The 230,686-nt window shown below is 45.1% G+C and carries 204 protein-coding genes, 12 tRNA genes, 2 rRNA genes, 4 pseudogenes and 3 riboswitches (2 of these 225 only partly in view); of the genes and pseudogenes, 80 read left to right on the top strand and 142 right to left on the bottom strand.

What is annotated here, in order from left to right; translation table 11 throughout:
- Together QFZ80_RS37025 and QFZ80_RS37020 are read right to left on the bottom strand one after the other, a co-directional pair.
- Nucleotides 1-462 carry the 5' portion of a Pvc16 family protein gene (locus QFZ80_RS37025; RefSeq protein WP_307550192.1) on the bottom strand. 117 nt of this gene lie to the left of the window's left edge, so 462 of the gene's 579 nt are visible here — the first part of the coding sequence; the start codon lies at nucleotides 460-462; its stop codon lies beyond the left edge, outside the window.
- Nucleotides 463-648: 186 nt separating this feature from the next.
- Entirely contained in the window at nucleotides 649-2,871 is a 2,223-nt protein-coding gene (locus QFZ80_RS37020) for an ATP-binding protein (protein WP_307563609.1), read from the bottom strand.
- Between the two features lie 161 nt (nucleotides 2,872-3,032).
- Here QFZ80_RS37020 and QFZ80_RS37015 point away from each other — a divergent pair, with 161 nt between their 5' ends.
- Nucleotides 3,033-4,124: a GGDEF domain-containing protein gene (locus QFZ80_RS37015; RefSeq protein WP_307563607.1), complete on the top strand. Its 1,092-nt coding sequence runs from the start codon at nucleotides 3,033-3,035 to the stop codon at nucleotides 4,122-4,124.
- 159 nt (nucleotides 4,125-4,283) lie between these two features.
- Nucleotides 4,284-4,931 carry an SOS response-associated peptidase gene (locus QFZ80_RS37010; protein ID WP_057304088.1) on the top strand — a complete coding sequence of 216 codons (648 nt, stop codon included), beginning with the start codon at nucleotides 4,284-4,286 and terminating at the stop codon, nucleotides 4,929-4,931.
- Between the two features lie 34 nt (nucleotides 4,932-4,965).
- Here the strand turns inward: QFZ80_RS37010 and QFZ80_RS37005 are convergent, their stop codons facing one another.
- From QFZ80_RS37005 to QFZ80_RS36995, 3 genes are all read right to left on the bottom strand, one after another.
- Complete coding sequence (locus QFZ80_RS37005) at nucleotides 4,966-5,337, bottom strand: DUF1284 domain-containing protein (protein WP_307563604.1); 372 nt, start codon at nucleotides 5,335-5,337, stop codon at nucleotides 4,966-4,968.
- Between the two features lie 56 nt (nucleotides 5,338-5,393).
- Nucleotides 5,394-5,966 carry an NUDIX domain-containing protein gene (locus QFZ80_RS37000; RefSeq protein ID WP_307563602.1) on the bottom strand — a complete coding sequence of 191 codons (573 nt, stop codon included), beginning with the start codon at nucleotides 5,964-5,966 and terminating at the stop codon, nucleotides 5,394-5,396.
- Between the two features lie 339 nt (nucleotides 5,967-6,305).
- Nucleotides 6,306-7,718: a hypothetical protein gene (locus tag QFZ80_RS36995; protein ID WP_307563600.1), complete on the bottom strand. Its 1,413-nt coding sequence runs from the start codon at nucleotides 7,716-7,718 to the stop codon at nucleotides 6,306-6,308.
- 148 nt (nucleotides 7,719-7,866) lie between these two features.
- On the opposite strand from QFZ80_RS36995, the gene QFZ80_RS36990 reads away from it, so the two are divergent.
- Entirely contained in the window at nucleotides 7,867-8,082 is a 216-nt protein-coding gene (locus QFZ80_RS36990; RefSeq protein WP_057304084.1) for a hypothetical protein, read from the top strand.
- 16 nt (nucleotides 8,083-8,098) lie between these two features.
- Here the strand turns inward: QFZ80_RS36990 and QFZ80_RS36985 are convergent, their stop codons facing one another.
- From QFZ80_RS36985 to QFZ80_RS36975, 3 genes are read right to left on the bottom strand one after another with little or no spacing between them, the layout of a single operon-like run.
- Nucleotides 8,099-9,088, bottom strand: a complete 990-nt coding sequence (locus QFZ80_RS36985) for a polysaccharide deacetylase family protein (protein ID WP_307563598.1) — start codon at nucleotides 9,086-9,088, stop codon at nucleotides 8,099-8,101.
- On the bottom strand, nucleotides 9,085-9,345 hold the full coding sequence (locus QFZ80_RS36980) for a YqkE family protein (protein ID WP_057304082.1): 261 nt from the start codon (nucleotides 9,343-9,345) through the stop codon (nucleotides 9,085-9,087). Before QFZ80_RS36980 ends, QFZ80_RS36985 begins: the two co-directional genes overlap by 4 nt.
- Nucleotides 9,346-9,389: 44 nt before the next feature.
- On the bottom strand, nucleotides 9,390-11,225 hold the full coding sequence (locus tag QFZ80_RS36975) for an APC family permease (protein WP_307563596.1): 1,836 nt from the start codon (nucleotides 11,223-11,225) through the stop codon (nucleotides 9,390-9,392).
- 97 nt (nucleotides 11,226-11,322) lie between these two features.
- Nucleotides 11,323-11,474, bottom strand: a riboswitch (cyclic di-AMP (ydaO/yuaA leader).
- A 343-nt stretch (nucleotides 11,475-11,817) separates the two neighbouring features.
- Between QFZ80_RS36975 and QFZ80_RS36970 the strand changes: the two genes are divergently transcribed.
- The 3 genes from QFZ80_RS36970 to QFZ80_RS36960 are packed head-to-tail and all read left to right on the top strand — an operon-like array spanning nucleotide 11,818 to nucleotide 15,300.
- Entirely contained in the window at nucleotides 11,818-13,155 is a 1,338-nt protein-coding gene (locus tag QFZ80_RS36970) for a spore germination protein (RefSeq protein ID WP_307563594.1), read from the top strand.
- The gene (locus QFZ80_RS36965; RefSeq protein ID WP_307563592.1) at nucleotides 13,148-14,227 is read left to right on the top strand and encodes a GerAB/ArcD/ProY family transporter; all 1,080 of its coding nucleotides are present in this window, start codon (nucleotides 13,148-13,150) and stop codon (nucleotides 14,225-14,227) included. The genes QFZ80_RS36970 and QFZ80_RS36965 overlap by 8 nt, the downstream gene beginning before the upstream one ends.
- Nucleotides 14,224-15,300 (top strand): Ger(x)C family spore germination protein, encoded by a 1,077-nt coding sequence (locus QFZ80_RS36960; protein WP_307550212.1) that lies wholly within the window; start codon nucleotides 14,224-14,226, stop codon nucleotides 15,298-15,300. Before QFZ80_RS36965 ends, QFZ80_RS36960 begins: the two co-directional genes overlap by 4 nt.
- A gap of 66 nt (nucleotides 15,301-15,366) precedes the next feature.
- On the opposite strand, the gene QFZ80_RS36955 is transcribed toward QFZ80_RS36960, so the two are convergent.
- Nucleotides 15,367-15,504, bottom strand: a complete 138-nt coding sequence (locus tag QFZ80_RS36955; RefSeq protein ID WP_307550213.1) for a hypothetical protein — start codon at nucleotides 15,502-15,504, stop codon at nucleotides 15,367-15,369.
- A gap of 279 nt (nucleotides 15,505-15,783) precedes the next feature.
- On the opposite strand from QFZ80_RS36955, the gene QFZ80_RS36950 reads away from it, so the two are divergent.
- Nucleotides 15,784-15,966: a helix-turn-helix domain-containing protein gene (locus QFZ80_RS36950; protein WP_307563590.1), complete on the top strand. Its 183-nt coding sequence runs from the start codon at nucleotides 15,784-15,786 to the stop codon at nucleotides 15,964-15,966.
- Here the strand turns inward: QFZ80_RS36950 and QFZ80_RS36945 are convergent.
- On the bottom strand, nucleotides 15,963-16,358 hold the full coding sequence (locus QFZ80_RS36945) for a winged helix-turn-helix transcriptional regulator (RefSeq protein ID WP_307563588.1): 396 nt from the start codon (nucleotides 16,356-16,358) through the stop codon (nucleotides 15,963-15,965). The genes QFZ80_RS36950 and QFZ80_RS36945 overlap by 4 nt on opposite strands.
- Before the next feature lie 252 nt (nucleotides 16,359-16,610).
- Between QFZ80_RS36945 and QFZ80_RS36940 the strand changes: the two genes are divergently transcribed.
- Entirely contained in the window at nucleotides 16,611-17,150 is a 540-nt protein-coding gene (locus tag QFZ80_RS36940) for an NAD(P)H-dependent oxidoreductase (protein WP_307550216.1), read from the top strand.
- A gap of 73 nt (nucleotides 17,151-17,223) precedes the next feature.
- Here the strand turns inward: QFZ80_RS36940 and QFZ80_RS36935 are convergent, their stop codons facing one another.
- The 4 genes from QFZ80_RS36935 to QFZ80_RS36920 form a co-directional block, all read right to left on the bottom strand.
- Nucleotides 17,224-18,453, bottom strand: a complete 1,230-nt coding sequence (locus QFZ80_RS36935; protein ID WP_307563586.1) for an NAD(P)/FAD-dependent oxidoreductase — start codon at nucleotides 18,451-18,453, stop codon at nucleotides 17,224-17,226.
- 164 nt (nucleotides 18,454-18,617) lie between these two features.
- Nucleotides 18,618-19,391, bottom strand: a complete 774-nt coding sequence (locus QFZ80_RS36930; protein ID WP_307563584.1) for an EcsC family protein — start codon at nucleotides 19,389-19,391, stop codon at nucleotides 18,618-18,620.
- A 193-nt stretch (nucleotides 19,392-19,584) separates the two neighbouring features.
- Complete coding sequence (locus tag QFZ80_RS36925; RefSeq protein WP_307563581.1) at nucleotides 19,585-21,258, bottom strand: ATP-binding cassette domain-containing protein; 1,674 nt, start codon at nucleotides 21,256-21,258, stop codon at nucleotides 19,585-19,587.
- Nucleotides 21,249-22,088, bottom strand: a complete 840-nt coding sequence (locus QFZ80_RS36920) for an energy-coupling factor ABC transporter ATP-binding protein (RefSeq protein ID WP_307563579.1) — start codon at nucleotides 22,086-22,088, stop codon at nucleotides 21,249-21,251. Before QFZ80_RS36920 ends, QFZ80_RS36925 begins: the two co-directional genes overlap by 10 nt.
- A 117-nt stretch (nucleotides 22,089-22,205) precedes the next feature.
- Between QFZ80_RS36920 and QFZ80_RS36915 the strand changes: the two genes are divergently transcribed.
- The 3 genes from QFZ80_RS36915 to QFZ80_RS36905 all read left to right on the top strand — a co-directional run bounded on the left by QFZ80_RS36915 (nucleotide 22,206) and on the right by QFZ80_RS36905 (nucleotide 25,791).
- Nucleotides 22,206-22,817, top strand: coding sequence for a biotin transporter BioY (locus tag QFZ80_RS36915; protein ID WP_307563577.1), 612 nt, complete (start codon nucleotides 22,206-22,208; stop codon nucleotides 22,815-22,817).
- A gap of 247 nt (nucleotides 22,818-23,064) precedes the next feature.
- A complete protein-coding gene (locus QFZ80_RS36910) occupies nucleotides 23,065-24,540 on the top strand; it encodes an S-layer homology domain-containing protein (RefSeq protein WP_307563575.1) in 1,476 nt (491 codons plus the stop codon).
- A gap of 96 nt (nucleotides 24,541-24,636) precedes the next feature.
- Nucleotides 24,637-25,791, top strand: coding sequence for a YncE family protein (locus QFZ80_RS36905; protein WP_307563573.1), 1,155 nt, complete (start codon nucleotides 24,637-24,639; stop codon nucleotides 25,789-25,791).
- Between the two features lie 774 nt (nucleotides 25,792-26,565).
- On the opposite strand, the gene QFZ80_RS36900 is transcribed toward QFZ80_RS36905, so the two are convergent.
- Together QFZ80_RS36900 and QFZ80_RS36895 are read right to left on the bottom strand one after the other, a co-directional pair.
- Nucleotides 26,566-27,261 (bottom strand): response regulator transcription factor, encoded by a 696-nt coding sequence (locus tag QFZ80_RS36900; protein WP_307563571.1) that lies wholly within the window; start codon nucleotides 27,259-27,261, stop codon nucleotides 26,566-26,568.
- A gap of 2 nt (nucleotides 27,262-27,263) precedes the next feature.
- Complete coding sequence (locus tag QFZ80_RS36895) at nucleotides 27,264-29,480, bottom strand: ATP-binding protein (RefSeq protein WP_307563569.1); 2,217 nt, start codon at nucleotides 29,478-29,480, stop codon at nucleotides 27,264-27,266.
- Between the two features lie 404 nt (nucleotides 29,481-29,884).
- Between QFZ80_RS36895 and QFZ80_RS36890 the strand changes: the two genes are divergently transcribed.
- A complete protein-coding gene (locus QFZ80_RS36890) occupies nucleotides 29,885-30,226 on the top strand; it encodes a YrdB family protein (RefSeq protein WP_307550226.1) in 342 nt (113 codons plus the stop codon).
- A gap of 7 nt (nucleotides 30,227-30,233) precedes the next feature.
- Here the strand turns inward: QFZ80_RS36890 and QFZ80_RS36885 are convergent, their stop codons facing one another.
- Entirely contained in the window at nucleotides 30,234-30,530 is a 297-nt protein-coding gene (locus QFZ80_RS36885) for a Rieske (2Fe-2S) protein (RefSeq protein ID WP_307563568.1), read from the bottom strand.
- 183 nt (nucleotides 30,531-30,713) lie between these two features.
- Between QFZ80_RS36885 and QFZ80_RS36880 the strand changes: the two genes are divergently transcribed.
- The 5 genes from QFZ80_RS36880 to QFZ80_RS36860 all read left to right on the top strand — a co-directional run bounded on the left by QFZ80_RS36880 (nucleotide 30,714) and on the right by QFZ80_RS36860 (nucleotide 34,591).
- On the top strand, nucleotides 30,714-31,472 hold the full coding sequence (locus QFZ80_RS36880) for a hypothetical protein (RefSeq protein WP_307563567.1): 759 nt from the start codon (nucleotides 30,714-30,716) through the stop codon (nucleotides 31,470-31,472).
- Nucleotides 31,473-31,570: 98 nt separating this feature from the next.
- Complete coding sequence (locus QFZ80_RS36875) at nucleotides 31,571-32,266, top strand: response regulator transcription factor (protein ID WP_307563566.1); 696 nt, start codon at nucleotides 31,571-31,573, stop codon at nucleotides 32,264-32,266.
- The gene (locus QFZ80_RS36870) at nucleotides 32,263-33,825 is read left to right on the top strand and encodes a HAMP domain-containing sensor histidine kinase (RefSeq protein WP_307563564.1); all 1,563 of its coding nucleotides are present in this window, start codon (nucleotides 32,263-32,265) and stop codon (nucleotides 33,823-33,825) included. The genes QFZ80_RS36875 and QFZ80_RS36870 overlap by 4 nt, the downstream gene beginning before the upstream one ends.
- Before the next feature lie 219 nt (nucleotides 33,826-34,044).
- Entirely contained in the window at nucleotides 34,045-34,377 is a 333-nt protein-coding gene (locus tag QFZ80_RS36865) for a winged helix-turn-helix transcriptional regulator (RefSeq protein WP_307438239.1), read from the top strand.
- Nucleotides 34,378-34,432: 55 nt separating this feature from the next.
- A complete protein-coding gene (locus QFZ80_RS36860) occupies nucleotides 34,433-34,591 on the top strand; it encodes a hypothetical protein (protein ID WP_307556132.1) in 159 nt (52 codons plus the stop codon).
- Between the two features lie 68 nt (nucleotides 34,592-34,659).
- Here QFZ80_RS36860 and QFZ80_RS36855 read toward each other — a convergent pair whose 3' ends face one another.
- The gene (locus QFZ80_RS36855; RefSeq protein ID WP_307563563.1) at nucleotides 34,660-36,585 is read right to left on the bottom strand and encodes an ABC transporter permease; all 1,926 of its coding nucleotides are present in this window, start codon (nucleotides 36,583-36,585) and stop codon (nucleotides 34,660-34,662) included.
- Nucleotides 36,572-37,339, bottom strand: a complete 768-nt coding sequence (locus QFZ80_RS36850; protein ID WP_307563562.1) for an ABC transporter ATP-binding protein — start codon at nucleotides 37,337-37,339, stop codon at nucleotides 36,572-36,574. The genes QFZ80_RS36855 and QFZ80_RS36850 overlap by 14 nt, the downstream gene beginning before the upstream one ends.
- Nucleotides 37,340-37,514: 175 nt before the next feature.
- Between QFZ80_RS36850 and QFZ80_RS36845 the strand changes: the two genes are divergently transcribed.
- The gene (locus QFZ80_RS36845; RefSeq protein ID WP_307563561.1) at nucleotides 37,515-38,186 is read left to right on the top strand and encodes a response regulator transcription factor; all 672 of its coding nucleotides are present in this window, start codon (nucleotides 37,515-37,517) and stop codon (nucleotides 38,184-38,186) included.
- Nucleotides 38,183-39,214: an ATP-binding protein gene (locus QFZ80_RS36840; RefSeq protein ID WP_307563559.1), complete on the top strand. Its 1,032-nt coding sequence runs from the start codon at nucleotides 38,183-38,185 to the stop codon at nucleotides 39,212-39,214. The genes QFZ80_RS36845 and QFZ80_RS36840 overlap by 4 nt, the downstream gene beginning before the upstream one ends.
- A gap of 169 nt (nucleotides 39,215-39,383) precedes the next feature.
- Here the strand turns inward: QFZ80_RS36840 and QFZ80_RS36835 are convergent, their stop codons facing one another.
- The gene (locus QFZ80_RS36835; protein ID WP_047678043.1) at nucleotides 39,384-40,121 is read right to left on the bottom strand and encodes a ThuA domain-containing protein; all 738 of its coding nucleotides are present in this window, start codon (nucleotides 40,119-40,121) and stop codon (nucleotides 39,384-39,386) included.
- A 209-nt stretch (nucleotides 40,122-40,330) separates the two neighbouring features.
- On the opposite strand from QFZ80_RS36835, the gene QFZ80_RS36830 reads away from it, so the two are divergent.
- Nucleotides 40,331-41,272: a helix-turn-helix domain-containing protein gene (locus QFZ80_RS36830; RefSeq protein WP_307550235.1), complete on the top strand. Its 942-nt coding sequence runs from the start codon at nucleotides 40,331-40,333 to the stop codon at nucleotides 41,270-41,272.
- 54 nt (nucleotides 41,273-41,326) lie between these two features.
- Here QFZ80_RS36830 and QFZ80_RS36825 read toward each other — a convergent pair whose 3' ends face one another.
- The 3 genes from QFZ80_RS36825 to QFZ80_RS36815 form a co-directional block, all read right to left on the bottom strand.
- Nucleotides 41,327-42,145 (bottom strand): SPL family radical SAM protein, encoded by an 819-nt coding sequence (locus tag QFZ80_RS36825; RefSeq protein WP_307563558.1) that lies wholly within the window; start codon nucleotides 42,143-42,145, stop codon nucleotides 41,327-41,329.
- A gap of 106 nt (nucleotides 42,146-42,251) precedes the next feature.
- Complete coding sequence (locus QFZ80_RS36820) at nucleotides 42,252-42,932, bottom strand: methylated-DNA--[protein]-cysteine S-methyltransferase (RefSeq protein ID WP_307550237.1); 681 nt, start codon at nucleotides 42,930-42,932, stop codon at nucleotides 42,252-42,254.
- 23 nt (nucleotides 42,933-42,955) lie between these two features.
- Nucleotides 42,956-43,498 (bottom strand): bifunctional transcriptional activator/DNA repair enzyme AdaA, encoded by a 543-nt coding sequence (locus tag QFZ80_RS36815; protein WP_307550238.1) that lies wholly within the window; start codon nucleotides 43,496-43,498, stop codon nucleotides 42,956-42,958.
- A 155-nt stretch (nucleotides 43,499-43,653) separates the two neighbouring features.
- On the opposite strand from QFZ80_RS36815, the gene QFZ80_RS36810 reads away from it, so the two are divergent.
- Together QFZ80_RS36810 and QFZ80_RS36805 are read left to right on the top strand one after the other, a co-directional pair.
- Complete coding sequence (locus tag QFZ80_RS36810; RefSeq protein WP_307563557.1) at nucleotides 43,654-44,604, top strand: DNA-3-methyladenine glycosylase family protein; 951 nt, start codon at nucleotides 43,654-43,656, stop codon at nucleotides 44,602-44,604.
- A 203-nt stretch (nucleotides 44,605-44,807) separates the two neighbouring features.
- Complete coding sequence (locus tag QFZ80_RS36805) at nucleotides 44,808-45,434, top strand: DedA family protein (protein ID WP_307550240.1); 627 nt, start codon at nucleotides 44,808-44,810, stop codon at nucleotides 45,432-45,434.
- A 121-nt stretch (nucleotides 45,435-45,555) separates the two neighbouring features.
- On the opposite strand, the gene QFZ80_RS36800 is transcribed toward QFZ80_RS36805, so the two are convergent.
- From QFZ80_RS36800 to QFZ80_RS36775, 6 genes are all read right to left on the bottom strand, one after another.
- Nucleotides 45,556-46,779 (bottom strand): multidrug effflux MFS transporter, encoded by a 1,224-nt coding sequence (locus QFZ80_RS36800; RefSeq protein ID WP_307563555.1) that lies wholly within the window; start codon nucleotides 46,777-46,779, stop codon nucleotides 45,556-45,558.
- A 277-nt stretch (nucleotides 46,780-47,056) separates the two neighbouring features.
- Nucleotides 47,057-47,221 carry a hypothetical protein gene (locus QFZ80_RS36795; protein ID WP_307550242.1) on the bottom strand — a complete coding sequence of 55 codons (165 nt, stop codon included), beginning with the start codon at nucleotides 47,219-47,221 and terminating at the stop codon, nucleotides 47,057-47,059.
- 595 nt (nucleotides 47,222-47,816) lie between these two features.
- Complete coding sequence (locus QFZ80_RS36790) at nucleotides 47,817-51,389, bottom strand: OmpL47-type beta-barrel domain-containing protein (protein WP_307563553.1); 3,573 nt, start codon at nucleotides 51,387-51,389, stop codon at nucleotides 47,817-47,819.
- A 338-nt stretch (nucleotides 51,390-51,727) separates the two neighbouring features.
- Nucleotides 51,728-53,173, bottom strand: coding sequence for a DEAD/DEAH box helicase (locus QFZ80_RS36785; protein WP_307563552.1), 1,446 nt, complete (start codon nucleotides 53,171-53,173; stop codon nucleotides 51,728-51,730).
- A gap of 108 nt (nucleotides 53,174-53,281) precedes the next feature.
- Entirely contained in the window at nucleotides 53,282-53,734 is a 453-nt protein-coding gene (locus tag QFZ80_RS36780; protein WP_307550245.1) for a DUF4362 domain-containing protein, read from the bottom strand.
- A 55-nt stretch (nucleotides 53,735-53,789) separates the two neighbouring features.
- Nucleotides 53,790-54,071: a DUF3024 domain-containing protein gene (locus QFZ80_RS36775; RefSeq protein WP_307563550.1), complete on the bottom strand. Its 282-nt coding sequence runs from the start codon at nucleotides 54,069-54,071 to the stop codon at nucleotides 53,790-53,792.
- 146 nt (nucleotides 54,072-54,217) lie between these two features.
- On the opposite strand from QFZ80_RS36775, the gene QFZ80_RS36770 reads away from it, so the two are divergent.
- The gene (locus QFZ80_RS36770) at nucleotides 54,218-54,961 is read left to right on the top strand and encodes a GDSL-type esterase/lipase family protein (RefSeq protein WP_307563548.1); all 744 of its coding nucleotides are present in this window, start codon (nucleotides 54,218-54,220) and stop codon (nucleotides 54,959-54,961) included.
- A 73-nt stretch (nucleotides 54,962-55,034) separates the two neighbouring features.
- Here the strand turns inward: QFZ80_RS36770 and QFZ80_RS36765 are convergent, their stop codons facing one another.
- On the bottom strand, nucleotides 55,035-56,261 hold the full coding sequence (locus QFZ80_RS36765) for a serine hydrolase domain-containing protein (protein ID WP_307563546.1): 1,227 nt from the start codon (nucleotides 56,259-56,261) through the stop codon (nucleotides 55,035-55,037).
- Between the two features lie 198 nt (nucleotides 56,262-56,459).
- Between QFZ80_RS36765 and QFZ80_RS36760 the strand changes: the two genes are divergently transcribed.
- The 4 genes and pseudogenes from QFZ80_RS36760 (at nucleotide 56,460) to QFZ80_RS36745 (ending at nucleotide 59,747) form a co-directional block, all read left to right on the top strand.
- Nucleotides 56,460-57,050 (top strand): P-loop nucleotide/nucleoside kinase family protein, encoded by a 591-nt coding sequence (locus QFZ80_RS36760; protein WP_307563543.1) that lies wholly within the window; start codon nucleotides 56,460-56,462, stop codon nucleotides 57,048-57,050.
- A 230-nt stretch (nucleotides 57,051-57,280) separates the two neighbouring features.
- Nucleotides 57,281-58,192 (top strand): substrate-binding domain-containing protein, encoded by a 912-nt coding sequence (locus tag QFZ80_RS36755; RefSeq protein ID WP_307563541.1) that lies wholly within the window; start codon nucleotides 57,281-57,283, stop codon nucleotides 58,190-58,192.
- Nucleotides 58,193-58,315: 123 nt separating this feature from the next.
- Nucleotides 58,316-58,750 (top strand): annotated as a pseudogene (locus tag QFZ80_RS36750) (hypothetical protein); the annotation flags it as partial.
- A gap of 88 nt (nucleotides 58,751-58,838) precedes the next feature.
- A complete protein-coding gene (locus tag QFZ80_RS36745; RefSeq protein WP_307563540.1) occupies nucleotides 58,839-59,747 on the top strand; it encodes an ArsR/SmtB family transcription factor in 909 nt (302 codons plus the stop codon).
- A gap of 240 nt (nucleotides 59,748-59,987) precedes the next feature.
- Here QFZ80_RS36745 and QFZ80_RS36740 read toward each other — a convergent pair whose 3' ends face one another.
- The 4 genes from QFZ80_RS36740 to QFZ80_RS36725 all read right to left on the bottom strand — a co-directional run bounded on the left by QFZ80_RS36740 (nucleotide 59,988) and on the right by QFZ80_RS36725 (nucleotide 65,337).
- Nucleotides 59,988-61,169, bottom strand: a complete 1,182-nt coding sequence (locus QFZ80_RS36740; protein WP_307563539.1) for an MGDG synthase family glycosyltransferase — start codon at nucleotides 61,167-61,169, stop codon at nucleotides 59,988-59,990.
- Nucleotides 61,166-61,840: a phosphatase PAP2 family protein gene (locus QFZ80_RS36735; RefSeq protein WP_307563538.1), complete on the bottom strand. Its 675-nt coding sequence runs from the start codon at nucleotides 61,838-61,840 to the stop codon at nucleotides 61,166-61,168. Before QFZ80_RS36735 ends, QFZ80_RS36740 begins: the two co-directional genes overlap by 4 nt.
- A 208-nt stretch (nucleotides 61,841-62,048) precedes the next feature.
- Nucleotides 62,049-62,597 carry a hypothetical protein gene (locus tag QFZ80_RS36730; RefSeq protein WP_307563537.1) on the bottom strand — a complete coding sequence of 183 codons (549 nt, stop codon included), beginning with the start codon at nucleotides 62,595-62,597 and terminating at the stop codon, nucleotides 62,049-62,051.
- A 64-nt stretch (nucleotides 62,598-62,661) separates the two neighbouring features.
- The gene (locus QFZ80_RS36725; RefSeq protein WP_307563536.1) at nucleotides 62,662-65,337 is read right to left on the bottom strand and encodes a YhgE/Pip domain-containing protein; all 2,676 of its coding nucleotides are present in this window, start codon (nucleotides 65,335-65,337) and stop codon (nucleotides 62,662-62,664) included.
- A 572-nt stretch (nucleotides 65,338-65,909) separates the two neighbouring features.
- Here QFZ80_RS36725 and QFZ80_RS36720 point away from each other — a divergent pair.
- The 6 genes from QFZ80_RS36720 to QFZ80_RS36695 all read left to right on the top strand — a co-directional run bounded on the left by QFZ80_RS36720 (nucleotide 65,910) and on the right by QFZ80_RS36695 (nucleotide 73,023).
- Nucleotides 65,910-67,181 carry an amidohydrolase family protein gene (locus QFZ80_RS36720; RefSeq protein WP_307563535.1) on the top strand — a complete coding sequence of 424 codons (1,272 nt, stop codon included), beginning with the start codon at nucleotides 65,910-65,912 and terminating at the stop codon, nucleotides 67,179-67,181.
- A complete protein-coding gene (locus QFZ80_RS36715; RefSeq protein ID WP_307563534.1) occupies nucleotides 67,181-68,773 on the top strand; it encodes a PucR family transcriptional regulator in 1,593 nt (530 codons plus the stop codon). The genes QFZ80_RS36720 and QFZ80_RS36715 overlap by 1 nt, the downstream gene beginning before the upstream one ends.
- Before the next feature lie 34 nt (nucleotides 68,774-68,807).
- Nucleotides 68,808-69,971 carry an amidohydrolase family protein gene (locus QFZ80_RS36710; RefSeq protein ID WP_307563533.1) on the top strand — a complete coding sequence of 388 codons (1,164 nt, stop codon included), beginning with the start codon at nucleotides 68,808-68,810 and terminating at the stop codon, nucleotides 69,969-69,971.
- Between the two features lie 50 nt (nucleotides 69,972-70,021).
- Nucleotides 70,022-71,092, top strand: coding sequence for an ABC transporter substrate-binding protein (locus tag QFZ80_RS36705; RefSeq protein ID WP_307563532.1), 1,071 nt, complete (start codon nucleotides 70,022-70,024; stop codon nucleotides 71,090-71,092).
- Between the two features lie 319 nt (nucleotides 71,093-71,411).
- Nucleotides 71,412-71,693 carry an ArsR/SmtB family transcription factor gene (locus tag QFZ80_RS36700; RefSeq protein ID WP_307438165.1) on the top strand — a complete coding sequence of 94 codons (282 nt, stop codon included), beginning with the start codon at nucleotides 71,412-71,414 and terminating at the stop codon, nucleotides 71,691-71,693.
- Nucleotides 71,694-71,826: 133 nt separating this feature from the next.
- A complete protein-coding gene (locus QFZ80_RS36695) occupies nucleotides 71,827-73,023 on the top strand; it encodes an MFS transporter (protein WP_307563530.1) in 1,197 nt (398 codons plus the stop codon).
- 66 nt (nucleotides 73,024-73,089) lie between these two features.
- Here QFZ80_RS36695 and QFZ80_RS36690 read toward each other — a convergent pair whose 3' ends face one another.
- The 5 genes and pseudogenes from QFZ80_RS36690 to QFZ80_RS36670 all read right to left on the bottom strand — a co-directional run bounded on the left by QFZ80_RS36690 (nucleotide 73,090) and on the right by QFZ80_RS36670 (nucleotide 81,251).
- Nucleotides 73,090-74,019, bottom strand: coding sequence for a nucleoside hydrolase (locus QFZ80_RS36690; RefSeq protein ID WP_307563528.1), 930 nt, complete (start codon nucleotides 74,017-74,019; stop codon nucleotides 73,090-73,092).
- 264 nt (nucleotides 74,020-74,283) lie between these two features.
- Nucleotides 74,284-76,176, bottom strand: coding sequence for an allophanate hydrolase (gene atzF / locus QFZ80_RS36685; protein ID WP_307563526.1), 1,893 nt, complete (start codon nucleotides 76,174-76,176; stop codon nucleotides 74,284-74,286).
- Nucleotides 76,177-76,194: 18 nt separating this feature from the next.
- A pseudogene (uca, locus tag QFZ80_RS36680) lies at nucleotides 76,195-79,817 on the bottom strand (urea carboxylase).
- A 57-nt stretch (nucleotides 79,818-79,874) separates the two neighbouring features.
- On the bottom strand, nucleotides 79,875-80,528 hold the full coding sequence (locus QFZ80_RS36675; RefSeq protein ID WP_307563524.1) for an urea amidolyase associated protein UAAP2: 654 nt from the start codon (nucleotides 80,526-80,528) through the stop codon (nucleotides 79,875-79,877).
- Nucleotides 80,529-81,251 (bottom strand): urea amidolyase associated protein UAAP1, encoded by a 723-nt coding sequence (locus tag QFZ80_RS36670; RefSeq protein WP_307563522.1) that lies wholly within the window; start codon nucleotides 81,249-81,251, stop codon nucleotides 80,529-80,531. It lies immediately after the preceding gene.
- 70 nt (nucleotides 81,252-81,321) lie between these two features.
- A riboswitch (guanidine-I (ykkC/yxkD leader) is annotated at nucleotides 81,322-81,419 on the bottom strand.
- A gap of 191 nt (nucleotides 81,420-81,610) precedes the next feature.
- Nucleotides 81,611-81,713: riboswitch (guanidine-I (ykkC/yxkD leader) on the top strand.
- Nucleotides 81,714-81,800: 87 nt separating this feature from the next.
- Between QFZ80_RS36670 and QFZ80_RS36665 the strand changes: the two genes are divergently transcribed.
- The 4 genes and pseudogenes from QFZ80_RS36665 (at nucleotide 81,801) to QFZ80_RS36650 (ending at nucleotide 86,295) form a co-directional block, all read left to right on the top strand.
- Nucleotides 81,801-83,150: an APC family permease gene (locus QFZ80_RS36665; protein ID WP_307550268.1), complete on the top strand. Its 1,350-nt coding sequence runs from the start codon at nucleotides 81,801-81,803 to the stop codon at nucleotides 83,148-83,150.
- A 530-nt stretch (nucleotides 83,151-83,680) separates the two neighbouring features.
- Nucleotides 83,681-83,776 (top strand): annotated as a pseudogene (locus tag QFZ80_RS36660) (NAD(P)-dependent oxidoreductase); the annotation flags it as partial.
- Nucleotides 83,777-83,835: 59 nt separating this feature from the next.
- The gene (locus tag QFZ80_RS36655) at nucleotides 83,836-84,546 is read left to right on the top strand and encodes a ThuA domain-containing protein (RefSeq protein ID WP_307550271.1); all 711 of its coding nucleotides are present in this window, start codon (nucleotides 83,836-83,838) and stop codon (nucleotides 84,544-84,546) included.
- Between the two features lie 93 nt (nucleotides 84,547-84,639).
- On the top strand, nucleotides 84,640-86,295 hold the full coding sequence (locus QFZ80_RS36650; protein WP_307550273.1) for a GMC oxidoreductase: 1,656 nt from the start codon (nucleotides 84,640-84,642) through the stop codon (nucleotides 86,293-86,295).
- An 892-nt stretch (nucleotides 86,296-87,187) separates the two neighbouring features.
- On the opposite strand, the gene QFZ80_RS36645 is transcribed toward QFZ80_RS36650, so the two are convergent.
- Entirely contained in the window at nucleotides 87,188-88,189 is a 1,002-nt protein-coding gene (locus QFZ80_RS36645; protein ID WP_307563519.1) for a Gfo/Idh/MocA family protein, read from the bottom strand.
- 236 nt (nucleotides 88,190-88,425) lie between these two features.
- Here QFZ80_RS36645 and QFZ80_RS36640 point away from each other — a divergent pair, with 236 nt between their 5' ends.
- From QFZ80_RS36640 to QFZ80_RS36630, 3 genes are read left to right on the top strand one after another with little or no spacing between them, the layout of a single operon-like run.
- Entirely contained in the window at nucleotides 88,426-88,806 is a 381-nt protein-coding gene (locus tag QFZ80_RS36640; RefSeq protein WP_307563517.1) for a hypothetical protein, read from the top strand.
- A gap of 29 nt (nucleotides 88,807-88,835) precedes the next feature.
- The gene (locus QFZ80_RS36635) at nucleotides 88,836-89,261 is read left to right on the top strand and encodes an SRPBCC family protein (protein ID WP_307550279.1); all 426 of its coding nucleotides are present in this window, start codon (nucleotides 88,836-88,838) and stop codon (nucleotides 89,259-89,261) included.
- Nucleotide 89,262: 1 nt separating this feature from the next.
- Entirely contained in the window at nucleotides 89,263-89,643 is a 381-nt protein-coding gene (locus QFZ80_RS36630; protein WP_171646032.1) for an ArsR/SmtB family transcription factor, read from the top strand.
- A gap of 111 nt (nucleotides 89,644-89,754) precedes the next feature.
- On the opposite strand, the gene catR is transcribed toward QFZ80_RS36630, so the two are convergent.
- Entirely contained in the window at nucleotides 89,755-90,072 is a 318-nt protein-coding gene (gene catR, locus QFZ80_RS36625) for a catDE operon transcriptional regulator CatR (protein ID WP_307563515.1), read from the bottom strand.
- A gap of 165 nt (nucleotides 90,073-90,237) precedes the next feature.
- Between catR and QFZ80_RS36620 the strand changes: the two genes are divergently transcribed.
- Together QFZ80_RS36620 and QFZ80_RS36615 are read left to right on the top strand one after the other, a co-directional pair.
- Entirely contained in the window at nucleotides 90,238-91,005 is a 768-nt protein-coding gene (locus tag QFZ80_RS36620; protein WP_307563513.1) for a DODA-type extradiol aromatic ring-opening family dioxygenase, read from the top strand.
- Nucleotide 91,006: 1 nt separating this feature from the next.
- Nucleotides 91,007-91,363 (top strand): DoxX family protein, encoded by a 357-nt coding sequence (locus QFZ80_RS36615; RefSeq protein ID WP_307563512.1) that lies wholly within the window; start codon nucleotides 91,007-91,009, stop codon nucleotides 91,361-91,363.
- A 49-nt stretch (nucleotides 91,364-91,412) separates the two neighbouring features.
- Here QFZ80_RS36615 and QFZ80_RS36610 read toward each other — a convergent pair whose 3' ends face one another.
- From QFZ80_RS36610 to QFZ80_RS36595, 4 genes are all read right to left on the bottom strand, one after another.
- On the bottom strand, nucleotides 91,413-93,716 hold the full coding sequence (locus tag QFZ80_RS36610; RefSeq protein ID WP_307550289.1) for a helix-turn-helix domain-containing protein: 2,304 nt from the start codon (nucleotides 93,714-93,716) through the stop codon (nucleotides 91,413-91,415).
- A gap of 84 nt (nucleotides 93,717-93,800) precedes the next feature.
- Complete coding sequence (locus QFZ80_RS36605; protein WP_307563510.1) at nucleotides 93,801-96,536, bottom strand: discoidin domain-containing protein; 2,736 nt, start codon at nucleotides 96,534-96,536, stop codon at nucleotides 93,801-93,803.
- Nucleotides 96,533-101,101, bottom strand: a complete 4,569-nt coding sequence (locus tag QFZ80_RS36600) for an Ig-like domain-containing protein (RefSeq protein ID WP_307563508.1) — start codon at nucleotides 101,099-101,101, stop codon at nucleotides 96,533-96,535. Before QFZ80_RS36600 ends, QFZ80_RS36605 begins: the two co-directional genes overlap by 4 nt.
- A gap of 333 nt (nucleotides 101,102-101,434) precedes the next feature.
- Nucleotides 101,435-102,358, bottom strand: coding sequence for an AraC family transcriptional regulator (locus QFZ80_RS36595; RefSeq protein WP_307563506.1), 924 nt, complete (start codon nucleotides 102,356-102,358; stop codon nucleotides 101,435-101,437).
- Between the two features lie 129 nt (nucleotides 102,359-102,487).
- Between QFZ80_RS36595 and QFZ80_RS36590 the strand changes: the two genes are divergently transcribed.
- A complete protein-coding gene (locus tag QFZ80_RS36590; RefSeq protein ID WP_307563504.1) occupies nucleotides 102,488-103,555 on the top strand; it encodes a glycoside hydrolase family 88/105 protein in 1,068 nt (355 codons plus the stop codon).
- Between the two features lie 27 nt (nucleotides 103,556-103,582).
- Here QFZ80_RS36590 and QFZ80_RS36585 read toward each other — a convergent pair whose 3' ends face one another.
- From QFZ80_RS36585 to QFZ80_RS36540, 10 genes are all read right to left on the bottom strand, one after another.
- A complete protein-coding gene (locus QFZ80_RS36585) occupies nucleotides 103,583-105,346 on the bottom strand; it encodes a hypothetical protein (RefSeq protein ID WP_307563502.1) in 1,764 nt (587 codons plus the stop codon).
- Nucleotides 105,347-105,457: 111 nt separating this feature from the next.
- The gene (locus QFZ80_RS36580) at nucleotides 105,458-107,053 is read right to left on the bottom strand and encodes an extracellular solute-binding protein (RefSeq protein WP_307564329.1); all 1,596 of its coding nucleotides are present in this window, start codon (nucleotides 107,051-107,053) and stop codon (nucleotides 105,458-105,460) included.
- A 64-nt stretch (nucleotides 107,054-107,117) separates the two neighbouring features.
- A complete protein-coding gene (locus QFZ80_RS36575) occupies nucleotides 107,118-108,014 on the bottom strand; it encodes a carbohydrate ABC transporter permease (RefSeq protein ID WP_307563500.1) in 897 nt (298 codons plus the stop codon).
- 3 nt (nucleotides 108,015-108,017) lie between these two features.
- A complete protein-coding gene (locus tag QFZ80_RS36570; protein ID WP_373460322.1) occupies nucleotides 108,018-108,995 on the bottom strand; it encodes an ABC transporter permease in 978 nt (325 codons plus the stop codon).
- Nucleotides 108,996-109,478: 483 nt separating this feature from the next.
- On the bottom strand, nucleotides 109,479-110,420 hold the full coding sequence (locus tag QFZ80_RS36565; RefSeq protein WP_307563498.1) for an AraC family transcriptional regulator: 942 nt from the start codon (nucleotides 110,418-110,420) through the stop codon (nucleotides 109,479-109,481).
- A gap of 99 nt (nucleotides 110,421-110,519) precedes the next feature.
- Nucleotides 110,520-111,230, bottom strand: coding sequence for a metallophosphoesterase family protein (locus QFZ80_RS36560; RefSeq protein WP_307563496.1), 711 nt, complete (start codon nucleotides 111,228-111,230; stop codon nucleotides 110,520-110,522).
- 213 nt (nucleotides 111,231-111,443) lie between these two features.
- Complete coding sequence (locus QFZ80_RS36555) at nucleotides 111,444-111,626, bottom strand: hypothetical protein (protein ID WP_307563494.1); 183 nt, start codon at nucleotides 111,624-111,626, stop codon at nucleotides 111,444-111,446.
- The gene (locus QFZ80_RS36550) at nucleotides 111,626-112,852 is read right to left on the bottom strand and encodes a Ger(x)C family spore germination protein (protein WP_307563493.1); all 1,227 of its coding nucleotides are present in this window, start codon (nucleotides 112,850-112,852) and stop codon (nucleotides 111,626-111,628) included. Before QFZ80_RS36550 ends, QFZ80_RS36555 begins: the two co-directional genes overlap by 1 nt.
- Before the next feature lie 26 nt (nucleotides 112,853-112,878).
- Nucleotides 112,879-114,495, bottom strand: coding sequence for a spore germination protein (locus tag QFZ80_RS36545; RefSeq protein ID WP_307563491.1), 1,617 nt, complete (start codon nucleotides 114,493-114,495; stop codon nucleotides 112,879-112,881).
- A gap of 27 nt (nucleotides 114,496-114,522) precedes the next feature.
- Entirely contained in the window at nucleotides 114,523-114,750 is a 228-nt protein-coding gene (locus QFZ80_RS36540) for a hypothetical protein (protein ID WP_307563489.1), read from the bottom strand.
- Between the two features lie 170 nt (nucleotides 114,751-114,920).
- On the opposite strand from QFZ80_RS36540, the gene QFZ80_RS36535 reads away from it, so the two are divergent.
- Nucleotides 114,921-116,045: a GerAB/ArcD/ProY family transporter gene (locus tag QFZ80_RS36535; protein ID WP_307550317.1), complete on the top strand. Its 1,125-nt coding sequence runs from the start codon at nucleotides 114,921-114,923 to the stop codon at nucleotides 116,043-116,045.
- A gap of 88 nt (nucleotides 116,046-116,133) precedes the next feature.
- Here QFZ80_RS36535 and QFZ80_RS36530 read toward each other — a convergent pair whose 3' ends face one another.
- The 6 genes from QFZ80_RS36530 to QFZ80_RS36505 all read right to left on the bottom strand — a co-directional run bounded on the left by QFZ80_RS36530 (nucleotide 116,134) and on the right by QFZ80_RS36505 (nucleotide 122,641).
- Nucleotides 116,134-117,228, bottom strand: coding sequence for a glycoside hydrolase family 88/105 protein (locus QFZ80_RS36530; RefSeq protein ID WP_307563487.1), 1,095 nt, complete (start codon nucleotides 117,226-117,228; stop codon nucleotides 116,134-116,136).
- A gap of 54 nt (nucleotides 117,229-117,282) precedes the next feature.
- The gene (locus QFZ80_RS36525; protein WP_307550321.1) at nucleotides 117,283-118,158 is read right to left on the bottom strand and encodes a carbohydrate ABC transporter permease; all 876 of its coding nucleotides are present in this window, start codon (nucleotides 118,156-118,158) and stop codon (nucleotides 117,283-117,285) included.
- Between the two features lie 23 nt (nucleotides 118,159-118,181).
- Nucleotides 118,182-119,132, bottom strand: coding sequence for an ABC transporter permease (locus QFZ80_RS36520; protein WP_307550323.1), 951 nt, complete (start codon nucleotides 119,130-119,132; stop codon nucleotides 118,182-118,184).
- Nucleotides 119,133-119,235: 103 nt separating this feature from the next.
- Complete coding sequence (locus QFZ80_RS36515) at nucleotides 119,236-120,765, bottom strand: extracellular solute-binding protein (RefSeq protein WP_307563484.1); 1,530 nt, start codon at nucleotides 120,763-120,765, stop codon at nucleotides 119,236-119,238.
- Nucleotides 120,766-120,978: 213 nt separating this feature from the next.
- Nucleotides 120,979-121,134: a hypothetical protein gene (locus tag QFZ80_RS36510; RefSeq protein WP_307550325.1), complete on the bottom strand. Its 156-nt coding sequence runs from the start codon at nucleotides 121,132-121,134 to the stop codon at nucleotides 120,979-120,981.
- Complete coding sequence (locus QFZ80_RS36505) at nucleotides 121,118-122,641, bottom strand: extracellular solute-binding protein (protein WP_307563482.1); 1,524 nt, start codon at nucleotides 122,639-122,641, stop codon at nucleotides 121,118-121,120. The genes QFZ80_RS36510 and QFZ80_RS36505 overlap by 17 nt, the downstream gene beginning before the upstream one ends.
- A gap of 155 nt (nucleotides 122,642-122,796) precedes the next feature.
- Here QFZ80_RS36505 and QFZ80_RS36500 point away from each other — a divergent pair, with 155 nt between their 5' ends.
- On the top strand, nucleotides 122,797-125,118 hold the full coding sequence (locus tag QFZ80_RS36500; RefSeq protein WP_307550328.1) for an AraC family transcriptional regulator: 2,322 nt from the start codon (nucleotides 122,797-122,799) through the stop codon (nucleotides 125,116-125,118).
- Between the two features lie 43 nt (nucleotides 125,119-125,161).
- Here QFZ80_RS36500 and QFZ80_RS36495 read toward each other — a convergent pair whose 3' ends face one another.
- The 9 genes from QFZ80_RS36495 to QFZ80_RS36455 all read right to left on the bottom strand — a co-directional run bounded on the left by QFZ80_RS36495 (nucleotide 125,162) and on the right by QFZ80_RS36455 (nucleotide 135,327).
- On the bottom strand, nucleotides 125,162-125,446 hold the full coding sequence (locus QFZ80_RS36495; protein ID WP_307550329.1) for a hypothetical protein: 285 nt from the start codon (nucleotides 125,444-125,446) through the stop codon (nucleotides 125,162-125,164).
- A 25-nt stretch (nucleotides 125,447-125,471) separates the two neighbouring features.
- Nucleotides 125,472-125,954, bottom strand: coding sequence for a hypothetical protein (locus tag QFZ80_RS36490; protein ID WP_307550331.1), 483 nt, complete (start codon nucleotides 125,952-125,954; stop codon nucleotides 125,472-125,474).
- A 226-nt stretch (nucleotides 125,955-126,180) separates the two neighbouring features.
- Complete coding sequence (locus QFZ80_RS36485; RefSeq protein WP_307563480.1) at nucleotides 126,181-127,863, bottom strand: ABC transporter substrate-binding protein; 1,683 nt, start codon at nucleotides 127,861-127,863, stop codon at nucleotides 126,181-126,183.
- An 87-nt stretch (nucleotides 127,864-127,950) separates the two neighbouring features.
- Nucleotides 127,951-128,790: a carbohydrate ABC transporter permease gene (locus QFZ80_RS36480; RefSeq protein WP_307555812.1), complete on the bottom strand. Its 840-nt coding sequence runs from the start codon at nucleotides 128,788-128,790 to the stop codon at nucleotides 127,951-127,953.
- Between the two features lie 75 nt (nucleotides 128,791-128,865).
- Complete coding sequence (locus QFZ80_RS36475; protein ID WP_307563477.1) at nucleotides 128,866-129,822, bottom strand: ABC transporter permease; 957 nt, start codon at nucleotides 129,820-129,822, stop codon at nucleotides 128,866-128,868.
- Nucleotides 129,823-129,968: 146 nt separating this feature from the next.
- Nucleotides 129,969-131,519, bottom strand: coding sequence for a response regulator transcription factor (locus tag QFZ80_RS36470; protein WP_307563475.1), 1,551 nt, complete (start codon nucleotides 131,517-131,519; stop codon nucleotides 129,969-129,971).
- Nucleotides 131,512-133,302 (bottom strand): sensor histidine kinase, encoded by a 1,791-nt coding sequence (locus tag QFZ80_RS36465; protein ID WP_307550337.1) that lies wholly within the window; start codon nucleotides 133,300-133,302, stop codon nucleotides 131,512-131,514. The genes QFZ80_RS36470 and QFZ80_RS36465 overlap by 8 nt, the downstream gene beginning before the upstream one ends.
- 89 nt (nucleotides 133,303-133,391) lie before the next feature.
- The gene (locus tag QFZ80_RS36460) at nucleotides 133,392-134,228 is read right to left on the bottom strand and encodes a sugar phosphate isomerase/epimerase family protein (RefSeq protein ID WP_307550338.1); all 837 of its coding nucleotides are present in this window, start codon (nucleotides 134,226-134,228) and stop codon (nucleotides 133,392-133,394) included.
- Between the two features lie 22 nt (nucleotides 134,229-134,250).
- Nucleotides 134,251-135,327, bottom strand: a complete 1,077-nt coding sequence (locus tag QFZ80_RS36455; protein WP_057303993.1) for a Gfo/Idh/MocA family protein — start codon at nucleotides 135,325-135,327, stop codon at nucleotides 134,251-134,253.
- Between the two features lie 122 nt (nucleotides 135,328-135,449).
- On the opposite strand from QFZ80_RS36455, the gene QFZ80_RS36450 reads away from it, so the two are divergent.
- Complete coding sequence (locus QFZ80_RS36450; RefSeq protein WP_307550341.1) at nucleotides 135,450-136,346, top strand: AraC family transcriptional regulator; 897 nt, start codon at nucleotides 135,450-135,452, stop codon at nucleotides 136,344-136,346.
- A 246-nt stretch (nucleotides 136,347-136,592) separates the two neighbouring features.
- Entirely contained in the window at nucleotides 136,593-136,856 is a 264-nt protein-coding gene (locus QFZ80_RS36445; RefSeq protein ID WP_307550343.1) for a hypothetical protein, read from the top strand.
- 65 nt (nucleotides 136,857-136,921) lie between these two features.
- On the opposite strand, the gene QFZ80_RS36440 is transcribed toward QFZ80_RS36445, so the two are convergent.
- A complete protein-coding gene (locus QFZ80_RS36440; RefSeq protein ID WP_307550345.1) occupies nucleotides 136,922-137,305 on the bottom strand; it encodes a GyrI-like domain-containing protein in 384 nt (127 codons plus the stop codon).
- Between the two features lie 136 nt (nucleotides 137,306-137,441).
- Here QFZ80_RS36440 and QFZ80_RS36435 point away from each other — a divergent pair, with 136 nt between their 5' ends.
- Nucleotides 137,442-138,191 (top strand): spermidine synthase, encoded by a 750-nt coding sequence (locus QFZ80_RS36435; RefSeq protein ID WP_307550347.1) that lies wholly within the window; start codon nucleotides 137,442-137,444, stop codon nucleotides 138,189-138,191.
- A gap of 190 nt (nucleotides 138,192-138,381) precedes the next feature.
- The gene (locus tag QFZ80_RS36430) at nucleotides 138,382-139,938 is read left to right on the top strand and encodes an ABC-F family ATP-binding cassette domain-containing protein (RefSeq protein ID WP_307550349.1); all 1,557 of its coding nucleotides are present in this window, start codon (nucleotides 138,382-138,384) and stop codon (nucleotides 139,936-139,938) included.
- A gap of 110 nt (nucleotides 139,939-140,048) precedes the next feature.
- On the opposite strand, the gene QFZ80_RS36425 is transcribed toward QFZ80_RS36430, so the two are convergent.
- Nucleotides 140,049-141,002, bottom strand: coding sequence for a helix-turn-helix transcriptional regulator (locus QFZ80_RS36425; protein WP_307563472.1), 954 nt, complete (start codon nucleotides 141,000-141,002; stop codon nucleotides 140,049-140,051).
- 167 nt (nucleotides 141,003-141,169) lie between these two features.
- On the opposite strand from QFZ80_RS36425, the gene modA reads away from it, so the two are divergent.
- The 3 genes from modA (at nucleotide 141,170) to QFZ80_RS39255 (ending at nucleotide 143,111) form a co-directional block, all read left to right on the top strand.
- A complete protein-coding gene (gene modA / locus QFZ80_RS36420) occupies nucleotides 141,170-141,988 on the top strand; it encodes a molybdate ABC transporter substrate-binding protein (protein WP_307563470.1) in 819 nt (272 codons plus the stop codon).
- 2 nt (nucleotides 141,989-141,990) lie between these two features.
- The gene (modB, locus tag QFZ80_RS36415) at nucleotides 141,991-142,662 is read left to right on the top strand and encodes a molybdate ABC transporter permease subunit (protein ID WP_307555814.1); all 672 of its coding nucleotides are present in this window, start codon (nucleotides 141,991-141,993) and stop codon (nucleotides 142,660-142,662) included.
- Between the two features lie 116 nt (nucleotides 142,663-142,778).
- Complete coding sequence (locus QFZ80_RS39255; RefSeq protein ID WP_307550356.1) at nucleotides 142,779-143,111, top strand: DUF5658 family protein; 333 nt, start codon at nucleotides 142,779-142,781, stop codon at nucleotides 143,109-143,111.
- Here QFZ80_RS39255 and QFZ80_RS36410 read toward each other — a convergent pair.
- The gene (locus QFZ80_RS36410; RefSeq protein ID WP_307563469.1) at nucleotides 143,108-144,061 is read right to left on the bottom strand and encodes a helix-turn-helix transcriptional regulator; all 954 of its coding nucleotides are present in this window, start codon (nucleotides 144,059-144,061) and stop codon (nucleotides 143,108-143,110) included. The genes QFZ80_RS39255 and QFZ80_RS36410 overlap by 4 nt on opposite strands.
- 128 nt (nucleotides 144,062-144,189) lie before the next feature.
- Between QFZ80_RS36410 and QFZ80_RS36405 the strand changes: the two genes are divergently transcribed.
- Entirely contained in the window at nucleotides 144,190-144,942 is a 753-nt protein-coding gene (locus tag QFZ80_RS36405; RefSeq protein ID WP_307563466.1) for an alpha/beta fold hydrolase, read from the top strand.
- An 81-nt stretch (nucleotides 144,943-145,023) separates the two neighbouring features.
- Here QFZ80_RS36405 and QFZ80_RS36400 read toward each other — a convergent pair whose 3' ends face one another.
- Both QFZ80_RS36400 and QFZ80_RS36395 read right to left on the bottom strand, forming a co-directional pair.
- Entirely contained in the window at nucleotides 145,024-145,896 is an 873-nt protein-coding gene (locus QFZ80_RS36400) for an SDR family oxidoreductase (RefSeq protein WP_307563465.1), read from the bottom strand.
- 30 nt (nucleotides 145,897-145,926) lie between these two features.
- Nucleotides 145,927-147,135: a stalk domain-containing protein gene (locus QFZ80_RS36395; protein WP_307563463.1), complete on the bottom strand. Its 1,209-nt coding sequence runs from the start codon at nucleotides 147,133-147,135 to the stop codon at nucleotides 145,927-145,929.
- A 259-nt stretch (nucleotides 147,136-147,394) separates the two neighbouring features.
- Here QFZ80_RS36395 and QFZ80_RS36390 point away from each other — a divergent pair, with 259 nt between their 5' ends.
- Entirely contained in the window at nucleotides 147,395-147,739 is a 345-nt protein-coding gene (locus QFZ80_RS36390) for a winged helix-turn-helix transcriptional regulator (RefSeq protein WP_307550367.1), read from the top strand.
- Between the two features lie 97 nt (nucleotides 147,740-147,836).
- On the opposite strand, the gene QFZ80_RS36385 is transcribed toward QFZ80_RS36390, so the two are convergent.
- The 6 genes from QFZ80_RS36385 to QFZ80_RS36360 all read right to left on the bottom strand — a co-directional run bounded on the left by QFZ80_RS36385 (nucleotide 147,837) and on the right by QFZ80_RS36360 (nucleotide 154,528).
- Complete coding sequence (locus QFZ80_RS36385) at nucleotides 147,837-148,034, bottom strand: hypothetical protein (RefSeq protein ID WP_307550369.1); 198 nt, start codon at nucleotides 148,032-148,034, stop codon at nucleotides 147,837-147,839.
- A gap of 101 nt (nucleotides 148,035-148,135) precedes the next feature.
- Nucleotides 148,136-148,399, bottom strand: coding sequence for a hypothetical protein (locus QFZ80_RS36380; protein WP_307563462.1), 264 nt, complete (start codon nucleotides 148,397-148,399; stop codon nucleotides 148,136-148,138).
- A 157-nt stretch (nucleotides 148,400-148,556) separates the two neighbouring features.
- Nucleotides 148,557-149,450: a PhzF family phenazine biosynthesis protein gene (locus tag QFZ80_RS36375; RefSeq protein WP_307563460.1), complete on the bottom strand. Its 894-nt coding sequence runs from the start codon at nucleotides 149,448-149,450 to the stop codon at nucleotides 148,557-148,559.
- 20 nt (nucleotides 149,451-149,470) lie between these two features.
- Nucleotides 149,471-149,806 carry a hypothetical protein gene (locus QFZ80_RS36370; protein ID WP_307563459.1) on the bottom strand — a complete coding sequence of 112 codons (336 nt, stop codon included), beginning with the start codon at nucleotides 149,804-149,806 and terminating at the stop codon, nucleotides 149,471-149,473.
- A gap of 137 nt (nucleotides 149,807-149,943) precedes the next feature.
- Complete coding sequence (locus QFZ80_RS36365) at nucleotides 149,944-153,210, bottom strand: response regulator (protein ID WP_307563457.1); 3,267 nt, start codon at nucleotides 153,208-153,210, stop codon at nucleotides 149,944-149,946.
- A 4-nt stretch (nucleotides 153,211-153,214) separates the two neighbouring features.
- A complete protein-coding gene (locus QFZ80_RS36360; RefSeq protein ID WP_307563456.1) occupies nucleotides 153,215-154,528 on the bottom strand; it encodes a GGDEF/EAL domain-containing response regulator in 1,314 nt (437 codons plus the stop codon).
- A gap of 270 nt (nucleotides 154,529-154,798) precedes the next feature.
- Between QFZ80_RS36360 and QFZ80_RS36355 the strand changes: the two genes are divergently transcribed.
- The 5 genes from QFZ80_RS36355 (at nucleotide 154,799) to QFZ80_RS36335 (ending at nucleotide 159,085) form a co-directional block, all read left to right on the top strand.
- Nucleotides 154,799-155,503 carry a response regulator transcription factor gene (locus tag QFZ80_RS36355; RefSeq protein WP_307563455.1) on the top strand — a complete coding sequence of 235 codons (705 nt, stop codon included), beginning with the start codon at nucleotides 154,799-154,801 and terminating at the stop codon, nucleotides 155,501-155,503.
- 228 nt (nucleotides 155,504-155,731) lie between these two features.
- Nucleotides 155,732-156,562, top strand: a complete 831-nt coding sequence (locus QFZ80_RS36350) for a Ppx/GppA phosphatase family protein (RefSeq protein ID WP_307563454.1) — start codon at nucleotides 155,732-155,734, stop codon at nucleotides 156,560-156,562.
- 77 nt (nucleotides 156,563-156,639) lie between these two features.
- Complete coding sequence (locus tag QFZ80_RS36345; RefSeq protein ID WP_307550381.1) at nucleotides 156,640-157,632, top strand: zinc-binding dehydrogenase; 993 nt, start codon at nucleotides 156,640-156,642, stop codon at nucleotides 157,630-157,632.
- Nucleotides 157,633-158,018: 386 nt separating this feature from the next.
- The gene (locus QFZ80_RS36340) at nucleotides 158,019-158,621 is read left to right on the top strand and encodes a TetR/AcrR family transcriptional regulator (RefSeq protein WP_307550383.1); all 603 of its coding nucleotides are present in this window, start codon (nucleotides 158,019-158,021) and stop codon (nucleotides 158,619-158,621) included.
- 20 nt (nucleotides 158,622-158,641) lie between these two features.
- The gene (locus tag QFZ80_RS36335; RefSeq protein WP_307563452.1) at nucleotides 158,642-159,085 is read left to right on the top strand and encodes a DoxX family protein; all 444 of its coding nucleotides are present in this window, start codon (nucleotides 158,642-158,644) and stop codon (nucleotides 159,083-159,085) included.
- A 229-nt stretch (nucleotides 159,086-159,314) separates the two neighbouring features.
- On the opposite strand, the gene QFZ80_RS36330 is transcribed toward QFZ80_RS36335, so the two are convergent.
- On the bottom strand, nucleotides 159,315-160,982 hold the full coding sequence (locus QFZ80_RS36330; protein WP_307563450.1) for a ribonuclease J: 1,668 nt from the start codon (nucleotides 160,980-160,982) through the stop codon (nucleotides 159,315-159,317).
- 183 nt (nucleotides 160,983-161,165) lie between these two features.
- On the opposite strand from QFZ80_RS36330, the gene QFZ80_RS36325 reads away from it, so the two are divergent.
- Nucleotides 161,166-162,398 (top strand): MFS transporter, encoded by a 1,233-nt coding sequence (locus QFZ80_RS36325; RefSeq protein ID WP_307550391.1) that lies wholly within the window; start codon nucleotides 161,166-161,168, stop codon nucleotides 162,396-162,398.
- Between the two features lie 47 nt (nucleotides 162,399-162,445).
- Here QFZ80_RS36325 and QFZ80_RS36320 read toward each other — a convergent pair whose 3' ends face one another.
- The 3 genes from QFZ80_RS36320 to QFZ80_RS36310 form a co-directional block, all read right to left on the bottom strand.
- Nucleotides 162,446-163,858, bottom strand: a complete 1,413-nt coding sequence (locus tag QFZ80_RS36320) for an MFS transporter (protein WP_307563448.1) — start codon at nucleotides 163,856-163,858, stop codon at nucleotides 162,446-162,448.
- 245 nt (nucleotides 163,859-164,103) lie between these two features.
- The gene (locus QFZ80_RS36315) at nucleotides 164,104-165,051 is read right to left on the bottom strand and encodes an acetylxylan esterase (protein WP_307563446.1); all 948 of its coding nucleotides are present in this window, start codon (nucleotides 165,049-165,051) and stop codon (nucleotides 164,104-164,106) included.
- 114 nt (nucleotides 165,052-165,165) lie between these two features.
- Nucleotides 165,166-166,011, bottom strand: coding sequence for a sugar phosphate isomerase/epimerase family protein (locus tag QFZ80_RS36310; RefSeq protein WP_307563444.1), 846 nt, complete (start codon nucleotides 166,009-166,011; stop codon nucleotides 165,166-165,168).
- Between the two features lie 246 nt (nucleotides 166,012-166,257).
- On the opposite strand from QFZ80_RS36310, the pseudogene QFZ80_RS39250 reads away from it, so the two are divergent.
- From QFZ80_RS39250 to QFZ80_RS36295, 4 genes and pseudogenes are all read left to right on the top strand, one after another.
- Nucleotides 166,258-166,335 (top strand): annotated as a pseudogene (locus QFZ80_RS39250) (hypothetical protein); the annotation flags it as partial.
- Nucleotides 166,336-166,747: 412 nt separating this feature from the next.
- Entirely contained in the window at nucleotides 166,748-167,626 is an 879-nt protein-coding gene (locus QFZ80_RS36305; RefSeq protein WP_307550397.1) for a sensor histidine kinase, read from the top strand.
- Nucleotides 167,623-168,285, top strand: a complete 663-nt coding sequence (locus QFZ80_RS36300; RefSeq protein WP_307563442.1) for a response regulator — start codon at nucleotides 167,623-167,625, stop codon at nucleotides 168,283-168,285. Before QFZ80_RS36305 ends, QFZ80_RS36300 begins: the two co-directional genes overlap by 4 nt.
- A gap of 247 nt (nucleotides 168,286-168,532) precedes the next feature.
- Nucleotides 168,533-169,483: an MBL fold metallo-hydrolase gene (locus QFZ80_RS36295; RefSeq protein ID WP_307550399.1), complete on the top strand. Its 951-nt coding sequence runs from the start codon at nucleotides 168,533-168,535 to the stop codon at nucleotides 169,481-169,483.
- A gap of 132 nt (nucleotides 169,484-169,615) precedes the next feature.
- Here QFZ80_RS36295 and QFZ80_RS36290 read toward each other — a convergent pair whose 3' ends face one another.
- The 8 genes from QFZ80_RS36290 to QFZ80_RS36255 all read right to left on the bottom strand — a co-directional run bounded on the left by QFZ80_RS36290 (nucleotide 169,616) and on the right by QFZ80_RS36255 (nucleotide 177,821).
- Nucleotides 169,616-170,593: a 2-hydroxyacid dehydrogenase gene (locus QFZ80_RS36290; RefSeq protein WP_307563440.1), complete on the bottom strand. Its 978-nt coding sequence runs from the start codon at nucleotides 170,591-170,593 to the stop codon at nucleotides 169,616-169,618.
- Between the two features lie 76 nt (nucleotides 170,594-170,669).
- Nucleotides 170,670-171,821, bottom strand: coding sequence for a glycerate kinase (locus tag QFZ80_RS36285; RefSeq protein WP_307563438.1), 1,152 nt, complete (start codon nucleotides 171,819-171,821; stop codon nucleotides 170,670-170,672).
- A 475-nt stretch (nucleotides 171,822-172,296) separates the two neighbouring features.
- Nucleotides 172,297-172,575, bottom strand: coding sequence for a hypothetical protein (locus QFZ80_RS36280; RefSeq protein ID WP_307550402.1), 279 nt, complete (start codon nucleotides 172,573-172,575; stop codon nucleotides 172,297-172,299).
- 20 nt (nucleotides 172,576-172,595) lie between these two features.
- Complete coding sequence (locus QFZ80_RS36275; RefSeq protein ID WP_307563436.1) at nucleotides 172,596-173,876, bottom strand: ArsB/NhaD family transporter; 1,281 nt, start codon at nucleotides 173,874-173,876, stop codon at nucleotides 172,596-172,598.
- Between the two features lie 187 nt (nucleotides 173,877-174,063).
- Nucleotides 174,064-174,633, bottom strand: coding sequence for a CBO0543 family protein (locus QFZ80_RS36270; protein ID WP_307550404.1), 570 nt, complete (start codon nucleotides 174,631-174,633; stop codon nucleotides 174,064-174,066).
- Between the two features lie 263 nt (nucleotides 174,634-174,896).
- A complete protein-coding gene (locus QFZ80_RS36265) occupies nucleotides 174,897-175,784 on the bottom strand; it encodes a glycine betaine ABC transporter substrate-binding protein (protein ID WP_373460457.1) in 888 nt (295 codons plus the stop codon).
- A gap of 5 nt (nucleotides 175,785-175,789) precedes the next feature.
- Entirely contained in the window at nucleotides 175,790-176,620 is an 831-nt protein-coding gene (locus QFZ80_RS36260) for an ABC transporter permease (RefSeq protein ID WP_307564324.1), read from the bottom strand.
- Nucleotides 176,598-177,821 (bottom strand): quaternary amine ABC transporter ATP-binding protein, encoded by a 1,224-nt coding sequence (locus QFZ80_RS36255; protein WP_307563434.1) that lies wholly within the window; start codon nucleotides 177,819-177,821, stop codon nucleotides 176,598-176,600. Before QFZ80_RS36255 ends, QFZ80_RS36260 begins: the two co-directional genes overlap by 23 nt.
- A 232-nt stretch (nucleotides 177,822-178,053) precedes the next feature.
- On the opposite strand from QFZ80_RS36255, the gene QFZ80_RS36250 reads away from it, so the two are divergent.
- From QFZ80_RS36250 to QFZ80_RS36240, 3 genes are all read left to right on the top strand, one after another.
- A complete protein-coding gene (locus QFZ80_RS36250) occupies nucleotides 178,054-178,626 on the top strand; it encodes a GbsR/MarR family transcriptional regulator (protein ID WP_307550406.1) in 573 nt (190 codons plus the stop codon).
- Nucleotides 178,627-178,913: 287 nt separating this feature from the next.
- Nucleotides 178,914-180,230 (top strand): ArsB/NhaD family transporter, encoded by a 1,317-nt coding sequence (locus QFZ80_RS36245; protein WP_307564322.1) that lies wholly within the window; start codon nucleotides 178,914-178,916, stop codon nucleotides 180,228-180,230.
- Between the two features lie 18 nt (nucleotides 180,231-180,248).
- Nucleotides 180,249-180,539, top strand: a complete 291-nt coding sequence (locus QFZ80_RS36240; RefSeq protein ID WP_307550408.1) for a hypothetical protein — start codon at nucleotides 180,249-180,251, stop codon at nucleotides 180,537-180,539.
- 23 nt (nucleotides 180,540-180,562) lie between these two features.
- On the opposite strand, the gene QFZ80_RS36235 is transcribed toward QFZ80_RS36240, so the two are convergent.
- The 7 genes from QFZ80_RS36235 to QFZ80_RS36205 all read right to left on the bottom strand — a co-directional run bounded on the left by QFZ80_RS36235 (nucleotide 180,563) and on the right by QFZ80_RS36205 (nucleotide 184,898).
- On the bottom strand, nucleotides 180,563-181,228 hold the full coding sequence (locus QFZ80_RS36235) for a hypothetical protein (RefSeq protein WP_307563431.1): 666 nt from the start codon (nucleotides 181,226-181,228) through the stop codon (nucleotides 180,563-180,565).
- Between the two features lie 323 nt (nucleotides 181,229-181,551).
- Entirely contained in the window at nucleotides 181,552-182,082 is a 531-nt protein-coding gene (locus tag QFZ80_RS36230) for a hypothetical protein (RefSeq protein WP_307550412.1), read from the bottom strand.
- A gap of 275 nt (nucleotides 182,083-182,357) precedes the next feature.
- The gene (locus tag QFZ80_RS36225; RefSeq protein WP_307550413.1) at nucleotides 182,358-182,930 is read right to left on the bottom strand and encodes a hypothetical protein; all 573 of its coding nucleotides are present in this window, start codon (nucleotides 182,928-182,930) and stop codon (nucleotides 182,358-182,360) included.
- A gap of 240 nt (nucleotides 182,931-183,170) precedes the next feature.
- On the bottom strand, nucleotides 183,171-183,512 hold the full coding sequence (locus QFZ80_RS36220) for a hypothetical protein (protein WP_307550415.1): 342 nt from the start codon (nucleotides 183,510-183,512) through the stop codon (nucleotides 183,171-183,173).
- Nucleotides 183,513-183,654: 142 nt separating this feature from the next.
- Nucleotides 183,655-184,206 carry a hypothetical protein gene (locus QFZ80_RS36215; protein ID WP_307563429.1) on the bottom strand — a complete coding sequence of 184 codons (552 nt, stop codon included), beginning with the start codon at nucleotides 184,204-184,206 and terminating at the stop codon, nucleotides 183,655-183,657.
- Nucleotides 184,196-184,723 (bottom strand): hypothetical protein, encoded by a 528-nt coding sequence (locus QFZ80_RS36210; RefSeq protein WP_307563427.1) that lies wholly within the window; start codon nucleotides 184,721-184,723, stop codon nucleotides 184,196-184,198. Before QFZ80_RS36210 ends, QFZ80_RS36215 begins: the two co-directional genes overlap by 11 nt.
- On the bottom strand, nucleotides 184,701-184,898 hold the full coding sequence (locus QFZ80_RS36205) for a hypothetical protein (RefSeq protein WP_307563425.1): 198 nt from the start codon (nucleotides 184,896-184,898) through the stop codon (nucleotides 184,701-184,703). Before QFZ80_RS36205 ends, QFZ80_RS36210 begins: the two co-directional genes overlap by 23 nt.
- A 584-nt stretch (nucleotides 184,899-185,482) precedes the next feature.
- On the opposite strand from QFZ80_RS36205, the gene QFZ80_RS36200 reads away from it, so the two are divergent.
- The gene (locus QFZ80_RS36200) at nucleotides 185,483-186,520 is read left to right on the top strand and encodes a DUF3231 family protein (RefSeq protein WP_307563423.1); all 1,038 of its coding nucleotides are present in this window, start codon (nucleotides 185,483-185,485) and stop codon (nucleotides 186,518-186,520) included.
- Between the two features lie 563 nt (nucleotides 186,521-187,083).
- Here the strand turns inward: QFZ80_RS36200 and QFZ80_RS36195 are convergent.
- From QFZ80_RS36195 to QFZ80_RS36180, 4 genes are all read right to left on the bottom strand, one after another.
- Nucleotides 187,084-187,557, bottom strand: a complete 474-nt coding sequence (locus tag QFZ80_RS36195; protein WP_307550418.1) for an NUDIX domain-containing protein — start codon at nucleotides 187,555-187,557, stop codon at nucleotides 187,084-187,086.
- Nucleotides 187,558-188,489: 932 nt separating this feature from the next.
- Nucleotides 188,490-188,876 (bottom strand): DUF6597 domain-containing transcriptional factor, encoded by a 387-nt coding sequence (locus QFZ80_RS36190; RefSeq protein ID WP_307550420.1) that lies wholly within the window; start codon nucleotides 188,874-188,876, stop codon nucleotides 188,490-188,492.
- 302 nt (nucleotides 188,877-189,178) lie between these two features.
- Nucleotides 189,179-189,850, bottom strand: coding sequence for an NPP1 family protein (locus QFZ80_RS36185; RefSeq protein ID WP_307550422.1), 672 nt, complete (start codon nucleotides 189,848-189,850; stop codon nucleotides 189,179-189,181).
- Between the two features lie 653 nt (nucleotides 189,851-190,503).
- On the bottom strand, nucleotides 190,504-190,953 hold the full coding sequence (locus tag QFZ80_RS36180) for a Dps family protein (protein ID WP_307437992.1): 450 nt from the start codon (nucleotides 190,951-190,953) through the stop codon (nucleotides 190,504-190,506).
- A gap of 515 nt (nucleotides 190,954-191,468) precedes the next feature.
- On the opposite strand from QFZ80_RS36180, the gene QFZ80_RS36175 reads away from it, so the two are divergent.
- From QFZ80_RS36175 to QFZ80_RS36160, 4 genes are read left to right on the top strand one after another with little or no spacing between them, the layout of a single operon-like run.
- Nucleotides 191,469-192,911: a spore germination protein gene (locus tag QFZ80_RS36175; protein WP_307550424.1), complete on the top strand. Its 1,443-nt coding sequence runs from the start codon at nucleotides 191,469-191,471 to the stop codon at nucleotides 192,909-192,911.
- A 15-nt stretch (nucleotides 192,912-192,926) separates the two neighbouring features.
- Complete coding sequence (locus QFZ80_RS36170) at nucleotides 192,927-194,060, top strand: Ger(x)C family spore germination protein (RefSeq protein WP_307550426.1); 1,134 nt, start codon at nucleotides 192,927-192,929, stop codon at nucleotides 194,058-194,060.
- Between the two features lie 3 nt (nucleotides 194,061-194,063).
- Nucleotides 194,064-195,158: a GerAB/ArcD/ProY family transporter gene (locus QFZ80_RS36165; RefSeq protein WP_307550427.1), complete on the top strand. Its 1,095-nt coding sequence runs from the start codon at nucleotides 194,064-194,066 to the stop codon at nucleotides 195,156-195,158.
- Nucleotides 195,155-195,358 (top strand): hypothetical protein, encoded by a 204-nt coding sequence (locus QFZ80_RS36160; RefSeq protein ID WP_307550430.1) that lies wholly within the window; start codon nucleotides 195,155-195,157, stop codon nucleotides 195,356-195,358. The genes QFZ80_RS36165 and QFZ80_RS36160 overlap by 4 nt, the downstream gene beginning before the upstream one ends.
- A gap of 4 nt (nucleotides 195,359-195,362) precedes the next feature.
- Here QFZ80_RS36160 and QFZ80_RS36155 read toward each other — a convergent pair whose 3' ends face one another.
- From QFZ80_RS36155 to QFZ80_RS36135, 5 genes are all read right to left on the bottom strand, one after another.
- Nucleotides 195,363-195,644: an aspartyl-phosphate phosphatase Spo0E family protein gene (locus QFZ80_RS36155; RefSeq protein WP_307550432.1), complete on the bottom strand. Its 282-nt coding sequence runs from the start codon at nucleotides 195,642-195,644 to the stop codon at nucleotides 195,363-195,365.
- Between the two features lie 75 nt (nucleotides 195,645-195,719).
- The gene (locus QFZ80_RS36150; RefSeq protein ID WP_307564320.1) at nucleotides 195,720-195,830 is read right to left on the bottom strand and encodes a sigma 54-interacting transcriptional regulator; all 111 of its coding nucleotides are present in this window, start codon (nucleotides 195,828-195,830) and stop codon (nucleotides 195,720-195,722) included.
- 296 nt (nucleotides 195,831-196,126) lie between these two features.
- On the bottom strand, nucleotides 196,127-196,981 hold the full coding sequence (locus QFZ80_RS36145) for an oxidoreductase (RefSeq protein ID WP_307437980.1): 855 nt from the start codon (nucleotides 196,979-196,981) through the stop codon (nucleotides 196,127-196,129).
- Nucleotides 196,982-197,166: 185 nt separating this feature from the next.
- Complete coding sequence (locus tag QFZ80_RS36140; RefSeq protein WP_307550434.1) at nucleotides 197,167-197,898, bottom strand: AraC family transcriptional regulator; 732 nt, start codon at nucleotides 197,896-197,898, stop codon at nucleotides 197,167-197,169.
- 460 nt (nucleotides 197,899-198,358) lie between these two features.
- Nucleotides 198,359-198,613: a hypothetical protein gene (locus QFZ80_RS36135; RefSeq protein WP_307550436.1), complete on the bottom strand. Its 255-nt coding sequence runs from the start codon at nucleotides 198,611-198,613 to the stop codon at nucleotides 198,359-198,361.
- A 326-nt stretch (nucleotides 198,614-198,939) separates the two neighbouring features.
- Here QFZ80_RS36135 and QFZ80_RS36130 point away from each other — a divergent pair, with 326 nt between their 5' ends.
- Nucleotides 198,940-200,085, top strand: a complete 1,146-nt coding sequence (locus tag QFZ80_RS36130) for a low temperature requirement protein A (RefSeq protein WP_307563421.1) — start codon at nucleotides 198,940-198,942, stop codon at nucleotides 200,083-200,085.
- Nucleotides 200,086-200,128: 43 nt separating this feature from the next.
- Entirely contained in the window at nucleotides 200,129-200,824 is a 696-nt protein-coding gene (locus QFZ80_RS36125) for a response regulator transcription factor (RefSeq protein ID WP_307563419.1), read from the top strand.
- A 269-nt stretch (nucleotides 200,825-201,093) separates the two neighbouring features.
- Here QFZ80_RS36125 and QFZ80_RS36120 read toward each other — a convergent pair whose 3' ends face one another.
- The 4 genes from QFZ80_RS36120 to QFZ80_RS36105 form a co-directional block, all read right to left on the bottom strand.
- Complete coding sequence (locus QFZ80_RS36120; protein WP_307550442.1) at nucleotides 201,094-202,011, bottom strand: AraC family transcriptional regulator; 918 nt, start codon at nucleotides 202,009-202,011, stop codon at nucleotides 201,094-201,096.
- 305 nt (nucleotides 202,012-202,316) lie between these two features.
- On the bottom strand, nucleotides 202,317-203,162 hold the full coding sequence (locus QFZ80_RS36115; protein ID WP_307550445.1) for an oxidoreductase: 846 nt from the start codon (nucleotides 203,160-203,162) through the stop codon (nucleotides 202,317-202,319).
- 39 nt (nucleotides 203,163-203,201) lie between these two features.
- Nucleotides 203,202-203,750 (bottom strand): NAD(P)H-dependent oxidoreductase, encoded by a 549-nt coding sequence (locus tag QFZ80_RS36110; RefSeq protein WP_307550447.1) that lies wholly within the window; start codon nucleotides 203,748-203,750, stop codon nucleotides 203,202-203,204.
- A gap of 730 nt (nucleotides 203,751-204,480) precedes the next feature.
- Complete coding sequence (locus tag QFZ80_RS36105; RefSeq protein WP_307550449.1) at nucleotides 204,481-205,383, bottom strand: DMT family transporter; 903 nt, start codon at nucleotides 205,381-205,383, stop codon at nucleotides 204,481-204,483.
- A 964-nt stretch (nucleotides 205,384-206,347) separates the two neighbouring features.
- Between QFZ80_RS36105 and QFZ80_RS36100 the strand changes: the two genes are divergently transcribed.
- The 5 genes from QFZ80_RS36100 (at nucleotide 206,348) to QFZ80_RS36080 (ending at nucleotide 210,194) form a co-directional block, all read left to right on the top strand.
- The gene (locus QFZ80_RS36100) at nucleotides 206,348-206,980 is read left to right on the top strand and encodes an acetate uptake transporter family protein (protein WP_307437957.1); all 633 of its coding nucleotides are present in this window, start codon (nucleotides 206,348-206,350) and stop codon (nucleotides 206,978-206,980) included.
- A 238-nt stretch (nucleotides 206,981-207,218) separates the two neighbouring features.
- A complete protein-coding gene (locus QFZ80_RS36095) occupies nucleotides 207,219-207,608 on the top strand; it encodes a hypothetical protein (RefSeq protein WP_307550451.1) in 390 nt (129 codons plus the stop codon).
- A gap of 421 nt (nucleotides 207,609-208,029) precedes the next feature.
- Nucleotides 208,030-208,431, top strand: coding sequence for a GlcG/HbpS family heme-binding protein (locus QFZ80_RS36090; protein WP_307437955.1), 402 nt, complete (start codon nucleotides 208,030-208,032; stop codon nucleotides 208,429-208,431).
- A 55-nt stretch (nucleotides 208,432-208,486) separates the two neighbouring features.
- Complete coding sequence (locus tag QFZ80_RS36085) at nucleotides 208,487-209,293, top strand: SDR family oxidoreductase (protein WP_307550453.1); 807 nt, start codon at nucleotides 208,487-208,489, stop codon at nucleotides 209,291-209,293.
- Nucleotides 209,294-209,387: 94 nt separating this feature from the next.
- Nucleotides 209,388-210,194 (top strand): SDR family oxidoreductase, encoded by an 807-nt coding sequence (locus QFZ80_RS36080; protein ID WP_307550455.1) that lies wholly within the window; start codon nucleotides 209,388-209,390, stop codon nucleotides 210,192-210,194.
- A 794-nt stretch (nucleotides 210,195-210,988) separates the two neighbouring features.
- Here the strand turns inward: QFZ80_RS36080 and QFZ80_RS36075 are convergent.
- The 6 genes from QFZ80_RS36075 to QFZ80_RS36055 all read right to left on the bottom strand — a co-directional run bounded on the left by QFZ80_RS36075 (nucleotide 210,989) and on the right by QFZ80_RS36055 (nucleotide 214,194).
- Nucleotides 210,989-211,321, bottom strand: coding sequence for a hypothetical protein (locus QFZ80_RS36075; RefSeq protein WP_307563416.1), 333 nt, complete (start codon nucleotides 211,319-211,321; stop codon nucleotides 210,989-210,991).
- A gap of 105 nt (nucleotides 211,322-211,426) precedes the next feature.
- Nucleotides 211,427-212,302, bottom strand: coding sequence for a LysR family transcriptional regulator (locus QFZ80_RS36070; protein WP_307550459.1), 876 nt, complete (start codon nucleotides 212,300-212,302; stop codon nucleotides 211,427-211,429).
- Nucleotides 212,303-212,446: 144 nt separating this feature from the next.
- Nucleotides 212,447-212,791, bottom strand: coding sequence for a hypothetical protein (locus QFZ80_RS36065; protein ID WP_307550461.1), 345 nt, complete (start codon nucleotides 212,789-212,791; stop codon nucleotides 212,447-212,449).
- 7 nt (nucleotides 212,792-212,798) lie between these two features.
- Nucleotides 212,799-213,680: a LysR family transcriptional regulator gene (locus QFZ80_RS36060; protein WP_307550463.1), complete on the bottom strand. Its 882-nt coding sequence runs from the start codon at nucleotides 213,678-213,680 to the stop codon at nucleotides 212,799-212,801.
- 215 nt (nucleotides 213,681-213,895) lie between these two features.
- Nucleotides 213,896-214,003: a hypothetical protein gene (locus QFZ80_RS39245; RefSeq protein ID WP_373460320.1), complete on the bottom strand. Its 108-nt coding sequence runs from the start codon at nucleotides 214,001-214,003 to the stop codon at nucleotides 213,896-213,898.
- A gap of 8 nt (nucleotides 214,004-214,011) precedes the next feature.
- Nucleotides 214,012-214,194, bottom strand: coding sequence for a hypothetical protein (locus QFZ80_RS36055; RefSeq protein WP_307550465.1), 183 nt, complete (start codon nucleotides 214,192-214,194; stop codon nucleotides 214,012-214,014).
- A 164-nt stretch (nucleotides 214,195-214,358) separates the two neighbouring features.
- Between QFZ80_RS36055 and QFZ80_RS39240 the strand changes: the two genes are divergently transcribed.
- On the top strand, nucleotides 214,359-214,475 hold the full coding sequence (locus QFZ80_RS39240) for an IS3 family transposase (protein WP_307437938.1): 117 nt from the start codon (nucleotides 214,359-214,361) through the stop codon (nucleotides 214,473-214,475).
- 227 nt (nucleotides 214,476-214,702) lie between these two features.
- Here QFZ80_RS39240 and QFZ80_RS36050 read toward each other — a convergent pair whose 3' ends face one another.
- The 23 genes from QFZ80_RS36050 to QFZ80_RS35940 all read right to left on the bottom strand — a co-directional run.
- Nucleotides 214,703-215,068 carry a helix-turn-helix domain-containing protein gene (locus QFZ80_RS36050; protein WP_307550466.1) on the bottom strand — a complete coding sequence of 122 codons (366 nt, stop codon included), beginning with the start codon at nucleotides 215,066-215,068 and terminating at the stop codon, nucleotides 214,703-214,705.
- Between the two features lie 205 nt (nucleotides 215,069-215,273).
- The gene (gene glmS, locus QFZ80_RS36045; protein ID WP_307550468.1) at nucleotides 215,274-217,103 is read right to left on the bottom strand and encodes a glutamine--fructose-6-phosphate transaminase (isomerizing); all 1,830 of its coding nucleotides are present in this window, start codon (nucleotides 217,101-217,103) and stop codon (nucleotides 215,274-215,276) included.
- A 472-nt stretch (nucleotides 217,104-217,575) separates the two neighbouring features.
- Nucleotides 217,576-218,916: a phosphoglucosamine mutase gene (gene glmM / locus QFZ80_RS36040; protein WP_173193434.1), complete on the bottom strand. Its 1,341-nt coding sequence runs from the start codon at nucleotides 218,914-218,916 to the stop codon at nucleotides 217,576-217,578.
- Nucleotides 218,917-218,946: 30 nt separating this feature from the next.
- Nucleotides 218,947-220,191, bottom strand: a complete 1,245-nt coding sequence (locus QFZ80_RS36035) for a CdaR family protein (protein WP_307550470.1) — start codon at nucleotides 220,189-220,191, stop codon at nucleotides 218,947-218,949.
- Entirely contained in the window at nucleotides 220,184-220,999 is an 816-nt protein-coding gene (cdaA, locus tag QFZ80_RS36030) for a diadenylate cyclase CdaA (protein WP_307550472.1), read from the bottom strand. The genes QFZ80_RS36035 and cdaA overlap by 8 nt, the downstream gene beginning before the upstream one ends.
- Nucleotides 221,000-221,186: 187 nt before the next feature.
- The gene (locus QFZ80_RS36025) at nucleotides 221,187-221,792 is read right to left on the bottom strand and encodes a zf-HC2 domain-containing protein (protein ID WP_307550474.1); all 606 of its coding nucleotides are present in this window, start codon (nucleotides 221,790-221,792) and stop codon (nucleotides 221,187-221,189) included.
- A gap of 69 nt (nucleotides 221,793-221,861) precedes the next feature.
- Complete coding sequence (sigW, locus tag QFZ80_RS36020) at nucleotides 221,862-222,458, bottom strand: RNA polymerase sigma factor SigW (RefSeq protein ID WP_307550476.1); 597 nt, start codon at nucleotides 222,456-222,458, stop codon at nucleotides 221,862-221,864.
- A gap of 92 nt (nucleotides 222,459-222,550) precedes the next feature.
- On the bottom strand, nucleotides 222,551-223,420 hold the full coding sequence (locus QFZ80_RS36015; RefSeq protein ID WP_307563413.1) for a DMT family transporter: 870 nt from the start codon (nucleotides 223,418-223,420) through the stop codon (nucleotides 222,551-222,553).
- Between the two features lie 121 nt (nucleotides 223,421-223,541).
- Nucleotides 223,542-226,328 (bottom strand): phosphoenolpyruvate carboxylase, encoded by a 2,787-nt coding sequence (gene ppc, locus QFZ80_RS36010; RefSeq protein WP_307563411.1) that lies wholly within the window; start codon nucleotides 226,326-226,328, stop codon nucleotides 223,542-223,544.
- Nucleotides 226,329-226,617: 289 nt separating this feature from the next.
- Nucleotides 226,618-226,688, bottom strand: a tRNA-Gly gene (locus tag QFZ80_RS36005).
- Nucleotides 226,689-226,695: 7 nt separating this feature from the next.
- Nucleotides 226,696-226,769 (bottom strand) — tRNA-Pro (locus QFZ80_RS36000).
- A 23-nt stretch (nucleotides 226,770-226,792) separates the two neighbouring features.
- A tRNA-Arg gene (locus QFZ80_RS35995) sits at nucleotides 226,793-226,869 on the bottom strand.
- Nucleotides 226,870-226,878: 9 nt separating this feature from the next.
- Nucleotides 226,879-226,953, bottom strand: a tRNA-Gly gene (locus QFZ80_RS35990).
- A gap of 39 nt (nucleotides 226,954-226,992) precedes the next feature.
- Nucleotides 226,993-227,072, bottom strand: a tRNA-Leu gene (locus QFZ80_RS35985).
- 19 nt (nucleotides 227,073-227,091) lie between these two features.
- Nucleotides 227,092-227,164, bottom strand: a tRNA-Lys gene (locus QFZ80_RS35980).
- A gap of 10 nt (nucleotides 227,165-227,174) precedes the next feature.
- Nucleotides 227,175-227,246 (bottom strand) — tRNA-Gln (locus QFZ80_RS35975).
- Between the two features lie 8 nt (nucleotides 227,247-227,254).
- Nucleotides 227,255-227,327, bottom strand: a tRNA-Thr gene (locus QFZ80_RS35970).
- 12 nt (nucleotides 227,328-227,339) lie between these two features.
- Nucleotides 227,340-227,415: transfer RNA gene (locus QFZ80_RS35965), tRNA-Val, on the bottom strand.
- Nucleotides 227,416-227,433: 18 nt separating this feature from the next.
- Nucleotides 227,434-227,508, bottom strand: a tRNA-Glu gene (locus QFZ80_RS35960).
- Between the two features lie 17 nt (nucleotides 227,509-227,525).
- A tRNA-Thr gene (locus QFZ80_RS35955) sits at nucleotides 227,526-227,601 on the bottom strand.
- A 2-nt stretch (nucleotides 227,602-227,603) separates the two neighbouring features.
- Nucleotides 227,604-227,679 (bottom strand) — tRNA-Asn (locus QFZ80_RS35950).
- A gap of 5 nt (nucleotides 227,680-227,684) precedes the next feature.
- Nucleotides 227,685-227,801, bottom strand: a 5S ribosomal RNA gene (rrf, locus tag QFZ80_RS35945).
- Between the two features lie 69 nt (nucleotides 227,802-227,870).
- Nucleotides 227,871-230,686, bottom strand: a 23S ribosomal RNA gene (locus QFZ80_RS35940); it runs 102 nt beyond the window's last position.

Here is a 230,686-nt window from a genome sequence, read left to right as displayed (position 1 = left end):
GAAATTCCACATATTCAGCATGCTGTCTCCTGTAATAGGATCCATGACAATGCGAACTTCTTCATCTTGCTCGGCTAGTGTTCCGAGGGTCATAGAACCTCGAAGTATAGAATGATCGTAGAGCACTTGCATCGCTCTTCCTAGTATCCGATGCTCGTCCAACGCTCTGGACTGCAGCTCTGCTGGTGATTGTACCGTTAGCATGTAGCTAAGATCTACAACCATAGGCGGATACTGAATTTCATTTGTCCCTCTAGCAATCATGTGAGTGCGACGATTATCGCCGCTTTCGCGGACGTTGTACAAATAAAGAGATAAGTAGAAATCCCCTTTATCGACAGGCGAAGCAAGCCCAATCATCTCTGGTTGAGGAATGGGATCAGGAGTCATGTTTTCTCTGAGAAGCTTGATTAAAGATGCGCTTACATCTGCAATTACAGAATAATCGCCAATAGGAATCACTTCCTGCCTCAAAATACCTAGTTATGTAATGTAAATGGTAAGGATTATGTCATATTGTGTACCTTTTTCTATTATAATTGCAATTTACTAGGTTGACTATAGGAATTAATTTATTTATTTGTAATTCTGCTTTTAAAAAGATTTGGGCGAAAGAAGAGTACAGCTGCGCGCCCCCACCTTCTATATTTAGTACTCTTCCCACTCCTGGCGGGCAAGGATTTTGCCTGATTTCTGCAGCTCATGCCGAATCGATTTGATAATATGCTGCATCCTTATGGGTTCGCCAGCCTCAGCAGCTAGGAAGGCCGAAGAAAGGACTACGTTCTTAATATTCCCACCGGCTATCTCATAGCGCTGCGCTAGATATTTAAAATCGACATCATCGCTAAGAGGCGCTGCAGGGGGAAACATAGCGTGCCAAATCTTTTCACGATATTCACTATCCGGAAAAGGAAATTTAATGACGTAATTGATTCGCCTCAGGAAGGCTTCATCAATATTATTTAATAGATTCGTTGCCAGCACCGTGATTCCTTGATACTCCTCCATTTTCTGAAGCAGGTAGGCCGTTTCAATGTTCGCATATTTATCATGCGAATCTTTCACTTCCGAACGTTTTCCGAATAGCGCATCGGTTTCATCGAAGAATAATACCGCATTGCTGAGCTGCGCTTCCTCAAAGATCTCATGCAAATTCTTCTCGGTCTCGCCTATATATTTACTGATCACCTGCGAGAGGTCGACCTTGTATAGCTCCAGCTGGAGTTCACCGGCGACAACCTGTGCAGACATCGTCTTCCCCGTGCCCGGTGGACCGGCGAACAGCATGCTCAGCCCCTTGCCGTAGGCCAGCTTCTTCTCGAACCCCCAGTCGCCGTAGACAACGCCACGGTATTTCACTTGATTGCACGCATTGCGGAGCTGATCCTTCTGCTCAGGCGGGAGTATGACATCCCCCCACCCATAGCGAGGCTCAATGCGCGTCGCCTTGCGCTCGAGCTTGTGCTGCACCTGCTGGTAGCAAGCCTTATAGAGCGCATCGGCTCGCAGCGCGTACGGCGCAGCCACGTCGCCGGATCCCTCCACAGCGGCCTGCGCCTCGCGCTGCCAGGCGGAATACCCGCGCGCCAGCGTCAGCGCGCGGCGAATTTGCCCCGGGGTGAAGCGGAATTTCCCGCTCATCACCCGCCAGTCCACGTCCGCGCTCACACCGAGCTCGCGCGCGAATGCCGTCCAAAGGCGCTCACGCCCGCCTTCGTCCGGCACTTGCAGTTCGTGCTCAAGGAGCAGCCGCTCCTTGGGCTTCCACGTTAGCCGGTTGAACCGCCCGGCCAGCAGAAACACCATGCCGCCGTAGCCGTCCAGCAGCTCGTGAAACCACCCGAGTCGCCGCTGCGCCGCAAGATCCGGTTCCTCCGGATAGAGCGCCTCCAGCCGTGTGAAGCACAGCACGGCTTGGTGCAGGATCGCTTCGCGAACAATCGCGCTCAGCTGATCTTCAAAGCTCGCTGCGTGCAGAAGCACATCCGCGAGGTCGGCAAGCAGCAGCGGCTTATTGAAGTGGCTGCTGAGATGCTCCACCTGAAGCTTCTTGCCTGCGCCCGCATTCCCCCAGAGGTGGAAGGCGAGCCGTTTGCGCTCAGCCGCCGGTGCCTGGAACGCTATTTGGATGAAGCCCTGCAGCCGCTGCTGAAAATCCTCATGGACCAGCAGAGGCGCCAGCTCGTCATCCGGATAAACCATCCGGACGGCCGGTTTCAGCTTCGGGTCCATTTCACCGGAATCCAGCATGAATGAGATGATTCGTTTATCCAGAAGCAGCGGCCTAGACAATAACGTCTGGCCGCTAATTTCCTGCGCCTCGCGGTGAAGCACATAGCGCGCCAGTTTACCCTCGGGCGCCATGAATGTCGTTCGTGCTGCCCGCATGTCCTCTGAGGTGCTGCAAGCGATTTGGAGTGCCAGACTAATATTAGGTGTTTTGCAGGTCAGATCATCTTGTAAAAAGCCGAAGATGCGTTCATATTTACGATCCAGTTCGACTGCGAGCCCTAGCATAACGAACCGCTCTTCTACGGGCGATAACCCAAACACAGCAGATACATACGACAGAGGCAAGAAAACGCCTGCCTTACGGCTTTCTTCACGTCTCAGGGCAATGAACGCCTCCGAATTCTGAATACTAGCCAGCAGCTCGAGTTCTTCCCCATCATGTTCCTCATCTCCACTTGGTCCGCCTATGAGGCGGATGAACTCGTCTTCGGACACGAACATCCCGCGAAACGAATCCGTTTGCGGGTCGGGCGTTAGCTTTTGACGACGCTTATATAAAAGCTCAAGCTTTTTATCCAACAAGGTAAGCTCATCCTTATAATGTTCCCATGCATGTATGTAACCTTGAGCTGCCATAGCCCCTCCTGATAACCCTGATCTATATTTACAAAAAAATACAATCCATCCCCTTAGTAAACAGCTTGCCTAAACGGGTGGTTATTCTTTACAATGATTTGATAAGGCACAAAATGTTTTTCCAATAATTGCTAACCCGAAAGGAAAGTGGCCTCCTCTACATGGAACAACTTCCGGCTAATGATCATATATGGAATCGAAAACTTATACATATTTTATGGTGGATCCTATTAATCTATGAAATAGTTGCTATCTTTGGATTCTTCTATAATTTGTATGATCAGCCGCCGCAATGGTTTAACAGCTTCATGCAAGTTCAAATCATTACGGCTTGCCTACTGCTCATCTTAATGGGAGCCGGTTATTTGGCTATTCACTTTCTGAAACAATACAGCGATTTTATCATGATTATATGGACCATGACCATGGTTAGTATCTTTATTATTCGTATTCCTGAGCTGATGAGCAGCTACGAATTAATTAGTATCCCTATTATTTTAGCCTCTATCTATTTCCAAAAGAAATATATTTTTTTCGCTTATAGTTTAGGCATTGTATATTTAATTTCATTACTAGTTTGCCAGGTATATCAAGGGCATGCTCTAATCCCCTCTGATGTGGTCGTGTCTATTACAGTCCTCACCTTAACGGCACTTGTGTGCTTTGCAATCATGAGTAAAGGACTAGTTCTCATCACAGAGTTAAAAGATTCGGTCGTCCGCGAACAGGATCTCCTTATTCGAAATGTGATGATTGATCGACTTTCCAAAGTGGATGCGCTCACCGAGTTATTTAATCATCGTTCTTTTCAAGAACATACCGATCATCTGATTTCGCATATGCCCCATGATACGCCGCTTGAGCTTGCTCTTATCGATATCGATAATTTCAAAACGATTAATGATACTTACGGGCATTGGGTCGGTGACATGGTTCTCAAAACGATCGGCTCCATTCTGAAAGACGTGCTCGGCCCTGACGATATGTCTTTTCGATATGGTGGTGAGGAATTCGCGGTTCTGTTTGTAAATAAATCACACGAGGAAGTTTTACATATTTGCGAAAAATTAATGGAAATCATCCGGAGTACCGAAATACCTGAGATGCCGGATCAACCGTTAACGATGAGTATCGGGCTCGCTAGCTATAATCGCAACACAATGAAAAAAGCCTGGTTCCAGCTTGTTGATGAATGTTTGTATACCGCCAAAAGAAATGGGAAAAACCGCATTCATTCGCATATTTCTGAATAGATGTTCTTCAGCTAGGAGCCCTAAAGCTTCTGGCTTTTTTTCCGAAGCCATTCATATATATCAAGCCAACTTTCCGATTCTGAATAAAACGATATGCCTCATACATGTATTTGGTTGATTAGGCAAATAATAGCCAAAACCAAATAAGGTGGTAAACATATGTGTCATTCCATATCTATTCTTGCTGATGTCAACGAACTTGTTAAACAATTCCGCATTGATCGGCTGCTATCGTATAGCTCCAATCGTTATGAGGTGCGGCCGACAGAGTCTGTTTCCGCTGTGATGATGAACAAAAAGGGAGAACGTATCCTTGATGAATTCCGTTGGGGTCTGATGCCGTTCTGGGCTAAAGATGCCGTATGCGGGGACCGCGATTCGATCTTCACCAATGTCGTCTTCGAGCGTATCGTCAGAAAGCAGCGCTGTATCATTCCTTGCAGTGGATTTTATATTAGTGTCACGGAGGGAAAAGAGACAGAGTGGATTAAGTTCAAAATGCGCAGCGGTACCTTCGGCATCGCAGGGCTGTATGATGTCTGGCGGGCTCCATCTGGTGAAGAGGAGCTTCGTACGTGTATGATGCTGATGACAGAAGCGAACTCACTCGTCTCTCCTTATCAACGCAGAATGCCGGCGATACTCGACCAAGATCAGGCCGAGATGTGGCTGCAGCCAGAGATGAAAGACAGCAGACTCCTCAGATCCATCCTTCGACCTGTAGATGATCTGCTCATGGTTGCAAATGTATTGTCATCCCCTGAAGAGAAGCTGGAAAGCGGTTCGGATGTCAGTGTTTTTGTATGAAAAAAAGAGGGCTGCGTCTACACGCGGGGCCCTCTTATTTGTTAATGACAGGCGGCAGGACGCCACCTTCCCCGATTAATCGTACGCCTTCCGCACAAACACCGTAAGGCTCCCAACGGCATGTGGCACATAGGTGACCAATCTCGTCCGGTTTTACACGGTCAGCCACTTGCCCACAAATCTCCGACCAGCTCAGCTCCATCTCCACTTGCAAGCCAAGCTTGGTGACGATTTCTGCATCACGTTGATAAACTGTCCTATTTTCACAATGCGCTTCTTGATCCTTCGGGTAAGCTGCGCATAGATCATCAGGTCCAAGGACTATGCGGATCATCGATTCGGGCTTTTGACGCAATTCTTCGTAGACAGTCGTCATGTTTTCGCAAAACTCTTTCGAATAACCCATTCCTCTGTATCCCAACAGACAAAGTAAGTGATGTCCCCTCAGCTGAATCGCATTTGTCATATCGTAATTTTAGGGACACGGTACAATCCGTATCCATCCATTTTGATGATTGGATCTTTATCTTCTACGAGACCCGTCGTTTTGGAATGTAGGGCAACATCAATGAGCCAGCGTGTAAAATCCGCCACATTCATCGTTTCCATCTCTGCCAAGCTATAAAATCCTGCTGCATCGACCTCCACGCCGTCTGGCTGAGGCTCACCGCTTATGTAATCCAATTCAAAAGCAATGTATACATTATGTATGCTTCTAGGCAAATCGCGCACAGCTACTAGACCAGTAACAACTGCTTTGACTCCGCTTTCCTCCAACACTTCGCGCTCAATCGTATCTTGGATCAGCTCATGCTGCTCAATATAACCACCTGGGTTGGTCCATCGGCCTTTCCCTGGCTCCTGAGCCCTGCGCACAAGCAGCATCTTCTCATCCTTCATCACGAGTGCACCTACACCGATGCTATAATTACCCCAATGAACGAAGCTGCACTCCGTACAAGCTCTTCTTATCGTGCCATCCACATCGCGCGACTCCATAGCGGCTCCGCAGGTCATACAAAACTTGGCTTCCATCTCTCTCATCTCCAACTTCCAATAGTCTAAATTCCAACTTCCATTCGAGCTCACTGTATGTAAGCTTAATGCTTAAGGTGGAAAATAGGCAACTCCGATCCCGTACGTTTTCCGTTCATTGTATGGGAAATTAGAGATACTTCCTGCACTTGTCTTGCGATATCGCTGAATTTAGAAACTGCGAAACACCAACACCAACATTGTGTAAATAGCATCTGTAGTGGTTTGGGTGATTTTGGTGGTTTGGATGGTTTGATGGTTTGGGTCCCTCCCAAAACAAACATATAAACCCGCCACACCCGTGGAGACTCCCACGGAGTAACGGGTTAAATGTTACACCTACACCAAAAACATCGCCACGACCGTCGTCACCGCGAGGCCGATGAGCACAGGCAGTAAATTCCGTCGCGCCAGCTCGAACGGACTCACACCACAGATGGCCGCTGCTGGAATCAGCGCCCACGGAATTAACGTGCCGCCGCCGACCCAGATGGCGGCCACTTGCCCGAGCGCTGTGAGCACAGCCGCGCCGGAGCCAATGGCGGCAGCGAATAGCTGCGCAATCGAGCCCACGAGGGAGATGCCGGAGAAGCCGGAGCCGTCGAGGCCCGTTATGGCGCCTACGACGGTAAGCGTCACGGCACCGATCGCGCCGTTCAGCGGCACTTGCCCCGCGAGTGCCACACCCAGATCGTTCACGATCCCGTGCGAACCTTGCGGAAGTACTTTGCCGAACAACTCCGTGAAGGCGGAATCGCCTAGATAGAAGAAAGCGGCGATCGGGATCACGGGGCCGAATACTTTGAAACCGAATACAAAACCTTCGATGAGGTAGGAGGTCGTTTGTTCTAGTCCTTGATTCCGATGCGCGAGCAGCGTCACCGCAATGAGAATGAATACGGCGGTGCCCCCAACGAGCGCTGTCGCATCTCCCCCTTGCAGATTAAGCACGAACATCGCAATTACGTCTAAGGCGAAGAGCAGAGGAATCATGATCGCCAACGTTTTCTTCAAATTCGGGGATAAATTGACCCTGGCCTGCCAAGTAGCCGAAATGAGGGAACCACTATCCCCAGGACCACTCGCCACGAGGCCATTCCGCCACGTTCCGTTCTTCATATCCCTCCGCATCATCCAAAAAGCGGTGATCGTCGTCACAAGCCCCATCACGATAACCAGCGGAATGCTTGCCTCCATGACGGCAGTCACCGGTAATCCAGCTGCATCTGCTGTTAATTTAGGAGCTCCCTGTATAATGTAATCCCCCGAAAGCGCAATCCCATGTCCGAATAAATTCATCGCCATAGCTGCACCTAGCGCTGGCAAACCAACGCGGACGGCAACCGGCAAAAGAACAGCACCAATGAGCGCAACACCGGGAGACGGCCAGAAAAACCATGACGTCACCATCATAATGATACCGATACCCCAGAAAGCTAAAGCAGGCGTGCGCAGAAAACGGGTTAGCGGAGCGACCATGGTTTCATTAATGCCTGTTCGAATGAGCACGCGGCTCATCGCTACAATAATGGAGATGATCATGATGGTACCCATCAGCTCTTTGGTTGCATAAATGAAGCTATTGAAAATACCAGAAACGGAGCCGCTCAACGTTTCCGTTGCCAGCAAGCCAAGCGCGAAAATACCAACCACGCAAATCATCGTCGTGTCTCTACGCTTGATTAATAGGGTAAGAATAAAACCGATAAATACGAAATAGACCCAATGAATCGGCAATAATTGAATGTCCACCCCAGATCACGCATCCTCTCTGCCCATACAGCATTTGGTGCTACATTGTATGCTAGGCTGGGCGGAGGAGTTCGTGTAAATTCGGGTTGTGCGACACCTTGTGGTACAATAGAAGAACTATTTTAACCAAGTAAGGGGAATGCCGAGGATGGCTAGAAATCAACGCTTAGTAACGGATACGGATTTTCAAGATGCTGTTGAAAGACAGGCTGTCGTCCGTGTTTTCAAAGATGATCACATTGTAGATTCGAATGCAGTTGTATTGCGTTTCAGTGAAAAAACGGTTGTCGTACAAACTCGTGTTAGTGATTTGACGTACTATGATCGAGAGGCTTGTGAATTTTTTGAAATGAAAAAACGATAGCCGCTGCAGCTATCGCTTAGTTTAATGTAGAGGAAGTTAAAAGAACGAAGCGGTAGCCCGCTTTTTGAAGCTCAGGAATAGCTTTCATGATGCCTTCTGCGGTATCTTTCTCCGGGCGATTCATATGAGCTAGTACGATAGAACCGCTTCGGGCTTTTAAAAGCGCTTTGTATACCTGCTCCGTGTTATAAGTCGCTCCAGCATCGCCGAGTACATTGTACCCAGCCAACTGAAAGCCCAAATCCTGAACGACTCCTGCTGCAATATCATCATAATAGGCTGTGCCCGAACGAAAAAATAATGGACGCCGTCCAGTCAGCTTCTCGATCTGGTCAGCATTGTCTTTCACTTCATGAATAACATCGTTCACATTCTTGGTTCCTTCGATACCATACGCCAACCTGCCATTTACGGACAAGGGCCGATGCTCGGTTCCATGATTTTCAATCTCAAACAGTGGGTTTGCGGCCAATTTGGAAAATATGTCCATGTTAGCCGTTATCCATCTCGCATTGATAAATAAGGTAGCCGGGATGTTCTCCTTGATCAAATAGTCGATTAGCTTCTTATCGTACCCACTGCCTTCCTTCCCCCCACATGCGTCAAAGGTCAGCGCAATCACTTGTTCCTCCGTAGTAAGTTGTGTCCGAACCCCAGGGACATTTTCGCCCCATTTCTTTGGTTTAGCGTCTCGGTAACGGTCGATCAAGGTTTTTTCCAAAGACGAAATAGCCGGATTAGGCGATGAAATTGGATCGCTTGAGTCCGATGATGGAATCGTCGGAGTATTCATTGTCATTGGTGTTTCTATTGGTGTTTCTATTTGTGTTTCTATTTGTGTTTCTATTGGTGTTGATGTTGAAGTCGGTGGTGGTATTGTTGTCGCTGCCGGGGCACCACTTACTTCAGCAGCCCCTTGAGCTGCCTCTCTATTACCAATCTCACAGGATGATAGCGCTGTCATTACAAAAAGAAAGAAAAGGAGGCACAACGTGCGCTCCCTCATTTGTGCTTACGCCAATCCAGACTGCTCTTACTCAGCAGATGTCCAAAATCATTCTCAAGCCGCTTTTCTTCTGCTTTGCGAGCAGCTTCCGCCTTCGCTCTCTCTGCATCTTTCTTCGCTTGTTCCTCTGCTTTCATGGCATCAGCTTGCGCTTTGAGTCCCTCAAGTATTTCAGGGCGCAGTAAATCCTTAAGTGTTGCAGGTTTATCTTGCACGCTGGTAACAGCAGGAGTAGACGACCATTTTTTCTTAGCCATAACGGGTTCACCTCAGTTCAGTTTCTCCCTATTATTGTACACTTCTACTCGTGCAAATGATACGGTACCGTCGCCACGACGATATCTTTATCCGCTTGAAGCTTCGCGCGAATACGTGCAGCAGATTGGTTATGGAGCAGTCGATGCCACCATTTTTTCGGCATAAATTGCGGTAAAATGACCATAATGTTTTGTTTTTCCGAAACATGCGTGTCAATTCTCTCGATAAATTCAGCTAGCGGCTTCAGGATCGTCCGATAACGTGATTTAAAAACAACCAATCGAACGCCCGGATCCCACTTCTCCCACTTCTCCTGCATCAATTCTTCATCTTCATCTGAGAACGATACGTAGAAGGCAATTACGTTTGGCGACAACGATTTCGCATAGCTCAAGGACTGTGCTACAACCCGATGAATGCCCGCCACAGGCACAATAATCAATGGTTCCTTCGTGTAAACCCGCTCAATCGTTATATCAATACGCAATTGATTCGCTACATCATCGTAGTGATGACTAATTTTCGTAATTAACCAAAGCAGCAGTGGGGTTATGATAATAACAATCCACGCACCTTCGGAAAATTTAGTTATAGAAAATATGAGTAAAACAGCAAGAGATACGATCCCGCCAAAACCATTGATGAGCAGCTTTCCGATCCAACCTTTCACACGCTCTTTCAACCATTTACGAACCAAGCCGCCTTGCGCAAGTGTAAAAGATAAAAACACGCCTATCGCATATAGAGGAATGAGTGCATCTGTCTTACCTTTGAAACCAATAAGAAGAATACTGGCCAGTACGCCGAGTGTGATAATACCATAATGAAACGAAAGTCGGTCTCCTCGGAATGAGAACATACGCGGGAAGTTTTTATCCTGTGCCATAATGGATGCTAAGATTGGAAACCCGTTGAAGCTAGTATTGGCTGCCAAAACTAGAATAAGCATGGTACCGATTTGAGTTGCATAGTACATCGCTCCACGACCAAAAGCATGCTCTGTTACCATCGATAATACGGATGTATGACCATTAGGATCAGGTGCAATGCCATATCCCAAAGCTAAGATCGTTACTCCTCCAAACACGATAGCCAAAAGTGTCCCTAAGGATACTAACGTACGCTTCGCGTTTTTTACGGACGGTGTGCGGAAATGCGGCACGGCATCGGAGATGGCTTCGATCCCTGTCACGGCTGAACACCCGGAGGAAAATGCTTTTAAAAGGACGAATAACGTTAATGAGCTCGTCATTGAACTCGGAGCAAACGCAATAGGATGCGTATTCAATGATCCTGTCAGCATATCGTATATGCCTTTGCCCACTAGCAGTAATATACAAAGAATAAAAAAGTACGTTGGAATAGCGAAAATCGTACCTGATTCTGAAGTTCCTCGCAGATTAAGCCAAACCATGATCCATACAAGAATTAAAGTAATCGGAACAATATACGGCACCGCCGATGGAAAAGCTGACGTAATCGCCTGCACGCCGGCAGAGATTGAAACGGCAACGGTAAGTGTGTAGTCGATAAGCAGCGAAACTCCTGTCAATCTTCCCCATGCCATTCCTAGATTTTCTTTGGTAACCATATAGGCTCCGCCGCCTTGCGGATACGCCTCAATCACCTGTCGGTAGCTCAAAACAAGAAGCATAATCAAAGCGATAATGGATATCGCAATGGGCAAAGAGAACGCAAAAGCGGCAATCCCAACGGTCGCGAGTTCTAAAAGAATCTGCTCTGTCCCGTAGGAGACCGACGATAAGGCATCCGAGGATAGAATCGGCAGTCCTTTCCAAACCGGCAATTTTTCTGATTCAATTTCGCTGGATTTGAGCGGTTTGCCAAACATAATTTTTTTTAATGAATCGCTTGTCATTCGTGTTATTTCCTCCAATTAAACCTAGTCTCTGACTGAAAACTGCGTTTTAGGACGCAAAAAAACACAAGGATAGACCTTGTGTTTATACACATGTTCTCCTTCCCACGGTCGCTTACGAGGTTAGCTGTCGGGTTCGGGCCGCGAGAATCTGCCCTAAAAGGTACCCTACTGAAGCACCTTTACTCACCCCATGAATCTTATGGTTCCCCCGCTTTTCTAAATAAGAAAATTAAGCGAAATATTCAACTGTAACGTACGAGTTGAATACTACTCTCTTCTTGCAGCATAGTAAAGGATCGAAAAAACTTAAAAAGATAACTCCAACCACCACTTTCACTCAATAATTCGCTTACAATCATACGATTCATTGATTTTCTTCTGTTCTCTTATTACATCGTGGTTTTTTAAACATTTGTTAATGATCCGAGTTATTATTGGAGCAAAGTAAAGGAGAATATTGCATTATGATGGTAACTCTAACTCCTGTACAAGAAACAAATGAGGAACTGCATAATCATCTAACCATTCACTTCTGAGGGGTAAGGAATAAATTTCCGTTTTCCAAGGAAACCTACTTTCAGGTGATGACATGAATCTGACAGAAACAACGGATATAGCCAGACTTAAACTTCAATTTGAGTCAAATAGCGATTTTGTTATGGAACGAAAACAACTTTTGGATAAGGAAGTTGTATTTTGTTATTTTCGCCCCTTTGTTAACCTTTCACAAACGAATCAATTATTATCTTGGATGGAGTCCAGTCCAATCAGTGATTGGCTGCAACAAATAAGCCTATTTAATGGCAAATTAAACGCTTCTTACGACTTGCAGATGAGCAGCTTATTGGAAGGTAATTTAGTCATATACTTACTCGATAACCCTATAAGAAATTTTGTTATCAAGCCTGTTCCGTCAACGATTAGGAGAACGCTAAATGTTCCACAAAATGAAAACGTCATTGATTCTTCTTTTGTAGCATTTAATGAGGATTTGGACACCAATATGGCGTTGATCCGCGACGAGCTAAGATCCCCTACACTAACCATGAAAACCTTGATTTTGGGGACAAAACAACCAAAAAGAACGACCGTAACTTATTTATCAGACTCTGTAAATCATAATTTACTTACATCTTTAATTAAGAAGCTCGAGGCAAACAAAGCAAAAGAATTTCATCATTTGCAAGAAATCATTAAAGTTTTAGGAAAAGGGAATTTCAGTCTTATGTCCCCTTGTTTAACTTCTGAGCGACCGGCAGAAACGGCTGACCACCTGAAAAATGGTCGTGTTATCCTGTTTATCGAAGGGCTTCCGTTTGCTTTTGTTATGCCCGTTATCATTATAGATCTCTGGTGTGTGAACTCAGATCGTAACTTCCCCAAGGTCACAATGATTTCATTGCGGACGCTTCGGATTATCGGCTTGTTTATCGCTATAGTCTTACCTGCTCTTTATGTATCGTTGGTCTCCGTGAATCCAGAGGTTTTGAGAATACAACTAGCTTTGTCTGTTGCTCAGAGCCGTGAAGGGGTACCCTATCCTGCCTTTTTGGAAGTCATATTTATGTTAATTATTCTAGAGATGCTGATTGAAGCCAGTGTTCGCCTTCCCAAGAGTATCGGTCCCTCGATAACAACAGTGGGTGGAATTATTCTTGGGCAAGCCGTTGTAAGCGCAAAATTGGTAAGCAATCTATTCATTATTGTTTTGGCCGCTTCCGCTTTAGCGAATTTTACATTGAACGGTGTACAAAATGGCTTGTTTATTCGAATGGCTAAATATGTTCTGATCGTGCTTAGTGCCATTTTTGGTGTTCTTGGAACAATTGGCGGACTCATTTGGCTGTCCATCTATATGGCCTCTATCACGACATTGGATGTCGCTTATATCAATGTAAATGTAAAGGAAGGTCCCCAGGATGGTTAATAAAATATCCGTCTATCTGACATTCATTACTGTCCATTTCGGACTGATTTTTTTTGTATATCCTGAGAAAATATTTGAATCGACAAGTAAGGGCCATTGGGAAGCGATACTGATTGGCTGCCTATTTGAAGTAATTGTGATGTGGATCTATCTGAGAGGCCTGTCATCTTTCCCTAATATGACGATCGTTCAGATTTGTAAACAAGCTTTGGGACCCTGGCTATCAAGAATCCTTCTAATTCCAATCATGTTATATTTCCTAGCGACTCTAGTATTAATCTCTAGAGTATATTCTGAAATGATGACCATCGTATTTTTACCAAAAACGCCGATATGGGCCTTACTCTGCTTTATCTTTTTGGGCTTGTTTGCAGCTTGGCATGGCATTGGAACAGTGCTCAGAACTAGTGTCATTATCTCCGTTTTGTTCATACCTTGGATTTCTGCAGCACTCAGCAGCTCCATGTCAAATTTCGATATACGTAATGCCTTCCCCATTTGGAACACTACCTTTGATTTTTTGAGGCATCCTGCTTATTATTCCAGTTTTTTTGCTTTTTCTGGGTTTTTATTTTTGGGTATGATTCATCCTTTTTTTCAAAATGTCGCGCGCAGCCGCAAGGTATTCATCCTTTTGGTTGCTGGCTTGAGTCCTTTATATTTGGCATCCGTTTATATACCCCTTCTCATTTTCGGGCAAGAGACTGTCATTCAATTCCAATTTCCTCTTCACACAGGAATGGATACAATCGATATGAGCTGGTCCATATTCGAGAGAATGACGCTTTTTTACACAACTTCTATGATTGCTTTTCTAATTGTCTATAGTGCGGTTTTAATTTGGATCATAGCTGAAATGTTTCGGAGCATCGTTGTTCCCTTATCCAATAAGTGGTTAAGTGTAATTATTACACTCATTACCTACTTTCTTAGTTCACTGGTTCCAGGTTGGTCTGAAACTGAACAATTAATTTGGCTGGATACTGGGCTCCGAGCTTATAGTATCTTTATCTTTCCAGTTGTAATTGGGATTATTGGCGCGCTGCAAAGGAGGCGAGTTAACCAAGGATGAAATACATACTTCGTTTAGTCTTTGCCCTCCTAACTATCTCCCTGTTATCGGGCTGTTGGGACAATAAGGATATTAATAAAAGGATACTGCCTGTAGCAATGGCTATTAGTCTAACAGATGCAAAAACGTATAAGGTAGGGCTTCGAATACCTCCCAATAATGCCAAGAATATGATGCCACGAATCATAACTGGGGAAGCCTCAACAATCAGTGAAGCCTTGGATCGGATGCGAGGAAATGTAGAAAGCAGTATTGATTTACTGCATCTCAAACTTCTGATGATTGATGAAAAAACCGCTAAGCTTGGTATAAAAGAAGTGCTTGAATATGCCATTAGGTCTCATGACATTGCACCTAAAGCGCTGGTTTCTGTGTATAGAGGTGATTTTATCGAAATGTTAAACAAAAAAGAGCAAGGCGGAGCGGAAGGTGGCACTGCGAGCTATGATTATTTCAACAAGTTGGCTGGTTGGACACCCACTACTTCTATTGTGTATTTATGGGAAGCGTTTCGAGGGGTTTATTCGCATACGGAAGATTTTGCTCTTCCTATAATTAAACCTGGAGAGCGTACGATGTTTCAGTTAGATGGTTCCGCCATCATGAGCCGGGGATTCATGGTAGGAACAATTTCTTCGGATGATACGCTAATCTACAACATTATGAAAGGTAATTTTCAGGGGGCTAATGTAGAAGTAATGGAGCATGCCAACGTGCTTCTAGTCGACGTTGATTTTAAGCACCGTCATCATTTTAAGAGCAATACACCTCAAGTGGAAACGGAAATGAAGGTTATTGTCATGCTTCTGGAGACGAAGGGCAATCCCAGTAAAGAACAGATAAAGGAGGAACTCAAAAACTTGTTGAGTAAGCGGGCTAAGGCGATGATTGCCAAACTGCAGGAAAATCAGTCTGATTTGTTTGGATATGGACAATATTTCCGTAATGATCTTTCTCATGCGCAATTAAAGGAATGGAGAAAAAACTGGTATCCTCAGCTGAAAGTGACATTAAATGTGAAAGTAAGAATTAGAAATAGTGGGAATTTGAAATTTAATACGATTGATTCGTGAACATAAGGGCAGAAACGACTGAAAAACACAGCTTCCAAGCTGCATTTTTTTAGTCTTTTTCTATTTCTATGAACGCTTCAAACCTAACTTCTCAACATCTGCTAGCCACTTATCACGCTGCTTATCCGTTGAGGACTTAACGGGAGTTATTTCTGTAATCTTGACGGGATTGACTCCACTGAATTGCAAGGTCCCACGCTTCATGACATGATGCCCTGCTTGTTTGTACACCCATCGGTAGTACCAGGAAGGTGTGTCCATCGGTCAAGGCTTAGCGGCTTTTCAAAAATATAATGTGATCGTATGCAGTGGATACAACATCAATTGGCAAATAGAGGAGAAACGTTATCATCGGACTGTCCTACAATCATTCTCACAAGCAAGCGTCCCGACACTGCATAGAGGATATGGCTAGTTCTTTGTATCATTTGATGATAAGGCTAAGCTGCAGAAATATTTCTTTAAAAGAGGTGCATTTCACTCATGAATCGAGTTCGAAAAGAGCTTGCTGTTGGTTATTTGGCTAAACCGGAATATAAAATAGGAGAGGTCGCTTACCTTCTTCACTTCTCAGAGCCAAGCGCCTTTCAAAGTGCTTTTAAGAAGTGGACAGGGATAACACCAAGGCAGTATAGGATGGATTTATTGAACCAGAGGATTTATTAAACGGTATTAACGTCTTCCTGATTATCATTATTCTCTGTTCCGCCATTTACATTTGCATTCTTCAAAAATTCGATATGGCTAAATCCCCAACCGCACATATTGGTTAAAACCGAACTTAACGTTCTTCCGTGATCGGACAAAAAGTACTCAACCTTGGGCGGAATTTCTTGATACACACGGCGTACCACGAGTCCATCTCGCTCCATCTCACGAAGTTGATTGGTGAGCATACCTTGCGTGACACTCGGAAGATGACGTCTCAGCTCCCCGAAGCGCTTAGTGCCTTCATTCAGCAAAATAAATAAAATGAGCGGCTTCCATTTCCCTCCGATCACCTGCAGAGTAGCCAATATCCCCTGCGTCGTATTGAAATCGCGATTTTCCTCCCGCATGATCCCAACTCCCGATCCCAAGATTATGACCTTCATAGTTGTTACTTTATCAAAGTATCCGAAAATAAAATAGTACGATGTTTTATCGTACTTAGTACGATTTTTAGTACTATCTGTCGGAATCAAGTACCACCCATGGTACGTTTTAGCTGACATAGTATGAATAAAAAGCGTACTTTTCAAAAATGAAATTCCCCACAATAATGAGGATGTAACTCGCTAATCTACGCAAAAAGAGAGAGGATGTTTACTTTGAATATAATGGTTATTATCGCTCATCCCCAGCTGAATCACTCCCGTGCCAATCAGACTTGGATACTTGAGCTGAAGAAACACGCCAACATTGATGTCCGAGATCTTTATCAAGAGTACCCCGATTGGAAAATCGATAGAGAGAGGGAACAACAATTGCTGCTCCAATATGACCGGGTAGTATTCCAGTTCCCCTTTTATTGGTATAGCTCCCCACCTCTTTTAAAAAAATGGTTCGATGATGTTTTAACGTATGGCTGGGCTTTCGGACCCGGAGGTGATCATTTGAAAGGCAAAGAGTTCATTGTTGCAACGACAACAGGGGGGACGGAAAGCGGATACCGTTCGGGGGGTAACAACTGGTTCACGATCAGCGAATTATTAAGACCAATACAAAGCACCATCACCAGATGCAACGGCAACTATCTTCCCGCTTTTGTCACCTATAATGCGAATGAAGCCACAGATATACAACTTGCACAAGAGGCAAAAAAGTACACGGATCATATCCAAACTTCCATGCGTGTGCTCGTTCATTGAATAAAATAAACTGGATAGAGAACTTCAGATTCATTTCTGATTTCTCTATCCAGTTTTTTGCCTATCATTTCATTCAATTCGGCACATGATAATTGCGGGCTGTTGTTTTTTGTTTGAAAATCATTTTTTTCCATATGAGCGGGATGCCTCCAATGAGGTATAGATAGCGAGCATCGATGACTTTTTTCAGGAGAGCGGCGAATTTGCCTTTGACTTTCTTCACTTTGAGTAGACCTACTGCCTCTCCTCGGCCTAAGGATGCCACAGTCCCTTTGAAATCGTATGCGAACGGCTTAAGTTCGCGGCCGCGAACGGCATATAGGAGATTTCTCGCTACGTTGTAGCCTTGCTGAACGGCAATCTGGGCATTCGCCGGATAAGGTGTCCCCTGAGGGCTCATCACAATGGAGCAATCACCTGTAATAAATACATCGGGATATTGGTAAGAGCGCAAGCACTCGTCCACTTTGACCCTCCCCCTCTGTACATCAAATCCCGCTTGCTGTAGTAAGGAATTTCCGCGAATGCCTCCCGACCAAACAACGGTGCCTGCACGAATGAACTCGCCATTGCCCAACATAACGCCATCTGGCGTGCACTCCTTAATTGGTGCAGATAGTTTATACTGAACACCCTTGCGGCGCATGACTTCCATGCCATATTCGACAAGATCTTCAGGTAGACCGGGAGGCAGCGCCGATGGGGAGGCTTCGATATTGATGATTTTCACAGCGGACGGGTCTACGTCATAGGTCCTGCTCAGCACAGGGATCCGATCCGCCAATTCGCCCACAAACTCTGTTCCAGTGAAGCCTGCGCCCCCAACCACAAAGGTGAGGTATTCTGTCCTCTTTGGCTCCATTTTTGACTTGGCAAACATATATTCAATATGCTGGCGAATAAAGCGCACGCTGTTAATGCTCTTAATCGACATCGCATATTCATTCATCCCAGGAATGCCGAATGTCTCCGTCTCACTCCCCAGCCCAATAACCAGATAATCGTAGGAGAGGTCCCTATCGCCAAGCACAACCTTCTTTTCCTCAGGAAAAATCTGACTTACCGTTGATTTCACAAAATGAATCTTACGCTCATCAATCAAATCCGCAATCGCCACACGGGCATTATCGTGATGATCGGTACCGGCAGCCGGCATATGCAGATGCGTCGTCATGTAGTGATAATCATGTTTGTTCACCAAGGTAACATCCATCTCACTTGCTTTCATCTGCTTCTGAAGTCTAATTGCTGTAACCAGACCACCGTAACCTGCGCCAAGAATAACCACTTTCGGTTTGCTCATTGAAATCCTCTCCTCCGATTTGTGAAATAAATCACATATATGCTTGTGAAAAATATCACATACTTTCACAAGACGAGTCGGTTGACGACTCTTTCTTTTATCATATGCTATTTCTCATCGAAAATCACTATAAATTTGACCAGTTTGTATGATCGCTAAGGATTTTATTTCGATTCGAATCCGTCGCTCTCTGCTTTATCATGTAATCTGCGTAAGCGAAAACAGTTCATCCCTGCCACGCCGAGCTCCTCCAGCAAACCAAAGTTCGCCCAAGCGCCCACGACCGCCCCGATGCCGGGGACGAGCTGAAGCATTTTACGAAAATCAATCGTATCCCGGTATTCCTGCTGCAGCTGCTGCCAATCCACTTGGTTCATGTAGTCCTCAGCCGGTGGAAAAGAATGCGAAATGCTATGCCAATTCTTAATGGTGTGAAGAAGATCCGGTTTCTTATTCGGACTGGAAAAGGCTAGCTGAAACACATAGAGAATAAATAACCGCTCTCGATAATCTTTGGTCGAGTAGCCGTACGCATGCGCCAGTTCAAATAGGAATTTCAACTTAATGCCGATCAGAATTGGGAAATCCGCAAGTCCTAGCAGGATCCCACCCGCTCCCGCACCTGCTCCTTCTGCTGCGGCAATCTTTTTATATAGGGACAATAATTCCTCAGCTTTGGCATCGCTATCTGCTAAGGAGACGCCATATAACGGGTCGTTTTTAGGAATGTAATTCATACCGAATAGGGTCGTTTGTATGATTCCTTTGACGGTTGCGGTTATTGTCTTATGAACCTTGTCGGGGATCAAGTTGTTGATGCTGGTTTGAACAGATTTGGAGGCTCTCTCCATTAGGTTGGGAGCCTTCTGCTGCCGGATTTCCCAGCGTTTCAGCTTTTTTAACATCTGCTGCTCGTAAATTGTGTACGCTGTTTCCATTCTCGTCACCGCCATCCCTATTCTTCATTTAAGTATAGTATACGGAACGATTGGTCTCAACATGACGTGGTGGGAAGAGAAGAATGCGGGAAGAGCGGTATGATGAACGGCAGAAGAGAATAAAGAAGAGCACAAAGAACAAGGGGCTTTCCTCAAGTAGAATTATCTACATTTAGGACAGCCCCCTGGAAATTTATAATTGCATGTACATTAGCAATGAAAAACAAAGAATTCCCGTGACAACGAGAATGGTGTCCATACCTCGCCACTGTAAAGTGTTTTTCTTCAGAAGCATCTGTTTACCGTCGATTTTTTTTAGTTCCATTGCAATGGTCATTTGCTCTGCCTTATGAAACATAGCGAGCAGCAGGGGGACGACCAGCGCCGGGATATCCCGTGTGCGAACAGCACCCGGGCGGATTGATGCTTTGCCTCTGGCTCTTACGATGGCTGAGAACCGCTGCCACTCCCGCAGGATGAGCGGAATGAAGCGAAAAATCAAGGAGACGGCCAAGGAAAAGGATTCAACCGGCAGCTTGGCTTTGCTGAAATATTTCAAGGCCCAATTAAGCCCTTGCACAAGCTGACCATAAGGCGTCGTGACGGCTAGCCAATAGCCTGCCATGAGGACCAGAAACAAACGTGTCAACGTGAGTGCCGTGCTCCAGCCACGCTCCGCCGAGAAACCAAGCGGAAACTGCCCTTCGGCGGTTGACCAGTCCAGCCCTGCCAGAAGGATCGAAATGAACATGAAGATCAGGAATGGCAGGGCGATCTTCATGCTGCCGCGCAGGACGGTGCGCGGCAGGCCGAGAAACGCGAGGCCGAGGAGCAGCATGGATGCCGCGAGGCCGCTCCACTCCTGCTGCTGCATCGTCCCGATGACGAGCAGCAGGTAGAGCAGCCACTTCGCGCGCGGGTCGAACCGCAGCCAAGCGGCCTGCGGCGGCTTCGGGGCCACGCCAGCTTCGCGCGTGGTCTGCGGGCTCGGCGCTGCCGCTTGCGGCGCCGGCCTAGTGCTGGCGCTGGCGCGTTCGCACAGCGCCTCTGCGATCGCCGGCGCGGCAAGCGCCGGCGTGAGCCGGTCCGGCGCGATGGCGATGCCATATCGCGCCAGCTCTATAGCGGCCTCCACGCAGCTCGGGAGGCCGACCCCCGCGCACGTGAGCACCTCCGGCGCGCGGCAAAGCTCTGCCGGCGAGCCGTCGAAGACGAGCGCGCCGCGGTCTAGAACGAGGACACGTTCCGCTAGCGGAAAGAACGTGTCCAGGTCGTGCGTGGCGATGACGAAGCCGCCACGCTCGCGCGCGCGAATGATGCGCAGCAATTCGCGAACGGCTGCCGCCTCTAAGCCGGCAGTTGGCTCATCCATGAGGAGCCAATCCGGCGCAGTGGCGAAGGTTGTGGCCAGCGCGAGCCGGCGCTGCTCGCCGCCGCTGAGCGAGAAAGGCGACCGATCCATGCCGATGACGCCACGTGGATCGAGGTCGGCGCAAGCGGCGTGAATGCGGCGCTCACGTTCGTCCGCCCCGAGCCGGTAAGGACGCAAGGAGTACGCGAATTCTTGGCGTACACTGCGCGCGAACAGCTGCTGCTCGGGGAATTGAAAGATCAGACCTAGACGCAGGAGATGAGCTTGGTCTACTTTCCGTTTGTGCCATAATGGCTGCTCATCAAGGGTAATCCTCCCTAAGGTTGGTTCTAGAATTCCCGCCATAACCTGCAGCAATGTTGATTTCCCTGAACCCGTATGGCCAATCAACAAAGTCAGCGATCCATCCGACAACTTGAAGTTGATATCCTTCAGCAGTTGATTGTTAGGGTCGTCCGGAGCATCTACCCGAATGTCCTGCAGAACTATGGGCATATGTTTGTCACCGCCTTGGCCAGCTCTTCCATATTTAATGGGAGGAGGTCAAGCTGACAACCTTGCTGCAGCAGATCATTGACTGTCTTGACCACAAAAGGCGGATCAAACCCTAACTCCATACAGGGTGTCATGCCCGGTAATCCCCCCCCTCCCCCATAAAAAAACGCTCTCGTCTCCCCATCAAAGGTTATCCTTCCCTCTCCAAAACCAACGACACGCGTAGCATCAGCCAACTCTTCCAAACGATGGGTAATCCACACGATCGTCGTCCCACGCTTATGGGCTTCGCTTACCGCTTGACGCACTTCCTTCCTTGCCGCAGGGTCCAGCATTGCGGTCGGCTCATCTAATACAAGAATCTTTGGTTGAGCAGCAAGCGCTGCTGCGAGATTCACCAACTGCTTTTGCCCACCGGATAACGTGTTAAGCGCTCGCTGTATTGGAATCGTCAATCCAACAGCAGACAAGGTTTCAATGTACCACTGTTCACGTGCTTCTGGGCTTAAATTCTGCCCATTCGGCAGGTAGTCCAGTTCTTCCTGAACGGTATCTCCAACGAACTGGGCATCAGGTATTTGCAGCACACCTCGGGTTAGCCTATGCTGGTCTTGTCTATGAACGAACTGCCCACTGGAGAGCGGACTTAAGCCCAGTAATACGCTGGCAAGTGTGCTTTTTCCGCTGCCATTCGGTCCTATGACGACAATCCATTCACCCTGATGAATATCCATGGAGACATCGGACCACACTTGCCTTCCTTCTCCCGATTCTGTTCGATAGATAACGGAGGCTCTCTCCAAAGAAGCTAAAATCTCTCTGTTTGCCATATGTAAAATGTTCCTTTCACTTTCACAAAAGATGTGCTATCATCTGATTGTCAACCAATGTCTGTCTAATTAGTTGACAATACATCAACAATAACAGAAACAGGAGCGATGAACAATATGAAACTCACTCTCCGCGGCGTTGTTTTCAGTGCACTATTTGCCGCTATTCTCGTTTTATTCAGCTTTGCGAAAATTTCTCTTCCTTTGACACCCGTGCCTATTACATTGCAAACACTGGCGGTTATGCTAGCTGGCGGACTTCTGGGAGCTCGCTATGGATTCTTTAGCATGGCACTCGTTGTCGTCCTCACAGCCATCGGATTTCCCCTGCTTCACGGGAATGGCGGTTTAGGCGTCGTCCTCGGACCTACTGGCGGCTTTATTATGATTTGGCCTATTTCGGCTATGCTTATCGGTCTTATTTTACCTCGTATTCGGATGAATGGCATCATGGGTTACATCGCTGCCTTCCTTGTCCTTGAAGTATTCGGCTCTCTCATTCTATATCTGGCCGGAGTTCCTTGGTTAATGTACAAAGTACCTACCTATACATTCGCCAAAGCCATGGCAGCAGCGTGCTATCCATTCTTATTAGGAGATGCAATCAAAGCTGTGGTTGCAGCACTCATCATTGCTCCTATACGCCAGGTATTTCCCCCGCAAAGACTTACGGGCTCTTCTTCACATAGCGTTGTTAAACGTAATAGTCCTACAGATCTTAGCATTTAAGACTCTGAAAATGAACAACGGCCTTACAGCCGTAGAAGATCTGAGCTCATACCTCAAATCTTTTACAGCTGTAAGGCCGTTTTTGTATGGCTATTCGTGTAGGGATATCATTTTTTACGATTTTGTAATGTGCAGCACGGAATTTTTATTCGATTGTAATGCCCTGACGTGTAAGCTAGTTCTTGTAGACAGCAGCACGATACAAACAACAGCGCAAACCAAACATCATCGAATAGGAGTGTTATATATGAAAAACAGCAAAAAGAGATTAGCCGCATTAACGATCACAGCAACCGTGGGTTTATCAGCAATTCTTCCATTCCATGCACTAGCAGCTAATCCTTTTACAGATTCTGCCAACACAACTCAAGTTCAAACAGCGATTGAACAATTAGCACAGCAGCAAGTTGTATCCGGATATGAGAACAACACCTTCAAACCGAATCAGACTGTGACTCGCGCAGAAGTTGCCAAAATGGTCGCTTTAGCGCTTCACGTTAAAATGGATACAGCCGCAGCCAACCATTTTAAAGATGTAATGAAAGGTGATTGGTTCTATTCCTATGCGGTTGCCCTTGAATCTTTAGGTGTGATGAAAGAGGTTTCCGGACAATTCCGCGGAGGTCAATCCATCTCTTCCGATCAACTTGCAGACGTGATTGCGAACGTGTTAAAAGTGGATCAAGCAGCGGTTGAAATGCTGCCAAGCTTTGCATCTATCGCAGGCAGTCAAGTGACGCGAGGTCAAGCCGCTCTTCTTATTTTTGATGCGCAGCAATTAGCGCCTATTCAAGTGACTAAGCTTCAAGCTTTGAATGCCATTACACTGCAAGTTACTTTCTCGGCACCGATTCCGGCTGCAGAATTGGAACTGGATCAAGCGTCCAAAAACTTTGTTTTTGACAATGGCCTAGTGATCAATAATGTTCCACGGTTAAAAACAGGCTCCAAATCCACCTACATTGTTCCAGTTCCTACCCAAAAAGCCGGGACAACTTACACGCTAACTTATAAAGGTAAACCAGCTGGGACTTTCACAGCGAGCACTGAAAAAATTGCATTGAAATCCACAGCGCAAGTAGCGAGTGACTTGTTTGAAGTTGAATCCCATTTGGCTGATGGTGTTGCTGATTACGGTTATGTCATTGCTGCATATAGCAAAGGCCGCCCAGGATCATTCATCGTTGATGAGAACAACAGCTACAATGGTAAAACGTATCAAATTCTTTCGTCAATGCGCGGCCGTCAAGTGCAAATTACCACTGAGGGTGGCGCAACAATGACAGCGAACTACTTGCCATTCACACAAGCAACCGATGGCCGACAAGCACCTAAGTTTATTCTACCTAACGGCGAAACGTTCAAAGCCGGTGTCAAATATACCGTTTCGGCGGACTGGGCTACTCTCGCGAATCCAACGTTTACAGCCAAAGAAATCGCACCGCTTACTATCCAATCCGCTGCCGCGGTTGATACGAAGACAATCGCTGTCACACTTTCGCAAGATCCTAAGGATGAAATTTTCGTCTCTCGCCGAGTTACACTTACCGCAACTGACGGTACTGTGTTAACTGCAGAATACACGCTGACTTCACGTAAAGGCGCAGTAGGGACTTTCGCTCTCCTTAATAACGCTCAACTCGTTCCAGGCACTTCTTATACCGTTTCTCCAGTGGGCAAATGGTTTACGGCAACAGGCGTCACTTTGACTTTAACCAAATAATCTTCACATTTAAGACTAAGAGATCCGAGGGTACCTTGAATGAGGTGCTCTCGTTCTATTATTTATCCCTATCCCACAAATCCGAGGTGAATTCCCATGTTACGTAAAAACCTTTCATTCTTGACAATATTGACTCCACTGACGCTGCTTCTTCTATTAATAGGCTGCGGGTCGCGTCCTGACGCGGCTGCACCTGTCCCTACAACGTCAGCACCTTCAGCACCTTCAACAACACCTGCCAATAGTCCAAAACCAACAAATACCACTCCGCCCGATGCTTCCGAAACCATTTTGATGGTTACACATTCCAAGAGTGACTATATATCTTTCTTAAACCCAGCTTCTGGGAGCTTCGAGAAACTCATCGTCGGTCAATCTCCTTTCGCTATTGCGGAAGGGCCTAATCATCGTGCCTATGTGTCAACAGCGGAAGGTATCGCTGTGGTGGATACCCAGCTGCGCAGACGCGTAGCCCTCGTGCCCTACCAAGCAGATGTAGGTAAGCCTCAATTTGGTGAATATCGTCCCGGTGGCATGGGCATCGCTGTGTCGCCTGACGGCCGATTCGTCTATGTAGGTGTTTACTTGCCTGGCCGCAGCAAAAGCCAATTAGAAATCATGGACACCGAGAATCTCTCCATGACAGGCAGTGTCTCCGTCGGAATCCGACCGTTCGATGTCGTTACCAGCCTCGATGGCCGTGAAGTTTACAGCATCGATCACGATTCTTACTCCGTGACGGCTATCGATCTTGCCAGTAACAAAGCTCGCACCCTTGAGGTTGCGCCTTATGGTCGCGGCGGCTTCGAGAAGCCCCATTACGCTGCTGTTCGTTCCGATGGTCGTCTACTCTTGCCATACCAAGGCCGCGGCCTCGTCGTTCTTGATCCTGTGAGCGGCAAGTATGAGACGAAGCCGCTAACCGGCAACACGCATCAGGAAGGCGTTGCCCTCACACCTGACGGCAAGCAGCTGCTCATCGTCGGCATCGGCGCTGCCGGCAGCGCAACCGGCAAGCCTAACTTAACAGTACTCGACATCGCTGCTCATGCCGAGAAAATCATACCTCTGACTCGAATGCACCAAATGGTCTCCAGCAGCTCAGACGGTCGTTACGCCTACCTCACAGGCGGCGTGACTTATGCTGATACCGGTTGGAACGGCATGACCGTTGTTGACTTGCAGTCTGGCGCAGTCCGCGACTTCGAGATCCCAGATTACCCTCTGGATGTGCAGCTGCTGAGCCGGTAAGACAGTGAGAAGTCCATTTCAGCTCTCTCAGCGTACATTTGACGGTCAACAAGCATCCTTCTGGCTCCGAGAAGTCCTTTTCAGACTTCTCAGCAACACTTTGCTACTTTTTCGACGGTGAGAAGTCCATTTCAGCTCTCTCAGCGTACATTTGACGGTCAACAAGCATCCTTCTGGTTCTGAGAAGTACTTTTCGGACTTCTTAGCAACACTTTGCTACTTTTCCGGTGATGAGAAGTCCATTTCGGCTCTCTCAGCATACATTTGTCGGTCAACAAGCATCCTTCTAGCTCCGAGAAGTACTTTTCTGACTTCTAAGCAACATTTTGCTACTTTTCCGGTGATGAGAAGTCCATTTCGGCTCTCTCAGCATACATTTGTCGGTCAACAAGCATCCTTCTAGCTCCGAGAAGTACTTTTCTGACTTTTAAGCAACATTTTGCTACTTTTCCGGCGATGAGAAGTCCAATTCGGCTCTCTCAGCATACATTTGTGGTCAACACGCATCCTTCTAGCTCTGAGAAGTACTTTTCTGACTTCTCAGCAACATTTTGCTACTTTTCCGGCGATGAGAAGTCCTTTTCGGCTCTCTCAGCTTATTTTGCTTGTGATGCAAAACCAAAAGCCCCTTACCTGATTAAACAGGGCAAGGGGCTTTTCTATGGGATCTTGCTTTATGGAAAGTCGCTTAGCGAACGGCCGTATGCATTCATTCAATCTTTCGACATGCATTCACTCGGTCTGCATTCATTTATTCAGCATTCTTTTATGCATTCATTCATGCTTCGCCATGTAGCCCACCCCAGGGTAGGTGACAATAATCTCCTGCCCCTCAGCAAGGCTCTTAATCTTTTGGCGAATTCTCGCTATCGTGACCCGCAAATATTCAACTTCATCGCGGTATTCACTCCCCCAGATTTCACTCAGCAGCTGTTCATGGGTCATAACTTTGCCTGCATGCTGCAAAAGCAAGGCAAACAAGTTATACTCGGTCTCCGTAAACTTAACCTCAGTATCCCCCAGCCATATTCTACGTTGAGCTAGATTTGCCGTTACAGGTCCAAACGTGATTTCGCTCGTTGTGACTGGCGTCGCCATTCGGCCATCCATCCGGCGAAGAACGGCGTTCACACGAGCGAATAGTTCATCTAACGAGAACGGCTTCGTCAAATAATCGTCTGCTCCTAGGTTGAGTCCTTGCACTTTATCCGCCCCATTACTCCGCGCAGTCAGCATGATGACTGGAACGCTAGAGTAGGAGCGCAGCCTTTTGAGAACTTCGAATCCGTCCATGCCCGGCATCATTAGATCAAGTAAAATCAAATCCGGATCAAATCCCTCAACCTTCTCAAGCGCTTCAGCGCCGCTCTGGCAGGCCAATGTTTCGAAATCCAGCGATTTGAGGTTCGCTGCAACGAAACGCACGATTTTGGGCTCATCATCGACGATCATAATCTTCTTCTTGTTCACTTTCAGCTCTCCTTCCCTTGGAACCTTGGTATGGAGAGGATAAATGTACTTCCCTCACCAAGCTTGCTCGCTACGCGGATCTCTCCACCGTGCGCTTGCATGATCCCCTTGCAGATCGCAAGACCGAGTCCAGTCCCGCCCGTTTGACGGCTTGATGACACATCAACTCGGTAGAAGCGGTCAAATATTTTATCCGCATGCTCTGCTGAGATCCCTATGCCATTATCTTGAACTTCCAGATGAACATAACGCTCATCCGCTTTAGCGGTAATTCGAATGATCGGATGCTGCACATTATATCGAACTGCGTTCGTGAACAAGTTCACGAGAACTTGCTCCATGCGCAGCTTGTCCGCGTAGACCAAAGGAATACCGCCCTCCAAATGCACCTCGAATTGGGTATGCTCGTAGTTCGCTTGCTGCGGCAGCCTTCTCTTGGCGCTTTCCACAACTGCTTCCAGCCGAAGTGGCTGCGGATTGATCCGCATGGCACCCGATTCGATCTTCGAGATATCCAACCACTCATCGATCAGATCCTGAATGCGCCCGATGTCCTCATGAATCCCCTCCAGCAGCTCCTGCTTAAAGCTTTCTTCCCACTGGGCATCCACACGAAGAAGTGTCTCCACACCCCCGCGTATACTAGTGATTGGTGTTTTGAATTCATGGGATGCAAGGGAAATCAGATCATTCTTAAGCGCATCGATTTCATGTTCCTTGGTCATATCACGCCACACATAGCCGCGACCAAAAACTCGCCCTTCTCTAGCCACCTGAAACGCCGAAACCATCATAAAGCGCTCTTTGCCATGCTCGGATTTCACCGTAAAAGCACCCTGCACCCTCGGCTCAGCTGTAAGCATTTGCAACTCGTCTTGACGTTCGGGCAGCAAAAGAGCAATCCTTTCAAACAGCGCAGCCTCATTCATTGCCCCTAACTCCGACATCGGAATTGCGAAGATTTCGGCCATCCGATGATTAGCGTAAACAACATTATGCTTTACGTCGATCAGGACAATCGCATCGGACATGCTTTCTAGAACGGCGTTCAAGGTCGCATGCTCGTCCTGCAGCCGCTGGGTTCGTTCCTCGACACGATTCTCAAGTTCGCTGTTGAGCTGCAGCAGCGCTCCTTGATTTTCCTTAATTTGCTCAGCCATCCGGAAGAAATGATCTGCCAGCAATTGCAGTTCTAAAGGTGAACCCTGAGGAACGACTTTGTTATCCGGCTTGGCGAAGGTGCCTCCAGCAAGACGCTGCGTGTAACCAACCAAGGCGTGAATGGTTCCATTCAGCCGTTTCGCCAGAAAACTGCCCAGCAATACAGTCAAAATGAGTGTGAAAACCAGCAGCAATATCGTGATACGGAGAGATTCGATGAAAGCAGCATTGACTGCGGCTTTGGACTTACTTACCCACACGATCCAATCGATTTCGGGGATGGTTTTGTAGGTAATCAGCTCTTTATGTGTCGATGTGCTTAATTGGTAAGTTCCTTCCCCCTGTCGCTGGGCTCGGGCATCTACGGCAACAGGCTCCTGCGATAAATCCGCCATGGATTCAGTCAGTGCTGCGTTCGGATGATAGATGGGTTTACCCGCATGATCCAGAACAACTGGATACGCTTCTTTGCCATAATCATATTTGGTAACAAGTTCCTTAATAGGCGCCAATTCGAGCACGGCGAGCACGAAGCCATCAGCCTGCCTATTTCCCTTATAAACCGGTACAGCAATCGCGACTGCCGACTCATTCAAGCTTTCTGGTCCCCGGAATAACGAGGATATGATGGTCTTTTGTGCCGTTTGCACACGTTTGGTGTAGTCTCGCTCCTTGACGTCGGCGCCAATGAGTGAAGCATTCGCTGCAGTATGAGTCGCTTTGATGATCCCATTTTGATCTACAACGTAGATGCCGGTGAAGCCCGCCAAATTTTCTTGCAGCGATTGCAGCTTTAGCGTTAAGCTTTCGCGCGTACGGAAGGTGGCGTCCGAAGCCGTAATTGTGGCAGCTAATGTTTCAACCGCATTTCGATGATAGTACATGTAATCTTGGACAGCATCCCCCAGTCGGTAGGTTGTCTGCCGCTGATTCTGATTGGACTCCTGCGTAATATGGATAATTTGAGAAACTTGAAAACTGCCAAGTATTAGAATCGGAATCATCGCCATAATAGCGAAAGTTATGGTCAAATGCGATCGCATAGAATAATGTTTCAAAACATGGTTCCTCCGCTCTAGCAACACTATTCTTAGATGTGTTCATTAGCTCTATTTTACCATTAGCAAAAATGTAATGAAAATGAAATCTGATATTCATCTGATTTTAATGAAGTAAGCCTATAATAAAGTTCGACCCCCCTTTAAAATATATAACTTAGACCCACGGCCCGTTGCTGTGGGTCACTTTTTTGTTAGCGTGAGTCAAGATCCCACTGGTCCGGACGGTATGCTTCAAACACGTAAGTTGCATTTGAATCGGCAAAAATCAAACCAAATACCACTTCGGAACGTAAACACGTTCTGCAGTGGTATTTTTAAATGTAGAAAAAGATTGCATAAACTAATATCATTAGTTAATATATTATTACAATTAGTTTGACTGGAAGGGGAGTGTTGTTATCATGATGATTATAATGAAAGCCGCCAATTTAGGCTTACGTTTTTTGTTAGAACTTTGCATCCTTGCTTCTCTTAGCTATTGGGGATTTCATGTTGGCAAAGGAGCGCTGCTCAAAGGCGTTCTGGGCATTGGCACTCCGCTGCTAGCAGCCATCCTATGGGGCATGTTCGTTTCCCCGAAAGCTTCAATAACCGTCTCTCAGCCTCTTCAATTTTTCATCGAACTTGCTATTTTTGCTGTTGCCATTACTGCTCTTTACGTAACTGGCAAGCATTTTCTCGCTATTTGTTTCGCCCTTTTTTACATCCTTCATCGCATTCTGATGTTCCTCTGGGAACAATAAATAGCCTTTACATCTTGGCGACAAGCAGCCCATCTTTTACAACAACGGTATACGCGGTTAGACCTTTCGAAGGCACGTTCAGACAAACGCCTGTATGAGAATCGAATTCCCAACCATGTAAGGGACATACCAGCTCCCCACCTTCCTCTTCTACCAAACCCCCAGCATGCGGACATTTGCGCGACACTAAACGATAGCTATTAGGTTCGTCGTTTTTCAAAATCCAGTACTTTTGGCTTTCAATCTCAACTTCTGCGGGTAGATCTGTGAAACGTTGTTCGGGACCCAGTTCAATTTCTTTCATCCTAATCCTCCTAGCAAAATGTTGATTACTACCGTCTTATTAGTTTATCGCAATCCGCATGCTTCTACACATAATTTCCCACAATGTTACGATAGGATGTCCATAATCTTTCGGTACAGTAAGGGTGTAAGGGAAATGAATAACATTCCCTACAAGCTACATATATCGAGAGGAGTTTTTAAAATGAACACACAATGGAAAAAACGCGCAGCTCAAACTAGCTTGCTAGCCGTAATCGCAACTATCGCCTTCGGAGCCGTAAGTGCATCCGCAGCAGACACGACCAAAGAAACCAAATCGATCCAAGGGATTCAAATCTCAAAACCTGAAGGCAGCAAACCAGTCATGATGTTCCGTACAACTAGCGCTAGCGCAGGTTTACTGATGCTGCCAACTCATGAGCGAAACTACTGGAAGCTGCTTGCCAGTACCTATGCACCAGAAACTCTATCTGACTGGAAGAAAGCGTTAGAAGATCGCAAACAGGTAGAAAGTGAGTTTCCAAAGCCTACTTTTTCTAAAAAAGTGATCATTAAGAAAGATGCTGAAACCGGTAAAACAGATGAGAAAGTCCTGACTGAAGACGATGCGCTTCAATTAGAAGGGCTCCCAGCTTCCGTTACTGCCGCCCCTGCCCTTCCTTCTGCTACCATCAATTCAGATGGTGAAATAACGCCGCCTACAAAAGATATCATGATCAAACAACTGGTTACCCAAGCACTTCCACTTGAGGGTGCTGTAGCTGGTGATATAATGAAAGCGGAGCTACCCGAATCTTTCAAACGCCAGCAGAAATTAACGGAAGCTGTGGAAGCTGATGATGCTGAGGCGATTAAAAGCCTATTGCCGGAATTGTTGAAGGATTATGTGAAGCAAACCGAAGAGCTTCGCGAGTTGACGAAGAAATTGAAAACAGAAATTCCAGCACCCGCTGAGAAATAAAGATTGTTTAGCTATTTGAATCTAGTGGAACCGGTCGCATTTTTAAGCGGATCGGCTCCACTTTTTCCCTATGTAGTTAGGAAAGTAGGAGATTGTAAATGTATCATATCTATCTAGTGGAAGATGAAGAGGATTTAAGAGGCGTGCTGGCCGCATATTTAGAGAAAGAGGGGTGGCAAGTGCGCTCGTTCCCTGACGGAACCTCAGCCCGAGAAGCAATCTCGGAGCGGCCGGACTTGTGGGTCCTCGATATTATGCTGCCCGGCGTGGACGGTTATCAATTGATGCGGGAAATCAAGGCGGATCAACCGATGCAGCCTGTTATCTTTATTTCCGCACGGGATGCAGATATTGATCGGATTATTGGACTGGAGCTAGGAAGTGATGATTATCTAGCCAAGCCTTTTTTACCGCGGGAACTCGTGATTCGCACACGTAAATTGCTTGAACGCGTCTATGGGGAACGGCTCGGCGGATCCCTGACAGCCGCCCAAGAACGCCGCGTGAAACTGACCGTCGGACCCTATCTGATCGATGAGCAAGGCCGCATCGTGACCGACGCCGATGGAACGAATCCGGAGCTTACGTCGAAGGAATTCGAACTGCTGCTTTACCTGGTGAATCACCATGGACAGGTGCTTGAACGTCAGCAGGTGCTTACCGCTGTCTGGGGCATCGATTACTTCGGTACGGATCGCGTCGTTGACGACTTGGTGCGAAGATTACGCCGGAAGCTGCCGGAATTGCGACTTGAAACCGTGTATGGTTACGGATATAGGATGGTGAAAGCATGAGAATGCGTCTGGGAAATTGGCCTCTTGCGGTCAAGCTATGGGGGGCGTTTGCCTCTTTAACACTTTTGATTTTCACACTGCTCGCTATCCTGCTTCCTTGGACACTGAAGGGATTTTTCACTGAGCAGCTGTATGATATTTTACTCGATACACAGAGCGGTCTTCGTGTGGAAAGCAGCAAAGCGGCGACTTTTGCAATCCCTGCTGAGCCAACCATTCAACTCCCGGTTTCTAGTTTTGTCCAGGGTATACCTATGGACAAGCGCATTTTGGTTGTACCGAAAATTGACAATGAAGCAAACAACATCCTTCCTAATTCATCTCTGGCGACACGGGCAACTGCGTCTATTCAAGGGACATTTAGCGGACCAGCGATTCAGCATTTCATGATAAGCGGCACTGCCAGCGATCAAACATGGGGTTCGAGCGCTACCATTAGCGAGCCATTCATGCAGGCTATGGAGCATGATGCCTTCGCACAACAGCTGCCCGTAGAAAAATATACGCGGAATATTGAGAACAAGAGTATCTTCTATGTCATTCGCAAAGAAGGTGATCTAACTAAGCCCAACTTCATCGTCTCGTATGCTTGGGGAAACTATCGCAACGATCTCGTGATGACGATGTTTGGCCGGCTCATGCTGCTGATGGTAGGTCTTATTGTCATTAGCTGGCTCCCCTGTCTGGGAATAGCACGCTACTTCACACGTCCACTCGTACAGATGGAGCGTCATGTCGGGCGGATGGCCGAACGTGATTGGCACGAGCCTATCACGACAATCCGCAAGGATGAGATTGGCCGGCTAGCCAAAGCGATTGAATCCATGCGGCAGCGGTTAGTGCGGCAGGATCGGGCGCAGCAGTTCTTCCTCCAGCACACGTCTCACGAGCTGAAGACGCCTGTGATGGTGATTCGCAGCTATGCGCAATCCATACAAGACGGCGTTTATCCGAAGGGAACCCTCAATGAAAGTGTTGGCGTTATTATGAAAGAGGGCGAGCGGCTGGAGAAACGGATTCGCGACTTGCTGCTGCTGAATAAGCTGAACTATTTGACGGCCCGAGAGAAGCCCTTTCAGCCTTTTGAGATCAATGTTGTCATCGAGGATGTGGTTGAGCGACTGCGGTATCGTCGTCCAGAAATCAAGTGGGAGATGGATCTCGCTCCACATACCACACTAATCGGTGATCAGGAACAGTGGAAAATAGCCTTGGAAAACATGCTAGACAACCAACTCCGCTATGCCAAAAGCTGCATTCGCATCCTGGTCAAATCACAGTCACTCGACAATGCGAATGCGATAAAAGGGCAACCCTCTTTATCTCAGTTTTGCATAAGTAATGATGGCCCGCTTCTTGATCAAACCATCGCGGACAGCCTTTTCGAGCCCTTCCGCTCCGGCGGCGATGGCCAATTCGGACTTGGCCTCGCCATCGTGAAACAAATTATGGATCATCACGGCATGACCGTTCGCGCGGCGAACCAGAGAGATGGCGTATCCTTTTATATCGAGCCAGGGAAGCATGCGAACAAATCACCCGTTCCCAAAGTTTCATGACAAAAAAGCACAAGCAACAGGGTAACCAATTCCTGCTCGCTGATATCCTCCTAGTTTATAATTAAAGTGAAGGGCCGTACACTTTAACATTTCGACTCTGAGTGCTATTATATTTGTATACGAATTTTTTGATAAGTACTCACTTTGAAGTAGTATAGATACATTTAAGGTATATAGGTACTATAAAGTACCCTTATTTTCAAAAGGAGGTTTACTACTATGGCCTATAATGTTCCAGTTGAAGCCACACTTGATGTGATCGGTGGTAAATGGAAGGTCGTAATCTTATGTCATTTGGACAAAGGGGACAAACGAACAAGCGAGTTAAAAAGGTTAATGCCCGACATTACACAGAAGATGCTTACCCAACAGTTACGCGAGTTGGAACAAGACGGAATGGTGAAAAGAACAAGTTATGATCAAGTGCCACCAAAAGTGGTCTACTCCTTAACTGATTATGGTTGGTCTTTTAAACCCATTCTCGATGCCATGTGTGCCTGGGGGGAGCATCATATGAAAGAAAAAGATATGGCTCCAATACTAACTCATTAGTTTGATCACTGAGCTAAGATGGTTTAGAAGTAACTATTCTCGGGAGGTGTTTGCTTTGAAGATCATGATTTCAGCTTCGGAAGCAATGGAAAAAGGGGTCTGGTCAGAGATACTTCGTCTCTTCGGGAGAGATAAAGATGAGGAGATATGGCCTCAGGAGGTGTTTATTTTAACGGAGGAGCAGGCTCTTAAGTTGAATCTTATAAAGAAATAACTTATAACGGTGCTAAAGAAGACCATCCAATGGGCGGTCTTCTTTTTAGTGTTTCTAGCCTTCATGGACTACCTATTCACAATCCTGTTAAAGGAGCTAACGCACAAAACATAATAGCTCAGATAGATGGCAGCATAAGCAATAATGGAAGTCAGGATGGGAACGATTAAATTGCCTCCGATCAGCTGGATAGTGGTTAGTGCCTTTAGGATCATTACAGTGTGTAGAACTCCGAGGATCAGAGGCAGCATAAACACGAATAACGTCTGTTTGGCTACGGTAGCCCGTATTTCTTTCCTGCTTACGCCAATTTTGCGTAAGATATCGTATCGGTTTTTGTCCGCATGGGCATCGGTCAACTGCTTGAAATAAATCATACAGCCTGTAGCCGCAAGAAACACAAGCGCCAGGAATCCTAACGTGAATATATTCATACCTGCCGATTCCAAACCCTGACGATACTGATAATAGTAGGTGGACATCTCGTTCTTATCGGTTTTCAGCTTCATCATTGCCTCAGAGTTTTGATTGGTTGTCTGTTGATCTTTCACTTTATATGCTTTGTAAGTCACGGATTCAGAGCCTTGGAGCAGCTTGGTATATAAGCTATCACTGACAATAAAGCTTAAGTCAGGAAAGCCCCATGGTAATACTCTTCCCTCTATTAACTTCGAAATAGGTAATGAGACATTTCCCCCACCATTCCCAAAAGTAATAAGGTCCCCTTCCACATCGGATGCGGAAAAGCTAGCATACTTAGGCTTAATTACTGCAATCTCATTGTCATTAAGCTGGATCTGACCCTCTCGGTTTAAAGCCTCTGAGGTTTGGTTATATGTGTTTGCCGACAATAGCTTAATAGGGACCGCGTTCGCTTGATAGCTGGATGGATGATAATAGAAGTCGGTCAAATCCGCCGTTACCCGAATAATTGGAACATCTAGCTTTTCAGTTATAGGATGCTCTAGAGCCTTATGAAGGATCTCGCTTATTTGCTTATCGAAGCTTTCACCTTGCGAGATATGCATGAAGCTGAAAGGTGCTTCCTCTTCAGCTTCTTTCGTAAGCGTATAATAGGCGCCTGAACCTACGGTGACAGCGCACAGCGTTAGCGCACTTAATAATGCAATCATCGTGAACATGCGCGTATTTCCTTGGATGCGGTAGAGCAATTGTGAAGTGCTAATGATATTCATGCCCTTGTAATAATGGGACCTGGTCTTCTGAACTAGCTTGAGCAGATAGACAATAGCAGAGCGGAATAGCAAATACGTGCCTACGATAATACTGCCGAGTATGAGTAAGAAGTTTCTCCCCATCTGCGTACCCGTTGTCATGGGTTGGAACACAAGCCAGTACCCGAATGCCAGCAGTAGGACAGCAATAACCGCCGTAAATGCTGATGGTTTAGGCACGTGCTCTCCTTCTTGCTCGGCTTGGAACAACTGAACTAACTGAAACCGATAAATCAGGCGATAGCTATGAATGGACGTCAAGAATATAATAACCGCAAACACAATAACCGTGTTAAGGATGGCATCTGGAGAAATGCGGAAACTCACCTCGACAGCCGAATCCAGCAGCTTCAGAAACATCATCGCGAATAGTTTGGATAATAACGTTCCAAGAACGATACCTACGGCAACAGCACCTGCTCCCATTAACATATTTTCGTAAAACAGCATGGTCCCGATCGTTCTTTTCCTCACGCCTAGCAGCGAGTACAAACCCACTTCTTTCTTTCGTTTTTTGGTGAAGAAGGAATTGGAGTACCAAATAAATATGGCCGCAAATAAGATCAGAATAATGGACGCCTGAGCAAACACCGAACGCATACCTTCCCATTTTTGCACATTGGCAGCAATCTCTTGGCTATACCTTAAGGAAACGAATGTGTAGTAGATGACAACGCTAAAGATCATGGAGATAAAATAAATCAAATAATTTTTGAGGTTACCTAGGACATTTCTTTTGGCTAGGCTAAATAAGGTCACTTGCCCCACCCCCTAGTACCGATAACACATCCATAACCTTGTTGAAAAACTCCTTTCGCGAAGATGATCCCTTCACAAGCTCCGTAAACATTTTGCCATCCTTAATGAAGAGTACCCGAGTGCAGTAGCTGGCCGCGAAGGCATCGTGCGTAACCATCAAAATGGTGGATTTATCTTGAACGTTCAATTGCTGCAAGCTTTCCAAAAGCTCTGTCGCCGACTTCGAATCAAGCGATCCGGTCGGCTCGTCGGCCAATACCAAGCTGGGGTTAGATACGATCGCACGGCAAGCGGCTGTGCGCTGCTTCTGTCCACCGGAGATTTGATACGGATATTTGTCAACGATCGCATGAATGCCGAACTTCTTGCTGATCACGTCTACTCTGCGCTCCAGTTCGTCAACTTTCGTCTTCGCAAGTGCGAGTGGCAACAAAATGTTCTCCTTAACAGTAAGTGTATCCAGTAGATTGAAATCCTGAAAGATGAACCCTAGCTTCTCGCGGCGAAAGGCGGATAGCTGTCCCTCATTCATCTTCATCAAGCTTATTCCGTCAACGACGATATCTCCAGAAGTCGGCTTGTCAATCGTTGCCAGCATATTAAGCAGTGTGGTTTTGCCGGAGCCTGATGGCCCCATGATGCCTACGAATTCGCCTTCCACAACAGTCAGATCAATTTCCTGCAAAGCGGTAAACACATTTCCTTTAGCTCCATATACTTTCTTAATTTGTTTGGCTTCAACTATCGTTTTCATAAGGTTTTCCTCCATAATCGCGGCTTTAATCTTGATACTCTTATCCTACTACGCTCTGTTCCGACCAACCATAGAAGAAGCTTACATCCCCAAGATGTTACCTTACAATTTTGTCACGATTGTGCTAACATTTCTGGTAAAAGTTCCTTTCGTTAGGGGTTTGGAGGAATTGGCTGTGAAAATCATGATCGTAGAAGACGATAAAACGATACGGGATATGGTAGCTGAAGCGTTAGGCCGGTGGGGGTTTGAGATGGTCATCGTAGAGCAGTTCGATACGGTACTCCCCTTTTTCATCAAGGAAAATCCTCATCTCGTGTTAATGGATATTAATTTACCAGCGTTCGATGGCTTCTACTGGTGCCGCCAAATCAGGGAATTATCCAACGTGCCCATCCTATTCATATCTTCCCGCAATACACCAATGGATATGGTCATGTCTATGAACATGGGAGGAGACGATTTCATTCAGAAGCCGTTCTATATGGATGTGTTGGTAGCTAAAATTAATGCGCTGCTCCGAAGAACCTACTCCTACATGGAGACTAGCTCTAACGTGATGGAGCATGACGGTGTTGTCCTCAATCTGAAAGATGGAGATGTTGCTTGCGGAGATCGGAAAGCTGAGCTGACCAGAAATGAATTCAAAATCTTAACCATTCTCATGCAGCATCAAGGAACGATCGTCAGTCGTGAACAGATGATGCGAGGCCTTTGGGAAAACGAAAGCTTTGTTGACGATAATACGCTAACCGTTAATATTACCCGCCTGCGTAAAAAGCTTGCCGAGCTTGGGAGGGACGAATTCATCACAACCAAGAAAGGGCTAGGGTATATCATCCCATGAATTTCATCCAATACCTGAAGGATAAACGATACTTTTTTGCGGTATACGGTATGATGATGCTTTTCGTTTCCCTGATCATGTTCGTTAGCGTGAATGGGCAGGATGCTATTAACGATATTGTGTATGCGAATACAGGCTGTTTCTTTTTCGCTGCTTTATATGTAACGATTGGCTACCTCTATCGAAAGTCCTTCTACAAGGAACTCAGTGAGTTAGTTGGCAACAAGCAGGAGGATTGGGCAATCGCCGCTATGCCTGAACCTCAAAACACGACGCAAGAACTCTATCTCAATCTGCTGAATCAGCTATATCTCGAACAATCCAATGGGACTCTTAAGCTGCAAGGCGAAATCAAGGATCATCAGGACTTTATTCTATCGTGGATTCATGAAGTAAAGCTGCCTATAGCAGCAAGCCGTCTGATCATGGAGAATCGTGCGGGGAAAACAGCGGAGTATCTCGTCGATAAGCTTGAGGACGAACTTAGCAAAATCGATAGCTCCGTCGAGCAAGCCCTCTACTATTCACGGATCGATTCGTTCTCAAGGGATTACTTCATTACTGACGTTCCGCTGCCGATCATCGTGAAGGAAAGCGTTAAGAAAGTTGCCAAGCTGTTTATTAATAAACGCATACGTCCGAATATGGAAGAGCTGAGTCACTCTGTGAATAGCGACAGTAAGTGGCTCTTCTACATTGTGAACCAGGTCGTTGCAAACTCCTTAACCTATACGGAGGATGGAGGCAGCATAACCTTCCTATCAGAGGAAGACGAACAAGAGAAACGCCTGCTTATCCAAGATACGGGAATCGGTATTAAGTCAGCGGATCTTAGGCGCGTATTCGATAAGGGATTTACGGGTTCAATAGGAAGAACCCATAGTAAATCCACGGGGATGGGACTATATCTGGCTAAGCAGATGGCGCTCAAGCTTGGGCACGATCTATCCATTCAGTCATCGGAGGGCCAAGGGACGACTTTAATCATTCATTTTCCGAAGGTACGGAATTATGATGACTTGCGATGAAACGCTGATAGGGCATATTTCATCCACTTTAGCGGACTGTCGTTCCGTTAAGAACAACACTGCCAAAAAAGGACCTCCACCTAATGGTGGAAGTCCTCGTAGATACGTGTAAACATAGCAAAGCAAAAAAATGCCCCCGATAACTGGGAGCATTCCTATCACATCACATTTAAGCTTTGACTTTTGCTTTGATCTCTTCAAGCGGCTTGTGGTTACCGTATTTCGGATACTCACGTGTGGATGGAGCCGCCCAGTGAACCGCATTGCTGATAACGCGGCGGATTTGCTCATTGTAGTAAGTACGGTAAGTCTCGTGCCCAGGACGGAAGTAGAAAATCTTCCCATTGCCGCGGTTGAATGTGCAACCACTGCGGAAAACTTCGCCGCCTTCGAACCAAGAAACCATGATCAGCTCGTCCGGCTGAGGGATATCAAAGTGCTCACCGTACATTTCCTCTGCTTCAAGATCGATGTACTCGCCGATGCCTTCAACGATTGGATGACCCGGAGCAACAACCCAAAGACGTTCCTTCTCATCAGCTTCACGCCACTTGAGGTCACAAGAAGTGCCCATCAGCTTTTTGAACACTTTGGAGAAGTGTCCGGAATGCAGCACGATAAGTCCCATGCCTTGCCATACACGTTTTTGAACGCGGTCTACGATCTCGTCCTGCACTTCGTTATGCGCCTTATGTCCCCACCAGATGAGGACATCTGTGTTATTCAAGACTTCTTCGGACAAGCCGTGTTCAGCATCATCTAATGTTGCATACGTGACATCAACTGCTCCGCTCAAGCCTTCACCAATTGCCGTATGGATACCATCTGGATACGCTGCGCGTACGACTTCATTTTCTTTTTCATGACGGAACTCGTTCCAAACCGTTACTCTAAGCTTCTGACTCATCTTCTTATTCCCTCCAAGGTAGCGTATTCATTCATACTTTTGAGTATAGTCACTCCCTCGCCGAAAATAAAGGCAAGATCCTGCCTAGTTCTTATTCAATAGTGTCCTTCCCAATCAAACAATGTTATACTCATTACTGATAAACCTTACATTTCACCACTTTTTACGTATTCAAAAATGTCTTTCACAGTAGTGAGGTATACATATCCATGGACCCTTTACATAGCTCTAGCACCTTCACCGAAATTATTAATGAAGAAGTCATTTACCAGAACCCTTTGCTCTTTTTGAAAATTTGGGAAATGAGTTCTGACACCCCGCAATTCGGGCCTCCTACTCCTTGGCGTTGGCATTCACATATGCAAGTTGAATTTCTTGTGGTCATAGAAGGGCAACTCGGCATCCAAACGAAGCACGTTTATACGGTGATGGCGCCTGGAGATGTCATCGTCTTAGGCTCTTCCCAGCCGCATCGTACGTATAAGCACTCTGCGGATGCCTTGCGACAGATCGTTTTTCAGATTGATCTAAAGCAGCATTTTGACCTTAGCACCATGCCCTACCTGCACTGCTTCTCGGAGCTGACTCATCCACTTGAGCAATTTAATGAGCTGTTTCAAGGCAATGCTGCCGTCAAACAAGCTGCTTACAACCTCATCATGCAGATTTACGAAGAGTCGCAATCCCGCAAGATTGGGTACGAGTTGGCAATCAGTGCAGCGATCAAAAATCTCTTACTTTTAATGCTGCGTAATGACAACCGAGATTTCTCGGCTCTTGCCGAGGACTCCGGCATTTCTCGCGTGCGTCCGGCGCTCGACTTTATCGACGAGCATCTGAGCGAACGGATTTCGGTCGAAGACATGTGCAGTGTACTCAATTTGAGCTATCATTACTTTATTAAGTATTTCAAAAAGGTGATGGGGATATCCTTCGTCGATTACGTTAATTACAAGCGGATCAAAAAAGCCGAGCGTCTCCTTTTAACAGGCGACCTCAGCATTATGGAAGTAAGCTTTGAAGTAGGCATACTGAATATGGCGCAGTTCTACAAGCTGTTTAAGCGTCATAACCAATGCTCTCCCAAAGAATTCAAACAACGCATGCGCAGTCAATCAGGGTTGACGCCTTTGCTGGCGCAAGCGGACTAGCGCACTTGCAAAATAGCCTCCACGGGAATCCCGCTGGAGGCTTTGTTATATCCATCAAGGCAGGAAGCCTTGTTGGCTGACAAACACACGCTCCTGCGGGAAATGCCGCAGGAGCTGTTCGCGCACGCGCTCGTACGCATCCCGACTGTACCAGTCTGGCAGCTCCAGCGCGTCATAGATATGGCGCACGCCGATGCGTTCCGTGCGCTTGCCCCCACTGCCATCGCCCATGAAGTAATCGTCGATGCACACCCGATCCACGATGCCCGCAAGCAGCTCGGCGAAATGCTCCGAGCTCGGCAGCGCTGGCGCTATCGTGGCCTGCACCGGAATGCCGTGAGCTGCGAGCTCGCGGAGGGCATTTAACCGCGCCGGGATCGGCGGCGCGGACGGCGTGAACGCTCGGCGTATATCCTCGCGGTCGGTCTCGACCGTCATGCTGACTCTTACGCATTCGCCGAGCCGCTTTAGTATATCCGCATCCCGTGTCACGAGCGGGCTGCGGGTCTGAACGAACAAGAAGTCCGGCGGATTCGCGGACATCACCTCAAGGAGCGAACGGGTGATTCGCTCCTTGTATTCGATCGGCTGGTAGGGATCCGTGGCCGATGACATGAAGATCGTAACCGGCCCTTTGCTCTTCGCTTTGGCCAGCTCCTTCGCCAGAAGCGCGGCCGCATTTTCTTTTACATCGACCCAACCGCCCCATGCATCGCTGCGGAATAATGCGACCGGCATCTGCCGCACGTAACAGTAGGAACAGGCGAAGGAGCAGCCGGTGTAGGGGTTTAACGTGTGTGTATACCCCTTAAGAAAGCCGCTCGCTTTCGTAAGCAGCTGTTTCGCCGTCTTCTGGTTTACGTCAACCTTCATAGTCTCACCTCCACTTTTCCCTTCTTAGAACATATCCTAGTAAACAAAGATATCGTATCATCTTATTTCATTTCATTTCATCTCATTTATGTGCAGCCATATCCGATCATAATCCTGCTCGCTCCAACAACAGCAGCTTCTCCTTATTCCGAAGTCCACCGCGGTAGCCAGTTAGCGACCCATCCTTCCCGACAACACGATGACACGGCACCACGATGAGCACGGGGTTAGCCCCAATGGCAGTGCCTACGGCTCTAACTGCACTTATTCTATCTAATTCTTGGGCTACCTGTGAATAACTAAACGTTTCCCCATGCGGAATCTCATGGAGAACACGCCACACCGACTGTTGAAACGTAGTACCGCGCAGATCCAATGGCAATGTAAATGCCGTGCGTAGTCCTTTCAAGTACTCCTCTAATTGAAGGATATAGGGCTGCAGCTTCTCTGCATCCTTTACCCAGTTAGGCTCAGGCAGCTGCGAACGAGCCCATTTCACTAATTCCAACCGCGCACCCTCATCTACTCCACCTGCAGGATTTTCCTCATGAAATTGTAAATAGCAAAGCCCCTCATCCGTTGCCGCCATCAAAAAGTTATTCTCCAGCAAACGAACGACTCCCCAGTAGATCGACTTGGTCGGTTTGGCTTGCATCTCTGACTTCGCCCGCTTTGTTTGCGATTCTGACATTGCTCGCTCGGCTTGCATCTCTGGCTTCGCCTGCATGGTTTGCGCCTCTGACATTCCCCGCGTAGTTTGTACCTCGGCCACCCGCATAGTTTGCATCTTCGAACCCTCCTCGGTTATGTTTAGATTGATTTTATTTGACGGAATTCCGTTGGCGAAAAACCGGTCTTTTTTTGAAACATGGTGGCAAAATGTGCCGCATTCGGGATCCCCACTTGAACACCAATCGCATTCACAGGAGCATTCGTCTCGAGTAACAGCCTTTTGGCCGCTTCGATGCGAACTTGTTGAAGATACGTTAGAGGCGTGATTCCCTGCAGGCGTTTGAAAGTCCTTTGCAGATGATAAACGCTCGCATAAAAGTGTTCTGCCAGGATAGTCAGCGTCAGCGGCTCGGCATAATGTTCTTCGATGTGAGCCGCCATAAGCGATACCCATTCTTCATCAGGCAATCTCACGCCGTCTGGTCTGCACCTTTTGCAGGGACGATAATTTTCCAAGAAAGCCGCTTGGCGGTTCCCAAAAATCCGGACATTCTCCTTCTTGGGCAGCCTTGATTTGCAAGACGGCCTGCAGAAGATCCCAGTTGTCGTCACCGCATAATAAAACGTACCATCATAAGCCGCATCATTTGCAACAATCGCTTTCCAAAACCGTTCTTGCATGACTACCGCTCCTCTCAGCTCCATTTCCCTACTAGCTCAGTATACCCAAACCATGCTGCTCTTGTAAGGGAACGGAAATGAGAAAGCAAGATTACGAAAGCCGCCTTCAGCGATAATAGAGGAAGAAACTTCATCAGATAAGAGGAGAACTTAACATGCCACATCTTCAACCTTTTGACCCTTCTATCCTAAAATGGTGCGAGCAGACGAGCTCCCTCACGCTGCCGCTTCCTGATCATTTTCGATATGAACAAAATCTCGGTTACCTATCCCGATCAACCAATGAATGCTTATTCCATGTGGATAACTTAGCTATTTACAAGCTGCTTCCGTTTGGGGATAACCATGTCCTAATCGCTGTCAACAGTGAGGATAACTCGCGGCTGAGCATTCAGCTAATCCATAGTCTCAACGGTACCCTCACCCCCTCCATTCGTGAAGACGTGGCTCGTTATGTGTGGGAGTGGTTTGACCTTGGCACCGAGCTTACGCCGTTCTACGAGTTGGCCAAGCGCGATCCTCTGCTGAAGCAAGTCACTCAGAACTTTTATGGGCTTCGCCTGATGGGGATTCCAGATCTATTCGAGGCGATGAGCTGGGGCATAATCGGACAGCAAATCAACCTGACTTTTGCCTATACGCTTAAAAGACGTCTTGTTGAAGCCTTTGGCACGCGGCTAGATTGGGAAGGACGAACATACTGGGCATTTCCTACTCCAGAGCGAATCGCCGATCTCACACCTGATGCCTTGACTACCTTACAGTTCACGGGTAAAAAGGCTGAATACTTAATCGGCGTTGCCAAGTTGATGGCGGAGGGGCTGCTTGTTAAAGAGGAGCTGCTGAGGCGGAACGATTTTGTCGATATAGAGAAAGAGTTGTTAAGTATTCGCGGCATCGGTCCGTGGACGGCCAATTATGTGCTGATGCGCTGCTTGCGGAACCCTGCTGCTTTCCCTCTTGCCGACGTTGGCTTGCACAATGCTCTGAAGCATGTGCTTGGCTTAGAGCAGAAACCGACAATTCCTCATATTCGACAGCTTGCTGAAGGATGGAATGGGTGGGAAGCGTATGCGACTTTTTATTTATGGCGTGAATTATACTAACCGAAATGATGCGATTACATGAGACTACCCTACGGATAACTAGACTAAGGTCCTGACCAAAACTTGACTTTCTGATGGTTCATAGCTTTACTTGAAACAGGTATAATGTTGTGTAAGAAGGTTCTTTCCTGCGTAAATTAGAGATATTCAAGTAAATTTCTACAAAAAATATACGTTTTTTTGTTACAAGGAGAGCATAAGTCATGAAGTTTATGGGACTAATTGAACAGTTATTTGCACAATTTGGCTATTGGGTATTGTTGATCGGTCTGCCATTAGACGCTATTGCGCTTCCGATTCCTCCGGGAAATACGACGATGACGTATACGGGTTTTTTATCTTATAAAGGGGTGCTTAATTGGTTCTTAGCCATGGTCGCGGCCTGGATCGGAACGATGATAGGCATGACGATTACCTATTGGATCGGATATAGACTGGGCACGCCTCTGATCGAACGTTATGGAAAACTTCTGTTTTTGAAGCCCGCACATCTGCAGAAATCTAAAGAATATTACGCGAAGTACGGAAACAAATTGCTGCTTTTCAGTTATTTCATACCGGGAATCAGACAATTTATCTTTTATTTTGTAGGCATCATCCGCGTTCCATACCGAATTTTTGCTTTATACGCCTTCATAGGCTCAGCTCTATGGGTGGTTGTATTTTTCGGAATTGGTTACCTTTTCGGTGATCAGTGGCTTATCATTTTTTTGTGGGTTGAAAAGTTTTTGATTTACACCTTGATTGGGTTGTGCATTGCGGTGGCTATTTTTCTCCTTCTCAAATGGCGTAGTCGTTTGAAAACGGGGCTGCAAAAGCCTCAACGCTGAAACGGCCTAAAGAAAAGTAATATTTCACCTTTTATATCAAACAGAACTCGCCTATGTATACGAAAAAGGTTGCCCCTTCGGTCTTAGTAAGATCGAAAGAGGCAACCTTTATTTGATTTTATTATGGAGCTGCCTTTGTACGGGTGATTAAAATAAAACATAGGATCGCTCCTAATTCCATCACAGCTATGATGATGCCTAACGGAACCGCGGTTTGACTGCCGCCAATACCGACCAGTGGAGCAACTAGGCCTCCTATGATAAAAGATAGCAAACCTAACAATGCTGCTGCGCTGCCTGCTGTTTTCCCTTGATTTTGAAGAGCTAGGGAGGAGGTTGCTACAGAGACAGGTCCTACGCTAGAAACGATGAAGAAAAAAGCAGCCAAAATCGCATATAACCCTGCCCCGATAAGGGTAGAAATGAAAAGTAACAAACCGCCGAAAGCGGCAATAGCCAGTCCACCAGCTAGCAATCGATGATTGCTTACTTTGCCTGCCAGTTTGCCCGTGATTTGACCGGCAATGATGACTCCCAGACCGTTAATCGCGAAGCAAAGACTGAACATTTGCGGGGAAACATCGAAAATATCCTGCAGTACGAACGGGGAACCCGATATATAGGCAAACATGCCGGCAAAAACGAGTCCTTGTGTTAACGCATAGCCCATGAACATACGGTCCGTGAGCAGGCCGCCGAACGTTCGCAGCGTGTTGGTGAGTCCACCTTTGGAACGACGCTCGGGCGGGTGCGTTTCCTTCAAGCCCAACACCGTTGCAAAGAGCATAACCACGCCGATCAGGCTCAAAACAAGAAATACGCCACGCCACGAGGTGAACTGCAAAATTTGTCCACCTACGATTGGAGCAAGTATAGGTGCGGCCCCATTGACCAACATTAAAAGTGCAAAAAATTTCGTCAGCTCCACACCTTCATACATATCACGAACAATCGCACGGGAGATGACGATGCCAGCTGCGCCAGCCATGCCTTGAACGAAACGCAGACCCAGAAATACCCAAATCGTTGGCGAGAACATGCATAGAACCGAGGAAATCGCATAAATAACGAGTCCGATCAGCAGTGGCATTCGCCTTCCGCGCACATCGCTCACCGAACCGGCGATGAGCTGACCGATCGATAGGCCGAGCATGCAGGCGGTTAAACTCATTTGTGCCAGCGAGGTGGTGGTATGAAGATCATTCGCGAGCACAGGCAGCGCGGGTAAGTACATATCGAGCGAGAGCGGGCCGAAAGAAGCCAGTGCACCGAGCACGAGCACGATCCATAAACGGTTTGAACGACTTACAGATAGTCTCGCTTGGGAAGCAATAGGATTAGACATCACGTATCACAAACTTTCATTCGTAGTAAATTTACGCTACCATCGAGATGCGGTTTTGTCTAGTAGGTAACTTTTACAAAGGAGTGCGGACGAAGAACGTCGACATCCTCGCTCGAAATAGATGAGATAGAGCAGAACATTCATATTAAACAGGCATTGAGTTTACTTTCTGATAGAACTATTTAATATCTAAATCCTCTCGAAACTCCAATCACTAGCCCCCGCTAGTGGCATTTCTTTTAATAAAAAAACTCCCCATTTTCATGGGGAGTTCGATTTATGTAGTTTGTTGTGTATCAAAGTTTGATGCTGGGTTACCGTATCCATCGAGCTTTTCGTCACCAATTATATCGACAAACTCTTTTGCTCCTTCTGGTACAGAGAAAATATCCGATGCCTCAACAGTCGTTTCTAGATTTTCTTCAAACATTTCTATATCCATTTTATGCCTCCTTCAAGAATAATATTGATATTATGTACCAACATTTCGCAGAACATACAGTGAATAATTTCAAGGCTCAGGAAAGCCATGTGAGGCCATTGAAATCATCCTCCACGAATCTTCACCAGTCACTCTATCAAACTTGCTATGCGCGGCATCCTCATGTTTGTCACAAGCATGCAGTTCATAGGCAACATTTCCGATTCGAAATGTGGCTGGTTGATCGCAGTAAGAGCATATTACCGTATTTACTATTCCTATTCCCATGCCCATTAACACCACCGTTCAATACATCATATAACGACCATGATGCCACCTTCTATGCATTTTTATACATAGAACACAAAAATCCAGCCGACCGTTAAATTGCGAACTAGTGGGGTAAGCCACCCTAGTGCGTACAGCCTACATGAGGAGCCACTCCGAATCAAGAAATCTCTCCCGTCCACCAAACTCAGACGAAAAAGAGCCTCCAACAACTCCACCGGAGTCGTTAAAGGCCCTTTTTCCCGAACGTCATCTCTTACTTCGTTACTTACTTTAACTCTAACTTAGTTACTTACTTCATCTCTTACTTAGCTACTTACTTTGTTACTTACTTCGTTACTTTCACCGTGATCTTCTCGCTCGAAGTGACACCACCCGCATTGACCAATTCACTGCGGTATTCATAGACGCCAATGGCTCTGCCAGCAATCGTCGACACGGCGCTTTGAGCACTTGGAGAAGCTGCATTTAAGCTCTTGGTTTCGATCAATATACCATTTTCGTATAGTCGATACTCGGTAGCGTTGGTGCCCCACCACATGTTCATCGTCACCTTGTAGTTGCCATCTCCATCCCAATTATCTTGAGATAGTACCGGTTTACCTGGCGATGCGTCTGTAATATTGACCACAAGTAGGTTGCTGGTTGTCGTTCCGAAAGAATTAATAAGTTCACTTGTATACGTATAGGTACCGTTCGCTTTGCCTTTCACATCTACTTTAACCACTTGCGCTGCTGGAGACGCGTCTGTCAATGTTTGCGTACTAATGAGTACGCCATTTTCGTACAGCTTGAACAAGAAGCCGTTATTCCCCCACCACATGTTCATCGTGACGGTATAGTTACCATCTTTTAATCCAGTCGCATGACCGCTGTTATCGGACAAAACTGGCTTACCTGGTACCCCAACTGATAACGGCTTTACAACCGTGATAGTTATAGCGTTGGTTTGTACTGTTATTCCATTCAGCGTGACTGCAGCTGTAATTTGTGCAGTACCTTCTGCCAAAGCGCTAACTTTACCTTGTGCATCTACGGTAACTACCGCTCCATTGCTTGTGTTGTAGGAAACTACAGCACCACTAAGATCAGCTGGCGTTCCGTTGCTTAATGTACCAGTAAGGTGAGTAGCCGTCGTTTCACCCGGTTTCAGAGACACCACGTCCGCAGCAAGGGTAGCTTGACTGAACGTAACACTCTCACTCACGTTGAATGTTTGTGTCGACTGCACCAAATTGCCTGCTGCATCCACTACACTGTATTGCACCGTATGTGCACCTAGTGCCAGACTTCCCGCAGCAATGGTTTGACCGCTAGTAATCTCAGTGCCATCCAAAGTCAACGTCTGCGTTGCCACACCGGAGTGTGCATCTGTACTGTTCAAATCAAATCTCAGTGTATCCGCATCTGTCACATCCGCCACAGTGTGACCGGACTCCGTCAAAACAGCCACAGGTGCTGTTTTATCTAATTTCACCTGCAAAGATTTCGCCGCTTCTACATTTCCTGCTGCATCTGTAGAGAAATATCCGATCGTACTCGTTCCTTCGTTTTGAATGACAATGGGTGCAGCGTAAGCAGCCGCAGTCCCACCATTGATACTGTATTCGGTCCCTACTGCACCCGCTGATTCATCCACAGCCGTCAAGGTAACCGTCACATCTTCTTTATACCAGCCCTCGCTATTTGGAGCACCCGACAATGCCGCAGTCGTCACAGGTGCTACTGTATCAGCCACTACGGTGAAGTCGCTCAATCCTCTTGGTTTCAGTTGGAATACACCTTTGAAAATGGCAGCGACACCTTTGATATTCACGGTTTGACCTGCCTGGTACGGGAACGTACTTTGTGTTAATCCAGTCCGTGCATCAACCCGAACATGATTGCTTACCGCTCCGCTAACCGCATCAAATTCAAAAGAGCCAGTCGGTGCAGCACTAATGATATTATTGATAGTTACATTGCTGAGCTCAACCAGTTGACCTTGATTCTCGTAAGTTACAGCTGTTACAACCACAGGTGCAGGCACAGCAGCGACCCCGGTTTTGGCAATTTCCACTGGATCCGTCAACTCGAACTCTGTGTTAAATAGCGCTGTCGAAGCCGTCACCTTCACGGTATCTCCAAGATGGAATCCACTCAAGCTCTGGAACACGTACATGCCGCCGGTAGCATCCTGCAAGTAAAAAGATTGCCCGCCAAAAGATCCAGGCTCCGTAGTAACAACGCCTTCCACAGTGACCAATGTACCCACTGATTTACTGCGAGCTTCCGCTACCGTTATCTTCGCCGGAATCGGATTCTCTTCTTCCGGTAACGGTTCAGCCGGAACATTCCCAAGTGTAACAGCTTCGGTCTTCAAGTTTGTTCCGTTTTGACGCAGCCTCAAGTTGGCCGCAGCCGTAGTTCCTGGCTTAATTCGCACTTTCAAATCTTTGGTAGCATGTCCGTTAATATCTGAGGTCACGCTAAACGTAGAGCTGTACCCATATGCAGCAGGCCATGTGCCGTCTGCATTTTGAATCATGGCTATTTGAGTGCCCCCGCTAACCAAATAAATACCCACACTGAACCCCGCTACAGTCGTAGACGCCGGCAAGTTATCCACAACTACCCGCACTGGGAAGTCCACTGCATTGGGGAGTATTGCTTGATGCACAAAGCTGTAAGCTGCACTAGCAGTTGCTGCAGGTCCGCCGTATGAGCCCGGTTTAAATGTACTGCGGTCATACCATTTGTAGCCTGCGTTTGGCGCAGCCCAAGGCTCTGGCTGTGGTTCCGTTGACGCAGCCGGATCTTCAAAAGGCAGCAGCGCCGTCGGTTGATCCAATTGCAAGCCGCTAACCTGGGATAAGCCTGTATAGCTTTCTTTCTTCGAGAGCCAGTTCACCATATTTACAAGCAGCACACTATCATTCTGCTCTTTAAAGCCGTCATAGGTCGTCTTCTTCGCACCCGTATCTTCACGCACATATTTTGGTGTCACGTCTTCAACCGGTGAGGAGTCGCCGATAAATCCAGCCTTGCCTGCACCCGCTTTGGCAACAGCCACATAAGGACCTTCGGCAATACCGCCTCCGTTATATACACCTTGATCCACTGCATTCGCCCAAGCATCGCTCGTTTGAGGCAGGTATACAATCCCCTTCGCCTTTGCCGGGTCAAGAATGGCAAGTGTTGAACCTGCATGCATAGCCACTGTCGAGACACCGCTTGTAATCCCAAAAGCTTGCTCTGGCGCTACAATCTGATTCGCTGTAATATCACCCAATGCGTTATAGCGGAAACGCACTCCGAACTGAGTAGCCAACCAATCCGAACTAGCTACATCCTGCATCGCCGATGAAGCGATTTCTTCTGTATTCATTCCACTGGCTGGGTTCGTCCATGCCCCTCTGCGGTAACCATTGAATACTTCCGAACCGTCCCAACGGTTCTTGTTGCGGTCTGCATTATAGTGATCTCCGATGAAGAAGATACTACCGCCTCCCTGCACGTATTGCTCCATGGCAGCCTGCTCGCTTGTCTTATAAGGAACATTTGCCTCCGCAACGACGAACACATCGTAACCGCTCAAGTCACTCAAAGTAATCGGTGTCGTTTTGCGCAGCTCTTTCACATAATAACCATTATTCGCTAAAGCGTTGGCGAAATCGGAAAAGGCGCCATCAATAACCCAATCGGCCGCTCCAGCGGTTTGTTCATGTGTATTATCGAAAAGCACCTTTTTGCCAGCATTTTCATTCACAACTTTGGCTTCAATGAATGGAGCCGGATCAGTCGGTCCTTCCGCCATAACAGCTTGCCAGCTGCTTGTGGCCAATACTTGAAACGGTAACGCGATTGTTAAGGCAAGTGTTGTTTTCAAAAGTTTTGCTTTCCATCCCGATAGCCTACTCATTACAATTCCTCCTAAGCATTTGCTGAGTCAAAAAATTTCTCCATAAGCAGAGGCTTTATGGACAGACAAGCCCAATAATGCTCCTAAATTTTACCATGATTTAAAAAGAAAAAGTGATATTTTTTTGTAAAGATAAGGAAGTTTGTGCAAGTGTACAATCACTTAAATACTTACCTATGCAAACTTCACTAACACTCAAGCAGGATTGTTCATGAATATCACTTTATTTAAAATGTAATCGCTTTCATATTTACATTCCCTTGTTATGTAAATTCTGACAAAAACAGATACACAACAAAAAATCCGATGAGCCTTAGAGGCTAACCGGATCGTTAATCTTACTTATTCGCTTCATGCACCTTCAGCAGCTTACCTTTAATCGTCGTATTCTTCATCATTTTGAGCACCAGCGGACCCTTACCATTTAAAATGTCCACATACGACACATTGTCCTGAATCGTAATGATCCCGATATCGTCAGCCGTCACACCTTCAATTTTGGCCAGGGTTCCCACAAAGTCTACCGCCCGAATCTTTTTCTTTTTCCCGCCGTTAAAATAGAGCTTCATGATTCCCTTGTTCAATTGGTCACTTTTATCCCTCTTAATGACAGGCGTCGCCTGCATTTTCTGATCAAAAGCCGGTTGACCAAGTGTAACCTCTTCCGCAGTGGGAGCGTCTTTTCTCGGTATTTCGAACCCAAGATAGCCTTCAATATCAGCTAGAAACTTGTCCTCATTTGGCGTAACAAACGTAATCGCCTTGCCCGTCTTCCCCGCACGACCGGTTCTTCCGATTCGGTGGACATAGCTTTCTTTTTCAAGCGGAAGATCGTAGTTAATGACGTGTGTGATATCCTCCACATCAATCCCTCGCGCCGCGACATCCGTGGCAATTAAGAAACGGAATTCCCCTCTTTTAAAAGCATTCATGACTAGGAATCGATCGTCCTGTATCATGCCACCGTGGATTTTGTCACATGGATAGTCTAGCTGCTCCAACTGTCTATATAAGTAGTCAACATGTTCTTGCGTCCGACAGAAAATGATGCAATTGTCGGGATTCTCCACCACGAAGACATCCTTAAGCACATTAAACTTATCGTTTTCTCGAACCGTTATGATAGCATGCTCAATCTGAACCTTGGAAGCCTCCGGCGTTTGAATTTCAATATCAATAGGTTTACGCATATATCGATGGCATAATTGTTCCACGTCTTTTGGAAGAGTTGCCGAAAATAACATCGTCATGCGATCCGTTGGCAGCTCATCTATAATCGCCCCTACCTGCTCAATAAAGCCCATCCGCAGCATCTCATCCGCTTCATCGATGACTAGATATTTCAGCCGCTCCAGGTCCAGCGTCCCTTTTTGAATATGATCCAGCACGCGGCCCGGCGTCCCAACAACAACATGGCACTTCTGGTGCAGCTCAATCTTTTGCTTCGCGAAAGGTTGCTTCCCATACAGAGCCACCGCTTTAATCCGCTTGAATCTCCCGATATTCGTGATATCCTGCTTTACTTGGTCGGCCAGCTCTCTCGTCGGTGTCAAAATCAGTGCCTGCGGTCTGTTCTCTTCCCACTCCACCAATTCACAAATCGGTATACCGAACGCCGCCGTCTTCCCGCTTCCCGTACGTGACTTCACCGTGAGATCCTTCTCCTGCAGCGCGATAGGAATCACTTCGTTCTGCACATCTGTCGGCTGCTCATATCCTAAACTTTGAAGCGCCCGTACGATATCTTCACTCAAATTGTAATCCGTAAAACTTCTTATACCCACGAATAAACTCCCCTTCTTCTTTCTGTTCTTCCTATATTACTACATCTTGCCTCGGGAACAAAAAAAAGCCCCTAAAAGAGGGCTTAAGGGATGCAGACCAAGAAATAATTACTGAGCTTTAAACATTAAGTAAATTTCATCTTTATCAGGAGAATGAAAACCAATAATCTCTTTGCAATCCGTTAAGATATATTCAAATCCCTTTGTACTGTCCTCTCTCGTTACACTTCTCTTCTCAATTTTATTGCACGATGTTTTATCTTTCCCTTTTTGGTTTCCACCATGTTTATCTCTTGAGTTATCAAATGTATAGTTAATTTGCTTCCCATCATAATAGAGATCGCTTAATATTGGATCCCCTTCCACTGAGTAACTAGTAATTCGGAGTTTAGATGCTTTCTGCTTTTCAAAATCAGTAATAAAAGAATCAATCTTTTCAAAGTTCATTGGCCCTAGATGACCTACAATAATATCTCCATTATTCTTTGCGTCTTGAAGAGTGTATGAATTACAAGCTGATAGTACTAATACAAAAAGAATAAGACAAACTATTCTCCTCATGGTTTACCTCGGTTCTATATATGCCTTGTCGCGGTTCTTGAAACTTTCGCAATCTTTATCCCCAAAACACTCCCGTATTGTCCTGATCAACTAATTGTAATTGTTTTTCAAAATTACTATCTGGATGGATATAATCAACCCAGTGCCACTTATCCTTACTGTCTCTCCAATAGACTTTCCATTCATTTGATTCTAATCTGAACTGTGCAATGTCTAATTGGGTCCATTCCGTACCCCTAAAAGGTTCCCTTTTCTCGATGAGTGTCACATTGTTCCCTCTAAATTTATACACCATCCGAATCTGGTTGTTTAAATGCTTGGGAATTTTCTTCTCCATATATTCCTAACTCAAGCGCTTCTTGAACTACCTCATCTTACAAAAAATCAAAATATTTTGTTTTAACCTCTCTCGTTCCTGTTCTTTTATGCAAGAATTTCTTATACATATAATTTGAATCAATTATTCGGAAAGTAGGGGATTTTTTGTCCGCTAGACAAAGAGTACCATTCATCAAGCCAGGCAACTTTTCATTCAATGCAGCCGCTGACCGTTTGCGTGCCGCTTACGACGGCTTTAACGAACAAATCCTGTTTCATCATATCGCAGTTAATTTTGTTTTCATCGGTGAATCCATCACACAATTTTGGGATTTACAAGTCTATTTCAGTTCATCCAGTAATTTCATTGTCAACCGCGGGATTTCGGGAGACATAACACCGATTATGCTTCGACGTTTTCCTGCCGATGTTATTCAATTAAAGCCCATATATGTACATATTTTAGGGGGAACGAACAATACATGGAGACTTGATGCCGTAGATATGCGCGAACGAAGAACACCCGAACAAATCAATCATGAGATTCTAAGCAATATCACGTCGATGGTTCGATTGTCCAAAAGCAGCGGCATAATACCAATTGTCGGTTCGAACCTGCCTACTGGTAGAGATATTCCTTGCTTCCCCTTCGAACCGTTGATTCGTTGTCCCAACAACAGCACAGGTGTCCGTAATGAACTACTTGCATTCTCAAACCGAGCACTCAAACATATGGCAGATTATGAAGGAGTTATCTATGTTGACTATCATGCCAGTCTCGTGGGTCCGGACGGCAAAACGTTGCGATCGGAATTGTCGGACGACTCCCTTCATCCAAATGTGCTCGGCTATAATATAATGGCAAATGTTTTGCGTAAAACTTTGTCTGAAAAAGGAATTATCATTTAAAAAGTAAAAGGAGCTGCGGCAGCTCCTTTTACTTTTTCTATAAAATTTTTAACACAATGTCCATCCTTATCCACTACTCTAATCCCAGCTTAAAAGCCTCAATAGCCTGACCCAATCCATCAAAAGCATCCGAATTCTCTTGAATAGGCTTATCCGATCTAATAGCTTGAACCACATGGTTCAGCAGTTGTTCTGGCATGTCCACATCCGCCGAATGCGCTGTAGCTGCAACGACTAATTGTAGATCAGGGATGACAAATATGCGCCTTCCTCCTGAACCAGATGCATAGTAAACTTCATGCTGCTTTTTGCTTCCTCTGACTAGCCCCTGAGCCAAAGGCTTGGACCACCAATAATAGCCATAACCACCTTGTGTGCCGTTACTGTAATTGAGGAATACGCGCTTAGTCACCGACTCCCGGATCCATGACTTCGGAATAATGGTCTTGTCTTCCCACTCGCCTTCCTTCAGATACAGATAGCCAATTTTGGCGATGTCCCTTAACGTTAATGCCAGAGCCCAAGCCCCAATCGTGCAGCCCCCAGGATCATGATTCCAGTTTACATCTGTAATACCAAGCGGCTCGAATAAGCGGGATTTGGCATAGTCAAACATGGACTCGCCTGTTACCTTTTGCAGGACAGCAGACAGAAGATGTGCATCACCATTGCTGTAATTAAATACTGTACCAGGCTGGTTCTTAGCTGGGCGTTCCAGAACATTTTGCACCCAGTCCGGTGAGTACATCATTTCCGTTGAGGATTGTTCGTTTTCATTGTTCCACGATAGCCCCGAGGTCATGTTAAGCAAATGCTTTAACATGATCTTTGACTTCAAAGGATCACTTTCTAACTCGGGAAAAAACGCAGCAAGCCTCTGATCCAAACTTATCAGCTTACGCTCCGATAAAGCAATACCGATCAATGCGGACGTCACGCTTTTGGTTACGGACTTCACATCTTGTGGTAAATCAGCTTGGGTGCTCTCATTATAAGCTTCAGCAACCAAATGTCCGTTACGGATAACCGCTGCACTATGTACCTGTTGGTCACGAAAAACTTCGAGCATCTTGGCTAGTCCAGCCGAGTTCATCCCTTGCGCCTCTGGCGTAGATGTTTTCCAACCTTGTGTGGGCCAATCATTATCTGTTATTGCTGAAATACTATCAGAATTGATGGTCACTTGAGGGATCGATTTGTTCAAAACATGAACTTGTTTATTTTGGGTTCCAGTCGCTGTCAAAGAAAGGGTTTTTGTTCCATTTCCACTTCCGACAAGTGGGTTATTTTTGTTTTTCATCTCTATCTTTCCTTCCAGTATGGTTTTAGCCCCCTGTGCTAAGAATTTTACATGATAAGTGTGAACTAAATATGACTTAATCCTTAATAGAACCTTAATATTAGCTGAACGTTTGCTGAATTTCATATGATTTTCGCCACATATGTTACAATATTCGTACAAATCCCTTTAAAAGGAAACTTTATTCGGAGGTTAGGCATGCGAAAACTCATATTTTTTATAGGGCCTGCCGGTGCCGGAAAAACGACACTAGCCAAAGTATGGGCACGCAAGCACGGCGGAGCTTTTCTGGACATGGATACGCTGCTCCGACCCGCGGCAGAAGCGATCATGACCCTTGCCGGACAAGACCCGAACGACCGGGATTCCCCCACATATAAGACATACTGTCGTGATTTGGGATACCGCATAACGATGGACGCTGCACTTGAGAATCTCGAGCTTGGCTTGGATGCCATTGTTGTCGGACCTTTCACCAAAGAACTAGCAGATCCGCTTTGGCTGGAAAAGGAACTTTCAAACGTTGGTGCTACGATTAGCGATGTGTGCGTTAGGGCTGTTTTTGTCTATTTACCAAGCGAGAATGCCTACCAAGAACGTATACGGACTAGAGGCTCCGTATTGGATGTTTGGAAGCTGGACAACTGGAAGCATTTTAGCCAGTCGCTCGTTCGCAAGGAAATCAAATGGCTAATTGATCCCTCTTCAATTCTCTATTTCGATAATTCAGGACCGTTTTCATCTGTAAAGCTATATGAACTTGAGAAATTCATTTATAGAAGAAAATGATCCAGGCAACAACATTGACATTATTTATTTGTAAAGTAACAAGTGAATTGATTTTACTTTACAAATAGACTTCTGTAATTATAGAATACATATAGAATCTACATACTTCTCAAGGGGCAATACATAAATGAATTCGAAAACCTCCATGCAAGACATCGCCGATAAATTGGGCATTTCCAAGAATGCCGTTTCCTTAGCCCTTAATAAATAAAGCTGGCGTCAGCGAAGAATTGCGCTTTCGTATTTTCGAAGCAGCTAATCAGTTGAACTATCGGACAGATACTAAGACAAAAAAGAAACGCGGCAACCTGCTCGTCTTAATCCCTGAGAACATTCGTAATGATCAAATCTTCTACTACGAAGTGTTCTGGTCCATAGAAAAAAGAGCCAAAGAAAATGGCTACAACGCCATTATCTGCGGTATCACACAAGCGATGGAGGATCAACTCATCCTGCCGGAGCTTTATCACGAAATTGTATTTGACGGCATATTACTTGTTGACGTCCTTCATCTTAATTATGTTCGAAAGCTTGTTGATTTGGGAATTCCCCTCGTTACGGTGGATCATTATTACGATAGCTTACAGCTTGACGCTGTTGTGACAGCGAATGCCGAAGAGGCTTACAAAATCGTCACTCATCTCATTGACAAAGGTCATCGGCAGATTGGTTTTATCGGTGCGATTAGTAGGACGAAGAGCTTCAAGGAACGCTGGTCCGGATACCAAAATGCCATGTCTGATGCAGGGCTAGCCATAGACATGAATCACAATATCGTCAATCCCTCACCACTGGAGGCGCTAAATTCCACCACCGCCCAGTTAACCGATCATCTCGATGCGATGACTTCTATGCCGACAGCCTGGTTTTGTGCGGATGATCGCATTGCGATTTCCCTCATTCAAATCCTTATTTCCAAAGACTACAAGGTACCGAAGGATATCTCTGTTGTTGGGTTTGGCGACATTGAAGCAGCTCAAATGATCGCTCCTCACTTAACGACGATCAAAGTGCAGCGTGAACAGCTCGGCATTGAAGCCGTAGATTTTCTCATTCGCAAAATCGACTTCGGCGGAAGTCCTGCGAAGATTTCCATTTACGGAGAACTCATCGAGCGTGATTCCTGTAAAGCGCTAGGATAGAAATAATCATTTGAATTCCTCTGTCTACCGGATAATGTTATAATATTTATTAGACGAAGAACGTCCTTGAGCCCTGTGGCGCAAGGGCGTTTTTTTATTCTCTTATAAGGAGGCGTATGCCAAATGCCATTTGAACAAGCACATCAATCGTTCATAGAAATCCGTCATGCTCGCAGAACTGGTGAAAGAAAGGGACGTTTACTCAGGGGGCACAACTTTGCAGAAAAGCTGCTGCTCCAACAGGTATGGTGGCCACTATTCGGAAACTTTGACAACCTACATCCGGAATATGAGATCTACGACTGGAATCGCAAGTCGCAATTCCTCGACTTCGCGTTCCTCACCCCATTTGGTCGTTTTGGAATTGAGTGCGACGGCTATCAAAGCCATATCAAAGATATGGATCGCGAGAAATTCAGTTACGCTCTGAACCGAGATACGTTCCTCACAGGAATGGGGTGGACAATGATTCATTTCTCCTTCGATGATATCCAGAACCGGCCCGAGGTATGCCGTATGCTGCTGCAATTGGTCATCGGACCTCATCTCCTCCGCAATCTAGCAGCCAATTCTATCTCTGTCTTAACATTGTTTAATTAACCTACAAGTTATACAATGAATAAAAACATTAGAATGAGGTCCTACTATGCAAATTGAGGTTTCGACCAAAAATATGTACTTCCTTGAATGTTTCTCCTCGGAGACCCGAGTGAAAATCATTGAGCTGCTAGGCGAAGAACCTTTGAATATCAAACAATTATCACAGCGGCTGGAGATTTCATCCGCTATTGTGACTAAGCATATACAGAAGCTGGAACAAGCCGGAATTGTTACGTCCGAGAGTATGACAGGTGTTCGTGGTACTCAGAAGGTATGTTATCTGCAGCTCGAGCAAGCGATGCTTCAGTTCAAAGCAAAGAAACCGTATGAACATCCGACGAATACGATTTCAATTCCGGTTGGCCAATACTCATCCTTCGAGGTGAGGCCTACGTGCGGTCTTGCTTCGCCTACGCAAATTATTGGCGTTATTGATGACCCCAGATATTTCGCGGATCCCCAGCATGTGCACGCCGGCATCCTCTGGTTCGGGAGCGGTTATGTCGAATATAGAATCCCTAACTTTTTTCACAGCAATCAGAAGCTTCGCTCCATGGAAATTTCTTTTGAAATCTGTTCCGAGGCCCCGGGGTTTAACGAGAATTGGCCATCCGATATTTCTTTCTTTATCAACGAAACTCCCCTAGGTCAGTGGACGAGCCCTGGTGATTTTGGAAAGCAAAGAGGTGTGCTATCCCCGGATTGGTGGGGAAATGGTTTCACTCAGCACGGTCTTTTGAAAATCATCACCGTCAATCCGCAAGGTTCTTTCTTGGACGGAACAAAGATTTCCGACATCACCATCCAAGACTTAGATATTTCTTTCGCAAAAGACATCCATTTTCGAATTGCATCCTTAGAAGATTCCACAAACTGCGGCGGAATTACGTTGTTCGGCAAGCAATTCGGAAATTATGAGCAAGACATCGTGGTTACGATGCATGAGGATAAATAGGATCGTATTTTCACGGGGTTCCTCATTCATGTTGACAATAATAACATGTCAAGCAGATCCCCGATTCACAAATCTAATTTTGAGACAATCTGGAAACCCCCACACATTGACACCAAACTTGACAGAATAAGCACCTGTGCAATTTGAGCCAAAGTACGGTGCTTTTTGAAGAGGAAAAAGAGGGACGAAGGGGCTCCCAAACAAAACTAACTTTACATTTGATGTTGATGACCCAACGTATCACACATTTGCATAGGCTAGCTGCAGGCCATCAAGTGCAGGGATGAAATGATGGTGAGTATCCAATATCGCATTCAGCGTGTGAAGAGCATCTTGGTTCTGCTGACTAAGCTTGGCATTCTTCTTAAGTCTCACCAGCAAAGACCGGTTGGCGATAACCTCAAGCAATTGTCTTTTCAGCTCCACCGCATTCTTCACTTCAATCGCTGCTCCAAGGCCAACAAGAAATGCCGCATTATCTTGCTCTTGACCAGGTATCGGCTTGTACAGCATCATCGGTAACTCGAGTGCGAGCGCCTCGGATACGGTAAGTCCTCCCGGCTTCGTCACGATCAGATCGGATAAAGCCATCAGCTCGTGGATGTGATCCACGAATCCTGTGACCATCACGCGATGGCGTGTTTTCTCGCCGCCCAGCTCCTCCTCTAGCTGCTGCTTCAACTTCTCATTGCGCCCGCATACGAATACAAACTGCACCGGCACCGCCAGATCATCTGATTGCAGTACAGACTTGAACTGCTTGCCGATCAAACCATGCCCGCCCCCCATCACCAGCACGGTAGGCATATCACGGTGCAAACCATGCTTATCACGGAGCTCATTACGATCGTACGTTTGCGTGAAAGGCATTCGAATCGGAATACCCGTCACCATAATACGCTGCTCCGGGATCCGGTAACGCAGGAGCGATTGCTTCACATGCTCGGCGCCAACTAGATAACGATCCGTACCGGGATGAACCCAGTAACTGTGATCCGTATAATCCGTCATCACTGTCACAGTAGGCACCGTAGTTAGTCCGTTACATTTTAAGTACGACATCGCCGCGGCCGCCCCCGGGAAGGTGCACACCACTTCCGTCGGCTCCTCTTCATGAAGCAGTTCCAGCATCCTGTCAGTGCTGAACGATTTCATCTTTTTAAACATATGAGACAATGTATTATCCTCTCGCGTCTTGCGGTACAAATACCCGTAAACCGAAGGCAGACTTTTCACCCACTGCATATAGCAGTATTTGCCCACGGAATGCAGATAAGGATGCGTCCACTCCAGGAAATCAACCACTTTCACGTCCACATCCGGTTTATAAAACCGTGCAGCTTCCAAAATCGCTTGCGCTGCTTTATTATGCCCGTCCCCTAGACTGCCTGTCAGGATTAATAGTTTGTCCCTACGTTTCATCTTCTAAGTCCCCCTTCGAACTTTCGCTGCTGCGTATTCACAGCCACCGAATCTTTCAGCAAACCCATTCTAAAACGTTCCACGACGTACACAACACCCTCTGAAACCAGTACGGCACCTACAATATCCAGAAGAACATGCTGTTTTACGAACAGTGTCGATACAATAATGAGCAATGACATGCTCGTAACGGCCATTTTATAGGGCCAGACTATAGTTGTTGATCTTAAATAGGCTTTCATCATTAAATACGAAGTTAATACATGTGTACTTGGAAAACAGTTAAACGGTTGATCTGAGCGATACACCCACTGTACCATCCGCAGCAGCCAATCGCTTCCGGTTAGCTCCGGCCGAGGAACAGTCGTCTGATATATAGCATATACCCCATAGCACAAGAGCAGACCCATTATGAACTGAAAAAGTGTTTTATAGTACATGCTGCGATCCTTATAAGCCAAATATAAGAACCCAACCAACAGAAATCCATACCAGGACAGGTAAGGTATAACGAAGCTCTTCATAAACGGAATTTGCCGATCTAGATCAGTAACTAAGCTGTAAGCCACCCCGTCCGCCTGATTTAGATGAATGTAGATGAGTCCCACTAAGGGGATCAATAGCAAGCCGCTGCAAGCCATTATATAAGACCACCACGAAGTTTTTTTCACATTAATTCCTCGCTCTCCTTTACGTTATCTTCATTATAAAAGAGATCAAATAACTTCTTAACGCACTAAGGTACTGTCTTTCGTTAGCCAAAGGTCGCGAAAAAACCTAGACCAAAGTCTAAGTTCTATTTTTGCGAAAATAGAAAATACAGAGAAAAGACCTGTGACCAAGGCACAAGTCTAAACGGCTAGTGAAGTAAGTAAATGCTTATTTATTTCTGTTAGATCGCTTCTTATAACGAAGAATTCTAAATAAGATAGCCCCGATCAAGCCAACAAGGATGGCGATGATAATCCAAAGATTTGACGTATTGTCTGCTATAGTAGTAAAAGATTCTGCTGCAGCTTTTGCCTCTTTCAACGGGACCTCTTTATCCTTCAAGTAGTCGAGCTCTTTGGATGCATCGGCTAACTTCATGGAAGGTGAACAAAGTGGATTTTCCCATTCGTCCCCTTTCTTTTTTAGAAAAAGGAGATAATGTACGCCTTTCTCACTTGGCCCGTTAAGTGATCCCCATGTGATGTCCTCGTCCACTTTTATTGTACGTTCCTCAATTCCTTTAAAGCTTTTTACGACAGTTAATTGAATTTGATTACTCTCCTTTTTGCGAACAACAGCCTCAACAAGACCAATAATGACACCATCATATTGTTCATAAGCCTGATCAATCGATGGCATTTGCGCACAGGATAGCGCATAGGTATTTGCGGGAAATAGAAACACAAGAAGAACAATCCACATGATTAGTTTATTCATGCCAACACCGCCTTTTTAAAAACTCCCCCTCCCCTTACGCCTAGTACAAGCGACATCACCTTCTTCAAGTAATTAGCTTCGTCTGCTTCGCCTTCTCCGCAACTTTCTGGGTATAGCCGCTGAGCGGCTTTTTGAGCACTAAAGCAATGACGTAGCAAATCACAATGAATAAGCAGAGGAAGAACACATCTCTAAGCACCACGGAGAGCAGCATACCACCAACCGTCTCACGCATGATACCTACCGCATAAGTGAACGGCACGAGCGGGTTAAGCTTTTGGAAAAAAGGCGATGCCGTGCTAACCGGAAAAGTGCCGCCGGAGCTGGAAAACTGAAGCACGAGGAAGATGATCGCAATTCCTTTGCCTATGTTCCCGAATACGGAGACTAATGTGTATGTGATGGTTATGAACACCATGCTGATGAGAATCGCAAAAATAACGAACCAGAACTTATCCACAACATATGTGCCCAAGAGGTACATATCGCCGATTGTGACGATAATGGCTTGGAGACATCCAACTGTCAGGAAGATGAGCATACGCCCAAAGTAAATATGGTGCGTCTTTAGCAGGCCGTCTGGGTTATCTACATCCACTCTCAGCAGCGAAACAAGCAGCATAGCGCCTACCCACAGGGATAGCGTTGTATAAAAGGGCGACATCGCCGACCCATAGTTCGGAATGGGAAAACGCCTATCCTCTTTAATCAGCACAGGATTCGCGAGGAAATCGCTTTGCTTCTGAATATCATTTTGCAGCAGTCGGAGAATTTCTTCGATACTGCCCCCGCCTTCTACCTTACGGATTTGATCCGCCGCTTTGCGGACAGCCGCCTCAAATTCTGGCAAATCATTGCGCACCAGGTTTGCCGCTAGATGAACGGCACTCTCTACCTCTGGAAATTTCGTCTGATACAGGTCGGATAATTTACGAATTTCATCCTCAGCCGCCGGCAAATCATGGCGCACAAAGTCTGCTGCCTCATGCAGCTTTTGCCGGACTTTGGGAAGATCATTGCGAACGAACGGCGCGGCTTCATTGATCGCGTTGGTGAACTCGTTCATTTTGGTCTGAAGGGTCGTTGACGCTTCATGTACCTTCGCGCGGATATTCGGCAGATCCTTTTGCAGCATATCGAGCTGAGCTTGCGCGAAATGAATGCCGCTCTGCGCATCCACTAAGATCTCTTTGATGTTCGGCAGTTGGGACTGCAGTGTCTGCAGATCAGCAGCTGAGTTTTGGGCGATAGACTTCATTTGACCCAGTGCCTTGGTGATGTTCGGGACAATTTCCAAGTCGTAGCGCGACAAAATACTGCCTAATGCGCTGCTCGCTTCTTTGGACAATGCATTCAAATTATCCACAAGGTCTTTCGCCGGTTTCTCTCCGCGCTGAATGGCCGACTGAATCTTACTTAACGTTTCAAGTTGGTTACTGAACTTTGATTTGACACTGTTCAAACGGTCAATGGAATCGGTCAGCGGGCCATTGGGTAAGTAGGTGTTCAAACGCGTAAGCAGGTCGACTGTTCGATCAATGACCGCCACGCCCGCAGTAAGGCGATCCGTGAGCAGCCCTATAGCAGCCAAAGCTTTCTGCGGGTCAAGATTAGCATCCTGGAGCAAGCCAGTAAGCTGGGTTACCGCATCCGTCGTCTGCTGAAGCAATATCAAATTCTGTTTCACGACAGGGATAAGCGCTTGGAACGCCGCATCATTATTTTGTAAAAAGTTGGCCAACTGGGTTGCAAACGCACCACCTTGCGCAGCAATGGCCTCTACTTTTGGCAGAGTATTTAACGCAGCGGTAACAATTTCATCCGCCTTGCGAGATTTATCAATCGCTGTGTTTAGTGCCTCTTCGACCTTGCCGAAGTTCTGATCCAGTTCTGCGATGCGATTAGCGGCCCGCTGAATCTCCGGCAGTTTTTGCTGAATAACCAATACCTCTTGCGCAGCTGCTTCAATCTTTGGCCAACGCTCTTCAATCTTTAGAATCGTATCACCGGCCCGATCCATTTCGGGAATCCGTTTCTCGAGCTCGACGATTTTCTGCCCCTTTTCCTTGATGTCCGGCAGCTTCTGCTCGATCTCCAGCGCTTTGTCTCCCATAGCCGTAATCTCCGGCAAGCGCTTTTCCAACTCAAAGATCCTTGACTCCATATTCCGAATTGTCGGCAACTCTTTCTCCAAATCGATACCGAGCTCTTTCAAGCGCGTCAAAATAGCCGTGCTCACCGTTTTAATAAAATTTTCGCCGATTTGAGCAGTCACATTGGAAGCACCCTTGCTCGTAATTTTGGGAGCGACCGCATTAATTTTCTCATTTACCGTATATAAAATCTCCGGCTTTACCATCGATCCATCCACAATACTCGTTATTTTTCGGGAAAAATCGGCCGGAATAATCAAACTTGCGTAATAATCCCCTCGCTCAACACCGTCCAGAGCCTCCTGCTCGTTCACAAACGTCCAACCCAGAGAATGATTATTTTTCAAATTATCCACAACTTCATTGCCGATATTAATGGCTTTATCCTCGACAACAGCCCCCTGGTCATTGCTTGTTACAGCAATTTTGATACCAGACGTATTGGCATAAGGATCCCACATCGCTTCTAGATTAATCCAGGCATACACAGACGGTAAAATAGCTAGTGCAATCATAAGAAAAAGACCTGTGGGCACTTTCCACAAGTTCCTAAGATCCGTTAAATAAATGCCCAAAATTTTCTTCATAATACCTCCACAACTTTCAACGATATGGTTAATGTTACCTTGCACCTAAGTTACCATACACTTATTTGCCATATAAGAGATGACTATACAAAATAATATCTAGGATCCCCCCCATGGAATCCATCAGAAGGAGTTCTCATCACTGTTAGAAACCTTCATGTCTGTGGATAAGTTGTCCTGTGGATATGTGTATAGAATGTCTGATTTATTGTACACAGTCTGCTCTGTGGACATGTTGATACTGTGGGTAAATTTGTGGATAAGTCTAATATATGCAGCTTGGAGTCGTAAAAAGAGGGACTAAGAACAGAGGTCAGTAAGCAGGTTGAAGGGTGAGGGTTTGAAGAAGAAGCTTTCCTGTTATAGAGATCTATTTTAAATCGATGAAAAGAGGGAGGGTATGTGAGTTATTTGCACATTAAATTTATAAAATTACAATTTCAGGACCCATTTTATTAAAATACACAATTATCCTGACATTAAATTGACTCAATTTACATGACAGACCTATAATTCACTTAACAAGTCAATTTAACGTTAGATTAATTAACATAATTACGAGGTGAAGTGGCATGGAGCCAGATTTGATCATCCAACGTTTCTCTAATCCTCAATTCAGCACATTCATGGATGTAGGGATTAAAGCGGGAAGGATTGTTTTCCTGAGTGAGCATCAACCTGACTCCTATAGTGAAGGAAATATCTTAAAAGCCCACGGACGCGTTCTACTCCCTGGATTCATAGAACCACATATCCATCTGGATAAAGCTTTTCTTTTGAATCAGATGAAAGTAGAAGCCCTTACGATACAGCAAGCCATGGCATCGACCTTGGAGCTTAAACGGATGTTCACGAAAGAAGATATCGAGACTCGCTCTGTACAAGTGATTCGACAAGCGATAGCTCACGGCGTTACACACATGCGTTGTCACGTGGAAATTGACCCAATCGTTAATCTCATTGGTCTCGAAGTAATGTTGGAGCTGAAAAAACGTTACCATGACGCACTTACCTTACAGATCGTCGCCTTTCCTCAAGAAGGTATCATTAAGCAGCCAGGTACAGAAGAACTGCTGAGAACAGCCTTACAGCTTGGAGCTGATGTGGTTGGCGGCATTACGTATCAAGATCCGAATCTCGAAGAGCATCTAAGCATTGTTTTCAACTTAGCCCATACCTTCAATAAGCCTCTAGATTTGCATGTGGATTTCTCCGATGACCCGCAGATGCTAGCGATTCTCAAGATCATTCGAATGACGCACGAGTACGGCATGCAGGGGCGCGTCAGCGTCGGACATCTCACATCTCTAGGTTCCCTCCCTTACGAGCAAGCCAAAGAAATTTGCAAGTCAATTGCAGATGCCGGTATTCACGTCATGTGTTTGCCAGCAACGGATCTCTACTTGAACGGTCGTAATGATGACCATCGCCCCCGCCGCGGGTTAACCCCCGTCTCCTTACTATTAGAGCAAGGCGCTAATGTAATCTTTGGGAGCAATAATATTCAAAATCCTTTTACCCCCTTCGGCACCGCGGACCCTCTGGATACCGGATTACTTCTCGCCCAAACCGCCTATATGGGTTCCAAACAGGATGTGGTTACGATCGTCGAAATGGCAACAATTCGCGCTGCGAGGGCCCTTCAGGTTGATCATTACGGGTTACAAGTTGGCGCATACGCAGATCTTGTTTTATGTGATGCATTTGACCTACGGAGTGTTGTCTACGAACGCGCCCCGAGGCTGTACGTGTGGAAGAAAGGCAAGCTGATCGCTTCCACTTTGAAGCAAACAACCTTTTACCATGAGAATGTGGCTCTTAATGAAAGAAAGGTGGGTTCCTGATGCATCTGACCGTCGAAGAAGCGCTAACGATTTACCCGTTATCTCACGCGAAGCTGGTCGCTGGCCAGAAAGGCGTGTCTCGCATTTTAAGATCCGTCAATGTTATGGATGCTCCCGATGCCGGCGATTGGGTCAAGTCTGGTGAGATGCTGTTTACCACCGCCTTCGCCATGAAAGACCACCTGGAAGTCGCTTTAACACTATTACGCATGTTAAACGAACGTGGCGGTGCAGGCCTCGGCATCAAGGTAGGACGCTACTGGTCTCAAATTCCACAGGAATTGTTTGATGAAGCGAATCGATTAGATATCCCCATTCTTGAGCTGCCTTATGAATTCACCTTTTCCGACCAGATGGATGCTCTCTTCAATGCCGAACACACCAAAACGACCAAAAAACTGCAAATCGTCCTAGAAAAACAAAAGCAGCTCATGCAGTTTGCACTGCGACATAAAGAATCGTCGGATATTTTCCATATGATTTCCGGCATTTTAGGGCAGCCCATCGCTGTGTTCGGGCATAGTGGAAATGTCCTATTTCATAACACATCATGGGCGGAAGAAATCCTGCTGCATCAGTGGCCATGGCACAAAAGCGTGCAATGGGAAGGCTTTGGAGATACGCGGTGCTTTCGCATTCCTTTGATGGACCCTCATGGCTGCACCGGCTTTTTCAAAGTGTATCTGAATTCTCCGCTCACACTCAAAGAAGAGGAAGCCTTATTTCACCAAGCGGCCGAAATATTAACGTATCATCTTGGTTTAGATATTCAAAAGGGCAAAGATCCCTCTCGGCAGCATGCGCTTAGCCTGGTATTTACAGACTTCTTCGAAAGAGAACTTTCCTTCCACGATTTTATGAAAAACTGTAAGAGCTATCACCTCAGCGTGCTTTCCACTACTTATCAGTGTGTGTTCACAACCGTCGCACCTGAGCACCCAAATGGCAAAAGGTTACTGAATGAAGTGCGTCAGGAGCTTATTTATCACCCCATGATGCAGCATTATGAGTCTGAGCATCTCTACATCGCCGATGGATTGCTTTCGATCTTCGCCTTACCGAAGGAGCAGTTGTTCCATAAGAAAGAATTTATAGTCGCCCTTACATCCTGCCTATCTAGTTTGACAACAAGAACTACCGCTTCAGGCTTGAATTGCTGGGTTAGTCGAGCCAAGGCTCATCCGGAACTGGTGTACGATGCCTATAAGGAGTGTTTAGAAACTAGCCGCGTGGCCCACAGGCTGCGCATGAACCTAACCGTTCTTCACCATGAATCCATCGAGCTGTTCTCTCTGTTCCAGCACCTTTCTGAGGAAGCAATGCGCAGCTACTACAATTACGTCCTTGAGCCCATCTACGGCAATAACAAACATATTGATCAGGAAATAGCATTGACGCTTGAGGTGTACCTCGAATATGACGGTTCCATTAATGAAACAAGCCGACTATTATTCATTCATCGCAATACGGTCTCTTATCGACTTGAGAAAATTGCTGACATCCTGCAGATGGATTTCAAAAAAATGAGTGATGTACTGCGCTTAAAATTGGCCTTTCTTTTCCGAAACTATTTGCAAACTAGCAAGCACTAGCAGGGTTAGAGCTAGGATGAAAGGAGCAGCATTCATGGGACAGTGGTTAAGTAACGTTCATGTTAACGGAGGGCTGCACGACATCTATTTGGACCAAGGCGTCATCGCCCTTATCGTACATGGAGAGAGTGATCGAGAGAAGATTACCTGGGACGCACAAGGCATGCTGATGCTGCCTTCGTTTAAAGATTATCATGTGCATTTGGACAAAGCTTTCCCGGATCAAGAGTGGGTTTCACGAGGAAAGGTCGATTCGTTATTCAAACAGTTTCAAATGGAAAAGGATCTGCTAGCACCTATGAAAAGCGGACAGAAAGAGCGTGCTCGAGCGATTTTACTGCAAATGTTGGCCTTCGGAACTACACGGCTTCGCGTCCACGTCGACATCGATCCCGAGATTGGCCTGACTCATCTGGAGATGGTTCGAGAGCAGCAGGAGGAGTTCAAAAGCACGCTGGACATCGAAATCGTCGCTTTCCCTCAGCAAGGGTTAATTCGATCACAATCGTTTAGCCTTATCAAGCAAGCCCTCCAAGAAGGAGCTTCTATCGTTGGGGGTGTTGACCCCGCAGGCGTTGATCGGGATATCGAAGCCTGCTTGACTGCCATATTTGATCTAAGTGTGGCCCATGACGCCGAGGTCGATATTCACTTGCACGATCCCGGGCATCTTGGCCTGTTCACCCTAGAACGCATTATGGACTACACCGAGCAAAGTGGTAAAAACGGCAAAGTCACGGTCAGCCACGCCTATTGCTTAGGCGAAGTGTCAGAAGCTGAATCCTTGGCTATTGCAGAACGGCTAGGCGCGTTGGACATTGCTATTGTCACCAGTGTCCCTATCGATTCCGCGATGCCCCGCGTCACGCAGTTAACCTCGCAAGGCGTGAGAGTCTACTTCGGCTCTGATCATACCGGTTTGGACGCTTGGACCCCCTTCGGCTTTACCGACCAGCTTACGAGAGGCCGAAGAATGGCCGACATGAACCGCTGGAATGACGATGAGAGCCTGCGTTCCATTTATCCTTACTTAGGTTCCACAGCAGCTGCTTTCCAGATAGGAGACACTGCCGATTTCATATTGCTTGATGCGATAAATGCTGAACATGCGATAGCTGCCGCCCCTCCACGTGAGATTATTAGCGTTCGAGGCGTGCCAGTTGCCGGGAGACAGCTGCAGAGCGCTTGGAAGATTTAAAAAGGTGACTTTACGAGTGAAAATTACCGAGAGAGATTGGAGAGATTTCAATGAAATTACTGAGGACAACTAAGGTCAGTTCAGCCGCCATTGCCATGGTCATCCTTCTCACAGCTTGCGGAACGAGCAATACGGCAACAACAAGTAAAACCGCCAGTTCAACATCAACAGCCACAGCAACAGCAACAACAGACGGAAATACCCTGACAGAGAGCAGCAAGGCCACTAAGCAACCGGATAAAGTGACCCAAGCGATGAGCTGGTTTGCGCAACCGGAAATGGGCGGACACTATGCCGCGCAAGTCGCCCACTTCTATGAGAAAGCGGGCCTAGACGTTACCCTACAGCAAGGCGGGCCACAAGTATCCAACATTCAGCTAGTCGCTTCAGGCAAGGTGCAATTCGCCATGGCCAACGCCGACGAAGTCGTACTAGCGCGCAAAGAAGGCATCCCGGTTAAAGTGATCTATGCGAACTTGCAGACCAATCCACAGAACCTCATCTATCACAAAGATTCGGGCATTAAGAAAATAGAAGATTTAAATGGACGTAAAGTCTACACAGCTGTAGGCTTCCCCTTCTGGCAATACATCAGTTACAAATATAAACTCGATAAAGTTCAAGTTCAAAATTACACCGGCTCCCTCGCCGGCTTTACAGCAGATAAAAACTCTATCACCCAAGGCTTTGCTACGAATGAGCCTTACGTTCTCAAAAAACAAGGCGCTGACGTCGCATGGTTCCTCAACGCTGACCTTGGCTACAACCCCTATGGCAACGTCGTCATCACGACAGACGATTTCACCAAAAAGAATCCCGATTTGATCAAAAGATACTTAAAAGCAACGACCGAAGGCTGGGACTACTATTATGCTCATGCTGATGAAGTGAACAATGCACTCAACGGAGTAAACAAGGATTACGACGTGGATCACTTGAAAGATGCCCAAGCTGTTGCGAAAGATTTCATCTTCGGAGGGGACGCTAAAGCTCACGGCGTTGGCTACATGTCCGAAGATCGTTGGAAAACACTCGTAAGCCAGATGAAAGAAGCCGGCATGATTAAGGATGACATCCCGGTCAAGGATTTATATACGAATGAGTTTTTGATGGCTAAGTAGCATTGAAAAACACCTTCTCAGCCTTCTTTTTCCGGCCGCATCACGGATATGGCTAACTATAGGCTCGGTTTCCGAGCCTATTTTAGTTTACACAAATTGAAAGCTCGTTTTCCACGCTTTCACACGTAAGCTACTAAATTACAACCACCTCAGGCTCGAAAAACGACTTCTCAGTCCATTTTCCCCCGTCACAGCGCATGCAGTGGCATAAGTCCACAGCGCTGGTTCCAAGGCAACACGATCAGGTATTTACTTTTACGCAGAGGCATGCTATCCTTATTTCGATAAATATAGAAACAACAGAAAGGAGCAAACTACGATGGTTGATGTCAGTATGGAAGCCAAGCAAGCGGTGAAAGTTCATAAAGCGTTAGGCGAACCTACTCGTTACAAAATTTTTGAGATCCTGATCAAAGAAAGTAATTTATGCCCCGCAGAACTTGAAAACCGCTTGGAATCAGTGGCCCTATCCACACTGTCTCATCATTTGAAACAATTAACAGACTGCGGACTGCTTGACTCCCAGAAAAAAGGAACGTTCGTATACTTCACCGTAAATTGGGAAAACGCCAAAAAATTCGTACCTTATTTGCTTGATTAATTTTTTCGCTTTATATTTCTACACATTTAGAAATATAGAAATATATTCATACATCTGCCGCAACGCATAATTTTTTTATTTTGTATTCCAATACATTTAGAAATATAAAAATATAAACGAAAGAGGTTATCAAATGTCAAAAACATGGAAAATTTACATCTTAGCGCTCCTTAGTTTTTTAGTCGGAACATCAGAGTTCATCATAGCGGGAATTCTGGATAAAATATCTAGCTCAATGGATATTTCATTAATGGCTGCAGGCCAACTGATTACTGTTTTCTCGCTCGTCTATGCGATCGGTACTCCGATCATCATGGCATTCACCTCAGGCTGGGATCGTCGTAAGCTGCTCCTCTATGCACTTGGTTTGTTCGTTATCGCTAATGGATTGGCTTTTGTCATGCCGGGATTCGGACTGTTCGTCAGTGCTCGAGTTTTGATGGCTCTTGGAGCCGGAGTCGTCGTTGTTACCTCATTGAGTATCGCAGCTATAATCGCTCCTCAAGGAAGACAGGCCAGTGCGATCGCAACTGTCATCATGGGCTTCACTGCCTCCTTGATCGTCGGGGTCCCGCTAGGTAGAATGATTGCTGCCTCATACGATTGGAAAATGGTGTTTGGCGGAATCGGCGCCCTGGGCCTAGTAGCGATCGTAGTTATCGCACTAACCATTCCATCCTTGCAAGGAGAAGCGGCTATACCGCTGCGTAAACAATTAGCATTGTTGAAAAATCCAAAAATGGTTATGGCCCTGTCGGTTAGTTTCTTTTGGCTAGGTGGCTATTCAATTGCCTATACGTACATTTCACCTTATCTTTTAACGATTACCGGTATGGGTGAGAAAATGCTGAGCACTGCCTTGTTTGCATTCGGTATAGCAAGCCTTCTCGGCTCCAAGCTCGGAGGCTATAGCACGGATCGGTGGGGAGTTAAGCGAACACTAAGTTCAGGTATGCTGTTACATGTAATCACGCTTATTTTGTTAACTTTAGCTGCACACTCACCCAGTGTCGTATTTCCATTGCTTATCTTGTGGTCCTTCGCCGCTTGGTCGTCAGGGCCTACACAGCAATATAATTTAGTTACACTAGCTCCAGAATCTTCAGGTATTATGCTCAGTCTGAACAGCTCAGTTATGCAGCTTGCTATGGCTGCCGGTGCCGGCGTTGGTGGCGTTGTAGTTGGACAGATATCTCTGGCGTCCGTTACTTGGATCGGAGCGATCGGTGTTGGGATTGCTATGGTCATTACAATTTTATCTTTCAGAAGATCAAGTGCAAGAAGCAAGGCTACTGTTGAAGCTTCCGTTGAGCCGTTGCAAAGAGCATAAGTACTATCTAGAGGCGGCATTGGAAAAAGTCAAAAAAGGATAGTCCGGCTCTTGTGGAGTTATGGATTATTCTTTTTTATCTGTCATGATAGTCATGAAGTTCCAATAAAACTGTCTGTAATCCAAATCTAGCGCGAGCCTAATCGCGTTCGGCTCAACGGTGGCGCTTGGTCGGAAATCAGCAATGCTTTGCCCCTTCGCGATTCCTTCCTGGGTAACAACACGAACCGGTCGACTCTTCCACTGGAACATTTGTCGATTAACAAGAGCCATCATTGGAAGCAAGTCATGCATCGGGGCGCCTTGCAGTCGGGGCATGGAAGTCTTATAAAAATCGTAATAAAAATCAAACATTGATTTGAAGAGGGGTGCTTTTCCTACCCGATTGATTGAATCACTCATATTTTGCGTTACAATCGCCTTATAGGTCACATTTAATGGAAACAAGGCAATGGGTCCGCCGCGCCTCATGACAAGATCAGCAGCGACTGGGTCGCCAACAAAATTTGCTTCAGCTACTGGCGTAACGTTGCCAGGAACAAGAAAGGCACCACCCATGATATAATATCCCTTCACCCTCTTTAGCAATTCCTCATACAGCATAATAGCCATTGCAAGAGAACTTAGTCGCCCTGTATCCACAATGATAAGATCGTTGGCATATCGTTCGAGGATGGATTTCAAAATTCCAAAATTTTGCCCCTCCGATACAAAGGGGGGAACGATCGAACCGAGCCCATGCGTCCCGTGGACTTTGGTAATATAAGTCGGTGATTCACCTGTCATTGGCCGTTCCGCCCCTTTGATAACAGGCACGCCCCTTAGTCCTAATGAATCGAGAAGAAAGTGGGCATTCTGAACGGCATCCTCGACTGGAACATTGCCATAGCTGCAAACAATTCCGACAATGTTGATTGTTTTCGTAAAACTAGCGTACATAAGAGCGATAGCGTCATCGATCCCCATGTCGGAGAAAAACAATACGTTATTTACCATTTCATCCCCCTTTCGATTCATAACTCCTTTCTATATTTATGAACGCGGTTATTACAGCATACGATAAACAGTAGGGAGGTCTTGCATAAAGAATAGGTTGGAAAATAACCGAATTAGCGGTCGGTCATTCCGGGTCGTTATAGTCGAAGAGAAGACCGGATAAGCGAAGGCTTTATCCGGTCTTCTTTATTTCGATATGGTTCGTTGGCTGCGCCTCTCCGACTTGAAACAAAAGCTTCCCAGCAGGCAGGCGCACTCTGCCTCCTATAAAGGAACCACTTTGCGCCAAGTGCGCAAAGCTGTTACATCTTCCGCGCCTGCGGCCGCGTAAGCCTCACAAACGAAGCCTGGGACTTCCGTACCGTCCCGAAGCTCAACCTTCCCGATCCCCAGCGGAGCTGGGATCGCAGCTGCAAAGCCGCCGAATGCCTCCAGCGGCATTTCCCAAACCTCCAGCAGGATGGCTGCGCCGCCCTGCTGCTGCTTCACAAGCCCCGGCTTCGCCGGCGTGGTTGGCAGCTTCACCAGGCTGTACTTCGCTGCGGTCTCATCCTCACGGATGAACCGCGCTCCACAGCCTAGCATTTGCTTCTCCAGCGGGTAGCCGCGCATGTGTAAGCCACAGACCGCGACCAGCGTCGTCGGCACAGCTGCCACGGCAACCTCATCTGCTGCGGAGCCCGCGATACGTGGCGCATTCGCTTCAGCAGCCGATTCCAGTTCGGCGTCAACAGCACCCGCCACGAACAGCTCGGCTGCGCCGCAGATCAAGCTCTCCTCTTCAGCGAGCGCGAAGAACGTGATGCCAAAAGGCGTCTGCGGCGCCGCATCGCCCGCCGGCACAGCAACTCCGCACAAATCAAGCAGATTGCAATGATTCGTGTAGCGCCCCATATCCCGATTCGTGCTAATCGGATCAGCAAGAACTTGTTCGCGCGTCCATGTCCCCCCGCAGGTAGGCATGACAAGCACGGCATCTTTCAGCAGTTTGCGAGCTTCCAGCTTGAACTGCTGCAGCTTATGCATCGCATGGAACACAGATGCAGCATCGTACTCGGCCGCAGAGCCCGAGCGAAGGATCTTTTCCGTGACGGGGTATGCAATGCCCGGATTGGCTTCAATAAAGCTGCCCAAGGCCGCCCATCGCTCGGCCACCCATGGGCCCTCATACAGAATCGCCGCCGCTTCGGCGAACAACGTAACATCGATATATTCAACGGGGATGTTCAAATTAACACTTAATCCCTTCAATTTCTCAACAGCATTATTCCACGCAGCGCGATACTCTGAAGCATAAGGACCATAGAAGCCTAACTCACCTTCCGGCAGAAAAACTTTCGCCGGAAGCTTAGCCGCTTTCCTTGTTACACTTCGTGACCAAGGGTCATCCGCGTGATGCCCGCGCACTACGCCGTCTACGGCGAGCGCGTCATTCAAGCTGTGCGCGAAGACGGTTACACAGTCTAAACTCGCACAGGCAGGCACTACCCCTTTGGTTGGCCAGGCGCCGAGACTCGGCTTATAGCCAACCAATCGGTTGAGTGCAGCAGGCACGCGGCCCGAGCCTGCCGTGTCTGTGCCAAGCGAGAACGCCGCTTGGCCACGGGCTACCGAGACGGCTGAGCCGGAGCTCGAGCCGCCGCTGATCAGTTCCGGGCGAAGCGCGTTATGCGCGTCACCGTAAGGACTTCTCGCGCCGACAAGCCCTGTCGCGAATTGATCCAAGTTCGTCTTGCCGACCGGAATCGCTCCTGCGGCAATCAATCTTTCCACGACGCCTGAGTGTTCCGTCGGCGTATACGCATACTCCGCGCAGCCAGCTGTCGTCGGCACCCCAGCCAGATCAATGTTATCCTTGATCGCAAATGGAATTCCCCACAGCGGCGCGTCCACAAGGTTTATCTCAGCCAGTCGATCCAAATAAGGCTGAATGATATCCATCGCAGGCGGAGTAATCCAGATATTCATAGCTGCATCATCTGAAGAGCGCTGCACAATAGCCGCTATCACTTCTTGTGGAGTTAATTCTTGTTTCTCATATTTATCTCGGAGCCATGAGATACTTAACTCCTCCTGCACTTCACTCACCTTAAACTTCCCACTCTTCTCATTCTTCTCATTCTGTTCGATCTTTTCCACCTTGTTAGCCTCAGTCATTTACAGACACCTCTCTCCTTAAGCAGATTGTGCAATTCCGAGAATCAACTGTCCTGCATGAACCTGATCTCCAGGCTTCACACTTGAATCATAGAAACATATCCATCACAAGGTGCATGCTGTGGGAACTCCATTTTCATACTTTCGAGAATTGCCAGTTGGTCGCCCTTCTTTACTTGTTCACCCTGAGATACAAGAAGTTTCCACACACTTCCCGGCATAATTCCGCGTACAGCAACAGTCCCTGCCGGCAGCTCATCCTCTGGTCCTTCATTGATAGTCTCCTGTTCGGATACGTACTCAGCCAATCCCTTCGCCTTCCAGCTCTCTCGCTCTTCTTTAAAAGCAATTTGCTGCTGCTTACGGAAAGTTTCCGTACTATCTTCGATGGAGCTTAGAAATTGCAAATATTCACCTAAATCAAAGGTCGTTTCTTGAATATCCGCTTCATATCTGCCTCTCGGGAAGTCTTCCCGCAGTTGAAGCAATTCCTCCGCGCTGACCTCGTAGAATTGGATTTGATCAAAGAACCTTAACAACCAAGGTTTACCCGACTTAAAACTTTCCGTTGAACGTAGACGATTCCACATTTGAATGGTACGTCCTACGAATTGATAACCTCCCGGGCCTTCCATCCCATACACGCACATATATGCACCACCGATGCCAACAGCATTTTCCGGTGTCCATGTTCGTGCCGGGTTATATTTCGTTGTGACTAGGCGATGACGCGGGTCGACAGGTGTGGCTACTGGAGCCCCCAAATACACGTCACCTAATCCAAGCACCAAATAATTAGCGTCATAAACAATCTTTTTAACATCATCAATTGTATCTAATCCATTCATGCGTTGAATGAATTCCAGGTTGCTAGGGCACCACGGCGCATCTGGACGCACCCCTTGTTGATAACGCTGAATCGCCAGCTGTGTCGCGGGGTCATCCCAAGAAAGCGGCAAACGAACAATACGCGAAGGCACGCGGAACTCTTCTAATGGAGGCAGCGCTGCGTCAATCTCAACAATTTTCTTACAAGCTTCACTTACCGTTATTTCTGATGGGTCGATGTGAATTTGCAAAGAACGAATCCCTGGTGTTAAATCCATTACCGGAATCGAGCCGCTTTCCACAATCGCTTGCATCAAAGCCTGCACTTGGAATCGCAGCAGCAAATCCAGCTCAAGCTCACCATACTCAACTAGTAAATTCTGATCACCACAGCAGCGGATCGTGATTGGAAATCTGCGATTAGCAGTCTCATGGAAAAGACGCGGGTATTCCGGTGTAATCACTTCATTGACAGCAGGGAGCCGCACAAGCGCCAGCCGCCCGAAATTCCCCTTACCAATCGCACGCAAGTTGCTTTCCTGCAGATCGCGCAAGGCTTCTGCTTCCGGAAGTGTCAGCAAGTGGAATCGAATCGTATCACCTGGATGAAGCTGGCCCAGCTTCCAAAACTCAGCCGAAGCCGTCGTCACCGGACACACGAAACCACCAAGACTCGGGCCATCAGGCCCAAGAAGAATAGGCATATCCCCCGTCAAATCCAGCGTACCGACAGCATACGCATTATCGTGAATATTGGATGGATGAAGCCCCGCTTCTCCGCCATCTTCACGTGTCCACAGCGGAGCAGGTCCTTTCAAACGAACCCCCGTCCTCGAGGAGTTAAAATGGACTTCCCAACTCGTTTCCGTCAATTGATCCAAGTATTCCGCATGTAAAAACTCACCTGTACAATGAGGTCCAGGTATCACACCGATCGTCCACTCTCGCGTCATTACAGGACGATACTCTAGAGCAAGTTCTGCCGTCTCTTGAACGGGACTTCCACCTTCATTCACACCCAGCACATCTCCCGTACGCAGCGCCCGACCGCCATGACCACCGAAACCGCCTAGCGTAAACGTGGAGGAGCTGCCAAGAATTTTCGGCATATCCAAGCCGCCGCCGATAAGAAGATAAGTACGCATACCTTCCTTGGCCTCGCCGAAGCTCAGCACTTGACCGCGAGCCGCAAACACCGGCTTATACGTTACAATAGCCGTTCCATCCAGCTCCGCTTGCATATCTGCACCAGTGACGCAGAACCACATGTCACTGCGGAACTTATAAGAACCTCCGCGCAGCGTCATTTCCAATCCGCAGGCATCGTCAGCGTTGCCAAGCAGCTTGTTGCCGATACGGAACGATAGCGGATCCATCGGCCCGCAAGGCGGCACACCCACATCCCAGTGGCGGATGCGTCCAGGGAAGTCCTGAACGGTGGTTTGGATACCTCCGTCTACAACTTCCAGAGCCCGTTCCACAGGCTCGAACGTATTCAACAATTGCGTGAAGACGTTCCCGTCTACGCAATCTTTCTCTTGCAGAAGAGCCTGCAAATACTGCAGATTCGTTGTAATCCCGTACATGCGCGTTTCCGCCAACGCTTCGATCAGCTTACGAATGGCGTCCAAACGATCTATACCGTGGACAATGATTTTAGCCAGCATCGGATCGTAAAGGGTTGTGACCGTAAGACCATCCCGAACCCACGTCTCATTCCTTGCTTTATCCGAAAATACCGCACGATCCAGCTGCCCTGCACTCGGACGGAACTGCTGAAGGCAGTCCTCCGCATAGATACGCGCTTGAATGCTGTGGCCTATTGGCTTACGAATGAGAGACTGAATATCCTTCAGCTCATTCGCTGCTTCAAGCACCATCCACTCAACAAGGTCAACTCCCAACACTTCCTCCGTTACCCCATGCTCAACCTGAAGTCTGGTATTGACTTCAAGGAAGTAAAACTCACACGTCTCCGGATCGTAGAGATACTCCACCGTACCCGCACTGCGATAGCCTACTTCAGCAGCAAGACGCTTCGCCGAGGCGAACATCGCCTCACGCACTTTATCTGACAGATTCGGAGCCGGGCTTTCTTCAATGACCTTCTGGTTACGGCGCTGAATAGAACAATCGCGCTCACCTAGTGTAACGACTTCACCGAAGTCATTACCGAAAATTTGTACCTCAACGTGACGCGCTCTTGCGATATATTTTTCCAGAAACATACCGCCGTTTTTGAAATTCGTCTCTGCCAAATGACGTACGCCATCATAAGCGGATCTCAGTGTTGCCTCATCTGCACAGACTCGCATCCCAATGCCGCCGCCGCCTGCTGTGCTTTTAAGAATAACAGGGTAACCAATACGCGCAGCTTCAACTATTGCCTCATCCAGCTCTGTAATCAGCGGCGTTCCCGGCAACATCGGTACGCCGGCTCTTTCTGCGATTTCCCGTGCAGAATGCTTGAGTCCGAACATTTCCATTTGCTCTGGCGTAGGTCCGATGAACACAATGCCATTCTCTCGGCAAGCGCGGGCAAAGTCCGCATTTTCACTTAAAAAGCCATAACCTGGATGAATCGCTTGCGCACCGGTTTCCAGTGCTATTTTCAAAATCAACTCTGTATTGAGATAGCTTTCCTTCGCTGGCCCTTCACCGATCAGAACTGCTTCGTCCGCACCATCCACATGTAAACTATCTTGATCTGCCCCTGTATATACAGCAACGGACGCAACCCCGAGCTTGCGTAAAGTACGCTCAATACGTACAGCGATAGCGCCACGATTAGCAATCAGCACTTTAGTAAACATCGTATCCACACCCCTTCGAATTTCGTAGACAAATCTATCCCTCTTGAGCAAAGGAACTTACTTCTCCCAAATAAGAACCTGAATCGGTGTAGGATTATAGGCATTACAAGGATTATTAAGCTGCGGACAGTTACTAATAAGCACCATAGAGCTGCCAAGCGACTGGACCTCTACATAACAGCCCGGAGCGGAAACGCCATCATCGAACTTCAGTCCACCATCCGGTGTGACGGGTACATTCATAAAGAAGTTAATATTGGGTGCCAAATCCCGCTTCGTATACGCTCCGCTTTCGTGCTGAGCAAGCTGGAGCATAAACGTATCCCGACAATTATGCATGGACAGTTTATCGTGCGAGTAGCGTACTGTATTGCTTTGAGCTGAGCACGAACCCCCGACCGTATCATGGCGTCCACAAGTGTCGGCTACGATTTTGAGCAATTCCTTACCGGATTCTGCTCGAAGGACAGAGCCTGTGCTGAGATAAATATTGCTTTGACCTGCAATCGTCGCGACTGCACTATAATGATCTTCCGGATTCTCTGCATCATAAAATAGCGTATCAGCCGCCTGATTCCCTTCCAGATCGACAATGCGGAGCACCTGTCCTGGCTTCAAAACGCGTATCCAACCGTCTCCCGCTTGAATAACTTCGCTATAGATGGCATCCCGGGCGAGGCGAGGGCTTTCCACTCGATTAAATACAGCCATTTAAATTCCTCCTAACAGCGTTTGATATTCCCATGTATTTTCAAATGCTCGGCGATTTTCCGGGCGATAATTCAAGCAATAATCATCTTCACCCACAGATGAGGCAGCCAGCACCTCGATTTTGACTGGCACAGATGGATATGTTGATCTTGGGTCAAGCGAGTTCGGCGTGTTCGATAAGATGAGCAAGGCATCTAATTCCGTACGCAGCGTAACCGTGGCTCCTGCAGGGCAATGAGTATCACTAAAATGCATATCCCCATTGTCATCACAAAATACTTTGGAAAATAGATTCACAACCGGCATCATATCGCGCATGCTAAGGCCATTACGTACCAGCTCTACCGCAAAGTTCTCTTGTCCGCTCCGTAGCCAATCATTCCGCTGCTCTTGGAAATTCGTCGTTCCGTACTTGGCATCCGTAGCCGCACGGCTTGTGTATCCACTAAGCGGATCATGCCAACCAATACTGTCCTCCACGATGCTCACTAACGCTCGACCATTGTCACTCATCAGCACGTTTCCTCGCGTCAAATGGGCTGTATGTTGGGCTTTCAGCGTATCCGGCATATTGTAACGCTCCGTAAGATCCTTCGCGTGGAACACTTGTATAGACACATTTGCGCCGGCCTCCAGCGCCGTAAAACGAATCAACTTCCCTCTACCAATCACTCCTGACCACTTACCGCCCGGCCCTATCGTCTTGCTCCAAATGTTATCCATGCTACCCATCTCCTTCGCCATGTCGTTAAACAAAAAGGGAGACATCACAAGACTCAAATGTCTTGGTGATATCTCCCAGGTTTTTATCCTTCCGTGGCGCTCTTCTACAAGAGCGGTTTACTCTCGGACCAGCCCGGTATAACCGGCGGAACCCTAGTAAACAATCGTATTCGTTTGTGTTACTAAACATAACATCGTTAATGATGTGTGTCAATAACTTCTAGATTAATTCCGTATTTTATCTAAAATACTTCTCACAAGCTAAACTATGTGTTATATTAACTTACACACATAGCCAATATCTAACATAAGCAAGTAAATTGCCATTATCGCTAATAGGTAAGTAACGATTCATCACATACATGGTTTTCTAGGGTTCCGCGAGTGCAAGCAGCTCGGTCTGGACCAAGAGAAAACGCACAGCTAACCCTGTGTTCACGGAGGGATAAAAGCCCGGGAGGATATCTGTTTCATAGATATCTCCTTGGCTTTTTTGCATATACGCTCCGTTAGATCACCGGGAAAACAATATAAAGGAGTGTCAACATAATGAAATCAGAAGTCACACTACGCAAATCTTTAAACCTATCCCAAGTCGTTTATATGGGGTTAGCATGGATGACACCTATGATTTATTTCTCCATCTATGGCATTGCTTATGAGAATGCACATGGCATGCTGACGCAAGCTTACCTGCTTGCTTTCGTTGCCATCTTTTTCACCGCGTACAGCTATGGTGTCATGTCCAAATCTTTTCCCACATCAGGTTCTGCTTACACTTATACGAAGAAAAGCATCCATCCCTACTTAGGCTTCCTGGTCGGCTGGGTACTGCTCCTTGACTACTTTTTCTCCCCCATCATTGCCTGCCTTACCTTCGGCATCTATCTTCACGCACAATTCCCGTCCATTCCGGCGTATGTCTGGATCATTGGGCTCAATATCGTTCTCGGTATCGTAAATATGATTGGCATTAAGTTTTCGGCAAATCTCAGCAAGCTGTTCGTCTGGATTCAGATCCTTTTTATCGCGGTCTTCTGTCTTTTCCTTTTCCGAAATATCACCGGAGACGTTCATCCGCTGCAGCCATTCCTGCAAACCGAAGTCCCCTTCTCCGCCATTCTTGCCGGAGCATCGATGATCTGCTTCTCTTTTCTAGGCTTTGACACGGTCACAACCATGTCGGAAGAAACGAAAAACTCCGAGAAAACGATCCCTCGGGCCATCATGATTATCATCATTACAGCCAGTATTCTTTACTTGGTGCCGTCTTTTCTGACACAGTTGGTTTATCCACAGCTAACCTTCATCCATATCGACTCGGCTGGGTTCGAGATCGTGAAGCTCGTCGGTGGAGCCGCACTTAGCTCCGTGTTCATCACCGTACTTATACTCGCCATTTTCACCCAAGGCTTATCATCGGTAACTAGCGTTTCTCGTCTCCTCTTTGTGATGGGGCGCGATTCCGTTCTCCCTAAGCGGGTGTTCGGTTCCCTTCATCCTAAGTTCAACACACCTGTCACCAACATCGTGATCGTCAGCGTCGTCTCTCTGCTCGCTCTTGTTATATCGCTAGACAATGCGGTGAAATTCGTGAATTTTGGGGCATTGACGGCCTTCTTCTTTGTAAACATCTCAGTTATTGCTCAAAAATACATCAGAGATAAGCAGCGCTCGCCGAAACAGACGTTCCTCTATCTCATTCTCCCGGTGATCGGAGCCGGATTCATTGGCTATCTACTGTCACTGCTCGACAAAGATGCCCTATGGATGGGAGGCGTATGGCTCCTCGCGGGCATTGTGTATCATTTGATTCGAAAGCGTTCCACACGTACGCTAACTGCTTCAAACAGGCCCATCATCACGGGCAGCGGCCGTCCCTCTGGGTCTCTGGAATAGAATAAATAAAAACCGTCAGATCATCCTGACGGTCCTTTTTAGGTTTAACGCGCATCCTGCAATTTTATATTCATATCCTTGTTTCGATATAATTTTATGCAAACAATTTGCCTTACTTATGGTAAGGTTCAGCGTAACATCAATAAGGCGAATTTAAGGGCACCCATTCGGGTGCCCTTTATTCAGTTGACGATAGCAACTTGTTCAGTCATCGTCTTCGAGCAGTTCGGCCAATTCCTCGCGATCCGCCTCATCGGCAGTCTTATGAATGGCGCAATATAGGTGTTCGGACGGCGCGTAGATGCTGTAGATTTTGGGTGGTTTTCTGCATGCCTTGGGCTATCACCAAAAAATGTAATTGGGCATATATTGATGGTATCGAACTTCCAAATACGAAAATTGAGTTCACCCGAAAGGGGATTGTATATACTGAAACCTAAATATGGAAGCTACTCCAAATGCCACGAAGTACCCATTTTCCACCGCCGCAATATCAGCCTCTGCAGCAACGGGGTGCAGAGCCTGCGTAGCTTACACCGGCTTATATACACTTGGCATCTAGTGATTCCTCCTATGCGGTCGGGCAAGTGATCCATGTAAACGGCGGCAGGTACTTCAGTCAATGAGCACTCTAACGGTGAAAGTACCGCAAATTTGTTTTTGTACGACGGAGGAAAAAATCCTAATGAAAAATCATTCTTTAATTATAAATATAAACTCGCAACCAGCCCGAAATGGTTATAGCAAGAACAAAAAGGCGTTAATTATTCAAGGAGGATATCAACCCCATAGGCCAAAAGAAATTGCAGTGATTCTGGCGGAATTATTGCGGCAAGAAAACTTTGAGGTAGAAATTTCGGATACGTTGGACGTGTTGCTTGACCGGGAGAAATTAATGCGGACGGATTTGATCGTTCCCGATTGGACTCTGGGAACGATTACGCAAGAACAATTGCGTTCCTTCCTTGAAGCTGTCAACAACGGAACCGGAGTGGCTGGGATGCATGGCGGTATGGGAGACGCGTTTCGCTGTGAAATCGAGTACCAGCTCATGGTAGGCGGACATTTTGTCGCTCATCCTGGAGGGGCGGGAGTAACCTATCAAGTCCACATTAGCAATCGTGATCACCCTATAATGGCAGGAATTCGAGATTTTACGGTTACTACCGAACAATACTACTTTCTTGTTGATCCGGCTAATGAAGTACTTGCAACCACCACTTTTAAGGTTCATCCCCCGGAAGTATGGAGAGAAACCGTCATGCCTGTAGTATGGACAAAAAAATACGGAAGAGGACGGATTTTTTATTGTGCTTTAGGACACTCCTTGAACATTGTAACAATGCCTGAAGTCTTGACAATGATGAAACGGGGAATGGTTTGGGCTGCCCGATGAATGATCCAATCCGACAAGATTGGGCAAACGAAAAAGGCTGGATACTCTGAAGCGGCCGTACGGTATAGAAGCAGTTCGAAAGGAAGTGATCCCATGAGAATATACATCGCAAATGACGGGTATACCCTGCGGAAAATCGCAAATCAACATCAGATTCCAGTCACTGAGCTTATGGCGCTGAATCCGAACATTGAGAAGCCTGATCAGAACATTAGCGGCAAGCCGGTGAGGCTCCCCTCGTTAAACGTGGCTGGCATGAGCCGATTGTATATTCCCCCCACTTGTCCACCTGCCCCTCCGACAGACTATCTGGATCAATGGATTCCACTTACTCCAATAGAGGAGATGGAGAAAACCGATTATGACGTATTGATCATTGGCACCGGGGCGGGAGGCAGTGCCGTTCTTTGGAGGCTATGCGAACAGTTGGGAGCGAGCGGCAAACGGATCGGCATCATTGAAGCGGGCGATCTTTTATTACCCATGCATGCACAGAACCTCCCTACGTTAAATGTGAAGCGATACGTACAATTATTTACAAACCCTAAAATTTCGATACCGATTGGCAAGGGAATCCCGGACTTTCCGGCGGCAACGCTGTTTTATGCGCTTGGGGGAAGAACGTTGTTTTGGTCTGGCGTCTCTCCTCGAATGCATCCTTCAGTGCTGAGTAAGTGGCCGCTCACATTGAAAGAGATGAACTATTACTACAATATTGCCGAAGAGGTGATGAATGTTAGTCGGGAATACACCAAGGGTTCTTCAATCACGGAAGTCCTTGTGAACCGGCTTCGTGGAGGTGGTTTTAACGAAGCGGCGGGTTTTCCGCTAGCGGTTGATTTAGCACAGACAAAATATGGACGAATCCATTCCAATGTTTTTTTCAGCGCCATGAATTTATTTGCGTATTCATTAAACCGCAGGTCTTTTGATTTGGCTGTGAATGCCCGAGCAGTGAAGGTGCTTCACGAAAATGGGAAAGCTGTCGGCGTAGAAGTGAAGAACCCTGACAAGAAATCGTTTTTTCTTAAATCCAGGAACGTGGTCTTTTCGGCAGGGGCTCTTGATACTCCACAAATTCTGCTTCATTCAGGGATTCAAGGAAGAGCAATCGGTCATTATCTTACCAATCATTCTTTTATCATGGCGCATGGAGTGCTGGACAGAGCGGATTTTTCCGAGCTGTTAGGGACGCTAGGTATTTTAATCCCTCAAACGAACGACCAGCCCTTTCAAATTCAACTCTATGGACCTGGAGACAATTTTTGGTACAGTTATGAAGAACCGCCTTTGCAGAAGGAATTGGAGGTTCGTTTTGAGGGTTTCGGTATCGTGGAATCACGGTTTGAAAATCAAGTTTATTTGAATCCGAATATCCGGGATGAATACGGGGTGCCGAAGATACAAATCGATTTCTCTTATAGTGAAAAGGATAAAGAAATTATTGATCAAGTTGCACAGGCGGTAAAACAAGTTTCCGAAGTCATTAAAGCGCCTTTGATTTCTGAGAACGGCAAGTCTGATCTTTGTCTGATGCCCCCAGGACAAGATAATCATGCGTCGGGAACTTGTCGGATGAGTGATGACAGTCGCGATGGAGCAACGAACCGCTATGGAGAGGTGTTTGGCGTGGCCGGTTTATTTGTGGCCGATAATAGTGTACTCCCTCCCCTAGGAGCATCCAATCCAACATTATCGACAATAGCCCTTGCCATACGTACTGCAGATTACATTATTAAGAAACTATGAGAAAACCGTCTATCGAAGTCATTTCGAAGATGTAATGACAGCATTATTTAGTGGCTAATATTTCGCCTTACTTGTGGTAAGGTTCCCCGCGATTTATCCGCATCACATGATAAAACCTGCTCCACCTGTACCAACCGTATCAGCTGGTGCAGCAGCGTTATGCTTTACACCATTGGATAAAATACAATCAAATCGAGCTCATTCACTTTGTTTGCACGTTTCCATTGGAGTTAATCCAACAGAATGCTCCCTGTATAAATCCAATGAAACTAACCCCAACCGCCGATGTCATGAGACATCATTGGATATAATCCAATCAAATCCCTCAAGCTCAGGTATTTCGACCTTTCTCCTCACTCAAATAAATAAAGGTAAGCATCGCTTACCCCAAAACAAATAAGAGAATGGTATTAGGGAGAAGTGAAGCTACCGCGAGTAGGGAAATGGTTTGTTCTAGGTGTTAGCTTTAGTGCTGATGTTGGTTCGGTATTGCTATGATTACGAATAAGCAAATTTTCACCCTGTGAGTGATTTTGTTTTCTAAGTGACAGTCATACCCCGACTTAAACGGGCAAAAGTTGTACAACGTGCAACAATTTCGGCGTTTTTTTCTCAACAAGCCGCTGATGTTGTATATTGTACAACTTTTTTTCCGTATTTCACCCAATTGAGCTACTTTCGGGAGAAAATGTTGTATTTTCTGCAACAAATGCCGCGATAACGCCGATTATCTTGCTTAATGTTGTACAAAGTACAACTTCGCCTGCCAGTATCGAACTTACTCAACCTTAGTTACTCTTGCCCAAAAGGACGGGCGTAAACCGTTCGTTTATTGATGGAATGATGTGCGGCAAGCTTTGATTCATTTGCAAGAACGCTTCACTACCTTCGCCTATTCGAACTGACCCACCTTACGATCCGCAGGGAAAACAAGCCCCATCTGCTTTCTTGCCTCATCCATAATGGCCATTGCTATACTGGAATTCGCATGTGAGTTCGTCAGTGACTCCGATGCTCCGCTTTTGATAAGCCGAATAAATTCTTCCGCTTCATAGCGCATCGTTCTTATACCCTGCTCCCGCGTCAGGTTTTCGACAGAACCATCTCGGTAACGGATTTCAACTTTTTCAGGCGTGTTGATTTTATCGATGACCATTGTCGCATGCTCACCCTGAATTTCTGCAGGCAGATAGGAGCTCGATATTTTGGAGTGCATGATAACCGCGTCCATCTCTTTATAGCTCAGAAGCAGGCTGCCCTCGCCATCTACACCCGACTCCAGCAGCACTCCGCTTGCTTGTACGCGTTCAGGAGCACCAAAAAGCACCGCCAACGGATAAATACAATAAACGCCTAGATCCATAATCGAGCCATTTGAAAAAATGGGATTGAACGCATTCAGTACCGTTCCCTGCTTATAAGCATCATATCTAGAGGAATATTGGCAATAGCTCGCAAAATAACGACGAATTTTCCCTAGTTTATGTAAATTGTCTTGTATCGCCTTGAAATTAGGAAGCAGCGTGGACTTGAGAGCTTCCATGAACACCACTTTATTCGTTTGTGCATCTCTAATCATCGCTGAGAGCTCAGCGGTATTGGATGCCGCCGGCTTTTCGCAGATAACATGCTTGCCATGATTCATACAGAGTATCGCATATTCAGCGTGAAGCGAGTTCGGACTCGCGATATAAACCGCATCAAATTCCTTACTTTGTGCAAACGTTTCTAGGCTTGTATAGATATGAGAAACCTCAAATTTCTGAGCGAATTCCGCAGCTTTTTCCTCCGTACGCGAGTATACGGCAGTTAAGTCGAACTCCCCCGTCTCGCGGGCAGCATGTATGAATTCTTCTGTAATCCAGTTGGTTCCTATAACAGCAAAACGTATCATTTCGTTCTCCTTTATTCCACTCTTGTTTTACATAACTATACCATGATTTCAGAGTTGTTGAAAAAGCGAACAGAAACTTTAAGTCAGAATTGTTATCTAACAACCCCCTTGACATGAAACCAAAAGGTTTCGTATAATCCTTTGTGTAACCATTTGGTTTCGTATTGCAATGCCTTTGGAAAACCTGATATTTTGGACACAATACGAAAAGGACATACAGGAAGGAATGACTTACGATGCAGGACGAATTGCTGAAGAAGCTGCGCTACAAGCAAGGACGAGCTCTCGTTCTTCAGGCACCGGAAGGCTACAAGCTTGGCATTGAGGATAATGAGGAGCAGAATGGGACTTACGATTTCGTTCAGCTTTTTGTTAACAATGCCGCCGAGGTGGCTGAATGGGCACCTAAAGCGATTGCCTATTTGAACGATGAAGCTGTGTTCTGGATAACCTATCCGAAACAGAGCTCGAAGGTGAAAACCGACATTAACCGAGACATTCTGTGGAAGTTGATGGATGAGAAAACAGACTATCGTCTTGTAAGCAATGTCGCGGTGGACGATACATGGTCGGCCCTGCGCTTGCGTCATAAGAGTAAAGTAAAAACGAAATCCTAAAAAATTAATTATTTGGAGGCTTCTTATTTATGGAAAATCAGACTCAAGGCACATTGCCGGATATCAAGCAAACACTAGTTTTTAACGCACCGATTCAAAAGGTTTGGAATGCTGTAGCAACCTCTGAAGGCATCGCGGCTTGGCTCATGCCAAATGATTTCAAGCCAGAGGTAGGCTATGAGTTTCACTTGGAAGCAGGTCCTTTTGGCAAATCCCCTTGTAAAGTAACCGAGCTTGACCCGCCTAACCGTTTATCTTTCGAATGGGGTAAGGATTGGTCGCTGACTTTCCAATTGAACGATTTAGAAGGCAAAACGGAGTTCACTCTCGTCCACTCTGGTTGGGATGCGGATAAAGTTACGGAATTCGGTCAACCTCATGCGGTTGTTCGCGAGACGATGTCGATGGGCTGGGGTGGCATAGTGAAGGCACTCACTGCTTACGTCGAGGCTTAAGATGGCTGTCCCCTCGCAGAAGCATGACGTTTTTCAAGCGATCGCCGATCCGACCCGCCGTCAGGTATTGAAGCTGCTTGGTGAGCAAGAGATGCCCGTCACGGTTATCTCTGGACATTTCCCGATGAGCCGCACCGCGGTGTCCAAGCATCTTCGCATTTTGGCTGATGCCGGGTTGGTGAAAGAACGCAAAGTCGGCCGCGAGACCCGATACAGGCTGGAGGCGGAACCGCTTATGGAGTTGAAGCGTTGGCTATCCTATTATGAACGCTATTGGGAAAACAAGTTAAATGTGCTCAAACGGTTCGTGGAATCGGACGATGAGGAAGGCGGAAATGCTTTATCCGCTTTGGAATTGGTCGATCCTACGAAACACGAATAACAAATACTACTAGTCGTCGGTTCTTCGAACCCTCGGCTTTTTTCTTCAACAAAAAAAGGTCATCTGCCCTGCTGTTTTCAACAGGTTAGATGACCTTTTTTACACTACCTGCTACTGAACAGGCAGCCACTCTTGTGACCATTTTGCAATCTCACCGAAAATCGGAGCCAATGCCAGTCCCTTGTCCGTAAGTGAATATTCGATACGAACAGGACTTTCTGGGAATACTACCCTCTTAACGATACCTTCATGCTCAAGCTCCTTCAGCCGCTCCGACAATACCTTGCCGCTCAAATTCGGAAGTGCCTGATCGATATTTATGAACCGCTGCGGGCCTGATAGTAATTGAAAAACGATAAGCGATGTCCAGCGCTTGCTGAGGATTTCTACAGCTTTTTCGAAACGAGGACACAATAGGTTTCGTTCCATGTTTATCACCTCTATATGTCTATTTATTATAGAGTAAGTCGACACGGATATACAAGGTTACAAAAAGTAATTTAGTTACTTGACGAAACTAACATTTTAACGTAATATCAGTTACATAAAGTAACTAAGTGAATTTAAGTAATTTATAAAGGAGTGTTTTTATCAGTGATTTCGCCCATATTTGTAGGACACGGATCTCCGATGATGGCTATTCAAGATACAGCTTGCACGCAATTCCTGCTCGACTATGGCAAGCAGCTCTCCCCAAAAGCGATTGTTATTTTTACGGCTCATTGGGAAACAGAGGTACTCACTATTTCGTCCACCAATGACGTATATGACACCATCTACGATTTCCGCGGCTTCCCGGATGAACTGTTTCAAATCAAATATCCTGCCAAAGGGGATGTGGAGCTGGCTCGCATGATCTCTGACCGATTCACGGCGAAAAGCATCCCTGTAAACTTGGATTCCCAACGCGGGCTTGACCACGGCTCTTGGGTTCCGCTATTACGGATGTTTCCAACACCAGAATGCCCAGTCATTCAAGTGTCCGTCAACCCGTACTTGCCGCCTGCAGAGCAGTATCGCATTGGCGAAGCACTGCGCGGCCTCGATCAGGAGGATATCCTGATTATCGGAAGCGGCGCTACTGTGCATAACTTACGAGCTCTCAATTGGGATGCCAAAGAGCCGGACGCTTGGGCTGTTGATTTCGACGAATGGCTCATCCAGAACATGCAAACGCAGAACCTGGAAGCGCTGTTCGACTACGCCACTTTAGCCCCGAATGCTCGTATGGCTGTGCCAAGACCAGAGCATTTCATTCCGCTCTTTATTACAATGGGCAGCGGCGACCCAGAACGTCCTGTTCAAGTGATTCATCGCAGCTATGAAGTCGGCTCGCTCAGCTATCTTTCGGTCTCTTTTTAACATGAAATGGACGGCTCGCATCATTCAAGGTTTGCTGGCAGTCGCGTTTTTAATGTTTGGCTTTATGAAATTATCCACAATTCCCATGCAGGTGGAAGCTTTTACAGTAACCTATGGGTATGGTCTAAATGCCATGTATGTTGTTGGCGCTATTGAATTATTGGCTGGAATCGGGCTAATTATCGGCTTCTGGAAGCCGCGTATTGCCTTCTTCTCCGCTGGCATTATTGTAATTATAATGGCTGGTGCTATGCTCACCCATGTCCGATCAGGTCAAGGTATGAGCACCGCGGCATTACCGCTTATCTTTCTCATCCTAGCATTAATTGTTATGCTAAGACGTTCCAAACGTGCATAAACAAACGGGTATCCCAGCCAAATGGCAGGTGATACCCGTTATTTGCGACTTACGACGGAATAGGCTTCGACATGTGTTCCCGATACTCCGTTGGCGTTAAGCCTGTATATTTTTTGAAGGTGCGCAGGAAGCTTCTCGTATTTGCATATCCGACCGCTCCCGAAACGTCATTAACTTTAATGGACTTATCTTTCAAAAGTTCCATTGCCGCTTTAATGCGAATCTCGATCATATAATCGATAAAATTGCTTTCCGTGTGATCCTTAAACAGTCTGCTGATGTAAGGCGGAGTAAGATGAAACATTTCGGCCAACCGGTCCAAGGACAGATCATACTCCTGATAATGCTCTCGGATATAGTCCAGCATCCGCTCGATCGTCTCATTTTTCCCACGTTGATTGCGCTTTTCCTCAATTTGTGAAGCCAAGCCCTCGAGAATATCTCCGACTAGCCGCTCTGCATCCTTCCAGTTCTCACATTTCCCAATCCGGTCATAGAAGCTGCTTAGGGGACCCATCGATATTTCCGGCTCAATCCCAATGGCTTTGACGGTTTGCAGAGACTTCATCACAAGGTCATAACACAACTGCCTAATCAATTCCGGAGGAAGATTGCTCCCAACCGCTTCACGGAATGTATCCGATAAGTACGTAAGCATCTTAACGCGATCTGTTTGCCTCATGGCTTCCATCACCGGATCGATCATCCGGCTGAGCTTGTAATAATCTTGTCGGTCCGGCGGCTGCAAGTCATCTACCGATATGACCGAATGCTTGCCGAAGATCATTTTATAATGAAGCGCCTTCTGCGATTCATCAAACGAGTTCGGTATCTCTTTCATCTCCATACGGCATTTGCCGACTCCGACCGTTACCGTTAAGCCAAACTGCCTCTTCATGATATCAAGGATCAGTTCAAGTATGACTAACGTTCTCAAATGATTCTGCTCCGCATCGCCTTCTGCGAAGCTGAGAAGGACAGCAGCCCGGCCGCCCCCTAGATCGATGGCCATGCCTGCATGCTCAGTTCGAATCAACTCCTCCGCAACATTGCAGAACATATAGGTATATAACGTTTCGTCCCGCGGAGCAAGCTGTTCTCCTTCCTTGCCAATCTCAGCCGTACACACGATAAAGCGCTCCGCATACATGTGAATCCCCAAAAATTCTAAATGATGATACATCGCATGGAAATCGGAACGGTTGCCGTTCAATACATCCATCATGATCTTCCACTTGAGCATCGGCTTCGAATCCCTGACATGCTGCTCCAAGTGCTCGCGGTCCGTAACCATCTCATCGAAAATATGCTCCAGGTTTCTGAGTCCTATACTCTCTGCCCCCTGCCCTCTCCGCTTGTTCACGCCGGACAGCTTACCCGCCAATCGATCCAGCGGCTTAAAGGTCCAGCGGTTCACATAAAATAAGGCAGCCAATGCCAAAAAGAACATCACGACGGCAAAGGTGAGCAGCAGGTTGCGTGTAACCTTGATTGGTTCAAATACGGTGGATTCCGGCATTATGCTGACAAATTTCCAGCCCGTGTATCCGCTCGTCCGGTAAAAGACAGACTCCTGAATTCCGTCCAGCTTCACGTTGAAGGATCCGCTGTCTGGATCGCTTAATATCGTCTTAATATATGACAGCGACTTCATATTGCGGTAAAGCTGGTTCTTATCATCATGAGTGACGACATTTCCTTCCGCATCCAGAATGAAAAATTGACCAGCGTGGCCATCCTCGTAGATCTCTTTAATCATCTGAAACAACTGAGCCTCTTTGATGCTAATAGCCATTAGACCCTTCCTGAAGCCAGGACTGCTGAGGCTAGGAAAACTGCGGACCAAGGTAATCACATCTTGGGTCTCATGGCCATCCCATACCTTCTGAGTCGATAGCCACTTAAAATATTCAGGCATATCCAGGTACTGGGCCAACCAATTGAACTCTGACGATGCTTGCTTTAAATAGGTTTCCTCTGTCATTAGGTCTCCACTGATATGAGAGTACGCAAAGACAGAGGAATAATTTGGATTATTTGAAATGAATTCCCTTAACCTGTTTGTCAATGTATAGTAAATGCTATATCTGTGTCCGTCATCACTGTAGCTGTTATTCATAAAATAAACAAATTCCAGCCCCTCGGCCATGGAGAGCAGATCCTTCTCCGTCTGGCGAAAGGCAGCCTCGATCTTGGAATCAACCTGTTTCAATAGTGCAAGATTAGCATCCTGCAAGTCCTTCTGCAGCCTGCCCACAGTGCCTGTATACGACAACCAGAAGGTCAGGGCGATGATGAAAAGGAATACGATACCATAAATCATCATGGCTTTTCCGGATATGCTGGTTCTCATGATGGACCTCCGCTTCGGCGCATTGTTTTGTTTTCTATTGTACCATTAACACGGCTGTCCGGGAGGGAAAATCTGGTCTTCCTATCAGTTGATGGAATTTACAGTAACGCCGGCAAGAGAGTAGATAAACACTGGTGCTCCAGTCAGAGGTACATTTACAACTCCTGATACTGCAGCCATATATTTGTAACTCCCATCAATTCCAACAATCGTTACACCTGGATCAGATGTCGCAATTTGGGCCGTTCGGGAAGTGCTGCTTGTCGTTTTCCAGCTCGCATCCCATAAAGATGTGATGTACTTGTTCTTATTCTCGTCCCAGAATTGATACCCATAATAAGGATTAGCCACATTCGATACAGCGCCCAGATATTTCGAGTCCTTAAGCACCCTAATCAACGTGTAGTAGCCGTAATAGCTCTCTTTCGGTTTACCGTTCCAGTCGATCAGTCCTAGGTTATGCTCCAAATTGTTAGTCTCCGTGCCATCATCAGCAAAATCATACCAATGCATCGTTCGGATTCCGTTTGCGATGGCGTGCATGTAAGCTCTGGCCAAGTAATTTCTTTGGGTGGATCGATCCACCGTTTTTAAGTAGCTTCCGCCTGTATAGGTGCTCCAGCCAAGCTCGGTAACTACGATTGGCTTTTCTCCATCACCATGGCTAGCCATGACGGTTTTCAATTCCTGGAACGTTTGGAGCAGCTTTTCAGGTGCGCCTTGTTCCAGCCCTGGAACAGCAGGATACTCATATTTGACGTAAGGATGGACATCCATGACGTCGAAATACGTTTTCACCAAGGCGCCATTCTGTCCATCAGAATTATACAAGGCATCCAGCCAGTTCAAGCCCTCATCCGCTTTTAATCGATCCAAGCCGGCGAGAGCAGGCTCTACAAGCAAGCTCTTGCTGCTGACCGCTTTCAAACTGTCATGGTTTGCCTTGAGAGCGGCCGCTACAGCAGCCGGATCTCTTTTGGCAAGATCAGGTTCATTGTAAGTAGAGAACGTATAGGCTCCTCCATTATTATCAGACTGAACATAGCCCGGACCATGATAAAAGTAGTGGAAATTTAGTCCGCTTTTGCCGTACAACGTCTTCATCGCGCTGCTGTGATCCCACCATCTGTTCTTATTGATTCCTCCAAGATCTCTTAGAAGACGCAATTTTGACATCAGGAACACATCTTCCGTCTCCCCATGGTGCACATAGTTTCCTCCACCGTAAGGAGCATCGTTGATGGCAAATATATCTCCGACCTTCTCCCCGCCAAGAACAGATGGCGTAGTCATTTTCAATGTCTCAACATCTTTCCTCTCTCCACCGGTTGAATGGAAGGGAGTTACGGCTACATAATAGGTGGTCTCTGGCTTCAGGGCAAAATACGATAAGTATTTGCCGACCTGCTCAAGTGACTTGGCCTCTGCCGCGAACTTCGGCGTCAAACCTGTTGTACTCGCAAAAGTAGAGGTCTCGATATATACGCCGTATTTGTTTACATTGTTGACGACGCTGTTATAGCTGGACCAGTCCAGATATAGCGTGCTGTAATTTTTGAGCTCTGCAGTAAACTCAACTTGATCCGGCGTCGTCTTCTTCGGAAGCGCAGGGTCGTACAGCTTCCAACCCCAGATCGCCACTTCTCCGACCGTTAAAATCTCCGAATTATTCGCATTATGCATAATCATTTTGATATATTTCGCATGCTTGCCTGGAACGCCGTAACTTGGCGTATTCACGACGGCGTTCGCTGTGCGGCTGCTCGCATTAGGCGTATAGCCGAGAGACGTATAGTTCACGCCGTCAGTACTAACGAGAACCTCATACCCGTCCATGAACTTGTTGCCGCCCGATGCCAATGTCCATACATCGATTTTCCCGATTTGATACACATCGTTCAAGTTGAAGACAACCGAGCCGAACTTCCCTTTCGAACCCCAGATCGAGTTGGTCGTAGAAGCCGCATCGGATTCTTTGCTGGAACCGTCAATTAAGTCCGGTGCTCCCCCTACAGTGTCATTCTTGGAGCTATCGTTATCATATTTGATTAAATCTCCATCTGTAACGAACGGTTGATCGGTCAACCACTCGTAGGATGCGCCTGTTGCAATCTTAGGAAGGGACGTATTATAAAAATAGCCGGAAGACCTTAAATGGTTATTGCTCAAGATAGCCGTCGGCTCCAGAGCATCGCCATATACGGCCACTTCTCCTAGCCTCATGACTTGCTTTGCCGGATCCTTATGCATAATGACTTTGATATATTGGGCATAAACGGCAGGCTTGACGGCAAGCGTAACCGGGGCAAAACCTGAGCCTGGTGGATTCACATTGTCCACAGTCCCAATCTGATTGTAAGTCACTCCGTCGAAGCTGGCATACACCTCGAAATTCCTCATATGACTGTTATTGTCCGTGTCCGTCCATACCTTCACCGATGATACCTTATAGACGGATTTCAAGTCGTATATAAGCGTTCCATATGCGGCAGAGCCTTCCGCGCTCCCCGTTGTGCTGCCCGTGTTATCGTCAGGGCCGTTACTGCCATCCGACATATCCGGCCCACCAATGTCATCCGAAGCGATCAGCGCCGGATCCGTCGCATGGATCCCTTCTGTCAACCAGGTATAGGACGCTCCTGTAGTCATAGCCGCTGTACCCTCAGGGAAGAGTGTCCCACCGATCACATTTCCGCTTAGTAACTTCTCGCCGTTTGCCGCCTGAACAGGTTGACTTTCCAAAGGAATAGCAGCGGAAACCAAGCCGAGCAGAAAGGCCAATGCAACTACAAGAGCACAGCTCTTTTTCATAAATCTCATGGCAAAGCTCCTCTCTGGTATGTGGCGTACAGGATCGGAACAGCTTCGTCGGTGGCCGCTTCATAAGGCATATCATCACCTTTTGAACGTGCCTCGACAGTCACTATACTGCTCGCCGTATAACTGCCATCGTCGGTCGTCACGGTAATCGTTGCCGTACCTGCTGATACTCCAGTAATGATTGCATGCTGCTTGTTAACCTCTTGCGTAACACTAACAACCGCCGGATTGCTCGATGCGAAGCGGACCTGCTTGTTGCTTGAATTGCTAGGTTGGACCTTTGCGTTCAGGACAATCGCTTGACCCTCTTTCAATGTTACGGTCGAGCGGTTCAGTGCAACCCCTGTTACTTGCACTTCGCCGTCGGAAGGCGCCTTGATTGTCACCGTACTGTTCGCCGTATAGCCACCATCGTCTGTCGTCACGGTAATCGTTGCCGTACCCGCTGACATACCAATGACGGTTGCTTGCAGACCATAGACCCCTTGCACAACGCTTGCCACCGCTGGATCACTCGATGTAAAACGAACTTGTTTGTTGGTCGAGTCGCCAGGAAGGAGCGTCGCATTCAGGACGGTCGTTTCTCCCAGATTCAATGATGCCGTCATTTGGTCCAGCGTAACCCCTGTTACCCGCACTTCGGGCGCAGCGATTTCGGTTAAAATCAAATCTTCAAACAACTGTGTATTTTTGCTGGAACCAATCCCGCTCATGTATTCAAGCCAACCGCGTCGGGTAGTGCCGTCATTCTCATTAATCAGCATGGAAAACCCAAAAATGTCTTTGTCCTGTGGCGATTGGCCTTCAGGCAGCAGCTCCGACCACGGAATCGCGAGCTCATAGGTGGTGGCGATGTCGCTGCGATTAACTACCGCTTGCACAGTCGTCATCTCCCCTGTTGGTTTACCGTTAGCTGACAACCATCTCCAGACCATCGGTCCTTGTTCTCCTAGCGCGATACCGAACTCGTTGTTTTCCGCGCTGCCGATGCCGTTAACTCTTCCCGTATCCACGGAGAACTGTATGCTATCCCCCTGCCACATGTCGCCGCCAGTGCCTTTTTGATGATGGATATTATCTTTTACCTCCATACCAAAGTAGAGATGGCTGCGGTCCCACTTCAGATAGCCTTTGCCGCTTAAATCCTGCTCACCGCCCCAATTGGCGATGTTCTTATTTTGATCCGATCGGTTAATGTCGATAGGCATGCCATTATGCCAGCTTGCCTCTAACAGGCTGCCATCTATGATCGGTGCCGTCTGGTCGTTCACAGCTGCAATAAAGTTAAATGGTCTCTCCACGAGCTTCGTAAATCCGCTATCCAGCTCCACCGTGAGCTTTAACTTGGCTCTCGCTTGCTCCGGGAGCTCGATGATCGGAATCGTTATTTTCTTGATTTCCCCAGGCAAGAGACCATTGAAAGCAATCGGGCCGCTTTGTCCTAAGACCAAATATACAGCCTCGGTAACGCTTATAGTGCCGTTAAGTTCTTTGTCCTCAGTCGCATTCTCCACATAAATTGCCGCGTTCCATTGATCCCATTGCCCGGGTACAGCAATCTCAGGAACCATGCGGACTTTGACTGTTTCCAGCACATTGGCCTTTAATTTCATGGACGCAACAAGCGATGTGCCCGAGATGACTTGGAGCGTAAGCTCCTGGATCTTCTCTTCCGCGTTAAGCGGAACGGGAATAGCAATCGGAATGGCAGTCGTTCCCGCTGTAAAGTTCACGTCACCTTCCAGCTTCCATTCATCGGATGGACCAATTAGCTCCAACCTTCCGTCCAGCTCCGCACCCATCCCGAATCGGTTGATCGCAGCGTGGATAATCTCTCCACGTCTAACATCCACCGATGGAGTCTTTAACACAAAGGAATCATCAATGGACGAAATCTCCACGCCCGTGCTGGAGTAAATAAACACAGGTGCGCCATTAATCGTTAAGCTTGCGCTTCCATCGCTGACTGGCAAATAGGTATAGCTTCCGTCAATACCCACAACGGTAAGCCCGGCGTCCTTCGTTTTGAAGGTTGCTGTTTTGGTTGATTCATCCGCCGCCCAGAGCGATGTGATATACTGATTTTTCCCTTCATGCCAATATTCATATCCATAGTACGGGTGCTCGACATTCGGCTGGGCTCTTACGTATTTGGCGTCTTTCAGTACCTTAGACATCATATAGTAAGCATAATAGCTTGGCTTCGGAATGCCGTTCCAGTCGATGAGTCCCAGATTATGCTCTAGATTGGTCGCATCGAGTCCGTCATCTTGGAAATCGTACCAGTGCATTCTCTTAATCCCGCCTGCAATCGCATGCATATAAGCTCTAGCCAAATAGTTGCGCTGTGTGATCTGATTCACTGGACGAAGATAACTGCTTCCCGTATAGGTGCTCCATCCTAGCTCCGTGAAGATAATCGGTTTCTCCTGATCGCCATATTTGGCTTTCAGCGCCTGGATATCTTCAATTTTCTTAATCAGCATTTCCGGCGCGCCTGGAATAAGTCCTGGCAAGCTGCCTTCATGGTTTTTCACATAGGGGTGTACATCAAGCACGTCAAAATAGGTTTTCACTAAAGCCCCATTTTGCCCATCTGATTTATATAAGTTCTCAAGCCAAGTCATACTTGCGGGTTCAGTTCCGCCAAGAGCAGGCTCAACAAGTAAATTTCGGCTATCCACCGCCTTCAAGCTCTCGTGGTTTTGCTTAAATTGCAAGGCTAGTGCAGAAGGATTTGTGCCCTTTAAGTCAGGCTCATTAACCGTGGAGAAGGACCAGGTTCCTTGTTTGTTTTCCATCGGAACATCTTGTGGCCCGTGGTAGAACGTATGGAACCCAACCCCGTATTTATTGGAGAACGTTTTGACCCAAGAATCATGAATCCACCAACGGTTGAAGTTAATCCCTTCGATGCCTCTCGTCAGAATAAGCTTGCGGATGATGTTCTCATCCTCTTTGCTCCCGTGCTGCACATAATTACCTCCGCCATAAGGCGTATCGTTAATAGCGAAGATGTCCCCGACCTTCTCCCCGCCGAGAACACTAGGTGTCGTGATTTTGACCGTGCTGACATCCTTGCGTTCGCCCGAGGCGGTGCTCGTCGGAGTTACTGCGATGTAATAAGTCGTCTCTGGCTCCAAAGATGAAACAAGCAGAAACTTCCCCTTCTGTTCAACCGATCCGTTATCGGCCGTCACATGAGCGGGTAGTCCGTTTGTTGTCGTAAAGTCGCTCTTCCGAATGTAGATGCTGTATTTATTAACCTTGTTGACTACGGAATTATACGCAGACCAATCCAAATATAGCGTGTTGTAATTTTTCACATAGGTCGTGAATTCGACCTGATCCGGGTTGTCTTTCTTGGCAAGCGTCACATCATACAGCTTCCAGCCCCAGATTGCGATCTCCCCCGCAATCAGTCGGTCGGAGTCGTTCGCATTATGCATGACGATTCTTACATATTTCGCATGCTTGCCGGGGGTGCCGTAGGAAGGCGTATTGACCATGCCACTTTCATATCGGCTGTTCGGATTCGCAGTGTATCCGCTTGAGAAATAATTAACGTTATCGACGCTTAACAAAACTTCATAGCCGTCCATGAAATTACCGCTCTCCGCTTTGGACCAAACATCGATATTCCCGATCTGATACATATCATTTAATGTAAAAGTTACCGTTCCGTATTTTCCTTGGGAACCTGCGGCCATACTGGCTATCGTATCTGCCGTTTCCTCCGTGCTCGAACCGTCAATTAGATCAGGCAAGCCGCTGACGCTCCCATCATTCTTAGCGCCGGCTTCATTGTCGCTCGTCATTAAACCAGCTTGCGTCACAAAAGGCTGTTCGGTGCTCCATTTATAGGTTGCCTTTGTATCCAGCTTTGGCATCCCTGTGACATAGTGACCACCGGCTTTTAACTGGTTATTGCTTAGAATCGCCGGCGCTTCCGCAGCGTCACCCCATATCGCCACTTCTCCTATGCTCATCATGAGCTTGGCCGGATTTTTGTGCAGGATGACCTTTACATATCTGGCATAAGGGGAAGGTTTGATGTTGCTGGTCACAGGAACGATGCCTGCGACATCCCCGTATGTACTTTCGGTAACCGCAACGCGGTTGTAATTCACACCGTCGATACTTGCATAAATCTCAACCTGCTTTAAACCGCTTGTTCCCGAGAATTCGGACCAAACCTGCAAGGCGGATACCCGGTATACGGCTTGCAGGTCATAGACCAACGTTCCGTGAGCTGCTCCTGATTGACTGTAGGTTGACGTGACAACGCTTACAGAACCGTCTGTCATTTGGGCCGCATCGCCAGAATCTGCAGCCAAAAGCCCAGGATTCGTCGCATAGAGCCCTTCCTGCTGCCAATTATATACGGCTCCAGTATCAATGACCGGTGTATTTTCCGGAAATAACTGGCCTATTGTATTACCACTTAGCAGCTTTGGCACATCCGACTCGGCCGCATACGCGATAGGTGCGTCAGTCGATGCCATACCTATGGTTTGAATAAACAATAATATCGCTAAGATGATGGGACCTATTTTTTTTAACATTACAGAACACCCTTCTCCTAATAAATAGCCTGACTTAAATATTCGCATGATTGCCTACAATGACGTCACACTTCCTCTCACCTCCACCCAAATCTTGGGTTCCATTGTATGATGAGACTAACCTTATCAAATGCAGTTGAAATCACAATAGACAGTTTTTGTCGGACGTCGCATTTCTTTCGATCCAACGCTGTATGAGTGCAATTCAACTCTCTCAATAAAAACGTCTTAAAAGATGTAACTTGATCCGCCCCTAGGTCACTTCCATGAATGGAAAAAAGCATGCTGAGACAAGAGAACTCTCTTGCCCAGCATGCCAGTTGATGTACGAATTTAAATTGAAAGGTACAGGTTCCGATAACCACTCGGCGTCAAGTCCGTCAATCTTTTGAACGTATGACAAAAGTGGGAAATATCCTGAAATCCTACAGAAGCTGCAACCTCCGTTATGGGCAGATCGCTCCCTTGTAAGTACTGCTTTGCTTTGTTGATGCGATAGGCAATTAGAAACTCATTGACGGAAACCCCTGTATCCTGTTTGAAAATTTTACAAAGATACGATCGCGAAAGGTGAAACTGTCCGCACAAATTCTCTATACGCAAAGATTCCTGGTAGTGCTCCATCATATAGCTCAATATGTTTTCGACGACCCTCTTTCGTTCTCCCGATCCCGGCTGAACAATGCTTATATCCGTCTGATAACGGCCTAACTGAGTAAACATATGCAGCAGGAGCCCTTTCACAGCAAGGGGATATCCCGGCTGCTGTTCCCTGATTTCCCGCTCCAGCTGACTAAGCGTTTCCTGCAAGCCCAGCAATTGGCGGGCATTTAATTGGACATGAAGGGAGTCGCTGCCCGGTCCTGGAAGCCACTGCTCAATCCATGCAGCTATCTGCATATCACGCTCGTACAAACCTTCCAGATAGCCTTTCTCGACGGCAAGGACATAGCGATGAAAAGGAACCTCCATATCCGGGCGCGATCTATGCATGGCCATAGGCCTTACGACCGTAAAGCTTCCTGGTCCTAATGTATGAATCCGTTCACCAGCAATGTATTTGCCGCTGCCTTGTATACATAAATAAAATTCGAATCCGCTGTGCGAATGGAAGTTGCGCTGGTACAAGCTCGTCGTTCGATACAAACAATGAACGGGAAAGGCAGAGAGTGTCAGATTCGTCCACTCGTCTATTGCCGCTCCAATGGCATCAGGCCGCTCCACCCGTTCTAAGTTTTCCGATTTCACCCCGCTCACAACTCTTCACTTCCTTTGTTATATTTCGTAGACAATACCCCAAGTCAATAAGAGCATACGCCAAGCCTCGCGGTCATCCTGCATAGTATAGTGAATGTAGATACTACACTTTCATGGAGGAATACGACAATGCCAACTGCACTAACATCTGCTCATCTCGAACAAACCGCGAGCCAGATCTATGATTACATGCTATCTGATCATTCGGGAAATTGGGGTTTGGATATTCATCACTGGGACTGGGTTCCCGGCGTCGGCGTCATATCGATACTAGCCTATTATGAAAGCACGCAAAAACAGGAGATCCTGAATCATCTAACCTCATGGGCACGCCAAAACATGCATAAATCGGAGCATTTGAAGGTCATTAACTCCATGGCTCCCTTCGCCATATTCCCTGCTCTTTACGGTCACACGAAGGACCCCGTCTTTCTGGAAACTGCCGAGCGCATCGGGAAGTGGATGCTGACTGAAGCTCCCCGTACAAGGGAAGGCGCGTTTGAGCATACCGTCACCGAAAATGCCAGCTTCCCCGAGCAGGTATGGGCAGACACGATCTTCATGGTCGATCTATTCCTAGCGCGTCTTGCCCGCCTTACCGGTGAAACCGCCTATGCCCAGGAAGCTGTCAATCAGCTTGACCTCCACTTACGACTGCTTCAGGACGATAGATCAGGTGTGCTGTTCCACGGTTGGAACTGCATCGCACAGGATCATATGTCCGCTGCGCGCTGGACGAGAGCTAACGCATGGATCGCAATCGCAACGCCGATGATCCTGCAAGAACTCGAGGGCCTCACCGAAGTGCCCGAAGAAACTTTAGAGCGTTACCGCGCTATGATGCATGGGCTTATCCGATATCAACAAGCAGATGGTCTATGGACCACTGTCATGGATCAACCTGATTACTATCCGGAGACTTCAGGCAGCGCCGGTATCGCTTGCGGCATTCTATTAGCCGTGAAACGCGGTTTGCTGGATCCATCCAGCAAAGAGGCAGCCTATCGCGCCGCTGAATCTATTCTATCAAAGGTTTTGCCAAACGGGGAAGTAATTGGCGTATCAGGCGGAACACCTGTTATGCCAACGATTGAAGCTTATAACACAATCCCGTGTTATCCAACGCTTTATGGACAGGGGCTAGTGCTAATGCTGCTCTCAGAAATGATTGAAAAAAGGAAGGAGACCGCCATTTAATTGGCGAGCTCCTTTTTTTTGCTTCATCTAGTTCGGATGCTTGTCATTCGGCTTCAAGGAAATCGACAGCTGTTGCTGCGAACCGCCCGCACGATTATCATCTCGCCTTGCTGTCACGTGCTCCGCTTCTTCTTCAATGAGAATCAGAGGCAATTCCTTCACCGAGTCACCTATAGCTAACGTGAATAAAAAAGCAGCTTTGTCCATAGCTTGGAAATCTAATATTTGCCGCTCGCCTGCGTAAATAACCAGATCTAGTCCATAGATGTCTCCCTGTTTGCTCCATTCCCAGTTCCAACCGGCTGTAGCGGAGGAAACGTTTTTGTCGCCGTAGCCCAGTTGGTTCTTTCCATCACCCTCAAAGGCAGCATATAAGCTTTCGAAACGCAGAGGCAGTCCATTGATCTGCACTTGTGCTACAGCGCCTTCCTGCTCAATGCTCATTCGCTCCAAGCAACCTCCAAATTCCATGCGAATCCGGAAATCAGTCGCCTCTATACGGCCTTGAATACGATCCAAATTCGGATGTGTATCCCCACCGTTCGTTAGAAAGTTTACGCCTAACAGCAGTTGGTTGCGGCTCGCTGCAACACTGAGAACAGCCGAGCAATAATCATATCCATCATGTAAGCAGCGCATTTGCAAATAAGTGGGCTGCCCGCCATTATCGAAATAAGCGACCATCCCTCTTGTTTGATTCCACATGATCTCTTTCCTAAACACTCCGATCGCATACTGCGGCGTGATGTAAGTCTCCGCCCATTTCACGAATCCGGTTTCCTCATTGCGGTAATAAGGCTGCCTAAGATCACGCACCTCTACTCGGGCAAATTGCTCAACGTACTGTTTCGGACATTGGATTCCGCTGCCATACCACTCTGCATCATAATCCAAATCCTCAGAGGCAAAGAAAACCAGCCTACTATCGGTAGTCACTTGCAGGAAAGACTTAGCCTTATTCGTCAATAAGGTACTATAGCTGCGGCTGTGCGGACCAGCCCATTGCTGGGTGACCGGATGATAATGCTCGACCAACATTCGCCAGACCATGTCTAACAATTCGGCGGCTATGTCCTTAGCACGAGAATTGAGGGAATACTCGTGAATTTTAGAAAGCTCCACAATGGCAATGACGGAATAGGTAGGACTATTAAATTCTTGAAAGGTCCCTAGTTTTGCTGTATAGTGCTGAAGCTTCTCCAATCGTTCCAGCCCATAATCTGCATAATCCTTCCGATCATACACCCTACCTGCAATCAAGGTCACAAATGCCCCCATAATCGCAATATTCGTATAGTGCGGTCCTACATTCCGTTTGATAATCGCGTCACATGCAAAGCTTACCGATTCTCGGATTTGATCTTTCAGCACTTCAGGCATCTTATGACCGTGACGCAGTACAGCAAGAAGCAGCTCCTTGCCGCAAAAGTCCGCCCAGTTCCAATCAGGAGGAGCCATCTGTGTAAGCGGCTCTTCATAAAACCAAGGCCATATCCCGTAAGTATCACTTAGCGGATTGCGATCCTGCAAGGATAATAGGAGGCCAATGATATCATAGGCCCTTTGTTCATATTCCTTCATTTCCGTATTTAGCAAGCCAACCGCATAGAGCAGCGATTGATAAGTTGGATGAGTCGTTGGGTGATTCTTCGCCGTAAGCGTGGTATGATACCCCGGGCTATGAAAAGGACGACGAAGCATACAAACCTGAGAATCATACTCACTTTCTTTGGCTTTGATTGCTTTTATCAAAAGTGCTTTGTGATCAAGAATAGTCTCATTTACGCTCATGCTGAACAATCCCTCCCATTGGGTTTGTTGAATAACAACGGGAAGGTCAGCCTACGCTTCAAGCAAGCCGCCTTCCCGCAAATTCAGTTATATATATTGGGCGTGCACTGATTATTTCAAGAACTCTTTATTCTTCTCATACCACTCTTGTGCAAGCTTCTCAACATTATCTCCACCAAGACGCTTCCACTCTTTACGTGCCTCTTCCATTGCAGCCTCTGGGGTTGATCCACCGCCTCCAGTTACGGCTTTTACCTCGATTTGCGTAGCAATCGGATGGAACGTGGCGATCAATTGGCTTACTTCCGGAATATCCGGGCTAAAGGCTATGTCTCTGCGATATTTGTTTTTGAGTGCCACACCTAGCGACTGTGTTTTCAATTTGGCATATTCCTGGGAGAGCGCATCCTGAGCAGCCATGGTCGGGAACCACTCGGCTTTCAGGCTGAAATCAGTTACAATCGCATACTCAGCAGCGTAGCCAACTTCCTTACGGAATTTATCAGCGTCGATTTTTTGCGGAATCACACCATCCACTAGCTTGTGATGGACGTTTTCCTCGCCGAACTTCATCGACATATCGCCTTTCTCCATCATCCAATCGAGGAATTTAACGGCTGATTCGATTTTATCCTCTTTCATTTTACTGTTAAAGGCTACCAGAATATTCGCCGGAAGCTCCTGATACAAGCCGTTTTTTCCATATTTACTAGCTACTGGTTCCAATGGAACCATCTTGGCGTCCGGTACGTTCTTCTTGAGATCCATGAATTCGTTCTGAATATCCCAACCAGCAAAATAAATACCTGCCTTGCCAGTAGTCAACATTTGACGCGCGCGCTGGAAGTTGCTATCCGTGATATATTCTTTATCCAACAAGCCTTGATCGAACAACGATTTCTGATAGGCAACAGAATCCTTATAACGATCCAACGTTCTGCCAAACTTGAGCTTGCCCTCCTCCAAATACCATTGATTCTCATTCACGAAAAAGAGAGCTCTAATGATTTGTACACCGTTGCCATTAAACGCAATTGGTACTGTATCTGCTTTACCGTTACCGTCCGGGTCCGCTTCCTTAAATTTCTTGGCCACCTCGATCAGTTCTTCTGTTGTCGTCGGCGCTTTCAAGCCCAGCTTATCCAGCCAATCTTGACGAATCCACATTCCATGATTAGCAAGCCCTTCTATGCTTCGACTGCTGGTAACAGCATACATTTTGCCGTTAATCGTCGTTGCTGATTTGAGCTCAGGATGCTCCTGCAGATACTTTTTCAAAGTCGTACTATATTTCTCGATAAAACCGTCTACTGGTTGTATGGCACCTTGGTTGGCCAATTGCGCAATATAGTTGCGGTCGTACTCCCAGATGAGATCAGGCGCGCTTCCGGAAGCCACGAGGGTACTTAGCTTTTGTTGAGCCTGCGCACGAGGTACCGGCACCCAGGTTACCTTAGCCGGTGAATTCTCATTCATCCACTTTGTCCAACGGTTGCTCTCGTAGCTGCCTTCCTCTGCGGCTACTGTTCCACGATCAAAGGCAGAAATGCTGATTTCTTTCTTCGGACCGGCCGCTGTTGCCGTCGCAGCTGCACTTCCTTGAGGCTTTGCTGAACTGCCACCCTCTGTGGTCGTATTAGAACTGCAAGCGAATACTGCTAATGACAAGCTTGCTGCAAGAACTGGTTTCCACGCATGTTTAGTCATTTTCAATGGTTCCATCCCCCTAAATATTGTGTGGTATATATCAAGGACTATTTGCCCCGAGATATCAGCCTTTGACCGATCCAATCAAGACGCCTTTGACAAAATGCTTCTGCAAGAACGGGTACACGACCAGAATTGGCGTGACTGCAATGACAATCGCTGCCGCTTTAATCCCTTCGGGAGTAAGCGTTATCTCTGCAATACCCTCGCTTCCGGCTCCTTGATCCAGTAGATTCTGATCCACCTGCAGGATCATTTGATAGAGCTTGAGCGTCAAAGTATGCTTGGTTGTTTTGGTAATGTACAGTAAGACATTGAAGTAAGAGTTCCACCAGCCTACGGCATAAAAGAGTGAAATGGCAGCTATGATCGGTTTGCATAGCGGTAAAATGATTTGAATCAGAATTCGCCAATCCCCTGCGCCGTCGATCGACGCTGATTCCTCCACCTCCTCCGGTAAACCTTCCATGAACGTTTTCATCACAAACATGTTGTACGTACTGATTAATGAGGGAAGCCAAAGCGCCCAATAGGTATCCATAAGTCCTAATGATTTAACGAGTATAAAATTCGGGATTACGCCCGAAACGAACAACATGGTGAAGGTGATGAATATGAGCAGCCCATTACGTCCCATCAGTCTTCGTCTGGAAAGCGGATAAGCGGCCAGTAAGGTAAGTGTCATATTGAGTACGGTGCCGACAATGGTTACCAGCACCGTATTGCCCATCGCTACAAAGAGCTGCCCATCCTGGAAAAGTCGTTTATAGGCCTCCGTATTGAATTCGACCGGCCACAGTGTCACCTCACCCGCTGTAATAGCCCTGCTGCTGCTGAAGGACGATACAACCTCATACCAGAACGGGTATAAGGCAATTAACGAAAGAAAGCCGAGAATCGCATAATTAGCTGACGTCCCAAAGCGGGATAAAAGGGATTGCTTTTTATATAAACTTTGCATCGCTTACCATAACCCCCGTTCTCCGAACGCTCGAGTCAATCTATTTACGCCTACGACCAGTATCAACCCAACTGCAGATTGGAACAAGCCTAAAGCCGTCGTATAGCTGTAATTCATATTCTGCAAACCAACACGGTACACGTATGTACTAATTACATCCGCAACATCCAAGACAGACATATTCTGCAGCACCAGTGTCTGCTCAAGCCCCACATCCATCATGTGCCCCATGCGGAGAACGAGCAGGATAGCGATTGTACTGCGAATGCCGGGCAATGTAATATGCCAAATCTGACGCAGTTTCGAAGCACCGTCCATCTTGGCGGCCTCATACAGCTGCGGATCAATCGAGGCCATTGCAGCCAAATAAAGAATCGTGCCCCAGCCCGCTTCCCGCCATATGCCTGATAAGGTGTAAGCAACAGGCCACCAGCTGGAGCTAGCCATGAAGTATATAGGCTCGATGCCAAACACTTTCGTTAGCACCAAATTGACAACCCCCGTGCTCGGTGAAAGCATAGCAATGAAGATGCCCCCAAGAACAACCCATGAGATGAAATGAGGTAAGTAGAGCAGATTCTGAACGGTCCGTTTGTACCACTCCTTGCGTACCTCATTAAGCAGAAGTGCGAGTAGAATGGGTACCGGAAATCCAAAAACAAGGCTGTACACATTGAGCAGCAACGTATTTCTTAGTACTCTCCAGAAATCGATGCTTTGGAACAAGCTTGTGAAGTGTTTAAACCCTACCCACTTGCTGCCGAAGATGCCGTCGGCGAATCGGTAGTCCTTGAAGGCAATAATCTCGCCGATCATCGGAGCATATTTAAATAATAGATAAAATCCGATCACAGGCAGAAGCATCAGATACAAATGTCGATCCCGTATCAAGCGGCCTCGGAATGTGGACGGAATCGGCTTGGTTGGAATTGGCTTCCGCTGGCTTAGCTTCTTATTTAAGCCGGTCACTCTTTCCTCCATGTTGTGTTCACCCTTTCCAAATGTGAGCCTGCTGTTCTGCCGGCGATATCATCGTATACTGCCACTGCTTGCTTGCAAATAGACACGTTTTGCTCTGCTGTCTTTTCTTAACAATTACCCTGTCACCTTACTTAAACTAGGTTCATTTTCCTAAGGTGACGGCTACTAAGCAATACGGTAACGAGGGCGGTTTACCTCGATTTCCGTGTCTTGGCGGCGGAAACGAGCTTGTTCGAGCGTAGTGATGGGCGAGTCGCGGCTACATAGGCTCGGATATCGCGCTACCACTCTACGCTCTACTCACCGCAAGCTCACAAGCCCAAACGCAAAAAAGAGACCCACAGCAACGGGCTGCGGGTCTTCAAGTATATATATTTAAAAAGGGGGTCGAATTTCATTATAGGCTCCGAACCTTAAAGGAAGATGAAAACCAGATGTCATTTTGGTTACAAATGATTCCTATTTGTTACAAGCAATGCTGCTCTATTTTTCCTTGATCGGAATATAAATGTCCATTTGGATGAGCTCATTTTTGGATGGGTTACAGCGTTCATCATACAGTTCGAACTCCGCACCACCTGCATGTTCATAGCCGGAGTGAGGAAACCACTCTTCGAAAATGGACTTCCACGTGCTCTGAATGGATGCAGAAAATTGATCCTGAGTCACCTTCGGTGTTGTAAACACAGCATACCTTGCCTCCGGAAATTCACGGCTCACCAGATCGGCAGACACACCTTCAAAACCTGTGGCCTCCATTCCGATAATATAACTTAAATCACCAGTCTCCATGTTGAAATCCGTACAAATGCCCAACTCAACTTGTGAATCTGCATGTACACGATTGGGAATGCGATTCCCCTTGCCCTCTTGTAGATACGAGCCCCAGAATGCAGGGATTTCACGATGGTTTCTTCCCTCTTTGCAGGACGTTTTCAGTTCATAGCCAATCAGTTTAAAAGCAGGCTTCGTCTTCAGTTGATATTCCATTCGAATTCCTCCTAATATAGGGATCTTTGAGCGTAGCTCAAAGTCTCTCCTCTTTGGGTTGAATTTTCTTTGCAGCACATTCACTTTCGCATAAACTGGCGTCAGTATGCCTTGTTTACGGTAAGCAAGCGGCGTACGTTCAAAAACTTTTTTAAATGCTCGAGTGAAATTCTCATGGGACTGGAACCCATTGTCGAGGGCAATATCGATTAACTTCTTCTCCGTATGTGCGATCTGATAGGCCGCGCTCGCTAATCTTCTTTTCCGAACATACTCCATCACAGCTTCTCCCACCATGGTTTGAAAGACTCTATGAAAATGGAATTCAGAGAAACAAGCGACTTGAGCTAAACAAGCAACAGATAAAGGCTCAGAAAGGTGATCTTCAATATAATCCAAGGTCTTCTGAATCTGCACAAAGTAATCGGTGTCCATCGGTTGCCCCCTCCAGCATTCTAAATACAGTGTAAGCTATTTAAAATAACGGTTCTTGATCTTTCTTGCTAAAGGGCTAGCCCGATGCTATCCCATCGATTATCTCCAACTCCCTTTGGAAGCAACCGAGTAGGTCTTGTATTGATTCCTGCCCTTGATTTCCAAGCAATTGATTTGCAAGCCGTAAGCACAGCCGCCATCAATGCCGATTTTATCACGATCGAACCAAACATCTGCTTTCCCATGAATATCCTTAGCTGGTGTATGCCCAAAAACGACTGTTTTTTTAACGACGGTTCGCTGCTGGACAAAAGGAGCTCGAATCCACATAAAGTCCCTTTCTGGCTGAGTTTTCCAATCCAAAAATGCGGGGTTAAGCCCAGCATGAACATAAATGTGCGTCTCGTCCTCGTAATAGAACGGAAGATTATTTAGAAATGAAATATGATCGCTAAATTTTGCCCGGATTCGTTCTTTCGATTGCTTCAAGTCAAGAGCCTCGGTCCCGCAGAAGCTTTTAAAAGTTTGGATGCCTCCATGCTCAAAAAACTTCATTTCTGTTAGTGAATCTACGTCCCCCAGAACATCCACGAAACGTTGATCATGATTTCCTTTGAGCGCAATCGCTCCCTTTTCTCGCACCAAATGCATAACCAATTCCACGGTTTCCCGACTTTGCGGCCCTCGATCCACGTAATCACCAAGCAGCACGAGCTGATCTTCTACGGCATTAAAATTTACTTTATCGAGTAATTGCTTGAATTCATCCACACAGCCATGTATATCGCTTACGGCTAACGTTCTTTTCATATCCTGTACCTCCTGATGGCGCGCTCCGGCAAATCCGCTCCCTAGCAAACTCTGAATCTATGCGTATTTCTATTATTTAGATTTTATTTTATCATAGTTTGGTTTGTTCGGGATTCCTTAATTATCATTCATCTAACGTAGGAAACATGAAAAGGACGTCCTGATGGACGTCCTGCTTTCCAATTCCTATTACTATTGATGTATGATACTCCTTTAACTATGCGGCCAGATCGGAAGGTAAACATGGAAAATAGCAAGAAAACTCAAGGTCATCCCTACCATCATCAAAAAACTGTATACAACCAAATCTTTACGGTACTTTTTGTTCCTCATCAATCCGGGCACATCTCGAGAAGCAAGAAGTCCAAAAAGAACTACAATCAGGATGACTTTCATTATTTTTCGGACTCCTTCACTTTCAAAATCAAAGGTTTATTCGTTAAACCTGTACGGTTTACTGTCATATTAGCAATGATATTGACTTTCAGCTTTGGAAATTCTTCTTCCCAATGTTCTTTATACTTATTCTTCCACTCTTTTGGATATCTCCGTTCCACTTCAATGCCAAATCCGAAAATATCTGATTCGAATTTTTTTTGCGCCATATCGAGTACGATTTGGATTCTTTGTTTGAGATCCTCTTCCAATTCATTTTCCACAAACTGAATCACTTTAGGATCACTGACATCCAATTTCGAGTTATTCTCATAAAGTTCGTTCTCAGCTCTCACTTTCACTTCCATGTTTAATTCTCCATTCCTAAGAATCGGAGTGATTTGAGTCTTTGCCTTCAATATTAAAACACTTATTTTTCCATTTCCCTTTTCCTTCGGAATGTTTACGGTGACAACGCCCGTTTTCATTTCCTTGCGAAGCCAAAGAACTCCTCTCGTCTCTAAATCATTCATCCAACCGACTAATCTATCCTTCTTGAATATCGCTGATCCTTTGACCGACAGGTTGGTTTCCAAATTTGACGGAGATGGCGCCTTGGAATCCTCTTCATTTGCTAAGTTCGAAGAAGCGAGTTCCATTTCAGCAGCAACCGGTTCCACACCTTCTGTCACCAGCATATGGACAAAATCCTTCAAATTTATCCTTACACCAATGTGCTGTTTCACTTGTTCTCTCATGATTTCAGCCGGTATTTTTTCGAGTTTGGGGATAAACTTGAGAATATTTAAAGATTCCCCTTTTGTGAATATGATGTAACTGCGCATACGCGCTTCCCGTTGTCTTATAAAAAAATCGAGTATCGGTGAAACACCGCCTCGAGCCATTTGATCGCCAATAATAATAATACCGCTGTGGGAAAAGAAAATTCGGCGCGGCAGTTTCTCCTGGAGTCTCCGATAGGCATCCAGAATCGTTTCTCCCTTTTCTGAAACAATCCATACAGCTTTAGTTCCTATATCTTTTTCCCCGCCAAAGCCTCCTTGACCCGCAGCACCTAACATTCTCGGAATAGCCACTTGCAGCGCTAAACGGATTTTGCCATCCTCCATCTTATCGATTCCTGCCGCGGTTACAAATGCAAGGTCATTGACCTCAATCCGGCTCCAGCAGCCCGAGAGAATCGGCATCGTCAAAAGGATCAATCCCAATAAAATTCGTGTTTTCATCCAACATTACCCTTCCGTAGAAAATCCTACTCCTTGCGGTTCGGCTGACCGGGACGCATGGACCTTTTCATTCGCTGCGGGTTTCTTTTTGCGCCTTCTTCCGGTCGATTCGTCATACTCCACCAAGGCGCCCGTACAAGCACATCTTTAAAGTCACCAAAATGTAAAGGGGCCAAAGGTGACAAATAGGGCATGCCGAATGAGCGAAGGCGGCACATATGGCTCATGATAAACAATATGCCTAATAGTATGCCATATAATCCCAGTGATCCCGCTAAAAACATCATGGGAAAACGCAGCAATCTGATCGCGACCGCCTGGCTGAAGCTGGGAATGATAAAAGAAGCGATACCGGTGATGGATACGACAATAACCATGGGTGCGGAAACAATGCCCGCCTGAACAGCGGCCTGACCAATTACCAAAGCTCCGACTATACTCACCGACTGTCCTACCGGCCTAGGCAAACGCACACCAGCTTCCCGCAATCCTTCAAAGGCTACTTCCATTAGCAAGGCTTCGACAATAGCTGGAAAGGGGACCGTTTCACGGGAGGAAGCCACACTGTATAACAGGGTTGACGGAACCAATTCCTGATGAAATGTTAATAAAGCAATATAGAGAGATGGCAAAAACAGGGCAATTACCAAAAACAAAAAGCGTATCCAACGGATCGCCGTCGAAATCATAAAGCGCCCATAATAATCTTCACTTGCCTGCAGCATTTCATAAAAGGTAACCGGAACATACAGGGCAAAAGGCGTATTATCGATGATAATCGCTACTTTCCCTTCCAATAAATTGCCAACGACTTTATCCGGTCTTTCCGTGCTCTGCACCTGGGGGAAAATGGAACGCGGAGTGTCTTCAATTAATTCCTCGATATATCCGCTTTCGAGAATCGCATCGATATCAATCCTGCCGATTCTTTCACGAACCTCCGCCACCAGAGCTTCATCAGCAATATGATCCAAGTAAGTAATGACGACCTCAGTTCTTGATAACCGTCCTACTTTCATCGCTTCCATTTTGAGCTGGGGGGTTTTCAATCTCCTGCGAATGAGACTGGTATTGGTCCGCAGGTTTTCCGTAAATCCGTCCCTAGGACCACGGATCACAGCTTCCGTTGCTGGTTCTTCAACCGCACGGGACTCCCATTCTCTTGCACTGACGAATAAAGCTCGTTCTGCGCCATCAAGAATCAATGCGGTATCCCCGGAAAGCACATGATCTATCACATCTTGAAAATTAGCCCCACTGCTTACCTGCGCAGCAGAAATCACTTGATTCCGAAGTAAATTTTCCATTTCCTCATAACGAAATATCGGTTGTGTTAAATTATTTTTCCCGTATTCCAACAGAGGTTTTATGACATCGTCGTCAATCAATTTCATATTGACAAGGCCGTCTAAAAAAAGAAGCGTCCCTTTTTGCGTCGCACCTACTTGAAACTCCCTAAACACAATGTCAGAAGAACGATCAAAGATCGTTTTCAATTGTCCAACATTCTGTAAAAGATCCGTGCTAAGCAGATTACTTTCCAATGGTTCCGCGAGGATTGTGGATGATTGTTCGAGAAAGTTCGCGGGCTTTCGTTTAGAAGCCACTAAACTTTTTAACCAACCTAAGGACCCTTTTCCCATTGCTAAATCTCCCTCACTATTAAGCCTTTATTTTTTCACCACCATTACGAAAAGATACCCTATCAAAATAACAATCATAATGACCATGTAGAAAGCTCCCATTGCGGCCAACAGCATTTCCAAAATAGTGTAACTATACAAATGGAGATGAACTAATAATTTCGACGTAATTTCCTGTAAGTAGAAATACATACACCATCCAATAAAAGTGATGAGCACGGCGGGAAAAAATAAATTACGAATATTCTTCATCATTTCTCCTCTAACAAGCGAGTTGTTCTATTTGCAATTTCCAACTATTATCTTTCGACAAATTAAGGTAAATAATACCTAATTCCTAAACTTTCGTTTAAAAAGAAAGCGAACGCTAATAATGATATCTAATTCAAACAAAATAGGATGACTTGGTAAAAGGTGAGGGCGATATGAATCAAGAGAAAATAGGTATCAAACAACTCTTTCTTATGATGTTAGCTTTTGAAATAGGAAGTGCTGTCATTTTTGCGTTAGGAGCGGAAGCTAAACAAGATGCTTGGCTCGCCGTATTAATAGGCATGGTGTTGGGGCTTATTTTAATGTCCGTCTATACCAAATTATCTGGGTATTATCCAAATGAGTCCTTGATCCAAATCATTCAAAAAATTTCTGGTAAGTACATTGGATATCCGCTCAGTATCACTTATATTATTTATTTCACATCTCAAGCTGCAAGGATCAGTCGAGATTTCTCAGATCTTATGATATCTACAATTTTAGTTGGAACCCCAGAAATTTTTATTCTTGCCAGTTTTGTAGCCGTAATTATTTATACGCTCCGCGGTGGTTTCGAAGTGTTTGGACGGATGGCAGAAATGGTGGTTCCCGGTGTTCTGATCATATCCCTTAGCACATGGATCATCGTTTATGCTTCAGGAGTAGTTGACCTGAAACAGCTTACACCTGTACTCGGTACAGGAATAAAAAACGTATGGAAGGAATCATTCCCAGCCCTTACCAGTCTTCCTTTTGGGGAATTAGTTGTATTCACGATGATTTGGCCGACGTTAAAAGATCATGCAAAGCTTAAAAAGGTGGGGATGGTTGCAGTTTTGACAGCAGGCGTTTTATTATCCCTTAATATAGTAGGTATGATCTCCGTTCTTGGACCTCAGTTGTACAGTATGTTAAATTATCCTCTTTTATCAACGATACGAATGGCCTCGGTGGCTGATTTTCTCGAGCGGATCGATGCCGTAGTTATTCTGCTAATGGTAGCAGGGGGATTTTTCAAAGTTGGTGTTTTCATCTATGGTGCCGCAGTTGGAACAGCTCATTTATTTCATTTGAAAAGTTACCGCTACGTTCTTATTCCGATTGCAGCGATTATTGCCCCTCTTGGTCATATCATGACCAAAACATATGCCGATCACCTAGCTATAGGTTTTAAATTTAACATGACCTATGTTCATATTCCCTTACAATTTGTAATACCCAGTTTGTTACTGGGAGCAGCTTACTTTCACCAAAAGTCAATATCGCACAAAGATCCTAATTTACGACAAAGCCAATAACGATTTACAAAAATTATTAAAAATAAGGCTGAACACGAATAAGTGTCCAGCCTTTTAGTACAAAACTCAATTTAAGCTTTTAGAATTCTCACTTCATGAGTGACTCCATTTCTACACACGCCATCACGAATGCGCCAACGCCATGCAGGTCGTTCTCACTAGTCGGACGAGTCACATAGTTCTCATAATCGCCAGCTGATGTCCCGATACAGATGAGTGGTAATATCACCCGCTCCTGCTCGTCGAACTGTAAGGTTCGGATAAGTCCTTCATATCCCTTCACTGCTGCGTTCACACACTCTTGGCCGACAACCCCGTGCTTAATTGCTTTGGCAATCGTGTATACGAACAGATTCGTACAGGATGTCTCCAACCAGTTATCGGGCTGATCACCCTTGTCAACGATTTGATACCACAATCCGCTCTCCGCATCCTGATAACGAATCAACGCATGAACGAAATCACGCAGCGAGTTAACTAGATCTTCGCGCCCTGGTTCGTCCGCTGGGAGCTCATCAAGGAATTGTGTAACCGCTAGGCCATACCAGCCGAGTGATCGGCCCCAAAATTCCGGTGAACAGCCGGTTTCCGCATTCGCCCATGGCATCTTACGACTTTCGTCCCAGGCATGGTACAGCAGCCCTGTTTCTTCGTCTTTCATATATTTGCGCATCAGCTTCTCTTGATGCAGCACCGTGGAGCGCAATGCGATATCTCCGTAAGCATTCGCATATTTCAATGAGAAGACACCTGCCATATACAAACCGTCCAACCACATGTTGTAGGCATATTTATCTTTATGCCAGTAACCGCCCTCCGAGGTGAGATTCAGCGTGTTCAGCAAGTTTCTCAGCTTATCCGCAGCAATCCGGTATTTGCTGTGTCCTGTCTGCTTTTCCAATCGGAACAACAAAAGTCCCGCTTGAACCGCATCCAACTCATCCCGTGCGAAATATAGATTGCCGTTTTCGTCAATCAAACCATCGACATACGCCTGAATGTAGGCGTCATAGCGATTATCTTGTTCAACCTCCCACAACATTTCCATGCCGCATAAGAAAACACCTTGGTGGTAATGCCACCGCTCAGCAGGCGGGAGCTCCATAGGGGTGTAAGTACTCATAATTGAATCGCAGGCAGCTCGTGCCCATTCGATCGGTGATTTAATTGAATTTCGAGTCATTTTAATTTCCCTCTCTATTCCTATACTGATTTTTGTATTAATGGAAATTCTTCCTTATCCCTTAATGGAACCGATCATAGCCCCTTTAGCAAAGTGCTTTTGCAAGAACGGATACACACACAAGATCGGTAGAGTTGCAACGACGATAACAGCCATCTTAATCGATTGTGCAGGAGGCGGTGTGACACTATCCAAATCCGCACTGACATCCATCCCGCTGGCGAGCACGACAATTTGTCTGAGGAGGACCTGAATCGGCCACTTTGCACTCTCATTCAAGTAAAGAATCGCGCTAAGATACGTGTTCCAATACGTGACGGCGTAGAATAAGGAGATCGTTGCGATTGCTGGCATTGATAAGGGCAGCACAATGCGAAACAAAATACCAAAGTCACTGCATCCATCGATCTTGGCAGACTCTTCGAGTCCCTCTGGGATGTTTTGAAAGAAATTTTTCAAAATGATTAAATTAAATGCACTAATGGCAGTTGGAAGAATCAACGAAGCATATGTGTCGATCATGCCCAATTCCTTCACAACGAGGAACGTCGGAACCAAACCACCGTGAAACAGCATTGTAAATACAACCAGAAACATAATGACTTTTCTGCCATCCACATCTTTACGGGACAAACCGTACGCCATCAAAGCGGTGATAAACATACTGATGATCGTTCCCATAAGTGTGGTGCCAATCGATACGCCCATTGCTTTGAAAATCGTGTTTGTCGAGAAAATAAATCGATAGGCTTCTATGCTCCAGTCCGTCGGAATGATGACAAATTTCTTGGCTGCCATTTCCGCACTTGTCGTAAACGAACCTGCCACGACGTGGACAAAAGGGATCAGTGTAATTAAGCCAATAATCGTTAATAACAAATAATTGATAATGCCAAACATTCTGCCGCCTAACGTTTTATCTTCAACCATGGTATCTCCCTCCTGTTCTTACCTTAATAAACGCCTTCCTCGCCCATCTTCTTCGCGATTCGATTAACAATCATAACCAAAGCAAGTCCGATAAACGATTTAAACAATCCGATCGCAGCACTGTAACTGAACTGGCCTTGTTTTAACCCTGCCGTATATACATAAGTATCAATGATCTCAGCAACATTTCGGTTCATTGAGTTAAGCAGCAAGTAGACATGTTCAAAACCGAGTTCGAGAACATCGCCAATTTTCAATATTAACAAGACTATGATCACACTGCGTATAGCAGGCAATGTTATATGCCACATTTGTCGAATTCGTCCTGCACCATCCATACGCGCAGCTTCATAGAGCCCAGGATCAATGGAAGCAATCGCCGCCAGATAAATAATCGTACCCCAGCCTGCTTCTCTCCAGATCACTTGAAGAATATAAGTGGGTCTAAACCACTCCGGAGCCAACAAGAAATTAATCTTTTCGAATCCAAAATACTCAATAATATCATTAATAATACCGCCGTCCATGGTCAGCATAACGAAGCTGATCGAGACGATAATCACCCAGGACATAAAATGTGGCAAATAGACAATCGTTTGAAACGTTTTTTTGAAAAGATCCCCTTTGACCTCATTCAGCATAAGCGCTAAAAGAATCGGAACTGGGAAATAAAACAAGAGATTCATGCCGAATAAAATTAACGTATTGCTTAAAATATTCAAGAAATCAGGCTCTGTAAATAATCGCTGAAAATGTTCGAAACCTACCCATTCACTCCCGCTAATCCCTTTAAACGGTTTATAATTCTGAAACGAAATGATAAGCCCGTACATAGGGATATATTTAAAAACGAGAAAATATAAGACTCCGGGCAGCAGCATGACATAGATCCATTTATTTTTCCATATACGTCTACCCATCTCACTGCTTTGTTTCCTAGCCACCACACGTTGTGCTGCATTCACTTCCTGCATACGACTTCTTCCTTTCTGGGTGATTCATTCATAAAGAAAAGACTGCTACTGATGACACAGCAGCCTTTCCCGCTTTTCAACCTGCATGTTCACTGCTATCACATTATTTTTTATAAACAGCGTTGTATTCCTCAATAATTTTGCTGCCTCCACGACTCTTCCAATCTTCAATAGCCTTATCAAAACCAGCCTTATCGATCGTGCCGTAGATATATTTATTCGTTGCATCTTTGATCACTTCTTGCAGTTGAGGGCCTTTCTCCTGGTTCGTTTTCGAATCCAGAGCAGCTACCGGATCCTGCACAGCAAACTTCAGATTGGCAATCTTAAGTTCGTCTGCCTTACCTTGAGCTGGAATCGTAGGAATACCCAAGTATCTGCCGGAAGTATCTTCATCACCAATAGCCGCGTCCGTGAAAGGCTTAACTTCACGTGTCCACTTTTCTTCATCCAGCTTCTTCGCTTTGTTGTCGATTACGTTGTAGTTAGCATCTTTAATGCCCCAGTTTGCAACGTTGGCAACTTCGGGCGTCATCATTTTGTCAAAGTATGCAAGGATCTTCTTTAACTCAGCTTCTGTTTTCGTAGCGGATTTCGGGAACAGAACGACGTTCGCATATCCGGGAAGTGCCCATGCTGCGAATTTACCGCCTGGCCCAGCGACCATACTATGCACATCTACCACTGCTGTAGGCACGTTTTTAATTAAATCCTTGTTTAGAGACGAAACATCCGTCATCGCTCCGATGTACATACCAGCTGTACCATTGGTGAACAGCTTTTGCTGATCCGTTTTACTTGTAGCCGCGAAGTCTTTGTTGATAAGTCCACCATCACGCAGCTTCTTGTAGTAATCCATTGTCGCTACATATTCGGGGAACATGAACTCAGGCTGCAGCTTGCCATCTTTAAGACCCCAATTGTTCGGTACGCCGAACCAAGTGGCAACGGTTTTGAATGATCCGTAAATGAGATCATTACGATCCGTTAAGCCGATAGTATCCTTTTTGCCGTTTCCGTCAGGATCATTTTCAGTGAACGCCTTCATCATGGCATACAAATCCTCGGTTGTTGCAGGTGGCTTCAGTCCCAGCTTATCCGCCCAATCTTTCCGGTAGATGAGACCTTGACGAGCAATGTCTACACCGCGATATAGCGTGTAAAGCTTGCCATCCACTTTCGTATTATCATTGGTCGTGGATTTCAATTTACTCAGGTTCGGGAAGTCCTTCAGCAGAGGACCAATTTCCCAGAATTGTCCGTCACGAATAGCCGATTTCATCTGAATAAATGTCGCCTGGTTTTTCAGGTAAGTGACTTGCGGCAGTGCGCCTGTAGCAAACGTTGTATTCAGCTTCTCCTCATACGTATCCGCCGGGAAAAATTGATACGTTAACTTTGTGTTCGTTAACTTTTCGAGTTCTTTAATGATCGTATCTGGCGGCGTTTGCGCTGTGTTCAGCGGTGCCATAATCGTGATCGCCGTCGGTTTGTTGTCTGCCGTTGCTTTAGGCGACTCCACCACACCAGTCGTAGCTGCGGGAGTTGACTTCCCCCCGTCTGCGCAAGCTGCCAGCGCAAAGCTGGAAACGAGCAGAACGCTAAGTGGAATCGAGACTAATTTTCTCTTCATATTGGTTAGACCTCCGCGAAATTGTTGTGTGCTACAAATTCCACACTACACGGCCGCAGGGAGGTGCCGAAATAATCATTTACTCATTTAGACCTTATTTGGCATGGGATGTGAGATGATGATTATCGGTCGGGGAGATGATTATGCATTCTTCCTGCTACTTTAGCGATTTTTTTCATCGTTACACTGACTCATACGCGCTCATAAGCTACTTTAACGATGAAAAACATCGCCTCCGCCTAGCCCGGGCCTCCCCCCATAGCTGCACTGCTCCTCCAGCAGCTCACCAAAAGCAAAAAACCGCCGCGCACAAGCGCCAGCGGTTTTCCCATCTTCCCCATCTACTCCAACCTCAACCTCGCTTACCATAAGCCTCGTTGTACTCTCTTATCATCTGACCGCCGCCATTTCGCTTCCAGCGCTCAATTTCTTGCTGGAATGCGGCTTTGTCCAGTTTCCCCAAGATGTAATTGTACGTAGCGTCAGATACAATTTTGTACAATTCGACGCCTCGCTCGTCGTAGGTCTTCGACTCCAGACCAACGGTCGGGTCTTTGACGACGTTTTTCTCGTTGTCCAAGCTCAGCCGGTCCGCGAGCTGTGACAGAGACTCGCTCTCCGAAACGCGCATGACCTTCGGATTGTTCAGATCGGCAATCATGAGTGCATATAGCGCATTCACCTCATTCACACGGAGTTTCGAGGTCTCTTCCGAGAGTTGAACTTGATCCCCTTTGGCTTTGTAATGACGCCCCTCCAGCCCGTACTTCATCAAGTTGGCGACATCTTTATCCATCGAACGATCGAAAAATTGCAGCACCTGCTTCAATTCCGCTTCGGTACGAATCGCTTTTTTCGAGAACAGGTAAAGCGCACTATAATTGGGAATCGACCAAATTTTAAAACCCATTGGGCCTTCGATATGGTTCACGAGCGTGAGTTTCACCTTCGGATTCATGCGCTGAGCTTCATCTGAAAGACGCTGCACGTCCTGCATGCTGCCAATATAGACGCCCGCAATGCCGCGAATGAGTTTATCGCGCTGAACTTCCTTACTGGTAACTGCGAAATCGGCATTAATCAGCTTCTCATCATACAGTTTCTTCATATAGTTCATCGTGTCCACGTAGGCCTGGGTTTCGAACTCAGGTACTAGCTTCCCAGCGCCATCAGTACCCCAGTTATTCGGAGTACCGAAATAAGAGCTGATCGTTTTGAACGCGCCAAACACCAAATCATTCCGGTCCGTCAGACCGATGGTATCTACCTTGCCATTCAGATCAGGATCGCCGAACGTGAAAGCTTTTAATACCTGATACAGCTCATCCAGATTCGTCGGCTTAGCCAGCTTCAGATTGTTCAGCCAATCCTCACGAATAATAATGCCCTGACGAGAGGAGGGCCGCTCGGTGTACAAGCCATAGATTTTGCCATCGACAGCTGCCTGTCCCAAAATTTCCTTGTTCAGCTGTTTCAGATTCGGATACGCCGCCAAGTAAGGTCCAATATCCCAGAACGCGCCGGAACGGATCGAATTTTTCATCAGCATATAGTCCGTATATTTTACATAGGTTGCTTTTTTCAAAGAGTTTGTGGTGAGCGCGGTGTTCATTTTATCGGTATATATGCCGTCCGGAACCCAGTTCAATTCCAGCTTCGTTTGTGTGCGACTCTCAATTTCCTGAACGAGTTCAGGGATGGGCGGATGCGGAAAATGAAGCGGTGCCATGATTGATATAACGGGGCGGTTGCCGTTTACATCATCTGTCTTTTTCGAGCTATTCTTCTGACAAGCACTGATCAAAGCAACCATCAACAGCCCTATCAAAAAGAGACCAAAAAGTTTGAAACCCTTGCCATATAAACTTGTTCTCATGAGAGCTTCCCCCTTATAGCAGCAGTGTTTTGTAGTCAGAATCAGAGAAAATGATTATCCGTCACCCAGATGATTATTGCTCTTAACGCCCGTCTTGACTACAATACATAGATAGTCTGAATGATCATCCTCAAGATAGATAGGTGTTGGACGCGATGCGCTCTTTAAGTTTCCTTAGCAAAATGACCATATTTGGGTTCCTGCTCAGCACGCTGCCCGTTATCTTCATCGGTGCTTTCGCCTTCGTCACCTCGTCGAGCGAAATTCAAAAGAATGTCAACGAAGGTAAAATGCAGCTGATCACCCAAATCAACTCCAATGTAGAGCAGAAATTAACGACTGTCAACCATACACTTAATCAGGTCATCAACTCTACCGTGCTCAAAAAGGCGATGGATATGCCCCTAACTGTAAACGATTTCATGATGTATGATGATCTGCGCAGCGAAATTCGATATATGCAATCTTTTGATACCAAGCTGGAAGATGTCATCTTGATCAATGCCAGGGAAAACTGGATGATCAAGAATTCGGGCTTGTACCGTTATGACAGCTACCCTTATCACGATAAGCTTATGACCTTGATGAACACGCAGGAGAACAGTGTATGGACACTTAATCCATCCAAGTGGTTTTTCACGGAAGAAAATGCGCGAAGCGTTACCTGTGAGTACAGTATTTCTCTAGTTAAAAAGCTGCCCACCACCGGCCTGGAGAAATATGGCTTGGCTCTGGCTAACATTCCTGCCTGCAGCCTGCAGGATCTGATTAAAAATGATACCGAGCATCTGGATGACATCCTGATTATGGATGAACAAAATCGGATTCTCATGCATCCGGATGCAAGCCTCATCGGTAAATCCATTACGGAAGCTGGGCTTACAGATTTGAAGCAGTTAGAGGCGCCAATGGGCCAGTTCTCAGCGGATATTAACGAGAAGCCTTATTCCGTCAGCTTCCTGCGTTCAAATCTCAACAACTGGACCTATTTATCCTTAACCTCCATCGACAGTTTGACAAAGGAATCAAGTAAAATCGGAACCTATACGATCTATGTATGCGTCCTGATGCTGCTACTCTCCATGGTCTTGGCTTGGATTGGCTCGCGCAAAATGTATTCGCCGATCCAGCTCCTTTTGAACCAAATCGGAGGGCTTGTGACCGTGAATCAGAAGCGGAAGGCCAACGAGTTCCAAATGATCAGCGAGCATGTCCATACCTTGTTCCAATCGAAGTCCCAACTGGAAAGAGAAGTCCACCAGCATATCGGCCAGGTACGGACATTTTTCTTAATCAAGGCTTTTCAAGGGCATATCAAACAGAGCGAGCTGCTGGAGAAGTTGGCACAGTTCGGCTATAACAAGCACATTGAAGAGTGGAAAACGATGTCTGTGATCACGATGCAGATCGATTCAATCGACAATACGCGTTACGAAAAACGGGATATGGAGCTGCTGCTCTTCGCTGTGCACAATATGATCGAGGAACTGATTCCTTCGCACCAGCGTCTCGCTCCCATCATTATTGACCAGACCGTGGTCACCTTGATTGGAAGTGCCGATAGCGAAGAAGCTGCCTTTCGCGATACGGTATATGCACTAACCGAGCAGATGCAGCAGCATATCTATAGCTTCCTGAATCTCCACGTTAGCATTGGGATGAGCCTCCCGATTCAAGCTTTCTCGCAGATGTCGATTGCCTATCGGGAAGGTCTGGAGGCTTTGAAGCATCGCATTAAGCTGGGTGAGGGCATCATCATTCAATATGAAAATATTAACTCAGGGAAGCATTACTTGAATTTAAACTATCCGAAGCCGATCGAAAATGAATTGATTGATGCGATCAAGCTTGCCGAGAAGGATAAGTCCAAAGAGCTGCTGAAGCAGCTCCTGCAAGCGGTATTCGCGGCTCCACTAACACCGCAAGAATATCAAATTCCATTGGCACGGCTGCTCAACAACCTGCTTATGGTGATGCAGGAATCCGGAATCAGCTTGAATCAGATTCATCCGAACAAAGGGTCCCTCTTCGAGGAGCTCCTGAATTTGCATATGACAGCCGAAATCGAGGACTGGTTCTGGACAGAGGTCATTCACCCGCTGATTCGCATTTATCGCGACCGGCAGGATGCCCAGTACCACAACATTTCCGAGAAGATTATTGATCTCGTGCAGCACTATTACGACACCGACCTGACGCTTGAGGAGTGCGCTTCCCGGCTGCATTATAACGCGAATTATTTGAGCAGTATTTTCCGCAAAGAAACGAACTGTTCCTTCAGCGACTACTTGTCGACCTACCGGTTCAATATGGCTAAGAAATGGCTGTCCGAAACCGATATGCCGATCAAGGATATCTCTTCCAAGCTGCGCTATAACAATTCGCAAAACTTCATTCGTTCGTTCCGCAAGCAAGAAGGATTAACCCCCGGCCAATATCGGGACAAAAAGAAAGAAGGCTCGGCACCTAGTGGGTAGGTTCCTTGCCTTCTTTGCTTGTCCTAATCCTAGCTACCAAATGCTAGGTTGTCGGTTTGACCGCTGCTTTGAGTGCAGCACGATTATCCCATAGAAACGATACAACGCTGTTACGTTCTTCAAAGAACGATTCTTTCTCATCTTCATAGTCTTGGCCAAGTCCATGAACGCTGAAACGATCATCCGAGTAGTTCATCAAAGTCCATTGCCCTCCGCGTTTGTTGTCAGCAAACACTAGGTATAGTTTCTCTCCTGAAGCGTCCCATTTGGCAAACGATGAAAAATTGTCCAAAATCTCACCAATGTCGTTTTTCTTTTTGATTTGCATGATCGTATCCTCTCTTTCATTTTTTTTAGGCAAGTTTACTCAAAAGCACTGTTTCCGTTTCCGTTTCTGTCTCCTGAAGCTTGGTTTTCCACTCCATTTTATGTTGTGAAACGGTTAAAAATATGTGCTTATAGCCTTCTGATATCGTCAAAACTGGTTTACCGTATACAAGTGACTGAGACATATGGTAGGTTACTTGTTCGACATCTTTCATAGTGTCACTCTGTTTCCGTAGGATAATAAGCAGCTGCATACACCCAAATACCCTAAATTGGTTACAGCACTCTGTATGATCCACATCATACCAATCCATTTTTTCAATTTCTCGAACCGTAAAAACGTTGGATTCCCCTAATTCATTTTCTAGCGTAATTTCACTAAGCTGGATGTTGGTTTTGTCTAATTCGTATGCCACCTGTTCTAAGGCTTGCTTTTTCGTTTGAGCTTGAATGAGGTATGAAATGTTAGCACGGAAGGTTGCCTCTGCGATATAGTCTTCTTGTTCCATTTCCCCTTTGATATCTCCTTTAAAATCATGATGTGTTGTGTCTATGGACAAGAAAATACTATAAGAAAATGGATAAAAAGGTTGTCATTCCATAGGGGTGGATTTTAGGAACCTTTGTCGAATGGAAAATGGGCTCCATTTGGTCCGCTTTTTTGTTGCAAAATAAGAAGACTGTCGTCTATTTGACAATAGCGACAGCCTCCTCCGTTCATCCTATAACTACAAGCTATTCGTTCCACATCTTAATACGCTCTTTGAGGAGAGCATCAAATTGCGTTTCCAATTTCTTCACCCCTGCTTGCTCCAGTTCTTTTTGGAACGATTCCCATAACTCGTCGAACTTTTTCGGACTCGCCATAATGAGTTCCGGAATTCGCTTTCTAGACAGCTCCAAAGCTTTTTGGAAGATAATTGCACCATCAGTGTCTTGAGGAATATTGATTTGCCAAGCAGCCCCCCAAGGTTTACTTGGGAATTCAGAAGCTTTAGGGTAAAGATCCTGCCACATCTTCGCATTGTACTTGGCAAGGACCTCTTTCTCTACCGTTGTATAACCGTCAATAATTTGCTGCTCACTTTTAATCGTATACGTTTGGCCAGAAGGATCCTTCACACCATCCCCGTGCTGCGAGAATGGATATCCATATACGCCAATTCCCGTTTTCTTCCCATATTGAGGGTCCTTCACACGTTGATCCATTTCTTCCTTCGGAATGACTCGTTTGCCATTCTCGATTTTGTAGTTAACTCCTTCAATTCCCCAGTTGTTTAAAATTTGAGCTTCATCAGAAGCTAACCAATCCAAGAATTTGATAATACGCACCGGATCTTTAGCAGATTTGGAAATGGCAACACCCCAACCCGCTGAGTAACCTGCACTTTGGAAGTTTTTGTTCTTAAAGCTTTCATTTAATGTAATGGGATACATGCCATACGTAAGTTCACTTTTTCCTGCTTGCTTCAAAGATTGTTCTGCCTCTGAATACTGCCATTTGGAATCGATTATAGCGAGCACACGACCGGAAGCAATTTTCGCTTTATATTGATCGTATTTCTGAACAAAGCTTTCTGGATCCAAAAGACCAATATCATTCATGTGATTGAGCCATTTGAAGTATTCTTTTTCTTCAGGGCGCGTTAAATGGAGCACCGGTTTTTGTGTTTTCTCATCGATGTACCATTCCCCGTCGTCAGAACCTCCGGTTGCGAATACGGCTGGATTCGTAACCGATTGGGCTATCCGCCAATCATCAGCGAGTAACGATAGTCCTAACGTCGGTTTCCCATCAATTGTAGGGTGTTTTTCTTTAAAGGCTTTAATGGCATTCTCATAATCGTTCAGCGTTTTTAGTTTAGGATAACCAAGTTCTTTGACAACCTGATGCTGCAGTTGAAAACCATCTTTAGGCTCCCATTGCTGTTCGTTGACACCGAATGTACCTAGATAGTAAATGGCTTTATCATCCTTACTCCACTTCAATCGCTTCAAGTAATCGCCATACAGTTTTTTGAGATTGGGGCCATATTTATCAATCAGCGGAGCAAGATCAACGAACCCGCCAGCATCTGCGATAATATTTGAATCATTTTTCGCAAAAATCAGATCAGGATATTCCCCGCTTGCCGACATTAGGGCTACCTTTTGTTTCGGATCCCCAACCGGATAATCGATTTTGAGGGTAACGCCGGTTAATTCTGTAATCCTTTTGCCGACCGGGCTTTGCATGTTCTCATAGTTCGTGTTTTGATCTGCACTAAACATGGTTATTGTGATTGGAGACTTGTCATCTTTGGCGGCCGAATTCGCCACTGTCTCTGTGTCTTTTGAATTTTCACTCATCATACTACAGCCTGTCAAAGTCAATGCAGCAACCAAAGTTAACGCCATCATTTTTCTGCTCTTCTTCATTATTAGCCCTCCTTATTTGGTACCTATGTAGTAACAGATCGATGACCTGTTCATACCGAATGGAATAAATCTTATATGACACCTAGCTCACGCCTTAACGGCCCCCAAAGTTAACCCTTTGACAAAGTATTTTTGGAGAAACGGATAGACAATCAAAATTGGCAGCGTAGCGACTATTGTAATAGAAGCCCGTATAGATTCCGGTGATACCTGAGCGGAGATCCCTGGATTTGAGCTTCGTGCAAGATCAGCGTTGTTGGAACCTGCTGTCGTGTTCGCCAATATTTTCATTAATTCATATTGCAATGTAGATAAGTGCTCGGAGTTACTATTGTACAAGAATGTATCGAACCATGAATTCCACTGTCCAACAGCGATAAATAAAGCTATGGTCGCGAGTACAGGTTTGCAAAGCGGTAATATGATTTTGAAAAAGATCGTCATGTCGTTCGCACCTTCTAGCTTTGCCGATTCCTGTAAACTGATCGGCAGCCCGTCCATGAAAGAACGGATGATGAATATATTCCATGCACTGACAAGTCCCGGTAAGATATAAACCCAGAACGAATTCATTAAATGCAGATCTCTCATTAACATGTAAACAGGAATTATGCCCCCAGAGAAATACAAGGTAAGTACAAAGATCAAGGACATTTGCTTTCTGGCAATAAAATCTTTACGACTTAAAACGTAAGCAACCATCGCTGAGCTAAATACACCAAGTACGGTTCCTATAACTGTGCGAAGCACGGAATTCTGGAAAGCAACAATCAGATTGTTGTACATAAATATCTGCTTGTAGTTTTCCCATGTGAATACGCGAGGCCAAAGATAAATGCCACCTCGAACACTATCCATCGCTTCATTGAAAGAGATCGCAAGAATGTTCCAAAAGGGATAGATCGTTACGATACCGACCATAACCATAGATACATACAAGCATAGTTCGAAAGTGACATCCCCTAATTTATTTCCTGTTCCAACCTTCAAAGCTATCGCCTCCTATATAACGCTTTCTTTTGTCCAACGCTTGAATAACCAATTAGACGTCAGAAGCAGTGTAATCGCGACGATAGTATTGACAATCCCCACGGCTGTACCGAATGAAAAGCGCGCAAGCTTTATTCCGTAGTTCAGTACATAAAGATCAAGAACTTCTGCGTAATCTTGTACAATAGCGTTACCGAGCAAATATTGCTTCTCAAAACCGATGCTGGTTAACCACCCGATAGAGAGTACCATCATGACCATAATGGTAGGACGAATCCCAGGGAGCGTAATGTGCCACATACGTCGAAATCTCCCAGCTCCGTCTACCTTGGCGGCTTCATATTGCTCCGGATCAATGCCTGCTATTGCAGCTAAATATATAATTGAATTCCACCCCATCTCTTTCCAGAGATCAGACAACGTGACTATGCCCCAGAACATATGTCCTTGCGCCATAAACTGAATCGGTTTATCGATAATATGAAGACCAACCAAAATTTCGTTAACGATACCGCCGTCTGTTGATAACATCTTCGTTACGATGCCAGCCACAACGACCCATGATACAAAATGCGGTAAATAGGAGATCGTTTGCATCGTTCGCTTAAACGCCATTAGACGAATTTCATTAAGTAAAATAGCGAACACAATGGGAACCGTATATCCTACGACCAAACTCATAGAACTCATAGCAAGCGTATTCCGCAGGACCAGGTAGAAGTGCGGCTCTTGAAAAAGCTGCACAAAGTTATCGAATCCAACCCAGGTTTGCTCGCTGAACGATTTACCAGGTTTGTACTTCTGAAAGGCCATCGTCCATCCCCAAATAGGAACGTAATTGAAAATGAAAAGCCAAATGACAAACGGCAGCGACATGAGAAATAGATACCGCTGTTCAATGATGGTGTTCCACTTTGATTTCTTCCTTCCAATTGAAGCAGCGATATGAGGTTGACTCCTGGTTTCCATCTAAATGCGCTCCTTTAGTCATATATTCGTACTTACATCTACAAATATAACGGGAATAAAGCGCTTGCAACACCCGAAAAACTAGATATGAATCATTTGATAATTAGATATTGAATGGAAATTCAACGCGTTATCTTCACACAGGTTCACGTTTTTGTTTTCCATTTTTCCCGGTACATCGTCGGTGATTCTCCAATCGCTTTCTTAAATTTCAAGTGAAAGTAATCGACATTCGCATAGCCTACCATTTCAGCTACTTCATACACTCTATAGTCATCAATTAGTAGCTGCTTGGCTTTATCCATTCGAATCCGATCCAAGTAGGTATTGAACGATTCACCTGTCTGACTTTTAAACAATTTGCCTAAATAAGAGCTGTTGTAATGAAATAATTTCGCCAACATTTCTAAGTTGATCTCCGAGCAATATTGCGTAGAGATATAATCGAGAATACTATTGAAGTTGTTATTTCTTTTTTCTTTAGCCCAATGCTCGCAAATGCCAAGCAGCTCCTTTTCGACTAAGGCTCGTAAATCTTGCATAGTTCTCTGATTATCAATAGCCTTAACGATCTCATTTAACGTAGGCAAATGGGCTTTCATCCGTTCCTCTATGTCGGTTAGGAGCTTTATCAATTCTACGTACATGGAGATATAGCTGGCTTTGATTTGTTTTTCATACCATCCAAGCTGCAGCATTGCGGATTCAGCATCCGTCAATATATCCAATAGCAGGTCTTGATTACCCGCAACAATCGCTTTTGAGGTATGATCGGCAAAACTCCCAATTGAAAAAGCTGAGAGATCGATGGTTATAACAGGAACCTGAACAGGAAGAGGGGTAAGAATGCTGCCCTTTCTCTCAGAAAGGAATTTCTTCTTCATCCATTCGTAGGCATATTGATATGACTTACCTATCTGGTTAAAGTGGTTCACGTTTGGCCCAATGGCAACAACTAGCTCCAAGTCCATTGCCTCTTGAGCCTCAGATAAATAAAGATCAAGCTCCAAATAAGGATCTATTTCCTCGCACAATATCCCCATGTACTTTCCAATGGGAAAAACGACACCTCTATGGTGTTTGATCATATGTCTGTTTAAATGCTCAGATAGGTATGTCATACCCTCAGGCTCCCATTGTTGGAGCTCCGATTCGATCAAAATCATTTGGTAGGTGTTCCACGGAAGCCCGAGATGCGACGATAAAAGAGTGTGTTCTTCATCATTTCCATCAGAAACGCTCTCCCGGAACAGCAAGTGTTGAAGCTTATGTTGAATAATAAGTTGTGTAGAAGATTGCAGCTGCTCCTGTTCTCTGGTCCGCTTTTTCCATATCTCACATAAATCATTTATGCGAGTAAGCAGCTCTGTCTCCTCAATCGGTTTCAGTAAATAACAACGGACACCATATTCAGTAGCTTTTTGTGCGTAGGAAAATTCGGAGTAACCACTTAAAATGATGAAATCACTCTGTAGTCCATGCAGCCTGGCCTCTTCGATAAGCCGTAATCCGTCCATACCGGGCATTCTAATATCAACGATCACCACATCAGGATTGATATCCTTACACAGCTGAAGTCCCTCCAAGCCGTTATCCGCTTCACCGCAAATCTCAATATCGAAGGACTTCCAGTCAATAATTTTCCTCAATCCTTGACGAATCATGGGTTCATCATCAATTATGATTAGTTTATACATCTTCTTTCCCTCCAATAGGTATGATGATACTGATCCTCGTTCCTAATTTGGGGTGGCTGCTTAGATCTAATCCATATTCAGCCCCATAGTAGTGTTTGATCCTCTGATGAACGTTGCGCAAACCAATCCGCTGACCTTGTTCATCCTCTGGATTATGGAGGGTAGCCATAATCTCCTTGCATTTATCCGCCTCTATGCCAATCCCGTTATCGCTTACACTAAGTTTAATCGTAGAACCCTCATATTGGATTTGGACGCTTACTGTCCCTTTTCCGATCTTATTTTCGATACCATGAATAATGGCATTCTCTACAATAGGCTGTAAAAGCATGGGAAGTATCATAATTCCCCCAGCTTCCGTCTGATTAGGCAATTCATAATTGAGCTTATCGCCAAATCGGAATTTCTGAATTTCTAAATAGATGTGTATCATTTCAATCTCGGATAACAGTGAAACGGCTTCATGCCCAATTTCCAGATTATGACGAAGAAGCTTTCCAAGCGCCTTAACAGAGTAGGCAATTTCCTCTTCCTCCTGACAAACGGCTTTCATTCGAATCGTCTCTAGTACATTAAACAGAAAATGTGGATTCACTTGGTTAACAAGCATTTTAAATTTAATCTCCCTTTGCTTGAGCTCAAGCGCATGCTGCTCTCGCTGAGCTTCCTCGACCCGTTTCATGAGATCATCAATGCTGGTTACCATATGATTAAAATGATGCGAGAGCTGTCCGATCTCATCCTTGCCTTGAACAACCGAGCTATGTGTTAAATCCCCCCTGGCTACCATTCGAATATCTCGGATCAAAACACCAATCCGCTTCGTCATAGCACTTGAAAAAAAGAGAATAAAAAATATGGATAACAGCAGACTGCTAAATATGATCCAATACGCGATGTAACTAATGTGTTGAGACTCCTTTAATATGGTTTCTAATGGAATCACACTAATAATACGAAGGCTATTATTACTATTTTCTGGGAATATTGATTGATTAATGATTTTCACTTGTTTACCTTGGTAGTTCGAATCCTCAACTTTAATCGCTTGGCTGCCAAAAGAATCGACTAGCTGGAGCTGCTTAAGCGAGCTGCCGACAAGGGTTTGGTCTTTCGCGGCAAGAACCTCATCTTGATCAGAAAGAATCATGGTCTCGAAAGGTTCTTGATTAATAGTCGCGTGCAAGTTCTGCGGGTTGATAGTAATTACCAACATACCGCAGAGGGTCATATTGCTATAATAAATAGGCCTTACAAGACTTACATAATTTAGCCCTTGCTTCGTTTGATCAGGTATATAGTACCAACCAATTTTGCCGCGGTTTTCAATGGCATCCATATACCAAGGTTCTTTAAGCATGCTCGTACTCAAGTGAAAAATAGACCAATTTTCAAGCAAGGTTGCATTCATTGTGTAGAATCGGATTCCGGAAATCTCTTTGTATAAAAGCATGTAGTCGGTTAGATCGGTATACTCGGAATACGCACGAAATACTTCAAGGTTCGATTCATATTCTTTACTTACTAAAGCTTTTAATTGTTTATCGAAGTAGACTTTATTAGAAATGTCCGTCAGTATTTTGAGTGTCTCCTCCACTTGTTTTTTTATTTTCTCAACATTGTTGATAGACTGCTGCACGGCATGTTCGATTGCCATGTCCTTCAAAGATTCCGTCAACAGAAGCCCTACCGTTAAGACAGGAACAAAGACGACTAATAAATAAGATAGGATCAGCTTCTTCTTTATTTGAATATTGTTTGTGATTAGCGCGATATTTCCCATGCTGCCCTCCTATGCTATAAAAAAGAAAGAGGGCCAGCCTACTCAAGGCGAGCCCCTCTTATTTAACCATTACCTTCTATGTTACAAAATCAAATCCCAGCTGCCGCATACACTTTATCAAAGCCGGCTTTGGAACGTTGAACTAAGCTCTCGGGGGACTCTGTCGGCGGCGTTGCCGTCAATATTTCCTGAGAGATAGCCCCCTTATAACCAATACGCTGCAGCCCTTGCAGGAAGCCTGCCAAGTCGATTACGCCTTCACCTGGATACAAGCGTCCGTTATCCAGTACTTGATCCACGGGAACGTCAGGTGCGTCGTTGATGTGGACATGCACAATCTGCTCGGCACGAAGCTTCTCAATATCGGTCACCGTTAGCCCGTTCGTGTACCAATGATACGCGTCGAACAATAAGCCTACATTGCTCTCGCCAATGGCGTCGATCCAATCCAGCGTCTCATCCAGCGTCCAGATGAACGGATGCTTCCAGCGGGTACGCAGATGATGCGGACCAACGAATTCTAGTCCAAGACGGATGCCGTAGGCGCCTAGGATTTGAGCACAAGTACGCAGTCTGCGTGTAGCTAACGCCATGAAATGCGCAGCGCCCAAATCTGTTGAAGGTAACACGTACGTGCAGCAGCTCGTACATCCAAGTGCTGCAGCAGCGGCTGCTGCTTGTGTCAACTTCGGCAAGCCTGCAAGGAAAGTCTCTTCCGTTCCTCGCCATTCAACCGGCAGACCGATGGAACCAATGACAAGGCCATGTTTATGAAGCAGCTCACGTGCCCCATCTACACTGTAGCTCTCTACTAAACCAAGAGCGTCGATATCGACGGCCTCGAAGCCATATTTTGCCGCTAACTCTATAAATTGTTCATTACTTTCAAGCTTGCCGAGTCCAGCCCCCGTTAATCCTCTAAGCATGTTTATCCCTCCAAGTGTGATGTTATTCGTTCCAGTTCAGCTTCACTTCGTTCCCTGTTCGTGAAGATTCGTAAATGGCATCGAGAATTAAATTGTTCGTATAGCCGGAGAGTGCCGATGTTATCGGTTGTTTGCCTTCACGAATGCAATCTAGGAAATGAAGGCTGAGGCGCAGACGTTCACCCTCATCATCATCCGGTTTCTTCAGATCGGTCTCGATCGCTTTGTTAAACTTCTCCGTTAACAGCTTACCGTTAGCTCCGCGATAGCTCGCTCCGCCTTCTGTTCCCATCAGGTGAACGAACGGTGTATTGTCCGTATCCATATGCACGGCCCAGCTCACTTCCAGCGTCAGCGTGCTGCCATCTTCCATGCGAATCAAAGCAGTGGCCAAATCTTCGACGTCGTACGTACCGTTCCAGTTCGGTGTACCCCAAGTTCCGATTCCTTTGCGACGAGGCCCGAATTCAGCATACGTAGCGCCCGATACCGACACTGGCTTCGGATTCCCCATCAAGTAGAGGGCAAGATCCAACATATGAACGCCAATATCAATCAGCGGGCCCCCGCCTGACTCCTCCATCTTCGTAAACCAGGTGCCCCAACCAGGAATACCCTTGCGGCGGAACCAACCTGTTTTCGCTGTATAAATCTTGCCGAGTTCACCCGCATCCACCTGCTCCTTGATTTGAAGGGGTACGGATTCCCAACGCATTTGATGACCGATCATGACGACTTTGTCTGATGCTTGACTGGCTTTGTAAATTTGTTTGGCCGCTTCCGCATTGATACCCATTGGCTTCTCAATCAGCACATGCTTGCCTGCTTCAATCGCTTGTACAGCAAGCGAAGCATGGTGCATATTAGGCACACCGATAATTACAGCGTCTACATTCGCACTTTGTATAAGTTCTTCAGGGGTTGCCGGCACGTAAGGAATACCGTGTTCCTGCGCACGTGCCTCCGCGAGTGGCAGATAGGCATCCGTAATCGCCGTAATTTCACATAAATTGGCTAGCTTTGAAAACTCACGAATATGAACCCCGCCAATATTCCCCGCTCCAATAATACCTACTCTAATTTTGTTAACGCTTCCCACTGTTCGTTCCTCCTCATATGCACATCCTGTTCGATCTCCTTTTATGGTAAAATAAGTGCAGCAAGAAGTCGTACCGTAATTTCGGAAAACGTCCCATTTTTTCGAAGGAGATCAGCCTCACTATGACGTACTTTCCCGATTATCTAAAAACGTATCCCAATATGGACTCATCTTTCCCATTCCACTTCAGCAGGAATACGCTCGACCGAGGCTTTCGGGCACATCGCCATGATTACCTAGAGTTTTCTTATGTCGTCAATGGCCGAGGAGCAGAAACCATAAATGATGTGAAACATACGATGACACCAGGCACTTTTACGTTCGTACTGCCCTATCAGGTGCATGAAATTTTCACAGATCCGGGGGAGCATCTAGTCCTGTTTAACTGCTCTTTCAGTATGGACCTGCTTATGGAGCCAGGGAACGATCAAGGCTTGTCCGGCTTGTTTAATGATACGAATACCCTGCCAGGCTACGTCCAACTGAGCGGGCAAGATCAACAGCAAATGAGTGCTCTCATTGAAGATATGTACAAAGAGTACAACGCGAACGAACGCTACAGGCAGACGCTGCTGAAAGCGAGACTGAAGGAAATTCTTGTTCGGTTCGATCGTTATCGTTGGAAACAAGCGGGACAGGCTGAAGCTGCAGAAATATTGCCGCTCTCAGGGGCGAAAACGAGTCCTTCGGTTTGGCCAATCATCCACTACATCCACCGGAACTATCAGGAGGATCTGGCCTTGTCTGACCTCGCCTCACGGTTCACGATGAGTGTATCCCGCATCAGCGAGGTCATTAAACAAACGACTGGCCAAACGTTCGTTCATTTCCTGCACGATCTGCGATTGCGCCATGCGTGCAGCCTGCTAGTATCCACCGACATGAGCGTGACGGAGATTGCTTTAGAGGTTGGGTATGGCTCGTACAAAACATTTTCCCGTATTTTTCGAGAAAGCAAAGGCATTGTGCCGAAGGATTATCGCAAAGCCGAGTATGGTCGGCGAGTGACGCAAGGATAAACGACTCCTGTGGTTTCCTTATAGACGCAAACCATCATGAATAGAAGACACAATCAGCGAAAACCCGCTGAGAAGTCGGATACGGCCTTCTCAGCCCTGAACCCAGACCTCACACGCCCTAATCGGCAGCTGAGAGGTCTTTTTTTCATGAATGCCAATGTTCATTACTCCGCCTTTTGTTTCGCACACTATAAATCTACTTTGCATTTTATATATTGAATCTAATATAGAAACGAGGTGATCGGAATGGCTCGTGCAAAAGCTGTTTTACAGCCTGATTTAGTATTGATCAGTTGGACAAGGAACCCTCTAAATCCTGGTTCAGCACGCAGGATTATAGCTGCTCGTGTTATTGGCAGTGCTCAACCTTGTAGGTTTACGTTGGTACCCAATGGATTGCTTATCAATGCATTAAACTGCTTATTAGACAATGACATCGGTTTTAAAGTGGTGTTCCAGAAAAAAACTTCAAGTTTTAGCGGATATTTGGTGTTACAACGCAATCGATAATTTGTTATTAAAAAGACAAAAAGAGAACCACAACAACGGGTTGTGGTTCTCTTTCCTATTCATTATTAAATGGATAGAAATATTTGTATACTGCCATCCTTGGAATAACATTCAAAATCAGCTTTATATGCTCTTTTAATATCACTATTCCAGATCTCCACCCAAGTATGATAGACACCTTGTGGATCCGTATTATCTACTTCTACAACATGGTAGTTTCCTGCTGGAATTATGACACTACTTTCATTCGTAAACTTCTCTTCAGTACCAATATGCAAATCATAATCACCTGTAAAATCACTTGAATAATTATTATAAACTGCATATATATCACCTTTTATGTTTAAACGAAGAAACTCTTCCCACAGACTAAGTATTTTATCTGTATTTTGATTATTTGTTCTTATTCTTTTGCCAAAAATCTGTTTTTCAGTAACTGCTGCATGCATGTATATTTCCTCCTACTAGTTTTATAGAAAATATAACATTCGTACATGACAACAGTCTGTCAGCTTTTATAAATAAATATGAAATAATGTTAGAATTAAGTTACCAACAAATATTAAGAAGAAGGAGCTACATGACTTGGATTTACTGTTTAAAGAGGTCAACCATAATCACGAGATATCTGTATACGACACGCCGGAGTTGTATGGTGAGAAAGGGAATTTCCGAGTATTGGAGTTTTCCAATAAGGCTATACAAGGTGCGATGGATTTAAATAATCCCGAACGAATCCTATTTGAATATCCGCGGGCTATTATCCATTTAATGGATTTCAACACCCCGTCATTTGAGGATGCATTTGTCATTGGACACGGAATTGGAACGATAGCAGGGCATTATTCGGAGAAACGATTTAAAGTAGCGGAGCTCGATGATAAGGTCGTGGAGTTAAGCAAGAGGTTTTTTGGATACCGCAAGGATAATGTGATTGTTGGTGATGGACGCCAGATTCTCGGGAGTGAGGAACCGCTGACCTACGATTATATTATTTTGGACGCCTTCACGGAGAAGGGGACTCCTCTGCATTTAACATCCAGGGAATTTTTCAGGATAACTAGGGAGAAACTCGATTCCCAAGGGTCTATCATCATGAATCTGATGGGTAAAGGCGAGAATGATCAGCTCCTTAACGCCATTCATACGACTCTTAGCGAGGAATATGCTTATATCAAATCGTTTGCCCTGCCATCTGAGAGTGCCGCCGACATACTAAATATCATTATCATGGGCAGAAACAAGCCAATCGGATTTCAAGCACGCCATATGGCAGGTTTCACCCAGATTGAACTTGGACAAGGATATATCATTAGGGATAGCAGCCCAAAGTGAGAAAACCTCTATCGATGCAATTCAAAGTTGAGTGACCGCCATGCCAGGTAAACCTATGAAGGAATATGTAACCATAACAACAAATATAGCGATTTCTAGCTGCTCTAAATTGATGGTCTTTTTTGGTGTTGTTCGTTACCTATCGTTTATAATAAAATAAGATTAAAGTTCAAAAGAAAAGGTGTCATTCATGAGCATATTAAACGTAGAACGACTAAGTCACGGCTTTGGAGACCGCGCTATCTTCAACGATGTATCCTTCCGCTTACTCAAGGGCGAGCACATCGGACTCATCGGCGCTAACGGTGAAGGGAAGTCCACCTTCATGAACATCATTACAGGTAAGCTCCAGCCAGATGACGGCAAGGTTGAATGGTCCAAGCGTATGCGTGTTGGTTACCTGGATCAACATGCTGTACTTAACAAGGGCCTTTCGATCCGCGACATTTTAAAGGGAGCCTTTCAATATCTGTTCGATATGGAACAGGAAATGAACGATATGTACGCCAAGATGGGCGACGTAACGCCAGAAGAGCTTGAGCAAATGCTTGAAGATGTTGGAACGATTCAGGATACATTGACGAATCAAGATTTCTACATGATCGATGCCAAGATCGAAGAAACCGCCCGTGGACTAGGCCTTACCGATATTGGACTGGATAAAGACGTCAATGATTTAAGCGGTGGGCAGCGGACAAAAGTATTGCTTGCCAAGCTTCTGCTCGAAAAACCAGATATTCTGCTCCTCGATGAGCCGACGAACTATCTGGATGAACAGCATATCGAATGGTTGAAACGCTACCTGCAAGAGTATGAGAATGCCTTCATTCTTATCTCACATGATATTCCGTTCCTAAATAGCGTTATCAACCTCATTTATCACATGGAAAATCAAGCCTTAAACCGCTATGTTGGCGATTACGAGCATTTCCAGCAGGTTCACGAAATGAGAAAATCACAACTTGAATCCGCGTATAAGCGCCAACAGCAGGAAATTTCTGAATTGAAGGACTTCGTTGCCCGTAACAAAGCGAGTGTCGCGACGCGGAATATGGCGATGTCCCGGCAAAAGAAGCTGGACAAGATGGAAGTCATCGAGCTGGGCAGAGAAAAACCGAAGCCTCAGTTTAACTTCAAGGAGGGGAGAACGGCTGGTAAGCTGATTTTTGAAGCGACCGATCTCGTTATCGGTTACGAGGATCCCTTATCCAGACCGCTCAACCTTCGCATGGAACGAGGTCAGAAGATCGCGCTTGTAGGGGCGAACGGAATTGGTAAAACGACCTTGCTGCGCAGTATTTTGGGTGAAATCAAGTCGTTATCCGGGTCTGTACAAAAGGGAGATAACCTCCAAATTGGTTACTTCCAACAGGAGATCAAGGATTCCAATAACAACACCTGTATTGAGGAAGTATGGAATGAATTCCCCTCATTCTCACAATTCGAAGTACGCGCGGCGTTAGCCAAATGCGGTCTCACAACGAAGCATATCGAGAGTAAAGTTGTGGTACTCAGCGGTGGTGAGAAAGCTAAGGTTAGGCTTTGCAAGCTGATCAACCGAGAGACGAACCTACTCGTGCTCGATGAGCCGACGAACCACTTGGATGTCGATGCGAAGGATGAACTGAAGCGTGCTCTCCAGGTGTACAAAGGCAGCATCCTGCTGATTTCCCATGAACCTGAATTTTACCGTGATATCGTGACTGATACATGGAACTGTGAATCCTGGACGACGAAAGTGTTTTAAATTGTACCTAAAAAGCTTACCTAATCGCTTGCGATTAGGTAAGCTTTTTATATTCATGTATGAGTCGCATGATGATATTTCAAACTGGCATCTTCCCCTGCGTCACCTAGTTAAGTCTCGAATAGAATGCGTCCTGTCTGCGATAAGTCATAACCTTGGATAGGCCGCAGCTCATTATGGAAGGATTCGGATTGTAAGACCTTCTTAACTCTCTCAATCCATGCTAGATTTTCCGGTTTTTTTAACATGACAAGGTCATATCGTTCTTGAATAAGCGGAATGAACTCAATGCCGCCAACCATATAGGCTGCTTTTTCAATCCCAACTCCGAAATCCGCTTCACCCGTGGCGACTTTACCAGCCACACCTATGTGATTCGATTCCTCCTGCTCATAACCGCTTAGCAGCTGATAAGGAATTCCATGAAGACGGAGCTGTTCATCAAGAAGAACACGTGCTCCGGAACCTTTTTCACGATTGACCATTTGAAGCCCAGGCTTCTTGAGATCCGCCCAGCTGTATATCTGTTTGGGATTTCCTTGCTTAACATATAGGCCGGCCGATCGAGAAACGAGATTCATAACCAGATAGGAAGAACCCGTCAGCAATTTCCGGATATAGGGAATGTTATATTCACCTGTGTCACCATCCAGCAAATGAGTGCTGACAATATCAGATTCACCCTTATACATCGAAATTAAGCTATCCAGACTTCCCACGTAAGAACGAAGCGGTCTGTAATTGGTTACATGTCTCTCGATATGTTTGGCTAAAATGTCCAAGCTAACGTCCTGTCCAGTTATAACAAGAGACTGTTTCGAAGATGAGGCAGCATGGAATTGCAGCTGTGCAGGAGGTTCGGCCAGATCCTTTTTGAGGATAGAGGCCATACCTCCTTTCGTACGTGTTTTATATGCTTCGAGATCCGATGCGTCTACGCGCATTTGCTTACCGACACGATAGGAAGGCAGATCCCCTTTTTTTATAAGATCATAGACAGTTAGTTTGGAGATTTTCAAAAGTTTAGATATTTCTTCCGTTGTATAGGAAATGTCAGCTGTCATTGTAAACCTCCAAAAGCATGTTTTTCATTATCATCTATCATAAGCTGACAAATAGGGTATTTCAATCCCGTTGTTTACTAATTAAATATGGTTTTATATAATTATCACTAATTATACAATTTTATTTATTATCAAATAGATATAAACTCAAACTCGGAGGGTATACGATGTTAAAAATAAGAATGTTTAGTTATGTTTCATTATGTTTCGTTATAACTGCCATGATTATCACAGGTTGTGCGAGCAAGAAGGAGCAACCTGCTGCAAGTTCAACATCAATACCCACTGGGAAAGTAGAATTAACGATTTCCGCAGCCGCAAGCTTAACCGATGCATTCAAGGAGATTCAAACGAATTACGAGAACAAAAATAAACAAATTAAACTCAATTTTAACTTTGGAGCTTCAGGGGCTCTGCAACAGCAAATCGAACAAGGAGCCCCTGTAGATTTATTCTTTTCGGCTGCGACTAAAAATATGAAAACCCTAGTCGATAAGCAATTGATTCAGCCATCACAGCAAAAAAGCATGCTTATTAATGAATTAGTTCTCGTTGTTCCAGCTGATGGTAAAGTGACTGTACAACAAATAGCAGATTTAACAAACGAAACGATCAAGCACTTAGCAGTCGGAGAACCGCAGACTGTCCCTGCTGGCAGCTATGCCAAAGAGGCATTGACTAACGCGAAACTTTGGGATACACTTCAAGCCAAAATCGTACAGGGCAAGGATGTTCGCCAAGTACTTACCTACGTAGAGTCCGGGAATGCTGAAGCCGGTTTTGTTTATAAGACTGATGCGTTGACTTCAAAAAATGTGAAAGCAGCTTTTAGTGTTGATCCAACAACGTATACGCCTATTGAATATCCTGCCGGAATTGTAAAAGCAACAAAACACAGCAAAGAAACCGCTGACTTTTACACATATCTTCAAAGTAAAGAAGCCCAAGATGTGTTTGTAAAATACGGTTTCTCTATTCCAAAATGATGATGACACAGATAAACTGGGCAGAATTTGCTTATCCTATAATCCTTTCTTTAAAGGTTGCCGTCGTATCCAGCATTTTTGTTCTTTTGATTGGTGGATTAGCAGCATGGGGAATGTCGCGGCGGAACTTTCGCGGAAAAACATTGTTAGAAACTACCTTTCTACTGCCTTTGGTGCTGCCTCCGACAGTCGTAGGCTTTATCTTGCTGGTCTTACTGGGTAAAAGGAGTTGGATTGGGTACCTCATGGAAAACTTCTTCAATCAGTCGATCATATTCACATGGGGGGCTGCGGTGATCGCCTCGATCGTGGTTGCTTTTCCTTTAGTCTATCAAACGATGAAAACCGGATTTTCCTCGGTCAACAAAGATCTGGAGGACGCAGGGAGATCAACGGGAGCAAACGAGTGGCAAGTTCTACGATATATAACGTTACCTTTGGCATGGCGTTCTGTTACGACAGCTTACATTCTTGGCTTTGCTCGAGGGCTGGGGGAATTCGGTGCAACACTTATGATAGCAGGCAACATCCCTCACAAAACCCAAACATTGCCTACCGCCATATATATGGCTGTTGAATCTGGTGATCTAACCCTCGCATGGTGCTGGGCAGCAGCCATAATCCTGATCTCATTCGGACTGTTGTTGTTCGCTAACCACAAAACCAAGAGTTAGTTGGAAGTCCTTTTATTTACACTTGGCCTATTGCTTTCAAAAGTTACATTATGTATCATCCGTATATAACCTTATCATTTCCACTTCATTCTTGCCGTTGAAAAGTGAGGACGCCTATGGATGTCTTTCGTCAATTTTTTATCAGTAAAACACTTATTTGGTTACTTCTCTTATGTTGTAGCGATGCGTTTTTCACCGATATTGGCCTGCAACTGGCATTCATCGAGGAATTAAATCCACTTATCCGGCACATTTACGAGTGGCACGTGGGTGGATATTATTTTATTAAACTGATACTTCCTTTGATCCTAATGGCCATCTATCCCCGTATTCCCAAAAGGGTCTGGGTCCAGCCCTGTTTGACCCTCACCGTCTTGATCTACGGAGCCGTCAATGTCTACCATTTCATCTGGTTATCTTATGGATTGACTTACGTTGCAAATGGCTAATCATTCAATCTGCTATATAATCGTCGCATGGATTCAATTTTTTGCTCGATGTATGCAATAGCTTCAATTGGCCCCATTATTCTGGCTTCTTCCCCCAGTTGCCAGACAAGATCCGCATAGAAATGCACGTCCTCAGCCGCAATTGGAACAGCCGCAGTCCCGCTACCGTCTTCGTTGCGTTGTATAGTAGAGGCAAACCGAGTATTGGACTCGAGCTGCCACACGCCTTTTTTGGTCAATTCCAGTAGAAGCACTTTCTGTTCCAGATGGTCTTTTTCAGGCTTATTCAGCAAGGTTTTTTGTTCGATGTCTTCTCTACAAGGGATCGAATCGTTCAGAGAAGCGGAGAGGAACCGATCCGCCCTGAACTGCCTAATTTCTTCACGTAAAAAACAATAGGCAGGACAATACCAATAACCAGAACTCGCATACAAACCAATAGGCTGAATGTTACGTTTCAACACGCCGCTGCTAGAACTGTAATCTATCGTTACCACACTGCGAATCATAATCGCCTGCAGAAGGGTTTGAAGAATTTCCGGAGACATGAGCCGGTACGGGCTGTAGATCGCAACCCTATTCTTTAAACGATCTATCTGCTCCCTTACGTCAGCAGGTGAGTAATGATAAAACTTATGCAGCGCAGAGCCCGCCCCATCGCCAAAAGGTAAGGAGCTGAAGTAGTCCAAGGACTGGCAGGCGAAAAACATGGCGACCGCTTCGCTTTCGGAGAAGCTAATCGGGGGAAGTAATCTCTCCTGCAGCAGCTTATAGCCGCCCCCTCTCCCCTGGATAGAATAGATGGGAACGCCTAGTTCACTCAGTTCCTGTAAATCCCGCGTAATCGTTCGAGTAGATAACCCGAGTTCACCAGCCAGCTCTTTAACAGTAAAGGACTTTCTGGCGTTAACCATCATAATCAGTTGGATTAGCCGCTGTGACTTTTGCAACCGCATCCCCCGCTCTCGAGATATTTTATTTCATTTTATCATATAAATAAGACATTAATTGTCTTATTTATATGATATCCTCATCTTATAAACCAATCATAAGCTATGATCCGAGGAGGAAATGAAAGATGAATACACAAGAACTTACACATAAGAAGACGGGTTTCGTATTTATTAATGGAGCAGGCTTGCAAAGTGGCGTCTGGGACAAAGTTATTGAGGGGCTTGATTATCCCTGTTTACAGATCGATTTCCCTAATAGGAAAGGTTCTGTTGAATCGAGGAAGGAGCTTACTCTAGGGGATTATGTGAGCCATTTGAAAAGGCAAGTAGATGCATGGGAGACTCCGAAGTTTGTTATTGTTGCCCATTCACTTGGAGGCGTTCTCGCTCTTAGACTTGCATCAGAACTATCCGATCGTTTGATAGGCTTTGTCGCAGTTGGAGCGGCAATTCCGAAGAATGGGGGGTCATTTTTATCCGTTCTGCCATTCCCCAAGAGGATCCTGATGTCTACCATTTTGCGGAAAATGGGTACGAAACCACCCGAGTCTGCGATCCGAGCCGGATTATGCAATGACCTTACACCGGAGCAGACTTCGGATATTGTAAAAGGATTCGTTCCAGAGTCCGTTCGTGTTTATACAGACCCTATCGATGTGTCCGTTCCCGCTGTACCGAAGCTATATGTGAAACTAACTAAAGATAAAGAATTCAGTCTCTCCTTACAGAATAAAATGATCTCAAATCTTTCTCCACAATCGGTGCAAAGTCTGGATACCGGGCATTTACCGATGCTTAGCGATCCGGATGGATTGAAGCTTATATTACATAACTTCCTAGCCAATAGGGAAGTTACCGATATTCCAAAAGTCTTATAGCAATTAATAAAAAGACGACTCTAGAATTCAGGAAATGAATTTGAGTCGTCTTTTAAATTACTTTCAAAAACAGTGCCGTCCTTAACCCTGCAAAGCTTGCTTGACGATTTCTTTAAGAGGTGTTAGGGTCCCAATGAGTTTCTTCAGGTCATCGGAAGTCTTCGATGTCTCTCCTTCGGAAATAGCTTGATAAATCCCTGCGAACAGGATTGCTACAGGCTCAGGAAGACCTGCTTGTAAAAGAATGCCCTTCTGCTCATCAAACGAAACGGACTGGTAAACAACTTGCTTATCGGATACCTCCGAGATTACTTGCGCCAGTTCGCCGAAACTCCACGTTTCACTCGCAACAAGATTATACGATTTATTTTCGTGACCTTCCTGTGTAAGTACCACGGCGCCGGCCAAAGCAAGATCGCTGCGAGTCACCGTATTGACTCTTCCATCTCCGGCATTCGTAACCACTGCTCCAAATTGTACGGCTGCACCTATCGCCTGCGGGTTAATGAAAACATCTGAATAGAGTGAATTGCGTAGAAATGTATAAGGGATATTCGTGGTACGAATGAGATTTTCCGTAGACACATGTGTTGGAGCAAGAACTAATTTGGACTCCTCACCAAAAGCAAATCCGTAATATAAAATATGTCCTACTTGTGCAGTCTTAGCTGCATTTACTACATTGGTATGTTGAGTCATACGCAACGTTTCATCATGGGCATCCGGACTCGGGATAAAGAGCAGTTTGGACGCTCCGGCAAATGCTTTTTCGAGCGATGCCTGATCATTATAATCCCCATGACGCAATTCAATGCCAAGTTCCGCAAGAGCGGAGGCTTTTTCCACATTACGAACAACAGCCACAATTTGATTCGCGGGCACCTTTTTGCCCACAAGATTTTGAATAACGAGACCTCCAAGTTGACCTGTAGCACCTGTAATTACAATAGACATGATAAATTCCTTCCTTCCTTCGTTTAAAATTTAAAACTTCCCGTTTTCATTTTTCCATTGATCTTTCGGCGGAATGACTTCAATAATATCCCAATGCTCTGCAATCTTACCATTGTCCACCCGAAAAAGGTCATAGACGGCAGATGGCTTTCCGCCGAAATTCGATTCGCTAATGACCAAAACAAAGTTGCCCTCACCGATGAGCTTGTGCATAGTAGAAGTACCAGAAATGACTCCCTGCTTGGCAAATTCCTCGAAAGCCTTCATCACGGTCGACACGCCATCGCCAATCATAGGATTATGCTGGGTATAATTATCGCCGTTGTAGTAGGTCGGAAATGCCGCTGGATTTTCGCCCATAAAGACATCCTTATAAAACTGATTGATAAGTGCTTTGTTCGCCTCCGTCTTATCCAGATCGGCAACCTCGGTCGCACCGTCTACCAACGAGTGCCCGCTTGGATTGGGCGCGGCTAAATCCTGGAGATTGTCCCAATGCTCGACGATCTTTCCATTTTCAAATCTGAAGATGTCGAATACCGCTTTTTTGGAACCGAATAGGTTAACCTCGGCATGAGCGGCTACATAATCTCCGTCTTCGATCACCCTTTTGATATCATACGTCACACCGGCTCCTTTCAATTGCTTGATGGCCCCGATCACAGTCTCTCTGCCGCTTGGAAAAGCAAGATTATGCTGAATGTATGTATCCGGGCTGATCCATTTCTCCATAGCTGCCGGATCTCCGGTTTCGAAACTTTTCAAAACCAGGGTTGCTTTTTCTTTCTTGCTTGTTGTGATAGACACAGATTTGGAGGACGCGTCCCACGTTACTTGTTTACCTAAGATTTGTTTAAAAAAATCGGCAGGAACGTATGTTTTTCCATTTTCAGATAAAACTGATGCTGCCGGCAAGCTTATCAGATTATCGCCGACATTCGCTTCTTGACTGCCCAAACGGAAATAAATTTTGGTATTGTCTTTATGAAGAGTGACACTTTTTTCAGCCGCATTCCAAACAATATGTTCATTGTCATCTTGAAATCCCAGTTTCGTTACAACCGCTCTTAACGGCAGCAACACTTGATTATTTTGCATCATTGGGGCATCCGTATAGGTTTCCTGCTGCCCGTCAATCATGATTTTGATATCTGCCTTTGCATCAGAAGCAAAAGCCGGCATCGAAGACGAAATAAGAAAAAGTCCGGTTACCACGCAAGAAGCAATTCGTTTTTTCATAGTAAAAAATCCTCCTTGTAATTTTGATGTAACTCAATTGGTTACAACATGTCGCCAAAAAGCCGAGATTAATTCGTACCACGTGCTCCCTTCAATAAGATTAAAAGCGAGAGCCCTTTCATGTGAATGGAACGAGTTTAAAAAATGAACTGTTGTTTTGCATTTGCTACAATAGTAGAATAATAGATACCTACAAGAATCACAAGTACTGTTATTTTTAATAGATACTATCAAAAACCATAGTATTGGAGGAATATAAATGAAGAAGTACGGAGAAGAGTTTTTAAAATGTCCCATGTTTACTGCACAAAGTTTAATCGGAGGGAAATGGAAGGTGATTATTCTGTGGTTGCTGCATGATACGGCAAGACGATTCAGTGAGATTCATAAAGCGATACCGGAAGTAACCCAGTCGATGCTTACAAATACCCTCAGGGATCTCGAAAGCGACGGATTAGTCCATCGCGAGGTTTACCGCCAAGTTCCACCGAAAGTCGAATATTCACTTACACCAATCGGTCAAAGACTGATTCCTGTCCTGCAGCTGTTAGGAGACTGGGGAGTCGATTATATGGAGCATACAAGAAATAAAGAGTCCGTTTAAACAAGGACAGATTGCAGAGAGAGGTAACGAGCGAATCTACATTAATTAACAATAAGAAAGCCATGTTGAAAACTCTCAACATGGCTCTTTTTTCATTTTAATTTAATCGGCCAGGCTCTTTATTAACTTCAAAGTTCGTCGTATCGCTGTAGCTTTCACCCATCGCTTGATAGTTAGACGGAGCTTCCTCATCTTCCACATTATTCGAGATAACGTTATCCATATTCTCTTCCGGATTCGAGGTTTTTGCCCAGCTAGGGCGTTCAAGCTTCTTGTGCAATTCATTTTGATCCAAAGAAATCCCTCCTTTATTATCGCAAAATATACTTCACGATATTATTACTCAAAGTAGAAGATTTCATTCGAAACCATAGATAGTCAACTTATCTAATAGTTTCAATTATAGATTGAATTGCTTCCGCTATACTTCCCCTCGATTTTTCGGTATTTACCATTCTGCTGAATGCCAACTTTCCGCTCTGAAACCCATAATTCAATGGAGTCTTGGCCAACTCGTTTCTTTTCCTCAATTTTATAAAATGGAGCTTCCACCAGCGCATTTTCTTTCGGATCTGCACGTTTTTGATGACGAAAAGATCTTTCTAACGACTGAAACGTCTTTTCATTTCCGATCCTTTGAATTTCTGTTATTTGTTCCAATCGTTAGCGCCGGATTTATATATAGATAGAATCTGGTTGCTGTATGTCCTGTATATAAATAGGCCAGTTACTACTACTAGTAGGCCAAGGATGAACAACCAACGTTTCTTCACCGGACTCCCCCAAGTTAAAGAATAAAAAAATAGGCTATATAAGCTTATATGAAAACCTCGAAATCTTTAACAAGAACAGCAGTACCCGTAATCGCTATTTCATTCTGACCGTTGCTAGTTGTTACTGTTACGTGAATTCTGCCATCCCTGCCCATTTCATGACCTTGCTCAATCAAAAGGTTTAGTGGAGAGTCTGCTTCCTTGTTTATATATTTGGCATAATAAGCACCCATTACTCCAGAAGCAGTTCCAGTAACCGGATCCTCCATCGTACCGGAAAATGGAGATGAAAAATGACGAGCATGCATGTGCGAATATACATCGTATGTTTCTAAGCAGAAAGGATGAACAGACGCCTTTGGCATTTCTTTTAATACCTCTGGAAAGTACTTATTATTCGGTTTCATTGCTTTGAAAGCACTAAGGTTTTTTATCGGAACTAACAACGTCCATATGCCTGTGCTTCCATACAATGTTGGAAGATTGGTTTCAATATCTTCTTCTTGAATCCCCATAACAGATGCCAATTGTTCTAATGAGCCATTAAACTCTTGGAATTGTGGAGGAGCTTGCTGCATCGTTATGTAAATCCCTTTATACAGATGCGAGTCAAGTCTAATCGATAACACGCCTGCTTTTGTTTCAATCGTCAGATCGGTTTGATCCCCAAGCAACCCTTTAGTTTTCAAGGCATAAAGGGTTGCCATTGTAGCATGGCCACAGAGGTTCATTTCATGACCAGGTGTAAAAAAGCGAATCTTGAGATCAGCTATTTCGGACTTAAGCGGGAAAGCCGTTTCATTAAAACCAACTTTCTCTGCTATTTTTTGCATGTCAACGTCAGAAAGCGTTTCGCCATCCAATACGACGCCCGCAGGGTTACCCATATTAGGAATATGACTGAATGCATCGTAATGATAAACTTTTATTGTTCTCATATAGGACTCCTGCCTTTTCACTATAAATCTTCAAATCCCGCAAAGACAATGATCAGAACACTGATGACAACGATATGAAGAATAGAAACAGTAAGATGTACAGATAATTTCCAATCTATATCCGATATTTTATATCTATTCAATAATTTATTGACGAAATAACCAATGAGATGAGCAACGATTAAAGATTGTATGAACCATATTGTAACGGTGATAAATGCTGGAGTGTTATTTACATTTGGCAGTAAAAACCAACTAAACGGCTCTAAAGTCAATGAAACAACAAGTATTACCCACGCGATAAATTGAATTAGCACAGCTAATGCGATATTGTTTCGAATAACTATCCCCTCCATAACTAAGGTACCACATCTTCTAAAACGTCAGAAATAGGAAAAAGTTTCATTTACTTTCTCTTCCAGATTATCATTCAATTTTCTCTTCCTCAAAAAAAGAAAGAAGCCGCCGCGGCAGCTTCCAACTTTACAACCAGTCATCTAACACTCCAGTAATTTGCTTGCAGGACATCTTGCTTCACGCCAAGTATCCGATCAATCTCATTCTGAATACGTATAATCCCCTCATGACAGACAGCCAAATTTATTTCGTTTACCATCTCTTTTTCCAAAGCCAGAACCGCCGTTAACAACGGCTCCGCGTAGAAATTGGCAGCAATACCTTTAAGCGTATGAACCATCCTGCGTGCAGTCGTATTCTCCTGATTGGTGATAAGTAGGTAAAATTGCTCTGAGAAGTTACGGTAATCCTGCTTGAATTTCTCCATCATATATTGAAAAATATGTATTTTATGATCGATGTTTCTCATTATTTGTGTGGTGTCTACACCCTCGATTTCAAATAACCAACTCGGATTAAACCATTTCTCAAGCATATCGGAAAGCTGCTTTTCATCTACTGGTTTAATCAAGATGTCATTCAGCCCAAGTTTAAGAACTTCCGACCGTTCCTGCATCATGACATCTGCCGTGAGGGCAATAATCGGGATCCTATTCATCAGCTTGATCTTCCTCAGCCTCTGTGTTGCCTCATAACCATCCATCTGAGGCATATGAATATCCATTAGAATCAGTTTCCATTCCTGCTGATCAACAAGTTCGAGGACTTCATAGCCATTCTGCGCAATAACCGCTTGGTAACCTAATTGTTCAAGCAGGCCAATAATCACCAATTGATTAATTTCATTATCCTCAGCAACTAAAATACTGCCTTTGGACATGGAAGTCGATTTATTTACATCCATGAAATTGTTTTCAGAGGCTTGAAATGCCTCCAGTCTACGTTGATTCAAAGCGTGTAAACAGTTCTGCAATGTCAGCCTGCTGACGGGCTTAACAATAACTGCATCCGCTTTCAGCTCTGACGGCAATTCGGACATTTCCTCTCTGCCTTCAAGTGTTGTAAACGCAATCACTCTCGTCTGTGAGCGATCTATCGAAGCTAAGACATGGCGCCAAGTGGCGGGATGCTGCATTTGATCCATTTGCATATCCAAGAATATATAGTCATTTGCCAACTTGTTCGCGCTATCATGTTCAAATGAGGCAAACAGATCGAATGAGGTTGTAACCGTATCCACATGAAACTGAAAGGAACCTAGGAGCTCAGATATATGCTGCGCAACAACGAGATGATCTTCAGCTAAGAGCGCACGGTTATTCCCCTGCGGCAGCCCAACGTGCTTGTGAAGCCGATTTGCCGCTTTCCCTACATTGCCCTTTGTACCAAACATCAGGCTAAAATAAAAGCGGCTGCCTTCCCCAAGTACTGTATCCACCTGCAAGACGCCCCCCATAGACTGCACCAAATGCTGACAAATGACAAGTCCTAATCCGGTACCTCCATACCTGCGGCTTATAGATGTATCCGCTTGCGAGAATGGTAAGAATAGCTGCGATAGCTGCTCCTTAGAAATACCAATTCCAGAGTCTTCCATCGCAAAAGAAACAACGACTCCTTCGTCCACATATTTCTCGAGCCGTACTTTCAATCGGATATAGCCTTGCTTGGTAAATTTAATTGCATTATTAGATAAATTTATGAGCACTTGTTCTAATCGAAATGAATCCCCGCTAACGATATCTGGTAAATCTGCTGGAGTATCCAGCATGATCTCGATTCGCTTCTTGCCTATAGATACGCTGACCAGATCGGCCACCTTTTGGAGCGATAGTTCTAGTGAGAAATCCACCCCCTCTAAGGTCATTTTCCCTGCCTCTATTTTCGAAAAATCAAGAATATCGTTAATCGTTGCAAGCAGGACATTCGAGGAACAATCAATTTTGTCCAAATAATCCTTCTGAATCGCCGTCAATTCGGTTCGTTGTAAAAGTAAAGAAAGTCCAATAATACCGTTCAGGGGCGTGCGTATTTCATGACTCATCCTAGCTAGAAACTTACTCTTCGCCCTGTTGGACTCATCTGCTTCTTCCCGCTTCTTTAAGTCGGTTATATCATGGACCGTGCCGGTGACGCCGGTGATTTCTGTTTTATCCTCATTGAATAAAGGGGACAAAGTGACGTTATACGCATGCTGATTGCCATCCGGAAGCAGGAAATTGATCGCAAATTGTTGCGTTTTCCCTCTCTCAATCGTTTGTACGAATGTCCGCTCCCACTTCTCGGGATCATCCATCTGGACCAGGTCCGTTAATTGCTGTCCCTTTACTTGCTCTGGCTCTAGCTGAAAGGTCTGATGCATTTTGTAGTTCGTAGAGGATATGCTTCCGTCCAGTCGAAATCTGAAAATAAAATCCTCCGAATTTTCCACCAACGTCCGATACTGCTCATCTCTGACTCTCGCTTTGATTTGCGCTGCACGGTGCTCGGTCACATCCACGGCAGATCCAATCACTTCATTGACGGAACCATATTTATATATCGGCTGTAGGTTAACAAGTATTGTATAACCACCCCAGTCGTATTCAAACGTGACTCGCTCCCCCTGCCAAGCTATATCATAATAATGCTTAGTTAATTGTTTAAACTCTTCACTTAATCCATGGATTTCGTCCAATTCTTTGCCGATGAATTGACTAGGCCTCAGACCAAGTTGATAGACCAGCTGTCCTTCAAATAAGATGTAAACGTATTGATCCAGATGTTTATGGATTTTAAACGTAAACCCTGCTTGAAACCGCAGCATATCGATAAGTTCCTGCTCCACTTGATAAACCTGCTGCTTATATTCACGAGCCCGGACTAAATATCGCAGAAAACAAGAAACAAGAAACACACAGAGCATCTGAACGCCAATATAGCTGATAATGATATCAAGCGGCGTTCGATAAACAAGCCACGTCATCGCATAATAGGACGGATAGAAAATGACTCCTCCATAAACCCATTTAAGCCAATACGAACGTGTTCTAGCAAATATAAGACTTACCCCAGTGACGGCTACTGTTCCAAATATTAGCTGCGGAATATCAATGTGACCTTCAAGGAAGAAGCGCCCTACCCATAAGCATGCAAATGTAATACTTAAGGAGGTGAATCCTCCTAGATAAGTAGCAAGCAGCAAGGCTACTCCTCGAAAATTAATACTAACGTGATCATCAACGTTGACACCAAAGTGTATGAGGACAACAACCAACACGCCATGAGAAAGTCCTACGGAAATCTTATAGAGCCATGTAGGCTTCTGATCTAGTTTCGCCGTAATGAAAAACTGTTCCACGAATAATACAAAAATCGTTATAATAGCAAAATTGGTAATCAAAGCGTGAAACAGAATAATCACCAGCCTATATCGACTTAGAATGTAGGATAATCATGCTATCCTGTTTGTTTGTTTCTAGATGCAGCATTTCCTCGATACGTTTCGCCATGACCGGTTGGCTGAAATAATAGCCTTGGACCAGCCTGCAGCCGCACTCCCGAAGTACTTGAAGCTCCTCCTCTGTCTCTACACCTTCCGCAACAACCATAAGATTCAAATTTCTAGCCATCGTAACCATTGTGTTTACGATAACCGCATTCACTTGTTTATGTTTCAAGCCCTTAATAAAGGATTGGTCAATTTTCATTTTATCAATGGGAAAATCTCTGAGATACCCGAGCGAGCTGTATCCGGTTCCAAAATCATCCATCGCGACACGAACACCCAGCTTCTTCAGCTGACGAAGTGCGTCTGCGGCCAGCTCAACTTCCATGCTCATGCTTTCGGTAATTTCGAGCTCCAAGTACTTGGGCTGTAAGCCTGTTTCCTCCAAAATAGTCTGAATCATCCGGCTAAGTCGGCTATCATTAAACTGTCGTCTGGACAGATTAACTGCCACGAACACTTTGGAAAGGCCAGCCTCCTGCCACCGCTTGTTCTGCATGCAGGCTTCCTTCAGTACCCATTCCCCAATTTCATGAATAAGACCGCTTTCTTCCGCTATAGGGATAAAATCAGAAGGAGGTACATGACCCAAAGTAGCGTTATTCCAACGAATCAGGCTCTCTAGTCCTACAATTCGATTCGAATATACATCAACGACTGGTTGATAAACGAGATGAAATTCCTGATTGTCAATCGCTCTTCGCAGGTGAAACTCGATGTCCATGCGCCTTTGGAACTGATCTTGTCTATGTGGCAGGGAGGCGGAAATAACGGTTTCTACCATTCCTTTTGAATAAAAATGAGTGTCATAGACGCCTTGAATCCCGTTTTGAATGGCCATTTTGCATCGTTCTAGAAAATAGGAGGTCATAATCTTATTTTTAAATTCCTGGGATAACATTTCTTTATGAAAATAATCTGCCGCACCTAGCCGCATCGCTTGAATCGTCTTCATAGAACCTTCGGGTGTATGCGTACTAAGTACGATGACAGGAATAGGACTATGATTCATAATAAGATGAAGCGCAAGTAGTCCATCTGAGTTAACCATATCTAAATCAATAATGACCAAATCCGGTTTACTAGCCAAAATGCAGCTAAGTACGGTATTTCCTTGCTTCGCCATACCTGTCATTACGAACTGTGTATCCTTCTCGATTAAGGACCCCACTTCTGATCTTAATTCACTTGATTCACTTACAATTAGAACACCATACCCGTCCAAAAGACCCATTTCCCCACCACCCTTACAAGCAATAACTACGCATTATCTCTATTATACTTTCCACATATTAGGTTACTTACATAAATGGTACGAATTCCCCCTTCTAATTTCGCTAATATTTTACTAACAATTTCTCTTAAAATGTCAATGATAGCGGTTTACTCTTAAATTTCGACACCGTATAATAGAATTAATGAGTAAAGTGTTAGCGCATGCATTCCCTCTGTTCATTTCACAATTTTGCATCGGAAAATTTAGCTTAGTTTGGGGGAGTTTCTAATGGACAGAGTTCTACTAATTGAGGATGATGATATTATCGGAGAAATGATCTGTATGTATCTGAAAGAGGAAGACTTCCTAGTCCTAAGGTCCCACAATGGTCAGGAAGGCCTTGCAGCATTGCGTGAGTTCGAACCGGATCTCATTCTGCTCGACCTCAATCTTCCTGACTTTGAAGGAACTGAGCTGTGTACATCACTTCGGAACATAACTCCTGTGCCCATTATTATCATTTCATCCGACTCCAGAGTGAGCGAAAAGATTGAAGCATTCACAGTAGGTGCTGACGATTACTTATGCAAACCGTTCAGCATGCATGAGATGAAAGCCAGAATACAAGCCCTTTTACGTCGTTTCAAACTGGGACACCCTCCCGAGACTCCAAGACTTCATGTAGAACATAAAGTTACCGTACCTGCCATGGATTTAAACATTAATTTGGAAAAAAGAACGCTCTACGTCCGGGGCGAGTCCATCGAAATGACGTTCTCCGAATTTGAGCTTATCCGGCTGCTGTACGAGCACCCCGAACGCGTTTACCGCAGAGAAGATCTCATAAATACACTGCGTGGTTTCGATTCCTACATCAACGACCGTGCTATTGATGTCCATATTACGAATTTGCGCAGAAAAATTGAAGTTAATCCCAAAGAACCGAAATACATAAAAACTGTGTGGGGCGTAGGCTATAAATTTGTCATGTGAAGATGACCCAATCCTTTCGAGGATTGGGTCATCTTTTTTGATAAACATCCGGCAATGATGCTTTCTTTGTCGTAAAACAAGGCAATTTGTTGAAACTAGATCTTTATACAAACTTTTACTAATTTTTAGCAAAAATTGGTTGACATAGAAATCGTTGATCCTTTAGTATTGGACTTCTGAAGCCATGCTAGGGGATAACCAAACTATGGAACAAACGGGTGAGATCTTATGCAAAGTAACAAATTAATTTTGGATTTGGGAAGTCATAGTGCCAAAGTGTTCAAGAAATCAAACGATCATATTGAGCAAGTGGATGTTCTAACATGGGAGCTTCTGGAGAGCGGGGTGGATCTGCCGTCTATCGAAGGTACTTTAAAGTCTTTGCTTTCTACGCAGGACTCCTTTATCGAAGGCCTTGGTCAAGGAAACATCGAAGCTATTGGTACAGAAGCGATGCGAAGATCACCTCAATTGTCCGAACATATGCAGGAAGTTTGTAGGAATTTGAGGATTGCTTACAGAACCATTAGCCAGAAAGAGGAGGCTGATTTGCTGAAGAAAGCTATAGCCGAATCGGATATCCCCAGTGATCTTGATGTGATCAATACCGGGGGAGGCAGCATCCAAATTATTACAAGTGAATGTGAAGCTCCTTATCTGATTCCATTCGGCATCTCAGATCTTAACCAACAATTCAACTTGCTTGGACCTCCAGATCAAAGACAGATTGCCACTTGTATCAAATGGCTCTCCTGCCGTTTACCGGCTTCCTTGGAGCAGTTTGCGTATACGGGCGGCGAGAAAACGTATTTGAGCCATTTCCAGATCGAGCTTGAGGATGATCTGTATTGCCATAGAAATGATTTCACCCAACTAACCAGACAATTGGCAGCGCAGGACATCCAAACCTTAGAAGCCAACTCTCCCTTCGATCCCAAATGGATGCGTGGGGCTATTGCCTCTAATTGTGTCGTTCTTGCTGGTTTAATCAAATCAGGCGCTACCAAATTCATGCCGTCGGATGTCAATATCGCTCATGGATTTATCAGACAGTTATAAATATTCCCACTTTTGCAGCAGTCATATATAATCAGTAGAGAACATTATACGCAAATAGATGGGGTGGGTCTACTCGCATGACGAAGATAATGAATGCCGTTATGATCAAGGAGTATGGAGGGATTTCAGGTATTGAATTTAGTGAGACTGCCATTCCGGAAATAAATAGCGGCGAGGTGCTGATTAAAGTACATGCTGCCTCCATTAATCCCGCCGACTTATTATTTCTGCATGGTCATTACGGCATACAACGAGAACTGCCTTCGGTTGGCGGCATGGAAGGATGCGGAACCGTCATCGCGACAGGCAGCAGCCTTGTCGCACGCATGTTAAAAGGGAAGCGTGTCGCCTTCGTATCCGAAGTTTTCGGCTCCTGGGCACCCTATACCAAGGCTAGTGCTATGACCTGCATGGTGCTCCCAGATCATGTATCTGATGAGCAAGGTGCTGTCTTCTTCGTCAACCCAGCGAGTGCCATGGCTATGGTGAAGATAGCCAAGCAGCATAAATCCAAAGCGATCGTTCAAACAGCCGGTGCTAGCGCACTTGGCAGAATTCTAGTACAGCTCGGCAAAGAGCATGGCATTCCTGTGATTAGTATTGTTCGCAAGGAAGAACAAGAACTGCTGCTGAGAGAATTAGGCGGACAGCATATCGTCAATAGCAGCTCAGCTACCTTCGAGAAGGACTTAAAGATGAAGTCCCATGAGCTTGGAGCTACCGTGTGTTTTGATGCCGTAGGAGGCGACTTGACGGGCCTCGTGCTATCGGCGCTTCCTAATGGCGCGACCCTTTTCCAATACGGCCTTCTGGGAGGAAAAACGACAACGATCAACGCCGATGATCTTGTTTTTCGCCGGAAACGTATCGCCGGTTTCTGGGCATCCGATTGGGTGAAAACACAATCGATCTTTGAACTTCTCGCCCTGCAGGGCTCGATGAAAAAATCAATCGGATCACAGATCCAAACCGAGATTAGCCAAAACTTCCCAATGAGTCAAACCGTAGATGCCATCCAGCAGTATATGGCGAATATGACCTCAGGCAAAGTACTTCTTCTGCCTGTCTAGAACAGAAATTGATAACAAACAAGCGCATGCGCCATTTAGGCGGTATGCGCTTGTTTGTATGTTGGAGACCGTCGATTTATTCATGGGTGAATGAATCTTTATTCACGGTTGAATGCTGTTGTAGAAAATGCAACAATTGCTGCTTAAATCCCGCCTCTCTCCCTTCGATGTTGCATAATGTACAACAATTAGCCCCTAATCAGGCCATTTCGCAAGAAATGGGTATGCCTACCCTTTATGAGGAGGAATAATCAATGAATCGACAGCCTCTGTCGTCCAATAATAATTTTAACCCATTTACAAACCAATGGTCGGTATGTATAATGCATACATAGAAATATAAATAATCGACGTATTAGGTTACAAACGTACACGGAGGGATTACTTTGAAGCAAGAGGAACGCAGGCAGCAAACAACGAAGCTGCTGCTGGATTCAACCAAAGAACTGATACGGGAAAAAGGGTGTCACTCGATCACAATGAAAGACATCATGGAGAAATCAGGATTGTCAAAGGGGGCTATCTTCCATTACGTGAAGAGTAAAGACGAAATCTTTGCTTGGGTATTGCAAGAACGACTTGAAGAGACCAACAAACGTTTCATGAACGAAGTAGATCAAGGCCGCTCAACATTCGATAATCCTATGCAGAAGATTACAGAAAGTCTTTCAGCTTTGGAAGACGGTCAGGACATCACGAACAAAGTGCTGATGTATCTACTTGGAAAAGAGGATCAGCCTCTCGTAGCGGATGTGCTCAAGCAGTATTATGAACGGTCTGTGTCTGTATCCAAACAATGGATACAGACTGGCCAAGATCATGGGGTCATTCCGGAATCAGTGGATACGGATAAGACAGCGGAGATATTCGTTCTGATCTCACTCGGTTTACGCTTGCGCTCTTCAATTCCACTAGCTGGGACTTCTTTTAATACCCAAGATTATTCGTTGTTTATGAGAGATATGTTACAAACCAATTCAAGCCAATAGACTTTAACGGAGGGTTATCCATGATACCTTTTTATGTGCTTGTTGTTTCGTTTACGCTATTTAGGGTTCTAGGTCTGTTCGGCTGGTCTTATTTAGACGGTTGGCAAACTCCGCTTCAAATAGCGGTAGCCATCATGCTGCTGGTTACCGCTTCCGCCCACTGGGGTAAAAAACGACAAGACCTGATCCGGATGGTTCCGCCCACATTCCCGAGCCCAAGTTTGCTGGTTACTGCCACTGGTTGGCTGGAAATTGCCGGAGCCGTCGGCATTCTTCTCCCCGCTACCTCCCGCGTGGCTTCCATCTGCTTGGCGATACTGCTAATAGCCATGTTCCCAGCCAATGTGAAGGCAGCCCTGGAGCGATTAACAATCGGCGGAAGACCTACTCCTAAACTGCTCGCTCGAACGCTGCTGCAGCTAGTGTTTCTAGCCGCGGTCCTCTTGGCGGGCAGTGCTAGCTAACCTAAAATCCATTTTCTTAAGAGTAAGGTCGGACCGCTATCTCGCGTCCACAGCCGAGCAAACCCGCCATAAGGATGAAAAACATCCTTATGAGATTCCTCACCCAAGATATCTTCTCATCCATCGCAAGTGATCGTTAAAAAAGCAAAAAGCGGAGTCGCCTTCAAACCGAAGGGATCCGCTTGTTTGTACTAGATCTGTTTGTGTGTGCTAAAGTTGCTTGTTTATGCTAGATTTCCGTGAGTATGGTGAGAATAACGGGTCTTCTGCCCGTCTTTTCATAAAAGAGTCTTCCTAGTACTTCTTTTACATTCGTTTTAAGCACATTCCATTGATTCACGTTTTCTTTTTGAAGTCTGTTTATCGTTTCTGTTGCAAGAATATTCGCTTGATCCATCAGGTCTTCCGATTCTCGCACATAGACAAACCCGCGGGAGATAATATCCGGTCCGGACAAAATTTTACCGTCACTTTTACTAAGCAGCAGGACCACGATCAAGATACCATCCTCGGCCAGTTGTTTACGGTCACGCAGAACAATGTTGCCAACATCCCCTAATCCATCGACAAGGGTATTCCCCGCGTACACTTTGCGGCTCTGAGTTGCCACCTCGTTCTTGATATCCACGACATCCCCATTATTTAAAATGTAGATGTTAGCCGGTTCCACGCCGACGCCTTCAGCCAAAATACGGTGCTGATGCAGCATTCTAAACTCGCCATGAATCGGAATAAAGTACTTCGGCTTCATCAGCGTGAGCATTAACTTCAGTTCTTCTTGGCTCCCGTGTCCGGATACGTGCATACCTGTAGATGAGCTCGAACCATAAATGACTTCAGCCCCTAGACTAAATAAATTATCAACAGTCCGCGACACATTGCGTTCATTTCCCGGAATCGGGGACGAGGATAAAATAACGGTGTCTCCACGCATGATTTCAACCTGACGATAATTGGAACGGGATAATCGCGATAATGCAGCCATCGGTTCTCCTTGACTACCGGTACATAAGATCGCTATTTGATCTGGAACCATACGATTGACTTCTCCCGCTTCCACCAGCATCCCTTCAGGAACTGTTAGGTAGCCAAGCTCGGAAGCAATTCTCACAACGTTGACCATACTGCGGCCAAGTAAGGCTAATTTACGGTTCGTTGCCTGAGCAGCATCAATGACTTGCTGAAGTCTATGAACATTAGAGGCAAAGGTGGCTATGAACACTTTTTGCTTCGCTTTATGAAAGGCATCTTCGATATGTTTGCCTACAAGACTTTCTGAAGGTGTGTAGCCAGGACGCTCGGCATTCGTGCTTTCCGATAAAAGAAGTAGAATCCCATTCTTCCCAATCTCCGCCATCTTATGAATATCGGGATACTGATTATTGACTGGGGTTAAATCAAATTTGAAATCTCCCGTATGTACGACCGTTCCTTCAGGTGTATGAAAGACGACTCCCAAGCAATCAGGGATACTATGATTTGTTTTGAAAAAGGTAGTTGTGAATTGCCCTAGCTCGATGCTCGAATCGGAGTCAATTTCAATAAATTTCGTATCTGCAAGCAGTCCAGCCTCTCTCAGCTTACTTTCAATTAGCCCGAGCGTTAGCCGAGTTGCATAAATCGGCATGTTCAATTGTCTTCGTATATACGGAATGCCCCCGATATGATCTTCATGCCCATGCGTAATAATCAGTGCGCGGACTTTGTCACTATTTTCGAGCAAGTAGGTAATATCCGGCACGATCAAGTCAATGCCGAGTAAGCTTTCATCCGGAAACTTTGAGCCACAATCAATGACAATGATATCATCTCCATATTGCACCACATACATATTTTTACCAATTTCATTAATTCCACCTAATGAGAAAACAGATAACTGATTTTCTGTCTTATGCACCTGAAAGCCCCCCCATTTTTACATATACGCTTTAATTTTTCCACATAAGGGTTAACCTATACTCCAATTTGCTCTAGATATCCAATTTCTGAATTCGAAGCTTAGTGCGGATAGGGCTCCGTGTGTTGGGTTAATTTAATGTACATGAAATGATGGATTGAGAGGTGTAAGGTGCACTAAGCTATGAGTATCGAGAATAAAAAGCAGCTTTTCTCTATAGCATCCATACCACTTATCATGACTCTGGGAAATTCCATGTTAATTCCTGTGTTACCGGCCATTCGGAGTAAACTAGGCATCACTTCTCTACAAGTAAGTTTACTCATTACGGTTTACTCGGCTGTGGCCATTATCTTAATACCGGTTGCCGGCTATTTATCCGACCGCTTTGGTCGAAAAATCGTCATTATACCCAGCTTAATTATCACAGGTATTGGTGGTTTGATTGCGGGATTAGCAGCGTGGTGGTTGGATCAATCGTATGCAATCATCTTAGTTGGCCGCTTCATTCAAGGCATAGGTGCGGCGGGAGCTTTTCCCATCGTCATTCCATTAGTTGGTGATATCTTCAAAGAAGAAAGTGATGTCAGCAGCGGTCTTGGCATTGTAGAGACAGCGAATACATTCGGGAAAGTGGTCAGCCCCATTCTAGGATCCGCTCTTGCGATGGTCATCTGGTTCCTGCCCTTTATGTTCATTCCCATACTGTGTCTGATTTCGATGCTGCTCGTGCTCTTTTTGGTGAAATCCCCACAAAAGAAATCGGAACAAGCGGATAAGGTGTCTTTTGCAAGCTACCTTTCCAATATCAGAAACATTTTCAAAAACAATGGCCGCTGGCTGTATGCGATATTCGCTATCGGATGTATCTGTATGCTTGTCATATTCGGAACTTTATATTATTTATCAGACTTATTAGAAGAAAAATTCAACGTTTTTGGTGTCATAAAAGGATGTATTCTTGCGATTCCTCTTGCAGCCTTATGTATCTCTTCTTTTGGTACGGGTAAAGGAATTGGCAAGGACGAGAGGCTCATGAAATGGATTATTTTCGTGGGGTTGATTTTACTATCCGGAAGTATTTTTCTTTGCGGTATGGTGGCGTCGATTTATTGGCTCATTACTTTGATTGGCTTGGCTGGGATTGGAATTGGCGCAGCGTTGCCATGTCTGGATGTCATGATTACAAGAGGGATCAAGAAGGAGCAGCGCGGTATAATCACCTCGATTTATAGTTCTACCCGCTTCATCGGGGTTGCCATTGGACCTCCTCTTGCTTCCATCCTTTTGAAAATATCGCCGGCCACGATGTTCTATACCATTTCAGGTATATGTGCCTTGGCCAGCGTAATCGCCTTATTCGCGATCAAGCCTAAGAAGGACGAGAAGCTGCCACAGAAGGAATCTTTAGCTTAGGTGTAATAAATACAAAGAGGATCCGCATGGGATCCTCTTTGTATTTATTAAGCTCGAGCAGGGGCGGCATTCGTTCGCTTTCTGGCGTAGCCGCGATAAATAAAGGCGAAGACGATGGTCAGTATGGCGATTCCTACCATGCCCCAGATAAGATTGTCGAACGCGCGCTCAGTTGGCAGTGACTTCTGCCAGACAAGTGCACTCCCCGAGATGGCTACGGCGAAAGCCCCGCTGAAAAATTGCAGCAGCTGGAATAAGCCCATACCAGAGCCGAGCCGCTCCTTCGTCAACTGCCGTGATAGCTCGTTTGACACCGCACTGGAGATAGAAGTGATGCTGATGCTTGTCAGTATATAGACAGCGGCAAGCCCATAAAAGGAATGGACGGCAGTCAGTGCGAGCAAAACGGTCGAAACCAGCAGCAGCCAAGGCGTATAGCGGAGGAGCGCACCGTTACCGTATCGGTCGATGAGGCGGCCAACCCGGTTGGATACCAGCATGGCAAGGAGCGCACCTGGAAAGAGCACAAGACCCGATGCGGCCGGAGTTAAACCGAAGACTTTGGCCAGCATTTGCGGGGCGAGGAACAAGAAGGAGAAGCTGATCATGTAGGCGCTAATGCCGATAGCACCAAGGGCTAAATATAGTCTGTCGCCGAATAGAGCGGGCAGGACGAATGGATTCGTCGCTTTGCGGATGCGCACCGCGAACAATGCTAGGGCAATCATGCCCACAACGAGTGCAGCCGTGCTTTTGGATGTGAGGAAGAGCAGCAAACCCGTCGTCCCCATCCCGATCAGGACGGCGCCAATGAAATCGAACGAACCGCGCGCCGCCTTTTCCCGGGGAAGTATTAGCAGGAAAACCGGGATCAGCAGCAGTGTTAGGCCGGTGATCACAAATAGGAAATGCCATCCCAGATATTGAACGATTGATCCGCCGACGACAGGACCAAGCCCTAGGCCAAGTGAGGCGGCTGACAAAATGAATGACATGGCCATGCCCCTGCGGGAAACCGGAATGTAACGTGTGACTAGCACGATCGCGAGCGAAGGAATGGCACCAGCGCCTGCAGCCTGAATAAGCCTCGTGATAAGCAGCAGCCCAAATCCGTCGCTGAACATGCCAATCACGGATGCCCCGCCCAATGAGAGCAGCGCAACCGTGAAGAGTCTTCGAATTGGCACGAAATCGGACAATCGGCTGAAAGTAATCGATGAGATGGCAAATACGATGGAGTAGCCCGTCACGATCCATGACGCGGTCGAGGGGCTGAGAGCGAATTGCACAGCAATTTTGGGCAATGCCAAATTGAACATCATCGTGTTCATTACGACAAGAATAATGGTCGTGCAAAGTAACCAGGAGACCGTCCGTTCTCGCATAATACCGGGCACCTCTGGTTCTAATGGTTTCTCTGCTTGCGGTAAATCGGTTGACATACGAATAATCCTCCCCACTCAAGATGATCTATCTGAAGGTTACTTAACTATAGGCCGAAGTGAATTATCTATAATCAATTTCGTTACAGTTTAGCATGGCGACATTCGCGTGTCAATTAACTTCTAATAGATAAGCTATAACAAAAATCACAGCCTCCAACGACAAAAACAACTACCTTATACCTATGATAGGCAAAGAATAGTCGTAGTAGGAAAGTGTTATCTATGAAAAAAGAACACATTATAAACCGGGAAACCATACCCTAAAGCCACTGCGAGAAAAAGGCATGTCCCGCTGCGTGAAATCCCGGGGGCATCGCATGCCCCATGAACGGGTGAACCTCGATCGATTTGTCCACAGACACGATCCGATTATATGCGGCAAAGATCGCCTCGGGTAAGCAGGTCGTGTCTTTCAGTCCGACCGTCACATGCACGGGCAGCGTGATTCGATGCGCCATATTCATGATGTCGAAATAGCTAAGCGTCCGCAGCACCTCGTCAAGGCGGTTCGGGAAGCGAGTTACGAATTCCGCAGCTTCGGTGAGTGAACTGACCGATTGAAGTATCCCCAGATCCATGTGGCACATGTTAGGTACATGTGCGATTACAGCCCTTAGGTTAGGCTCCAAGGCGGATACAAGAAGTGCCAAACCGCCACCTTGGCTGCCGCCAAAAACAAACACCCTCTCGGGGTCTATCTCCAGCATTGCCATCGCACACCGTACAGCACGCATGCCATCGATAGCTAATGCCCGATAATAGGAGCCCTCAGGATCGAGAATCCCTTGTGTAATCCACCCTTTGGTCATGCCGTATTTTTGCGGCAGCCCGTTGCCTGTCTCCCCTCCTTGCCCCCGAACATCGATAGCGAGCACGGCATACCCCATAAGCAGCCAAGCAGCGTGATCCTCCGGTTGACCTTTGGAACCGGAATAACCGTGAAAGGTTACGATACAGGGAAGTGGATGACGCAGCTGGACGGAAGGTAGCAAATACCAAGCGTGGACCTGCGTATTAGCTGCACCCTCCAATACGACTTTGTAAACTTTGGCCTGTAAGAATGGGGAGACGACTGGCTCACTCGTATATCTCACGGATTCTGCTGCTTCCCGGGAGACACGATCCCAAAAATCGGCAAGATCAGTTGGTGCCGTTAATTCCGGCACATACTGTTTCAACGTATGAATCCGCGTTTCTATGGCGTTCATCTCTACACTCCTCGTTTAGATTTGACTATTTAATTATACAATTTTCTGCGAGACACCTCTACCACGGGTTCAACCTGCGGTACTGATCCAACGTAACTCTGCCGAGCAAAATCCTCATTTCATTAGGCTTTGAAATAATTCACGCATAAATTTAACATAAGCAGGAAAAATTGTTGCTGGCTCCATACCGGGAATTTGCAGTTCCCTGCGCCATTTGGTTTCCCACTCCAGAGAGTAATAGCCGGTGTAGCCCGATTGTTCAAGCTCGTCTACAATTGAAACAATCGGCACCTGCCCTTCGCCGACCTTGGTGTACATCCAGTTCGACTCCAGCAGATCTTCAAAAGGGACGCCGTCTTTTACATGTACATGAACGCATTGCGAGCCGAGTAACGCAATTGTCTCTTCCGGCGGCTCTCCTTCTTCCAACGGATGGATAATATCATAGATAACCGCGCAGTTCGGTCTGTCCACATCATCCAGCAGCTTGCGAAGCGAGCGGCCGGTGGCAAATTCATTATGCGTCTCAATCCATACCTGCACACCGTAAGTGGCCGCATAATCGCAAGCCTCCTTAATCTGGGTTATCATTTCGGGATAAGGAATAGCAGGAACCGGATTGTCTCTGCGTTTATTGAAGTAGCCAAGGAAAATCCGTACTCCACCGGCCTTCAAATCACGAGCGAGCGAAACGACCTTTTTAAAATTATCGAATTGCTCGGCATCCCCTCTTTTGCCTGTGAAACATACACCTGAACCAATATTGGTGATTCGAATGCCCGCTTCCTCGAATTTCCGAAGCGCCTCTTTCCGCTCATCCTGCGCCATCTCGGCGGATATGCCCCAGTTGGATCCTTCCCTTAGCTCCACTCCGCTAAAACCGCATTCCTTGGCAAACATAATCATTTCAGCACAAGACCAGCCATCGCAGGGGAGCGTGCTAAATGCCAGTTGCTTCATACTGCTTTTCCCCATTTCCTCCCAGATCTAGTGGGTAACTTAATTTTCTTCTATTATTACAGGGAAACTTTCCCTTTTCCACGTTTCTTTTGCACAATTCCCCGAATCTGTGTACCATTATCTTTAGCTAATGAGTTACGTACGAATTTAGTAGAGGTCATATTTGTCTGATTATCCGATTTATGTCTACAAAGGGTTACTCGACGAGCAGTTTCCTTTTAAAATCGAAGTTCGAACGGCTATAATCATATTAGTCATTTCAATAGAACGTTCAAGAAGCACGCTGGCGTAACGCCAGGTGACTATCGTAGGCATCAAACTTAATTAGAAGAGCAACAGAATCGCTCGAAGCTTCGAATGGAACCAAAAGATGAGGGGAGTAAAGAGAATGCTCCAAGAGACGGATAAAATAAGAAAGAACCCCCTTTCATGGAGGTTGTTTTTTGGTATAAAGCTTGCTTTTGATTTAGCTTTAACCGGTGTTTTTTATTATAAAAATTCAATTACGATTTTTTGGGGCCTAAGTTTTGTTGTCTTTTCATTGGTGGTTTTTCTTTTAGTTCATTTATTTTATCTAAAGATGCAAAAAAAATACAATTGGCTATTTCACGTCCTCATCTTAGATTTCTTGGTATCCGCTTCTTATGGTTATGTATATATAGGCGGAGATTTCCCGAATCATCTATTTATAGGAATTACAGCCTTAGCGATTTTAATGTTTTTAAAGAACACCCGAATGTTAATCATTACATGCTTGCTGCTGCTGGTCATATATATTATTACGATGGGAAGCATTGAATGGTATTTATATAAACGATTCAATGAAATTGGCTACTTTATTACTTGTTCATTTATTGTTTTCGCAGGTATTGTGAGCGCTCTAATCAATTTTTATCAACGCGCACGTCGGGATACGATGCAGTTGTATGCACAATTGATGCAATCTCATGAACGACTTCAGGACTATGCTCTCAAAACGGAGGAGTGGGCAGCAACTAGGGAAAGAGTGCGAATTGCACGAGAAATTCATGATACGGTAGGTCATAAACTGACGGCATTATTGGTTCAAATGCAAGCGGCTCGCAAGCTAAGCAGGTTGGATCCTTTACGCAGTGAGCAAACTTATCTGGCATGTGAAGATCTAATTAGATCGTCTTTGCAAGAGGTACGGCTTTCCGTAAGGGCTATTCGGGATGAACCTGTTATGTCCACTTCCTTAAATGATAGCCTTGAGAAGCTAACTGAGGAGTTTACTAAATTTGCTGAGGTTCAAACCACTTTTGAAGTACATGGGATACCCGTCCCACTGCCAGGTGATCTCCAATTAACTGCTTATCGTATTGTACAGGAGTCTCTGACGAATGCTCATAAACACGGCCATGCGAAAAATGCGAAAATCTTGTTAGCTTATTCGGAGACCGATTTTTCTCTGTGCATACGTAATGACGGGGAGGTTCCTGCCCAACTGAAGCCGGGGTTTGGTTTAATCAATTTGCAAGAAAGAGTCAAGGAGTGGAACGGAGAGGTACATTTTAGCATGGACCCGCAAGAGGGTTTTGCTGTTGAAGTGCAATTCCCTTATTCGTTAACGGAAATGGAGCGTGTAAATAAGTGAAAATCCTCATAGTAGACGATCAGAGGCTCATGAGAGAGGGACTTGCGACCATCATCGGGTTAGAATCAGGCATGGAAGTCGTTGGAACAGCAGTGGATGGTAGAGACGCCTATACCAAGGCGCTCGAATGGCGACCGGATGTTGTGTTGATGGATATCCGGATGCCTGGCATGGATGGCGTGGAAGGAACGGAATTGATTCTCAGGGCTTTACCAGAGACGAAGGTACTGATTCTGACCACCTTCGATGACGCGGAGTTAATTTTAAAAGTTTTGGAAAAAGGTGTCCATGGCTATTTATTGAAGGATATGCCCTCTGAGGCGATTGTAAGTGCGATTCAAACGGTTTACAATGGCGGGACCGTACTTCAACCCGATATAACGGCAACGCTTCTTAACGAGTTTAAAAAAATGTCAGATTGGAACCCGGATACCGCCCATCCTTTACACATAAATGAGCCTGCCCAGCTCAGGCTTCTGACCGAACGAGAGAAAGAGGTACTAGCTTTATTGGGCCAAGGATTAAATAATAAAGAAATTGCAGGCTTGCTTGTTATCACGGAAGGTACAGTGAAAAATCACGTTTCGAATGTCATAGCTAAGCTAGGATTGCGCGACCGAACACAAGCAGCCATATTCTCAGTTCGGCATCAAATATAATTACAAGGCATGACTTTTGGCATAGAGCATGAGATTAATCATGCTTTAGCGATCAAACGTTCTGCCTGTAAGGACCGATATTTTCTCCATGCTTCAAGCGTTCTATATATTCACTCATCAACCGATGTTAACAATGAAACCATCATTCTGCTAAACATTGACAAAGCCGATAAGAATCTACATCTTTATATATATGGAGATATATTTTAAAGGACTTATGGTGGTTTTGTGAGGGGGATAGCAATTTATGGCACAAAAACGTTATAGCAATGCGGATCCAACCGCAAAGGTGAAAACATGGAAGGAAATTCGCCGATGGCAGCAAGAACGGAAAGGGAAAGTCAAGGATCTCAGCTTACGCATCGGTGAAGCGGAGCATAAGCAGCAAGAACTGCTTTGGAATAACCGCAGCGTAACAACGATCACCTGGATTGGACATTCAACTTTCCTGTTGCAGGTGGCGGGCTTGACGATTGTTACGGATCCGGTATGGGCGAACCGGATGGGCTTTGCCCGCAGATTAGAGGCGCCAGGGCTTACACTCGATGAAATACCGCCGGTTGATATCGTCTTGCTCTCTCATTCGCATTACGATCACCTGCACGTCGGATCATTGCGCAAGTTGAAAGGCTCACCTGTCGCACTAGTGCCTGAAGGACTTGGCAGGATGATGCGGCGGCTTGGACTGAATAAGGTCCACGAGCTGCCTTGGTGGGGGAAGACAACGGTCGGGCCGCTGGAGTTTCATTTCGTTCCAGCGCAGCATTGGACTCGGCGTACGCTGACGGATACGAACAAGTCGCTTTGGGGAGGCTGGGTGATCAACCGATCAGCAGAGTTATTAGTGGAAGGCGCGGGGAACAACGATGCGATTTATTTTGCCGGAGACAGCGGATATTTCCAAGGCTTCCGCGACATCGGAGCGAGGTTTCCGGGTATCCGTTACGCGCTTATGCCGATCGGTGCTTACGAGCCGGAATGGTTTATGGGTATGCAGCACGTTACGCCAGAGGAGGCGGTTCAGGCGTTCCTCGATGTGGGGGCCAAGACGTTCATCCCGATGCATTATGGCGCTTTCCGCCTAGCCGATGATACGCCGCAGGAAGCACTTGACCGGTTGTTGGCCGATTGGCGGAGAAGGGAGCTCGACTCAAGCCGTCTTAACTTGCTGAAACATGGGGAAACACTGGTGGACTGACAAGAATAAAGCTGCCTTGCTCTTAGCCATGGCAGTTATCCATACTTTCTCCTTAGTTATGCATGGGAAACAATGCAAAACAGCTTCGCCCTTTTATTAAGGGCGAAGCCAATAGAACTAAATTTAAAGGACTTACTTCGGATAATTAACGGTTGGATTCACACAAGCTGGAAGCGCTAGTCTACCAAGACCTGCCAATAAATTATCCACAGCTAAATGTGCCATGCGATTTCTCGTTTCGTAAGTTGCACTACCTACATGCGGGGTTATTAAGATATTCGGAAGGCTGAGTAATGGATGGTCTCCCGCAAGCGGTTCTGGATCGGTTACATCTAATGCGGCGTATGCGATTTGTTTACTTTTCAATGCTTCGTAGAGGGCCTCGGTATTCACAATAGACCCGCGTGCCGCATTGATAAAATAAGCTGAAGGCTTCATCTGTGCAAACTCCTCCGCTCCAAACATGCCCCGGCTTTGATTCGATAAAGGAACAAGGGTAATGATAAAGTCGGACTCCTGCAGCAAGTCCCTAAAGTCAACATATCTCGCTTCGAGTACATGATCATCCATACGCCTTGTACGGTTATAGTAAATAATGTTCAGCCCGCACGCCTTAGCTCTCCTAGCTACAGCGCAGCCGATATCCCCCATACCTACGATACCGAGAGTTTTCCCAAACAAATCTACACCGTATGGAATATTGTTATTACTTGCCCAATTGCCTGATTTAACAAAATCCCAACATTCATGAATTCGGCGAGCTGCGCTCAGCAATAAGGTAAAGGTTAAATCTGCCGTTGTTTCAACAAGCACACCAGGTGTATTTCCAAAGGGAATTTCCCTCCTCGTGCAGGCATCGATATCTATATTGTCATACCCTACCGATGATTGTGCAACGACTCTTAATTGAGGAGCATTAGCCAACAAATCTTCATCTACCTTTACATCACCTGTGCTGAATAAACCCTCCGCATCCTTTAACCATTCGAGTAATACTGTGCGTGGAATCGGTCCAGCTTCTTTCCAACACTTCACCTCACAATGCTGTTCAATTCTTTCCATGGCAGCAGGCCATGTTTCTTTGGTTAATACCACCTTAAATTTCGTCATAAAGGTTTATCCCCTTCCTATCATGCAAGTATACCAACCCCTCACGGATCAGAAGAGATCGGTTTTTTACTTTCCGTTATTTTCCATCAGCTCTCACTGCTTGAATTAATCTGAATAATTGCTTGGTTGTACTTCTTAGATGATATCCCGTTTCAATAGGATCCATGGCTTGCTCAAGAGACATAGGAGCGGTGATGATGGAATGAAAAGAAGTAACGCCTAGATCATTCAGTACCGAGGCCTCTTTAGTAACTCCACCCGCTAACGCAATAACCGGAATGCCTTGTGCCTGTGCAAGCGCAGCAACTCCCAATGGAGCCTTGCCCATCGACGTTTGTCCATCAAGCTTCCCTTCTCCTGTTATCACGAAATCAGCCCCCGCCATGCTTTCCTTTAATCCGATCTTGTCCAGCACCAGCCCAACACCAGATTGCATCTCAGCCTTAAAAAAAGCAGCAAATGCCGCTCCAAGTCCACCAGCCGCGCCCGCTCCGGGGATGTCTTGAAGATTTACACCAAGCTCTCGCTCGGCGACACCGGCAAACAGGTATAAGCCACGATCCAGCTCCTCCACCATTGCGGGATTTGCTCCTTTTTGAGGGGCAAACACATAAGCCGCTCCGTTAGGTCCGTACAGTGGATTGTTGACGTCGCAGGCAATCTTAAACTCACATTGTCTTAATTCTGGACAGGCATGGTTCGAATCAATACGACGAATCATGCTTAGGGCATTCCCGCCTGGACCGACATCATTGCCCTCTTGGTCCTTGAAACGGTAGCCTAAAGCCTGCAGCATCCCCACACCCGCATCGTTCGTGGCACTTCCGCCGAGACCAATTACAAATTCACGGCAGCCTTGCCCCATCGCATGTGCAATGAGCTCACCGACTCCATAAGTTGTCGTAAGCATCGGATTCCTGAATGCCTCAGGCACTAGCGGCAATCCACAGGCTGCCGCCACCTCGATCACGGCGGTTTTTCCGTTACCTGTTATTCCATAGGTTGCCTGAGCCGGCTCCATAAGGGGGCCTGTAACCTTAACAGATTGAAGTTGTCCGCCTGTTGCATTTACAAGCGCTTCTACCGTTCCTTCACCGCCATCGGCTATAGGGAAACTTACAATATCCGCATTAGGGTAAACCTCTTTAATGCCTAAAGCGATTTCTCTGCTTCCTTCCATCGATGAAACGCTGCCCTTAAAAGAATCGATAGCTATGACCACCTTCATTTTGCTAGGCCCCCTATTCCGTTCACATTACTTTTAGTTTACACAAATTTTGACAACCAGTCACCATGAGCTTCAATCAGATCATCACACATAGCAGCATGTTTTCATAATCTTTTAGACGTTCTTTTTTGAATAGAATCAGTGCTAGCTTAAAGCCTCGCTGTGCTGATATTTTTAAACTTCTTTTTTATGTTCGATATTTTACCTTATGTATTCAACAAGGAAAGGGGATCCTACTAGTTAATTGTTCCGTCGTAAAAAAATAGGAGTTCCTCCAACTTTTAATCCTGGAAGAACTACCTCTTATAAATCATGGTTGTGTCGTCTCTTGTGATGGAAATATTATGTAGACCGAGAATCTGAAGTCTCTTTCAACATATCGTCATGAAGTTCTTTCTCTTTTAAAATATCAACAATGGGCATAATTACTCCTATTTTCTAACGTTAACTCAATTTCTCTCATATTCGCGTATGCTTAAGTCCATTTCACACTAATTAAAAGGCGATGCTTCATGAGAGATAGGATGAAATCCGAGTAGTAGTCTTGTCTAACAATAAATTGATATTCATGATTCAAAAACGCGTAAAATAATACATCGGTTAAAACGTGATTATGTTCAAAATCATATTGTATTTCCTTAATTCTATTATCTAAAGACCCATCACCAATAACACGAATGCGAAATTCAACATCCTGGCCATTTGCTGTTTCACTAATTTCTAATTCTTTATCATTATACGTATACGTTAGCATGCTAAACACCTTCCCTTTCCCTACATCAAATATCTAAAGTAAATATAAAAGCTCGAGAGAATGATTGAAAGAATCATTAAAGGAAACCCGACTTTGAGGTACTTGATAAAGGTAATTGGATAGCCCTCTTTAGCTGCCAATCCCGCAACGATTAAATTAGCACTTGCACCAATCAGTGTACCATTGCCACCAAGACATGCTCCTAAGGCAAGACTCCACCACAACGGTTCCAAGTTACTTACTCCCATATTACCCATCTCATGAATCATTGGAATCATCGTAGCAACGAAAGGGATATTATCAAGAAATGCAGAAGCAATCGCACTTAGCCATAGGATCAGCATCGAAGTTGCCAACAAATTGCCTCCTGTTAATTCTATCGCTTGCGCAGCCAATTTAGCTATGACTCCGGTTTCTACTAGTCCAGAAACAAGCACAAACAATCCTACAAAGAAGAATAGCGTTGTCCATTCTATACTATGGAATGCATGCTCCAGCATATGCTCCCCCGTCAAAAGAAGTAACAAAAAAGCGCCTGTTAATGCGACCGTAGCAGATTCTAAATGTAAGCTCTGATGCAGGAAGAAACCTATTATTGTAAGGCCAAGAACAAGCAGACATTTCCTTAGAAGCTTATGATCTGTAATCATGGCTCTCTCATCCATATCCATAATACTTCGCTGCAGTTCAGGCGTTGACTTGATCTGCTTCCTAAATAGGAGGACAAACAAAGGGACATATGCCAACATAATGATGATGGCAATTGGAGCTAAATTAGTGATAAAAGCCATAAACGTAAGCTCTTCAACTGCGCTACCGATCATAATGTTCGGAGGATCACCAATCAAAGTTGCTGTGCCACCTACATTTGAAGCGATGATTTGTGTAATCAAGAAAGGGATTGGGTTTACTTGTAGTTGTCTTGTAATGCTGAAAGTAACCGGAACCATGAGAAGTACAGTGGTTACATTATCCAAAAATGCAGAGCAAACAGCTGTGATAATCACTAATGCTACCATAATCCTTTTTGGGTTACCTTTTGCTACTTTTGCAGCTTTTAGAGCCACATACTTGAAAAGCCCTGTTTCAGCCGTAATACCCACAATAATCATCATGCCAATGAGTAAACCAAGTGTGTTGAAATCAATATGATGTAGCGCTGTTTCTTGATCAACAATGCCTAGAACGATCATCAAGACTGCACCAATCATCGCAATGATCGTACGGTGAATTTTCTCAGAAATAATAATGCCATAAATAATTAAAAAGATACCAATTGCCCAGATTGCTTGATGCTCCATAATTCCTCCCAGTCACTTCTCTTAATTAAGAATCACCCAAAATAGTACTTATTATGTAGAAAAAGACAAAAAGAGCCCTTGATGACAGGCTCCTCCGAAAATCAAAATATATATCGTTAATATACATGTTTTTAATATCGAAGTAAACAATATGCCATTAAACAAATAGAATTTTATCTCTATCCGCCTATCTTTCCGATCGATGTTGTGCAAGGTGAAATAGGTCTGTCAGCCATTTACCAAGTAATCCACCGACAACGTAAAAAATAAACAATTGAACATAACTTGATTCCACCAAATGAAACAACTCCAACCAAGAAATTAATGGCTTGAACACAAATGCAAATACAATGGATAATAATCCAAGGTATACATAGTAGTTCTTATGACGATTTAATGTCCATTGGTACATAAGCATATATGTAACAGGTATGAGAGAGGCATCCAAGCCGAAACTTGCAGGAGGATAAGGAAAAATTTTAAATGGATATTCCCACATTTTATGAGATGTTCCATATGAATCTATATAAATTGCGATAACATGAATGGCTAGACCATAAAACCCAAGACGAAAAGCTTTTTTTCTATCCATTTTCAAAACTAAGATAATTAAAGGCACTATAAAAAACGCCATTACAACCCAAAATTGCCATGTTCCTATATTTGAATAGGTCTTCCAATACATGGTCCAGTCATTTGTTACTGTTGATATGCTGTTCGTTAATTCTCTGAGAGCTTCCTGTTGTTTGTCCGTCATAACTAACACCCCTTATATTTTGTAGATTTCCACTAATTGAAAATTTTTATCCAGACCGGTGACATTTCCAAGAAAAACCTCCCTCATACCCCAAAATGCTTAGTTTATACGCAATATACAAAAACAAAAAAAACCTCTAAATAAGAGATAATCCTTAATAATTGAAATTAGTTAAAACAAAAAGAAGAGCCCTTAGCTTTCTGGCTCCTCCTGAAATAAGTGTTATATGATTTGTATTGGTCATCCTTTAGAATATAAGCTAATTATTTTGTTTTCAAGTCCTCAATCGAATCGATATTCATATATTTCGGAACAACCAGCCCCAATTTGGTGCCGTTCAAGTTAGCTCCCAAATCCTCGATTTTCCCAGCATATTTATCAAAATAATCTTTATGTGTTGTAGGAAGCCAAGCTGCAACCATGGCATCCGCGCTTCCATCTGAGATTCCTGCCCACATAGGTCCCGCTTCGACTTGCAGCATCTCAACTTTGTAACCAAGCTTCTCTTCTAGTACAGCTTTCACAACATTGGTACTAGCGATTTCAGAATCCCACGCGACATAAGCCAGTTTAAGCTTCTTTCCTTTTTCTTGGGGCAGATCCTTCACCCAACTATCAACTTTGGTCGCATTATTCTTTACCCACCCACCGGCTGCTTCTTCCGGCTTTTCCCCTTCAATAATAGCCGACATAACGACCGCCATATCTTCGGGTGTCCACTCAAACCGGTCTAGCATGGTGTATGCTGAAGGGGCTTCCTTTTTCAAGCCATTTCTCACGATTGTATGTATTTGCTCGTCTTTCCCGAACACACCTTTGGGATCATTTAAATATTTCAGATCATATTTAGCGAACATCCAGTGTGGTGTCCACCCGGTCACAATAATAGGCTCCTTGTCTTTGTAAGCCTTGTCCAGAGCTGCAGCCATCGCTGCACTTGAGCCCTCCACAAGCTTCCAATCCTTGAGGTCATAATCATTCAATGCCTGCGCGGTTTGCTTCATTAATCCTGCTCCAGGATCAATACCTACGATCTCATGTTTAACCTTATTCCCTATACTAGCATCCGATGATGCTACTTTAGAACACCCAGTAATGATTAGTAGTGAGGTTAAAATCACCAGCATGATAGATTTAGCTGTATTTTTCAACATATTTATACACTCCTTTTTTTCTTCAGTATGTACTGCATCATTCTATCAAGCAGTATAGCCAATACGACAATAGACAAGCCTGCTTCAAAACCCTGACCTGTTTTAATTTGAGTAACAGCACGATATACATCCGCCCCAATACCCTGGGCACCAATCATAGAAGCAATAACTACCATTGAAAGTGCAAGCATGATGGTTTGATTTATTCCAGCCATAATCGTAGGCATAGCTAGCGGGAATTGAAGCTTGAACAATTTCTGAGTTGCTGTCGAACCGAATGCATCTGCTGCTTCTACTAAATCCTCGGCAACCTGCCTAATCCCCAAGTTAGTAAGTCGAATAGTAGGTGGTACGGCAAAAATGACGGATGCGATCACACCTGGTACTACGCCTAAACCAAAGAAAGTGACTGCTGGGATCAAATACACAAATGCCGGCATTGTTTGCATGAAGTCCATTAAGGGAGTAACGAAATTCCGAACCTTCTCACTTTGTGCACACCAGACTCCAAGTGGGATGCCAATGAGAATGGATATGAGAGAGGAAGTCATAACTAGTGCCAGTGTGTCCATTGTATGGCTCCAATAGCCTAAGTTATCGACCAATAATAGACCTGTAGCAGAAAATACGGCAAACGGCCACCTACCCAAGTAATAAGCCAATATCGTAATCCATGTAATAAACAGAAGGGCTGGAAAAAAGTGAAAAAAGGAAGAAAAAGCATTCACACTGCCTTCGATGCAATCTGAGATTATTTGAAATAAGAAAGCACAGTTTGATTCAAGTACATCCACACCTTTTTCGACCCATTCATCTAACGGTATCTTTGGGATCAATCGTTTTTACCTCCTCTTTAGCATTCGGTTGACCAGCGAGCGCTCCAAGAACAGCTCCACGAACAATAACGCCTAAGATTCGCCTATTCTCGTCGACGACACCTATCGGGTATTTGGAGGTCCCACATATCTCAAACAACTCATATAACATTTGATCTGGTACAACTGTCGGCGCATCTCGGATAACAATGTCCTCCAGATTTTTTCCGTATCGCACGGCTCCAGATGCATCTTCTGCGGTTATGACGCCAATTAATTTTTTTCCGCGATCAACGACGAACAAGTTGGAAATACCGTTTTCACTCATGAGCTGAAGAGCAACCCTCGGACCTCTGTCAATTCCTACCGTTTCCGGCCTACGCATGACCGAAGATGCCGTCAATACTTTGGACAAGTCTACATCTTCTACAAACCTCTCTACATATTCATTGGCTGGGTTCATCATAATCTCTTCCGGCTTCCCAATTTGGACAATGCTTCCATCTTTCATAAGGGCGATTCGGTCACCAATGCGAAGTGCTTCATCTAAATCGTGCGTGATGAAAACAATCGTTTTTTTCATCTTATCTTGAAGTTCCAATAACTCATCTTGCATATCCTTCCGAATTAGTGGATCCAAGGCACTAAAGGCTTCATCCATTAAGAGAATATCAGGGTCATTAGCTAGCGCTCTGGCAAGACCTACTCTTTGCTGCATGCCGCCGCTTAATTGAGAAGGCATACTGTCTGCCCAATCCTGCAGTCCAACAAGCCCCAAAGCTTCAATCGCCTTTGTACGTCTTTCCTTTACCCCTATACCCTGGATTTCTAATCCATATTCCACATTTTGAGCAACGGTTCTATGCGGGAATAATGCAAATTTCTGGAACACCATACTAATGCTTTCTCTTCTTACACGACGAAGCTCTTCATCCTTCATACCTACAATATCTTTGCCATGAATGGATATGCTTCCTTTCGTAGGTTCAATTAATCTGTTCAGCAGTCGAACCAAAGTTGATTTCCCGCTGCCTGACAGCCCCATGATGACAAATATTTCACCCGATTGTACCGAAAAGCTGACTTCGTTGACACCCACTGTATGCTTCGTTTCCCTGTAGATCTGCTCCTTTGACTGTTTTTGGGTCAGTAACGAAAGAGCAGAATGGGGATCAGGCCCAAAAATTTTTGTCACCTGATGCACATCAATTATAGTCATACGCTCACTCCTTTCTGTATGAGTTAATCCCTTTTATCTTCTATAGTGTAAAGAAATAAATTCAGTTATGTCAACAATAAATTCTGTTTATACCGTTTATACAGAAATAACTGTACAAAAATGTCGTTTATCTCCTATACGCTTTATCATCCTATTTAATGACTTTCTTTACTTTATTAAAATTGTTTCTTACAATAGCGATGTAAACAAAAAGGCAGGGTGAATAGATGCTATGGAACATATACAAGGAATAAATTCAGAACAAGAAGTCATCATACAAAAAGCTCGAAAACGTGTCATTGAATCCATCGGTAAAAATATGGATCTTTATGGCATCACCCAGTCAATCGGTCATTTATACGGACTTCTTTTTTTCCAGAATAGTCCAATGACATTAGACGAAATGGGAGAGGCCATGGAAATGAGTAAAACCAGTATGAGCACAGGCGTGCGTACACTGGTTGATTTGAAGATGGTCAATAAAGTGTGGGAAAAAGGTTCACGAAAAGATCTTTACGAGGTAGAAATGGACTGGTTTCAAACCTTTGCGGATTACTTCGGGTTAAAGTGGCGTAAAGCATTAGAGATCAATCTTAGTTCTCTTCGCAAATCAAAAGTAGAGCTTTTGAATCTCTACAATCAATTTCCTCATGAAATTTCACTACAAGAGGTCCTTAAAGTTGATCTCGAGAAAATTGATGAAGCTATTCGATATTATACATGGTTGGACCGACTCATTGATTCATTTGAAACGGGCGACATTTTTAGCTTAGTACCCAAAGACCCGCCTAAAATCAACGACTAGTTTTCCGTTTGTTGACTCAGAAGCTCGTCCAGCTTCTTTATTCGCTTTTGCTCTTTCTTTCTTAATGCCTTCGCGTATTGACATAAATGAAAGATCATTGTAAATTTAAGTTACAAGTGTATACGGTGGTTTGCTTGATCATAATAATAAACTAACTAAATATTGCTGCGTTTTGGAGGAGCCTGTCACCAAGGGCTCCTTTTATTCTTTTTTCGACATAGGAGCCCTTGGTTGGGCTCTTTTTTTATGCCTAGAAAGGAGCACACAACAATTTGCATTTATAGGGAATAGTATTAACAAATGATGAAAATCTAGGAGGAACTATGGAACAGCAAGCAATCTTGGCAATTGGTATCTTTCTTCTCACGTACGGAATGATCATCGCCGAAAAAATTCATCGCACGATCGTAGCTATGATCGGTGGCGTCCTCATGGTCGTTCTCGGCGTTGTTGATCAGGAATCGGCTATGCATCACATTGACTTTAATACCTTAGGGCTTTTAATCGGAATGATGATTATTGTTAGTATTACAGCTGAAACCGGGTTATTTAAGTATATTGCACTGATTGCGGCAAAAAAGGCAAAAGGTGATCCCGTCAGAATCCTAGTGTCACTCGTGCTTATCACGGCGATTGGTTCGGCCTTCCTTGATAACGTGACAACCGTACTGCTCATGGTGCCTGTTACGTTCAGCATTACGCGGCAATTACGTGTAAATCCGATCCCCTTTTTGATCACTCAAATAATTGCATCTAATATCGGAGGCACCGCGACATTAATTGGTGATCCGCCAAACATCATGATCGGAAGTGCTGTCAAGGAATTGACTTTTATGGCATTCATCAACAATCTAGCTCCTGTTGTCGTTGTCATTATGGCCGTCACAATACCGATCTTCGTGTTTTTATTCCGCAAGCAAATTCAGACCACTCCAGAGCTGAAACAAAGCATTATGCGCATAGATGAGAAAGAAGTAATCACCGACCACAAATTGCTAACCAAAAGCCTCTCCATTCTGGGACTTACGATTGTCGGGTTCTTTCTCCACCAACTGTTTCACCTTGAGTCGGCAACGGTAGCCTTAGCAGGGGCATTCCTGTTGCTGCTTCTGACTGGCGAGCATGCCATGGAAGAAGCTTTCACGAAGGTCGAATGGACCACCATCTTCTTCTTTGTCGGGCTGTTCGTCTTAGTCTCCGGTCTGGTGGAAACTGGCATCATCTCCAAATTAGCTGCACAAGCCATTGAACTTACGGGCGGGAATCCCGTTGCGACGTCCATGTTGATTCTATGGCTCAGTGCAATCGCGTCTGCGTTCCTGGACAACATACCTTTTGTCGCAACGATGATCCCTATGATTCAGGAAATGGGGAATATGGGAGTTGAGAATCTAGAGCCGCTGTGGTGGAGTCTTGCATTAGGGGCTTGTCTTGGCGGTAACGGTACGCTAATCGGGGCAAGCGCAAACTTAATCGTAGCTGGCATGTCCGGTAAAGAAGGACACCCGATTAAATTTGTTACGTTTATGAAATACGGTTTTCCACTTATGCTGCTCTCCGTTGTATTGGCTAATATCTACATTTATTTCCGATATTTAATATAAATGCAGGAGGAATGAACTGTGAAATTAGTCTATGAGTGGAATCCTGATATTATAGACATCCAGGAGATAGAGATTATGAATGACATCGAGTTCTCTATCCGAGTTCTCTCACCTTCGTTCTTCACTACAATGAAGCACATTCAGAAAATTTTTGAAACGAACGATGTCATTACCGATGTTTTCGTCTATACCTACTCTGACCACGAATATCGTGTCGTTGTCCGTAAAGATTATTACGGAGACTTCATCCTTCAACTCATGAAATGTCGTTTATTAACAAAAGTAGAATGGAAAGAGGAACTCCCATAATAGGGAGTTCCTGTAATGGCATACTATTCAACAACTCTTCCGGTAAGTGAATGAATCATGATTGATACTTGGCGCCCTTCTCTCTCGTAGGTGAGGACATGAACAAGAGGAACACCTTCTCTAGTCGGCAGGTAACATGATTCTACGTTTACTGATTTACTTTCCTTAAGAGAATCGTCGTAGGTTAAGGCTATTCGTTTCGCCTCCTCGACAGATACCGCGGGGTACATAGGCCTACCCAAGCGTTTCTCTTCTAAGTCCGCGTGAAGTATGCCATTTATACGCTTCACTACTCCAGAGGAGTCTAACTCTACAATTAACTGATTACCGCATACAGAGTTCTTGAAGAGTTGTCTTTGCAAGACAACCTTTATGGAGGTAGTGCCTTTATCAACTGATATTATTTTCAAGTCTTTATTTACATGCTTCAGACCATACATTGTTTTGATCTTATCGAGGTAATTGTATGTAATCCATCCCGGCGAATGCGCTGAGGGCTTGGTTAAATTCCCAGAAAGCAATTCAGGCGTTTGCGTTACAGTATTCCATTTTACTTGCAAGGTATTTTCACTCTCTGCACGAATGTTCTGAAGAACCCTCTGGGAACGTTTAGATATCTCTGTGTTCTCTGTCATTGGTATCAAACTAGAGAACGATACTAACAAGGTTAGAATCATCTTTGTAAACATGTTATCATCTCCTAACAACAGTTTCTGGTTATTCAGGAGATTTTATTCAAGGAAAAGCGAAATTAAATTTATCAACACGAAGATTTTAAAGTCACCTTTTAGTGGTTGGTGATTAAATTGCTATAATCATTGTATTCGTTCCGCTTAGTAAACAAGATATATCTTTTTGTATGAAAGTATCCGGTTGGATCGGAGCAGGACTCTTGATATTAGTAGCGATCTAATCAATTGTGCTGGCAGCTTCGTCATTCAACTATAGTTACCCGTTTAAGTTTGATGTATATTTTCTTCTCAAAAGGAAATCTAAATCTTCGTGTTTCCGGTTACCTCGCTTTCTTTCTCCGATGTAGGGGACGCCAATTCAATTCTTGGTCATTTTTGTGTTTTGCTCTCGGCTCCTTGAACACTTCATCTTGCCACATTTGATACAGATAAATGATCAACGCAAAACCGACCATCATCGCAATAACAGCTATTGTAGGCAAAGTCGATTCACTCGAAACAAGCCCCATCCGTTGCCATATCGGGTAAACGATGTACATAAATAGCCCATCCAAAAGGACATTGACAATCAAATATAACCACAATTTCCCGAAAGTAAAGCGGAATACCCAAATAACAATAGCCAAATATGCTCCATACACCCAAGGAACCGGGATGACTTTATCCCACCCGAACAGACTGGAACCTGTCTCTTCCCACCATCCGTAATGGTAAGCCGCTTGATAAGCCAAGGTATGGATGACGGTCATAAACAAGGCGACAGGCATATACCTGCGTACAGTATCCATTTTCAAAAACAACAAGGACGCCCAAGGTAATATCAGTAAAGACCAGAGAATAATCCCATTCATGTCATTTGAACCCCATATCATTTTTCTTGTAGTGTTATTCCTGGTTCCTAAATTTATTCGTTTCATCCGAAAAAATCTTGGGGTCACTTATACTTTCTGGATACCCTTAAACTCCATTAAATCACTAAATTTCATAAGTTAACTACCTTTTCTTAATCATTTCCCTTGAAATTCCACTGTATGAATTGACAGAAGGCTGCCGATCATTTGCTATCGGCAGCCTTCTGTCGTTGTTCATTGAACTATAGTTCTTCGTCCCTCGGTTTAATCGACCCTCACTTATCTACTCTAAATGCAACCTTTGCTTTTATCTGTATTTCCTTCATCTCTTCCTTTGCCGATCCATGTAGTGGAGTGAACCGGGCTACTCCGGAGACTTCATACTCGCCCCAAGGGAGTGAACCGCTTGCACGGTAAGACTCAGCTACTTCTTTAATAAAATCAACGTATTCCTTCGGATCTTCAGACCTGTAACCGCCTCCACCCCTGTAGCGCTCTCTTAGAGGCTCTCCCTTCTTAAGAAGGGTAACAATGCGAGGCATGTTCATCATATAGATGATCTCAAATCCTCTTGTCTTTTCTGTAATCGGAAAATAAAACGGAGAAGCTGCGTGGGCGATTTCGATTTCCTTACCTTCACCTACGTATTCCAATTCTGCGTATAGATCCACCTTCTCACCTTGTGAATAAGTTGATTTTCCTGATATGAGTCGATATACAAAATCTCCTTCGGTCACCTCCGACTTCGACCCGATCTGCTCCTCTCCTTGTGCTTGTTGCTTTTCGATTTTTGTCCCTTCATAGCCCCCTAGAAACGTTAAGGCGACGACAGATATGATAATAATCAACTTGCTCAGCCTAAATCCCCCCCATTTGCTGTTCCTACTTGCTCAATTAGTTATTTGCGATTGGTTGCCACGTTGGTTCAGATCACAACTTCACTATAATTTTACCACATATTGGAACTTTCCTGCCCGTTACTTCAACGGTCAACGGCAGCCGATCGTGTGCCGGCTGCCGTCATGTCGTGATTGAACTATTGTTCCCAGTTAGTTGAATATAAAGTGTGAATTCCTGAGTAATACTTTTTAACCATTTATATCGAACTCATATATAGGGTTTATGCACCTCAAAATGGAGACAATTGCATTATTATATCCAGACATTTTTTCTGTTTCCCTTTCATCACTAATTACCTTGTTTTCGAATTGTACTGTCAGCATACGAATAATGCCTAAATACTTGTTTACAAATTCGTTTTCGTCCATTAGTTTCACATCAACCAGCATTTCATTGTAAGCAAGCAGCTCACCTTCATCATTATACTGAAACTCTAATTTATCGAATATGTTATTCGTTTTTGTGAAATTTATTTTCCTTTCAATAATATCAACAATGGTAAATTGCATCATTCTTTTAGGTTCAAGCATATACTCACCCTTTCATCATAGCTTACGTTTTATTAAGCGATCCTGCCCGTCCCATAATAAACAAAGCAGTTCGCGGAGGCGCCTGCTTTGTTTGTCTGAGTCTATGCAGCTAAAGTTTCTCGTTAGTCGAACGATTCTATCGTTAAGAGTCCTTCGGAGAATAAATCACCGGTGAATCGGCATTTTTCAGCCATAGATATGCGTTAGTTCCGTCAGGATCGGCAATCCATATATTAGCGTCTTGATAATGATATTTTCGTTGTATCCAAATCATTTTATCGGCCGAACGTATGTAATCCGGACTATAATCGGCATATCCTTCCGGCGGACTCGTAATTTGGGTTTGTTTACCCGAGACGGTGTCTATAACAAATAAAGCCGGAAGAGGATGCTTAGAAAAATCATTCGACCATTCCGCTTCTTTAATTCGGGAGACAAAGATCGTATTGTCATCCTTCCAAGCAAAATCCAAGTCGGCGTAGTTCTCAGGCGTATAGGTTGTGAACGCAGGAAACTCCTTCGTTTTTAAATCTTTATCCTTAAAACCAAAAACAAGTCTTCCCCCACCTGCAATATACGCTAATATGTCTTTAGATGGCGCCCATTTGGGCTTTCCGACTTGTAGAATGATCTCATCCAACACATCAAAATGACGGCCGGCCGCGGAGATCGTACAAACCATATTACTGTCCATTGACCAAGATGCCGTAGGCGATACAACGAAAGAAAGCCAGCGGCCGCTCGCGCGAGTATGAAAAATCACTTGGATAGACCGCAATAATCTTTGAGCCGTTACTTGATATCTCATTAGGCAGGCTAAAAAATTTCTCAACATTCACCGAATAGCTCGCCTCCGCCCAATTTTGCGGCAGGACTTTCTTATAAAGCGTCGCTCCGGTCCATCCCTCAGGCGTAAGGTCGCCACTTTTCGATAAAATAAATCCGCTACCGTCAGGAGTCCAGACATATCCATCAACTCCAAGTGCAGCATTATTGAATTGCTTGAGGTCAGAAACATTTAGAGTGGTACCATCTTTATAGGCAAGAATGTCGCCGCGGGGAGACCACTTCGGAAAATACCCTCTTTTATAAATTTTTATTGTATTCTTGGCGGTGACATCATAGATATGAATGCTCTGCTGAGGTGGGTCCGCTTTATCTTCTTCAACATAGGAGAGTAACTTTCCATCAACTGACCATTCCGGGCCCATCGCCTTTCCCGATTTCGATACCTGAATCTCCGTAACCATTCACAAATACCCACACGTTGCCATCCCTCATAAAAGAAACTTTCGCCGGCACCTGCTTCGAACCAAAAGCTGGATCTGCCAATTGAAATACCGAAATTAAGAATACAATCGTTACTACGAATTTCCGAAAAAACATAAGCATTCACCTTCTGGAAATCATTTTCCATTAGCACTGCCCATTATTTTGGGAATTTACTCAGTCTAAGTATGTTCAATCAAATATAAAGTCAGTTACATGCTGTCGGCAGCCTTCTCCCTTATGTTTATTGAACTAACGTTATCCGTTAGCGTAACGAAGGCATTGATTGCCAGAGTCTATCCACCGAATGAAATTCTGAACTGTGTCAAAGTTGCTACCTTCCACATGAACTTCATCTTTTATTTCTACCTGACATACTCAATAGAACAATTGCTAAAGCAATTATTGGGATTAGATGTCCTTCGAATATTTATTTTGTGACTTTGTCGGCAATCTGACGATATTCTTGTCATCCGACAATTTAGTATAAATGTAGAGGGTGCATGCATTTGAGGTCATTGGGATAAAGATAAATAACTTAGTGGCTTTTTTATTTTATCGGATCAGTTAACAAGGCATGCCTGTAATTCGGCAGCCTCCTTTCTCAGGCAATACTTCCAATCCAATCTCAATATTGCGTTCGGAATATGATTTCGAATGGAGGAAAATACTAATCAAAAATTAATTAGGGAGTTTTTATCATGGAAATAATTAAACCCATTCAGCTTGGTTCAACTAAATCGAATATCAGTGAAAAACTAACATCAGCAGAAATGGGTAAACTTTGGGCAACATACATGGGAAACAGCATGTCAAAATGTATATTAAGCTATTACCTTCAACACGTTGAAGACGAAGAGATCAAAACTTTATTAGAGAATGCATTAAAATTAAGCGTAGAGTTCATGAAAACAACGAAAGATATTTTTAAGAAAGAAAACTTCCCAATTCCTAACGGTTTTTCAGAAGAAGACGTTAACCTTGGTGCTCCTCGTTTATTTGAAGATGAATACTATGTTCATTACTTGAAATATGCAGCTAAAGCAGGAATGAGTATTTATAACGTAGCCGTACCGCTTGTTTATAGGAAGGATGTAAAAGAGTTTTTTATTTATTGTATGGATTCCACAATGGCTTTGATAGAACAAATCAACGATATATTAATGAATAAGGGATTAATCATCAAACCACCTATTATTCCAGTTCCAGATAAAGTGGAATTTGTTCATCAAGGTTTTTTAAATGGTTTTTTGGGACATGTACGTCCTTTACACGCATTAGAAATTGCCCATTTGTATGATAATATTGAAAATAATGCAACAAGCAAAGCATTAATCATGGCATTTAGCCAAGTAGTAAAATCGGAAAAGATTCGAAAATTGTTTATAGAAGGTAAGGATCTGACTCATAAAAGCATTGAACAGTATATGGAAAAACTACATAATGAAAATCTACCTTCACCATCATTTCTTGACCATTTGGTTACAACATCAACGTTTTCTCCATTTTCAGATAAGTTAATGTTATTTCATAAGATTGACATGTTTTCAATGAAAATTAGAGCGTTTGGAAATTCTGCGGCTGTAAACGGAAGACATGATATGGGAGTCCTCTATGCAAAGTCATTAATGAAAATCTCATCATTTGTTGAAGATGCAGCGAAAATTTTGATTGAGAACGGATGGATGGAACAACCACCCTTTGCTGTTAATAGAGATAAGTTAGCGTCTGAAAAATAATCGTTAATGTAATTGAGAAAAGAACCAACCGCGACTTGGTTCCTTAGTATGTATATTTCATTTCCCTTTATTTGTGGCAATATTAAGTTCACTATATATGATGGTCATGTTCTCGTATGTATCCTTAGTCTGAATCAGTTGCAGGAACCATCTTCCTCTTTATTCCCCCCTCTTGATAAACTTCAATTTAGCTTAATAATAAAAAGTGACCCACAGCTACGTGCTGAGGGTCTAAGTTTATATTTTAAAGGGGGTCGACTTTTATTATAAGCTTGAATGATTAATGCCACATGAAAATAAGATTTCAATTATGTAACAAATATTTAATTGTGAATTTCGGTTGATCCACGGCAAACTGTCCCCTGTTCATGAAGCCTTTCTGCGATAGTTTAGAGCATATTCTATGGACAGCCAGGCCCGTTAACACAACGCGGCCACCGTTCATACCGGCAGCCGCGTCTATTAAGCTATAGTTCGCCGAGGGAGCGTAATACAAAAAACAGCCGTTTGTTCTGTCTGGCTACCGATTGATTCTATTCAGCTATCGTTCTGCGATAGCTGAATCATAAAATGAACTCAATTAACTTCCTATCTATCTCAGCGATATCACCAATCTCTGATGTACCATCCCAAAGGATAATTGAAGAAGCCTCATCGTTTTCAACAAAATCTTCAAGTAGGCATAGTTCCCCCATGAACAAAGCCCCATATTCTGTCCGTTCAGGGCCATGAAAACTTGGCTGAAGTCTAAACTTCATTAGACCTTTGAACTCAACCATATTGATATTCTGATTGGTTTCTTCAAGTAATTCTCTAATTACACATTGTTGAGCATTCTCTCCCGGTTCAATGACACCTCCTGGCAGTTCCCAGTTCTTTCTCCACTTATTGTTCAAGAAAAGGTACTTACCTTGGCACCTCACCACGATTAGAGCATGTGTTAAGGGAGCATCCAGTATAATTGCATTGAGTTTATCATACTCGATTCTTATAAAATCCAAAAAAACATTACCCCTTGAGTCTGTCATGATTGCCATTTTAATTCCTCCTTTTCTATTGTAACAAAAATAAAAAACGCGCTAGACCCTAAGTCCTGCGCGTTTTTATCGCAGGATGGGAAGCGCGAATAGCGTTAACCCATCCCTATTTTTTGAGGGATGAATTAACGCTTTTCATGATGATGAGATTGTTTTAAGGTCAAATTAAACATCACCAATTCTCCTTAATCAACATTACATTGTAATAATACCCACCAAATTGCTATAGAGTCAAGCATAAATCCCTCCGTTCGCATTAGCGTAACTGCCCGTTAGTTTAATCGCCGGGGGAGCCATCACATTATAACCCCATCCTAATAACAATAGATTCCATTCATCTAGCATAATCACTTCCTCCTGTTGCTAAAAAAAGCGTTCACCCAGTAAAGTGAACGCCTAATTGCTTCGAAACTTTATTGTCTGCCAACATTATGTTAGCGTTAGTTCGTTGGTACTTGAAATCACAAGCGGCTAGAGTAACTCAACTTTATGTAGTAAGAGTTATTTGTGATATCTCCCAATCTTTAACTCCATAAAAAGCATAATCTCATCCATATCACTGTCCGATAATTTGTTGAATAGCTCAATTAACTTCAGTTCTTTTTCATTAATCACTGTTTGAAACAAATCTATTGTATGTACGTTATTCTCTTCTTTAACAAACTCACCGAGGATTAGCCAACTCAAATTAGTTTTACATGTCCCAAGAACGAATAACGATCATGAACGCTTTTTTCGTCAAACTAAAACCCGCCATCGCCGGATGACAGGACGCCGTAGTTGGAATGATTACATCCTTTGAAGTGGAGAGTTTGTTGTGTTGGTTGACGATACTCTTCAACAGGAAAATGAATTAGAGCGTCTCCAACTTGTTGATTACAACACTTTTGCTCAAGAACGTAGCAGATGGAACGAGCGTCTTCATGAAGGGATTAAGCGAAATCTGATAATGGACAAGATTGATTAATCAAATCCTTCATATCAATCTTCGATCTACCTGTTACATGTAGGGAGAGAAAACGAACACCGAAGTAAACGGTATTTCTTTTCAAGGTGATCGTGTGTCTGGAAAGCACGGAGCCGTACACCTGGATGTTAGGCTGACTAGCGTCACAACTGAATAACATGTCCACATGACCGTCCGGAATCGCGACGAAATCTGGAGATCCCACGCTTTTGGAGCGAAATTGATAAAATAAAGCGGGGATGTGGCGCGCGTCGCCATGCGCTTTGTATTCTTGATAATCAGCCGTATGCCGCTCTATTTCAGGCTGCAAAGGGACATAACCATGGGTCGTATCCGTCATGAACTCATTCATCGCCTGCTCCCCCTCAAATATCCAATTGGTTTTAAATCATTATTTTAATGAGCGAACTAAAAATTGTCAACATATATAACATATGCAAATATATTAAGTGACATGAACGGGCGGAATTCCAAAGATATTGGTATGAAATAAGCATTCCAAGCACACTAACGTTGCATAAAACTTAACGCCAAAATCTTACTTATTGAATATAACTGCCCGTCGTTAGCGCAATGACGGCTGCCCTGCGGCAGCCGTTTTGTGTTGAACTATCGTATCTCGTTAGTCCTATGAAATTCCTGACCTCTCGGAAGTCATGACTTTTTCCCATACAATTCCGTTAGATCTGCAATTTTTGTCATAATCCTCTCGGGAATCTCCTTTAACAGCTTAAACCAAGGCACAAAAAGTTCTTCGTCCAAACGGTATTCCTTATATACCAAGGCAGGTGTAAACGCACAAGATTTCAAATAAGTCTCTACCAGCTTGTTCGTCTCCTCATTCGTCATAATCGTTCCTTCCAGAAAATAAGGAATGGTCAAACCATCAACACCAGCATCTTCGTTTACTGCAGTCATAAAGTGTGGAACGAGCTCCAAAAACTCAGCTACTGGACTAAATGCATGCTTCCCAGGCTGCGAAAACAGCCGCACATGCGTCCCATCGAGCAAATTGCTTCGGTCCTTCAGGAGCCCTTTCAAATACTTGCCGTGAAAGCTCGCTTCACAATCGATGACATTTCCATCATGGCCTATGTAAACCCATACATGCTCCAATTCATACAAATGCTGAATATCATAATCCCAATAAATTGCGTATTCAATAATCTGCTTCAAACGTAGATCATTGAATGAAAACGATCTTCGAAAGGAAGGGGAGACCCCCTCCTGTTCAAAAATCGTTACCCCGACCCGAACCGGAAAAAAGGGCTCATTTTTATCAAAGTACAGATAAGGCGCGTAAACCTGAATAGTTTGCATATCCATAGGATGCTCCCCCTTATTTTTTATTACAATATCCTCTTGTTAACACTTCAAGTTGCAGATTAAGCTTGCAGCTTCAGGTATGAGGTATATTCAACTTTAGTTTCCGTTAGTTGAGCCTCTCTGCGTTAAATCAGAAAAGGTGCCACGATTTTCGCATTTTTTTAGGTATGATATTCATTATAGATCCATCACGCTCCACGATGGCAAGACCAAGAAGTTGCAAATCCCCGTTGGAGATTTTGTCAACATATATAGACTACCCTCCACGATGCTAAAACCGAGATTTCTAAGATCTGAACTGTAAAAAAACATATTAAATTCCTACTCTCTCTTGTATGTTGAATAAATTGAATCATTCCCAGAATGTTTTATAATTTCATACATTTGTTCAGCTAATCTCCCGTTAGCTTAATCGCCGGAGTGGCCCTCAATCAATTTATCCCCCACCTAATGACAAAGATTCGTTCGTCTAACTAGCATCCTGCTAAAAAAAGCATTCACCCAGTAGAGCGAACGCCTAATTACTTCAAGACTCTATATTGTTACTTCAAAACTTATTGTCGATGAATATAACAACCGACGTCCGGTAACAGAGTTGCGTAATTGTATTACCGTCAATTAGAAGTGATTAAACATAAAGCCAAAGATTTCGCTTACTCAAGAAATGAATTTAACATCCAAACATGCTTTTCCAAGGATGTGTGAATAGCCAGCAACATATCTGCCGTTGTGTCATCGTTGAGAGATTCTGCTAATACCATCCCGCCCCTTAATTCTACAATCATAATTTCAAAATCTTGAGCGATGGTTTTCACCATTTGATCCGCATTTTCTGTCCCGGTTGCTTCTTTTACTGAGGAATAATTTAAATAATCTACCATTCTCGCCATCGGCAGCCCCTTAATTGCAAGTAACCGTTCTGCTAAATCATCACTGTGAAGCGCAACTTCGTTGTATAACTCTTCAAATTTGAGATGAAGCGTAAAAAACTGATGTCCTTTCACATACCAGTGGTAGTTATGCAGCTTGGTATACAGCACATTCAAGTTTGCTATTTGTTTATTCAACACTTCTTGCAGTGTTACGGTAGTTGAACTCATCATATCTCGTCTCCAAAATTCAATTTATTTTTTCTATAAAATATTTAGCTATAAACTATATTTCCTCTATCTCCAGATTCCAGTACTGCCTTTACGATCTCCAAACCAAAGCTTCTTCTATGCTCTAGTAATGAACCAAACTTTTTGCTTTGCCATATTAAATCCCATCCTTTTCAAAATAGTTTGCGATTCTGTTAAGAATCTGAGCTTATTTCATCATGATTCCAACAGGTCAGATCATCGCAGCCGGTACTTTTTTGTTCCTTCCGCCTGATGAGTTAACTATACCGAACTTGTTGATCTTTCGCTTCGCTGTAAAGTCCGCACTATTTGTTCATTTAGTTCAATCGTGCAAGTTGCTTTTCAATATTTCTTTCCAAAGCCGTGATTTGATTTTTCTATTCATTAAAGGGTTAAAATTTTGTAAGGTTGATTTTCCACAGATTGTTGGCATATGTATAAAAATTCCACCACAGCAAACAATATGGCTAGTATTAGTGGGAAGTGGGGGATTTTCCATGTTAAGGGCTGACACAACTAGTCTCATTGTTGAACAAATCACGGAACGTCTTGGACAATCTCCCGACTTCATTTGTAAAGAACTGGTAATCAACGAAGAATTGAACCTTTACTGCATTTATCTTGCATCGATCGTAACGACGAATCAGATCGATGAAATGCTATTGAAGCCCATTTTTGAAGGAAATCCAAGCATAGAAACATCTACACATCATCCAGTTCACTGGTTGACAAATAGAATCCCGCTTATTGGGCGGAAGGAATTGTCAGGATCCATAGAAGGTATCAACGAACTTCTTGAAGGTCATTGTCTTCTCATTCCAACCTGGGGAAATACAATTCTAAGTTATGATGTCTCAAAAGGGGAATATCGTACTATTTCGGAACCCACATCGGAGGCTTCTGTTCGTGGTCCAAGAGAGGGCTTCGTTGAGGATATATCGCGGAATGTCGCTTTAATCCGGAAAAGACTGAAGAACGAACATCTAGTGTTTGAATCCATGACGATCGGGTCAGCAACAAAGACTAAAGTATACCTGACTTATCTCAATAATGTAGCCTCCGTGCAAGTTATTGATGAGTTCCGCCGTCGTCTTCATGCCATTCAAACCGATAGCATTTTGGAGAGTGGATATATTGAAGAATGGATTCAAGATAAAACATTCTCGCCGTTTCCTCAACTAGTTAGTTCAGAACGACCAGACATCATTGTCGCTAAATTACTCGAGGGACAAGTCGCGGTCATTACAGACGGAACACCGATCGTTCTATTGGGGCCCGTCACTTTTTTTCAAATGTTCTCATCGGCAGAAGACTATTACCAACGAGCGGATATTGCCACTCTTACGCGTTGGTTGCGTATGCTTGCTTTTTTGTTATCCATATTCATACCCTCTCTTTATATAGCGGTGGTAAGCTATCACCAGGAATTATTGCCTACCTCCCTCCTAATCAGTTTGGCGGCTCAACGTGAAGAAGTGCCGTTTCCTGTGTTTATTGAAGCGATTATCATGACGGTAACATTCGAGATCTTACGTGAAGCCGGACTTCGTATGCCGCGTATTGCCGGCCAATCCATATCTATCGTAGGCGCTCTCGTTTTAGGCCAGGCCGCAGTGGAAGCCGGGCTCGTTTCGGCAGCGATGGTTATTGTTGTATCCCTTACAGCTATTTCGAACTTCGCATCTCCTAACTACAGTTTCGGTATTACTCAAAGAATCATTCAGTTTTCTTTTATGCTATTGGCCGGGGTACTGGGATTATTCGGCATCATGTCCGGCGTTTTTTTTCTACTGGTTCATTTGGTGTCGATACGTTCGTTCGGTGTCAAATATATGACTCCACTAGCTCCCGTAGCGCTTTCCGACTTGAAGGACACCTTGGTTAGGGTCCCCCGGTTTTTAATGAAACGAATTCCGCGTGCGTTTTATTCAAAGAAATAAAATGGAGTGAGAATCGTGAGAAAATCATGTCTTGCCTTATTTCTTCTGCTGTTCTGCTCAGGATGCTGGGATATGAAGGAAATTAATCAATTAGCGATTGTCAACATCGCTGCAGCCGACAAAGACCCGAAAACGGGTATGATCACCGCTTATTTTCAAGTCATTAATCCCTCAGGTGTCTCAACGAAAAAAGGCGGCTCAGGAGGCGCAGCCGTATATACGTATGATTTCAAGGAATATAGTTCGGGGAGATTTGCGGATAAGACAAGCAGGGTAATGCCAAGGTTGTTTTATACACCTCAAATACAGTGTTATATTGTTTCGGAACGGTATGCCCGGCAAGGTATTTTAGATTTAATTAATTTTCTGGAGCGAGATCCGGAACATCGGACAAATGTGGATATTATCGTTTCCGACGCACCGTTATCCGTTGTCATGAACAGCTTTACCTCTCTGGAAAGAGTACCGGGCCGGTATATTCGCTCTTTGTTTGAACTTCATGCGCGTAATTTTCATATGAGTGTATTCCCTAGCCGGTTAAACGATTTAGCGAAAGGTATCAATTTCCACCAACCGACCATCATCCCCATTCTCGAATACAGCAGCAAGCAACCTGCTTCTAAGGCAGATAAATTAGAAAGCATCAATGCAAGTAAAGAGTCGATGAGTTTTGATGATGGAGCTGTGTTTATCCATGCTCGCATGGTTGGCCGTTTGGGTGTGGAAACAAAAACGGTATTCTACATCTTGAATGGCAATCTCGAGAAATTTGTAGAACCCATTGTAGTTAATGGAGAAAAGGTCGATGTTGAAGCACAGAATGTTCGAGTTCATAGGGAATATGACCGCTCTTCCTCTCGTCTTACTATACAGGTCCGAGCTGATCTTCGGATATTAAGCAATAAACAAAATGAAATGACCGTTCAGAATCTTCATGATATAGAAACGGCATTTAATCAATCCCTAAAACAGAAAGCAAAGTCTTTCGATGAATTGTGTAAAAACAAAGACTGGGATCTGCTAGGCATTCAGGATAAAGGCGTTGATCCTGCAGCATGGCATCAATTTAAGGTCTTGGTTCTCGTAAACTCCAAGGTCACAACGATCGGGAATACAGGATCTTCATACAAGGTAGAAAAGAGTGATTGATAGATGGAAAATGCCCAGCTAAGCGGATGGCAATTGGTCACATTAACTTTTTGCTTTGTCTGCGGTACTACGTTTCTTTTGTTACCGGGAAAACTTATCGCTGATGCAAAACAGTACGGTTGGCTCGTTTGTGTGTGGTCGTTATTGTACGGGTTAGTTCTGGCGGTGTTGTGGCTGTATTTATCCAAACGTTACCCTGGGAAAAGTATCGTACAAATTGCGACACAAGTTCTGGGGAAATGGGCCGGAGGAATCGTCACTTCTCTTTACATCCTTTATTTCATACAAATTGCAGCTTGGGTAACACGTAATCTAGGTGACTTTATGCATGCCAATCTGATGCCGCGAACTCCCATTTCTATTTTCAATATCGTAGTGTTGCTCGTGTGCGCTTATGCTGTTGTGAAAGGGATTGAGTCGATTGCAATGGTTTGTGAGCTTGTTACGCCGTATATTGTGGTCGCTTTCTGGATTCCCTTCTCGGTCATGCTTAAGGTTTGGGACTGGCGGGCGTTCAGTTACCCCTATCATTTTCAGCTTTGGACCACAATTCTTCAAACCAAATATGCGCTTGCATTTCCCTATATGGAGACGGTTATGTTCATGATGCTTTTTCCATATGTAAAACGCAATTTAAAAACTTCATTTCTTTTAGGAATCGGCTCAGCCGGGGTTATCCTTTCTATTTCTATGTATATGACAATTGGTATTTTAGGATTAGAGCGCGGCTCCCATCATCTATACCCGGTTTACACCATTTTTCGTGAAATGAAGTTTTCCGGTTTCGTAGAACATTTAGAATCGATTCTTTCTATAAATATTTTCCTGTTAGTCTGTATCAAATTAAGTTTGTTATTTTATTGTGCGGTAACAGCGATATGCCAGCTGTTCAAAGTGGACAGACGCTCTGTAGTTGCCTATCCGTTAGTATGGATCATCTCCGCGTACTCCCTCTTATTCGCAAACGTTATAGAGAACGTTGAGTGGGTTCAAAAGTATTTGTTTAGCTACTATATGCTTTACGCCGTCATCGTTCCGGCCATTCTAATTATTGGTTCCTGGCTGCGGAACAAACAGAGGAGTGAAACCACGGCATGATCAGTATGCTAATCCTGTACACAATATTTCTCATCGGAGGTTTGATGGTTCTTAACCGGGTACGAAAGTTGATTAGAAAGGAATTACTTATTTTCATCGGGGTGACAACAGTGGGTGGAGTTCTTTGGGGAAGCATCATTGTACATCATCCACTTGATTTGAATAAGCTCATCGCATTGATTATTGACGAGTTGCAATAAGATTTCATGTTTGATTTTTCGGAGCTCCTATTTTTTTCATATATTCAACGATTAATCTATCTAAGCACTGGCTGATGCATATGACCTCAGGGTGATGTAAATCATAGCCAGAGGAAATGACTTTGTTTTCCAGTTCTTTTTTTATTCTCTGTATTAGTAAGAATAAATCGTGCTCTTGGATGAGTTTTTCCATTCTATTATCTATTAAACTTTTTTTCAATTTCCTCACTGTGTAGATTTGATTTGTTCTGAGCGGCCGATGCGTTAAATATACCAGACGAATCATGATATTACTTTTCTCATAAGCTCAAGGAATTTATCTATCTAGCTCATATTCTGTTCAAAAAAAACAAGGCCACCTTTAGCAAGGGGCATTGGTTCGGATCATCTCATTGCCGCCAACCCGGCGAAACTCATTTTCTTGAAGGACCCTTAGCAATTTGCCTTGAAGCGCGTAATCGAGGTCACCGATCTGTCGGATGTCCGCTACTTCTACCTAATATTGTCTTAACTGCGGAGTAAGCGATAAATTTTGTTGCTGAACTAATGAAAGCGAAGCTTCCATTCTTCTCCCCCCCTTATTACTAAAAGCGCTTACATAAAAATAAGAGATCTATCTTTTTACATAGCAAAAATTATGCCAACGGGGGAACTCAAGCCTTTGCAATCCATTTAATCTTACGTCAGATGATGTAACGGCAGAATTCATTATATGAATCTGCCGTTACTAGGTTTTACCTTAAAAGCTTAGATTTATCTTTTCCTCTTTTATTGAGCACTAACATCCTCATGATCTGTACCTCTAATAACGTCGTACCATGCCTCAATATCTTTTTCAAAATTAGCCGTCTTTTCCCGGTATCTTTGCAGCGAATCCTTACCAAGCGGCAAGTGAACCGGCGGCTTCTCCGCGCCCGCAACCTTCACGATTGCCTTGGCCAACTTGATGGGATCGCCCGGTTGTTTCTTATTCGCTTGAGTAGCGAATTTTCTCATTTCTCCTACTGTTTCCGCATAATCCGGAATGATGTTACTTGACCGCGTTAACGACGCAGCATCCAGAAATTCCGTACGGAAGAAGCCTGGGGCTACCACGGTCGCATGAATCCCAATCGGAGCCAACTCCAATGCAAGAGATTCCGTCAATCCTTCGACAGCAAATTTAGTAGAACCGTATACTCCCCACCCAATATTACCGCTTAATCCTCCAACGGATGAGATATTGATAATATGTCCAGAATGTTCTTTTCGCATAAAAGGCAGTACCGACCGGGTGACATTGAGCAAACCAAACACATTGGTATCGAAATTCTTTTTCACGTCATCAGCAGTGGCTTCCTCAACTGCACTCAGAAGTCCGAATCCGGCATTATTGACTAATACATCGATTCTTCCGAGTTTTTGAACAACTTGATTAGCGACTTCAGCCGCCTGTTTTTCATTCGTGATATCCAAAAGAACAACACTAAGATTCTCGGGGTTTCCTAATTTATTAGATAATGACTCCGCCGAGCTACGGACAGTCGCAACGACTTTATCTCCTGTATCCAGCACTGCCTTTACGATTTCAAATCCAATACCTCTGGATGCCCCAGTGATGAACCAAATTTTTTGCTTTGCCATATATAATCCCATCCTTTTGATGATTTTTGTTATTATGTCCTGCCGGCCGATAAGTTAACTATACTGAACTTTTGGAGCTTTCACTTCTCTGCAAAGTCCGAACTATTTGTTCATTTAGCTCATTTCTTGTTTTGTTACAATAGAATAAGCTCATGCGAATTGCATGAGCCTCTGATAGAAATCTATTATGTTAATCTTAGCGGTTTTTTAAGCAGTGATGGAGAAATACCAAATCTCTCCTTAAATACCTTTGAAAAGTGAGCTATATTTTCGAATCCCGTAGAAAAGCAGACATCAGTTACAGATAGTGAAGTATGAGTCAGCAGCTCTTTTGCCTTTTCCAATCTTCGATTACGTATGTAGTGTAAAGGAGAAGTATTATAAATTTCCTTAAACTCCCGCTTGAAGGTTGATAAGCTTCTCCCAGACAAATAGGCGAGATCATTTAAAGATAAGGGATTAAAAATGTTTTCTTCAATAACCTCCGTAATGCTTTTTCTTTCTTTCCGTTTCAGTTGCAAAAACTGAATTAAAAAATTTCCATCGGTGTCTGCCACATCAAATAGCAATTCAAGCAGTTTAATCTTGATAAGCCCATTTCTTACTTCCTCAGGTTGATTAAAATAAGGCTTTAGAGATTCAATATAACTAATAAGGCGGTCATTTACTGATTTAACCGATACTGGAACAAGAGCCTCGGGGTAGGAGGGCTTGAGATCGGCCATCTTGACAAACTCGTTAAGTAAATCATCCTTTAAAAAAAACATCATATAGTCGAGTAAATATTCCTCTTCCTTCTCCCCCGACTTCTCATACTCGACAGTGATTGACCTCTGCAAGAGAACCATTTCATTCTTCTTTACAGTGTATGACTGGTTCCCGTAGCGAACGGTGTACTTACCTTTGAGTACAAACAAAAACAAGTGGTCCTCAAGAAACATGGTTCCTGTGTTATTTTGCGTATGCGTACACGATTCTATGACAGATAACCCGTTCATTTTTAAAATACTTTGATTATATGGGGCAGTTGTCAATTCCAGAGGCGCCTTTACAACCTTACTGGACCTTATGAGCAATATGATTCCTCCTTTCTATTTAAGATTTTCAATTAATGTTCTAACAAATCTAAAACATGATACTTTACCGATATATCAATACCCGTAGGTCGGTAATAGCTGCCCCCATTAACGGATAACTATTGACGCGGCCTTGAATTCGTTACCAGCGATCCGGGTCTTAGTCTTTTCAAAGGATTACACTCTTACATACATTATAACCTAAAGCGATGGATTTACCCGTCACCGCCGAGCCGCAGAAATCGAATTTTAATATATTTCTCCACTATCCTCCCGTTAACTTATAACTTTATTTACTGTGCTAATATGTTTCATTCATTTGCTCGTAAGGAGCTTGCATTCGATCGTCCAAAGGCGGCAATTCGGCTTCCCCAAGCGTCAATAACACCACAAATAAAATAAGACGATCCTGAGAAAGATGATCAGGATCGTCTATTTTTCTTGAAATATTTTCAGGCTCGCCCAGGCGGCCGAAATCGCATTTCAAAAATTTTATTACCAAATTAATCAGGTAACCACTTTTTGATTTCCCGTATAAGGTCTTCCAATCCATCACGCGATGGTATTGCACCGCTCTAATGGAGAATTATAATGGTAAAGTTAATACAGATTGAGGATTTATTTGATACGGTCAGAAACGGAAATACCTAAATCCCCTTTCTTCTCATTTCCAGAGGAGCCGCAGCGCCAATTCCGTGATTTTTTCTGTTTTCCATACCTTTAGTTTAACTTTCCAACAATTTTGCAATGTTAATTTTCAGGCATGGGCTAAATGAACAATAAGTTAGAACTTTCTGGGAAAGTAAACTCCGTAAAAATTCGGTATAGTAAGCTTATCAATCGACAGGAACAAACAAAAATAATAACGGATGGTGACTCACTATGCATCAATTGCGGCGCGGAGACTCTGAAAAAGCTGATACGAAAACCAAAGTATCCTACCTTGAACTTTTCTTTGACTTGGTATTTGTTTTCACCATTACTCAGGTAACCCATTTAGTCATCGATACTCACTCCGTATTGGATGTGTTTAAAGCTTTAATGGTTCTGACCGTAACCTGGTGGATGTATAGCGGATATGCTTGGCTGGCAAATAATATTGGAACTGACCGATTGCTTTATAGGATGCTGATGTTTTGTGGTATGGCCGGTTTTCTTAGTATGGCCATTAGTATCCCATCTATTTTTGGGACGGGTGGAGTTCCGTTCGGCATCGCTTTTCTACTGGTTACGGTCATTCATATCCTTCTGTTCAGACGTTCACCACATGTAACATCGATCAAGGCAATTACATACTTGGCTCCTTTTAACCTTTCAGCAGCTCTTTTGGTTCTTGCCTCCGGAATATTGAATACCTGGTATACATGGAGCTGGTGGTTGACGGTTGCAGCTGTCTTGGTTATTCTGACCGCTTCGTTTAAAAATCAAGGCGATATTTTTGTTATTAACACTCGGCATTTTGTTGAAAGGCACAGCTTGATTGTGCTCATTGCGCTAGGCGAAACCATTCTGTCCATGGGTTTAGGTTCCAGCCATTTATATTTCAGTTTCAAGCTATTTGTGTCTATAGTTTTAGGATTGGCCATCGTCATCACTTTATGGTGGAGCTATTTTGACAAGGATACGATACTGGCTGAAGATTATATGTTGCAGGCATCACCTGAGAAACGCGCTCGACTAGCTATGCAGGCTTATTGGCATGCTCATTTAATTATGATATCTGGCATTGTCATCTCTGCTGCAGGTATCGAAGTAGCAATTAAACAACTTAACGGCGAATCTGTACACTCTTTTTCATGGTATTTAAATGGCGGCATTGCCTTATACCTTGTCGGAACCGCAATATTCAGAAGACTGGTTCGCATCGGACCTGGAACGCGACTTGGTTCAGCCGCTCTATCTTTATTCATTCTTATGTTCAACGCCTTCAGTTGGATGGGAACTTTACAAATGATGACAATTCAGATTTTAGTGTTAGTAGGAATGATTGTAATCGAACAACACAAGTACAAAAAATTATCTAATTAAATCCTAAGATTACATAGTAAAGCCGGAGGAGGGTAGACAAATCATGAAGGTTTTGATCATTGATAATAATGTCATCTTTGCCGAAATGGTTCGAATGTATCTTGCCGAAGAAGACTTTACTGTTCAAACCGCTTCAACGGCTCGGGACGGGCTCAGGACATTTCATTCCTTTGTACCGGATGTTGTATTGCTCGACCTCTCGCTTCCGGATGTAGACGAGATTACGTTGTGTAAAACTTTGCGACAGCAAACGCAAACACCTATTATAGTTGTTTCTATCAATTCCAGAGCAAGTGAAATCATCAAGGCTTTTACTGCAGGGGCTGACGATTTCTTAACAAAACCCTTTAGTATGCAGGAATTGAAAGCAAGAATCATGATAGCGATCCGCAAATCAATACAGCCACCTTCTACGGAAAACAGTCCGGAAATTCCCGCAGATGAACATTTTCTGCAATTGCAATTGGACCCGGTTCGTCGGTATATCTCAGTCAATGGTGATATGGTTGAGACAACATTTTCAGAATTCGAACTCTTGAAGGTTTTTTATGAACATCCATATCGAGTATTTACACGCGATGAATTAATTACGATTATTCGAGGCATTAATTACCATGTTAATGATCGTTCCATCGACGTTCATATTACGAATCTACGGAGGAAGATCGAGATAGACCCCAAAAAGCCGAAATATATCCAAACGGTATGGGGTCTAGGCTATCGATTTGCGAAACCTTAAATTGCATCTTTACACCCTTAAAATTGCCCACAATCCTTGCAAAACTCTGCCATGTATGTGAGGTCTGATAATTTTCTTGCATGGATTCCAACGTGTTCTAGATTTCACCCCGAACGCGTTGGCTTAAGCCCTTTCGATCTTTCGGGACATTCATTTGGGAGAACGAAAGATTATCTTACAATGTATTGTCCAAGTGGGAAAGTTTGGAAGGTGGGGAGAACGGATAGTCCGTGATTGCCATCCGCTCCTTCTTCGTAAAAAGATTTGAATCAGATTTTAAGGGGAGACTTATGATTGGGCTTTTGCAGGGGGGGCTTGCATGTGGATGGAGCCACGCCAAACCTCTCTTTAAACACCTTGGAAAAATGAGCCACACTCTCAAATCCTGTCGAAAAACAAACATCCGTAACGGATAAAGAGGTGTGAAGCAGCATTTCTTTCGCGATATCCAACCGGCGATTACGGATCCAGCGTACAGGTGATGTTGTATAATAGATCGCTTGGAAATCTCGTTTAAAAGCTGATAAACTTCTGCCTGATAAGTAAGCAAGATCATTTAGCGAGACAGGGTTGGTTAGATTCTGCTCCACAACCTCCGTTATGCTCTTCCTCTCTGAACGCTTGAGCTGTAAAAACTGGAATATAAACTGTTCGTCAGCATCCGCAACATCAAACAATAATTCCAACAATTTTACTTTAATTAATCCCTCCCTAATGTTATCGGTTTCCTTGAAATACGGTTTCAACGAATAGATATATTTAATTAATCGTTCATTGACCGCTTTGACAGATACCGGTACTAACGCTGATGGATAGTTACTTTCGAGATATGCCATATTGATAAATTCAGTGAGGAGCTCTTCTTTAAGAAAGAACATCATATAGTCCAAAACATAGTCAGAACCTTCTTCTCCCGATTTCTCATATTCAACCCTGATCGATTTCTGCAGTAAAACCATTTCATTCTTTCGTACGATATATTCCTGACTGCCGAATATTACCTTATAGGTTCCCTCTAGTACAAACAAAAGCAGATGATCCTCCAAAAACATGGTTCCCTTTAAACCTTTTGTAAAGGTACAAGACTCGACAACTGTAAGTCCTTTCATCTTCAAGATCCCTTGATTAAGCGGTTCTCTGGCCAGACCGTGAGGAACCTTTATTACTTTTTCGGCTCGCAAAAACAACTGTATTTCCTCCTTATTGTTCAACTGCTAGGAACAGCTCCATGGGAACAAGGACCATACTTACGAGTAGTTTGATCCTACCGCCTCCGCATTTATAAAATTCCACTCTACAAACAGTCATAATAAATGTGACCAGGATGATCATATTAATAAAGACCTATCGAATAAACCCTAGGCGAAAGCAGAATGAAAGGTACCAATCTTAAGCATCATCCACAGGTGAAGTTGCTCGGCGTATAACGATCGGAATTGAAAAACCGGAGTGCGAACGCCCCCGGTTCAATTGGATGTATTCGACTTAGAAATTAGACATCATCATGATCTGTGCCTGTAATAACGTCATGCCATGCCTGTATATCTTTTTCAAAATTAGCCGTCTTTTCCCGGTATCTTTGCAGCGAATCCTTGCCAAGCGGCAAGTGGACCGGCGGCTTCTCCGCGTTTGCAACCTGCACGATTGCCTTGGCCAACTTGACGGGATCGCCCGGTTGTTTCTTATTTGCTTGGGTAGCAAATTTTCTCATTTCTCCTACCGTTTCCGCATAATCCGGAATGATGTTACCTGACCGCGTTAGCGACGCAGCATCCAGAAATTCCGTACGAAAGAAGCCCGGGGCCACTACGGTCGCATGAATCCCAAGCGGGGCCAATTCCAATGCAAGTGACTCCGTCAATCCTTCAACAGCGAACTTCGTTGCACCATACACGCCCCATCCGATATAACCGCTCAATCCGCCAACTGACGAGAAATTGATGATATGTCCAGAACGTCTTTGACGCATATGGGGCAAGACCGCCCGGGTCACATTCAACAAGCCGAAAACGTTGGTTTCGAAGTTTCTCCTCACCTCTTCAGCAGTAGCTTCTTCAACGGCACTCAACAATCCAAATCCTGCATTATTGACAAGGACATCAATTTTGCCGAATTTCTGTACGGCTTGATTCGCAGCCGCTATCGCCTGTTGTTCATCGGTAATATCCAGAAGAACAACTTGAAGATTCTCCGGATTTCCTAATTTATCAGCTAAAGACTCTGCCGAACTCCGGACCGTTGCAATAACATTATCCCCGGTTTCCAATACAGCCTTCAGGATCTCAAAACCAATGCCTCTTGCTGCCCCGGTGATAAACCAAGCTTTTTGATTTGTCATATTGCCGCCTTCTTCCTTTGTCTTATTGGTTGTAGTACGTTATCTGCTTGGAAACCTAATAATCTCATCAGCAAGCAGATATTCTGCATATTGCCGAGAGCTCGAAACTAATTCTTCCTCGCTTTTATCATCGGTATCAAAGATCGTGAAAGGCATCAAGAATTCGGTTTCGATTAAATTACTCGTAGCATGGAAAGGACTAAGGAGCTCATGAATCGTATAAAGATCACCGCCTCCAGGCCGATAATCAATTTCCGAGCCACCCATAGAAATTGCCAACCCAAGTTCCTTCCCTCGCAGCTTTCCTCCTTTCGACGTATAGCCCCAACCGTAAGTCAGGACATCATCCAACCACTTCTTAAGAAGCGGAGGTGAACTATACCAATAGAACGGAAACTGGAAAATGATCCGATCATGCTTTTCAGCGAGTTCTTGTTCTCTTTGAACATCAATACACCAATCCGGATAGGATGCATATAAATCATGCACGGTAATCTTCTCCGAATACTTCTTTACTTCCTCCGTCCAAGCCTTGTTCACTCGAGATTTGCCCATATTAGGATGAGCGACTAGTACCAAAGTCTTCACGATTACCCCTCCTATTCTTGGAATTCGTATTTTTACTTCCTTCAGTATTTGCCTTGTACATATTGTTTATGAATTCCGGATGTATTAACTTTAACGTATATTTGGGCTTTCCGCTTTTCTGTAAGGTCCGATCTATTTGTTCATTTAGCTCATGCCCGTTTTTAGAAAAGAAAAATGCACCCACTAGAATTTCATCGGATAAACCAGGATGGTTACTCCAACGTCCATTCCAGGGGGTGCACTACTAGTAGGTTATATTCCCATTTCATCCTATGCGCCTTTTTTAATCAATTGCTAAGTCTTTTTTTCTAGAGCCGGAATAACCAACATACTATGTTTGCATTCAAGTTTTGAAGGTATGCAAGGGGATACCGCGGGAGTTGAGAAACCTATTGCTCCACGATGTTGTTAAGCCAAATAACCATATTCCATGAGTGATTGCTGAATTTCATCCAGCAATCTTTTTACCTCCAGGGATTGGGTTTTCAGACAGACGATTTAGTTCATTTGAAGAAACGTTGTGTAGGCAACATCGAAAGCTTTTGCTCGGGGAACTTCGATAACAAACACACTCCCTCCCAATTTTCTTTTGGTTATTGGGTTTATTGCACGACCAGCGTAATCTGCCCGTTAATTGAGAAACGGCAGCCGATCGTTTTGTCAGCTGCCGTTGTGTCTTAATTGTTTTCCGTTCGTTTTATCAAATGTATTATTGTTTCCCCGCCATTTATCACGCAACCATACGGGCTGCTTGCCGAGATGGCTGCCGGCTCACGAAATAGATGCTGAGCAGGATCAGAACGAGTCCCGCGAACAGCGAAACCGTAAACGGTTCGCTGAAGATAAGGCAGCCTGTGAGGATAGCCACAAGAGGGATCAGGAACGTAAACGACGCTACTTTGCTCGCCTCTCCGGAGCCAATCAACCGATAGAACACGAGCCAGCCCAAGGCGATGACGAAGACAGATATGAAAAACAGGCTCCCTATGAAGCCGGCGCTCCAAACCACGTCGGACCAGTTCTCGACGCAGGTACCGAGCACCGTCATGAATCCCCCCCCGATCAGCAGTTGAAGCGTCACGAGCCATATCGGATCCACGACGGCGCTAGATTTTTTGACGAACACGACGCCAAGCGCCCAGCTGAGCGCTGATCCCAAGGCAAGCAATATCCCCGCGACAGAGATATGGCCGGAGATACCTCCCGCGCCGCTGCATATGACGGCAACACCGGCAAATCCTAGAACGAGACCAATGATTTTTAGCCCGTTCATCGATTCGCCCAGCCACAACCACGAGAACAAACCGACCAGTACCGGCTGAAGAAAGACGATCGCCGAAAACAAGCCTGACGGCAGGTACCCTAGTCCGATCGTTTGCAAGCCGTAATACAGCACGACGTTGAGGATGGCGGAAACCGCATAGATGCGCCAAGTTCGCCTGAATTGCAGGTTCTTGAATCTCGGAATGGCAACCCCCAAAAGCAATAGTCCACCCAGCAGGGTTCGAATACCGGAAAACAGCACTGGCGGCATGTAAGCCAAAGCATATTTGGATAAGGGCCAGTTGACTCCCCAGACGATGACGAGGTATGCGATCAATAAAGCCGTTTGGACACCTGTTGATTTCTTCATGATGTAATTGTCCCCCTTACGAAACGAATAAAGTCAGCAATATATTTTCCATCCAATGAAGAGTGCAGAAGGCAAGGCTTTTGGAATTAAGGACATTAATGCAAAAGAGGCCAACATATTGTTGCATTTCAATAAATTAAAGGCTGCCGTTCAGGAAGAAATTATTGATTTTATAAAGTTGAAAATGAGTCGATATTAATAATTTAGTTATTTTTATATTGTTCTATCATCTCTCACTGCTCATAGGGATACTTTACTTAGGAGAACGTATGCTGACTGACAAGTTACGTCTACTTAAGCGTCCAAACTCAGCTAAAGGGACATGGGGCATTGTATTTGTGCCTTGTTCACTCGAGATTTGCCCATATTAGGATGAGCGACTAGTACCAAAGTCTTCACGATTACCCCTCCTATTTCGGAATTCATATTTTTACTTCCTTCCGTATTTGCCTTGTACATATATGAATTCCGGATGTATTAACTTTAACGTATATTTGGGCTTTTCGCTTTTCTGTAAGGTCCGATCTATTTGTTCATTTAGCTCATACCCGTTTTTAGAAAAGAAAAATGCACCCATTAAAAATTTCATCGGATAAACCAGGATGGTTACTCCAACGTCCATTCCAGGGGGTGCACTACCAGTAGATATGAGGTAATAATGTCCCTATTTATAAGTCTAAAAGTCAGTTTTTCAATATGGCTTTGTCTATAACAGCCATAGGAATTGCTTATGCAAAAACTTAATAAAACTTTTAAAGGGTATAGTTTTTTTTAAAGCATTGTATAGAAAACAGAATATTGTTTGTACAGTTAAATTTCATTAGACTGAGACAGCAGCACAGAATGTCCATTTTTATGGACCTGTTCAATCAAATATGGAAAGTTGGGATCTTTGAATGTTTGACGGCAAGACAGATCTACTATTGGCTGAAAACTCTGCAATTTAATTTTAGGAGGAAAAAGTATGCTGAATAATCAAACAAGTAAAGAATGGGCAAATCCTACACCCGCGGGTCTAGTGGCACTGGCAGTTGCCTGCGCATGTTTTTTCGCTTTGCTGACCGGTCGCGTGGAATCTTCTGCGCTGCCTCTTATCGCCTGTTGGCTGCTAGGCGGCTTTGTAGTACAGTTGATCGTCGGCATCTTGGATTTAAAGAGACAAAATGATACTGGAGGAAATACATTTCTATTTTTCAGTGCGTTCTTCATGTTGGTGGGTGGCCTGGAAATGTTGCTCAAATACGACGCGATAACAGCAGGTATACCTTTGGATTCTCGGATTGACGGTTATGCATGGTCGGTGTTGGCAATTATATTGTTGCTGTGGACGCCTGCATTTTTTAAATCATTCAGCCTGCTCTCTGTTATAGTAATATTACTGGATGTTGCCCTTCCGTTTATTGCACTGACTGATCTTGGTGTGCTGGCAAAAGGCTTTGAACAAATTTCTGCATGGGCGCTGCTTGCTTCAGGCGTTGTTGCAGTGTACCTCTGTTCAGCACAGGTTGTAAATCAGGCGTATGGTCGTGTAGTCTATCCATTGCCACGCTTAGCACGGGTAAAGATGCAGACGGTAACAGTAGCAGACCCCAAATAATACCTAAACAACGAGCCCACCATTTCCTGGTGGGCTCTCATCTTCTATGTCGCGGATTTACATGTTCTTACATAGCGGCCCTCCCCTGGGATGAAATTCTATAATTTACCATACCTCACTTACTCATCTCCTCAATCCTTTCAATTGTTTTAACAAGCTATATCCCAAATTATAAGTCTAAAAGTCAGTATTCTTACTAGTAATAAGGCTTTCTCTATAACAGCCATAGGAATTGCTTATGCAAAAACTTAATAAAACTTTTGAAACGTCTGACGGCAAGACAGATCTCCTTTTGGCTGAAAACTCTGCAATTATCCTTGCGCATCGCGGGCCTTTTCAGCGTACTCATCGCTATTTGACCAATTCCATAAACTTATGCGCTGTGGTGGAGAGCGGCATGTTGCCCATGATCATGAATCCTACCTGGGACGATGGCATGTTGCGTGGAGCTGAATTCCCGGGTCACGTACGAAACGCCGAGGCCCTTGCGCGCGAATTAGATCAACAGGTCGACGCTGCCGACCTCGATTTCGAACAATTCCGTGATGGCATCCGGACCCGGCTGTTCCGTGAGAACAGTAGATCGGGTACTGAAGAAGCTGCTCCATCGACATCACCACGCCTTTGAGCTCAGCGTAACGGGCTTTTATTACTTCCTCAAACAAACCTTATTCACTCGAGTATGTCCAAATTAGGATGAGCGACGAGTACCAATGTTTTCACGATAACCCCTCCCATTCTCGGAATTCTCTAAAGATTGATTCAGCCTAACTTGAACATTTCATTCTCAGTAATAATGAAAAAATATAGGCCACATAAATATGCCTCCTACCTTGAACTAATTCTATTAGTAAACAAAGTATCAAACAACATATAGGGAGTACTTATATTATTTAGTCGAACGGCCCTATAGCTTAAACAGATTGAATGTATAGAAAATATAGAATTGATCGATATATTTCGGTATTAGTATTATAAGACATGCGAGAGGCTTCATAACTAGTTATTTTGAATGCCATCGTAAAACTCTAAAAGGTAGGAGAATACAGATGATTACAGCAGATCAAGCCCGCAAGATCATCGCCGCCGGCGAGGCGCGGGCCACAGAAATAGGCGTTCCGGTCAATATTGCAGTCCTGGACGCTGGCGTGAACCTGAAGGCCTTTGGCCGGATGGACGGTGCCCTTCTGGGCTCCATCGACATCGCTCTCGGCAAGGCCCGGACAGCCGCGCTGTTCGGCATGCCCACCGAGGCTATCGGTGAATTTTCCAAACCCGGCGGCACCTCGCCCGGCCTGGAGCAGACCAATGGCGGTCTGGTGGTCTTCGCAGGAGGTCTCCCCCTGCTAGACACCAGCGGCATCCTGATCGGCGCAGTCGGCGTATCCGGTGGCGCAGTAGCTCAGGACCTCGACATCGCCCAAGCCGCGGCAGCGGCGCTCGGCAACTGAACACTAACCCAAGCAAACCATCAACCCATCTGAATGTGAAAGGAATGTATATATCATGACCACTAAAACCATCCTCATCACCGGCGCTGGCTCGGGCTTCGGCAAGGCAGCAGCCATCGGCATGGCCAAGAATGGCCACAACATCATCGCCACCGTCCACGTATCCTCGCAGGTGACCCCGCTGCGCGAGGAAGCCGCAGCACTCGGCCTTACCAACCTGCGCGTCGAGCGGCTCGACCTGACCGACCCTTATGATATCAAACAGGCGCAGTCCTGGGACTTCGACGTACTCTGGAACAATGCGGGCATGGGCGAAGCCGGCCCGGTCTGGGAAATCCCCGTCGATCTCGTCCGCAAGAATTACGAGGTCAACGTCTTCCTGCCACTGACCCTCACCCAGGGTGTTGTCCAGAAATGGGTTCGCGAGGGCAAGCGTGGCAAGGTCGTCTTCACTTCGTCCATGGGCGGCCTGTTCACCCCCGCCAACTGGGGCACCTATGTTTCGACCAAGCATGCGCTGGAGGCATTCGCCGAAGCCATGCAACAAGAGCTGACCCAGTATGGGATCAAGGTCCAGACCATCAATCCGGGCGCCTATTACACGGGTTATAACGAGACGATGGCGGACAATCCGTTCCGCTGGCTCGACGACCAGGTCAACTTCACAAAGCGCGCCGATCTGCGCAAAGGTTTCGACGATTTCTTCGCCACGCCTGAAGGCAAGATGGATGCGCAGGAGATGATCGATCGCATGATCGAAATCGTCCCCGCCGACGAAGGTAAGTTCCGAAACGTCGTCCCCCAGGTGGTCGAGGACATGCTGAAGGACCATCAGCTCGCCGCCTGGGAAAACCGGATCTGATCTCAACCTAGCCACCGAACGGGCGCCTCAAGTGGGTGCCACCAACCCAAGCACAACCATCAACCCATCTGAATGTGAAAGGAATGTATATATCATGACCACTAAAACCATCCTCATCACCGGCGCTGGCTCGGGCTTCGGCAAGGCAGCGGCCATCGGCATGGCCAAGAATGGCCACAACATCATCGCCACCGTCCACGTATCCTCGCAGGTGACCCCTCTGCGCGAGGAAGCCACAGCCCTCGGCCTTACCAACCTGCGCGTCGAGCGGCTCGACCTGACCGACCCTTATGATATCAAGCAGGCGCAGTCCTGGGACTTCGACGTACTCTGGAACAATGCGGGCACGGGCGAAGCCGGCCCGGTCTGGGAAATCCCCGTCGATCTCGTCCGCAAGAATTACGAGGTCAACGTCTTCCTGCCACTGACCCTCACCCAGGGCGTTGTCCAGAAATGGGTGCGCGAGGGCAAGCGTGGCAAGGTCGTCTTCACTTCGTCCATGGGCGGCCTGTTCACCCCCGCCAACTGGGGCACCTATGTTTCGACCAAGCATGCGCTGGAGGCATTCGCCGAAGCCATGCAACAAGAGCTGACCCAGTATGGGATCAAGGTCCAGACCATCAATCCGGGCGCCTATTACACGGGTTATAACGAGACGATGGCAGACAATCCGTTCCGCTGGCTCGACGACCAGGTCAACTTCACAAAGCGCGCCGATCTGCGCAAAGGTTTCGACGATTTCTTCGCCACGCCTGAAGGCAAGATGGATGCGCAGGAGATGATCGATCGCATGATCGACATCGTCCCCGCCGACGAAGGCAAGTTCCGAAACGTCGTCCCCCAGGTGGTCGAGGACATGCTGAAGGACCATCAGCTCGCCGCTTGGGAAAACCGAATCTGATCTCAACCTAGCCACCGAGCGGTGCCTCAAGTGGGTGCCGCCCGTTCTTGCCGCTTTCCATGCTCAAGACCTGCACTAGGGTTATCTACAACGCCGCACTGAGCGTCACCGCGACCGCGCTGGCCCTAATCGCGATCGAGTCCCGCTCCTCTTCCGATATCGAGACACAAAACAAGACTTCTGTCGATAAACGATGTAGGGGTTGTTTCGTGAAGAGGGACGCTCGTTGGTTACACAAGCAGTAATGTCTCGAAGCAGGTTATGCTCCGGTTAACCATTCTCTAATTACGAGTGGGTGCTATGTTTAGAATAAATTTGAATTTGCTAGAATATCGCGTACATTGCATCGCATGACTAGGTAGGGCGGTGAGGCATTCACGGTTATACCTACGGATATAACGCAGGGGGACCGGGCTTGCCACTGAAGCAGCAGGGACGTAGCCGCGTATGTGTTTATGAAGAAAGCTTTTCCGATGTAAAGTGAAAATAACAGCCCCGTATTTATTTACGGGGTTTTTTGTTGTTGATCGGTAACATGTTCGAACGTCAAAATGATTCTGTGTTTGAGATGATCAATTCTAATAAAAACCTATTGACTAGCCGAAACCTCTAAGCCTTCCATATAGTTCCGCAACATTGCTTATTATGCGAGACTTAATAGTTTTAACGACGGGTCACAGACTCAGGTGAACATCCGATCGGCCCTGGCTACTAAGAAATACACGACCAAGACAAAAATGGTCAACCAGTAAAAACCGGTTGACCTCATAATACGACGGAGAACGTTAGTTCAATTAACCGCCAACGCGATTTACCCATTCAACTCGTCTTGCCATACGCTGCTGATATTCGCTCGATAACAGGTCGGAGTGGCGGACGAACAAGCCTAAGCTGAACAGGCTGATGTCCTTGTTATTATTATCATGAATAAAGGAGAGCATATTCTCGGCCAGGCTGTTGTTCGACTTCACGCGCTCTTGGGAGAACCAGTGTTCCAGCGCTGCCAACGTATCGAGAGCTGCCTGATGCAGCTCCTCGTACGTGCGGCAGGATCGTAAAGGTAGGTCCAGCTGCTCCAGCTGCCCGAACAGCACCAGCGATTGGCCACCCGACCAGTCGATGATCATCGACAGCTAGTAGTTAGTCTTTTTTTCAATATGGGTTGAAGGGTAAATCGAAGAAAGAAGCGTTTAAGCTTCATAATTGCCCTATTTGCGATGGCCATAGTCTGCTTACTTTTTCGATTGTTCTAAAAAGAAATCGATACATGTTTGAACCGAAGGATTATTGTAATGATGCTTTTTAAAAATAAGCTTGATCTCACGAACAGGCGTTGGATCTACGAGTCGGATCATTTTTAATTGCTGACCAAAAAGGCTGCTTTCAATTAAATAAGCAGGTAAAATAGCTACCCCCATCTTATGCAGTACCATAAAAAGAAGAATTTCCGTGGAAGTTGACTTAAACTTTGATTGCAAAGATTTGGCGATCTTATGGCTTAATTTATGAAGTTGCTCGATTAAACTTATATCATTAACAAATAAGGCAGATTCTAAATCTTCTAGCTCGTGAAAAGAAATAACGGTTCGATCTGCCCATGGGTGATCCGCATAAACGACCAATGCTTGTTCTTCTTTATATAGGTGCATCATATGAATTTCTTTGTTTGGTTCATGTTTGTCGGTAATGCCAATATCGATACTACTATTCAATAATTGCTGTGATGTATCCTCTGCACTGGTAAAATTTAATGTGATATCAGGATACTGTTCATGGAATTCCAAAAAACGGGGTATTAAACAAAAAAAGGCCATAGGCGAGATGCCTATTAAAAGATTATTTGTTCGAGCATTGCGTAACTCGTAAGTTTCTTTCTTCGATTCTTCAATGAGCCTCATCATGAAAAGAGCTTTTTCGTAAAGTATTTCACCAGCAGCTGTAATCTTTACCCCTCTACCAACTCTCGCGAACAATGGAGTTCCAACTTCTCTCTCTAAAAATCGAATCTGTTGACTTAAATTAGATTGAGAGATCATTAAAACTTCTGCAGCCTTAGTAAAGCTTCCTTCTTTGCAAATTTGAACGTAACATTCTAGTTGCCTGAACACGAAAGATTTACCTCCTTTTCCCAATAGATCGTACTGTTTAATATGATCGTCCTGTACTTACATATGAATTCATCTCTTGAATGAATATGCGTGCAGCGGAATGATATACAGATTCTTTTGATCGAAATCCTTTACGGTATGTACCTAAACCAGCTCGCTGCGATCTTCGTTAAAGCGGGAGATGATCGTATTCAGCAGCTCTTCCGTCATGAAAAATTCCGATCGGAAAAAATCCAGGTTCCCGGTCCGATTATTCAAGATGACATAATTATCCGTATATTTGGTGACAGCGATCGCATGGCTCTGGCTAGAAGCTATCCCATTAATGCCGTTGACGAAACTGGAAACTTTGAGCTTCTCATAGTTGGTCAAATATTCGCCTAAATACTTCCGAGTGTACTCAGAAACGCCCAGCATCAAACCGATCTCTTGCGGAGACTGCAGACGGACGTCCGTATAATCGCTCAGCTGCCTCGTTTTAGCCGCCACATCTTCGTTAAACGCATTTCACCGCTTGGACATATGAATTCATCTCTTTAATGAATATACGTGCAGTAGACCTCATAGTAACGGATTTAAGATATACAAGAGATATATCCCAACAAGGAACATGGCCTTCTAATCTTACAATACGCAAAGAATCGTCCCTTAGACTTTCGAGCAAAGATGTTGGTATAAGAGCTGCTCCAAGTCCATGACGAACCCAATGAATCAATGCTGAAGTGGAGGACGTTTCTATTATCGACTTCAAGGTAAACCCACAAGAGAAACAATACATATCAATTAATGATTTGTTTTCTTTACGAAACATGACCGAATTCATTTGCTTCAAGGATCGAAAAGGAATCGAAGATTTATCGGCTAAAGGATGTTCTGAGTGAATCAATAGCGCCATATCTTGTCTATACAAATGAGTCGAAATGACCGAAGCATCAGAAATCGGATTTGCAGTGATTCCAATGTCTACCCTTTGCTCCAAAACTTTATTCTCTGCATCCTTTGCATCGATAATTTTTAATATAATATTCGGGTACTTCTCGCGAAATCTCATGAAATAAGGAGCAAGATATTCAAGTTCAGCAGGACAACATCCAATAGAAGTTGTTTCTCCAGATATATTGTTTCGGCCATATATTTCATTTCGCGCCTCTTCAAGAAGATTCATAATAGCGTTTCCCTTATTCAAGAGAATTTTTCCCGCTTCCGTTACTTCAACTCCCTTACTTACCCGATCAAACAATGGAATATTATACTCATCTTCCAAAACCCGAATTTGCTGACTTAGTGTAGGCTGAGTCACACCTAATTCTTCTTTAGCTTTGCTGAAACTTCCCGATTTGCATATTTGAATAAAATATTCAAGCTGGCGCAATTCCATAGTGTATCCCCCCGCTGCAAAGATATTTCAAACAAAAAATACTGCCTCATTGAGAGCAATGTGCACCCCTTAGAATTGACTTCACCTATATATTCGCCTGGCTGGCCGGTCCTATTCAAGAAATCTCAGCTTGGCCGGTTCGCTGTTTTTCGTGTGATTGCTGGACTTTGTAAACATTATAAGAAATAACACGTCATGTACCGCATCGGAATCGTTCAAATTTCCTCGATCACAGCCACATTTAATTGCAGATCTAGGGAGGATAGCCCGATGGCAACGATACTGCGATCGGTAAATCCTTCTTTGGAGATTCCTCCCGCCATTACGTACCCTATACATTGCGTATCCGGGAAGTGATGATGAAACGATGCACCGACACCTCTTCAAAATCGTAATGATCGGAATAGAAGAACAATATGAAATTCAGAGTTTGGTGCTTAAGCTGGAAGATCGTCTCCTCAGCCGCTTCGGCTGTTTCTGGTTGCCTGCTAATACTCTGAATAACCTTTAACAAGAGAGCAAATTCCAATCTGAGTTTGTCTTGATATCATCATTTTGATTCTATCGTAAACGATACCACGATCTGCTTGTCATTACTTTGTTGTAAAGTCCATTTTTGTTGTTCATTTCGTTGTCTCAGAGCATGTCCCTAGTTGGGCGGTGCATCGCTAACGGTCCATGGAATCTTTCTGGGGGACCCTAAAATGCGAGAAATACTATTTACACACGTACCATACCTTTGAGGAGCTCAAGCGGGACATTGAGGCCTATATCCGCTTTTACAACAACGAATGATTACAAGCGAAAAACGGCCTCAGCCCGATGGAAAACAGGACTAAGGCCGCTTAATTGATTTTATTTTTTGTACTGTCTACTTGAGAGGGTGCAGTTCATGCCCGGCTGCCGTCGTGAGTTTGGTATTAAGCTAATGTCTCCCGTTAAGCTTAAAGACAGTTCGTTATTCTACACTTAAAAAAAATAGTCCCGATGGCTGTAATAGCTCACCGGGACTAACTAAGTGTTCACGACTTAATATCAGATCTGATTTTACCTTTATTTAAAGAAATCTTTATTTTAATGATTTCATCGATTTCTTTTTGATCAAACCCATCTAACAACCTATAGTTAGAAATCATGCTTAACTCTCCTTCTGATAGAACAGAAGAAACATTAGATTTAATTAAATCATTCTCAATTATTATTAAATCATCTATATTACAATTAAATTGTTTCTTTATTGCTAATAAGGTATCAAAAGATGGATTGCAATTTCCTTGCTCAATCTCACTTAGATTCCCTTGAGAGATGCCTATTCTACTCGAAAACTCCACTTGATTCATATTATTTAATTTTCGTAATCTACGAATATTGGGGCCAATATTTATCATGATTTCACATCCAATTAAATAATAGTGGCCCGAACATCTTATTGATCGGGCCACTTGAATGAAAGTTGTTAGTTTAAACAAGAAGTTATTATTGCGGTTCCACACTTTTGTTACCAGTTCCATACTTTTGTTACTGGTTCCACACTTTTGTTACTGGTTCCACACTTTTATTTCACCAGACAAGCAGTTTCAAAATAATTTAAACCTACTCCACCGTCACACTCTTCGCCAAATTACGAGGCTTATCAACATCATTACCACGCGCCAACGAAGCGTAATACGAAAGCAGCTGTAGCGGTATTACCGCCAACGCTGGTGATAGAACATCCAGCGTCTTCGGAATAACGAAGGTGCTGTCTACAGACTTCTGCAGCTCCAGCTCACCTTCTACGGCAATCCCAAGTACATTAGCGCCGCGCGCTTTCACTTCTTTGATATTGCTCACGGTTTTCTCAAGCAGCTCATGCTGAGTAGCCAACGCAATCACCGGAACACCATCCTCGATTAGCGCTAGTGTACCGTGCTTTAATTCACCTGCTGCATAAGCTTCTGAGTGAATGTAAGAAATCTCTTTCAGCTTCAAAGATCCTTCCATGGCCACAGCATAATCCAAGCCTCTTCCGATGAAGAAGAGATTATCATGTTTAGCCATCTCCTCAGCGACTGCTTTAATGGCTTCCGCTTGCGCCAAAATTTCTTCCACTTGAGCCGGCAGCTCTTTCAAGGCTGTGATAGCTTCTTTAATTTCATCAGATGTTTGCGTTCCTAGCGTTTGAGCTAGGTGCAAGCCGAGCAAATAGAAAGCAATTAACTGTGATGTATAACCCTTCGTAGATGCTACTGCAATTTCTAGTCCCGCCCAAGTTGTGATCACATCATCTGCTTCACGTGCTACTGAGCTTCCTACCACATTCGTAATAGCCAGAACATGCGCACCACAACGTTTAGCTTCACGAAGCGCAGCAAGCGTATCCGCAGTCTCACCAGACTGGCTAACTACGATGACAAGCGTATCTTTCGTAATAATCGGTGAACGATAACGATATTCAGAGGCAACATCCGTTTCCACCGGAATGCGCGCCAATTTCTCAATAACATACTTACCAACCATACCCGCATGAAAGGCTGTACCACAAGCAACAATATGAACACGGTTAATGTTGCGAATCGCATCAGCTGTAATCGTAAGCTCGTTCAACGTCACGCTAAGACCATCAGGGGAAATACGGCTGCCCATTGTGTCGCGGTAAGCTTTAGGTTGGTCATAGATTTCTTTCAACATAAAGTGATCAAATCCGGCTTTTTCAGCAGTTACAATATCCCAATCGACATGAAACATTTCCCTGGAAATAAAATTCCCCTCTAAAGTCATTAATTCGACACCGTCACGCGTCAAGAGCGCCATTTCGCCATCATTTAAAATAAACACATTTCGCGTATATTCAAGAATAGCAGGGATATCCGAACCAATGAAATTCTCGCCTTCGCCAATACCGATGATCAAAGGACTAGCCTGGCGCACAGCTACAAGGCGATCCGGTTCATATTCTGTCAGTACGCCTAGAGCAAATGCACCTGTCATATGCTTTACCGCTTTTTGGACAGCTTTTAGGATATCTCCTTCGTACAAATCAGCGATTAAGTGAGAAATAACTTCTGTGTCCGTTTCAGATACAAATTGATGACCTTTCGCAGTCAACTCTTCTTTGAGACTAATATAATTTTCGATAATGCCGTTGTGCACAACCGAAAATTTCATCGAATTATCCGTATGAGGATGAGAGTTCACATCCGAAGGCTTACCATGTGTTGCCCAACGCGTATGTCCGATTCCAACGCTTCCGTTCAGTGGAGTCTCATCCAGCTTGGATTCAAGATTAGCGATGCGGCCTTTTGCCTTCTTAATTTGTAAACCATCAGCCGTATACACAGCTACACCTGCAGAGTCATAGCCTCTATATTCGAGCTTTTTGAGCCCTTCCAATAAAATTTCTTGAGAATTACGCTTTCCAATATAACCAACAATTCCGCACATAGTAGTACCTCCATAGTTTTATAAGCCTCTTCTAAAAGGGCTATTTTTCAAAGATCCTGGTTCAACAAACAATTAGCTAGACAAGAAAAACGGCAAATCAAATAAACATATATAGGACGATCATTACGTTCATATTATTAATTAAATAGATGTTGGATACTTGTCAGCCTGGTCGCCCAAACGTTTTTGCTCTCCAACTTAACGGCACTCCTCATGCCGGAAGGTCCCCGCCGAATGTTTCGAACACCTTCACCTCGTCAACTCACTGCGCGTAGTAGTAGCAATCTCACTACATTTCCGTCCCGCTTGCGAGTTCTGGCGCTATTTGTTGCTTAATTAACCTCTATCCTGCCTTTCCTTCTTGAGTCAAATACATCATATTCATTTTAGCGCGAACGCGCAACTTCTTTTTTCTTGGAAAATCCCCCAATTAGCAATAAGCACGAAAGGGGGATCCACTTGTCTCTGCCTTTTATACTAATTGCTCTTGGATAACCTTAGCAATATCATGAACATAAGCTTCAACTTGCTCTTTGTCAGGACCTTCAGCCATAACACGAATTAACGATTCCGTTCCCGAAGGTCGCACCAGCACGCGGCCGTTATCTCCGAGTTCTTCCTCCACTTTTCGAATGGCTTCCTCAATCACAGCGTTGTCCTTGAGCTTGCTTTTATCCGCAACGCGAATATTAACCAACAGCTGCGGGAACTTACGCATAATTCCTTTTAACTCACTAAGCTTGCGCCCCGATTGGACAATGGTGTTCACCAGCTGTAAGGCCGTCAGAATCCCATCTCCGGTCGAGATGTAATCGAGGAAGATAACATGCCCCGACTGCTCTCCGCCTAAGTTATAACCGCCTTTACGCATCTCTTCCATCACGTAGCGATCGCCTACTGCGGTTTGCAGAGCTTTAAGACCCGCTTTTTCAATCCCTTTGAAAAAGCCAATGTTCGCCATCACCGTCGTCACAATCGTGCCGTGGTTCAGCTTCCCTGTGCGATTCAGCGCATCGCCCAGAATGCTAAGGATGAAGTCGCCGTCGACTTCTTCACCAGTCTCATCGATCGCGATCAGACGATCCGCGTCGCCGTCAAAAGCAAGACCAATGGCTGCGCCATGTTTCACCACTTCTGCGCGAAGCTTCTCAGGATGCGTGGAGCCGCAATGATCGTTGATATTGCGACCGTTCGGCTCAGCGCCGATGGTGATAACTTCCGCTCCTAGCTCGCGGAAGACCGTAGGAGCCAGCTCGAAGGCTGAGCCGTTCGCGCAGTCCAAAACGACCTTGTACCCGGCGAAAGACTCGGATACCGTCTCCTTCAAGAAAGCCAGATAGGCGAACTTCGCATCTGGCTCATCGGAAACCGTACCAATCTCGCCACCAACTGGGCGAGGTAATTCATCCACAGCCGCGTCAAGCAGCTGCTCAATTTCAAGCTCCGTCTCGTCTAGCAGTTTGAAGCCGTCGCCCCCAAAAAACTTAATCCCGTTATCCTCAACCGGATTATGCGAAGCCGAAATCATAACGCCTGCATCTGCTCCAAGCTTTTTCGTTAAATAAGCTACCGCCGGTGTGCTGACGACGCCGATGCGAATAACCTCAACGCCAATCGATAGCAAACCTGCTACGAGTGAAGCTTCCAACATTGGACCCGAGATCCGTGTATCTCTCCCGATAACGACCTTCGGATGCTTAGCCTGTCTCGTTAATACGTATCCGCCACAGCGGCCTACTTTATAAGCTAATTCTGGTGTCAGTTCGCCATTAGCGACTCCTCGCACACCATCTGTACCAAAATATTTCCCCATGTTTATATTCTCCTCTTTTTCTATAACCCATTATGGATTTGTTACTTTAGGTGCTTTCTCGCTGATTTCTACAGTTGCCTTGACTTCTTGCGGCATACCGAGCTTCACATAGGTAGGCAGATTTAATGTCACCTTCAGCTCATGCTTGCCTGGCGGCAAATTACTAACATCCAGGATCGCCTGTACATCCTGCACTTTCATTTGATCAATAAGTGCAGGAGCGCCCTCTACCGTAATGTTTAGCTGAGCCGTCTCCGGCAGTGTAACTTTGGTATCATAGCTTTCATTTTGACCAATAATCGTGATCGGTACATTTTCCAAAGCCTTCGTAATGGAAGGAACAATTTCCACGCGAACTGTAACTTTGGCAGGATCCAGTTGAGTTACTTTATTCCTCAAGGGAATGTCCAGTGCAAACTCCTTTGTTTCCTTGAGATCCTGAACACTCAGCTGCGGACCCTGATAAAACTCTAGGCGATCTACAACATCTTGTGTACCGTAGACGGTTACCTTGTCCGGATTTTGGGTAACCATCGCTATCGCGAATCCTTTCGGCGGCTCTCCACTAATCTTCATCTGCAGTGGTATGGTTTGGAACGGGCTCGTGATTGGCACTTCTACATCGACCACAGAAGGATTGATATTTAGTATGACTTCTTTGCCATCTTTATCAAAAGCTTGCAGTCTCACTTGCTTCGTAATTGCTGCCTGGGCCTTATCTACCGAAACCTCGCCGCGAACATTCTCGATCTGCTCTAGCTTGCTAGTCTGCGCTGTAATATACACCTTGGCTGGCTTTATAATCGGTTGTCCAGCTTTTAGACCAGCTGCCGGTGTTCCTTTGACATTAATGACGACTGGCACTTCTTTCATCTGCAGCTCTTCGATAATCACATGCACGGTTCTAGGAACAATTTGAACTTCCACGTCTGAAGGAAAACCAACTGGTTTAAGCGTAACTTGATGATCTCCCTTGCCCACTTGCGTCAAATCGAGTTCAATTTGATAGGAATTGCTGGTCGTCACTTTCTTAACCGATGATTCCTTCCCTTTCACAATAACCTGTACGTTGGCAGGAGTCATGGACGAAATGTGGTAATGAGTTTCATCATATTTTGTCGTAATAGCTACATTATTTATGGTTTCCTCCCGCTCGCGAAGAGGAGAATTTCCGGATAGATTGGTTTCTTCCATGTGAACAACAACCCATAGCAAAATACCGATAACAAGCGCAACAATCCGCACCACATTCGTATTGCGTAACCATTTATCCATTCGAACGCCCCCTCCATTTCAAGAAAGGGTTCTTCTCATTTGTTTTCGCCTTCGGCTTCAGTTCTTCGAACAATTTGGCAATCAAAGATTCCTCTTTAATGTCCCGTACGATATGACCATTTATTGTGAGCGAGATTTGCCCGGTCTCTTCCGAAACAATGATACACATCCCATCTGAAACCTCACTCATCCCAATGGCCGCACGATGCCGTGTACCAAGCTCTTTACTGATAAAGGGATTCTCAGACAAGGGTAAATAACAACCAGCAGCCATTAATTGGCCTTGTCGAATGATTACAGCGCCATCGTGAAGCGGCGTATTCGGTATGAAAATATTAATCAACAGCTCCGCGCTGATCTTACTCTCTATCGCAATACCGGACTCGACATAATCAGTTAGACCAGTCTCTTTCTCGAAAACAATCAAGGCCCCTATCTTTCTTTTGGCCAAATAATTCGCAGCACGTATCACTTCACTAATCCGCTTATTAACATCTTGATCTTCTTCCGTAGAAGATCGGCTGAATAGTTTCCCCCGGCCCAACTGCTCCAATGCCCGCCTTAGCTCCGGTTGAAAAATAATAATGACCCCAAGAACCCCGAACGTAAAGGTCTGGTTCATCATCCATTGCAGCGTACTGAGCTGAAACCAAATACTAAATACCCATGTAATGACGACAACAAGGATACCCTTCATAAGTTGAATAGCCCTTGTCCCTCGCACCAACAGGATTAGTTTATAAATCACATAGCTAACGATCAGAATATCAACGATATCCTTAGCCGAGATGCTCGTGAGTAAGTCCATTTATTATTCTCCCCCAGCGACTGAACACAATGATCTCTCTATAATAGAATCATAACATAAACCCAGATATACTTCTATTTTTCTCTCTTCACAAGACGTTATCAAATCGAGTTTGGTTCATTTTATTCGTATAGGAAGACAAAAAAAGTCCTCCTCTGGCAGAAAGCCATTTGGAAGACGTTTCAAGCTAATGCGAGAGCATTCCCACGAACTCGCCTAATTTATACCAAACCCAGCCCAATGCTTCATCGACTTGCGTGACGTGCCCAGAGATATGCGCGGTTGACGCTAGATTGAGAGAACCATCAATAACGATTAAGTTTCCTGTTACTTCGCCTTCAACTTTCAGTTTCCCCCGCTGAACAACAAGATCACCTTTTACCGTATGCCCTTGCGGTACAGTAACTGTATTACCCTCAATCACAACGTCCTGAAGGTTACTTCCCTTCACCATCAAATTCGTATCATCATTCCACATGGACATGAAGCTTCCGAACATGACAGTAGCGAAAACAACAGCTACCGATACAGCAGGATGCTTGCGAATGAAGTCCATCCAGGAATTGCGCTTCTTCACTGGAGGCAGTCCGCTCATGATTTGTGCAGTTAACGTTTCAGATACTCTAACGGGAGGCAGCATTCTAACCATCGCATCCGTTTTCTCCAATTGTCTGAAGAGCGCATGACATGCTTGGCAGGATATCAAATGCTCCTTCAATCGCTGAGAATCGGATCCTTGCAAATCACCGTCGAGATATTCATGTATGAGCGGGAGGGCTTCTTTACAATTCATGATTCAGCCACCCCTTTCTTAGACTTTTGCATGTTGTGGTATACCATACGTTTGAATTCCAAATATGTTTCACATATGAACAGGATTTGTGTAGCCAACTTGATCCTCCTGCTCTAACCTTTTACGCAAGTACTCCCGCCCACGGTGTACACGTGTTTTGATCGTTGTAACTGGCATATCAAGTACGTCGCTTATCTCCTGCAAAGACATATCGTGCAGATATCTCAGAATCACAACGGATTTATATTTTTCAGGTAACGTTTCAATAGCCTGGCGTATCTGTTCCTGTGTTTCGGAGACAATCACTTGCTTCTCAGGTGTATCCTCATGACTTGGGAGCATGGCATAATAATCATTGCCCTCTCCATCTGGCATCTCCGCATCAAGCGAGTAAGTGTTCTTTCTTCGACGCAGCTTATCGATACACAGATTCGTCCCTATACGGAAAATCCAAGTCGAAAACTTCTGATTCTCATCGTATCGGTGCAGATTGGTATATACCCGCAAGAACGTCTCCTGCACAGCATCCTCGGCTTCTTGCTTATTATTCAGCATACGGTAAGCCAAATGAAAGATCTTGTCCTTATAGAGCTCCACAAGCTCTGCAAAAGCATTCCGATCCCCATTCCTGGCCAGCTTAGCCAGACGTGCTTCTACAAAGTTCAATTCTATTTCCTCCGGCTTCTCGACAATTCGAATCTTAATATAGGGACCTTTAATCGTAGGATTAAAGTCTCTCTGCTATACATACGTAGAAATTATGATTTGTTTTCAGAAATAATTATGCCTCCTATGATCAGTCCCATCCCTAACCATTGTAACCCATTTACCGGCTCTCCTATAAGTAGATGAGCAGCAATAACGGCCACTGGCAGTTCAACCGATCCAAGCATAGCGGAAAGAGTACTACCGATTCGCGGAATTCCTATATTAAATGATACCGTAGGTACAACCTGCCCCAAGAAGCCCAACAAAAGTCCCCATAACAGCAGCGTACTTCCATTCTCATGTACAAAGACCGTCGGAGGATACAGGATATACATCACAGGCATCGCCGCGGTAAGCATAATAGCCGAATTCATAAGAGGAGGCAGGGCACTAATCACTTGTCCAGTAAAAAAGAGGAATATGCTGTACGTCAAAGCCGACAACAATCCATACAAAATTCCCAGGAAACTAAATTGTTCCCAGTTCGTCTCAAACACATTTACGGCGAGTAATGTACCCACCAAAATTAAGACAATCGCTATGCTTTCTGCCTTTTTTGGAAGCCTTCGTTTCACAATACAATCCATGGCAATTGTCATCCAAGTGAACTGAAACAGAAGAATAATTGATAAAGAAGCATTCAACTCTTTTAAAGCAATATTGAAAAAGACCGTCGTTAAAGCCAATCCAAAAATACCTATCAAACCAAGCTTAATCCAAGGACCCTTAAAGGGATTGACCCACGATTTTTTGTGAAAAAGAATCAACATCCATACAAACAAAGTACCCATAGTCATTTGTGCCGGTGTAATTTGCCCTTCTGTAAATCCTTGATCATATGCCATCTTGATAAAAGAGGAAAGCAAGCCATAGCTTGACGCCCCAATAATGACAAGGACCATTGCTAACCATCGCCCCATGTTGATGTACAACCCCCGTCTATGGGCAATATGTATAAGGACAGGAAAAGTCGAGCTGCCTACGTTATACGTGGCCCCCGACTTTATCATCCTGTATCTTACTTTTACGCTCTAAGTTTTATCAGCCCGTATTTCTAAGCCCAGCGGCTATTCCGTTAATCGTAAGCAGCACTTCACGAAGCAGGATAGCATCATCCTCGTTATTCTCACGTAATGCACGAAGTTCAGTAAGCAGTTCTACCTGCATATAGCTCAACGGATCTACATAGGGATTACGCAGACGAATGGACTCCTGAATAACAGGAACATTATCCAAAATCTCTTGCTGACCCGTAATTTGTAAAATAATAGACGAAGTCAGTTCATATTCTTCCCTAATGAGATTGAAGATACGCTCTGCTATTGCAGATTCTTTGACCAGGTTGCCGTATTCCTTCGCAATTTGAAGGTCTGCTTTGGCAAGAGCCATTTGCAAATTATCAATCATCGTCTGGAAGAACGACCAATTCTCATACATTTCTTTCAAAGTTTCTAAGTTCGCCGCTTTTCCTTGATAAAAGCTTTGGAGACCCGAACCTGCCGCGTACCAAGCCGGAAGCAAATACCTAGTTTGGGTCCAAGAGAATACCCAAGGAATCGCACGCAAATCTTCGAATTTATCGCTGTTTTTACGTTTGGATGGTCGTGAACCGATATTCAGCTCGCCAATCTCTGGAAGCGGTGTGGATTCTTTGAAGAACGTCAAGAAGTCTTCGTCTCGGAAAATGAGATCCTGATACTTCGTCTGAGCTTGTTCCGAAATACCACGCATAATGTTCTCCCACTTGTCTTCCAGTGGATTTCTTTGCGGAGAACGGGATAATTTGGATGCCGTAATTAAGGCAAAAGTTGCTTGCTCCAAGCTGCGGTAAGCAATACCTTGCAAGGAATAACGGGAGGATAATACTTCGCCTTGCTCCGTAATCTTAATGCCGCCACCAAGCGTTTCAACCGGCTGAGCCAGAATGCTGCGGTTAAGCGGCATACCGCCACGACCAAGTGCTCCGCCACGGCCATGGAAAAACTTCAGTTTCACGCCATATTGTTTAGCAGCTTCCGTAATATCCTGGAGCGCCATACGAAGCTCCCAGTTCGCTGTAATCACTCCGCCGTCCTTATTACTGTCTGAGTAACCCAGCATAATCTCATGAAGCTGTGTCACAGGGTCAAGGCTAGCTTTGTAAGCAGGGATCGCTAACAACGTGCTCATAATGCCAGGAGCCGCATGCAGGTCATCAATCGTCTCAAAAAGAGGTACTGACTGAAGCGTACTTGTCACGCTGCCATCGCTCTCTTTGCGATATAATCCAGCCTCTTTCGCAAAGACTACAACCTCCAAGAGGTCACTTGCTCCTTGCGTCATACTGATGAGATAACTATTAATACAGTTGCGACCGAATTCCTTCTGTGCTTTGCCCACAGTACGATAAACATCTATACACTCTTGTGTGCTTTCAGAGTAATCTAAATACGTAGATGTAATTGGTCTTGGATCATTCAGTACATCCGTTAAGAGACTGATTTTCTCCTCTTCCGATAGCTTACTGTAATCACTCGTGATGCCCATTTTCGCCAAAACCTCAGTCATCGCGTTCTCATGTTCTTTACTGTGCTGTCTGATATCCAGTGCAGCCAAGTGGAAGCCGAACAGCTCAACCTGACGAATAAGCTTTTTAATATATTTATCAGCTACATAGTCAGCAAAATGCATCCTCAAGCTAACCTCGATGATTTTCAAATCACTAATAAACTCTTCGGGATTGTTGTATTTCTGGCTTGTAGGAACATTCGGATTGCCAGTGTTATGAACCTTCTCAATCATATAAGTCGTCTTAATGCGATATGGTTCCTTCTCATTACGCCAAACGTCCTGTATATTTCCCATAGCCTCACGGTCACATTGAATAGATTCAATTAGATCGTCACTAACGTTCACAATGCTTTTACTAAAGCTCATATGCTCAAGTGTTTCTTTGAGAACTTCTTCATACTTCTGCAAAGCCAGTTGACGATGCAAACCTAGTGTTTCCCAAGTTACATTCGCTCTGACCGATGGGTTACCGTCACGGTCTCCACCAATCCATGAGCCGAATTTTAAGAATGACGGCACGTGCCATGAGTCTTGTGGGTAATATTTATTTAAACAACGCTCAAGCTCATGATAGATCTCTGGAAGTACATCAAATAAAGTTTCGTCAAAATAATACATACCATTACGAACTTCATCAATAACCGTTGGTTTCCGATCACGAAGCTCGTCCGTCTGCCAAAGATTAAGAACCTCTCCAAGAAGCTTCTCACGCAATTGCTCACGCTCGCGATAAGTCAGCATAGGGTTATCGAGTTTCATCATATCTTCGGAAATGCGCAGATTAATATCAAGCACAGCTCTACGCATAGCTTCTGTCGGATGTGCTGTCATTACTAGTTCCAAAGAGATAGCTTTCAGAATTTCTTGAACCTCTGCATAAGGAATATGATTGTTCTTTAACTCTTGCACAATACTCTCTATGGAACCTGGCTGCACGGATTCACCGGAGGAACGCTCGTAATCTCTTTTACGACGGATCCGGTGGTTCTGCTCAGCAATATTAACAAGTTGGAAGTAAATAGCGAATGCGCGAATCACTTGATGACGAATTTCCGGATCCAAGGAAGAGATCGTTTTCTTGAATTCATCATATATCTCAATTACATAGTGTGCTCTTAAAGACTTACTCATCTCACGAATTCTCTCGACAACATCAAGCAGATCATTCCCGCCTTGATGAACCAGAACTTCACCTAGTATGTGGCCCAAGAAGCGTACGTCCCTGCGCAGCAGGTTATTCGTTGCTTGCTTCTGAAGGACAATATCATTCTCTAACATAACTCTCCACCTCATCTATTCACTATGTTGCATTAATGCTTCTCTCTACAAAAGCCAGATGCTATAAAAACTCATTTCAGAATATTTTACCACAATCCGCCCTCGGCACATAGTATTAAAATAAAAAAAAGCCACGCTAGAGCGTGGTAATTTATGTATTACGTCATTTGCAACCTATACAAATTCACAGAACGAGCCCCTGTTAGTTCTCCTCATTCCAATTCGATGAGTTCTTTATATTCCACTTCAAATGAAAAAAGACCACCCGAAGGTGATCTTTTTTTCTGAAAGCGGGCGGCGGGAATCGAACCCGCGCGATCAGCTTGGAAGGCTGAAGTTCTACCATTAAACTACGCCCGCGTGTCTATCGGGACGACACGATTTGAACATGCGACCCCCTGCTCCCAAAGCAGGTGCTCTACCAAGCTGAGCTACGTCCCGATAAGGTAATAACATATGAAAGATGGCGCGCCCTGAGAGATTCGAACTCCCGACCTTTTGATTCGTAGTCAAATACTCTATCCAGCTGAGCTAAGGGCGCTTAATTAAATGGAGCGGAAGACGGGGATCGAACCCGCGACCCTCGCCTTGGCAAGGCGATGCTCTACCGCTGAGCCACTTCCGCATGGGTACCTCAGGAGTATAAATACTGCTGAGGATTTGATGCGCGTAGAGGGACTTGAACCCCCACGGTCACCCGCTAGATCCTAAGTCTAGTGCGTCTGCCAATTCCGCCATACGCGCATGCTGTAAATAAGGCAAGTGAGTCATGTAGGATTCGAACCTACGACACCCTGATTAAAAGTCAGGTGCTCTACCAACTGAGCTAATGACTCAAGTGAAGAACTGGGGATCAAGGATTTGAACCTTGGCATGACGGAGTCAAAGTCCGTTGCCTTACCGCTTGGCTAATCCCCATCAGAACATGCCGTCGAGAGGACTTGAACCCCCAACCTACTGATTACAAGTCAGTTGCTCTACCAGTTGAGCTACAACGGCGTATGAAGTTAATGGTGGAGGCTGACGGGATCGAACCGCCGACCCTCTGCTTGTAAGGCAGATGCTCTCCCAGCTGAGCTAAGCCTCCATGGGATATGAAGATTATTGGTGACCCGTAGGGGACTCGAACCCCTGTTACCTCCGTGAAAGGGAGGTGTCTTAACCACTTGACCAACGGGCCTTAATCATAAAATTAACTGGAGCTTCCAACCGGAATCGAACCGGTGACCTCATCCTTACCATGGATGCACTCTACCGACTGAGCTATGGAAGCATTGGCTCCCCGAACAGGACTCGAACCTGTGACAACTCGATTAACAGTCGAGTGCTCTACCAACTGAGCTATCAGGGAAAACTGCTTGGCAACGTTCTACTCTCCCAGAACCCTGCGGTTCAAGTACCATCGACGCTGGAGGGCTTAACGGTCGTGTTCGAGATGGGAACGCGTGGGTCCCCTCCGCCATCATCACCAAACAGTCAAAGCGTGTTTGCGCCTTGAAAACTAGATACGAAACTTGCGTAAAGTAAGATTACTTAGGAATTTTGGTTAAGCCCTCGACCGATTAGTATTCGTCAGCTGCATGCATTGCTGCACTTCCACCTCGAACCTATCAACCTCGTCGTCTACAAGGGGTCTTACATACTGGGAAATCTCATCTTGAGGGGGGCTTCGCGCTTAGATGCTTTCAGCGCTTATCCCCTCCGTACATAGCTACCCAGCGATGCCTCTGGCGAGACAACTGGTACACCAGCGGTACGTCCATCCCGGTCCTCTCGTACTAAGGACAGCTCCTCTCAAATTTCCTACGCCCGCGACAGATAGGGACCGAACTGTCTCACGACGTTCTGAACCCAGCTCGCGTACCGCTTTAATGGGCGAACAGCCCAACCCTTGGGACCTACTTCAGCCCCAGGATGCGATGAGCCGACATCGAGGTGCCAAACCTCCCCGTCGATGTGGACTCTTGGGGGAGATAAGCCTGTTATCCCCAGGGTAGCTTTTATCCGTTGAGCGATGGCCCTTCCATTCGGTACCACCGGATCACTAAGTCCGACTTTCGTCCCTGCTCGACTTGTAGGTCTCGCAGTCAAGCTCCCTTATGCCTTTGCACTCTGCGAATGATTTCCAACCATTCTGAGGGAACCTTTAAACGCCTCCGTTACATTTTAGGAGGCGACCGCCCCAGTCAAACTGCCCACCTGACACTGTCCCCATACCGGATCACGGTACCAGGTTAGAACTCCGATACGATCAGGGTGGTATCCCAACGATGCCTCCACCCAAGCTGGCGCTCAGGCTTCAAAGGCTCCCACCTATCCTGTACAGATCGTACCAAAGTCCAATATCAAGCTGCAGTAAAGCTCCATGGGGTCTTTCCGTCTTGTCGCGGGTAACCTGCATCTTCACAGGTATTAAAATTTCACCGGATCTCTCGTTGAGACAGCGCCCAAGTCGTTACGCCATTCGTGCGGGTCAGAATTTACCTGACAAGGAATTTCGCTACCTTAGGACCGTTATAGTTACGGCCGCCGTTTACTGGGGCTTCAATTCATAGCTTCGGGCTTGCGCCCTAACCACTCCTCTTAACCTTCCAGCACCGGGCAGGCGTCAGCCCGTATACTTCGCCTTGCGGCTTCGCACAGACCTGTGTTTTTGCTAAACAGTCGCTTGGGCCTTTTCACTGCGGCCCCCTCGGGCTATTCACCCTACCGAGGCACCCCTTCTCCCGAAGTTACGGGGTCATTTTGCCGAGTTCCTTAACGAGAGTTCTTCCGCGCGCCTTAGAATTCTCTTCTCACCCACCTGTGTCGGTTTGCGGTACGGGCACCTTCGCCTGGCTAGAAGCTTTTCTTGGCAGTGTGAACTCATGACCTTCGGTACTTAAATTTCCCTCCCCATCACAGCCCAGCCTTAACGATGTGCGGATTTGCCTACACATCAGCCTCACTGCTTGGACGAGCATCCATCAGCTCGCGTCACTATCCTTCTGCGTCACTCCATTGCTCATAACGGCTACGGTGGTACAGGAATTTCCACCTGTTGTCCATCGACTACGCCTTTCGGCCTCGCCTTAGGTCCCGACTTACCCTGAGCGGACGAGCCTTCCTCAGGAACCCTTAGGTTTTCGGCGGATCAGATTCTCACTGATCTTTTCGTTACTTATACCGGCATTCTCACTTGTATGCGCTCCACCTGTCCTTACGGTCAGAATTCTACGTACATACAACGCTCCCCTACCCATGCACTAAAGTGCAAGCCATAGCTTCGGTGGCGTGTTTAGCCCCGTTACATTTTCGGCGCAGAGTCACTCGACCAGTGAGCTATTACGCACTCTTTCAATGGTGGCTGCTTCTAAGCCAACATCCTGGTTGTCTGTGCAACTCCACATCCTTTCCCACTTAACACACACTTGGGGACCTTAGCTGATGGTCTGGGCTGTTTCCCTTTTGACAATGGATCTTAGCACTCACTGTCTGACTCCCGGATTTAAGTTTGTGGCATTCAGAGTTTGACTGGACTTGGTAACCCTTGGCGGGCCCCGCACCCAATCAGTGCTTTACCTCCACAACTCAACATCCGAGGCTAGCCCTAAAGCTATTTCGGGGAGAACCAGCTATCTCCGAGTTCGATTGGAATTTCTCCGCTACCCCCACCTCATCCCCGCATTTTTCAACATGCGTGGGTTCGGGCCTCCAGTGAGTGTTACCTCACCTTCACCCTGGACAGGGGTAGATCACACGGTTTCGGGTCTACGTCCACGTACTAAAGCGCCCTATTCAGACTCGCTTTCGCTGCGGCTCCGTCTTTTCAACTTAACCTCGCACGGGAACGTAACTCGCCGGTTCATTCTACAAAAGGCACGCCATCACCCATATAGAGGGCTCTGACTTCTTGTAAGCACACGGTTTCAGGTTCTTTTTCACTCCGCTTCCGCGGTGCTTTTCACCTTTCCCTCACGGTACTGCTTCACTATCGGTCACTAGGGAGTATTTAGCCTTGGCAGATGGTCCTGCCGGATTCCGACGGGGTTTCACGTGACCCGCCGTACTCAGGATACCTCTAGGGGTTTCGTTCGATTTTGGCTACGGGGCTTTTACCCTCTATGCCGGACCTTTCCAGATCACTTCGCCTACCGAACTAACCCCACAACGAGGTCCTACAACCCCAAGGAGCAAGCTCCTTGGTTTGGGCTATTCCGCTTTCGCTCGCCGCTACTGACGGAATCACTTTTGTTTTCTTTTCCTCCAGGTACTTAGATGTTTCAGTTCCCTGGGTATGCCTCTACTATTGCTATGTATTCACAATAGAGTAACTGCGCATTACCACAGTTGGGTTCCCCCATTCGGACATCCCCGGA

This window comes from Paenibacillus sp. V4I7 (genome assembly GCF_030817275.1).
GTDB lineage: Bacteria > Bacillota > Bacilli > Paenibacillales > NBRC-103111 > Paenibacillus_E.
This window is presented reverse-complemented; position numbering and strand designations above follow the sequence as displayed.

Excerpts from the sequence above, each read along its gene's own strand:
- QFZ80_RS37020 (WP_307563609.1), bottom strand. The coding sequence starts at position 2,871 with ATGGCAGCTCAAGGTTACATACATGCATGGGAACATTATAAGGATGAG.
- QFZ80_RS37015 (WP_307563607.1), top strand. The coding sequence starts at position 3,033 with ATGGAACAACTTCCGGCTAATGATCATATATGGAATCGAAAACTTATA.
- QFZ80_RS37010 (WP_057304088.1), top strand. The coding sequence starts at position 4,284 with ATGTGTCATTCCATATCTATTCTTGCTGATGTCAACGAACTTGTTAAA.
- QFZ80_RS37005 (WP_307563604.1), bottom strand. The coding sequence starts at position 5,337 with ATGGGTTATTCGAAAGAGTTTTGCGAAAACATGACGACTGTCTACGAA.
- QFZ80_RS37000 (WP_307563602.1), bottom strand. The coding sequence starts at position 5,966 with ATGGAAGCCAAGTTTTGTATGACCTGCGGAGCCGCTATGGAGTCGCGC.
- QFZ80_RS36990 (WP_057304084.1), top strand. The coding sequence starts at position 7,867 with ATGGCTAGAAATCAACGCTTAGTAACGGATACGGATTTTCAAGATGCT.
- QFZ80_RS36985 (WP_307563598.1), bottom strand. The coding sequence starts at position 9,088 with ATGAGGGAGCGCACGTTGTGCCTCCTTTTCTTTCTTTTTGTAATGACA.
- QFZ80_RS36980 (WP_057304082.1), bottom strand. The coding sequence starts at position 9,345 with ATGGCTAAGAAAAAATGGTCGTCTACTCCTGCTGTTACCAGCGTGCAA.
- QFZ80_RS36975 (WP_307563596.1), bottom strand. The coding sequence starts at position 11,225 with ATGACAAGCGATTCATTAAAAAAAATTATGTTTGGCAAACCGCTCAAA.
- QFZ80_RS36970 (WP_307563594.1), top strand. The coding sequence starts at position 11,818 with ATGAATCTGACAGAAACAACGGATATAGCCAGACTTAAACTTCAATTT.
- QFZ80_RS36965 (WP_307563592.1), top strand. The coding sequence starts at position 13,148 with ATGGTTAATAAAATATCCGTCTATCTGACATTCATTACTGTCCATTTC.
- QFZ80_RS36960 (WP_307550212.1), top strand. The coding sequence starts at position 14,224 with ATGAAATACATACTTCGTTTAGTCTTTGCCCTCCTAACTATCTCCCTG.
- QFZ80_RS36955 (WP_307550213.1), bottom strand. The coding sequence starts at position 15,504 with ATGAAGCGTGGGACCTTGCAATTCAGTGGAGTCAATCCCGTCAAGATT.
- QFZ80_RS36950 (WP_307563590.1), top strand. The coding sequence starts at position 15,784 with ATGAATCGAGTTCGAAAAGAGCTTGCTGTTGGTTATTTGGCTAAACCG.
- QFZ80_RS36945 (WP_307563588.1), bottom strand. The coding sequence starts at position 16,358 with ATGCGGGAGGAAAATCGCGATTTCAATACGACGCAGGGGATATTGGCT.
- QFZ80_RS36935 (WP_307563586.1), bottom strand. The coding sequence starts at position 18,453 with ATGAGCAAACCGAAAGTGGTTATTCTTGGCGCAGGTTACGGTGGTCTG.
- QFZ80_RS36930 (WP_307563584.1), bottom strand. The coding sequence starts at position 19,391 with ATGGAAACAGCGTACACAATTTACGAGCAGCAGATGTTAAAAAAGCTG.
- QFZ80_RS36925 (WP_307563581.1), bottom strand. The coding sequence starts at position 21,258 with ATGCCCATAGTTCTGCAGGACATTCGGGTAGATGCTCCGGACGACCCT.
- QFZ80_RS36920 (WP_307563579.1), bottom strand. The coding sequence starts at position 22,088 with ATGGCAAACAGAGAGATTTTAGCTTCTTTGGAGAGAGCCTCCGTTATC.
- QFZ80_RS36915 (WP_307563577.1), top strand. The coding sequence starts at position 22,206 with ATGAAACTCACTCTCCGCGGCGTTGTTTTCAGTGCACTATTTGCCGCT.
- QFZ80_RS36910 (WP_307563575.1), top strand. The coding sequence starts at position 23,065 with ATGAAAAACAGCAAAAAGAGATTAGCCGCATTAACGATCACAGCAACC.
- QFZ80_RS36905 (WP_307563573.1), top strand. The coding sequence starts at position 24,637 with ATGTTACGTAAAAACCTTTCATTCTTGACAATATTGACTCCACTGACG.
- QFZ80_RS36890 (WP_307550226.1), top strand. The coding sequence starts at position 29,885 with ATGATGATTATAATGAAAGCCGCCAATTTAGGCTTACGTTTTTTGTTA.
- QFZ80_RS36885 (WP_307563568.1), bottom strand. The coding sequence starts at position 30,530 with ATGAAAGAAATTGAACTGGGTCCCGAACAACGTTTCACAGATCTACCC.
- QFZ80_RS36880 (WP_307563567.1), top strand. The coding sequence starts at position 30,714 with ATGAACACACAATGGAAAAAACGCGCAGCTCAAACTAGCTTGCTAGCC.
- QFZ80_RS36875 (WP_307563566.1), top strand. The coding sequence starts at position 31,571 with ATGTATCATATCTATCTAGTGGAAGATGAAGAGGATTTAAGAGGCGTG.
- QFZ80_RS36870 (WP_307563564.1), top strand. The coding sequence starts at position 32,263 with ATGAGAATGCGTCTGGGAAATTGGCCTCTTGCGGTCAAGCTATGGGGG.
- QFZ80_RS36865 (WP_307438239.1), top strand. The coding sequence starts at position 34,045 with ATGGCCTATAATGTTCCAGTTGAAGCCACACTTGATGTGATCGGTGGT.
- QFZ80_RS36850 (WP_307563562.1), bottom strand. The coding sequence starts at position 37,339 with ATGAAAACGATAGTTGAAGCCAAACAAATTAAGAAAGTATATGGAGCT.
- QFZ80_RS36840 (WP_307563559.1), top strand. The coding sequence starts at position 38,183 with ATGAATTTCATCCAATACCTGAAGGATAAACGATACTTTTTTGCGGTA.
- QFZ80_RS36835 (WP_047678043.1), bottom strand. The coding sequence starts at position 40,121 with ATGAGTCAGAAGCTTAGAGTAACGGTTTGGAACGAGTTCCGTCATGAA.
- QFZ80_RS36830 (WP_307550235.1), top strand. The coding sequence starts at position 40,331 with ATGGACCCTTTACATAGCTCTAGCACCTTCACCGAAATTATTAATGAA.
- QFZ80_RS36825 (WP_307563558.1), bottom strand. The coding sequence starts at position 42,145 with ATGAAGGTTGACGTAAACCAGAAGACGGCGAAACAGCTGCTTACGAAA.
- QFZ80_RS36820 (WP_307550237.1), bottom strand. The coding sequence starts at position 42,932 with ATGCAAACTATGCGGGTGGCCGAGGTACAAACTACGCGGGGAATGTCA.
- QFZ80_RS36815 (WP_307550238.1), bottom strand. The coding sequence starts at position 43,498 with ATGCAAGAACGGTTTTGGAAAGCGATTGTTGCAAATGATGCGGCTTAT.
- QFZ80_RS36810 (WP_307563557.1), top strand. The coding sequence starts at position 43,654 with ATGCCACATCTTCAACCTTTTGACCCTTCTATCCTAAAATGGTGCGAG.
- QFZ80_RS36805 (WP_307550240.1), top strand. The coding sequence starts at position 44,808 with ATGAAGTTTATGGGACTAATTGAACAGTTATTTGCACAATTTGGCTAT.
- QFZ80_RS36800 (WP_307563555.1), bottom strand. The coding sequence starts at position 46,779 with ATGTCTAATCCTATTGCTTCCCAAGCGAGACTATCTGTAAGTCGTTCA.
- QFZ80_RS36795 (WP_307550242.1), bottom strand. The coding sequence starts at position 47,221 with ATGGATATAGAAATGTTTGAAGAAAATCTAGAAACGACTGTTGAGGCA.
- QFZ80_RS36790 (WP_307563553.1), bottom strand. The coding sequence starts at position 51,389 with ATGAGTAGGCTATCGGGATGGAAAGCAAAACTTTTGAAAACAACACTT.
- QFZ80_RS36780 (WP_307550245.1), bottom strand. The coding sequence starts at position 53,734 with ATGAGGAGAATAGTTTGTCTTATTCTTTTTGTATTAGTACTATCAGCT.
- QFZ80_RS36775 (WP_307563550.1), bottom strand. The coding sequence starts at position 54,071 with ATGGAGAAGAAAATTCCCAAGCATTTAAACAACCAGATTCGGATGGTG.
- QFZ80_RS36765 (WP_307563546.1), bottom strand. The coding sequence starts at position 56,261 with ATGAAAAACAAAAATAACCCACTTGTCGGAAGTGGAAATGGAACAAAA.
- QFZ80_RS36760 (WP_307563543.1), top strand. The coding sequence starts at position 56,460 with ATGCGAAAACTCATATTTTTTATAGGGCCTGCCGGTGCCGGAAAAACG.
- QFZ80_RS36745 (WP_307563540.1), top strand. The coding sequence starts at position 58,839 with ATGCAAATTGAGGTTTCGACCAAAAATATGTACTTCCTTGAATGTTTC.
- QFZ80_RS36740 (WP_307563539.1), bottom strand. The coding sequence starts at position 61,169 with ATGAAACGTAGGGACAAACTATTAATCCTGACAGGCAGTCTAGGGGAC.
- QFZ80_RS36730 (WP_307563537.1), bottom strand. The coding sequence starts at position 62,597 with ATGAATAAACTAATCATGTGGATTGTTCTTCTTGTGTTTCTATTTCCC.
- QFZ80_RS36725 (WP_307563536.1), bottom strand. The coding sequence starts at position 65,337 with ATGAAGAAAATTTTGGGCATTTATTTAACGGATCTTAGGAACTTGTGG.
- QFZ80_RS36720 (WP_307563535.1), top strand. The coding sequence starts at position 65,910 with ATGGAGCCAGATTTGATCATCCAACGTTTCTCTAATCCTCAATTCAGC.
- QFZ80_RS36715 (WP_307563534.1), top strand. The coding sequence starts at position 67,181 with ATGCATCTGACCGTCGAAGAAGCGCTAACGATTTACCCGTTATCTCAC.
- QFZ80_RS36710 (WP_307563533.1), top strand. The coding sequence starts at position 68,808 with ATGGGACAGTGGTTAAGTAACGTTCATGTTAACGGAGGGCTGCACGAC.
- QFZ80_RS36705 (WP_307563532.1), top strand. The coding sequence starts at position 70,022 with ATGAAATTACTGAGGACAACTAAGGTCAGTTCAGCCGCCATTGCCATG.
- QFZ80_RS36700 (WP_307438165.1), top strand. The coding sequence starts at position 71,412 with ATGGTTGATGTCAGTATGGAAGCCAAGCAAGCGGTGAAAGTTCATAAA.
- QFZ80_RS36695 (WP_307563530.1), top strand. The coding sequence starts at position 71,827 with ATGTCAAAAACATGGAAAATTTACATCTTAGCGCTCCTTAGTTTTTTA.
- QFZ80_RS36690 (WP_307563528.1), bottom strand. The coding sequence starts at position 74,019 with ATGGTAAATAACGTATTGTTTTTCTCCGACATGGGGATCGATGACGCT.
- atzF (WP_307563526.1), bottom strand. The coding sequence starts at position 76,176 with ATGACTGAGGCTAACAAGGTGGAAAAGATCGAACAGAATGAGAAGAAT.
- QFZ80_RS36675 (WP_307563524.1), bottom strand. The coding sequence starts at position 80,528 with ATGGCTGTATTTAATCGAGTGGAAAGCCCTCGCCTCGCCCGGGATGCC.
- QFZ80_RS36670 (WP_307563522.1), bottom strand. The coding sequence starts at position 81,251 with ATGGATAACATTTGGAGCAAGACGATAGGGCCGGGCGGTAAGTGGTCA.
- QFZ80_RS36665 (WP_307550268.1), top strand. The coding sequence starts at position 81,801 with ATGAAATCAGAAGTCACACTACGCAAATCTTTAAACCTATCCCAAGTC.
- QFZ80_RS36655 (WP_307550271.1), top strand. The coding sequence starts at position 83,836 with ATGAAAAATCATTCTTTAATTATAAATATAAACTCGCAACCAGCCCGA.
- QFZ80_RS36650 (WP_307550273.1), top strand. The coding sequence starts at position 84,640 with ATGAGAATATACATCGCAAATGACGGGTATACCCTGCGGAAAATCGCA.
- QFZ80_RS36645 (WP_307563519.1), bottom strand. The coding sequence starts at position 88,189 with ATGATACGTTTTGCTGTTATAGGAACCAACTGGATTACAGAAGAATTC.
- QFZ80_RS36640 (WP_307563517.1), top strand. The coding sequence starts at position 88,426 with ATGCAGGACGAATTGCTGAAGAAGCTGCGCTACAAGCAAGGACGAGCT.
- QFZ80_RS36635 (WP_307550279.1), top strand. The coding sequence starts at position 88,836 with ATGGAAAATCAGACTCAAGGCACATTGCCGGATATCAAGCAAACACTA.
- QFZ80_RS36630 (WP_171646032.1), top strand. The coding sequence starts at position 89,263 with ATGGCTGTCCCCTCGCAGAAGCATGACGTTTTTCAAGCGATCGCCGAT.
- catR (WP_307563515.1), bottom strand. The coding sequence starts at position 90,072 with ATGGAACGAAACCTATTGTGTCCTCGTTTCGAAAAAGCTGTAGAAATC.
- QFZ80_RS36615 (WP_307563512.1), top strand. The coding sequence starts at position 91,007 with ATGAAATGGACGGCTCGCATCATTCAAGGTTTGCTGGCAGTCGCGTTT.
- QFZ80_RS36610 (WP_307550289.1), bottom strand. The coding sequence starts at position 93,716 with ATGAGAACCAGCATATCCGGAAAAGCCATGATGATTTATGGTATCGTA.
- QFZ80_RS36605 (WP_307563510.1), bottom strand. The coding sequence starts at position 96,536 with ATGAGATTTATGAAAAAGAGCTGTGCTCTTGTAGTTGCATTGGCCTTT.
- QFZ80_RS36600 (WP_307563508.1), bottom strand. The coding sequence starts at position 101,101 with ATGTTAAAAAAAATAGGTCCCATCATCTTAGCGATATTATTGTTTATT.
- QFZ80_RS36590 (WP_307563504.1), top strand. The coding sequence starts at position 102,488 with ATGCCAACTGCACTAACATCTGCTCATCTCGAACAAACCGCGAGCCAG.
- QFZ80_RS36585 (WP_307563502.1), bottom strand. The coding sequence starts at position 105,346 with ATGAGCGTAAATGAGACTATTCTTGATCACAAAGCACTTTTGATAAAA.
- QFZ80_RS36580 (WP_307564329.1), bottom strand. The coding sequence starts at position 107,053 with ATGACTAAACATGCGTGGAAACCAGTTCTTGCAGCAAGCTTGTCATTA.
- QFZ80_RS36575 (WP_307563500.1), bottom strand. The coding sequence starts at position 108,014 with ATGCAAAGTTTATATAAAAAGCAATCCCTTTTATCCCGCTTTGGGACG.
- QFZ80_RS36570 (WP_373460322.1), bottom strand. The coding sequence starts at position 108,995 with ATGGAGGAAAGAGTGACCGGCTTAAATAAGAAGCTAAGCCAGCGGAAG.
- QFZ80_RS36565 (WP_307563498.1), bottom strand. The coding sequence starts at position 110,420 with ATGGACACCGATTACTTTGTGCAGATTCAGAAGACCTTGGATTATATT.
- QFZ80_RS36560 (WP_307563496.1), bottom strand. The coding sequence starts at position 111,230 with ATGAAAAGAACGTTAGCCGTAAGCGATATACATGGCTGTGTGGATGAA.
- QFZ80_RS36555 (WP_307563494.1), bottom strand. The coding sequence starts at position 111,626 with ATGAAAGTCATCCTGATTGTAGTTCTTTTTGGACTTCTTGCTTCTCGA.
- QFZ80_RS36550 (WP_307563493.1), bottom strand. The coding sequence starts at position 112,852 with ATGAAAACACGAATTTTATTGGGATTGATCCTTTTGACGATGCCGATT.
- QFZ80_RS36545 (WP_307563491.1), bottom strand. The coding sequence starts at position 114,495 with ATGGGAAAAGGGTCCTTAGGTTGGTTAAAAAGTTTAGTGGCTTCTAAA.
- QFZ80_RS36540 (WP_307563489.1), bottom strand. The coding sequence starts at position 114,750 with ATGATGAAGAATATTCGTAATTTATTTTTTCCCGCCGTGCTCATCACT.
- QFZ80_RS36535 (WP_307550317.1), top strand. The coding sequence starts at position 114,921 with ATGAATCAAGAGAAAATAGGTATCAAACAACTCTTTCTTATGATGTTA.
- QFZ80_RS36530 (WP_307563487.1), bottom strand. The coding sequence starts at position 117,228 with ATGACTCGAAATTCAATTAAATCACCGATCGAATGGGCACGAGCTGCC.
- QFZ80_RS36525 (WP_307550321.1), bottom strand. The coding sequence starts at position 118,158 with ATGGTTGAAGATAAAACGTTAGGCGGCAGAATGTTTGGCATTATCAAT.
- QFZ80_RS36520 (WP_307550323.1), bottom strand. The coding sequence starts at position 119,132 with ATGCAGGAAGTGAATGCAGCACAACGTGTGGTGGCTAGGAAACAAAGC.
- QFZ80_RS36515 (WP_307563484.1), bottom strand. The coding sequence starts at position 120,765 with ATGAAGAGAAAATTAGTCTCGATTCCACTTAGCGTTCTGCTCGTTTCC.
- QFZ80_RS36510 (WP_307550325.1), bottom strand. The coding sequence starts at position 121,134 with ATGGTAAGCGAGGTTGAGGTTGGAGTAGATGGGGAAGATGGGAAAACC.
- QFZ80_RS36505 (WP_307563482.1), bottom strand. The coding sequence starts at position 122,641 with ATGAGAACAAGTTTATATGGCAAGGGTTTCAAACTTTTTGGTCTCTTT.
- QFZ80_RS36500 (WP_307550328.1), top strand. The coding sequence starts at position 122,797 with ATGCGCTCTTTAAGTTTCCTTAGCAAAATGACCATATTTGGGTTCCTG.
- QFZ80_RS36495 (WP_307550329.1), bottom strand. The coding sequence starts at position 125,446 with ATGCAAATCAAAAAGAAAAACGACATTGGTGAGATTTTGGACAATTTT.
- QFZ80_RS36490 (WP_307550331.1), bottom strand. The coding sequence starts at position 125,954 with ATGGAACAAGAAGACTATATCGCAGAGGCAACCTTCCGTGCTAACATT.
- QFZ80_RS36485 (WP_307563480.1), bottom strand. The coding sequence starts at position 127,863 with ATGAAGAAGAGCAGAAAAATGATGGCGTTAACTTTGGTTGCTGCATTG.
- QFZ80_RS36480 (WP_307555812.1), bottom strand. The coding sequence starts at position 128,790 with ATGGTTATGGTCGGTATCGTAACGATCTATCCCTTTTGGAACATTCTT.
- QFZ80_RS36475 (WP_307563477.1), bottom strand. The coding sequence starts at position 129,822 with ATGGAAACCAGGAGTCAACCTCATATCGCTGCTTCAATTGGAAGGAAG.
- QFZ80_RS36470 (WP_307563475.1), bottom strand. The coding sequence starts at position 131,519 with ATGTATAAACTAATCATAATTGATGATGAACCCATGATTCGTCAAGGA.
- QFZ80_RS36465 (WP_307550337.1), bottom strand. The coding sequence starts at position 133,302 with ATGGGAAATATCGCGCTAATCACAAACAATATTCAAATAAAGAAGAAG.
- QFZ80_RS36460 (WP_307550338.1), bottom strand. The coding sequence starts at position 134,228 with ATGCTTAGAGGATTAACGGGGGCTGGACTCGGCAAGCTTGAAAGTAAT.
- QFZ80_RS36450 (WP_307550341.1), top strand. The coding sequence starts at position 135,450 with ATGACGTACTTTCCCGATTATCTAAAAACGTATCCCAATATGGACTCA.
- QFZ80_RS36445 (WP_307550343.1), top strand. The coding sequence starts at position 136,593 with ATGGCTCGTGCAAAAGCTGTTTTACAGCCTGATTTAGTATTGATCAGT.
- QFZ80_RS36440 (WP_307550345.1), bottom strand. The coding sequence starts at position 137,305 with ATGCATGCAGCAGTTACTGAAAAACAGATTTTTGGCAAAAGAATAAGA.
- QFZ80_RS36430 (WP_307550349.1), top strand. The coding sequence starts at position 138,382 with ATGAGCATATTAAACGTAGAACGACTAAGTCACGGCTTTGGAGACCGC.
- QFZ80_RS36425 (WP_307563472.1), bottom strand. The coding sequence starts at position 141,002 with ATGACAGCTGACATTTCCTATACAACGGAAGAAATATCTAAACTTTTG.
- modA (WP_307563470.1), top strand. The coding sequence starts at position 141,170 with ATGTTAAAAATAAGAATGTTTAGTTATGTTTCATTATGTTTCGTTATA.
- modB (WP_307555814.1), top strand. The coding sequence starts at position 141,991 with ATGACACAGATAAACTGGGCAGAATTTGCTTATCCTATAATCCTTTCT.
- QFZ80_RS39255 (WP_307550356.1), top strand. The coding sequence starts at position 142,779 with ATGGATGTCTTTCGTCAATTTTTTATCAGTAAAACACTTATTTGGTTA.
- QFZ80_RS36405 (WP_307563466.1), top strand. The coding sequence starts at position 144,190 with ATGAATACACAAGAACTTACACATAAGAAGACGGGTTTCGTATTTATT.
- QFZ80_RS36400 (WP_307563465.1), bottom strand. The coding sequence starts at position 145,896 with ATGTCTATTGTAATTACAGGTGCTACAGGTCAACTTGGAGGTCTCGTT.
- QFZ80_RS36395 (WP_307563463.1), bottom strand. The coding sequence starts at position 147,135 with ATGAAAAAACGAATTGCTTCTTGCGTGGTAACCGGACTTTTTCTTATT.
- QFZ80_RS36390 (WP_307550367.1), top strand. The coding sequence starts at position 147,395 with ATGAAGAAGTACGGAGAAGAGTTTTTAAAATGTCCCATGTTTACTGCA.
- QFZ80_RS36375 (WP_307563460.1), bottom strand. The coding sequence starts at position 149,450 with ATGAGAACAATAAAAGTTTATCATTACGATGCATTCAGTCATATTCCT.
- QFZ80_RS36370 (WP_307563459.1), bottom strand. The coding sequence starts at position 149,806 with ATGGAGGGGATAGTTATTCGAAACAATATCGCATTAGCTGTGCTAATT.
- QFZ80_RS36360 (WP_307563456.1), bottom strand. The coding sequence starts at position 154,528 with ATGGGTCTTTTGGACGGGTATGGTGTTCTAATTGTAAGTGAATCAAGT.
- QFZ80_RS36355 (WP_307563455.1), top strand. The coding sequence starts at position 154,799 with ATGGACAGAGTTCTACTAATTGAGGATGATGATATTATCGGAGAAATG.
- QFZ80_RS36350 (WP_307563454.1), top strand. The coding sequence starts at position 155,732 with ATGCAAAGTAACAAATTAATTTTGGATTTGGGAAGTCATAGTGCCAAA.
- QFZ80_RS36345 (WP_307550381.1), top strand. The coding sequence starts at position 156,640 with ATGACGAAGATAATGAATGCCGTTATGATCAAGGAGTATGGAGGGATT.
- QFZ80_RS36335 (WP_307563452.1), top strand. The coding sequence starts at position 158,642 with ATGATACCTTTTTATGTGCTTGTTGTTTCGTTTACGCTATTTAGGGTT.
- QFZ80_RS36325 (WP_307550391.1), top strand. The coding sequence starts at position 161,166 with ATGAGTATCGAGAATAAAAAGCAGCTTTTCTCTATAGCATCCATACCA.
- QFZ80_RS36315 (WP_307563446.1), bottom strand. The coding sequence starts at position 165,051 with ATGAACGCCATAGAAACGCGGATTCATACGTTGAAACAGTATGTGCCG.
- QFZ80_RS36310 (WP_307563444.1), bottom strand. The coding sequence starts at position 166,011 with ATGAAGCAACTGGCATTTAGCACGCTCCCCTGCGATGGCTGGTCTTGT.
- QFZ80_RS36305 (WP_307550397.1), top strand. The coding sequence starts at position 166,748 with ATGTTAATCATTACATGCTTGCTGCTGCTGGTCATATATATTATTACG.
- QFZ80_RS36295 (WP_307550399.1), top strand. The coding sequence starts at position 168,533 with ATGGCACAAAAACGTTATAGCAATGCGGATCCAACCGCAAAGGTGAAA.
- QFZ80_RS36290 (WP_307563440.1), bottom strand. The coding sequence starts at position 170,593 with ATGACGAAATTTAAGGTGGTATTAACCAAAGAAACATGGCCTGCTGCC.
- QFZ80_RS36285 (WP_307563438.1), bottom strand. The coding sequence starts at position 171,821 with ATGAAGGTGGTCATAGCTATCGATTCTTTTAAGGGCAGCGTTTCATCG.
- QFZ80_RS36280 (WP_307550402.1), bottom strand. The coding sequence starts at position 172,575 with ATGCTAACGTATACGTATAATGATAAAGAATTAGAAATTAGTGAAACA.
- QFZ80_RS36275 (WP_307563436.1), bottom strand. The coding sequence starts at position 173,876 with ATGGAGCATCAAGCAATCTGGGCAATTGGTATCTTTTTAATTATTTAT.
- QFZ80_RS36270 (WP_307550404.1), bottom strand. The coding sequence starts at position 174,633 with ATGACGGACAAACAACAGGAAGCTCTCAGAGAATTAACGAACAGCATA.
- QFZ80_RS36255 (WP_307563434.1), bottom strand. The coding sequence starts at position 177,821 with ATGACTATAATTGATGTGCATCAGGTGACAAAAATTTTTGGGCCTGAT.
- QFZ80_RS36250 (WP_307550406.1), top strand. The coding sequence starts at position 178,054 with ATGGAACATATACAAGGAATAAATTCAGAACAAGAAGTCATCATACAA.
- QFZ80_RS36235 (WP_307563431.1), bottom strand. The coding sequence starts at position 181,228 with ATGTTTACAAAGATGATTCTAACCTTGTTAGTATCGTTCTCTAGTTTG.
- QFZ80_RS36230 (WP_307550412.1), bottom strand. The coding sequence starts at position 182,082 with ATGAATGGGATTATTCTCTGGTCTTTACTGATATTACCTTGGGCGTCC.
- QFZ80_RS36220 (WP_307550415.1), bottom strand. The coding sequence starts at position 183,512 with ATGCTTGAACCTAAAAGAATGATGCAATTTACCATTGTTGATATTATT.
- QFZ80_RS36215 (WP_307563429.1), bottom strand. The coding sequence starts at position 184,206 with ATGGACAGTAATATGGTTTGTACGATCTCCGCGGCCGGCCGTCATTTT.
- QFZ80_RS36210 (WP_307563427.1), bottom strand. The coding sequence starts at position 184,723 with ATGGGCCCGGAATGGTCAGTTGATGGAAAGTTACTCTCCTATGTTGAA.
- QFZ80_RS36205 (WP_307563425.1), bottom strand. The coding sequence starts at position 184,898 with ATGTTTTTTCGGAAATTCGTAGTAACGATTGTATTCTTAATTTCGGTA.
- QFZ80_RS36200 (WP_307563423.1), top strand. The coding sequence starts at position 185,483 with ATGGAAATAATTAAACCCATTCAGCTTGGTTCAACTAAATCGAATATC.
- QFZ80_RS36195 (WP_307550418.1), bottom strand. The coding sequence starts at position 187,557 with ATGGCAATCATGACAGACTCAAGGGGTAATGTTTTTTTGGATTTTATA.
- QFZ80_RS36190 (WP_307550420.1), bottom strand. The coding sequence starts at position 188,876 with ATGAATGAGTTCATGACGGATACGACCCATGGTTATGTCCCTTTGCAG.
- QFZ80_RS36185 (WP_307550422.1), bottom strand. The coding sequence starts at position 189,850 with ATGGATATGCAAACTATTCAGGTTTACGCGCCTTATCTGTACTTTGAT.
- QFZ80_RS36180 (WP_307437992.1), bottom strand. The coding sequence starts at position 190,953 with ATGATGAGTTCAACTACCGTAACACTGCAAGAAGTGTTGAATAAACAA.
- QFZ80_RS36175 (WP_307550424.1), top strand. The coding sequence starts at position 191,469 with ATGTTAAGGGCTGACACAACTAGTCTCATTGTTGAACAAATCACGGAA.
- QFZ80_RS36165 (WP_307550427.1), top strand. The coding sequence starts at position 194,064 with ATGGAAAATGCCCAGCTAAGCGGATGGCAATTGGTCACATTAACTTTT.
- QFZ80_RS36160 (WP_307550430.1), top strand. The coding sequence starts at position 195,155 with ATGATCAGTATGCTAATCCTGTACACAATATTTCTCATCGGAGGTTTG.
- QFZ80_RS36155 (WP_307550432.1), bottom strand. The coding sequence starts at position 195,644 with ATGATTCGTCTGGTATATTTAACGCATCGGCCGCTCAGAACAAATCAA.
- QFZ80_RS36145 (WP_307437980.1), bottom strand. The coding sequence starts at position 196,981 with ATGGCAAAGCAAAAAATTTGGTTCATCACTGGGGCATCCAGAGGTATT.
- QFZ80_RS36130 (WP_307563421.1), top strand. The coding sequence starts at position 198,940 with ATGCATCAATTGCGGCGCGGAGACTCTGAAAAAGCTGATACGAAAACC.
- QFZ80_RS36125 (WP_307563419.1), top strand. The coding sequence starts at position 200,129 with ATGAAGGTTTTGATCATTGATAATAATGTCATCTTTGCCGAAATGGTT.
- QFZ80_RS36115 (WP_307550445.1), bottom strand. The coding sequence starts at position 203,162 with ATGACAAATCAAAAAGCTTGGTTTATCACCGGGGCAGCAAGAGGCATT.
- QFZ80_RS36105 (WP_307550449.1), bottom strand. The coding sequence starts at position 205,383 with ATGAAGAAATCAACAGGTGTCCAAACGGCTTTATTGATCGCATACCTC.
- QFZ80_RS36100 (WP_307437957.1), top strand. The coding sequence starts at position 206,348 with ATGCTGAATAATCAAACAAGTAAAGAATGGGCAAATCCTACACCCGCG.
- QFZ80_RS36095 (WP_307550451.1), top strand. The coding sequence starts at position 207,219 with ATGCAAAAACTTAATAAAACTTTTGAAACGTCTGACGGCAAGACAGAT.
- QFZ80_RS36090 (WP_307437955.1), top strand. The coding sequence starts at position 208,030 with ATGATTACAGCAGATCAAGCCCGCAAGATCATCGCCGCCGGCGAGGCG.
- QFZ80_RS36085 (WP_307550453.1), top strand. The coding sequence starts at position 208,487 with ATGACCACTAAAACCATCCTCATCACCGGCGCTGGCTCGGGCTTCGGC.
- QFZ80_RS36080 (WP_307550455.1), top strand. The coding sequence starts at position 209,388 with ATGACCACTAAAACCATCCTCATCACCGGCGCTGGCTCGGGCTTCGGC.
- QFZ80_RS36075 (WP_307563416.1), bottom strand. The coding sequence starts at position 211,321 with ATGATCATCGACTGGTCGGGTGGCCAATCGCTGGTGCTGTTCGGGCAG.
- QFZ80_RS36060 (WP_307550463.1), bottom strand. The coding sequence starts at position 213,680 with ATGGAATTGCGCCAGCTTGAATATTTTATTCAAATATGCAAATCGGGA.
- QFZ80_RS39245 (WP_373460320.1), bottom strand. The coding sequence starts at position 214,003 with ATGGCGGGAGGAATCTCCAAAGAAGGATTTACCGATCGCAGTATCGTT.
- QFZ80_RS39240 (WP_307437938.1), top strand. The coding sequence starts at position 214,359 with ATGGAATCTTTCTGGGGGACCCTAAAATGCGAGAAATACTATTTACAC.
- QFZ80_RS36050 (WP_307550466.1), bottom strand. The coding sequence starts at position 215,068 with ATGATAAATATTGGCCCCAATATTCGTAGATTACGAAAATTAAATAAT.
- glmS (WP_307550468.1), bottom strand. The coding sequence starts at position 217,103 with ATGTGCGGAATTGTTGGTTATATTGGAAAGCGTAATTCTCAAGAAATT.
- glmM (WP_173193434.1), bottom strand. The coding sequence starts at position 218,916 with ATGGGGAAATATTTTGGTACAGATGGTGTGCGAGGAGTCGCTAATGGC.
- QFZ80_RS36035 (WP_307550470.1), bottom strand. The coding sequence starts at position 220,191 with ATGGATAAATGGTTACGCAATACGAATGTGGTGCGGATTGTTGCGCTT.
- cdaA (WP_307550472.1), bottom strand. The coding sequence starts at position 220,999 with ATGGACTTACTCACGAGCATCTCGGCTAAGGATATCGTTGATATTCTG.
- QFZ80_RS36025 (WP_307550474.1), bottom strand. The coding sequence starts at position 221,792 with ATGAATTGTAAAGAAGCCCTCCCGCTCATACATGAATATCTCGACGGT.
- QFZ80_RS36015 (WP_307563413.1), bottom strand. The coding sequence starts at position 223,420 with ATGGGGCGATGGTTAGCAATGGTCCTTGTCATTATTGGGGCGTCAAGC.
- ppc (WP_307563411.1), bottom strand. The coding sequence starts at position 226,328 with ATGTTAGAGAATGATATTGTCCTTCAGAAGCAAGCAACGAATAACCTG.